Raw genomic sequence first — 227,942 nt, 5'->3', positions numbered from 1 at the left:
TTCCTCGGTGGCGGTGCTGGTGCGCGAGGCCAGTTGGCGCACTTCATCGGCAACCACGGCAAACCCACGCCCCTGTTCGCCAGCGCGGGCCGCTTCGATGGCCGCGTTCAGCGCCAGCAGGTTGGTCTGCCCGGCAATGTCGCTGATGGTCTTGATGATCGAGCCGATCACCCGCGACTGGGTATCCAGTGCCTGGATACCCTCTGCCGCCTCTTGCATCGACGCTTCCAGCCCGCGCATCACGCTGACACTCTGGGTGACCACATCGGTGGCCTTGCGGGCACTGGCATCGGTACCCAGCGAGGTGTTGTAGGCGACATCCGCCGCCTCGGCCACCGCCTGCTCCTGGTTGACCTGATCGGTGATGACGGTGGCGAACTTCACCACCTTGTACAGCACGTCATGGGCATCGAAAATCGGGTTGTATGAAGCTTCCAGCCAGACCACCCGGCCGTGGGCATCGATACGCTTGAAGCGGTCGGCAACATACTCGCCACGGCGCAGCTTGTCCCAGAACGCCTGGTAGCCGGCCGAGTTGGCCTCCTCCGGCTCGCAGAAGATGCGGTGATGCTTGCCACGGATCTGCTCCAGGCGGTAACCGACAGCGCCCAGGAACCGGTCGTTGGCAGTGAGGATGGTGCCATCGAGATCGAACTCGATCACCGCGGTGGAGCGCATCAGGGCCTTGATCAGGCTTTCGTGCTCGCGGGAGGTCTCGATGGTGCGGGTAAGGTCGCTGGAATGCAGCGTGAAATACTTGATGCGCCCCTCGCTGTTCTTGACCGGCTGCAGGATCGACCGTAGCCAGGCTTCCTGGCCATTGCCACGCAGCAGGCGAAATGCACCGTTCAGGTGTTCACCGCGGCTGATTGCGCCTTTCATGCGCTGGTGGAAATCCAGCGTCTTCACATGGGCGGGGACGATGTCCTCGATGTTGCGCCCAAGCAATTGTTCGCCACGGTAGAGCATCTCGCTCTCGAAGTTGGCATTGACCATCTCGATCCGTCCCTGAGGGTCGAGTTGAAGTACCAGCATCTCGCTGTCGAGGCTATTCTTGACCTGTTCTATGGACATCAGGTCTTCGCGAAGCTGCCGGATTTCTTGCTTGAGCTTGTTGTTGAACATCACCGCTCTCCTGGAGCGAATCGGGTAGTCGAATGCATCTTCATCGGCTGCCGATGCCCCCGCTTGAGTGCCCTGCAATGAAATATTCACGTGGACATACGCGTCAGCGAGCAGGCGTCATCTTTACGTCACATGGCAGTCACATTCGCGCAATCCAGCAGGCGGAAACTTTTTGTCATGAATACACCCGCCCTACGCATTTCCCTGGTCAGCGAAACCTTCCCACCCGAGATCAACGGCGTGGCCAATACCATTGGCCGCCTCAGCGAGGGGTTGCGCCAACGCGGTCATGAGATCGAAGTGGTGCGCCCACGCCAGGCCGGAGAAGCACCGCGGCACAGCGACCCGAACCTGATGCTGTGCCGTGGCTGGCCACTGCCTGGCTACCCGGGCTTGCAGTGGGGCGAGGTATCGATGCACAAGCTGTTGCGCCGCTGGCGTCGACAGCGCCCGGATGTGCTGTACATCGCCACCGAGGGGCCGCTTGGGCTCAGTGCACTGCGCGCGGCCCGGCGCCTCGGGGTTGCGGTGGTCAGTGGCTTCCACACCAACTTCCCGCAGTATTCCGGCCAGTACGGGCTGGGCCTGCTGACGCGCCTGCTCACCAACTACCTGCGCTGGTTCCATCGGCGCACGGCGATCACCCTGGTACCCAGCCTCAGCCAGCGCCTGGAGCTCGAACGCCGTGGCTTCGAACGCCTGGAACTACTGGCCCGGGGGGTCGATGCCTGCCTGTTCAACCCGGCCCGGCGCAGCCCCGCATTACGGGAAAGCTGGGGGCTCGGCCCGGACGACATCGCCGTACTGCATGTCGGGCGGCTGGCGGCAGAAAAGAACCTGGGTTTGCTGCGCCCAAGCCTGGAGGCACTGCAGAAAGCTTATCCACACAAACGTCTGCGCCTGATCATGGTCGGTGACGGCCCGCAGCGTGCCGCCCTCGAACAGCAGGTACCGGATGCCATGTTCTGCGGCGCCCAGCGTGGCGAGGTGCTGGCCGAACACTATGCCAGCGGTGACCTGTTCCTGTTTCCGAGCCTGACCGAAACCTTTGGCAATGTGGTGCTCGAAGCCATGGCCTCGGGGTTGGCGGTGGTCGCCTATGACGAGGCGGCCGCCGCGCAGCATATTCGCCACGGTCATAGCGGTGCGCTGGCCATGCCGGGGGACCAGGCGGCGTTCATCGATGCAGCCTGCTGGCTGCTGGAGGAAGAAGAGACGTTACGGCGGGTGCGCCTGAATGCGCGAAAGCATGCCAGCCACCAGGGATGGCCAGGGATTGTCGAGCAGTTTGAGGGGTATCTGCATGCAGCCCGGAACCAGGCTGCGACTTCGCCAGCTTCGAGGCTAGGTGCTACGCGATCTGTGTAGGAGCGGCCTTGTGCCGCGAATGGGCCGCAGCGCGGCCCACGATGGCTGCCATGATGCCGAATGCCTGGGGCCGCTTCGCGGCCCATTCGCGGCACAAGGCCGCTCCTACAGGGACCGAGTCAGGCGCTTCAGGCCAAGGCTTTCTCGATAGCCTGCACTACCGCAGGATCATCCGGCGCAGTGCGCGGCGAAAAACGCGCCAGCACCCGCCCGTCCTTGCCCACCAGGAACTTCTCGAAGTTCCAGGTAATGTCGCCCGGGAACTCCGCCCCCTCACCCGCCAGCAGGCGGTACAGCGAATGGCGCTGCGGCCCGTTGACCTCCAGCTTGGCACCCAGCGGGAAGCTCACCCCGTAGTTGAGGCTGCAGAACTCCTGGATTTCCTTTTCGCTGCCAGGCTCCTGCCCGGCAAACTGGTTGCACGGCAGGCCAAGCACGTTGAAGCCCTTGTCCTTGTAATTCTGGTAGAGGTTCTCCAGGGCCTTGTATTGCGGCGTGAGACCACACTTGGAGGCAACGTTGACCACCAGCACCACTTGGCCCTTGAACGGTGCGAGGGGCAGCTCCCCGCCGTTCAACGCGTCCAGTTTCAGGTCGTGAAAAGCACTCATGATGAATCCCCTCTCAGGTTCCCGGTTGCCGCGCAGGCGAATTACGCCCACTAAAAAGGCGCTCGTCCAAACCGTCCACCTCCCGTAGGAAGGCAAATCGGCTTGCCCGAGCGCCTGGCGACTTTCTGAGCTTAGCGCAGAAAAATCAGTGGTGATGGCCACCTTCACCGTGGATGTGGCGGTGAGCGATTTCTTCGTCGCTGGCATCACGAACGTTGACCACCTTGACCTGGAAGGTCAGACGCTGGCCGGCCAGCGGGTGGTTGCCGTCGACAGTCACGTCGTCGCCGTCGATGTCGCGGATGGTGACGATCTGCATCTGGCCATCCGGCGCCGAAGCGTGGAACTGCATGCCCACTTCCAGCTCGTCGACACCTTCGAACAGGCTGCGGTTCAGGGTGCTGACCAGCTCGGCCAGGTATTCGCCGTAGGCATCTTCCGGCTCGATGGAAACGTTCAGCTCGTCACCGGCCTGCTTGCCTTCCAGGGCTTTTTCCAGGCCCGGGATGATGTTGCCGGCACCGTGCAGGTAAACCAGCGGTGCACCGCCGGCGGAGCTGTCAATGGTCTCCCCGGCGTCGTTGGTCAGGGTATAGTCGATGGAGACAGCCTTGTTGGCGGCGATCAGCATGGGGCAAGACCTTTTGCAAAAGTATGTAGAGCGGACAAGTGTAACCAAGCCATCGCCCGATTGCGAACGCACCGCGGACGAGCAACGGCCCATCAGTCGGATCACCGGCTTCCACCAGGACGAAGAGGGCCACTGGGTGGCCGAACTGTCCTGCGGCCACACCCAGCACCTGCGCCACCAGCCGCCGTGGCAGGCGCGCCCCTGGGTGCTCGACCCGGCCCAACGCGCGCAGCGTATCGGCCAGCCTTTCGCTTGCGGCTGGTGCGCACAAGGGGCCGATAGCGCTACCCTTGACCGTTAATTTCTTGCACCGCTTATTTCGAGAAGCACGCATGCAGACATTTTTCATTGCGCCGACCGATTTCGGTGTCGGCCTGACTTCCATCAGCCTGGGTCTGGTGCGCACCCTGGAGCGGGCCGGCCTGAAGGTCGGCTTCTTCAAGCCGATCGCCCAGCCTCACCCGGGTGACACCGGCCCCGAGCGCTCCACCGAGCTGGTTGCCCGTACCCACGGCATCAAGCCCCCAGTGCCGCTGAGCCTGGCCCATGTCGAGCGCATGCTCGGCGATGGCCAGCTGGACGAGTTGCTCGAAGAAATCATCCGCCTTTACCAGCAAGCCTGCATCGGCAACGACGTGGTGGTGGTCGAGGGCATGGTGCCCACGCGCCACGCCAGCTATGCGGCGCGGGTCAACCTGCACCTGGCCAAGAGCCTGGATGCCGAGGTGATTCTGGTATCGGCGCCGGAAAACGAAGTGCTCAGCGAGTTGTCCGGCCGGGTCGAACTGCAGGCCCAGCTGTTCGGCGGCCCGCGCGACCCGAAGGTGCTCGGGGTAATCCTCAACAAGGTGCGCACCGACGAAAGCATGGCGGACTTTTCCACCCGCCTGCGCGAGCACTCGCCGCTACTGCGCGGCAACGACTTCCGCCTGCTGGGCTGCATCCCCTACCAGCCTGAACTGAACGCCCCGCGCACCCGCGATGTGGCCGACCTGCTCGGTGCCCAGGTGCTCAATGCCGGCGACTATGAACAGCGGCGCATGAGCAAGATCATCATCTGCGCGCGTACCGTTGCCAACACGGTGCCACTGCTCACCTCGGGTACCCTGGTGGTGACCCCGGGCGACCGCGACGACATCATCCTCGCCGTCAGCCTCGCGGCGATCAACGGCGTCCCGCTGGCCGGCCTGCTGCTGACCAGCGACAGCAAACCTGACGCGCGTATCCTTGGTCTGTGCCGTGGCGCCCTGCAGGCCGGCCTGCCGATCCTTTCGGTCAGTACCGGCTCGTACGACACTGCCAACCAGCTCAACTCGCTGAACCGCGAAATCCCGGTGGACGACCGCGAGCGCGCCGAATTCATCACCGACTTCGTCGCCAGCCACCTCGACGCCGCCTGGCTGCACCAGCGTTGCGGCACGCCGCGTGAATTGCGCCTGTCGCCAGCCGTGTTCCGCTACCAGTTGATCCAGCGGGCGCAGCAGGCCAACAAGCGCATCGTCCTGCCGGAAGGCGCCGAGCCGCTGCTGGTGCAGGCAGCGGCCATCTGCCAGGCCCGCGGCATTGCCCGCTGCGTGCTACTGGCCAAGCCCGAGGATGTCGACGCCGTGGCCCGCGCCCAGGGCATCACCTTGCCGCCTGGCCTGGAAATCCTGGACCCCGAGGTAATTCGCGGGCGCTATGTAGAGCCGATGGTCGAGCTGCGCAAGAGCAAGAACCTCAATGCACCAATGGCCGAGCAGCAACTGGAAGACCCGGTGGTGATCGGTACCATGATGCTGGCCCTGGACGAAGTGGACGGCCTGGTCTCGGGCCTGGTGCACTCCACCGCCAACACCATCCGCCCGGCTCTGCAACTGATAAAGACCGCACCGGGCTCGAGCCTGGTGTCATCGGTGTTCTTCATGCTGTTCCCCGAGCAGGTGCTGGTGTACGGCGACTGCGTGATGAACCCGCACCCCAGTGCTGTCGAACTGGCCGAGATCGCCCGGCAGAGTGCCGAATCGGCGCAGGCCTTCGGCATCGCGCCACGGGTGGCGATGATCAGTTATTCAAGCGATTCGGCCAGCGACGAGGAAGTCGAGAAAGTGCGCGAAGCGACCCGCCTGGCACAGGGCGCGGCGCAGGAGCTGCTGATCGACGGGCCGTTGCAGTATGACGCGGCGGCCAACCCGGCGATTGCACGGGACCTGGCGCCGGGCAGCCCGGTAGCCGGGCGGGCGACGGTATTCGTGTTCCCTGACCTGAATACCGGCAACACGACCCACAAGGCGGTGCAACGCAGCACCGACGGGGTCAGCCTGGGGCCGATGCTGCAAGGGTTGCGCAAGCCGGTGAACGACTTGCCGCGCGGGGCTCAGGTTGACGATATCGTGCATACCATTGCCCTGACGGCGATCCAGGCCAGCGTGGCGGGCTGATACCTGCGAAGCATGCACCGCGGTGCATGGCACCGGCTTCGCCGGTGTTCGCGGGCACGCCCGCTCCCACAGGAACCGCGCATTTCCTGAGCCTAGCGCTAAACCTGTGGGAGCGGGCAAGCCCGCGAAGGGCCGCAAAGCGGCCCCGGCGGTCAATCAGGGATACTGCTGAACCTGACCTTGCTGGTCATACTGCTGACCCGGAATCGGCTTCAGGTTCACTTCCACACGGCGGTTCTGCGCACGGCCATTGGCGTCGGCGTTGCTGGCGATCGGTTGGTCCGGCCCCATGCCACGTACAGTGATACGCGAGGCATCCACACCCTGCGAGGTCAGGTAGGTGCTGACCGCCTGCGCACGGCGCTGGGACAGGTCCATGTTGTGCTGGCGGCTGCCAGTGCTGTCGGTGAAGCCGACCACTTCGATGGTGTTCTGGTTGAACTGCTTGAACGAGCCAGCCAGGTTGTTCAGCGGCGAGTAGAAGCTTGGCGCGATGTTGGCCGAGTCGGTTGCGAAGGTGATGTTGCCCGGCATGATCAGCTTGATCTGGTCACCCTGGCGCTGAACTTCCACACCGGTATTGGCCATTTGCGCGCGCAATTCGGCTTCCTGCTTGTCGGCGTAGTAACCATAACCGGCTGCAGCGGCACCCACGGCAGCAGCGCCGATCAGTGCGCCCTTGCCACGGTTGTTGTGGTCGATGGCGGCACCGGCGATAGCACCGGCCAGCGCGCCCAGGCCGCCGTATTTGGCAGTTTTGCTCATCCCGGTGGAGCCCTGCGCCTGACCTTGGCTGTCATAAGGGTTCTGGCCGGCACAGCCGGTCATCAGGGCAGCGGCGGTTGCGACGATAATCAGACGACGCATGGTGAACATGGACAAGCTCCTACTGAATTCATGAATGCGACAGATCATAAAGGGATCTATGCCAGGCTTGGATTGCATCGGCGCCGAAAAATTCCGTGAAAGTACCTTCATGTGCCATCAGGCACGCACAAAGGGGTTCTCGCGCATTTCGTCGCCCAGGCGGGTATCAGGCCCGTGGCCGGTCACCACGATGGCCTCCTCGTCCAGCCGGTACAGCCGCTCCCTGATGGAACGGACGATGGCCCGCTGGTCGCCACCCCACAAATCGGTACGGCCAATGCCCCGGCGGAACAGGGTATCGCCGGCGATCAGCAGCTTGGCGTCGGCAAACCAGAAACTCATCGAGCCTGGCGTGTGGCCTGGCGTATGCAAGGCCACGCCACATCCACAGGCCAGCTCCTCGTCATCCCCCAGCCAGCGGTCTGGCGCGGGTACCGGAGTGTAGGGCACGCCGAACATCTGGCACTGCATTTCCAGGTTGTCCCACAGCGACTGGTCGTCCTTGTGCAAGTGCAGCGTGGCGCCGGTCAGCTCCTTGAGCTTGCCCGAGGCGAGGAAGTGATCGAAGTGCGCGTGGGTGTGGATGATGCTCACCAGTGTCAGCCCGTGGGCCTGCAGGCGGGCCAGGATCTTGTCCGGGTCACCGCCGGGGTCTACGACGATGGCCTTTTTGGTCAGCGGGTCGCCGATCAGGGTGCAGTTGCACTGCAGGGGGCCTACGGGGAAGGTTTCGCGGATGAGCGCTGACGATGGATTCTGCATAGGGAATACGGGAACCGGTTAATCGAAGAGGGTCTGTACGCGAGCCAGTGCATCAAGGATGACGACCTCGGGTACCGACTCTATGCGTTTGGCAAATCTGGCTTCAAGGTCGACTGTGCGCACCTGATTGCAGAGCATCACGCCCTGAGTCTGCGTACCCGCACCGCTGAGCGTGACGGCGAAACCCGCATGCCTGGCAAAATCGCCACCTTGAGTGATCGGCACTACCACAGCCAGGCCTGACGCATTGAACGCAGCGGGAGTGAGCACCAGCGCAGGTCGCCCAGCACCCTGCTGCTCCCGTCCAACAGTCGGATCGAGATTGATGCGGACGATATCGCCCCTGGCGAACTTCACCCGTTTCACACTTCACGCCCTACTGGTGGCATCGCGTTCCAGTCGGCCATGTTCTCTGGCTCCGGTGCATCCAGATCGCACTGAGCCATCAGCTCTTCAAGGGTGTATTTGGGTTTCGACCTGACGGGTTTGAGCACCATGGTCTCACCCGCGGTGTCCAGGCTCAAGGTAGAGCCGACTCCGAGACGCATCTGCTTGAGCACTGCAGCCGGCAAGCGAATCGCGGCGCTGTTACCCCACTGTTGAATCTTGATCTGCATGAGTATCTCCCAAGGTAGATACATAGTAGAAACCCTCCAAATGATTGCAAGCGAAATGTAGAGACGTCGTATCTACACTGTCATTTGCCCGGCATGGACAAAAGCCCTGCAACCTCAAGAAGGAAATGCCCTACATCACCTTGGGAAGCTACTTTCCAGCTGCAAAAATTTGAAACGCAATCCTTGTCAGTTTCAAGGCAAAAACAACCTGAACAACCCACCCCCAAGCGCCCCGCCATTAGAGATCTCGATCCGCCCGCGCACCCCGCCGCTTTCATGCAGTGCCGCGATCCGCGCCGCAAAATACAGGCCCAGGCCAGTACTGCCGCTGGTCGAATCGATACCCTGAATGAATTCCTCCTGGCGTTCGAGCATCCGCTGTGGATAACCCGGGCCGTCATCGTTGACGCAAATGGCCAACTGGTTGTCTGCCTCTTCGATACTGATCAGCAAGGCATGCGCGGCGAAGCGGGTGGCGTTGGTGATCACGTTGGCGATCACCGAGGCCACCAGTTCGCGGTCGAAGAAGCCCAGCGGGTTGTCGGTGTCGATGCGCCAGGTGGCAAGGATGTCCTTGTGCTTGAGCACTTCCTCGTGTGCCGCCAGCTGGGCTTCGATGAAATCGTCCAGTTCGTGGTAGTCCGGGCACACCGGCAACTGGTTCACGCCCAGTTTGTACAACCCCAGCAACTGCACCAGCATGCCGTTGAGGTGGCGAAACTCATGCTCCATCACCCCTTGCTCGGCACCACCGCGCAGCTCCTCGGGCAAGCGCTGCATCCACTGGTTGTGGGACTGGATCAGCGCCGACAGGGAGTTCTTCAGGTCGTGCACGGTGGAGGCGATCACCGTGGAAAAATCCAGCCCCTGGTTGTCTTGATTCATGCGCCGAACACTCGGATGTGCAGTTTGCGGTAGCGGTCGTAGCGGTTGTCGCTGGCGGGGATGCCAGCCACGCTGGTCAGGGCGTCGCGGCACTCCTGCATGATCGCGGGCTGAGGGTTGTCTCCGCCGATGCGCAGCAGCGCCTGGGCAGTGTTGAGGGCGATGCTGATGTTCTTCGGCTGCAAACCCAGCGCCTTGCGGAACAGCTGCAATGCCTCGGCGAGCTGCCCTCCCTGGTAACTGCGCACACCCTGGCGATTGAGGGTGACAGCTTCGGTAATGGCGTTGAGCACGCTGGGGTCGTCCGTCAGCTTGCCGACCCTCTCCATGACCTTGGGGTCGTCGCCATAACTTTCCACACAGCTCTTCAGCACGCCGATGGCAGCAGCTTCCTGCCCCATGGCCTGCAACTGCACGGCAACGGTCAGAGCCGAATCGACCGAGAAGAACTGGTTCATCTTGTCCAGACGCTGGATCGCCTGTTCGGTCAGCTTTGCAGCCGTTTCAGGGTCGCCGGCCTGCTGCAGGCTGGCGGCCTTCATCATGCGGGCACGCACCTGCAGGCCTTGGTCCTCGGGGTTTTCCTTGGCCACTTCGCTGAGTGTGCTGTTGATCTCGACCCGTGTGCGTGCATCCAGGCCAAAACCGGCATTCCTGCTCATCAGCGCCTGCACCAGGCCCAGGTTGTTCTCGGCGTCCTTGTAGCGCGAGCTCTGGCCCTGATTCACCGCATGGCGAAATGCCTTCGAGGCACTCTCGAAGTCTTCGTTTTCCAACGCCAGCTTGCCCAGCGTCGACTGCCGGCGCACCGACAGCGGCGACAGGCGCACGGCTTCTTCAAGCATGTTCTGCGCACGCCTGGTTTCGCCTTGGGCCACCAGCACCTCGGCCATGCCATCGTACAGGCCCGGCATGATCGGGAAGGCCTTGAGCGCCTGCTCGTACACGCCCTGGGCCTGGGCATTCTGGCCACGCTTGTGCATCAGGCTGCCCAACGCCGAGTAGGCCCATGGCTGCGGGCGGCTGGCCAGGATGGCCTTGAGGAACTTCTCCAGTTCCTCGAAGCGGTTGAGGTTGCGCAAGGCATCTGCCCGATAGCGCAGGCACAGCGGGGCCAGGCGTGGGTCGCGCTTGCACAGCTCGGCGCAGGCAGCCAGCACTTCGGCCGGGCGATTGCGGTCCAGGGCCTGCAGGATCGGCTTGAGCAGGGTCTTGCGCTGGTACAGTTTCTCGACACGTTGGGCCAGGCCAACTCGGTTGAACGGCTTGGTCAGATAGGCATCAGGCTCGTGCTCGATGGCGCTGAGGACAATGGCCTGGCTGCTCTCGGCCGTGACCATGATGAATATGCACTCATGGCTGATGTGCTTGTCGAGGATCAGGTCTTCGAGCACCTGCTGGCCGTTCTTCTTGCCGTCGCCCAGGTGGAAGTCCTGCAGGATGACGTCATAGCGCTTTTGCGCGCACATGCGCAGCGCCTGCTCGCCGCTGTCGGCGGTGTCCACATCACGCACGCCCAGTTCGCGCAGCATGGAACGGGTCGACGTACGAAAGTCGGTAAAGTCGTCGACGATCAGAAAGCTCTTTTGCCCGTACTGCAGCATCAACACGACCTGCCTTGGAATGATTGAAAAATCGCGCGAGGCGATGCCACCGATAGCTGTATCGGCAGCTGGTCGGGAAAGATGAGGGTAGAGCACTGGCGGCCACGAGCCATGAGCCACGGCCTCGAGCCATCACTTCAACGAGCAAGACCTTGCTGGGCCAATATCACACCAGCAGCCCCAGGGACTTGGCCTTCGCCACCGCCTGGGTACGCCGTTCCACCCCCAGCTTGCTGTTGATATGGCTGGCGTGGGTTTTCACCGTGTGCAGGGAAATGAACAACCGCTCGCTGATCTGCTGGTTGGAACAACCCTGGGCAATCAGCTCGAGCACGGCCAACTCGCGGCTACTCAGGGCTTCGCCGCTGCCGATGCTGGCGCTTGGTATCTGCGGCAGGCGCTTGAGCAACTCGGCCTGCACCGGGCAGGCGGCAACTGCCTGGAGCTGTTCGAGAAGCCACTGCGGGTGCTGCTCCAGCAAAGGCTGGAACGGTTGCAGCACGCCGCCATGGGCTGCCGCCAGCAACCGTGGCAACAACTGGGCGGCCTGCTCTTCCCGACCTTCTCCCAGCAACAAGCCAAGCCACTGGCACAGGGCACTGACGCTGAGCATCATGCCGCCACTGGCCTGGCCGCGCTCGACCAGACCTGCCAGCCGTTGCGCCGCATCGGCGCTACGCGACTGGATACGCTCGAGGGATGCCTGCTGCAAGGCGATGTGCAACGGCAGCAACGGGTGGAACTCCGGGGCCGCCGCCGGTTGCTCGCCGCCATAGGTCTGACCCAGGCGCAGCAACCAGGACTCGGCCAGGTCGATGCGCCCCTGGGCCAACCACAACTCGCATTTGACCAGGGTGATCATCGCCAGATAGTAGACCGGCGGTACATCCCAGATGTGCATCAGCCGCTCGGCCTCGGCCAGTTCGGCAAAGGCCTCGGCAAAGTGCCCTTCTCGGCCATCGAGCGTGGCGATCACACAGTGGCCGATGAGCACACTGATATCACGGCAGGCCCGCGCCTCGCCCAGCCCAGCACGTAAACGGGCACGACCCTGGGACGGCTGCAGACGCGACACCAGCAGGTAGCCCTCGTAAAGCGTCAGGCGGGCGCGCACGGCGTAAAGCCGCTGTGCTGACAGCCCTTGCAGGCGCTGCAACCCCTGGCGAACTTCGTCCAGCGCGCGCAACACCTCGCCACGGGCATGCAGCACCCGCGCCCGGTCGTAATGGGCCAGGGCCTCGAACAATGGGTTGCCGACACGCTGGGCCAACTCCAGCGCCTCGCGGTTCCAGCCGCGGGCCCGCCAGAAATCGCCATCGGCAATAGCCAGGTTGGACAGCGTCGACAGGCACACCAGGCGTTGGCCATAACGCTTGCCCGGCAAACTCTGCAGCGCTTCACCGCAATAAGCCAGGGTGCGCTCGCGATCACCACGGCCACGGGCGATAACACCACTCAGCGCCAGCCACTGGGCCAGCATGGACTTTTGCGCGGTTGCCGAAGGCGCGGGCAGGAAACGGCTGAGATAACCCGCCAGGTCCTCGGCCGCGTCCAACTGGCACGCCAGGCCCAACGCCCAGCTGTACAGCACGATCAGCCGCGGCGTGCTGATCAGCAGGCTGTCGGGCAGGTCCATCTTCCAGCGCAGCAACATGCCGACGTTCTGTTCGGCCAGCAGTTGCTCCTCGGACAGGCTCTGCACCAGGTCGGCAGCGACATCGAGGTAACCGGCGCGCAGGGCCTGCTCCACCGCTTCGTCCAGCAGGCCCTGGCTTTCGAACCAGCGGCAGGCTCGCAACTGCAGGTCGGCCAGCGGCTCGCTGGCCTGGCGGCTGCGCAACAGGTCGGAGAACAGGTGGTGATAGCGGAACCAGTGGCCATGCTCGTCCAGCGGCACTAGGAACACCTGGTGCGCCTGCAAGAAACGCAGGATCGCGGCACTGTCGTGGCGGCCGCGTACGGCATCGCACAGCGGGGCGCAGAAACGTTCCTGGCAGGCCGTTTCGTACAGGAAGGCCTGCACATCGGCGGGCAGCATGTCGATGACTTCTTCCAGCAGATAGTCACGGATCAGGCCCTCGCCGCCATGCAAGGCCTGGGGCAACGCCTGCTCGTCAGCGGACTCGCTGGCCGCCAGTTGCCAGAAACGCAACCCTGCCACCCAACCGTCGCTGCGCTGGATCAGGTTGTCCAGGGCCTGGCCACGCAGGCCGGTGGGTTGGCGGCCGAGCACCGCCAGTGATTCTTCGGTAGTCAGGCGCAAGTCCTGCTCGTTGAGTTCGACCAGTTGCCGCGAAAGGCGCAGGCGCGCCAGGTGCCAATCCGGGCGTTGGCGGCTGGTGACCAGCAGCACCAGGCCGGGGGGCAGGTGATTGAGGAAGAACTGCAGGCAGCGGTCGAGCACCGGCCCCTGGGCCAGGTGATAGTCGTCCAGCACCAGCAACAAGGGAGTATCTGCTTGCAGGTACAGCGCCAGCTCGTCGAGCAGGCCGTCGAGCCATTCCTCGAAGGCGAACGGCTGGTGGCGTTGGCGCATTTTCAGTAGGCCCATAGCCTGGCCGCCCAGCGCCGGGCAATACTGCTGCAGGCCTTCGAGCAGGCGTTCGAGGAATCGGCCAGGGTCGGCATCCCGTTGGCTCAGGCCCAGCCACAGGCTACGCCAGTGCTCGGGCAGCGCTTCGCAAAATTCGATGGCAAGGGAGCTTTTGCCGAACCCTGCCGGGGCATTGACCAGTAACAACCGCCCGCCGAGACCGGCTTGCAGCCGCTGGCACAGGCGCAGGCGCGGCACATGGCCGTCCGGCAAGGGCGGCCGGAAGAAACGCCCGTCCAGCAGGCCCAGGGCCTGGCTGGTGAATCCATGCGTACGGGACAGATCTGTCATGGCCGGCTCGTTCTGGTTGGAGGACTACGGCGGTATGGATGCTTGCGAGACTAGCGGGTAACGCTACGCATTTGAAGATGATGGGCGCAAATCCACTGGAAAAGACTGCGACAAAAAGCAACATAGCTGATGGACAGCGGCTGGGGCGGGGGTTTGGAGAGGTATTCACCAGCTTTATTGCTGTACCGGCCTCTTCGCGGGTGAACCCGCTCCTACAGGGATTGCGCAGGTTTCAAGCCCAGTGCAGTACCTGTAGGAGCGGGTTCACCCGCGAAGAGGCCGGTACAGGAAAATGAAACGCCCCGGACAAGCCGGGGCGCTCCGAGGTTGCGCGATACTTAGCGAATACCCGACTGGCGCAGTGCCGCTGGCTGGAAGTCAGCCTTGCTGGCACTGAAGCCGAAGTCGTAGGCGCGCTTCTCTTCGTTCTTCATGCCCAAGGCCAGGTAACGGCCAGACTGCAGGTCATAGATGGCCTCCAGGGTGTACCACGGCACCTCCACGTTGTAGTACGGCTGGGCATGTGCCTCGGACACGCGCCACAGTTGGCCACGGCCGTCGTACTGGTCAATCACCGCAGCCTGCCAGGTGTCCTCGTCGATGTAGAAGTCACGCTTGGCATAGATGTGCCGCTGGCCCGGCTTGAGGGTGGCGACCACGTGCCATACACGGCGCAGCTCGTAACGGGCCAGGTCCTGGTTGATGTGCCCGGCCTTGATGATGTCGGTGTACTTGAGCTTGGGGTCGTCGAGCTTGAAGGCGTTGGACGCGATGTACATCTCCTTCTTGCCTTCCAGCTTCCAGTCATAGCGGTCTGGCGCACCGTTGAACATGTCCAGGTTGTCGGAGGTGCGCAAACCGTCGGCGGCGGTACCCGGGCCGTCGTACGACACTTGTGGTGCCTGGCGTACGCGGCGCTGACCGGCGTTGTAGATCCACGCCTTGCGCGGTTCCTTCACCTGGTCGAGGGTTTCGTGCACCAGCAGCACGGTACCGGCCAGGCGCGCAGGCGCGGTCACTTCCTGCTTGAAGTAGAACAGGATGTTGCCCGGGTTGTTCGGGTCGTAATCCTTCATTCTTTCGCGGAAGACGAACTGGTCGGAGAAGTATACCGGGTTGAAAGAGCCGTTCTGCTGGGGCGTTGCCTGGGTCACCAGACGGCTGACGCTACCGCCCCGGTAACGAGTGATGTGGTTCCAGATCACCTCCAGGCCGCTTTTCGGGATCGGGAACGGTACAGCCGTGCGGAAGTTGTTCAGACCGTTGCCGCCTTCGACCAGGGTGGTCTTGGTAGCGTTTTCCTTGATGGCAGCGAACACATCGGCCGGCACCGTGGAACCGCGATGGGTCTTGAATACCGGGATCTTGAAGGTGTCCGGATAGCGCTTGAGCATGGCCAGCTGGCCCGGCGAGAGCTTGTCCTTGTACTGGTCGGCATTCTGCGCGGTGATGATGAACAACGGCTTGTCGCTGCCGTACGGGTCGGACAGGAAGCCCTTGCCGTCGACGCTGCCCGCGCTCTTGGACAGCGGTTCCCACGGGCCGATCGAGCCATCGGCGTTGCCGGCCTTTTCGGCGCCCATCGGGGTCAGGGTACTGCCCAGCTTGGCCGCCTCGTCGGCGGATACTGCAGCCATGACGCTGGTCGCCAGCAGGGACAGGCCCAGCACACCGGCTTGCAGCAGACTTCTGGTCTTGTTCATGTCGTGTCGTCCTGGATCTGAATGCTTAGAAGTTCACGCCGAAGCTGAGCGCGACGAAGTCGCGGTCATCCACGGTGGTGTACTTGCCATCGAAGAAGTTGGTGTACGACAGGCTCGCCGTGTAGGTGTTCTGGTACTCGGCGTCGAGGCCCAGGCTGACGGCCTTGCGGCCTTCCTCGAAGTTGGCGCCAGGGCCCGGCGAATAGCCGGAGACGTCATGCGACCAGGCCACGCTGGGTTTCAGGTTGACCCCGGCAAAGACATCGTTGTAGTCCCAGATGACTCGGGCGCGGTAACCCCAGGAAGTGCTGGTGGTAAAGCCATCGTTCTCGCAGTTGCGGCTCAGGTTGGCGGTGGAGGCACCGGCACCAGCGCCTGCGATGGTGCTGGCATTCAGGGCCTGACAGGTGTTTGCCCCACCGGTGGATGGCAGCGGGCCTGGACCAAACACCGGATCGCGACCGTAGCGGGTATCGTGGGCGCTCTCCAGGCCGCCCACATGGGTGACACCCAGCTCGCCCACCACGGTCATGCGGCTGGCGCCCATTACCTGGTCGAAGAAATGCGTGAGGGTGGTCTGGAACTGAGTGATCTCCTTGCGGCGATACCCGTGCAAGTCCTGCCCCGGCGTACCGGTCAGCAGAGAAGCGTTGCTCAAGGCACCGCCAATGGGGCGGACCCCGGCGAACAGGATATCCGTGGTATTCAGTTGCACCGGTGCGTTGGGGCGGTAGCTGAGTTCGCCGCTCCAGGCGGTCCCGGTGGGCAACGTGGTAGAGAAGCTCAAGCCATAAAGGCGGATGTCCTCGGGGTATTCGACGAAGTACTCGGAGTTACCTGCCACGATCAGCGGTGCCAATGCGCGCAGCTGTGCAGGCAATGCGCTCAGGCCGGCGAACACTGAAGGCGCGGCCCCGGTAGCACTGAAGATTGGCGCACGACTGTGGTAGTTCATGAAGTAGGCGCCAAACTCGGTGTCCAGCGGCTCGAACATGTAGCGCATTGCCACGCCAAACTGGCCGCTGTCACGCGCATCGCGGTCGGCGCCGCGGCGCACCATCACCCCTTCCTCATTGATGTCCACGCCACGGGTGGCAAGGAATTGCTGCGCCGCCCCCGGCACTGTGCGACTGCTGTTGAGCACGCGCAGGTTGTCGGTACAGCCGTCGGCAATGATGTCTGGCTGGGAGAAGAAGGTGCCGCAGTTGTCGACGACCGTCTGGTCCCATTCGATCTGGTAGAAGGCCTCCGCCGACAGGTTGTCGGTCAGGCTCTGCGAGATGTAGAACATGTTGACCGGGATCAGGCCTTCCTTGATTTCGGCCCCCGGGCGGCGGAACGCCGACACGTCGATCGGGTTGATCGAGTTGATGCCGCCACCGATGAAGGTACTTTCACCCCAGCTCACCACCTGCTTGCCCAGGCGCACCGAGCCTGGCTGATCGCCGATGGAGTAGTTGTGGTAGACGAATGCGTCGAGCAGTTCGGCACCGGACGATTTGGCGCCTTCCTTGCGGTTGGAGTCGCTGATGTCCTTGAACTCGCGGCCTTCGTCCTTCAGCTCGAAGTCGTACCAGTACTTGCCGCGGACGAACACGCCGGTGTCGCCGTACTTGAGCTCCAGGTCATGGATGCCCTTGAAGATCTTGGAGAAGGTTTCGCCCTTCTTGAAGTTCAGGTGGCCATCGTCGGATGTCTGCGACAGGCCCTTGCCGCCGTTGTTCACCCCGATCAGGTTCTTGTTGGGGTTGGCCGTCGACCAGCTGGCGCCGATGGAGAGCGACGAGTCAAACTGGCCTTCGATTTCACCAATGTTGAAACTGACAGCGAAAGCAGGACTTGCGAGCGTGGAAGCAAGGCTGACGGCCAGGGGCAACTTGGCCCGGCGCCAGAACAGGTTTGCAGATTTCATCGACGCTACTCCATGTACTTTTTTTGTTATGGCAGTGAGTCCTTTCAAGAACGGCCCGAGCGACCGGTTTGCAGGCTTGCGCCCGCGGCGACACGGCTTGCGCATGTCGCCTCCCCCATTCCTGAAAATCCCCTGGCCCCGACTATAGCCAGCAAGGCACAGGCGCTTGATCCCTCTAAAGTGTGATTTGCGCTCCGTGCGGCCAACTCGCTGCCATGTTGCCCCGGCTGCGCGCTGGCAGTGCTAAAGGATGGCGTATTTCTGCCGTTTGGCAAGGCTCCACCCCTCTAGAATGCGGGTCGCGCGCTGCACTACGCGACCCGCATGGCGGTTACAGCGTGGAGAGGAACGCGCTGTTGCTGGCCTGCCACTGGACGATGTCCTGGCGGATGCGTTTCTTGTCGAGCTTGCCGACACTGGTCTTGGGAATTTCGGTAACAACGGCGATCTGGCTTGGAATCGCCCACTTGTTGATGTGCCCTTGCTCGACGAACGGCTTGAGGTGTTCCTTCAGCGCCTTGGCGTCAATGACCTGGCCTTCGCGCACCACCAGCAGGGCAAACGGGCGTTCACCCCACTGCGGGTCGGCCACCCCTACCACCGCCACTTCGCGCACGGCCGGGTGACGGCTGATCAGGTCTTCGAGGTCGAGCGAGGAAATCCACTCGCCACCGGTCTTGATCACATCCTTGATACGGTCGCGGATGTCGATATAGCCCATGCCGTCGAGCGTGGCGACATCACCAGTGTGCAACCAGCCGCCCTGCCACAGCTCCTCGCTTTTTTCCGGTTCCTTGAAGTAGCCCATGGTCAGCCATGGCGCACGTAGCACCAGCTCGCCCTGGGTTTCACCGTCGGCGGGCAGGAAGTTGCCGTCGCCGTCGACGATGGCCGCCTCCACCAGCGGCACCGGCACGCCGGCCTTGATGCGGTAAGTGACGCGCTCATCCTCGCTGCCGGCCTGCAGTTCGTCGTTAAGGTGGGCGGCGGAAATCAGCGGGCAGGTCTCGGACATGCCATACGCGGCGGTCAGCTGGATGCCGCGTGCCAGGGCGGCCTGGTACAACGAGCGGTTGAGTGCGCTGCCGCCGATGATGATCTTCCAGCCGCCGAAGTCCTGACCTTGGGAGGTCGGGCAGTTGAGCAGCATCTGCAGGATGGTCGGCACGCAATGGGAGAAGGTGACCTTCTCTTCGCGCCACAGTTTGACCAGCATGTCCGGCTCGTAGCGCCCCGGATACACCTGCTTCATGCCCAGCATGGTGGCGGCGTAGGGAATGCCCCAGGCGTGCACGTGGAACATCGGCGTGATGGGCATGTACACGTCGTTGCTGCCCAGCAGGCGTACGCTGTCGATGCTGCCAGTCACCGAAGCTTCGGCCAGGGTGTGCAGCACAAGTTGCCGATGAGTGAAGTACACACCCTTGGGGTTGCCGGTGGTGCCAGTGGTGTAGAAGGTGGTGGCCACCGAGTTCTCGTCGAAGTCCGGGAAGTCGTAGCGCGGGCTGGCAGCGGCCAGCAGTTGCTCGTACTCGCCCACCAGGTTGGGCAGCTCGGCTGTCTTTTCCGGGCCGTCGGTCAGCAGCAGGGTCTTGTCGACCGTGGTCAGTTGCCCGGCGATGGCCTGGTACAAGCCGACGAAGTCACTGTTGACCAGCACCACGCGGTCTTCGGCGTGGTTCATGGTGTAGAGAATCTGCTCGGGCGACAGGCGCACGTTGATGGTGTGCACCACCGCACCGATCATCGGGATGGCGAACATGCATTCCAGGTAGCGGTGGCTGTCCCAGTCCATCACCGCCACGGTGTCACCGGCCTTTACCCCGGCTTCGGTCAGCACGTTGGCCAGGCGCGCTATGCGCTCGTTGAGCTGGGGGTAGGTCAGCCGCATCTGGTCTCGGTAGACGATTTCGCGGGTCTTTTCATAGCGGCTGCCAGACATCAGCAGTCGCTTGATCAGCAGGGGGTAGGCGTAGGCGCCCTCGGCGGGCTTGATGATGCGGGTCTGCAACATGGGTATCCCTTTTCTGGAAAGCGGGCCGGACAAGTCTGGGAACTACTGTAGTTCGCCAATGTGACGGCTAAATCAGCCGAAGGAATGATTTGCGTGATGAAGGTATGAGTGGCGGGCGTTGACGGGCGGCAAGGTTGAACTAGACACTGCGGCGGCAGCTTCAGGTTATGTGGTGAAGCTGATGGCCTATTCGCGGGTAAACCCGCTCCCACAGGTATTGCACCATTGCAAAGGCTGGTGCAGTACCTGTGGGAGCGGGTTTACCCGCGAATGGCCGCGACACCGAAATCCCGTCCAGCCTCGGAGAACTTCATGCCCAGCCCGCGTCGCGCCGTGTTTCTCGATCACCAGTCCCTGGACCTGGGCGATCTCGACCTCTCGCCCCTGAAGCAGCAGTTCGACGAGTTCGAACTGTTCGCCGCCACCCGTCCGGAGCAGGTCGCCGAACGCCTTCAGGGCGCGGTAGCGGTAGTCAGCAACAAGGTCATGCTCGACGCCGCGACCCTGGCCGCCAACCCGCAGCTGAAGCTGATCCTGGTGGCCGCCACCGGCACCAACAACGTCGACCTGGCGGCCGCCCGCGCTCAGGGCATCACCGTGTGCAACTGTCAGGGCTACGGCACACCGTCCGTCGCCCAGCACACCCTCGCCCTGCTACTGGCACTGGCCACCCGCCTGTGCGACTACAACCAGGCGGTAGCCGACGGCCAGTGGGCCAAGGCCAGCCAGTTCTGCCTGCTGGACTTCCCCATCGTCGAGCTGGAGGGCAAGACCCTTGGCCTGCTCGGCCACGGTGAACTGGGCGGCGCGGTGGCGCGACTGGCCGAAGCCTTTGGCATGCGCGTGCTCAGCGGGCAGATCCCCGGCCGCCCGGAACGCGCCGACCGGTTGCCGCTGGACGAGTTGCTGCCGCAAGTCGACGCCCTGACCCTGCACTGCCCGCTGAACGAGCACACCCGACACATGCTCGGGGCCCGCGAACTGGCCTTGCTCAAGCCAAACGCGCTGGTGGTCAACACCGCCCGCGGCGGCCTGATCGACGAGCAGGCGCTGGCCGACACCCTGCGCAGTGGCCACCTGGGCGGTGCCGCCACCGACGTGCTGAGCGTGGAGCCGCCGGTCAACGGCAACCCGCTGCTCGAGCCCGGCATCCCGCGCCTGATCATCACCCCGCACAGCGCCTGGGGCGCGGTGGAGTCGCGCCAGCGCATCGTCGGCCAGCTCAGCGAGAACGCCCAGGCCTTCTTCGCCGGGCAGCCACGCCGCGTGGTTAGCTGAGCCCGACGCCCGCCTCTGCTAAACTGCGCCACTTTTTTCCAGGAGGCGTCGTCCATGGACCCGCGCAGTGAAGTGTTGCTCCGCCAGGCAGAGCTGTTCCAGGGCCCGCTGCTGCTCGCCGGCGCCCCCGCCGACGGCCTGCTTGGCCAGTTGCCCCAGGCCCAAGCCTGGAGCTGGCATGCGGGCGACCAGGCCATGCTCGAAAGCCGCTTCGCCGGCCGCAGCCACTATGCGGTGGAGCCCCCTGAAGTGGCTTTCGACAGCGCCGTGCTGTTCCTGCCCAAGTCCCGCGAACTGGCCGCCTACCTGCTCAACGCCCTGGCCTCGCGCCTGGCGGGCCGCGAGCTGTACCTGGTCGGCGAGAAACGTGGTGGCATCGAGGGTGCGGCCAAGCAGCTGCAGGCCTTTGGCAAGCCGCGCAAGCTCGACAGCGCCCGCCATTGCCAGCTGTGGCAGGTGACCATCGAGCACGCGCCAGAGGCCAAGCCCCTGGAAAGCCTGGCCGAACGCTTCGAGCTCAGCCTGGAAGACGGCCCGCTGCAAGTGGTCAGCCTGCCCGGTGTGTTCAGCCATGGCCGCCTCGATCGCGGTACCGCCCTGCTGCTCAAGCACCTCGACGGCCTGCCGAGCGGGCATGTGCTGGACTTCGGCTGCGGTGCCGGGGTGCTGGGCGCCACGGTCAAGCGCCGTTATCCACAAAACCGGGTGACCCTGCTGGATGTGGATGCCTTCGCCGTGGCCGCCAGCCGCCTGACCCTGGCCGCCAATGGTCTGGAGGGCGAAGTGATCAGCGGCGACGGCATCGACGCGGCGCCGACCGAGCTGAGCCTGATCCTGAGCAACCCGCCGTTCCACACCGGGGTGCACACCAACTACCAGGCATCGGAAAACTTGCTGAAAAAATCAGCCGTTCATCTGCGAAAAGGTGGCGAAATGCGCCTGGTTGCCAACAGTTTCCTGCGCTACCAGCCACTGATCGAAGGCGCGCTGGGCAACTGCCAGGTACGCGACGAGGCGGACGGTTTCCGCATCTACCAGGCAACACACGGATAAAAACAGCGCTTGCCGAAAGCGTTTTGCCTAGGCAGAATCCGCACCGTCCTAGGGGAGTAGTCTCCCGCGAGCGCCCTGCTCGCCCGGTACGCGTCAACATACTTGGTCCACAGACCATGGCGCGTGCGACCCACCATGCCAGCCTGCATGGCGAGATCCGCATAGACGGATCCAGGGTTTGACAAGACCTATGACACGCACACCTTACCCGGGGCGGGGAGGCTGTACGTGTCATAGCCGTGTCGACCCGCCCCCGTAGGAATCCTGATGCTGGAATCTTTGCTGGTCCCCACCGCCATCGTTGCCCTCGCCGAAATCGGCGACAAGACGCAATTGCTCGCGCTCATACTCGCTGCCCGCTTCCGCAAGCCCTGGCCGATCATCGCCGGCATCATCGCCGCCACCTTGGCCAACCATGCCGCGGCTGGTGCCGTGGGCGCGTGGGTCGGCAGCTTCTTCAGCGACTCGGCACTGCACTGGATCCTGGCCGCGAGCTTCACCGCCACTGCCCTATGGACCCTGGTTCCGGACAAGATGGAGGACGACGAGAACCCGGCGCGCCGCTTCGGGCCGTTCCTGACCACGCTGATCGCGTTCTTCCTGGCTGAAATCGGTGACAAGACCCAGGTCGCCACGGTAATGCTGGCAGCACAGTATCCGTACCTGATCATGGTCATTATCGGTACTACCCTGGGCATGCTGATTGCCAACGTGCCAGTGGTACTGGCGGGTAACTTCGCGGCGGACAAACTGCCGCTGACGCTGATCCGTCGCCTGGCGGCCACGGCGTTCTTCGTGCTGGCGATCGTGGCCGTGTACTCGGCGATGAAAGCCAGTGGCTGGTTGGGGTAACTCGAAAGGCGACAGGCTGACGCCGAACCTGTAGGAGCAGCCTTGCGCTGCGAAGAGGCCGGTACAGGCACCAGGAAATGTGGTGCTCTTACCGACCCTTTCGCAGCACAAGGCTGCTTCTACAAGGGGTAAGCATCTGGAAGTCGGGGCTTACTTCTTGGCTGCCTGATACAGCGGCATCACCTTCGGAATGGCCGCCTGCAACGAAGCAATGCGGCTCTGGGACGCCGGGTGAGTGCTCATGAACTCAGGCGGCGCGCCCTCGGAAGCCTGGCTCATCTTGTTCCACAGAGTGATTGCGGCATTCGGGTCGTAACCGGCACGCGCCGAGAGCTCCAGGCCGATCAGGTCGGCTTCGTTCTCGTTGGCCCGGCTGTTGGGCAGGGTCATGGCATAGTTCACCACGGTATCGGCCATGGCCATGCTGCCCTGGCCGAGGCCAAACAGGGCACCGGCGCCCTGGCGCGCCATTTCCACGCCATACGCCTTGGACATCGCCTCGCGGCTGTGCTCACGCAAAGCGTGGGCGATCTCGTGGCCCACCACCGCAGCAATTTCCGCATCGGTGAGCTTGAGCTGATCGATCAGGCCGGTGTAGACGATGATCTTGCCGCCCGGGCCGCAGTTGGCGTTGAGCTCGTCGCTCTTGATCACGTTGACTTCCCAGTTCCATTGCGCGGCATCCGGGCGGAACTTGGGGGTCTGGGCAATCAGGCGGTTGGCAATTACCTGCACACGCTTGGCATCTGCGCTGGACTTGTCGAGCACGCCTTTGTTCGATGCCTCACCCAGGGTCTGCTGGTACGACTGGGCGTACATCTGGTTGACTTCATCGGTCGAAAGCATGCTGAACATGTACTGCTGGCGCTCGACGCCGACAGCACCGCCGCTGGTGGTATTAACCGCCTGGCAGCCGGCCAGCAGGATGCCAGCACTCAACAGGCTGACGACAAAAGACTTGCGCATGAAAACACTCCCTTTTTACATGCGCCGTATCGTAGGCCGAGTCGCTTGGGGCCGCCATAGCCGCAGGGAAGATTTTCGTCGCCTGTGCCGCCCCCTTCGCGGGTGAACCCGCTCCTACAGGGATAATGCGATCGTTGTAGGAGCGGCTTCAGCCGCGAAGAGGCCGGCACAGCCATACATCAGGCCGGAGTCAGGCACTCCGGCGCATCCAGCTTCGGATCATTGACGAAATGCGCCAGGGCCCGCTCACGCAACGTCGCCGGCGGGCTGGCCAACAATTCATGCAGGCGGGCCAGCGGCGTGTCCGGGTCAAGCCAGGCCGCCTGCCCCGCCTCGTCCAGTATCAACGGCCGACGCTGGTTCATCGCCGCCTGGGTCACCACCGCACAACTCAGCCAAACCTGGTCCTGCACCGGGTAGGCCTCCCACACGGCGGCGAAGTACAGCGATGCGCCCTCCCCCGGGGTCAGCCAGTATGGGCGCTTGCGCACGCTGCCGCGCCATTCGTAAAAGCCGTTGGCCGGCATCAGGCAGCGGCGCAGGCGAAACGCGTCGCGAAACATCGGCTGCTCGGCCAGGGTTTCGGCGCGGGCATGGGCGGGGGTGCGGGACAGGTCGGTGAGCCAGGCCGGGGTCAGCCCCCAGCGCGCCTTGGCCAGTTGCAACTGGCCGTCGAGCTGGCGCTGGATCAGCACCGAAGCCCCGGGCGAGATGTTCCATTGGGCTGGCTGGCCAACGGGAAAGCCCGGCAGACTGGCAAGAGCCTGGGGCCAGCGAAACAGGGCGTAACGTCCACACATGGGCGAATTCAGAACCTAGCAGATCAAGGTACCGGGGAAACTCTCCGGTTCGTCGCCAACCAGTGGCTGGGCATCATTGTACGCATCGATCAGCTGCCGTGCGTACTCGGCCTGTTCATCAGCCACGGCAAGCCCAAGCAAGCCCTGCATCGGCAGTTCACCGGCAGCACCGATCAGGTCACGACCAACCAGGTGCGCCTCGACCCCCTCGCTGGCGAGCATGCCCGCCAGCATTTCAGCCTCGAGCAGGTTTTCCGGTTCGTAGATACGCTGCATCAGTCATTCTCACCGAATACATCCAGCATCCACTCCTCGCCATGAACCTGCAGCACGAAGCGGATAGGCTTGCAGCATACCTGACAGTCCTCGATGTACTCCTGATCGCCACCGGACAGGTCCACCGTGGTTTCGACTTCTTCGCCACAATAAGGGCAATCGTAGATCGCAGTTTGCAGCATCGCGGCCTCCGGGGTGACTTATGCGTATAATTGCCGGTCTGTTTACAGGGCCTGTGTGTGTCCGAGCCGTTTTTCGGAGCCCGCCCTTACCTTATTACCCTAGCCGTTTCCAACAAGAGAGCATGATGGGCGAATTCGATGCCATCCGACCGTACGACGACGCTGAGGTCCCTGCCGTTCTGGCACGCCTGCTCAGCGACCCGGCATTCCTCGATATCCTCACCCACTTCCGCTTCCCGCGTGCGGCCGGTGCTCTCGGCTGGTTGCTCAAACCGCTGATCGCCCGCCGCCTGCGCAAGGAATTCGCCGGTGTCACCTGTGTCTCGACCTTGCAGGACAAAGTCGAGTACTACGTCGACCAGACCATCGACCGCGCCACCGACGGCGTCACCTATTCGGGCGTGGAGCAGCTCAAGGCCGGCACCGCCTACCTGTTTCTGGCCAACCACCGTGACATCGTCATGGACCCGGCCTTCGTCAACTACGCGGTTTACCACGCCGGCCTGCCCACGCCGCGCATCGCCATTGGCGACAACCTGCTGCAAAAGCCGTTTGTCAGCGACATGATGCGCCTGAACAAGAGCTTCATCGTGCACCGCTCGATCAGTGGGCGCCGCGAGAAGCTGGCGGCCTACCAGTTGCTCTCAGCCTACATCAACCACTCGATCCGCAACGACGCCACGTCGATCTGGATCGCCCAGGCAGAAGGCCGGGCCAAGGACGGTGACGACCGCACCGATTCGGCGATCCTCAAGATGTTCCACATGAGCCGCAAGGACGAGCCGTTCGGCGCGGTGATCCAGAGCCTGAACCTGACGCCGGTTTCGATCAGCTACGAATATGACCCGTGCGACCAGGCCAAGGCCCGCGAGTTGTACATCCGCGCCACCACCGGCACCTACAAGAAGGCGCCGGGCGAGGACGACAACAGCATCGCCAAGGGCATTACCGGCTACAAAGGCCGGGTGCACATCAACTTCGCCCCGCCGGTGACCGAGTATCACGAGGATACCAAGCAGCTGGCAGCGGAAATCGACCGGCAGATCCTCGGTGGCTACCGACTGTTCCCGGTGCACTACCTGGCCTATGCAATGTGGGATGGCAAGGATGAGGCGCTACAGGTGCCGAGCGCCGAGAAGGTGTTCCCGGCCGATGAGCTGGCTCGGGCCAAGGAGGAATGGCAACGCCGCCTGGATGCCTGTCCTGAGGAGCAGCGGCCGTACCTTGTGCTGCAGTATGCGACGCCGGTGCGCAACCAGTACCAGGTCAGGCAGCAGGCACCGGTTGCCTGATCGATCCTAGGGCTGCTTTGCAGCCCATCGCGACACAAGGCCGCTCCTACAGGGGATCGTGCATACCTGTAGGAGCGGCTTTGTGTCGCGATGGGCCGCAAAGCGGCCCTGAAATCTCAAATCCAGGTACTGAACCAGGACAGCAGCAACGCCATCGCCAGGCACGAAAAGCCGAGAATGTAGAAGTACCGCGGCACCCGCAGGTCGAACGCGTCCACCACCCCCTCGTCCACCGCCATGTATTCGCGGGTTTCGGCCTCGCGCCGCCGCGCACTGTGCAGCAGCAACCCGCCCGGGCAGGTCAGCAGCAGCGCCAGCAAATTGATCAGCTTGGTCGGGTGGGCGGCCAGGAACCCCCAGAGCACTTGCAAGGACATCACGCAACCTCGGTATGAGCGACGGCAAAGGCCGGCATTCTACCCAAGTCATGCCCAGACGCCCGGTTCAGGCGACAAAGTGTCATCGAATTTCATCTGGCATGGCATGAAGATTTGCCGGCCTCTTCGCGGGCACAGACAACAAAAAACCCGCTGCCTGGAACACAGGCAGCGGGTTTTGTTTTATAGCTGAAGGCTTACTGCCCCAGCACCTGACCGATGGTCGGGTCCTTGAACATGCGGGTCAGGGCATCGCTCAGCACATCGCCCACCAGCTGGGTGTTGGTTTCCTGGTTCGGCGCCATGCCGAAACGCTGGTCCAGCGAAGCGCCGTAACGACCACTGTAGCGGCGGCCGCCATTGGACACGTCGGCACGGAAGGTGGCGCCGATGGTAGCCTCGGTCACGTACAGGTTGTCTTTCGGCGACTGGTACTTCAGCTCGGCCAGGGTCACGGTCAACTGCGGCGCGTTGTAGGCGTTCGGCGTCGGGGTGAAGCCGAGCAGGCGTACGGCGGCTTCGGCCTGGGCCTGCAGCTTGGGCACGATGTCGTTGCCACTCACGCTGATGGTACTGGTCTCGGGATACATGCCACCGCGAGTGCCCAGGGACTGCGAGGCCCGGCCATCAACTACCCGGACCACTACCGGCTGGCCATGGCCGACCGGGGCGAGCTGGGCCTTGAGCGTGGGTTGCGGGTTGAGTTGTTGCGGGCTGTGGGCACAACCGACCAGGCTGAGGCTGGCCACGGCGATCAAACCGAACAACAGACGTTGCAACATGCGCGTTACTCCAGAAAAAGCGGCGAAGGCCCACAGTATACCTAGCCACGCATCGACCAGTCATCGGTCCGGCCCGCTTGTCACAATCGTTTCATCGCCGCGCCCTTATCCTTGCGCCAAGCCCTAACGCACAGGACTCGCTGCCATGGCCTCGCTCTGGACCCTGCTGTTCCAACGCCCGCGCCACAACACCTATGCCCGCCTCGATGCCGACGGCAAATGCTTGGCCTTCAAGCAATGCAGCCAGGCGCCCAGCGGCAGCGGCTGGGTCCAGATCGGCGAAATCCGGCTCGCCTGGCTGGGCCGCGAGCTGCCCGCCAGTGCCCGGGTTTGCGCCCGCGCAAGCCGCCGCTGGCACCAGCGCATCCTCGCGGCCTGACAAACGCTGCAATAAAAACCACGAATGGCGACATTTCTGCCCGCGACATCGCTATAATCTCCCCCCGATTATAAGGACGTCTCCTGATCGGGCCCCGCACTCGCCGATTGACCCCGGCAACTTCAATGCTTCGCCCACAGAGAGCCTTCCACTCAGGTCTTGCATCGGCTGTCGTGCCTGCTTTTCCGGCCCTTCACACTGCATGAACCTGCGGGTTGCCATCGCGCAGTCCCCTTTTGAGGTTCACGTCTCCAAAAGAGCGTGAAAAAACGGTTTTCACAACTTCACAAGAGTGTGGCGAGCAAATGAACAGTCTGGCATGTGCAAAAGCGGCAGATGTGTCCCGAACAGCCCTGAACAGGCGGCAAATGCGCTCATCCCGTATGAGTGTCTGAGCCGTTCCATAACGCACGCACGACACCTTGACCATAAGTCGAATTGCCGCACCCGTGGCAAACCGCGTTCAATACGCGAACCCGAAGACTGATTGGCGGTGTCCGCGGAAGTTGCAAGAACTGCGAAAAGTCGGACATGGCGACCCTGGCGAACCCAGGTCCTATGCTGTCAATTAGGTAGCTGTAGATTGTGGAGACGCGTTAAATGGCGCAGAACGAATCGGTTGATGTGGTACTGGTAGGCGCAGGCATCATGAGTGCCACCCTGGCCGTACTGCTCAAGGAGCTCGACCCGACCCTGAAGCTTGAGGTCGTGGAGGCGATGGACTCCGGAGCCGCGGAAAGCTCCAACCCCTGGAACAACGCAGGCACCGGCCACGCCGGCCTGTGCGAGCTTAACTACACGCCCCAGGCCGCCGATGGCAGCATCGACATCAAGAAGGCCGTGCACATCAACACCCAGTTCGAGGTTTCGCGCCAGTTCTGGGCCTACCTGAGCAAGAAGGGCAACTTCGGCTCGGCACGTGCCTTCATCAACCCTGTCCCGCACCTGAGCTACGTCGAGGGTGACAAGGGTGTTTCCTTCCTCAAGAAGCGCTATGAGCTGCTCAAGCAGCACCATGCCTTTGCGGACATGGAATACACCGAAGACAAGGCCGTGATGAAGGACTGGATGCCGCTGATGATGCCAGGCCGCCCAGCCGACCAGCACATCGCCGCCACCCGCGTGCTCAAGGGCACCGACGTCAACTTCGGCGCCCTGACCAACAAGCTGCTGAAGCTGCTGGGCGACTCGCAGGACGCCCAGGTCAAGTACAGCAAGAAGGTCGTTGGCCTGCGCCGTAACGGCAAGGGCTGGACCGTGAGCATCAAGGACGTCAACAGCGGCGGTAGCCGTGAAGTGGACGCCCGCTTCGTCTTCCTCGGCGCCGGTGGCGCGGCCCTGCCGCTGCTGCAGCTGTCGGGCATTCCGGAAAGCAAAGGCTTCGGCGGCTTCCCGGTCAGCGGCCAGTGGCTGCGTTGCGACAACCCGGAAATCGTCAAGCAGCACCAGGCCAAGGTCTACAGCCAGGCCGCGGTCGGCGCCCCGCCGATGTCGGTACCGCACCTGGATACCCGCGTGGTCGATGGCAAGAAATCGCTGCTGTTCGGCCCATATGCCGGCTTCACCACCAAGTTCCTGAAACACGGTTCGCTGATGGACCTGCCGCTGTCGGTACGCATGGGCAACATCGGCCCGATGCTGGCCGTAGCCCGTGACAACATGGACCTGACCAAGTACCTGGTCAGCGAAGTGATGCAGTCGATGGAGCAGCGCCTGGAAGCCCTGCGTCGCTTCTACCCGCAGGCCAAGGCCGAAGACTGGCGCCTGGAAGTAGCCGGTCAGCGCGTGCAGATCATCAAGAAAGACCCAAAAAAAGGCGGCGTGCTGCAGTTCGGTACCGAGCTGGTGTCGGCCTCGGACGGCAGCCTGGCCGCACTGCTCGGTGCATCGCCGGGTGCTTCGGTAACCGTGTCGATCATGCTGGAACTGATCGAACGCTGCTTCCCCGAGCAGGCGAAAGGTGCCTGGGCTGCCAAGCTCAAGGAAATCTTCCCGGCTCGCGAGAAGACCCTGGCGACCGATGCTGCGCTGTACCACAAGATCAGTGCCGACAACGACGTGGCGCTGGACCTGGTGGAAAGCAGCCCGGCGGCCAAGCATTACGCCTGATTCGGCCGGTCACGAAAAAACGCCCCTCGGGGCGTTTTTTTGTGCCTGGATCTTTGTAAGCCTGCTCCGGCCCTTTCGCGGGTAAACCCGCTCCCACAAGGACCGCACCACAGCTAAGGGCTGTGCTGTACCTGTGGGAGCGGGCTTACCCGCGAAGAGGCCCGAGCATGTTCACAAATCAGCCACGGGCCTTGGCGATAATCTCGATGTAATCCGGCGCATTGCGCTGGTCGGCAATCTGCTCGACAAAGGTCTGGCCGTGCTCGTCTTTGCCATCCAGGTCCAGCCCAGCCTCGACGAAGAAGCCGACAAAACGCTCGAAATCGTCGATGCGCAGGCCGCGGTAGGCCTTGACCAGCTTGTGCAGCGACGGCGAGGTCACGCCATCAGCCGGCTCGAACTCGAGGAACGACTTGATGTAGTCGTCGCTGATCTCGTCACCGATTACCTGTTTCTTGTCTTTACGCATTGCCGACTCCAACTGGACCATCACGAAATTTCGAAGGCCGGCAGTGTACCCCCCGCAGGCCGGGCGCCTCAACGCGTACGTACGGTACCGGTGTGCAGGTCGGCCCAGACGTGGCCGTTGCCGTAGGTGAGGAACTGCACATACAGCGTCTCGTTGCGCAGCAGGTCCATGATCACGCGGTAGTCGCTGAGCGGATAATTCAGGCTCAGGGTGCGGGTTTTCTCATCGTATACGGGTTTCTTCAGGCTCTTGGCCGCTTCACCGTCAAAGGTCAGCAGTACCTGGGCGATGGTTGCGCCCTTGCTCAGCGGCTTGCCCTTGAGGCGCACCTGCAACGACGAGGTGATCGGGATCGGCTGCTGGTCGGATTGGCGTTGGGTACCCACTACCACCGAGTAGTCGGTCACTTGCAGCAATTGCTGGCCGGTCGGCGCTTCCTGGCGCAGGGACTGGTCGTCAGGTGGCAGGAACTGGCTGTGCAGCGGTGCGGCGGCGAGTGGCAGGCTGACCGCCAGCAGGAGGGGAAGAAACGCACGCATGTGAGGCTCCTTGAATGAAGGAGCACTCTAGCATGGAGTGCCTGGGGCGTATGACCCTATCGCCCTGTAGGAGCAGCCTTGTGCTGCGAAGAGGCCAGCATTGCCACAGAACATCTTTAGTCATACCCCCTTCGCAGCACAAGGCTGCTCCTACAGGGCAACGAAGCCGGTACAGTCGACATCAATCGAACTGCGCGCGCATCCAGGCCTGGTACTCGTCCACGCCCTCTTCTCCTTCGCGCGGCGCCCAGTGCGCATGTTCGCCTTCACCCACCGGCCGATACGGTCCGGCCTTGCACTCGAACAGGATGCTGTCCGGCTCCAGCACCACAAGCCCATGGTAAATGCCGGGCGCCAGGTCCACACCCAGGCAATCGCCGCCCGCCTGCAGCACTCGCTTGTCGATCACCGCCCCCTGCTCGTTGAAGAGCAGCAGGCCCAGGCAACCCTTGAGCACGACCAGCGTTTCGGCTTTGTCATCGCTCAGGTGTCGATGCGGCGGGATATAGGTGCTCGGTTGCAGCCCGACTGCCATGCGGTGGCAAGGCTCTTCCATCTCATGGAAATTGTGATGTTGCCGCCCACGCGGGTTGGCTGCAGCCTTTGCGGCCAGCCCGGCGAACAGCGATTGGTCGATGAACGCAGGCTGGCGCATGATCACAGCCCCTTTACGGCGAAAATGCCGTTGGCGTTGCGCCAGTAGCCTTTGTAGTCCATGCCGTAACCGAAGATATAGCGGTCGACGCAGGGCAGGCCCACGTAGTTGGCCTTGAGTTCCGGGCTGGCCTTGCGGTCATGGTCCTTGTCGATCAGTACCGCGGTGTGCACCGAGCGCGCACCGGCGTGCTTGCAGAACTCGATGATGGCGCTGAGGGTGTGCCCTTCGTCGAGGATGTCATCGACGATCAGTACGTCACGGTCGATGAACGATACTTCGGGCTTGGCCTTCCAGAAAAGCTCGCCGCCGCTGGTCTGGTTGCGGTAGCGGGTAGCGTGCAGGTAGCTGGCTTCCAGTGGGAACTGCAGGTGGGTCAGCAGCTTGCCGGAGAAGATCAGGCCGCCGTTCATCACGCAGAAAACCACCGGGTTCTTGTCGTGCAGGTCCTTGCAGATCTGCTCGCCGACTTTGGCGATGGCCGCTTCGACTTCGGCTTCGGTGTACAGGCAGTCAGCTTCACGCATGACTTGACGGATATGCTCGAGATCGGCGGACATGGCGCTCTCCGGGGGTGCATTTTGGAAAAGCGGGCAAAGGTACGCATCCGCTCGTCACAGATCAAGCATTTATGGACTAACGTCCAGAATGACCAGACGACAGCACAGGCTGAATAGATTAATCTAGCGCGGTTTTTTTGCCCGCCTTTCGGAGCCCCCCTATGCCCACTCGTGAGATCCGCCATCCGCTGATCCGCCACAAGCTCGGCCTGATGCGCCGTGCCGATATCAGCACCAAGAATTTTCGCGAACTTGCCCAGGAAGTCGGCGCGCTCCTGACCTACGAAGCCACCCAGGACCTGCCGCTCGAAACCTACGAGATCGACGGCTGGTGCGGCAAGGTGCAAGTTGAAAAAATCGCCGGCAAGAAGATTACCGTGGTACCGATCCTGCGTGCCGGCATCGGCATGCTCGACGGCGTGCTCAGCCTGATCCCGGGCGCCAAGGTCAGCGCCGTCGGCGTTGCTCGCAACGAGGAAACCCTCGAAGCCCACACCTACCTGGAAAAGCTCGCGCCGGACATCAACCAGCGCCTGGCCCTGATCATCGACCCGATGCTGGCCACCGGCGGTTCGATGGTCGCCACCATCGACCTGCTGAAGAAGGCCGGCTGCAAAGAGATCCGCGCCATGGTCCTGGTCGCTGCGCCAGAAGGCATCGAAGTGGTGGAAAAAGCCCACCCGGACGTGCAGATCTACACCGCCTCGATCGACCAGCGCCTGAACGAACACGGCTACATCGTGCCGGGCCTGGGCGATGCCGGTGACAAGATCTTCGGCACCAAGCAAAAGGACGCCTGACCATGCAGGACGGCTTCAACGACCCGCTCTGGCGCCAGGTCGTTTCGGGCGCGCAAATGCTCTTCGTGGCATTCGGCGCGCTGGTGCTGATGCCACTGATCACCGGCCTCGATCCGAACGTAGCGCTGTTCACTGCCGGCATCGGCACCCTGCTGTTCCAGCTGGTCACCGGCCGCCAGGTACCCGTGTTCCTGGCCTCGAGCTTTGCTTTCATCACCCCGATCATCCTCGCCAAGGGCCAGTTCGGCCTGGCCGAGACCATGGGCGGCGTGATGGCCGCAGGTTTCGTGTACACCTTCATGGGCCTGATGGTAAAAATCAAAGGCACCGGCTTCATCGACCGCATGCTGCCGCCGGTGGTGATCGGCCCGGTGATCATCTCCATCGGCCTGGCCATGGCGCCGATCGCCGCCAACATGGCGATGGGCAAGGCCGGTGACGGCAGCGTGCTGCTGCCGTACAAGACCGCCATGATGATCTCGATGCCGGCCCTGCTGACAACGCTGATCGTTGCCGTGTTCGGCAAGGGCATCTTCCGTCTGGTGCCGATCATTGCCGGCGTGTTCGTAGGCTTTGCCCTGTCGTTCGCCTTTGGCGTGGTCGACACTGCCAAGATCGCCGCCGCGCCGTGGCTGGAGCTGCCCAACTTCACCGCGCCAGCATTCAACTGGCAGGCCATCCTGTTCATCGTCCCGGTTGCCCTGGCACCGGCGATCGAGCACATCGGCGGGGTGATCGCAGTCGGCAGCGTGACCGGCCGCGACTACCTGAAGAAGCCCGGCCTGCACCGCACCCTGCTGGGCGACGGCCTGGCCACCACCGCAGCCGGCCTGTTCGGCGGCCCGCCCAACACCACCTATGCCGAAGTCACCGGCGCGGTGATGCTGACCAAGAACTACAACCCGAAGATCATGACCTGGGCGGCGGTCTTCGCCATCACCCTGGCCTTCATCGGCAAGTTCGGCGCGCTACTGCAGAGCATCCCGGTACCGGTGATGGGCGGCATCCTGTGCCTGTTGTTCGGTTCGATCGCGGCGGTGGGTATGAACACCATGATCCGCCACAAGATCGACCTGGCTGAAGCGCGCAACCTGGTGATCGTGTCGGTGACACTGGTGTTCGGTATCGGCGGCGTACTGATCGGCAGTGGTGATGGCCCGGATGACTGGGGCCTGAAGGGCATCGCCCTGTGTGCAATCGTGGCTATCGCCCTGAACCTGATCTTGCCGGGCAATGATGGCTGGAAGCAAAAGAAGCTGGACGATCAGCTTTGACCTGATCTGGCCCCTTCGCGGGTGAACCCGCTCCCACAGGCACCCCGGTGCCCGCAGGCATTGTACAAAACCTGTGGGAGCGGGTTTACCCGCGAAGAGGCCGGCAAAGGCAACCTGACAATCAGGCTTTTTCGCACATGTCGGCCAACACCCTCACCCACTCCGGGTGATCATTCAGGCACGGCACCAGCACCAGCTCCCGCCCGCCAGCCTCGACGAACTGCTCGCTGCCACGCATGCCGATCTCTTCCAGCGTCTCGATGCAATCGGCAACGAACGCAGGGCACATCACCAGCAACCGCTTCACTCCGGCCTCGGCCAGTTCGTCCAGCCGGGTTTCGGTGTAGGGTTCGATCCACTTGTCGCGCCCGAGCCGCGACTGGAACGATACCGACCACTTGCCGTCCGGTATGCCCAGCTTCTGCGCAAAAGCCTTGGCCGTGGCCAGACACTGCCCGCGATAACACACCGCACGCACCTCGGCACTGGCTCCTTCGCAACAATCCGCCGCGCGCAGGTCATGCTTGCCGGTCGGGTAGAGCTTCTTCAGGTGCCGCTCCGGCAAACCATGAAAGCTCAGCAAAAGATGGTCGTAGTCCTGCTCCAGGTAAGGCCGGGCGCTGGCGACCAATGCCTCGATGTAGTCCGGGTGCTCGTAGAATGGCTGCAGCACGCGAAGTTGCAACGGCAACTGGCGTTCACTGACCGTCTGCCTGGCCAGTTCCACCACAGTGGTCACCGTGCTGTCAGCGAACTGTGGATACAGCGGCGCCAGGGTCACCTTGCGCACACCCTGGGCCACCAGGCGCTCCAGCACCTCGGGCAAGGCCGGCTGGCCATAGCGCATGGCAATCTCCACCGGGCCATGGGGCCAGTGCTCGACCATTGCCGCCTGCAGGCGACGGGTCAGCACTACCAGCGGCGAGCCCTCTTCCCACCAGATCGAGCCATAGGCGTGCGCCGACTGCTCCGGGCGCTTGATCAGGATCAGCGACACCAGCAGGCGCCGTACCGGCCAGGGCAGGTCGATCACATACGGGTCCATGAGGAACTGGTTGAGGTAGCGGCGCACATCGGCCACCGAGGTGGAGGCCGGGGAACCCAGGTTGACCAGCAGCAGGGCGTGATCGGTCATGCAGCGTCCTATGTCAGAGGCGGCTGGACAGGTTGTCCAGAGCCGATTGCAAATCGTTGAAGCGGAAGGTGAAGCCTGCCGCCAGCAAGCGTGCCGGGCGGGCGCGCTGGCCGCCGAGTAGCAGGGTCGACAGCTCACCCAGCCCTGCCTTGAGCAGCAGTGCCGGCACTGGCAGCAGCGCCGGCCGGTGCAAGGCGCGGCCCAGGCGCCTGGCGAACTCGCGGTTGCGCACCGGCTCCGGGGCGCAGGCATTATAAGGACCGCTGGCATCCTTGTGCTGCAAGAGAAAATCAATCAGGGCGACCTGGTCGTCTATATGGACCCAAGGCATCCACTGCCGCCCGTCGCCCAAAGGCCCGCCCAGCCCCAGTTTGAAGGGCAGGCGCAGGCGCGACAAAAAGCCGCCATCACTGGCCAGAACCAACCCGGTACGCACCAGCACCACGCGAATGCCCTGGGCTTGGGAACGCAGCGCCGTCTCTTCCCAGGCGATGCACAGCTGGCTGGCGAAATCTTCGCGCACCGGCGGTGAAGCCTCGGTCAGCTCGCGTTCGCCACCGTCTCCATACCAGCCCACCGCCGAGCCGGAAATCAACACTTCCGGGCGCTGTTCGCGGCTGCCCAACCAGGCCAGTAACTGCTCGGTGAGGGTGACGCGGCTGGCCCACAGCAGGTTGCGCCGGGTCGCCGTCCAGGGCCGGTCGGCAATCGGGGCGCCGGCCAGGTTGATCACCGCGTCCAGCTGATCGTCCGCCTCCAGTTGCTCCAAGCGGGCGATGCCACGCACGCCGGTCCCACAAATTTTCGGCACCTGTTCAGGCCGCCGACTCCACACCGTCAGGCGATGACCCTGGCCGAGCCAGTACTGGCACAGGTGCTTGCCAATCAATCCGGTGCCGCCTGTCAGCAATATATGCATGGCTGTGTCCTCGCAGAATGCGGCGGTGGTCTATTTTTAACATCAAGGCACTTTTTTGACCCGACGCTCTCGGATAAACATAGGCCAACCTGCCTGCCAACACGGAATAACCTTATACAACATTTGAGCATTGTACAGGTTTGCCTGACAGCGTAGTCTGCTTACAGCAAGGTTTGAAGAGGCCATCATGACAGTACCTATCGCCATCATCGGGGCCGGTATCGCCGGCCTGTCAGCCGCCCAGGCCTTGCAGAAGGCCGGGCAATCCGTGCATTTGTTCGACAAGGGCCACGGCAGTGGCGGGCGCATGGCCAGCAAGCGCAGCGAAGCTGGCGCGCTGGACCTCGGCGCCCAATACTTCACGGCCCGTGACCGCCGCTTCGTCGAGCAGGTACAGCAATGGGTTGCCGCCGGTTGGGCCGCGCAATGGAAGCCACAGCTGTACAACTACCGCGGTGGTGAACTCAGCCCTTCCCCCGACGAGCAGACGCGCTGGGTGGGCGTGCCGCGCATGAGTGCAATCACCCGCGGCCTGCTCAAGGACGTGACGGTCAACTTCGGCTGCCGCATCGCCGAAGTGTTCCGCGGCAAGCAGTACTGGCACCTGCAGGACACCGAAGGCTGCAGCCACGGCCCCTACAGCCGCGTGGTGATCGCCGTGCCGGCGCCACAGGCCACGCCGCTGCTGGCCGCTACCCCGAAGCTCGCCGCCGTGGCCGCCGGTGTGCAGATGGAGCCCACCTGGGCCGTCGCCCTGGCCTTCCAGACCCCGCTGGACACCCCGATGCAAGGCTGCTTCGTGCAGGACAACCCGCTCGACTGGCTGGCGCGCAACCGCAGCAAGCCCGAGCGTGACGAGCAACTCGACACCTGGGTACTGCACGCCACCTCGGACTGGAGCCGGCAACACATCGACCTGCCCAAGGAGGAAGTGATCGAACAGCTCTGGGGCGAATTCGCCGAACTGGTCGGCTGCGTGGTGCCAGCACCTACTTTTGCCTTGGCCCACCGCTGGCTTTATGCCCGCCCGAGCAGCAACCATGAATGGGGCGCACTGGCCGATGCTGACCAGGGCCTATACGCCTGCGGCGACTGGTGCCTGTCCGGCCGTGTCGAGGGCGCCTGGCTCAGTGGCCAGGAAGCGGCGCGTCGGCTGCTCGAACATCTCGAGTGATGTAGGGTTATACAAAAAAAACTGTTTGCATAACTTTCGGGCTGTGCTGGAATGAACCTGTACAACTATTTTGTCTCGTACAGGTTTTTGGAGGCAGCCCATGCACGACTCATCCGCCCACAGCAAGCCGCGTATCGCCATCAGCGCCTGCCTGACCGGGCACAGCGTGCGATATAACGGTGGCCACAAGGCCTCCGACCTGTGCCGTATGCAACTCGAGGAACATTTCGACTGGTTGCCGGTGTGCCCGGAGGTGGCCATCGGCCTGGGCGTGCCGCGCGACCCGATCCGCCTGGTCGGCGACCCCGAGCAGCCGGAAGTGGTAGGCACCCGCAACCCCGGCATGGACCTGACCGGGCCGCTGCGCAGCTATGGCGAGCAAATGGCGGCGGAACTCGATGATATCTGCGGCTACATCTTCATGCAGAAGTCGCCTTCCTGTGGCCTGGAGCGGGTCAAGGTATACCAAGACAATGGCCACCCTGCCTTCCACGGTGGGCGGGGAGTGTATGCGCAGGCGTTCTGCGCACGGCGGCCGGACCTGCCGGTGGAAGAAGAAGGCCGCCTGCACGACCCCGTGCTGCGCGAGAACTTCATCAGCCGCGTGTACGCGTACGCCGACTGGCAGCGCCTGCTGGCCGAAGGCCTGAGCCGTGGCGCTCTGGTGCGATTCCACTCACGCTACAAGTACCTGTTGATGGCCAACAACCCGCAGGCCTACCGCAGCCTCGGGCGCCTGCTCGGCAGCATGAGCAAGGACGATGACCCGCAAAGCATCGGCCCGCGCTACTTCAGCCAGCTGATGCAGGCTCTGCGCCGCTGTGCCAGCCGCGGCACTCATTGCAACGTGCTGCAGCATCTGAGCGGCTACTTCAAGGATATCCTCACACGGCAGGACAAAGCCGAGCTGCAGGCCATCATCGGCCAATACCAGCAAGGCGTGGTGCCGCTGGTAGTGCCGCTGACCCTGCTCAAGCACCATTTGCGCAAGCATCCCGATCCGTATCTGCAGCAGCAGGCCTACCTTCAGCCGCACCCCGAGAGCCTGGGCCTGCGCAATGCCGTCTGAGATCCTGTTGCCCATCGGCGAACTGGCTCGCCGCACGGGCGTCAATCCCGTCACCCTGCGAGCCTGGGAGCGCCGCTACGGCCTGCTCAAGCCCCAGCGTACCGCCAAGGGCCATCGCCTGTATCCGCTGGAGCAGGTCGAACGAGTAGAAGCGATCCTTGCCTGGCTGCAGCGCGGCGCCTCCGTCGGCCAGGTACGCGAGCTGCTCGACAAACCGGCTAGCACGCCGCCGAAAAGCGACTGGCAAGCCCGGCAGTTCCAACTGATCGAGGCCATCGCCACGCTGTCGCAGCGCGCCCTCGACCAGCAGCTCAACCAGGCGATGGCCCTGTACCCGGCCGTCACTCTGTGCGAGCAATTGCTGTTGCCGCTGCTCGACCTCCTCGACCTGCGCTGGCGCAACTATTTCAACGCACGGCTGGAACAGGTGTTTTTCCACAGCTGGTTGCGAAGCAAGCTGGGCGCCAGGGTCTACCACGACAACCAGTTGCTGCATGGGCCTGCCATCTTGCTGGCCGAAGACAGCGAACACACTTTCAGCCCCGGTTTGTGGTTGTGCGCCTGGCTGTTCACCAGCAACGGCCTGCCGGTCGAAGTGCTGGAGCACACCATTGCTGGCGCGCACCTGCAACGCGCAGCCACCATGCTCAAGCCACGCGCCGTGCTCCTGCACCTGGGGCCACGCATCGATGACAAGGCGTTGCACCGTACCCTGTCCAACCTGCCCGTGCCGACCCTGGCTGGCGGGCCGACGCTGGCGTTGCATGAAACCCGGCTGCGCGCCCTGGGGCTGCCCAATCTTGCCCTGTTCGATACCCCGCAGGCGGCATTGCGTTTGCTGCAAGCCCATGACCGCCAGCCTGGAGAGATGACCGCACCATGCACCTGACCTGGCTGCGCAGCGACCTGCGCATCGATGACAACACCGCGCTAGCCGCCGCCAGCGAACGCGGCCCGACCCTCGCACTGTGGCTGGTCAGCCCCGGGCAATGGCTGGCCCACGACGACGCCGCCTGCAAGGTCGACTTCTGGCTGCGCAGCCTGCGCGACCTGCGCCAGTCGCTGGAGCGCTTGAACATCCCCCTGCTGATCCGCAAGATCGACACCTGGGACCAGGCGCCACAGGCCGTACTCGACGTCTGCCGCCAACATCAGGTGCAAAGCGTGCACTGGAACGAGGAGTACGGCATCAACGAGCAACGTCGCGACGACGCCACCCGTGCGCTGCTGGAAAAGTCGTCCATCCAGGCCCACAGCCACCTCGACCAGCTGTTGTTCCGCCCTGGCACCATCCTTACCCGCAGCGGCGACTACTTCCAGGTATTCAGCCAGTTCAAGAAGAGCTGCCTGGAGCACCTGCACCGCAGCCTCCCTGCCCTGGCCCGCCAGATAAAACGCCAGGCACCGCTGCATGTCAGCAGCGACCCGATCCCACAGCACGTGGACGGCTTCGAAAAACCCGCGCAGGCACTGCGCGACCATTGGCCGGCCGGCGAAGCCGAAGCGCAGGCGCGGCTGACCCGTTTTCTCGATGAAACCATCGACGATTACCAACAGCTGCGTGACTTGCCTGCCAAGCCCGGTACCAGCCAGCTCTCCGCCTATCTGGCCGCCGGCGTGATCTCGCCACGCCAGTGCCTGCACGGTGCCCTGGCCAGCAACCGCGGCGAGTTCGACAGCGGCAGCAGCGGCGTGCAAACCTGGATCAACGAGCTGCTCTGGCGCGAATTCTACAAACACATCCTGACCGGTTATCCACAGGTCTCGCGTCACCGTGCCTTCCGCGCCCAGACCGAAGCCCTGCCCTGGCGCGATGCACCGGCCGACCTCGAAGCATGGGAACAGGGCCGAACCGGCTTCCCGATCATCGACGCCGCCATGCGCCAACTGTTGCACACCGGGTGGATGCACAACCGCCTGCGCATGATCGTGGCCATGTTCCTCAGCAAGAACCTGCTGATCGACTGGCGCAAGGGCGAGCGGCATTTCATGCGCCACTTGATAGACGGCGACCTGGCCGCCAACAACGGCGGCTGGCAGTGGAGCGCGTCCACTGGCACCGACGCAGTGCCCTATTTCCGCATCTTCAACCCGGTTTCACAGTCGCAGCGATTCGACCCGCAAGGGCGTTTCATTCGGCACTGGCTGCCGGAATTGCAGGGGGTGGATGAAAAAGCCATTCATTTCCCCGTGAAGTCGGCCGATCTTTTTGCTAGATATTCCTACCACAGTCCAATTGTCGATCTCGACAGCAGTCGTCAGCGCGCACTGGAGGCATTCAAGAACCTCCCGCGCCGGCAGGATCAGAGGGCAGCATCTTGAACAACGCACGCAGTATCTGGGTGACGGGAGCAGGCAATGGACTTGGCCTGGCTTTAGTGGAGGAGCTGCTCGGGCAAGGACACCGGGTAGCTGCAAGCGCGAAGCATGGCGAGGCACTGGATGCCTTGGGTGCACGCTATGGCAGCCAGCTGTTGCGTTTGCCGTGGCAGTTGCACGAAGAACATCAGGCGGCCCAGGCCAGCCAGCAGATCTGCCATGCCTGGTGCGCGCTGGATGGCTTGATCATCAACGCCGGTACCAGCGATTACCTGGCGGACGATGTGGCGGACAGCGAGTTGTTCGAGGCGATCGTCACGGACAACCAGTTGGCCGGCGAGCATTGCCTGGCCAGTGCGCTGCCGTTGTTGGCGAAGGGTGACTCGCCGCAGGTGATGGCGGTGTTCAACCGTTATTCGGCGCTGCAGTTGCATGCACCGACGCAGGTGCCTGCGGGCTGGAACAACATGCCGCAGTGGATGCGCGAGCAGCGTCAGGCGTTGGAGGCGCAGGGGGTTGAGCTGACCGTGGTGGGGCCGCAGTCGCTGAAGAACCCCGTGACACCGGCGCAGGCGCTACCGGAGGCATGGACGCCGCAGGATGCGGCAGAAGAACTGCTGCGGCGGTGGCCGCAGAGGGAGCCCGAGCTTGTGCTGGAGGTCTTGGATCTCAATGGCCTGTGGCCTTTGTCACACAAGCAATCGATGTAGTGACCGTACCGGCCTCCACCTAGACCACATCGACTTGAAGCCATGCGCAAGGCCTGTAGGAGCAGCCTTGTGCTGCGTAGAGACCATAACTGCAGAAGAACATCTGCTGCCCTGCCGCCCCCTTCGCAGCACAAGGCTGCTCCTACCGGGTAATGAGGTAGCCTGAGTAATGGGGCAAGACAGTTGCTCCCCAGGTACCTCGTAGATCTCAGGCAATGCGAGCCCCCGCGGAAGGAGAGCTCAGAGCGCCATGCGGTAATGCAGGCTATAGCTCTCCACCCCATCGTTGGGCTGCTTGATGCCCGCGTTGGAATAGTGAATCGCCCGCACGCCAATCTCATGCCCACCGGCAAAGCGCAATCCAAAGCCGATGCGGTCCTCGAACTGGAATGCCGAGCCCAGCTCGTTGTCTTCCAGCTCGGTGCTGGAGAATGCCGCCACGCCAATCCCAGCCTCTATATAAGGCTTCACCGACTCCCCGGCAAACTCGTAGACGAACACCGGCGCGAACGACAGGCTATGGTTGCTCGCGGTCTCGTCACCATCCCAATAGGTGTAGGCCCCATCCCAATACCCCGTCAGGCGCCCGACGCTGGTCTGCCACCAACTCGCTTCCCAATTCGATTGCAGCCCCAACCGGTAGACCATGGTCGAGTCACCGGTCTGCCCCACCGAAAACGAAACGTCGGCAGCCTGCGCCGACAGTGAGTGCCCCAGGGTGAAGACGGCAGCCGCCGCCAAGCCGAGCAGCTTCTTCATGAGCAACATCCTTCTTTGCTGTTATTGATATCCGCCTCATTTCAGGCAAGGCGGTAGAAAACGGCAGCGGTACGATAGTTCAGCTTCTTTCACGTTTTTTTCACAATGAAAAGCTTTCCACACCGTCCGACTTATGCCACAGCAAAGGCAGGATCTTTCTGAGAGATTGCGGATCGGCACTGGTCCAGAAGCGGGTATCCCTGGCCGGCCCATCGGCCAACAGGTCATCCGCGCCCAGCAGCCGCTGCAGTTGGCGCGCCACTGCGGCACCGGTGTCGATGATGGCAACGTCGGCTGGCACCATGCCGGCCAGCAACGGGCGCAGGAAGGGGTAATGGGTGCAACCGAGAATCAACGTGTCACAGCCAGCGGCCAGCAACGGCTGCACATAACCTTGCAGCAACTGGCGCAGCGCCGGGCTGGCCAGGTCACCGGTCTCGATCAGCTCGACCAGGCCCGGGCAAGGTTGGGTGATGACCTGTACGTCATTGGCAAAACGATCGAGCAAGGCAGCGAACTTGGCACTCTGCAGGGTACCGGTAGTGGCCAGCACACCGACCACGCCCGAGCGCGTGGCGGCGGCAGCGGGCTTCACCGCCGGCTCCATGCCCACCAGCGGCCAGTTCGGGTACAACTCGCGCAGGTCGGCCACCGCCGCCACCGTGGCGGTATTGCAGGCCAGTACCATGGCCTTGGCGCCCTGTTCATGGAAGAACGCAGCAATGCGCCGGAGACGCTCACGGATATAGTCCGGCGACTTCTCGCCGTAGGGTATGTGGCCGCAATCGCCCACGTACAGCAGCGTCTCGTTGGGCAGCAGGCGCTGGATCTCGGCGAGTACCGACAAGCCGCCAACCCCGGAGTCCATCACGCCGACCGGCGCCGATCGCTCAGCCATCGCGCTTGCCGCAGACCGCACAGGCAGGGTCGCGCTTGACCCGCAATTCGCGGATACGAGTGCCGAGAGCATCGATCAGCAGCAGGCGGCCGACCAGCGGCTCGCCGAACCCGGCCAGCAACTTCATCGCCTCCAGCGCCTGCAGGCTGCCTACCAGGCCCACCAGCGGACCGATCACGCCGGCTTCGCTGCAGGTCAGTTCGGCTTCGCTGCCATGGCCATACAGGCAGTGGTAGCAAGGGCTGTAGTCACGCCGCGGATCGAATACCGACAACTGCCCTTCCAGGCGGATCGCCGCACCGCTGACCAGCGGCTTGCCAGCCGCGACACAGGCAGCGTTGACCGCCTCACGGGTACCGAAATTGTCAGAGCAGTCCAGCACCAGGTCGACCGCTGCCACAGCGGCCGCCAGCGAGTCCTCGTCCAGAGCCTGGCGATGGGCAACCAGGTTGATTTCCGGGTTGATTGCCTGCAGGCGCTGCAGGGCCGAATCGACCTTGCTCATGCCCACGCTCGCACTGTCGTGGATCACCTGGCGTTGCAGGTTGGTCAGGTCGACGGTGTCAAAGTCCGCCAGGTGCAGCTCACCGACCCCGGCGGCGGCCAGGTACAAGGCGACGGGCGAGCCAAGGCCGCCGAGCCCGACGATCAGCGCCTTGCTCTGCTTGAGCCGCAACTGGCCGTCGATGTCGATCTGGGCCAGCAAAACCTGCCGGCTGTAACGCAGCAGTTCCTGATCACTCAGCATGGCAGGCGCCCCAGGGTAATGCGTTCATGGCCGCCCAGGTCCGTGCGGCTGGCGACCTCGATGAAGCCTTGTTCAGCCAGCAAGGCGCGCACCGCCGCTGCCTGATCGTAGCCGTGCTCCAGCAGCAACCAGCCACCCGGTACCAGGTGCGCGGGGGCCTGGGCAGCGATCACGCGCAGGTCGTCCAGGCCATCGGCACCGGCCACCAGCGCACTGCTGGGCTCGAAGCGTACATCACCGGCGACCAAATGCGGGTCTGCGGCAGCGATGTAGGGCGGGTTGCTGACAATCAGGTCGAAACGCTCGCCGGCCAGGCTGTCGAACCAATGGCTGAGCCGTACCTGGGCGTTCGCCAGGCCCAGGCGCTGGCGGTTGCGCTCGGCCAGGGCGACGGCCTCCTCCACCCGGTCCACTGCGGTTACCTGCCAGGCCGGGCGATCGCTGGCCAGGGCCAAGGCAATCGCGCCGGTGCCGGTGCCCAGGTCAAGGACCTTGGCCGGCGTGGCGGGTTGCAGTTCAAGGGCAGCTTCGACCAGCAGCTCGGTATCCGGCCGCGGGATCAGGGTATGCGGTGCCACTTCCAGGTCGATCTTCCAGAAGCCCTGCAGCCCGAGAATGTAGGCGACCGGTTCGCCGCCACGGCGGCGCTGCAGGTAGCCAGCATAGGTCTCGGCATCTTCGCTGCTGACGATTCGCTCGGGCCAGGTGTGCAGGTAGCTGCGCGATTTGCCGATGGCCGCGGCCAACAGCAACTCGGCATCCAGCCGCTCGGTAGGCGACTCTGGCAACTGCGCGTTGCGCAGCAGGCTGGCGATGATGGTCATCAGTCCCCCAGAGCGGCCAGTTGATCGGCCTGGTATTCGGCCAGCAGCGGTTCGATCACCGCCTCCACCCCGCCGGCGAGGATATCGTCCAGCGAGTACAGGGTCAGGTTGATACGGTGGTCGGTCACCCGCCCCTGTGGATAATTGTACGTACGGATGCGCTCGGAACGGTCACCCGAGCCGACCAGCAGCTTGCGCTCGGTGGCGATGGCGTTCTGCGCGGCGCTGGTCTGCATGTCGTTGAGCTTGGCCGACAGCCAGGACATGGCGCGGGCACGGTTCTTGTGCTGCGAGCGCTCTTCCTGGCACTCGACCACGATACCGGTGGGCAAGTGGGTGATACGGATCGCCGAGTCGGTCTTGTTGACGTGCTGGCCGCCGGCACCGGATGCGCGATAGGTATCAACCCGCAGGTCGGCCGGGTTGATCTCGATAGCCGCCTGCTCGTCCGGCTCGGGCAGTACTGCCACGGTGCACGCGGAGGTGTGGATACGGCCCTGGGATTCGGTCTCGGGCACGCGCTGCACCCGGTGCGCGCCAGACTCGAACTTGAGCTTGCCGTACACGCTCTCGCCTTCGACGCGGGCGATGATTTCCTTGTAGCCGCCGTGCTCGCCTTCGTTCTCGGAGAGGATTTCCAGGCGCCAGCCACGCTTTTCGGCGTAGCGTGAATACATGCGGAACAGGTCGCCGGAGAAGATCGCCGCCTCGTCGCCACCGGTGCCGGCACGGATTTCGAGGAACACGTTACGGCCATCGTTGGGGTCCTTGGGCAACAGCATGCGTTGCAGCTGCGACTCCAGCGTCAGCAGTTGTTCCTTGGCTTCACGCACTTCTTCCACGGCCATTTCGCGCAGGTCCGGGTCACTGTCCTTGAGCAGCGCCTGGGCACCTTCGAGGTCGTCCTGGACTTTGCGCCACTCTTTATAAGCAGCGTAGACCGGCTCGACTTCGGCGTACTCACGGGAATAGGCGCGAAAGCGCGTCTGGTCGGAAATGACCTCGGCATCACCAAGCAGAGCGGTGAGTTCTTCGAAGCGGTCCTGGAGGATTTCCAGTTTGTTCAGCAGCGACGCTTTCATTGCGGGGATTTGTCCGTCGAGCCCTCGTTGAGGGCAAAGAGTTCCTGGGCCATGGCCAGCGCATCGAGGCGGCCCTCGGCCGAGAGCCTTTTCAATTGCACGCTGGGCGCGTGCAGGAGTTTGTTGGTCAGCCCCCGGGCCAGTTGGGCCAGTACGTCTTCGGGGTTGCCGCCGTTGGCCAGCAGCCGCTGGGCCTTTTGCAGTTCTTCGTCGCGCAGGCGCTCGCATTGCTGGCGATAGGCCTTGAGCACATCCACCGCGGCCAGCTCGCGCAGGCGCAGCATGAAGTCTTCGGCCCCCACCGACACCAGCTCTTCGGCGGCCTGGGCCGCGCCCTGGCGACTTTTGAGGTTTTCTGCCACAACGTCGTGCAGGTCATCGACAGTGTACAGGTAGACGTCATCCAGTTCGCCGACTTCGGTTTCGATATCGCGCGGTACGGCAATGTCGACCATGAAAATCGGCTTGTGCCGGCGCTGCTTCAGCGCGCTCTCGACCGCACCCTTGCCAAGGATCGGCAACTGGCTGGCGGTGGAGCTGATGACGATGTCGCTGTTGGCCAGTTCCTGGGGGATGTCGGCCAGCAGAACGGCGTGCGCACCGAACTGCTCGGCCAGGATGCTGGCCCGCTCAAGGGTACGGTTGGCAACGACGATGCGGCGCACGCCCTGCTCATGCAGGTGGCGGGCGACCAGGGTGATGGTTTCGCCGGCGCCGATCAGCAGGGCCTGGCTGCGGCCCAGGTCGCTGAAGATCTGCTTGGCCAGGCTGACCGCGGCAAACGCCACCGACACCGGGTTTTCGCCGATGGCGGTGTCGGTGCGCACCTGCTTGGCGGCACTGAAAGTGGCCTGGAACAGGCGCCCGAGCAGCGGGCCGACGGTGCCGGCCTCACGCGCCACGGCGTAGGCGGACTTCATCTGGCCGAGGATCTGCGGTTCGCCGAGCACCAGCGAGTCCAGGCCGGAGGCCACCCGCATCATGTGCTTTACCGCCTCGTGCTCTTCGTGCACGTAGGCGCTGGCGCGCAGCTCGTCCAGGCTGAGGCGGTGGTAGTCGGCGAGCCATTGCAGCACGACATCGGCGGACAGGTGGTCCTGCTCGATATAGAGCTCGCTACGGTTGCAGGTCGACAGAATCGCCGCTTCGCGGCTGGATGTCAGTCGGCAGAGCTGCTGCAGGGCGTCTACCAGCTGCTCTGGGGTAAACGCCACGCGCTCGCGTACGTCTACCGAGGCAGTCTTATGGTTGATACCAAGTGCAAGAAAGGCCATGCAAGGTCGCTGGTTGTGACGGGAAGCCGATAATTGTCCTCTTTCGCAGGTTTTTGGACAACCACCGTTCGCTATTGCGCTGATAGTCGTGCGGCTATCGCCTTTTCGTAGCCTGCCCTAGCGGTGTTTTCAGGTCTTGCAGGCTTTTGATCTGGCTTCTGATCCTGATCTTCATCTTCGCGACTTCAGGAGGCCGAACGCAGGCCTTGCGCATGGAGGTGACGGGCATGGATGCCCGTCAAGCGCTGGCCCCCAAGATGAGGCCTGCAGCGCAGTCCTCCCGGGAGCAAGCCCTACGCTCGGCCTCCTGAAGTCGCAATCTGCAGCACCTGATCTACCACGCGCCTAGAAGCAACAGTCACAGCAAAAGCCAGAGTCATCGGCTCGACATCGCCCTAGCCAACTACGCCGACCGAGTCAAGAAGACTTCTGACATATGTCCACAAGACTTATCCACAGTCTTGTAGTCCATTTCCCAAATACATGCCCAGCTGTTGCCCTATCCTCCTTCCGCACCTAGTCTTGACGCCGCTACATCAATATTCCTCACCGAGACAGCGATACGAGTGGGATAGCATGGCTTTATCAGTCAGTCGGTTTATTTCTATCTACTAATTTTGCTGATGACTAGAAGCTATGTTGGTGAGGATTAGTAAAGATGTTGACGGACTGCAATGATGCACATTTACTTGGTGACGCACCCAAAACAAGCATTTTTTAAATTCTTGTTTAACCTATCTTAAAAACGATTTCCTATGCAGGGTATGCTTCATGCATGGCAGGAAGCCATATAATAGGCGCGAGCAATGGAAGAACTTGCAGCATCTCGTAGGCACTCAGCGCTCCTTTGGGGCGTTAACTTGTGTGCCATTTCGGCCTCTACGCTGAGTTATATTTATCTCTCCTACTATATATATGCTAATACTGCCAGCCTAATACTTTCCCAAGTGGTGCTGTTTGCGCCAATGGTTCTGCCGGTAATTCTTGTCGTTCCTATCTACCGTCTGGCTGACTATCTAGCGCCACGCACCCTACTGTGGAGTTCCAACTTGCTGTCGCTGGGCTGCGCGGCGGTCACCTACAAGATCCTGCCACATCATGTGGAAGTCGCCGTGTTAGGCGCGGTAGTCATTGGCGCCCTGGATGCGCTGCAACGGGTAGGGCGTATTGTTGCCATCAAGTGTTATTTCCCGAGTGCGCAAATCGCCAGCTCAGTGCCTCTGACACTCACCGCACAATTCATTGCCGGCGGCCTGGCAGGCATCAGTCTGGTACTGTTCAAAGCCAACATGACGCCTGGGTTAGCCCTGCTCATTACTGTCAGTCTTTTTTCGATCGCGGTTTTGGCGGCCTATCTACTACCTGCGCCAACAAAGCCTCCGATCACCGTGCAGGTCGCACCAAAATTATTGACTGCTCTTGGTTCACTTTTGCAGGAGTATCCCGCGCTACGCCTCAGCCTCTATCAGTTCATCGTCTTCGTCAGCCTTTTTCAGGGCTTCTTCAATGTGTCCAGGGTGCTGTTACCGGCACATGTGCTGGGTCTGGGAGAGGCGTATGTCGGTTTGTTGCAGGCCGTCAATAGTGTGGCAGCTTTGGTGGGCGCAGTACTGTTCTATCGTTTGGGCAAGTGTAATTTGCGACCGCTACCTATGCCGATGGCTGTAGTCAGCGGCCTGTTCATGATGCTCGCAGCGTTCGGCCATGATATTCAGTCCAGTTACATCGCGTATTTTTTCTACATATTCTTTTTCGAACTGACATTTTTCAAGTTGCAAGCCGATCTTGTTAGGAGCACACCTGCCAGTGCCATGCCGTTGATGGCATCTGTCCAGTATGCTGGGGTGTACTTAGGCATGATAGTTACCATCTTCGTCGGTTCAATTCTGGTTAAGTATGCAGGCCTGTTCAGCACGAGCGTTATCTTCGTTGCTTTCTATTTCGTCGCAATCAACGCCCTTCGAAAGACAGTTGCGATCAAGGGAAAACAACCTGTCTAAATAGTTTCTTCAAGGAGAACAATATGCCCACATTAGCGCGTGTATTTCCGTTCGTCCGCCTTTTGGATTTGGCGAACATATTAACAATGTTCAATATCGGTTTGGCCTTCGGTACTGTTTATTTTGCGTTGCAAAGACGGTTCATTCTGGCGGCAACGGTGATTTGCCTGGCCGCGATGCTCGATTTCCTTGACGGCCACATCGCCCGACGCTACCTGGCGGCGAACAACGCGCAACGGGCCTTCGGCAAGCATCTAGACAGTTTTGCCGACTTGCTCAATTTCAGCATCACGCCAGCCCTTGTCATCCTAATCCTCGACCAGTCTCTTTCGGCCACGCTGGCCGCAGCAACTCTGGTTTTCACGGCCATTTTGCGGCTATCGCTGTTTGGCATGCCCAGCACATCGGCTGGCGAGGGATATCAGGGGCTACCCACCACATATTCAGGATTTGTCTTTGCGCTGGCGCTGATGGGGCTATCGGCCGGGCATTACGGTGCCGGTGTGATCGTCGGCCTGGTCACCCTGGTCGGCATCCTCCAGGTCACCAGCTTGAGAATTCCCAAGTATGGCGCACCTTCGACGGTCGCTTGCTTCGCAATGCTGTTCGGGCTCAGCACTATTTACTTTCATCCCTGGTAATCCGAGGTTCCAATGAAACACGTGGTTTTCGTCGACAGCACCGTAAGCGGCCTGCTGGCTTTTGAGGCAGCCAAACGGCTTGGCTGCCATGTCACCTTCATTCATCAGCGCGACGCCTCGTTCCTGACGATCTCGATCAATGACGACACCTCCCGTCTCGAACCTTACCTGCGATATGTGGATACTTATTTGCGTATCGATAATCTGGAGGATGGTGAACTCAGCCAGTTGTTGGCCAACCTGCACGCAGAGCGTCCTATTGACGCCCTCATCTCTACCTCTGAAGCAGCCATAGTACCGGTGGCGCGTGAGGCCCAGCGTATCGGCACCCTATACCCGAGGTACGAAGCTTTGTGCGGGGCGGTATACAAGAGTCGATTGCGCGAAACGCTGCGGGCACACGGACTACGCTCTCCTGATTTTGAAGTACTGAGCGAGGAGCAGCTGATCAACGGGGTCGTTCCGAGCTTGTCGCTGCCATTCGTTGTCAAGCCGACCCGAGGATTCGCCAAGCAGTTTTCCGCCATTTGCCATAGCCAGGCCGACGTTGACGCCTTTCTCGCCGAGCTGCGCCAGAGTCGCAAGGGTGCTGATCCTATGATCGACCACTTGGTAAGCCGCGACTATCTGGTCGAGCAATACATCAACGGTACATTGCATTCAGCGGAAGTCATCGTCCAAGACGCCAAGGTCTCCTGCTTTGCGACCACCATCCGTTTCCGCGCCGACCATAGCGAAATATTAGAAATGACCGCGACCATGCCGTCAGGCCTTGACGCAGCACAGCGCGATGAGATCAAAGCATATGTGCAGGCAGTGTTCAGCGCTCTGGGGCTGGATGTTGGCCTTTATCATGTTGAACTGTTGCGCGATGCCAAAGGGCCCTGTCTAGTGGAGATCAACGCACGCATGATGGGTAGCGTAGCGCCGCAGATGTACCGGATGCTGACCGGCATCGACCCGTTCGAACTGCTAGTCCGTCTGCACCTAGGCGAGCCCATTCTAATTGACGACTCAGTGCTTCAGCGCGCAGGTAGCGTCGTAACTGTCGCCTCCCGCAATGGCGGTCATATCGCCAACGACTACGCCCCCGACTCCCTACAGCCATTACTGGACAAGTACAACATTCGGTTTTGCACCGCCCACGTTGCGCCTGGCCAGGCGGTAAACGTCTATAGCGGCAACATCGGCACAATTGGCCACGTCATCGTTGAGGACGACTGCCCCTACGCTGCGGCGAAAAAGGGCAATCGCTTCCTGCGCGAGCTGTCCTCACTTTACGGCCTTGAACTCGCGACTTATACCGGCGCCGAGTTGGCTTAAACCTGACACAAACTGACAGCCTCCTGCGAAGGACTGATTGGACTGATTGGACTGATTAGGGAAGACATAATGCACTCGGTAAATCCTTCTCCCGTGTTCGCTTTTTCCGGCAAGGCCGATACCCTGCAGCAACTGGCACCACTTCTGAGCACCGGGCAAGTGTTGCCCCTTCATCGATTCACCGTGGCACAGTGGCGGGAGGACTGGCAGGCAGTGATCTCGCACTGTCAGGCGTTCTTTGGCGATGAGCCGCTGATTGTAAGATCCAGCTGTCTAGCCGAAGACCGCGACGGCCATTCCGGTGCAGGGATGTACGCGTCAATTCTAGATGTGTGTGGCGGCCAGGCACTCGGCGAAGCCATCAAGACGGTGATCGCCTCCTACGGCCTAGCTCGCGAGCGCGATGAGGTGCTGGTGCAGCAGATGGCGAGAGGTGTATTGGCCAGCGGAGTGGCGATGACCCGTGATCCAGAGACGGGTTTGCCATATTACGTAGTTGACTATGTACTAGGTGCCAGCACCGACGGTGTCACTGCCGGCAACGAGACTGTGCACGCTTTCGTCTCCCTTGGCAGCGAGGCGGCAAGCGAGCCTGCGGAATTACCAGGGCTGTTTTCGTTGCTCGAAGAGGTACAAGTTCTAACCGGGCACGATGCCTTGGACATAGAGTTCGCGATCACTGTCGATGGCCCTCTGCTATTCCAAGTGCGTCCCATGACCGCGGATGGGCCCCGTAATGCCAGCGCACTTGCCGACGTCCAACTACGCAAAGTTTTGGAGCACGAGGCCTCTCAGCTCGAAGAGCTGATCTGCAAGCAACGCCATCCGCGTCCTACGTCGACCGCCTTCCTTGGCCTTATGCCGGACTGGAACCCGGCGGAAATGATCGGTACCAAGCCGCGGGCGCTAGCCTACTCGCTATATAAGGAGCTGATCACTGACCTTAATTGGGCCTCTGCCAGGTTCCGATACGGCTACCGGGATCTGCGGCGCAAACCGCTGATGTACCAGGTGGGTGGCTCTCCTTACATCTGCATTGCCCACAGCATCGAGTCATTCATCCCTGCCTCGGTACCTCAAGATGTTGCCGAGCGCGTAGTCGAACAGTGCGGCGACTACTTGGCCATGCATCCTCATCTGCATGACAAGATCGAGTTCGCGATCATTCCTACTTGCTTCACGCCAGAGCTTACTAGCCCCGGTGCCGCTGCCGCGCTGCCGGCGCTCCGGACTCTTAGTACCGAGCAGCACGAATGCTACTTGAACGAGCTACGCCAGTTGACCGAGCACATTATCTCCCCCAGCGGCCCGTTCTTCTCCGACCTGACACGCCTACCGAGTATTACTGACAAGGTGCAGAGTTTAATGGCGGGGGAACCTCGGCGCGAGTCCTTGCAACGTATGAGGAATGGCCTATCGGCGGCCAACGTGGTCGCTGAAATATTCGCTGGCGCTGCCCGTGCAGCGTTCATAGGTACCGCAATAATTAAATCGCTGGAAACAGCGGGGGTAGTATCTGCCGGTTTCATCGATCATGTGACCGGAGGGGTCAATAGTATCGGTCGCGAGATGGCCAGCGATTTCCAGACGTTGCATAAGGACGATTTCCTAAAGCTGCACGGTCATGTCCGGCCGGGTACCTACGATATACGTGTGGCACGCTACGACGAGATTCCGGAGCGTTATTTTGACTGGCAGCGCCCATTACAGCGGCCCCCAAAATCTATGAACGGGCTAACTGTATCTCGGGCCCAGGTCAACGCCATTCAGCAAGCTTTTGACCAGTGCGGTCTTAACGTTTCCGCCGAGCAGTTTCTACAATTTGCTCAGGCCGCTATTGCATCGCGCGAGAAGCTCAAATACCTCTACGCAGCGTTTGTTTCGGATGTTTTGCGCTCACTATGCGATTGGGGTGAGGTACATGGTTTTGACCGCGACCAACTCAGCTTTGCGCAAATCACCGAATTTACCAGCGTTTATGCCGACATCGATCGCAAACGTTTGCACCAAGCGATTGCCCACAACCGCAGCCGCTGGTATGAAACGCAGTTAGTCCGTACGCCAAGCATCATCTGTCAGCCGCAAGATCTATTCGGCCATCGAGTGCACTGGTGCAATCCCAACTTCATCACTCGACGTGCCACTCACGCGCGGGTGGCCCAAGTGCTTCCAGGGCAATTGGCACCGGACATAGAGGGTTGCATTGTCTTAATCGAAAACGCTGATCCGGGTTTTGATTGGATTTTTACCCACCACATTGCTGGTTTCATCACCGCCTACGGAGGCGAGAACTCGCATATGTCGATCCGAGCCCGAGAGTTCGCCATTCCCGCAGCTATCGGCGTGGGCGATACTCGATTCAAAACCCTATTGGCGGCGACAAGCCTGCTGCTCGACTGCGCCGAGCGGCGTATACAGGTGCTGGCATGATTTTGGTTGGGATGACCATGCTCAGGCAGTTCAACGCCGAACGCCAGGAATGGCGGGACGCGCTCGACCAGCGCTGGGTTGAATTCTTAGACCAATGTGGGCTGACCCCGCTGTACCTTCCAAACGATCCGAGAGTCAGCATGGCGCTAGTCCAATCATTGCGCCCTCAGGGCCTCTTGCTTACTGGTGGAGGGAGCTGCCAGGCCCTGAGTGGGACAGCCGACACACGCGACGCCACTGAGAGGGTCTTGCTTGATCTTGCGGAAAATCTACGGCTTCCGGTGCTCGGTGTATGCCGCGGCATGCAGGTAATGTTGACGCGAGCTGGCGGCACTTTGGAACGTTTGGCCGGCCATGTAGGCGAACACATGATCAACATGCAAGAACAACGGCGGCGAGTGAATTCCTATCATGAATACGGCTTTCGGGAGGCGCCCGACGGCTACCGCGTACTAGCCCTGGCCGACGACGGCGTGATCGAGGCTGTGTATGACGACCACCGTCGTCATACCGGGATCATGTGGCACCCCGAGCGAGAACTACCTGCCGATCCATTGGATATTCAACGCGTGCGACATGCCTTTGGAGCTTTTTCATGAAAGCCATTATTCTTGCTGCAGGTCGCGGGAGTCGCTTACAAGCCCTGACCGATGAACGCCCCAAGGCCTTGGTACCCTTTAATGGTGTGCCACTGCTACAGCGCGCGATTGAAACGCTCCGTCGATGCGATGTCAGCGAGGTTGGCATCGTTGCAGGCTATCGAAGCGAAATGCTTGCACCATTCGCCGACACTTTGTTTCACAACCACCGCTGGCACAGCTCCGGTATTTTCAGCTCTCTAAATTGCGCCAGCGGTTGGTTGAGCGCAGAGCCTTGCCTTGTTAGCTACGGTGACATCTTCTACGACAGCACCCTAGTATCCGAGCTAATTAACCATCCAGCCGATATTGTCCTGGGCTACGATCCCGCTGCAGTGCGTCTCTGGCAGCAACGCTTCAACGATCCGCTACCAGACCTGGAGAACTTCCGCTTAGTCGATGGATTGGTGAGCGCTATTGGACAGACCGCTACCCGTCTTGAGGTCATTCAGGGCCAGTACATAGGCTTGTTCAAAGTCACGCCAGCGGGTTGGCAGGCGTTGAAAAGGCAATTGCAAGGGCTCACGCCTCAGGCACGCGACCAGACTGACATGACATCGCTTTTAGGGGCACTAGTCAGCGAAGGTTTTCCAGTCGCCGGCGTGGCGACGCACGCTCCCTGGGGAGAAATTGACTGCCCCAGCGACGTGGCACTATACGAGCGGATCTATCCTGACCTGTGATCTCGACAAAATTGTCGGTGCAGGCAGGGGCTGGGTCATTGCGTCAGGAGCCCCTTCGAACCTCTCCCCCACCCCGCTGTCCCACTCAGCACCAGCCAGGCTGTAAACCGCGACCTTCGCAGGTGGGTTTGCCACCGCGCTTGTGTCATCATGCTCCGACCGCCGGTGAGTCCTTTTTAAAGCCTTCTATGAACAAACCATACGCATTGCTGCTTGCCTTCGCCCTGCTCCAGGGCTGCCAGAGCCTGGCCCCGCAAAAGGCCGAGCCCCCCGTCGCCGAGGCCGGCAAGAGCGAGGCGGAAAAACCCGTGGTGTATGGCTCGTTCAAGCAGGACACGCTCTACAGCCTGCTGGTGGCCGAACTGGCCGGCCAGCGCAACCGCTTCGACATCGCCCTGGCCAACTACACCGACCAGGCCGCGAAAACCCAGGACCCCGGGGTTTCCGAGCGCGCCTACCGCATTGCCGAATACCTCGGCGCCGACGAACCGGCACTGGACAACGCCCTGGTATGGGCCCGCAACGACCCGCAGAACCTCGACGCCCAGCGCGCCGCCGCCATCCAGCTGGCCCGCGCCGGCCGCTATGACGACTCCATGACTTACATGGAAAAGGTCCTGCAGGGCCAAGGCGACACCCATTTCGATTTCCTCGCCCTGTCCGCAGCCGAAACCGACCAGAGCACCCGCGACGGCTTGCTGCAAAGCTTCGAACGCCTGCTGGTGAAGTACCCGGACAACAGCCAGCTGGTGTTCGGCAAGGCCCTGCTGCTGAACCAGGACGGCAAGGCCGAAGAAGCCTTGGAGTTGCTCGAGTCACACCCGCCGCAAAACGGCGAAGTCGCCCCGGTCCTGCTGCGCGCGCGCCTGCTGCAAGCCCTGGACCGCGGCCCGGAGGCCCTGCCACTGCTGCGCGGGGCGATTCGCGACAACCCGGACGACAAGCGCCTGCGCCTGACCTACGCGCGCACCCTGGTCGAACAGGACCGCATCGCCGATGCCAAGGGCGAGTTCCTCAGCCTGGTCCAGCAATACCCCGAGGACGACGAGCTGCGCTATTCGCTGGCGCTGGTGTGCCTGGAAAACAAGGACTGGGATGAAGCCGAGGGCTACCTGCAGGAGCTGATCGAACGCGACAGCAACGTCGACGCCGCGCACCTGAACCTGGGCCGCATCCGCGAAGAGCGCCACGACCCTGCAGGCGCCCTGCGTGAATACGCCCTGGTCGGCCCGGGCCCCGACTACCTGCCGGCGCAACTGCGCCAGGCCGACATCCTGATCGCCAACGGCCGTGGTACCGAAGCCTCACGCCTGCTCGCCGATGCCCGCGAAGCCCAGCCGGACTACGCCATCCAGCTGTTCCTGATCGAATCGGAAAGCTACAGCAACAACAACAAGGACGCCCAGGCCAGCCAGGTGCTGCAGCAAGCCATCCAGCGCTACCCGGACGACCTCAACCTGCTGTACACCCGCGCCATGCTGGCCGAAAAGCGTGACGACCTGCCGCAGATGGAAAAAGACCTGCGCGCCATCATCGCCCGCGAGCCGGAAAACGCCATGGCCCTGAACGCCCTCGGCTACACCCTGGCCGACCGCACCACCCGCTACAGCGAAGCCAAGGCGCTGATCGACAAGGCCCATCAGCTGACCCCGGATGACCCGGCGGTGCTCGACAGCCTGGGTTGGGTCAATTACCGCCTGGGCAACCTCGACGAGGCTGAAACCTACCTGCGCAAGGCTTTTGCCAGCTTCCCAGACCACGAAGTGGCCGCCCACCTGGGCGAAGTGCTATGGGCCAACGGCAAGCGCCGCGAAGCCCGCCAGGTCTGGGCCAAGGGCTTCGAAGCCCAGGCCGACAGCCCCATCCTGCGCAAGACCATCCTGCGCCTGACCGGATCCGAGACTCTCTAACGCCATGTTCCTGCGCCATTGCATTACCTTCACCCTTATCGCCCTGCTGGCCGGCTGTGCCGGCTTCGGTAGCCGCGAGGCCCTGCAGGGCCACGGCGACCCGCAACAGTGGCGCGCCCATAAAGAGCAACTGAGCAGCCTCGATGGCTGGCAGATCAACGGCAAGGTCGGCATCCGTGCCCCGCGCGACTCCGGCAGCGGCACGCTGTTCTGGCTGCAACGCCAGGACTACTACGACATTCGCCTGGCCGGCCCGCTGGGCCGTGGCGCCGCTCGCCTGACCGGCCGCCCCGGCGGCGTGGTACTGGAAGTGGCCAACCAGGGCCGCTACGAGGCCCTCAGCCCCGAAGCCCTGCTGGAAGAACAACTGGGCTGGCAGTTGCCGGTCTCACACCTGGTCTGGTGGGTCCGCGGCCTGCCGGCCCCCGACAGCAAGAGCAAGCTGACCCTGGACGGCGACAGCCGCCTGGCCAGCCTCGACCAGGACGGCTGGCAGGTGCAATACCTGAGCTACACGGAACAGAACGGCTACTGGCTGCCCGAGCGTATGAAGCTGCACGGCAAGGACCTCGACGTGACACTGGTGGTCAAGGACTGGCAGCCCCGCCAGCTGGGGCACTGATACATGCAGACCCTCACCCTGCCCGCTCCGGCCAAGCTCAACCTGTGGCTGCACATCATCGGCCGCCGTGCGGACGGCTATCACGAGCTGGAAACCGTGTTCCAGTTTCTCGATCACGGCGACGAACTGAGCTTTGCCGTGCGTGACGACGGCGTGATCCGCCTGCACACCGAGATCGAAGCAGTGCCGCATGACAGCAACCTGATCGTGCGTGCTGCGCGCAAGCTGCAGGAACAATCCGGCACGACGTTGGGCGCCGATATCTGGCTGACCAAGGTGCTGCCCATGGGCGGCGGCATCGGCGGTGGCAGCTCGGATGCCGCCACTACCCTGTTGGCCCTCGCCCACCTGTGGCAACTGGACTGGGACGAAGACCGCCTGGCCGCACTAGGCCTGAGCCTGGGCGCCGACGTACCGGTATTCGTGCGCGGCCACGCGGCATTCGCCCAGGGCGTGGGTGAACAATTGACCCCGGTCGACCCGGAAGAGCCGTGGTATGTCGTGCTTGTGCCGCAAGTGTCTGTCAGCACAGTAGAAATTTTTTCACATCCACAGTTGACACGTGATTCGCTCCCCCTTAAGATGCGCCCCGTTCCCGAGGGAAACAGTCGAAATGACTGCCAACCGGTGGTAGAGCAGAGTTACCCGGAAGTTCGCAATGCGTTGAATTCACTGGGTAAATTCACTGAGGCTCGACTGACCGGTACTGGAAGTTGTGTGTTTGGGGCCTTCCCAAGCAAAGCCGAAGCTGATAAAGTTCTGGCCCTTCTTTCAGCGACCCAAACAGGGTTTGTGGCGAAAGGAAGCAACGTTTCGATGTTGCATCGCAAGCTGCAAAGTCTGGTCAAGAAGTCGAGCGCATAAGCGTTCGCAGCAACAGATACAGGGGCGTCGCCAAGCGGTAAGGCAGCAGGTTTTGATCCTGCCATGCGTTGGTTCGAATCCAGCCGCCCCTGCCATTTTCCTTATACTCATCCAGGTTACCCTCAGCCTTCAGGTACTGCGCGTGTCCAAGATGATGGTCTTTACGGGGAACGCCAACCCCGATCTGGCTCGGCGTGTCGTACGTCAGCTGCATATCCCTCTCGGTGACGTTTCTGTCGGTAAGTTCTCCGACGGCGAGATCAGCACTGAGATCAATGAGAATGTCCGCGGTAAAGACGTCTTCATTATTCAGCCGACCTGTGCCCCGACCAACGATAACCTGATGGAACTGGTAGTGATGGCCGACGCCTTCCGCCGCTCCTCAGCATCCCGAATCACCGCCGTGATTCCTTACTTCGGATACGCCCGCCAGGACCGCCGTCCGCGTTCGGCACGTGTAGCCATCAGCGCCAAAGTCGTCGCTGACATGCTCACTGTCGTAGGTATTGACCGTGTACTCACCGTCGACCTGCACGCTGACCAGATCCAGGGTTTCTTCGATATCCCGGTCGACAACATCTACGGCTCGCCCGTACTGGTCGACGATATCGAGGACCAGCGTTTCGAGAACCTGATGATCGTCTCCCCGGACATCGGTGGTGTCGTGCGCGCACGTGCCGTCGCCAAGTCCCTGGGCGTCGACCTGGGTATCATCGACAAACGCCGCGAGAAGGCTAACCACTCCGAGGTCATGCACATCATCGGCGACGTCGAAGGGCGCACCTGCATCCTGGTAGACGACATGGTCGACACCGCCGGCACCCTGTGCCACGCGGCCAAAGCCCTGAAAGAACACGGCGCTGCCAAGGTTTACGCCTACTGCACGCACCCTGTCCTGTCGGGCCGCGCGATCGAGAACATCGAGAAGTCGGTACTGGACGAGCTGGTGGTGACCAACACCGTTCCGCTGTCCGCCGCTGCTCAAGCCTGTGACCGTATCCGCCAGCTGGATATCGCACCGGTTGTCGCTGAAGCGGTCCGCCGCATCAGCAACGAAGAATCGATCAGCGCGATGTTCCGCTAAGCGGAACACACGCTGACGAAAAGCGCCCCGCCCCAACACTGGTTGTTGGGGCGGGGCTTTTTTGCCATCCCCGTTGGCGCTGGTCGCAAACGCCCTCGGGGGGCTACTTTGGAGAAACAAAATGACCGAATTCACTCTGAACGCCCAAGCGCGTACTGACCTGGGGAAAGGTGCGAGCCGCCGCCTGCGTCACTCCGCGAACATCCCAGCCGTTGTCTACGGTGGTAACCAGGACGCTCAGTCCCTGACCATCCTGGCCAAGGAAATCACCAAGCTGTTCGAAAACGAGGCTGCCTTCAGCCACGTTCTGGAACTGAACGTCGACGGCGCCAAGCAAAACGTCGTGGTCAAGGCTCTGCAGCGCCACCCGGCCAAAGGCTTCATCATGCACGCCGACTTCGTTCGCGTCGTTGCTGGCCAGAAACTGACCGCCAAGGTACCGGTTCACTTCATCAATGAAGAAGCCCCGGTCAAGAAAGGCGGCGAGATCTCCCACGTAGAAGCCGAGATCGAAGTTTCCTGCGAAGCCAAAGACCTGCCTGAGTTCATCGAAGTCGACCTGGCCAACGCTGAAATCGGCACCATCATCCACCTGTCGGACCTGAAAGCTCCGAAAGGCGTAGAGTTCGTAGCTCTGGCCCACGGTGATGACAAAGCTGTTGCCAACGTTCACGCTCCACGCGTTGCTCCAGAAGCAGAAGGCGCTGCCGAGTAATCCACTCGCGCGCCGGCGTTGATCGGGTTACAGTGCCGCGCGCCCTGTAACCCACCAACTCCAAGGAAGAGCCCCTGACGTGACCGCCATCCAGTTGATCGTCGGCCTGGGTAACCCCGGCCCCGAATACGAACAGACCCGGCATAACGCAGGGGCTCTTTTCGTTGAACGCATTGCCAGCGCCCAGCGCGTCTCGTTGACCGCTGACCGCAAATATTTCGGCCTGACGGCTAAGTTCAGCCATCAGGGCAACGACGTTCGTCTGCTCATCCCCACCACCTACATGAACCGTAGCGGCCAGTCCGTGGCGGCCTTGGCCAATTTCTTCCGCATCAAGCCGGAAGCGATCCTGGTGGCGCATGACGAACTCGACCTGCCCCCAGGCGTCGCCAAGCTCAAGCGCGGCGGTGGCCATGGTGGGCACAACGGCCTGCGCGACATCATCGCGCAGCTCGGCAACCAGAACGACTTCCACCGCCTGCGGCTTGGCATCGGCCACCCGGGCGACGCCAAACTGGTCTCCAACTTCGTCCTGGGCCGCGCGCCGCGCGCCGAGCAGGAGAAGCTCGACGCCAGCATCGATTTTGCCCTCGGCGTGCTGCCGGACGTGCTTGCCGGCGACTTCGCCAAGGCGATGCGCGAGCTGCACAGCCAGAAGGCCTGATTTCCTTAGAGAGGGGAATACCCATGGGTTTCAATTGCGGCATCGTCGGCCTGCCCAACGTCGGCAAGTCCACCCTGTTCAACGCCCTGACCAAGTCTGGCATCGCGGCGGAGAACTTCCCCTTCTGCACCATCGAGCCTAACAGCGGCATCGTGCCGATGCCCGATGCGCGCTTGAATGCACTGGCTGAAATCGTCAAGCCAAACCGCATCCTGCCGACCACCATGGAGTTCGTCGACATCGCCGGCCTGGTGGCTGGTGCCTCGAAGGGCGAAGGCCTGGGCAACAAGTTCCTCGCCAACATCCGCGAGACCGACGCCATTGCCCACGTGGTGCGCTGCTTCGAAGACGAGAACGTGATCCACGTTTCCAACAGCGTCGACCCCAAGCGTGACATCGAGATCATCGACCTCGAGCTGATCTTCGCCGACCTCGACAGCTGCGAGAAGCAACTGCAGAAGGTTGCCCGCAACGCCAAGGGCGGCGACAAGGAAGCCCTGGCGCAGAAGGCCATCCTCGAACAGCTGATCCCGCACTTCACCGAAGGCAAGCCAGCGCGCAGCCTGATGAAGAACATGAGCGCCGAAGACAAGGCGGTCATCCGCGGCTTCCACCTGCTGACCAGCAAGCCGGTCATGTACATCGCCAACGTGGCCGAAGACGGCTTCGACAACAACCCGCACCTGGACGTGGTCAAGGCCATCGCCGAGGAAGAAGGCGCGGTAGTGGTGCCGGTATGCAACAAGATCGAAGCGGAAATCGCCGAACTGGAAGACGGTGAAGAGAAGGATATGTTCCTCGAGGCCCTGGGCCTGGAAGAGCCTGGCCTGAACCGCGTTATCCGCGCCGGTTATGAGCTGCTGAACCTGCAGACCTACTTCACTGCCGGCGTGCAGGAAGTACGCGCCTGGACCGTACGCGTCGGTGCCACCGCACCACAAGCCGCTGGCGTGATCCACACCGACTTCGAAAAAGGTTTCATCCGCGCTGAAGTGGTGGCCTATGACGACTTCATCCAGTTCAAGGGTGAGAGCGGTGCCAAGGAAGCCGGTAAATGGCGTTTGGAAGGCAAGGACTACATCGTCAAGGACGGTGACGTGATGCACTTCCGCTTCAACGTCTAAGCGGCAGACTGCAGTACCTACGAACCCCTTGAGGCCAACGCCTCAAGGGGTTTTGTTTTTTCTGATCATGCACACGCCCTTCAGGAGCAGCCCCAACAATATTTGCAACGCCGCTGAAATCAGGGGCTGCTTTGCAGCCCTTTCGCGGCACAAGGCCGCTCCTACAACGGAACGCGTCGCCTGAACCAATGCATTCCCCTGTGGGAGATTACCCAGCCCTTTTGGGCTGCGCTGTCGCGCAGAGAACAAATATCGCTCGTCTGACGCGGCCTTTGTAGGAGCAGCCTTGTGCTGCGAAGAGGCCGGTACAAGCAACAGACAGGCTTTGTCAGTACCGGCCTCTTCGCAGCACAAGGCTGCTCCTACAGAACCTCACCAAACCAATGAGTCATGTGTTGTTCTATTAGAGCGGCCTTGTGTCGCGAAAGGGCCGCAGAGCGGCCCCGGAATTCAGCATCTAAGCTGTGATTCAGCACCCTCCCCTGGACGCACGCCCCATGCCCGAAAAAACCCGCCTCGACTGGCAACGCTGGTTACCCGGCCTGGTCACCCTGCTCCACTACCAACCCGCCTGGCTGCCCAAAGACATCGCCGCCGGCCTGGTGCTCACCACCATGCTGGTGCCGGTGGGTATCGCTTATGCCGAAGCTTCCGGCGTACCTGGCATCTACGGCCTGTACGCCACCATCATCCCGCTGCTGGCCTACGCCCTTTTCGGCCCCAGCCGCATCCTGGTGCTGGGCCCGGACTCGGCGCTGGCCGCGCCGATCCTGGCAGTGGTGGTGCAGTACGCCGCCAGCGACCCGCAACGGGCAATCGCCATCGCCAGCATGATGGCCCTGGTCGCCGGGGCGTTCTGTGTGATCGCCGGTTTGCTGCGCCTGGGCTTCATCACCGAACTGCTGTCCAAGCCGATCCGCTATGGCTACATGAACGGCATCGCCCTCACGGTGCTGATCAGCCAGTTGCCCAAACTGTTCGGTCTGTCGGTCGACAGCCAGGGCCCGCTGCGGGATACCTGGAACCTGATCCAGGCATTGCTCGCCGGCCAGGGCCATTGGCCAAGCTTCGTGGTCGGTGGCGGTAGCCTGGCGCTGATCCTGCTGCTCAAGCCATTCAAGCGTTTGCCGGGCATTCTCATTGCTGTGGTGCTGGCCACGCTGGCGGTGAGCCTGCTGGGGCTCGACCAGCAAGGCGTGAAAGTGCTCGGCGAACTGCCCCAGGGGCTACCCAGCTTCGTGTTCCCCTGGGTCAACGATATCGACCTGGTGGAGGTGCTGCTCGGCGGCATCGCAGTAGCGTTGGTGTCGTTCGCCGATACCAGTGTGCTGTCACGTTCATACGCCGCGCGCATGAAGGCCCCGGTCAACCCCAACCAGGAAATGTTCGGCCTGGGTGTGGCCAACCTGGCCTCGGGGCTGTTCCAGGGCATCCCCATCAGCAGTAGCTCATCGCGCACCCCCGTGGCCGAAGCGGCCGGCTCGCAGACTCAGCTCACCGGTATTATCGGCGCGCTGGCGGTGACCCTGTTGCTGCTGGTGGCGCCCAACCTGATGCAACACCTGCCCAACAGCGCCCTGGCGGCAGTGGTGATTGCCGCAGCATTGGGCCTGTTCGAGTTCGCCGACCTCAAGCGCATCTTCCGCATGCAGCAATGGGAATTCTGGCTGTCGTTCACTTGCTTCGTCGGCGTAGCGGTATTCGGGGCCATTCCCGGTATCTGCATTGCCGTGGCTATATCGGTGATCGAATTCCTGTGGGACGGCTGGCGGCCCCATCATGCGGTGCTGGGACGGGTGGATGGCACCCGCGGTTACCATGATGTGCAGCGTTATCCACAGGCCCGACGCATTCCGGGGCTGGTGCTGCTGCGTTGGGATGCCCCGCTGTTCTTTGCCAATGCCGAACAGTTCCAGAGCACGGTGATGGCGGCGGTGGATGCATCGCCTACCCCGGTACAACGGCTGGTGATCGCGGCAGAGCCGGTGACCAGCATCGATATCACCTCGGCGGACATGCTGGCCGAGCTGGACCGGGCGCTGGAGGCGCGGGGGGTGGAGTTGCAGTTTGCCGAGATGAAGGACCCGGTAAAGGACAAGATGCGGCAGTTCGAGTTGTTCGAGCATATGGGGGAGTCGGCATTTCATCCCACTGTTGGGGCAGCGGTGGATGCCTATTTGGAAGAGAGTGGGGTTGACTGGAAGCCCTAGGTTTTCCTGTACTGGCCCCTTCGCGGGTAAAACCGCTCCCACAAGAATTGCGTGATCCCATGGGCAACGCGATACCTGTGGGAGCGAGTTCACCCGCGAAGAAGCCCACGCCGCATCCGAAGCCGGTCGATCCAGATCAGCATGGCACTGGCATACACCGACACCGCCAGAAACAGCGCCATGCGTACGGCAAAGGCGCGGTACACATCCTGCCCGCCCGCGCTGTCCTGCACCGACTGCCCCAGCAGGATCAGCATGGTCGTCAGGCAACTCACCCAGTACGCTGGGCTTTGCCTGGTATCCACCGCACGGTAAAGCCTGCGCCCCTGCCAGAGAACGAACAGCAGCACCCACAGGAAAAACATCCACAGGTGCACGAACAGGCTCAACGCGCCCCACATCAATACCGCCAGCAACCCGGCCAGCAAGGTCGAGCCGATCAGCTCGCGACTGGCATGCCGTGCGCGGGTCTCACCGGCCTGCTGCCCCAGGCTCACTGCCTTCATGATCAGCGGCATGTACTGGTCCGGGGCGATCAGCGCCAGCAGGAAGGCCGGCATGACGATCAACGTAGCACGCAAGGCAACCCAGCTCACCTGGTCACCGTCGAGCAGAGGCGGTGCCGGTTGCGCCGGCGCATCGGCCGGCTCGGGAAACAACACATGCGCCGCTGCCGTGCCCAGCACCGCCAGCAGCATGCCTTTGGCCAGCGCTTCGACCACCGACAGCGCCAGGCTGAAGTCGCTGGTGCCGGCGGCAGCGATCATGGTCAGGCCGATAACCAGCAAATTGGCCAACAGGCCATTGCCGCCTTTCAGTGCATAACGCAAGGTAAGGAAAACCCCCACGCTCACCAGCAACACCCCACTTACCGGGGCATGGTGCAGCAGCGGAATCAGCAGCAGCCCGCTGCCGCAGGCAAGCAGCACCAGCACCGCCAAGGCCGGTGCCGCACGCAGGGGCAAGGGCTGGCTGCGCATGGCCAGCAACAACACCGCGAACACCGGCGCCAGGATCGGTACCGGCAAGCCGATGCCGAAACTCACCGCCAGGCAAAGCGCCACGCCCCAGGCCAGGCGCAGGGCACGCAGGCGGCGTAGTTCAATAGGCATACGACAGCCAGCTCATCAGCCACATGAACAGCCGGCCCAGCAGGTTCAATGGGTTGCCCTCGCTTGGCAGGGCCATGACTTCGGCCTGGCCACCGACCCGCAATACGGTCTTGTCCTGCAACTGGTCACGCTCCAGTTCGACGATAACCGGGAAGCGCTGTGCGGAGCGCAGCCACTCGCGGCTGTTCTGTACGGTCGGCAACGTACCTGGCGGGGCACTCTGGCCTACGCTCACACCGTAGCCGATGCTGCGAATGCGCCCCTTCAACACCGTGCCGGGCAGCGCATCGAGCACTACCAGCACCGGGGTTTCAGGGCGCAGCCGACCTAGGTTGTTCTCGGTCATGTCGGCACTTATCCACACGTCATGGATAGCGATCAGGGTCATCATCGGGCTGCCGGCGCCAACATAGTGGCCAACGTCGGTGCGCAGGTCGGTGATCAACCCGTCTGCATCGGCGCGTACCATGGTGCGCGCCAGGTCCAGCCGGGCTTTTTCCACATTAGCCGCCGCGCTGCGCAGTTGGGCGTTGTCGTCCTGCGCCCCGCCCTGCTGCTCACGGGCCCGCTCGACTTCGGCACGGGCTGCCGCCACCTGGCTGATGGCCTGGTCGCGGGTGGCCTGGGCGCCCTCCAGGCGGCGCACCGACACCGTGCCCGGGTCTTCATCGATCAAGCGCTTGAGCCGCTCGGCGTCCTGCCGGGCCTTGCGCTCGTTGGCCTGGGCCGCCACCAGCGCCGCCTGGGCCGAGTCGATGCCAGCGGTGTGGGCGCCGATCTGCCGGCGTACCGTGTCCAGGTCGGCTTCGGCTCGGGCCAGGGCGATGCGATATTGCTCCTGGTCCAGTTCGAACAACACATCGCCCTTGCGCACTTCCTGGTTGTTGCCCACCGCCACACGCTTCACCTGCCCAGCCACCTCGGCACTCACCGGCACCACGTAGGCCTGCAGGCGGGCTTGCTGGGTATAGGGCGTGAAGCGATCGGCCAGCAGGTACCAAAGCAGGCTCACGACAATCAGCAGCAGCACCCAGCGCATGCCGCGATCGGGGGCTGGCGGGGATGGCGTCGGCGTGGTGTCGCTCATTTCGTTTCACCTTGTGCATGTGCGCTGGGGCCTGGCTCGTCAAGCAGTTCACCCCAGTCGGTGCGTTGCTGCATCTGCTGGCGGGTGGCCGGGTCGATCGGTGCGCGGCTGGCGTCCCAGCCGCCGCCCAGGGCCTTGTACAACGTCACCAGGCTGCTGACCGCATTGCCGCGACTGACCAGATAGCCGTCCTGTTGCTGCAGCAGCAATTGCTGGGCGTCGAGCACGCGCTGGAAGTCGGCAAAGCCTTCGCGGTACTGCGAGCTGGCCAGGTTCAGGGAGCGCTGCGCGGCCTGCGAGGCCTGGTCGCGGATACTTGCGCTCTGCAGCGAGCGCACCAGCCCGCTGGCGGCATCGTCGGCCTCACGGGCGGCTTCGCGCACATCCTGGTGATACAGCTCGATCAGTTGCTGCAATCGGGCATCTTCCACGCGCACAGCGTTCTTGCGTCGGCCGTAGTCGAACGGGTTCCAGATCAGGCTGGGCCCGGCGGCGATGTCGAAGGTATCGGGCAAATGATTGGCCGTGACGAAACTCCAGCCGATGCTGCCCAACAGGCTCAGTTGTGGATAAAGGTCGGCCTCGGCTACCCCGACCAGCGCCGACTGCGCCGCTACCGCCTGCTCGGCGGCACGGATGTCCGGGCGGCGCTGCAGCAGGCGGGCGGGCACATCCTGCAGCACGGCACGGTCCGGCAACGGCAACTGGCCGTGACCGGCATCCAGCTGTGGCAGCGGCCCGGGCGCGCGGCCCAGCAGCGAGCACAGCACGTTGCGCAGGGCATTGAGCTGGTTCTGGAACTCGGGGATGGTGGCCTGGGTAGCCAGATACTGGGTGCGCGCCTGTTGCCAGTCGAGTTCGTCGTTTTCGCCATGACGGAACAGCCGCTCGGTTATCTCCAGGCTGCGCGCCTGGCGGCGGGCGTTTTCTTCGGCGATGTCCAGCCGCGCCTCGGCGGTGCGCAGGGCAAAGTAGGTGTCGGCCACCTGCGCACGCAACAGCAGCATGGCATCGGCGTAATTGGCCTGGGAGGCGAAGTAGACGGCGTCGGCGCTTTCGATTGCGCGGCTGAAGCGCCCCCAGAAGTCGATTTCCCAGCCAATGTCGAAGCCCGCGCTGGATTGCCAGAACACCGAGTCGCGAGCGGTGGCGGTGCCGGACTGATCCTGCTTCAGGTAAAGGCTCTGCGCGCGCAGTTGCTGCAGCTGTGGATAACGCCCGGTCTGCACGATGGCCAACTGGGCGCGGGCTTCGGCAACGCGCAAACCAGCCACGCGCAGGTTGCTGTTATTGGCATCGGCCTCGGCGATCAAGGCATCCAGGGCAGGGTCGGCGAACACGGCCCACCACTGGCGCAGGTCGGGCGCCGCGGCCTGCTGCCCGGCCTGCTCCAGCAGCGGGGTATTCCAGGTGCCCAGCCACGGGTCTTGCGGCGGCTGGAAATCCGGGCCGACCTGGGTACAGCCCACCAACGCGGCAGCCAGGCTCAGTGCACAACCACAGAAGCGTCCGGGCATGGCAGGCCTTGGCTTACGCCGACGGTTCGACGGGATTTTCCGGCACCTGCAGCGCCACCCACTGCCAGAACAGTACATAAGTGACGCCCAGGATCACCGGCCCGATGAACAGGCCGATGATGCCTTTGACCACCATGCCGCCCAATGCCCCGATCAGCACCACCGGCATCGGCACGTCCACCCCGCGCCCCAGCAGCAGCGGCTTGAGCACGTTGTCGGCAAGCCCGGCGACGAAGGTGTAGATGGCGAAAATGATGGTCGCCACGGTAAAGCCTTCGACGTTGAAGATGTAGATGATCACCGGCACCGTTATCAACGTGGCCGGTGCCTGGGCAATCCCCAGCATGAGGATGACGATTGCCAGCATCCCCGCCCCCGGTACCCCTTTGATGACGAAGCCGACACCGATCAGCAGCATCTGGATGAAGGCAATGCCGATCACGCCCTGGGCCACCGCGCGAATGGTGGCGGTGCACAGCTTGGCCAATGGCTTGCCGCGCTCCTCCCCCGACACCCGCATGGCAATGCGCTGCGCCGCGATTTCGCCGCGGTCACCGAACGCCATGATGATGCCCGAGACGATGATCGCCGCGATGAACAGCAGGAACGCGCCGCCTGCGCTGGCTGCTGCCCCCAGCACCGTGCGCCCGGCACCCTTGAGCTGGGGCATCCACTGGTTCAGCACACCGGCCATGTTTTCCGAGGCGGCCAGCCACAAGGCATGCACCTTCGGCCCGATCAGCGGCCAGGCCGCCACCGAGTCGGGAGGGGCCGGCACGGTCCAGGCCCCGCTTTTCAGCAGCGTCACCAGGCTGTCCACCGATTCGCCGATGGACATCACCACCAGGTAGATCGGCACCAGCAGCACGACCAGTACCAGCAGAACGACCAGCGTCGCCGAAAGCCCGTCCTTGAGCCCTGTGCGGCGCTGGATGCGGCAATACAACGGGTACAAGGTCACCGCCAGGATCACCGACCACAGCATCAGCTCCAGGAACGGCTGGAACGTCTGGAAGGCGAATATCACCAGCGCAGCCACCAGGCCGGCCTTGATGAGCACATCGAGCAAGCCCCGCGACAGGCGGCTGTCCATCTTGATACCCGGTTGCATGCTTCACCTCCGAACTCCAGGTGCGCCATGTGGCGCGATTCAGTGGCCCGCTTCAGGGGCTGCCGGTGTGGGGCTGTCGTCACGCAACTGCCGCGCCAGGGCCATCATTACCAACGGCACTACCGCCATCGACAAGGTGATGGCCAGCACCAGCAGGTCATGCACCTGCTGCTCCAACACCTGATGATCCAACGCCAGCTTGAACACCACGAAGGCAAACTCGCCGCCAGACGCCAGCACCACGCCCAGGCATAGCGCCTGGGCCTGGGTGAGCCCACCTGCGGTGCGGCCCAGGCCATAAAGCAGCGGCAATTTGATCATCACCAGCAGCAGGGTCAGCCCCAGCACCATTAACGGCATGCCGAACAGCAGGCGCAGGTCGGCGCTCATCCCCACGCCAACGAAGAACAGCCCCAGCAGCAACCCCTTGATGGGCTCGATCTGGGTTTCCAGTTCGTGGCGGAAAGGCGACTCGGCCATCAGGACGCCCGCCAGAAACGCCCCCAACGCCATGGACACGCCTACGTGCTCCATCACCCAGGCGGTGCCCAGCACCACCAACAGGGCGGTAGCGGTAGACAGCTCGGGCAGGCCAGAACCGACTGTCCATTTGAAGACAGGGGTCAACAGGTAGCGGCCAAAGATGATCAGCACACCTATGCCAACCACCACCGCCAACACCGGCCAGGCGCCTTCGTCAGCGGTACTGACATCACCACCGAGCAGCGGCACCACGGCAATCAGCGGGATCGCGGCAATGTCCTGGAACAGCAGGATCGCCACGGCCAGGCGGCCGTGCGGCTTGCCCAGGTCCTTGCGCTCGGCCAGTACCTGCAGGCCAAACGCGGTGGACGACAGCGCAAGGCCCAGGCCCAGCACGATGGCAGCTGGCTTCGACTGGCCGAACAGCCAGTACGCCAGCAGGCCAAGCACTAAAGCACTCAGGCCCACTTGTAGCGAGCCGACGCCAAACAGCGCCCGGCGCATGCCCCACAAACGCCGCGGCGAAAGCTCCAGGCCGATGACGAACAGCAACATCACCACACCCATCTCCGACAGGCGTGCCACGTTATCCGGGTTGTTCAGCAGGCCAAATACCGATGGCCCTATCAGGATGCCCGCCAGCAGATAACCGGGCACCGCCCCCATTTTCAAACGCTGCGCCAGCGGTACCAGAAGCACCACGGCCAGCAGGAACACCACCGTCGCCTGCAACAGGCTGCCATCATGTGGCATAGGCTCGCACCCTCGCTGCTCCCCGCGGGGAGAGATCAGAAACGCTCTTCGACGACTTTGAACGGGTAGTTGACGGCCTTGTATTTGCCGATCTTGCCGCGCTTGGGCAACTTCACCAGCCCGTCGCGGGTGATGTCCTTGTAGGGAATGCGCGTCAACAGATGGCTGATGATGTTCAGCCGGGCACGGCGCTTGTCGTTGGAATGGGCCATGAACCACGGTGCCCATGACGAGTCGGAGGCGGCGAACATTTCGTCGCGGGCCCGGGTGTAATCATCCCAGCGTGTGTAGGACTTGAGGTCCATCGGCGACAGCTTCCACAGCTTGCGGCCATCGTTGATGCGGTCCTGCAGGCGGCGGGTCTGCTCTTCGGCGCTGACCTCCAGCCAGTACTTGATGAGGATGATCCCCGACTCGACCATCATCTTTTCGAACAGCGGCACCACGGTGAGAAACTTGCTGCTCTGCTCTTCACTGCAGAAGCCCATCACTCGCTCGACACCGGCGCGGTTGTACCAGCTGCGGTCGAAGATCACTACCTCGCCCGCGGCAGGCAGGTGGCCCAGGTAGCGTTGCACATACATCTGGCTCTTTTCCCGCTCGGTTGGCGCCGGCAGCGCCACCACGCGGAATACTCGCGGGCTGACGCGCTCGGTAATGGCCTTGATGGTACCGCCCTTGCCGGCGCCATCGCGGCCCTCGAAGACAATGCACACCTTCAGGCCCTTGGCCACTACCCATTCCTGCAGCTTCACCAGCTCCACGTGCAGCTGCTTGAGCTCCTTCTCGTACGCCTTGCCGCCCAGTTTCTCCGGCTGGTCCTTGGGGTCTCTCTTCCTGGACGACTTCGACATGGCACTCTCCTGAGGGCGAATGAAGAGTCAGTATGGTCGATCCATGGCAGTTTGCCGCTTCGCTTGTGGATTTCGCAGGCTTGCCTCTATCTCATTGATTCTGCGAGTGCTGGTGAGTGTTCCGGGGTGGGTGTAGGAGCGGGTTTACCCGCGAATGCGTCATTGAAGCTACCGACGCATTCGCGGGTGAACCCGCTCCCACAGGGTACGGGGTGCCTTCGAGGCCGGATTACTTGGCCAGTTTGTTGTAGCTGGTCATCAGGTTGCGGTAATCCGGAATATGGTTGGAGAACAGGGTCCCCAGCCCTTCGATGTCGTTGCGCCAGTCACGGTGCAGTTCGCAGGCCACGCCGAACCAGGTCATCAGTTGCGCCCCGGCGGCCTCCATGCGCCGCCAGGCCGAGTCACGGGTCAGTTCGTTGAAAGTGCCGGAGGCATCGGTGACGACGAATACCTCGAAGCCCTCCTCCAGCGCCGACAGTGCCGGGAAGGCCACGCACACTTCGGTCACCACGCCGGCGATCAGCAGCTGCTTCTTGCCGGTAGCCTTGACGGCCTTGACGAAGTCCTCGTTGTCCCAGGCGTTGATGTTGCCAGGCCGGGCGATGTACGGGGCGTCGGGGAACTGCTCTTTCAGTTCGGGCACCAGCGGGCCGTTGGGGCCGGTCTCGAAACTGGTGGTGAGAATGGTCGGCAGCTTGAAGTACTTGGCCAGGTCCGACAGGGCCAGGACGTTGTTCTTGAAGCGGTCGGGGTCGATGTCCCTTACCAGCGAGAGCAGGCCGGTCTGGTGGTCGACCAGCAGCACGGCGGCGTTGTTCTTGTCCAGACGCTTGTATTGGAAGGCCATGACGGGTTTCCTTGCGTTAGCGGGTTGGGAATATCAGCGTAGGCAAGGATGAAAGGTGGATGGAACCGTCAGTCGGTTCGCCTGCCAAGGCCGGCGATGGGGCCGCATGGCGGCCCCTGCAATGCTCAGCCGAGCACCTTGCCAGCTACCTCATCGACCGCCACCTTGGTGATGGCGACGATCTTTTCGGCATCCTCCTGGTTCAGCACCAACGGCGGTGCGAAACCGAGAATGTCACCATGCGGCATGGCCCGGGCGATCATCCCGCGCTCAAGGCACTCTGCCGACACCTGTGGCCCGACTTTCAACGCCGGATCGAACGCCTTACGCGCCTCGCGATCGGCCATGAACTCGATTGCGCAAAGCATGCCGTCACCCCGTACTTCACCTACCAGCGGGTGGCCTTCGAAGGTTTCGCGCATGCGCCGGTTCAGGTATGCCCCCACCACTTCGGCATTCTCGGTCAGGTTCTCGCGCTCGAGAATATCCAGGTTGGCCAGCGCCGCCGCCGCGCAGATCGGGTGCCCGGAGTAGGTCCAGCCGTGGCCCATCGGGCCGGCCTTCTGCGAGCCTTCTTCGATCACGTTCCACACCTTCTCACCAACGATCACTGCCGACAGAGGCGCATAGGCGCTGGTCAGGCCCTTGGCCGTGGTGATCAGGTCCGGGCGGATGTCGTAGCGCTGGCTGCCCATCTTCGAGCCCAGGCGGCCGAAGGCGCACACCACTTCGTCGGCGATCAGCAGCACGTCGTAGCGATCGAGCACGGCCTGGATCGCCTTCCAGTAGCCCTTGGGCGGCACGATGATGCCACCGGTGCCCATCAGCGGCTCGCCAATGAACGCGGCGACGGTATCGGGGCCTTCGGCCAGGATCAGCTGCTCCAGCTCGTCGGCGCAATAGCGCACGAAGGCCTGCTCGTCCATGTCGGCCGGTGCCTTGCGGTACCAGTGCGGGCAGACCGTATGCTTGACGCCCTCCACCGGCAGGTCGAAATGCTGGTGGAAGCTGGGCAGGCCGGTAAGGCTGCCAGTCATGATGCCCGAGCCGTGATAGCCGCGGTCGCGAGAGATGATCTTTTTCTTGAGTGGACGACCGAGGATGTTGTTGTAGTAGCGCACCAGCTTGACCTGGGTCTCGTTGGCATCGGAACCCGACAGGCCGTAATAGACCTTTTTCATCCCGGCCGGCGCCCAGTCGATGATGCGGCTGGAAAGCTCGATGATCGCTTCGGTCGAGTGGCCGACGTAGGTGTGGTAATACGCCAGCTCCTTGGCCTGGCGATGGATGGCGTCAGCGACCTCGGTACGCCCGTAACCGATGTTCACGCAGTACAGGCCGGCGAAGGCGTCTATCAGTTCGCGGCCTTCATGGTCACGCAGGCGGATGCCCTCGGCACCGGTGATGATCCGGCCCTTGAGCGCGCCGCTGGCGTGGTCATGGGCGTGGGTCGAAGGGTGCATGAAGTGGGCGCGGTCCTGTTCGAACAGCTGGCTGAAATCTTGGCTCATGGCAAACACTCCTTAGAACTGACCGTGGTGGTGCAAGCAAACGTATTTGGTTTCGACGAAGGGTTCGAAGCCCTCGCTGCCGCCTTCGCGGCCCAGGCCCGAGGCCTTCATGCCGCCGAACGGGATGGGGTGGCCGGTGAACTTGACGCCGTTGATCGCCACCATCGCGTGGTCGAGCCGGCGCACCAGCGGGTGCACGACATCGAGGCGGTTGCCGACGATGTAGGCAGCCAGGCCGTACTCGGTGTCATTGGCCATGGTGATGGACTGCTCCAGCGTGTCGAACGGCATGACCCCGGCAATAGGCGCGAAGTTTTCTTCCTGGTAGATGCGCATCGCCGGCGTGACATCGGCGAGCACCGTCGGCTGGAAGAACCAGCCACCCAGCGCATGGCCCTCGCCTCCGACCAGGCGCCGGGCGCCACGCTGCAGGGCGTCCTCGACCCGGGCCTGGGTGGCATCGAAGGCGGCCTGGTGCATCAACGGGCCGACCTCTGCCGCCGTCTCCTCGCCATCGACCATCGCCGGGCCAACCTTCAACGCCCGCACCGCTTCGGCGAAACGCATCAGGAATGCTTCGTACAACGGCCGCTGCACCATGATCCGGTTGGCCGCGCAGCAGTCCTGGCCAGACGTCTGGAACTTGGCGGCCACGGCCACCCGCACGGCCAGCTCCAGGTCGGCATCGGCGCAGACGATGAACGGCGCGTTGCCGCCCAGCTCCAGCGCCACTTTCTTCACATCCTGAGCCGCGGTTTGCAGCACCAGCTTGCCGACACGGGTCGAGCCGGTGAAGCTGACCGCCCGCACGCGGCTGTCGCGCACCAGGGTTTCCATGGCCATCTGCGGCTCGCCGATTACCACGTTGAACACCCCCGGCGGGAAGCCGGCGTCCTCTGCCAGCTGGGCCAGGGCCAGCGCCGAAAACGGTGTTTCGTGGGCCGGCTTGACCACCACCGTGCAGCCGGCCGCCAACGCCGCAGCCGCCTTGCGGGTGATCATGGCACTGGGGAAGTTCCACGGGGTGAGCAGCGCGCAGACCCCGACGGGCTCCTTCAGCGTACTCAGCTGGGCACCCGGAATATGGCTGGGGATAGTCTGCCCGTTGAGGCGCCGGGCCTCCTCGGCAAACCAGGGGATGAAGCTTGCCGCATAGGCTATTTCACCGCGTGCTTCGGCCAGCGGCTTACCCTGTTCCTCGCTGAGAATGCGCGCCAGAGCCTCCTGGTGCTCGAGCATCAATTCAGCCCAGCGCCGCAACAGCGCGGCGCGGCTGTCCAGACTCTGCTGGCGCCAGGCCGGGAAAGCCCGCTGGGCGGCATCCACCGCGGCGACGATCTGCTCGTGGTCGAGCAGCGGCACATGGCCGATGACCTGGCGGTTGGCCGGGTCATGCACGGCGATGCTGTTGCCGCTGTGGCTGTGCAGCCATTGGCCATCGACGTGGCACAGGCTGTTGAATGGGTAGTGGTGTGACATGACTGTTCTCCATACCTCGTTGTCGTGGCGCCAGGTTCAGGCCAGTACGTCGGCGATCACCGCCAGGGTGTCGCCGCACTGCACCAGGCCGGGAAAGTGCCGGGCTGCGAGCAAGCCATCGCGTCGGGCGCGGTACTCGACCGGGGCGCTGCCGGTGCGGCGGATGTCATGGATACGGGCGATCACTTCGCCCTGGCTGACCGTTTCGCCCAGGTCGCGGCACATCTCCAGCAATCCGTCGTGCTCGCTGGCGATGAAGCAATCGCCATCGGGCATGTCCAGCAGGGTTGTCTCGCCCTGCTCCACTTCGCCGGCAAGGATGCCGGCGTGAATCAGCACGTTGCGCACACCGCGCTCCGCCAGGGCGACGCTTTTCGCCGTGGAGGTACCACCACCGCCCAGTTCGGTGGTGATGAACACCTTGCCCTGCTCTTCTGCCGCGGTGTCGTACATCGCCTGCGCATCCAGCTCGAGCATGCGCATGCTGTAGGGCGCGGCGAAAGCCTGCATGCCGGCTTCACAACGGGCCTGCTGGGCCTTGTCGGGCAGCACATGGCATGCAGCGAACGGCAGGAAATCGAGGGTGCGACCACCGGAGTGGATGTCCAGGACGATATCGGCCAACGGCAGCAAGGTGCGCCGGAAATAATCGGCGATCTTTTCCGTCACGCTGCCATCAGGCCGGCCAGGGAAGCTGCGGTTGAGGTTGCCCCGGTCGATCGGCGAAGTACGGGTGCCCGCCTGGAACGCCGGTGTGTTCATGAACGGCACGATGATCACCCGCCCGTTTACCTGCTCGGGCTGCAGCTGCTGAGCCAACTTGCTCAGCGCCACCGGGCCTTCGTATTCATCACCGTGATTGCCACCAGTGAGCAAGGCAGTAGGGCCATTGCCATTCCTGACCACCGTCAGCGGAATCATCACCGCCCCCCAGGCCGAGTCGTCACGCGAGTACGGCAGCTTGAGGAAGCCGTGCTGCACACCGTCCTGCTCGAAATCCAAGGTACAGGTGATCGGGTTGGCCACCGTGGCGGCGGCCTGTGCGATTGCATTCATGGGTCAGTCCTTCACGAACAGCTGGCGCGGCACGTTGCACAGGGTCTCGACCCCGGTCTCGGTGATGAGGATGCTTTCGGTGATCTCAAGGCCCCAGTCGTCCATCCACAGCCCCGGCATGAAGTGGAAGGTCATGCCCGGTTGCAGCACGCTGGTGTCGCTCGGGCGCAGGCTCATGGTGCGCTCGCCCCAATCTGGCGGGTAACTGATACCGATCGGGTAACCACAGCGGCTGTCCTTGTGTATGCCGAACTTCTCCAGCACACGGAAGAACGCCCTGGCGATGTCACCGGTGGTGTTGCCTGGCCGCGCGGCATCGAGGCCGGCCGCGATACCTTCGACCACCGCCTTTTCGCCATCGAGAAAGTGTTGCGGCGGCTTGCCCAGGTACACGGTACGCGACAGCGGGCAGTGGTAGCGCTTGTAGCAGCCGGCAATCTCGAAGAACGTGCCGGCGCCGCGGGTGAACGGGGAATCGTCCCAGGTAAGGTGCGGCGCGCTGGCATCTGCGCCAGTCGGCAGCAACGGCACGATGGCCGGGTAGTCGCCGCCATGGCCATCGACACCGAGAATGCCGCTGCGGTAGATCTCGGCCACCAGCTCGTTCTTGCGCATGCCGGGCTCGATGCGTTCGAGGATGCACCCGTGCATCTGTTCGACGATGCGCGCGGCGATACGCATGTATTCGATTTCCTGCGGCGACTTGACCGCCCGCTGCCAGTTGACCAGCCCGGCGGCATCGCTGAAGCGCGCCTGCGGCAAGTGCTTGCACAGCGCCTGGTAGGCCGCCGCGCTGAAGTAGTAGTTGTCCATCTCCACGCCGATGCTCAGGCCGCCCCAGCCCTTGGCCAGAATCACCTCCTGGCACAGGTAGTCCATCGGGTGGCGCTCGCGTGACTGCACATAGATGTCCGGGTAGCCGACGATGTTGTCGTGCTGCATGAACACCGTGCGCCTTGCGCCATTGGCGTCCTGGCCGCGGCCAAACCAGATCGGCTCGCCATCGAGCGCCAGCAGCACGCACTGGTGCACGTAGAACGACCAGCCGTCATAGCCGGTGAGCCAGGCCATGTTCGATGGATCGGTAACCAGCAAAAGCTCCAGGCCCTGTTGCTGCATGGCAGCGCGGGTCTTGGCCAGGCGCTGGGCGTACTCCTGCCGGCTGAACGGCAGGTTGACCACTGTCTGTGACATACGGATGCCCTTCTTGTGAGTGGGTTGCGAAAACTGTCAGCTGTGAAACGCCAGGCCTTTGTGGGCGGCGATTGCGCGTTCGAAGGCAAGGTTGGCGATGGCGGTGTCCTGGGCCCCGGTGCCTGTCAGGTCGCACAGGGTGACCTCTTCGGCCTGCGCACGGCCCGGGTGCAGGCCGGCGATGATCTGGCCCAGCTCGGAATGAACGGCCTGTTCGCTGACCGCGCCAGTGCGCAAGGCGTGGTGCAGTTCGCCCAGCACGCGGGTCTGGCTCAGGCGGTCGGCCACATAACGGTCGAGCCGGGCCAGGGCCGTGGGCGCGATCTCGTTCTTGTGCTCGGCATCCGAGCCCATGGCAGTGATGTGCAGCCCCGGTTGCAGGTGATGCGGCTGGATAAGCGGCTCGCGGCTGGGGGTGCAGGTGATGGCGATATCGACCGCCTGCATGGCCTGGTCGACACTGTCGCAGGCCTGTACCTGCAGTTGCCCATCACGTCCCAGGTCATCACATAACGCTGCGGTTCTCTGCGCATCGCGCCCCCACACCTTGACCTGCTCGATCGGCCGCACCAGGCGCAGTGCCTGCAGCTGCAGGCGTGCCTGTTCGCCACTGCCGATCAAGGCCACGCTGCGGCTGTCCTGCCGCGACAGCCAGCGGGCAGCCACCGCACCGGCTGCAGCGGTGCGCACGGCGGTGAGGTAGCCATTGTCGAGGAGCAAGGCATCGAGCAGGCCAGTGCGGGCCGACAGCAGCATCATCATGCCGTTGAGGCTGGGCAGGCCAAGCTTGGGGTTGTCGAAAAAGCCTGGGCTGACCTTGATCGCGAAACGCTCCAGACCAGGCAGGTAGGCGGTTTTCACGTCCACCTCGCCGTTGTGCTCGGGCACATCCAGGCGCAGGATCGGCGGCATCGCCACATTGGCCGTGGCAAGCAGGGCAAAGGCCTGCTCGATGGCATCGATCGCGTCGCGGTCGAGGGTAATGCAGCTACGCAGGTCGGCTTCGCTGAGCAAGGTGATGGCCGGCATTCGAATACCTCCAGTGAAGGAACGTAAATTTCAGGCGTCGCCGCCATTGATGACGCGCTGATGCTGTGCGCTGTCGACGTTGCGCCCGCTGACCACCACCACCACCGGGCCGCGGGCCGTCACCAAGCCGTCGAGCAGCGCGGCGATGCCGACTGCACCGGCACCTTCGAGTACCAACCGTTCGTGCTGGTAGGCGTGGCGCATGCCATTGGCGATCGACGCTTCCGGCAGCAGGTGGAGTTGGTCGAGCAGACGCTGGGTCATGTTCAGGGTGTGCTGGTTGCCCAGGCCGATGCCGCCGCCGAGCGAGTCAGCGAGTGTCGGCAGCTCCTCAACCTCGACCGGCCTGCCGGCCTGCAGGCTGGCGTACATCGCCGCGCCGCGCTGCATGCTGATGCCATGGGTGGTGATCGCCGGCTTGATGCTTTTCATGGCCAACGCCACACCTGCGAACAGGCCACCACCGGAGAGCGGAATCAGCACCTGCTCCACCTCGGGCAACTGCTCGATGATTTCCAGGCCCAACGTGCCCTGGCCGGCGATGACCTGAGGGTGATCGAAAGGTGGGATCAGGGTTGCGCCCTGTTGATCGGCATGTTGTTGCGCGGCCTGCTGGGCATCATCCTGGGAGTGGCCGACGATGCACACTTCGGCGCCCAGATCGCGGATGGCCTGGACTTTGTTGGCTGGCACCAGTTGCGAAAGAAACACGGTTGCCTTCACACCCAGTTGTGCAGCAGCGTGGGCCACGGCCCGGCCGTGATTACCGGTGGAGGCGGTAACCACGCCGCATGTGCGTTGTTCAGCGCCAAGTGCGGCGATGGCATTGCTGGCCCCGCGCAGCTTGAAGCTGCCGGTAGTCTGCAGGGCCTCGAGCTTCAGGTAGACCGGCGCGCCCAGGCGCCGTGACAGGCTGGGGGAAAGTTCCAGCGGCGTGCTGCGCACCAGGCCGTGGATACGCTGGCGGGCGAGGTAGAGATCGTGAAGCGAGAGCGCTGACATGACCGGGACCCAACAAGTGAGCTGATGTTGGGCGGAGTGTATGAGGCGGAAATTGTCGTGATGAATGTACTAGGGCAATTTGCCGGGGAATTTGTTTTTGCCTGCACTGGCCTCTTCGCGGGCGCGCCCGCTCCCACAGGAATCGCGTATTTCCTTAACCCCGCACGGAACCTGTAGGAGCGGGTTTACCCGCGAAGAGGCCGGTACAGTCCGCTCAAAGCTCGTGGATCTGCGGATACTGCCCGAACAACTCCCGCATATCGCCAAAGGCCTGGCGCAACTTTGCCTCGGAACACTCGGCGCCCACGCACAAGCGCACGGCCCGTGGCCGCGGTGTACCGCGCACCAGGAACGGCTCCGGCGGCGTCACCGCAATCTGCCGACGGCGCAAGGCACGCACCAGGCTGTCCACTTCCCAGCGCTCGGGAATGTTCAGCCACGCCCCAAGGGCATGGGCGTGCTGACCACGCACATACTCCCCCAAGTACTCACGCAACAACGCCTGACGCTCGCCCAGCAAGGTGCGCTGCAGCGCCACCAGCTGCGCCGCGCGCCCGTCGTTGATCCAGCGCGATGCAATCTCCGCCACCAGGGGCGTGGCCATCCAGCTGTTGACCCGCAAGATGCTCTCGGTGCGCAGCGCCAGCCGCTTGGGCATGGCCAGATAGCCCACGCGCAGGCCGGTAAGCACCGATTTGGTCATGCTGGTGCAGTAGAACGACAGCTCCGGCGCATAGGAACTGAGCGGCCTGGCATGGCTGCCACCCAGTAGCGGCCCGTAAACGTCATCTTCGATGATATGCACGCCAAAGCGCCGGGCAATTTCGGCAATCTCCTGGCGCCGGCTGTCGGGCATCAGGCTGACGGTCGGGTTGTTGAGGTTGGGTGTGCACACCAGCGCGGTCACCCGCTCGTTGCTGCAGATGTCCTCGAAATGTTCCGGGTTGATGCCCTCGCGGTCCATCTCCAGGCCCTTGAGGGTGAAACCGAGCACCTGTGAATTGCCGATCACGCCATGGTCGGTCAACCCCTCGCACAGCACCACATCATCCGGCCCGGCCAGCGAGGCCAGGGCCAGGAAGATGGCGTGGGCGGCGCCGTTGGTTACCAGCACATCGTCACGCTCGACCTGCATGCCCAGGCCGGCAAGCCAGCGCACCGCGGCCTCGCGGTGGCTCTCGAACCCGGCGATGGGCCGGTAGGCATGGATCCACGGCTGGTCCTCTTCCACGGCCAGCTCGGCACAGGTGTCGCGCCAGATGCGCTCATGCACCTGGGTGTGCAGGATGCGGGTGATGGAGAAGTCGACCAGGGTACGCTCGGGCAGGTCGATGATGTCATCCGACACACGGTCGCTCATGCGCCGGCTGACGAAACTGCCACGGCCGATCTCGCAACGCACCAGGCCTTGTCGCTCCAGTTCCTTGTAGGCATTGGTTACGGTCTGCACGCTGATGCCCAGGGCATCGGCTACCTGGCGCTGCGGTGGCAGGCGCTGGTCATGTACCAATACGCCGCGCTCGATCTCGCCGGTGACGGCCTGGACCAGGATCTTGTATTTGGACTCGCCGATGCGGGCGGCGTCCAGGGCTGCCTTCCAACTGTTCATCATGATGTTCGCTTCGCTTGCCGGGGCCAGGGTCACAGCATCCCCCGTACAAGTGCTTCGGGCAATTGTCCTAGTGCAATGCCATCGCCGTTTCAGCTTTTGTATGCTCGCCCCAAGGTCGAACTCCCGCTGCCTGGCAGCCTCGAACAAAAGACCGACCTGCTATCGCTGTTTTGCTCCACTGCCTCCTAACACAGAGCCGTCGACGACGGTTTTTATAACAAACAGGAGCTTCATTGATGAGCCAGCCTTTCAACGTTCCACGCCCCTTCCAGCGCCTGCTGATGGCCTGTGCCGCCGTCGGTGTGCTCTCCAGCGCCCAGGCCGCCAGCCTGGACGAGATCAAGGAAACCAGCCGCATCCGCATCGGCTACGCCAACGAAACCCCGTTCGCCTTCACCGAAACCGATGGCCGTGTAACCGGTGAGTCACCGGAAATCGCCAAGATCATCTTCGAGAAAATGGGCATCAAGCAGGTCGATGGCGTGCTCACCGAGTGGGGTTCGTTGATCCCGGGCTTGCGCGCCGGGCGCTTCGATGTGATTGCAGCAGGCATGTACATCACCCCCGCACGCTGCAAGCAGGTGATCTTCACCGACCCGCAGTACGCCCTGCCCGACACCCTGCTGGTGGCACAGGGCAATCCGAAAAACCTGCACAGCTACGCCGACATCGCCAGGAACCCGGACGTGAAGCTGGCGATCATGGCGGGCACGGTCAACCTCGCCTATGCCCGCGACTCCGGCATCACCGATGCGCAGATCCTTCAGGTGCCGGACACCACCGCCCAGTTGCAGGCCGTGCGTGCCGGCCGCGCCGATGCTGCCGTGGGCACCCAGCTGACCATGAAGGGCCTGGCGAAAAAGGGTGGCGACAAGGTCGAGGCGATCAGCGACTTCACGGATGACCCGGCCCACACCGGCTACGGTGCCCTGGCCTTCCGCCCCGAGGACAAAGCCCTGCGCGACGCGGTCAACGCCGAGATGAAGAAGTGGCTGGGCAGCGAGGAGCATCTGAAGACCGTCGCGCCGTTCGGCTTCGACCGCAGCAACGTGACTGACAAGACCGCCGCCGAGCTCTGTGCCCAGCAGTGAATCGAGGTGGCATGGCGCTTGCCGTGCCATTCCCTGTGTAATCCGATTATTCAGGTCGAACCATGGGTGAATTGATACCGTTGTTACTGCAAGGCGCCTGGATCACCATCCAGGTCACCTTCTTCGGCTCGCTGCTGGCCATTGTCGCCGCGATACTGGCCGCTCTCGGCAGGCGTTCGTCATGGCGGCCATTGAGCTGGCTGTGCGTGGCCTACATCGAGCTGTTCCGCGGCACCTCGCTGCTGGTGCAGTTGTTCTGGCTGTTCTTCGTATTGCCGCTGCCACCGTTCAACGTCGAACTCAGCGCCTACACCGTGGCCATCGTCGGCCTCGGGCTGCACATCGGTGCCTACGGTGCCGAAGTGATGCGCGGGGCGATCAGCTCGGTGGCCAAGGGGCAGTACGAAGCCTGCACCGCGCTGAACATGCCCGCCACCACCCGCTTCCGGCGGATCATCCTGCCGCAGGCATTGCTGGCGGCCATCGCACCTGGCACCAACCTGCTGATCGAACTGCTGAAGAACACCTCGCTGGTGTCGCTGATCACCCTGTCGGACCTTAGCTTCCGCGCCCGTCAGCTGGACCAGGCGACCTTCCAGACCCTGGAAATCTTCAGCCTCACCCTGCTGCTCTACTTTGTCCTGGCGCAGGTCATCAACTTCCTCATGCGTCGGGTCGAACGGCGCCTGAGCCGCGGTCGCCTGCGGGGGAGCCTGTCATGAATTTCTGGGACTGGAACTACGTCGCGCAAATCCTGCCCGACTTGCTGCAGGCGTCGCTGAAAACCCTGGGCATCACCTTGGTTGGCTTCCTGATCGCAGTGGTGCTGGGCCTGTTCCTGGCCATCGCCCGACGCAGCCGCCAGGCCTGGCTGTCGTGGCCGGTGGCATTGCTGATCGAGTTCATCCGCAGTACGCCGCTGCTGATCCAGGTGTATTTCCTTTACTACGTGCTGCCCAACTACGGGGTGAACATGACGGCCATGCAGGCCGGCATCATCGGTATCGGCGTGCACTACGCCTGTTACCTGGCCGAGGTTTACCGCGGCGGCCTCGACTCGGTGGCGCGCAGCCAGTGGGAAGCGGTGGTCGCCCTCAACTTCGCGCCGTGGACCGCCTACCGGGCAGTCATCCTGCCCCAGGCGATTCGCCCGATCCTGCCGCCGTTGGGCAACTACCTGATCGCCATGCTCAAGGACACCCCGGTGCTGTCGGCCATCACCGTGGTGGAAATCATGCAGCAGGCCAAGAACGTCGGCTCCGAAAGCTTCCGCTACCTCGAGCCGATCACCCTGGTCGGTCTGTTCTTCCTGGCCTTGAGCGTCGCTCTGGCCTACCTCGTTCGGCGCCTTGAAGTGCGCCTGGAGCTCCGCTGATGATCGCCCCTGTGACTCACTTCGCCACTGCCACCGTCACCCAGCCGCTGGACACCCACATGCCCACACCGGCCATTGCCCAACCGATCGTCAGCTTCAAGGACGTGACCAAACGCTACGGCAGTTTCACCGTGCTCGACGGCCTCAACCTCGATGTCGCCCCCGGCGAAAAGGTGGCGATCATCGGCCCCAGCGGTTCGGGCAAATCGACGTTGCTGCGGGTACTGATGACGCTTGAGGGCATCGACCAGGGCATGATCGAAGTCGATGGCGAATCGCTCACCCACATGCCCGGGCGCAACGGCGAGCAGCTCATCGCCAACGAGCGCCATGTACGCAAAGTGCGGGCGAAGATCGGCATGGTGTTCCAGAGTTTCAACCTGTTCCCGCACATGAGTGCCTTGCAGAACGTGATCGAAGCCCCGGTCCAGGTACTGGGCGTGAAGCCCTCCGAGGCGCGCGAACGGGCTGCGGAGCTGCTGGAGATGGTTGGCCTGGGCAACAAGTTCGAGCATTACCCGTCGCAGTTGTCCGGTGGCCAGCAACAGCGCGTGGCGATTGCCCGGGCGCTGGCGATGCGGCCCAAGGTGATGCTGTTCGACGAAGTGACCTCGGCGCTGGACCCGGAACTGTGTGGCGAGGTGCTGAACGTGATCCGCCGGTTGGGCAGCGAGCACAACCTGACCATGCTGATGGTGACGCATCAGATGGGCTTTGCGCGGGAGTTCGCGGATCGGGTGTGCTTCTTCTACAAGGGGCAGATCCACGAACAGGGGACGCCGGCGCAGATCTTCGAAAACCCGCAACAGGAGCGGACCCGGGCGTTCCTGAGTGCAGTGCGAGAGGCGAACTGACCGGCGATCGTCGCGTCAGTACTCGCGCCGCTTGCGAAACGCCCAGCGCCCCACCAGCACGGTGAAGGTCGCCACCAGGGCCACCAGCACCCAGAAACCATGGGGGTTTTCCGCCAGCGGCACACCCCCGACATTCATGCCGAAGAAGCCGGCGATGATGTTCATGGGCAGCGCCAGCACGGTCACCACGGTCAGGGTGAACAGGGTGCGGTTGGTCTGTTCGTTGAGCTTGGCGGCGATTTCTTCCTGCAACAGCTTGATCCGCTCACCGAGGGCGGTGAGGTCGCTGATCACCAGGGTGAACTCTTCTGTGGCCGCGCGCAGCTGGCGTATGTCCTGTTCCTGCAGCCAGTCGGGCGGCCGGTTGAGCAGGCGCAGCAGCGCCCCCGGCTCCAGCGCCAGCAGGCGCTGCAAGCGCACCAGCACCCGGCGCATGCTGCCCAGTTCGGCGCGGTTGTCGCTCAGGCGCTGAGACAGCAACTGGTCTTCGATGCGGTCGACACTGGTGGTGGTTTCACGCACGATCTGGGTCAGCACATCACCCTGGTCGCGCAACAGATGGACCAGCAACTCGATGGACGAATGAAAGCGCTCGCCATGCTTGACCGACGAGCGCAGCTTGTCGACCGAATGCAGCGGCTGCAACCGCGCGCTTACCAGCAACTGGCTGCTGGCGCAGGCCCACAGCGTGGAGATGTCCGAGGACACCAGGCCGAAGTTGAACACCACGTCGTTGACCACCGCCAGCAGTGCCGAGTCGGCGTGTTCGATACGGGTCGAGCGCGAACCTTCGCGCAAGGTTTCGAAGAAGGCTTCGGGCAACTGCAGGTGGGTGCGCAACCAGCGTTCGCAGGCAGCGTGGGCCAGGTTCAGGTGCACCCACAGAAACTCGCCAGGTTCCAGCGGCTGGCCGAGCGTGCGCAACAACTGCGCCGAATCGATTTCGCGCCCCGGCTGGCCAGGGCGGAAGGCGAAGGCGTAGAGCAGGCCGAACAGGTCGTGGTCCTGTGGCAGATGCAGCGCGGGATGGCCCATTCGAACTCGCAATGAGGCACGGGGAGATGGCAGAAAGGTTGCTGAATATTCGTTGCAGTCAGATGACAGCTGGATAGCTGAAAGCCCTTTGGGCTGCGCTGTCGCGTAGAGAGCCGAATTCGCAAGCGATCCGCATACCCTGTGGGAGCGGCTTTAGCCGCGAAGAATCCAACGCGGTGCATGGCACCGGCTGCGCCGGTGTTCGCGGCTAAAGCCGCTCCCACAGGGTCCCTGCTAATTCAATGAGTTATGTGCAGCCTTATGAGAGCGGGCACGCCCGCTCCCACAGGATGCGCAGTGCGAAACCTGAGAAAGCGCAGCCATCACTTCACAAATTCCTGAACTGATTATTTGCCCGCAGCGATTTTTCCCCTCGCCAACCGCCACCAGAATCGCTTCACCACAATCACAAGAACCGTGAGGCCACTCCCGTGGACCAGACACTCCAGGTACGGCAAGCCGCCGCCGACCTCGTTGCGGCGTTCGCCAGCAACGACACCGCTCGCTATTTCGCCTGCTTCAGCGAAGACGCCACCTTCCTTTTCCACACCCTGCCGCAACCGCTGCTGTCGCGCCATGCCTATGAGCAACTCTGGGCCCAGTGGCAGGCCGACGGGTTTGCCGTGCTCGCCTGCGAATCGGGCAATGCCCAGGTGAGCCTGCAAGGTGACGTGGCGATCTTCATGCACGATGTGGCCACGCACATCCGCATCGCCGGCGAAGAACACCAGTTGAGCGAGCGCGAGACCATCGTCTTCCGCCGCCACGGCGAACGGTGGCTGGCCTGCCACGAGCACCTGTCGGTCGTATCGCCGGCCTGATCCCCTTTACGCGGCCCTGCCGCCCTGCCATCGCACCCACAAGAAGGCCCGCGCACTGCGCCGGCCCACAACAACCGCGCTGGAGCATCACCATGAGCCACTCGACCGGTATCGAGACCAACGGCGTCGAACAGATCCCCGACGATCAACGCGACGCCTCCCCGCTGGACCTGTTCCGCCTGATCTTCGGCGGCGCCAATACCTTCGCCACGGCCGTGCTGGGCAGCTTCCCGGTGCTGTTCGGGCTGTCGTTCCAGGCCGGCGTGTGGGCGATCCTGCTCGGCGTCAGCGTGGGCGCGCTGATCCTCGCGCCCATGGGCCTGTTCGGCGCGCTCAACGGCACCAACAACGCGGTGTCGTCGGGTGCGCACTTTGGCGTGCACGGGCGCATCGTCGGTTCGTTCCTGTCGCTGCTCACCGCGGTGGCATTCTTTTCGCTGTCGGTGTGGAGCTCGGGCGACGCCCTGGTCGGCGGTGCCAAGCGCCTGGCCGGCCTGCCGGAAACCGACCTGACCCTGGGCCTGGCCTATGGCCTGTTCGCGGTGCTGGTGCTGGTGGTGTGTATCTTTGGCTTCCGCTTCATGCTGTGGGTCAACAAGATCGCCGTGTGGGCCTCGAGCCTGCTGTTCCTGCTGGGCATCGTTGCCTTTGCCGGGCCGTTCGACGCCGGTTATGCGGGTAGCGTAAACCTCGGCCAGGCGGGCTTCTGGGCGGCATTCGTCGGTGCGGCGATCCTGGCCATGAGCAACCCGGTGTCGTTCGGTGCGTTCCTCGGCGACTGGTCGCGCTACATCCCGCGTGAAACGCCCAAGGCGCGCATCATGCTGGCGGTGATCGCGGCCCAGGGCGCGACACTGATCCCGTTCCTGTTCGGCCTGTGCACCGCCACCCTGGTGGCCACCCAGGCGCCGGACTACATCGCTGCCAACAACTACGTCGGTGGCCTGCTGGCGGTGGCGCCAAGCTGGTTCTTCCTGCCGGTGTGCCTGATTGCGGTGATCGGCGGCATGTCGACCGGCACCACCGCGCTGTACGGTACTGGCCTGGACATGTCCAGCGTGTTCCCACGCCTGCTCAGCCGTGCCGGCGCCACCCTGCTGATTGGCGTGCTGGCGATCGGTTTCATCTTCATCGGCCGCTTCACCTTCAACCTGGTGCAGAGCGTCTCGACCTTCGCTGTGCTGATCATCACCTGCACCAGCCCGTGGATGGTGATCATGATCCTCGGCCTGATCACCCGCCGCGGGTTCTACCATGCCGACGACCTGCAGGTGTTCACCCGCGGCCAACGTGGCGGCCACTACTGGTTCCTGCATGGCTGGAACTGGCGCGGCATGGGGGCGTGGATCCCCAGCGCGGCGGTGGGCCTGTGCTTCGTCAACCTGCCAGGGCAGTTCGTCGGCCCACTGGGCGACCTGGCCGGCGGCATCGACCTGAGCCTGCCGGTCACCCTGGGGCTGGCCGGTGTGCTGTACCTGCTGCTGCTCAACCTGTTCCCCGAACCTGCCGGCGTGTATGGCCCCCAGGGCCCGCGTTGGGTGCGTTGCAAAAGCACCGCGCACTCGCCGGTAACCACCGCCGAAACGGCCTGACTGGAAACCGACCATGACCACTTCCCACTACATTGCCGGCCGCTGGGTCGAAGGCCAGGGCAGCGACTGCATCAGCGTCAATGACCCGGCCCTTGGGCAACCCTTTGCCGAACTGATGGCCGCCAGCGTCGCCCAGGTAGACCAGGCAGTGACCGCTGCCCGTGACGCCCTGCCCGCCTGGAAAAGCACCAGCGCCAGCGAACGCGCCGCCTACCTGCGCGGCTTTGCCGAACAGCTCGGGCAGCGCCGTGAAGCGTTGATCACCTTGCAGATGCGCAACAACGGCAAGCCACGTCACGAGGCGGAAATCGACCTGGACGACGCCATCGCCACCTTCGGCTACTACGCCGAACTGGCCGAGCAACTGCCATCGAAGAACCGCGATGTGCCGTTGGCTGCGCCGGGCTTCAGCGCTCGCACCCGCCTGGAACCGGTGGGCGTGGTCGGCCTGATCGTGCCGTGGAATTTCCCGCTGGTGACCAGCGCCTGGAAGCTCGCCCCGGCCCTGGCCGCTGGTTGCACCGTGGTGCTCAAGCCATCGGAAGTCACCCCGCTGATCGAACAGGCCTACGGCCAGATCGCCGATGCCCTGGGGCTGCCGGCCGGGGTGTTGAACATCGTCAACGGCAAGGCCGAGACCGGCGCTGCACTGAGCAACCACAATGGCCTGGACAAGCTGTCGTTCACCGGCAGCAATAGTGTCGGCAGCCAGGTAATGCGCAGCGCTTCGGCGCAGTGCCGGCCGGTGACGCTGGAGCTGGGCGGCAAGTCGGCGATCGTGGTGTTCGATGATTGCGACGTGGGCCAGGCGGTGGAATGGATCGTCGCCGGCATTACCTGGAACGCCGGGCAGATGTGCTCGGCCACTTCGCGGCTGCTGGTGCAGGACGGCATTGCCGATACATTGCTGCCGCGTTTGCAGGCCGCACTGGAGCAGCTACGGGTCGGTAATCCATTGACCGAAGAGGTCGACATGGGGCCGCTGACCAGCCAGGCGCAGTGGCTGAAAGTGGCCGGCTATTTTGCCACGGCGCGGGAAGAAGGCCTGCAGTGCCTGGCCGGTGGCAAGGCGCTGGACCGGGATGGCTGGTTCGTCAGCCCGACGCTGTATGCCGATGTGCCGAAAGACAGCCGCCTGTGGACGGAAGAAATCTTTGGCCCTGTGCTGTGCGCGCGTCGCTTTGCGACCGAGGAACAGGCGATTGCCGAGGCCAACGATAGCCGCTTCGGGCTGGTGGCTACGGTGTGCTCCGCCGATCTGGAACGCGCCGAGCGGGTGGCCGATGCGCTGGAGGTTGGCCATGTGTGGATCAACTCGGTGCAGGCGGTGTTTGTCGAGACCTCGTGGGGTGGCACCAAGGGCAGCGGGATCGGGCGTGAGCTGGGGCCTTGGGGGCTGTCGGCCTACCAGTCGGTCAAGCATGTGACGCGCTGTCTGGGTTGAGATTTCCGGGGCCGCTTTGCGGCCCTTTCGCGACACAAGGCCGCTCCTACAAGAACCGCGTATGACCGTGCATAACGTGCAAATGCCCCGGGCGCTCAACCAGTTGCTGTTGAACCGCGAGTAAGGCCTGGAATTGATGCCGGGCTCACCGGCCCCTTCGCGGGCAAGCCCGCGAAGAGGCCGGCACAGGCGACACAAAACTCTGCGCCCGCGTGACTTTGCCCGCCGACCGCAAAGTCCCACTTCCTGGTACCCCCCACAATCACAACACCAGGCCGGACCACCCATGCACCCTCAACGCACCGCCTTGCACAACGAACTGCACGCCCGCCCGTCGCTGTATTTCGACGGCCCGGCGCATGTCTTCCACCTGGCCTTGCTCGGCGGCGATGCTGCCTGTGCGGCACTGCTGCAACGATGCTGCCCGGATGCCCTGGACACCGCAGCCGCCCAAGGCATCACCCGCCTGGATGGCCATCCGTTCAAATGGGAACGGCACACCGAGTTCTTCACCCTGACCCTGGTGGTGCCCTGCACTGCCGCCGACACCGAGTGGCAAACGCTGCCGCCGGTGCTGGCCGAGGCTATCGCCCCGCAAGCGGCGCAGGTGATCAACGCGGTGCAGGTGCTGGTCCGTGACGAACAGGAACTGGACCTGCCCCACTACGGTTTCAAGGACCCGTGCGGCTCCTGCGTCGGCGGTGGCGATGCAGTGGTGTGGAGCGATTTTCGCCTGACCGAGGACGGCACCAACCGCTTCCTGTTCATCAACCGTCGCCTCAATGCCTACCGACAGGGCCGCATGATCCGCCGTCTGCTGGAGATCGAGACCTACCGCATGATGGCCTCGCTGACCCTGACCACGGCCAAGGACCTGAGCCAGGAACTGGATGCCTTCGACAACACCCTGGTCAGCCTCTCGGAGCGCAGTGCCGGGGTCGATGGCCATGATTCCAAAGGGTTGCTGGAAGCCATTGCCCACCTGTCACGCCAGGTGGTCAGCCGTACGGTGAAAACCCGCCACCGCTTCGGCGCCACGCAAGCCTATGCGCAACTGGTGTTCGAACGCCTGGGCGAGCTGCGGGAAAGCCATGTGGGCGACTGCCAGCGCCTGGGGGTTTTCATCGAACGCCGGTTCAAGCCAACCGTGCGCTACTGCGCGGCCACCGAGCAGCGCCTGGAGCAGCTGGCAAAGAACGTGGCCAACCTGGGCAACCTGTTGCAGGCGCGGGTACAGGTGGAAATGGAAGAGCAGAACGCCGGGATCCTGCGCAGCCTCAATGCCCGGGCTGATGCCCAGGTGAAGATTCAACGGGCGGTGGAGGGGCTGTCGATCATTGCCATCACCTACTACCTGCTGAACTTGTTCAAGCTGCTGTATGGCGGGCTGAATGTGCTGGGGTTGGGGCTGACGGCGCGGGATGGGCTTTTGGCCATGGCGCCGCCTGTGCTGTTGGTGTTGTTGGTGATTTTGCTGAGGATCAGGCAGGCCAAGCAGCATTGAGGGTTGGGGGCGCCTTGCGCCCCTATCGCGACACAAGGCCGCTCCTACAGGCACTGCACATTTCCTGTAGGAGCGGCCTTGTGTCGCGATGGGCTGCAACGCAGCCCCCGATGCTCACATCGGCTCGTCAGCCGGCCGTGCATTCTCTTGCACCAACACCATGCTCTGCGGCGACGACAGGGCAATACCTTCATCACGCAGGCGCCCAAGGATGGTGAACAACAGGTCACTGCGCGTACCGGACACCTGCCGCGGCCCCGCCACGTAACCACTCACACCTATCACCATGCCGCTGCTGGTCAGGTCCTTGAAGGTGACCGAGGTAGCCGGCGCATCCAGAATCGCCTCGTGCTCCTGGTAAGCCGCCAGCAGCAGTTCACGCACGCGGTTGGCATCGGTCTCCAGCGGCATGGTCAGGGTAATGCCGACCACGCCCAGGGCGTTGCCCATGGTCACGTTACGCACGTTCTGCGAGATGAACTGCGAGTTGGGCACGATAACCGTCGAGCGGTCGGACATCTGGATCTCGGTGGCGCGCACGTTGATACGGCGAATGTCGCCCTCGACACCCGCCAGGCTGACCCAGTCGCCCACCTTGACCGGGCGCTCGGTCAGCAGGATCAGGCCGGAAATGAAGTTCTGCACGATCTGCTGCAAGCCGAAACCGATACCCACCGACAGGGCACTGACCACCCAGGTCAGGCTGGTGAGGTTGATGCGCAGGGTCGACATCACCAGCATGGCCAGGAAGATAAAGCCCAGGTAACCCACCAGAGTCACCAGCGAGGCACGCATGCCGGCGTCCATGTCGGTTTCCGGCAGCAGGCGATCGCTCAGCCAGCGCTTGACCACGCGGATGGCGAACAGGCCGCCGAGGAACATCACCACTGCCAGCAAAATATCCTGGGGGACAATGTTCATGTTGCCCAGCAGCTTGCCGCCGGTCTCGTCCCAATCACCCAGGCTCAACAGCAGTTCGCTGGGGCTGGTGCCCGACGGCATCAGTGCCAGCAACAACGCCAGGAACAGCACCACGGTGCGGCCGATACCGGCCAGGATGGTGCTGGCCTGGGCCTGGTGACGTGGCGCCAGGCCCAGGGTCGAGGCCAGCGCCAGGCCGCCGGGCTGGCGGGGCGACAGCAGGGTTTCGCAGAGGTCGCCAAAGAACGTGGTCAGCAGGTAGGCACAGGTAATCACCAGGCTGACCCACAGCAGCTTGGCGGTGAGGAAGTAGGCGAGTGTCAGGTAACCGGCGAGCAAGGCCAGCAGGATCAACGTAAGCCAGATCACCATCACGAACGGGATCAGCCCGGCCAGGCCTGTGGGGCGCTCCAGGTCATGCTTGCGCAGGGTGCGGCGGTAACGCAGCAGCGCACCGGCGAAGGTGAACGCCACTACCAGCGCGGTCAGGCCGTTGACCGCCACGGTCAGCGCCAGGCTGGCACCGATCACGCTGTTGATGCGTTCCATGGTCATCATGACCATCAGCGCCAACGCCAGCACCTTGGGGAACCAGCCCAGGGCGCTGGCCACTTCATCGTGAATAGGCGGCAGGCGCCAGGACGGACGCTGCAGCATCAGCATGGCGCGGCCCAGGCCGGTGATGAAGGCACTGAACACCACCAGGGCAAGTACATGATTGGCCAGGCTGGCGATATCGGCGCCCAACTCGGCGCTGCTCTCCAGCCCCCAACGCAGCAGCGAGACCGAGCCGGCGATGGTGCCCAAGGTTGCCAGGCTGACACCCAGCGCCAGCGCACTGCGGCGCAGGCGGCCTTCGGGCAGCCAGCTGACCATGGCGCCGGCGAGAAGGCGCTCGAGCACGCGGCGCACCAAGGTCCAGACCAGGATTGCCGCTACCAGGCTGGTAATGAACAGCCAGCGATTTTCAGCGCTGAAGGCACTGCCGATGGCATCAGCCGTCTCACCACGCAGGTCACGCAGGCGTGCAACATCGTCCTGGGTGGGGCGAATGATGCTCTGCCAGAATGCCGGGGTCAGCGGTGAGGCCGCGCGGCTGGTGATCTGCGAGTTGAACTGGCTGCGGCGCAGGTTGACGATTTGCGTGGACAAGTCGCGCGCCGACTGGGTCAGCTTGGAGGCCTGGTCCCGCTGCGCCACCAAGGCCTTCTTCTCGGCCTCCAGCGCTTTACGCTGCTGGGTCAGGGTAGCCGCCTCGTCCGGCTGGACCGGGCCGATGACCTTGAGCTTGTCGTCGACTTTTTCAACATCAGTGGTGCGCAGGGCAGTCAACGCGTCGGCCTGACGCTGCACCTGCATTGCGCCCAGGCGCAACTGCGAAAGCAGATCGTCATTGGCGTCGCTGGTAACGCCCTGGCGTATCTGGTCCAGCCGCTCGCTCAACTGCTCGATGCTGGCGTTTTCATCCAGCACGTCCGCTTCGGCAACCGCCAGATTGGACAATGGCGTGGCCGGGGCCGACCAGGCCGGGCTGGCAATGGCAAGCATCAGGGCCATGAAAACCATCAGGCCTGGACAATAACGGGCAAGGCTGACACGCCTCATCGAATATTCCTCTTTACAATTCGATTTGGCGGGGGATTCTACGCGGCTTCACGCGATCAGGAGAGTGCCGTTTCTCGTTTGAGCAACTGCTGTTTGCGCTCGATGCCCCAGCGGTAACCACTGATGTCGCCGTCGCGGCGGACCACCCGATGACAGGGGATGGCCACGGCGATGTGGTTGGCCGCGCAGGCCATGGCCACCGCACGCACCGCCTTGGGCGCGCCGATGCGCTCGGCGATGTCGGTGTAGCTGACCCGGCTGCCGGCCGGCACCTCGCGCAGGGCTTGCCACACCCGCTCCTGGAACGCAGTGCCTTGCACATCCAGTGGCAGGGCCAGGCCCAGCGCGGGTGCTTCGACGAATCCCACCACCTCGGCGACCAACCGTTCGTAAGCACTGTCGCCGCCGACCAGGTGGGCCTTGGGGAACTGGTCCTGCAGATCGTGCAGCAGGGCCTCGGGATCGTCGCCCAGCAGGATCGCGCAAATGCCTTTCTCGCTCTGGGCCACCAGGATGGCACCCAAGGAGCATTGGCCAAGGGCGAAGTGGATGGTTGCCCCGGCGCCGCCGGCGCGGTATTGCCGCGGACGCATGCCCAGGCGCTGGTCGGCGCTTTCGTAGAAGCGGCTGTTGGAGTTGTAGCCGGCGTCATAGATGGCATCGGTGACAGAGCGCTGGCCATCTTCCAGGTGGGCGCGCAGGCGCCGGGCACGGAAAGCGGTGGCATAGGCCTTGGGGGTCAGGCCGGTTTCAGCCTTGAACAGGCGATGCAGGTGAAAAGGGCTGACGGCCAGTTGGGCGCTGAGTTGGTCGAGGCTGGGTGCCGGGTCGGTGGCTTCGATCAGGCGGCAGGCGCGGGTGACCAGCTGGCTATGGCGGGTGGCGCTGGTGGTGGCGGTGCAACGTTTGCAGGCGCGGTAGCCGGCGGTTTCGGCGGCAGCTGGGGTGTCGTAGAACTCGACATTGGTTCGCTTGGCAAGACGCGATTTGCAGCCGGGGTGGCAGTAGATGCCGGTGGTGCGCACGGCGTAGACGAAGTGGCCGGTGGCGGCGGTTTCGCGGGATTCTACGGCTTGCCAGCGTTGGTCGGGGGTGGTGTAGGGGTTCATTGGTAAATGTCCAGATAGGTTGTTGCCTGTGCCGGCCCTTTCGCGGGTAAACCCGCTCCCACAGGTACTGCATAGCCTTTCAAGGCTGTGGAATCCTTGTGGGAGCGGGCTTGCCCGCGAAAGGGCCGGCACAGGCAGTGCAAAACCTCAGGCCCGCCACAGGTACCAGGCCGCCACGGTGCGGTATGGCCGCCAGCCGCCACCCAGCGAACGCATTTGCGCCGGCGTCGGCGCCTTGTCCAGCCCCTTCAGCCGCCGATACCCCTCGCGCACGCCAAAATCGTCGACCGGCAGAACGTCTGAACGCGCCAGGCTGTAGATGAGCAACATCTCCACCGTCCACCGCCCTACCCCGCGCAATGCCACCAGCCGCTCGATCAACGCCTCGTCAGCCATGGCCAGCGCCTCTTCCCGGCTCGGCACCAGGCCATCCAGCCGGCCTTGGGCAATACCCTGGATCGTCGCCATCTTGCTCGCGGAAAAACCACAGGCGCGCATGTTTTCCGGTGTAACCGCCAACAACTGCTCCGGCCCTGGGAACGCAGCCTCCGGGAACAACGCCAGCAAACGCCCAAGAATTGCCTCGGCAGCACGGGCATGCAGTTGCTGGTAGGCAATCGCTCGCACCAGCACTTCGTAAGGTTCACGCCCCGGCGTGGCCTGGTGCAGGCAAGGCCCGGTCGCCGCGATATGCCGCGACCAGTCCGGGTCGAGCGCCGCCAGGTATTCGGTGGCCTCGCGGTACGCGTCAGGCGAAAGGTCGGCCAAGATCATGGCACCTCCATCAAGTCGATTGCAGGTCCAGCTTAGCGCAGCCGTTCATCGGGCAAACGCCGGTTCTTGCGCGACTAATTCCTGGCATGCCATTGCTCCGCGCCAGCATCCCCGCATAGAATTGAGAACCATTCACAATCGCATGTATCCACAGGACCGGGCCTTCGCCAAGATGCAGATCAACGACACGCTCAAGCCGACCGAGGTCGCTCTGCTCTACCAGGCCCACCACAGCTGGCTTAGCGGCTGGCTGCGCAGCCGGGTCGGTTGCAGCGAGCACGCCGCCGACCTGGCCCAGGATACCTTCGTGCGGCTTTTGCGGGCGCGCCAGCTGTCGCCGCTGAAGGAGCCACGCGCCTACCTCAGCAGCATCGCCCGTGGCCTGATGATCGACCAGTTCCGTCGCCGTGCGCTGGAACGGGCCTACCAGGAAAGCCTGGCTCACCTACCCGAAGCCGAAGTGCCCAGCGAAGAAGATCGACTGGTCATCCTTGATACCCTGGCGCGCCTCGACCAAGCCCTGCACCAGCTGAAACCGCGTGCCCGCCAGGCATTCCTGCTGGCTCAGCTCGACGGTTTGAGCATCGTGCAGATCGCCCTGCGCCTGGGTGTGTCGCGGGCCACCGTCGAGCGGGACTTGGCCAAGGCCCTGGGCGTCTGCTACCGGTTGCGCTATGCCGACGCCTGACAGCGCGCCCGCGCAGGCGCAGGTCGACCAGGCCATCGACTGGTTGGTGAAGTTGCGCTTCGACAGCCCCTGCCCGCGCACCGAGCAGCAGTTCCAGCACTGGCTGGCCAGCCATCCGCACAACCCCTTGGCCTGGCAGCGGGTCAGCCACCTCAGTGACGAACTGGCCGGGCTGCCCAAGGGCCTGAGCCGCCGCACTCTGGATGGCAGCCAGCGCCAGCGCATCAGCCGCCGCGACCACCTCAAACTGCTGGCCGTGCTGGCCGTGGGCGGCAGCCTGGGCTGGGCCGCTCGCGAACCGCTGGGCATACCTCAGCTGCTGGCCGACAGCAGCACCGCCACCGGCGAGCGCCGCCAACTGCAAGGCAGCGATGGCAGCCGCATCCAGCTCAATACCGCCAGCGCCATCGACCTGCGTTACAGCGCCGAGCAGCGCCGGCTGCAACTGGTGCGTGGCGAGGTGAGCCTGGACAGCAACCCCAACGATAACCGCCCGTTTCGCATCGACACCCGCGTTGGCCAACTTGCCACCCTCGACGGCCAACTGCTGCTGCGCGAGAACGACCAGGGGCTGCTGCTGGCCGTACGCCGGGGCGACGTCACGCTGTTCCCCACCTCGGCCTCGCCACGTCGGGTGCTGCCAGGCGAAACCTTGCAGGTGTGGGCGAGCGGCAGTTTCCAGGCGGTGACGCTGCACAGCGACCCCTGGGGCTGGACCGACGGCGTGCTCAGCGTCCAGCAGATGCCGCTGGGCGAGTTCATCGCCGAGCTGGCGCGCTACCGCCCGGGCCTGCTGCGCTGTGCCCCCGAAGTGGCAAACCTGAAGGTGTCCGGTACCTACCAGCTGGCCGACACCGGGCAGATCCTGCAGCTGCTCACCCGCAGCCTGCCGGTGCGGGTCGACTACCGCACGCGTTATTGGGTGAGCATCGGTGCGGCCTGAAAAAATTCCGAAAATAAATGAGGTGGAATCTCATTCTCGTCCGGCCTGAAGGAACAAAACCCGAAAAGTGGTCTTCACAACCTTCAGGAGCGCTTCATGATTGCCCCGTGTTCCCCTCGCAACGACAGGCTGCGCCGTGCCGTGCGCGCGGCCGTGTTCGGCCTTGGCCTGGCAGCTGGCGGTGCCTTCCCGGCCATGGCCCAGGCTGCAACGGCCAGCCAGAGCCAGCAGACCGACTGGAACATCCCGGCCGGCCCGCTGGCCCCCGCGCTGGACCAGTTGGCCCGCCAGGGCGGCCTGAGCCTGTCGTTCGACGCGAACAGCCTGCAGGGCAAGACCACCCGAGGGGTGCAGGGCCGACATGACAGTGCGGGGGCGCTGTCGATCCTGTTGCAGGGCAGCAACGTGCAGGTCCAGCAGGAAAGTGCAACCAGCTTCCTGCTGATCCCGGCACTGGATGTGGGAAACGCCCTTGAGCTGGGCGCGACCAGCATCTCCAGCGATCGCCTGGGCGAAACCACCGAGCACACCGGCTCCTACACTACCGGCGAAGTGACCATCGGCAAGATGCCGCAAACCCTTCGCCATACTCCGCAATCGGTCAGCGTGATAACCCGCCAGCGCATCGATGACCAGAACATCACCAACCTGACCAACCTGCTGGAGCAGACACCCGGCGTGGTGGTCAACTACACCGACAGCGAGCGGGTGCAGTACTACTCGCGTGGCTTTGCCATCGATGCCATCCAGTACGACGGCGCCACCGTGGTGCAGAGCAGCGGTGGCGGTTCGTTCATCCAGACCGACTCAGCGTTCATCGACCGCGCCGAAGTGCTGCGCGGCGCCACCGGCATGCTGCGTGGCGCCGGCAACCCGTCGGGCACGGTGAACCTGGTGCGCAAGCGCCCGACCCATGACTTCCAGGCTACGGCCAGCGTGACCCTGGGCTCGTGGAATGCCCAGCGCTACGTGGCCGATATCTCTGGCCCGCTGACCGAAACCGGCAACGTGCGCGGGCGGATGATCGCCGTGCATGACGACCGCGACCTGTTCCAGGACTCGCGCATGGAGCGCAAGGAAGCGTTCGGCGGCTCGCTGGCCTTCGACCTGGACGACAGCACCACGCTGACCACCGGTCTCGAGTGGACCAAACTCGACGCCACTGGCGCCTGGGGCAACCTGCCCGCCGACGCCACCGGCGCCCCCCTGCCCTTCGGCCGCAGCACCTACCTGGGCGCCGACTGGAACCGCTGGGACCGCAGCAACCTGAACACCTTTGCCGAACTGGAACACCGCTTCGACAACGACTGGACCCTGAAGCTGATGGCCCTGCGTACCCACTTCGAGCTGGACGACCATGGCTTCAAGCAAACCTATATGGAGCGCGCACCGGCCAACCTGAATCCCACCGGCAACCCGTACCTGATGCGATACCAGGTTACCGAAGGCGACGGCGGCGAGAGCCTGCAGAACAATCTGAGCGCCACCCTCAACGGCCCGTTCGACCTGTTTGGCCGCACCCACGAGTTGATGGTCGGGGTCGAGCGGATCCGCAACGACTCCTACGCCTCGGCCACCAACCGGGTGATTTCCGGGCTGTACGACATCCGCTACTGGGACCCGAAAACCAGCCTGCCCGAGCCGGACATCGACATAACCGCCCACCCGGTGCGCACCCGTACCACCCAGCAAGCCGCACACGCCACCTGGCGCATTTCGCTGGCCGAACCGCTGACCGCGATCATCGGCGCACGGGCCAACTGGTATGACTACGAGCAGGAAAACAACACCGGTGCCAACGGCAAGTTCAGCGTCGACGAGAAGATCGTGCCGTACGCGGCGCTGATCTACGACCTGAATGACAACTTCAGCGTGTACGCCAGCTACACCGAGATATTCAGCCCGCAGACAGTGGTGGACAAGAACAACTCGGTACTCGACCCGATCATCGGCGAAGCCTACGAAACGGGCATCAAGGGCGAGTTCTACGATGGCCGGTTGAACACCAGCCTGGCGTTTTTCCGTATCAACCAGGTGGGTACGCCGGTGGATGACATGTCCACGGAGATCGGCTGCAACGGCACCACCGGCCGCTGCAAGATCGCCTCAGGCAAGAGCCGCAGCGAGGGCATCGACCTGGAGATTACCGGCGAAGTGCTGCCGGGCTGGCAGGTCACCGGCGGCTACACCTACAACACCACCGAGTACCTGAAGAACTCGGCAGCCACCAATGGCAACGCGATCCGCACCACCGACCCGGAGCACATGCTGCGGCTGTTCACCAGCTACCGCCTGCCGGGCACGCTGGACGCCTGGACCATTGGTGGCGGCGTGCAGGCGCAGAGCGACATCTATTCCGAAAGCGGCACGGCCAAGGCGACCCAGGCGGGGTATGCGGTGTACAACGGCATGCTCGGTTATCGCATCAACGACAACTACTCAGTGCAACTCAACGCCAACAACATCTTCGACAAAAAGTACTACCGGCAGATCGGTACCACGGCGACGGGGTACTACTGGGGCGAGCCACGCAATGTGTCGGTGACCTTGCGCGGGAGTTTCTGACAGGCATTTGCCTGACCGGCTGTGCGGCCCCTGTAGGACCGCGCAGCCCTGAAGGACATCAGTCCGCCACCGCCCGCAACCGCCCCGCACGCCGGTACGACTGCCGGGCAAAGCACACGAACAACCCAGCCATCAGCGCCAGCGCGATGGGCAGACCATGCGGCGCCACATCCATTGCCGCACCGCTCACCAAGGGCCCGACCAGGCTACCCACACCCCACAGCAAACCCACGCTGGCATTGGCGGTAACCAGGTCCTGCCCCTTGAAGCGCTGCCCGATCAGTACCAGCGCCAGGGTATAGATGCCGCCTGCCACGGCGCCCAGCAGCACCAGCAGCGGCCATAGCAACCAGGTCAGGTTCAGCAACCAGGGCAGGCCGATACCGATCGCCATCGCCAGCAGCCCGCATACCAGGTGCAGCCCGGTGCGCTCCACCCGGTCGGCCAACCAGCCAAGCGGCAACTGGAACAACATGTCACCGGCAAACACGACGGTCACCATCAGCGCCGCCACGCCCACGGCAAAGCCATGGCTGGTGGCATACACCGGCAGCAGCGACAGCACCACGGCATCGAAGAACGAGAAGAACAGTACCGCCACGCATAACGCCGGCGCCACACGGAAGAAACCGGCCAGGCCGAAGCTCTTTTCACCTTCTTCATGTTCGACATGGTCGTTGGGTACGGTCAGCACGATGCACAGCAGCGCCAGGCCATAGCAGGCGGTGACCACACCGGTGATCCACGGGCTGTCGGCGCCCAGCACCGCCAGCATTGCCGGGCCGAGCACCTGGAAGCCGGTGAAGCTGGTGGCGTAGAGGGCCATGATCTTGCCGCGGTTGTGCTCCGGGCACAGTTCGTTGACCCACGACTCGCCGAGGATGATGGCGATACCCATGCCCAGCCCCAGGCCCAGGCGCAACAGCGCCAGCTGCCACAGCGAGCCGAACGCCGACTCGAGCAAGGCAATGCTGAGCGTGCACAGGCTGAAGCACAGCAGGTAGATGGTGCGCCGGGTCAGGTGGCGACAGCAGGCGTCGACCAGGAACGCCGAGAGCATCATGCCCGCAGCGGGGATGGCCGAGATGATGCCGATTTCCAGGGTGCTCGCACCGGCTTCATGCAGGCGCAACGACACCAGCGGCAGGCTGGCCCCCAAACTGAAACCCACGACCGAAACGGCGAACAACAGGCCCGCCAGCAAACGCATGTTCATGTACCACTCCTTGCAAACCGAAAAGACGTGCAGACACAGGCGCGCACGCCAGGGCGGCGAGCGACGCGAAAGCGCAGATCAGTTCAGGCGAGGTGTGGCGAGAAGGTGAAGGCAAACAGCACGCTGCGGCGACGCTTGAGCACCGTGTCGCTCGGCCACGCACGACGCAGGGCCTGGAAGGCAGGCTGGCGGGCGTTTGGCAGGGACTGGGTACGGCACATTGCTTTGACTACTACGCAGGTGGTTGAAGAAAGGGCGGACTCTAGGCCACCGCAGGTTGGCTCGTCAATTGCCCAGGGGGCCTCTACGAGGCCGTTTCGCGACACAAGGCCGCTCCTACAACAGTACGCAGTCCCCTGTAGGAGCGGCCTTGTGTCGCGATGGGCTGCAAAGCAGCCCCGGCAATATCAGCGCTTGCCGGTACTTGGCAAGAACACCGCCAGCAACCCGAACAAAGGCAGGAACGAACACACCTCGTACACGTACTCGATGCCACGCAGGTCCGCCACATACCCCAGCAAGGCCGCACCGATGCCACCAAAGCCGAACATCAGCCCGAAGAAGATCCCGGCAATCATGCCCACGCTGCCCGGTACCAGCTCCTGCGCATACACCACGATCGCGGAAAACGCCGAAGCCAGGATAAAGCCGATCACCACGCTCAACACGGTGGTCCAGAACAGATCGGCATACGGCAGCACCAGGGTGAACGGCGCCACGCCAAGGATCGAAAACCAGATCACGGCCTTGCGCCCGATGCGGTCACCGATCGGCCCGCCAAAGAAGGTACCCGCCGCCACCGCACCAAGGAACAGGAACAGGTGCAGCTGCGAGCTGGCCACCGACACATCGAACTTCTCGATCAGGTAGAAGGTGAAATAGCTGGTAAAGCTGGCCATGTAGAAGTACTTGGAGAACACCAGCAGGCCCAGCACGATCAGCGCCGCCACCACCCGCCCGCGGGAAATGCCGTGGGTCGCCTGCACAGCCTTGCGCGCCTTGGCCTGGTTGAGGTGCTCCTTGTACCAGCCACGCAGCATCAGGGTGACGCCGAGAAAGAACAGCGCAGCCAAACCGAACCAGGCCACGTGGCTCTGGCCGAACGGAATGACAATGGCTGCCGCCAGCAGCGGCCCCAAAGCCGACCCGGTGTTGCCACCGACCTGGAAGGTCGACTGGGCCAGGCCGAAGCGCCCGCCCGATGCCAGGCGCGCAATACGCGAGGTTTCCGGGTGGAAGGTCGACGAGCCGATACCCACCAGGGCCGAGGCCAGCAGAATCATCGGGAAGCTGCCGACGAAGGCCAGCATCACGATACCCACCAGGGTACACAGGGTGCCCAGTGGCAGCAGGTTCGGTGCCGGTCGGCGATCGGTAAAAAAGCCGACCCAAGGTTGCAGCAGCGAGGCGGTGATCTGGAACGTCAGGGTGATCATGCCGATCTGGGCGAAACTCAGGTCGTAGTTGGCCTTGAGCATCGGGTAGATCGCCGGCAGCACAGACTGGATCAGGTCATTGATCAGGTGCGCCAGGGCGCAGAAACCGATTATGCGCATCACCAGCGGCGTGGCTTGGCTCGCTGCCGCACTGGTGGGCGCCGTGGAGGCGCTACTGATAGCCATGTGCCTGAATCTCCGTCCGTAGTTTGGGATCCGATTATCGGAAAACAAATAGATACATAGCTACCTTTTATTTCCTTTGTCTGCGACACACTTGAAAATGGTTCTCAATATAATTAGCATCCTTGGCCAAAATACCCGTCATCGTTGGGCGAAACGGCCCTAATCGCGAGCACACCAACCCCATGAGCCCAATGCCCGTTCGCGTCCGTCCACGGCAGATCAACGCGCACCGCAGCCATCTGGGCAAATGGCTGGCGCTATTGTTCCTCCTGGGGCTGGCCGCTACCGCCTACCTGTACTGGCCGCTGATACAGCGCCTGGGCAGCGAATTGCATACCGATACAGGTGAGCGCCGCAGCATCCGCCTGGCCGATGGCACCACCCTGCACCTGGGCAGCGCCAGTGCGATGAACGCCGACCTGCGTGGCCGCACGCGCCAACTGCACCTGGTGCAGGGCCGGGTATACCTGGAAGTGATGCTCGACGGCAGGGCCATGGAGATAGCAGTGGGCGACGCGCGCATCCAGGTGTTCGGTACCCGCCTGCAGGTCGCCCGCCATGTAGGCCATGACGAACTGGTGGTGCTCAGTGGCAAGGCCATGGTTATCCAAGGCAGCGAACAGCGTATGGTATCGATGGGTGAGCGGGTAACCTTCGATGGCGCGCATATCGGCCCGGTACGGAAAGCCGACCTCAAGGCCGCCGATGGCTGGCGCAGCGGGCAGTTGAAAGCCGGCGACATGCCGTTGGGCAAGGCAGAACCCGGGCCTGGCCGCTAAGTTTTTGAAAGCGTGCAAATTTTTTTTGAAATGAGTGTTGACAGGGGGGCCGTTCAAGAGAATAATGCGCGCCATCGGCTACATAGCTCAGTTGGTTAGAGCATAGCATTCATAATGCTGGGGTCCGGGGTTCAAGTCCCTGTGTAGCCACCAAACAAGACGAAGGGCTTACCGCAAGGTAAGCCCTTTTTCTTTGCCTGCGGAAAATTACCACAGGCCTGCACCCTTCCCGTACAGGGCATGCAATTGCCACCTCAACGCATTCCGGTCACCGCCACGGCCAGGCCCAACCCGATCAGCGCCAGGCCGATTACCCGGTCCACCAGCCTTTGCCGCTCGATCATCGCCTTGCGCAATGCCGTACTGGAGAAAAATACCGCCACCAGGCTGAACCACACCCAGTGAGCAATCGACATGAAAGCGCCGTAGGCAAAATCCAGCGCCAACGAGCTACCCGGTTGCACTACCTGGGTGAAGGCACTGATCACGAACAGCATGGTCTTGGGGTTGAGGGCGTTGGTCAGAAAGCCCGTGCGCAGGGCCTGCGTTACGCTGGTGGCTGATGCGGCAACCCCGTCGAGGCTGATACGCCGGGTGTTGGTCAGCGACTGGAAACCCAGGTAGACCAGGTAACCCGCGCCCAGCACTTTCATGCCCAGGAACAGGGTCGGGCTCTGGCTGATGATCACCGCGATGCCCAGCACCGTGTACAGGACGTGCACCTGCACCCCCAGGGCAATGCCCACGGCAGCAGCCAGCCCGGCCTTGCGGCCCTGTGCATAACTGCTGCGGGTGACCATGGCGAAGTCGGCACCGGGGCTGATGACGGCAAGCAGGGTGAACAGGGCGACGGCGATGAGTTCGGTCATGCTGGTGGCTCTCGATAGGCGATGGAAATGCACAGACCGGGTAATTATCGAGAGCTTATAGACCAGGAAAAATCGATTTATAGTGAAGCAAATCTGATAGCTTTCCTCACAGATATCTAGAGCCTGTGTCGGCCTCTTCGCGGGTAAACCCGCTCCTACAGGGGCGGCGCATCACCTGTGGGAGCGGGTTTACCCGCGAGAGGCCGGCACAGACAAACAGGAATGCCATGAAACTGCCGCCACTCAACGCCTTCCGCTACTTCGACATAGCCGCCCAGACCGAGAGCTTCGTGCGCGCCGCCGAGCACCTGCATGTCACCCATGGCGCAGTCAGCCGCCAGGTGCGTCTGCTTGAAGAAAGCCTGGGTGTGGAGTTGTTCGAGCGCCGCAACCGGGCCATTTTCCTCACCCCTGCCGGCCGTGCCTTGCAGGGCACTACCCAGGCGATCTTCGAGCAGCTCGAAGGCGCCGTGCAGCGCTTGCAACAACAGGCCCGCGACAACGTACTGGTGCTGTCGTGCGAGCCGACCATCGCCATGCGCTGGCTGATCCCGCGCCTGCCCCGCTTCCACGCCGCCCATCCCGACCTGCAGTTGCACCTGGTGGCCGCTGGCGGGCCATTGGACTTCGCACGCAGTGGTGTCGACCTGGCAATTCGCCGCGATGACTTCCACTGGGACAAACAGCTGTACAACCAGAAGATCTGCGACGAATGGATCGGCCCGGTCTGCCACCCCACCGTCCCCCTCCAACTCGAAGGCCAGCGCCTGCTGCACAGCGCCACCCGCCCCGGCGCCTGGCCCAACTGGCTGCGCCTGAGCGGCCAACAGGTCCGGCACACCGAGCGCAGCGACTACCAGCACTTCTACCTGTCGATTCAGGCCGCCAGCGCCGGCCTGGGCCTGGCCATGGCCTCAGCCCTCATGGTGCGCGACGAACTCGACAATGGGCAGTTGCAGGCACCGTTCGGCTTCGTGCGTGACGGCTCGGCCTACCACCTGCTCAGCCCCTTGCCGCTGGAAGACGACGGCAAGCGCCAGCGCTTCGCCACGTGGGTGATGGGCGAATGCAGGAGCTGCCTGGCTCATCTGGGCTTGATACAGAACGACGAACCCGCACGGCCGTCACCACCCCAGGTACGGTAACCCGCGGTATCCACATGAATACGCCCGGAGGGGTAGCGCCCCAGGCCCATGTTCCAGGCCTGGCCGTATTGCTGCCAGAACCGGCACAGCGGGTTGGGGTCCGCCCACTCGGGCAGCAAGATATCGACAGCGAACACCCGGGTATGGGCGCTGTTGGCCGCCCCGCCGGCGCAGGCATTCAGGCGCGGGGCTCGATAGGCTGAAAACACCTCGAACTGACGCAGGATGCCCTGGTCATGAAGCGTCTTTATCAGCGAGAGCGTCGAGCGCACTGCCGGCCAGTTGCTGGCGGGCGGCACGGCGAAGGGGGACGCTTGGCACTGCTTCCAGTCCGAAGCCGAACGCAGCAGCTGATGGATCGGCACCACGCCATAAAGACGGGCATCCACAAGCATCTCGCGAAATGGCCGTGTCTGATGGTCCCCGGCCCATTGCGCGAACAACCAGATATCACGCTCATCGGCCTGCGCTCCTGCACCCAACATGCCCAGCACCAGCGGCAGCCATCCAGCCCTTTTCATCCCTGCTCCCCTTGCCACAGTATGTGCCACGCTGCCGAATACGGCTGCGCCCAACAAGGAGTTAAGCATGCACAAGATGGCATTACCGAGCCTTGCCGCCCTGGCCTTCAGCGGCCTTGCAGCCGCCGATGCGCGAATCGACCTGGGCGACGCCCAGCGCGTCACCCGCCTTTTCGCCTTCCCCAACAACTGTCACGTGATCTGTTATCGCGACTGGACCCTGGAGCAAACCGTAGAACACTATCTGACACAGAGCGTACGCCGCGACGGCCATGCCGCGGCCCAGGTGCATGTAAGCCGCGACAACGATCGCCTGCACGCAACCATCAGTGGCGTACCCGCCAACTATGCAAAACCCCTGCGCAAGCTGCTCGACAGCGGTGAACTGGCCTATCAGGCGGCCACCCGGCTGAACGAGGACGGCAAATGGTCCTACGACTGGTATCTGTTCCTGCCGCTGGGCATGGCCCTGCAGAACCGCCGCAGCATCGAACTGCTGCACTTCCCGCCGGACTACTCGCTGACCCAGGCCCAGGACTACCTGCGCTCCAACACCACCGACCGCTGGGCTGAGCTGTTGACATTCAACGGCGTCGACGCCAGCCAGACCCCGGCCTACCAGACCATCATCGATATCGCTCCCATCGCCGCCCCCGCCAGCGCGGGTGAAACGCTGAAGGAAACCTACAGCTACTTCAAGGACTACCAGGTGCGCATGGTCAGCGAGATGACCCTGCAAAACCCCGCCAGGCCTCTGCCGATGGTGGCATTCGGCGCGCCAGTACGCAGCTGGATCCAGCAGCAGTACGGGCCGCAGGTGAATGTGCTGGGCCTGGTCAGCATCAGCCCGCAGGCAGGTGCCAAGGTACCGGTACTGGGTGCCAACCACCCTAGTGCCATCTGGTATGCGGCAAACAAGGACAGCCACGGCGGCGACCAGGATGCAGCTGATGCTGCCGGCTTGAAAATGATGGGGCAGGACCTGACGGCGGCCTGCTGGCAGGCAGGGATGGGGCGCAATCAACGGGCCGATGCCAAGCTGACGCTGGATGCCTGCTCGACCAAGTGGCAGGTTACACAGAAGAAACAGACCTGCGAGCTGTTCTTCCGCACCATTCGCAAGTACACGCCGGAGCAGGCGGCGGCAAAATGCAATACCGGCAGCGTGAGCAGAAGCCTGCGCGACCTGGCCAAGCCGATGGAGGCTCAGCCACAGGACCTGTGATTGAAGCCCGCCCTGCTCAATCTTCGAGCAGGGTGCAGGCCATCACCAAGGCGTCTTCACGGCCGCCGGCAACCGGGTAATAGTCGCGGCGGCGGCCGATTTCGTTGAAACCAAAGCGTTCGTACAAACGATAGGCCGACTGGTTGCTGGCACGCACTTCCAGGAAGCACTCGCGGCCATTGAGCTGGTAGGCCCGGGCCATCAGATGCTCGAGCAGCCGCAGGCCCAGGCCGCGGCCCTGGTTTTCCGGCTTGACGGTGATGTTGAGCAGGTGGACCTCATCGATGATCACGTTGATCACGCCATGGCCCACCTGCTGCTGGCCGTCGAACATCAGCCAGACCTCATACGATTTGAGCGCATCCTGAAAGATCCCTCGAGTCCAGGGATGACTGAACGCGGCATATTCGATCTTAAGTACGGCATCCAGATCCGCCTCGGTCATCCGGCGGAAGCTGATCGAGTCACTCATTCAACGCTCTTCCAGCGCGCCATCAGCTGGCGCATGGCTTTCCAGACGTCCGCCTTGCGCTGCGGCTCGTCCATCAACAGTTCAAGGCCCGGCAAGGCCCAGGCTTCGCCCAGGCCCTCGAGCTTCAGGGTTTGGTAATAGGCTTCGCCGTCGACATTGGCGGCAAAGCGCAGCGCCGGCAGGCCGACCAGCCACAGGCAGGTGCACGGGGCGTCCTCCAGGCGCGCCTGGACAAAGCCCTGGACAAAATCGCGCGCCGCCTCCGGGCCCTGGTCCATGTTGCCGCGCACCAGCAGCGGCCAGCGCACCGGCTCGCCGATGATCTGCGGTGCGTCGGGCAGGCCGGCGGCGCGCAGCATGTCCTTGAGCAGCAGGTACGACGGGTCGCGGCTCTGGAACGGCTGGCCGGTGGCCAACTCCACCAGCAGCAGGCAGCTGCCGGCTCGCAGCAGCTGCAGCGAGAAGCGCGGGGGTGGCACCATGGCCGGGCGCGGTGGCGTGGCCTGCTCATCGGCCTCGACAGGCTTGTTGGCCGGCTTGGGCGCACTGCCCGGGCGCGGAATCTCGATTTTCGGCCGCTCGCCGGAGCGGGCCTGTGGGGTGATTGGCGCCTCGTTGGCAGCCGGTGCCGGCCTGACGTCGAAGTCGAGGTCCTCGACCGGCGCCACCGGCAGCAGCAGCTCGGGCCGCGACGGTGCGGCGAACGGCAGTTCGGCGCGCGGCAGCCAGTGCACCACTTGCATGGCGGAAAGGTAGGCGCGGCGACGGGGTTCGGTGAGCAAGGGGCCGGGTTCCGAGGGGTGGAGACAATTGGCCATTCTAACGTGTACGCCTTGGTTTTTGCAGCGCCTATCAGACCGAGCGCCGCTCGCGCGGCGCTTCGCAGCACAAGGCTGCTCCTACATTTGTTTCTGGCCAGTCACGCCTGTCCCCGCGCACGCGGCCGCCTTGTTTGCCCTGCACGTTATCGAGGTGAACACCAAAGGGCCGCGCGCCGCTCCTTCAGAAATAATTGGCCCGAAACAGATGTAGGAGCAGCCTTGTGCTGCGAAGCGCCGCGCGGGCGGCGCTCGATCTAAATGCCACTACAAAAACCGAACCATACCCATACACACAAGGTTATTTCTCATTACAGACCAAGGGGTGAAAACCTCCCCCCCGGATGCAGTACAATCGCCCCCTTTTTCTTGGCAACGAGTCGAAGCCAATGATCGAACCCAAGCGCGTCCTGCGCGCCCTAGCCGAACACTGGGCCCTGATCGAGCCGCTGTGCGAGCGTTTCGACCAGGGCACCCTGAGCCTGGTCGAATTGCGTCAGCATGTGGCCCGCCAGCAGGTCGAGAGCACCCCGCAGGACATCACCCAGCTGCTCGACGTATGGATCCGCCTGGATATCCTGGTCCCGGTGGCCAAGAGCCCGAACCGTTTCGAGCTCAACGCGCAGATCCACGACTTCCTCGCCTACCTGCGCCGCGAACACCGGCTGGGCCTGTGCCTGGAGATCGAAGCCTACCTGCGCCACCTGGAGCGCCTGGCCGGGCATATCCAGGACGCCTTCGACAACCGCGACAGCGACGACCTGGCGCGCCAGCTGCGCCTGCTCGACATGCGCGTGCGCGATGTACTGAAGAAGCTCGACAACGACGAGCAGGCACTGGTGGCCGTGGCCGAGCGGGCCAAGACCAGCAACCGCCAGATCCCGCTGCGCCAGCGCTATGCCGAAGTACTGGCGACCTGGGACGAGTATGTCGAGCCGATGATCCAGCTGGTCAACGCCGACGGCGCCTTCGAACAGGGCGTGCGCAAGGTCGAGACCGTGCTGCTGAAGCTGCTGGGCGAACAGGCGCGCCTGGGCCACCTGGTCGACGACGACATGCTGCTGCGCACCCATGCGCGCATCCTGGAAATGCAGACCAGCGCCCAGCTGACCCTGCGCCACGCCCGCGAACTGCTGCTGCCGCTGCGTGAAGAAGCCCGCCGGCACAACGCCGTGACCCGTGGCGCCGCACTGGCCCTGTCGGTGATCCGGCGCAAGGGCATCGACGCCGTACCGCAAGCGGCCATGCCGATGTTCACCCGCCCGCAAAGCACCTTCCTCGGCAGCGCCAGCCAGGTCGAGGCCTATGTCTACGCACTGGCCCGCTTCGAGCCCAAGCCGGCGCGCTTCCCCAAGGCCCACAAGACCCAGTCCGGCGCCCTGCCCCGTGCACCGCGCACGGTCAAGGAAATGGCCGAACGCTGCGAACAGGCCCTGCCGCTGCCCGACCTGATGGTCTGGCTGCTGGAGCAGGAACCCGAAGGCGCCACCGACGAGCTGCTGTACTGGTTCTCGCGCCTGTCGCGGGAAAAGCGCTTCAAGCGCGAACGCCTCGACCGCCGCGAGTACATCACCCAGGAACACCTGGTCAGCCTGCGCTCGTTCGCCCTGACCTCCAGCCGCGAAGACGCCGCCAGCGCGCCTACCGAATCCAACGCGAGCCCAGCCCATGCATCTTGATCTTTCCGAACTGTCCCAGCTCGCGCCGATCTTCCGCGAGCTGTTCAAAGGCTTCCACGTCAGCCGCCGCGACCCCGAGCTGTACGCCCAGCTGTCGAATTTCCAGGACCAGTACCGCACCCTGTTCAAGGCCCTGGGCTTCGAACTGGTGTGCGACACCCGTGGCTTCTACTACTTCGTGCCGGACATGACCGCCGCGCAGGTCAACAAGACCGCGCAGCGCCTGTCGCTGTTCACCTTCATCCTGGTCGAACACCTGGCCGACCAGGGCCGCGACCCGATGGCCGTGCTCGATGGCGGCAGCATCGGCCGTGACGAACTGCCCTCGCTGCTGGACAAGTACCGCGACCTGTTCCTGCAGGCCGAAGTGCAGACCGTGGACGAGCTGGAAGAAAAAATCCTGCGCCGCATGACCCAGCTCGGCTTCGCTTTCGAGGAAGGCGGCATCTACCGCTTCCTGCCGCCGATGCATCGCTTCCTCGACGTGTGCCTGGCCGTGCAGCAGGACCGCGACCTGGCGGCCACCCTGCACAGCGACCTGCCGCTGCCGACCCCGGTACTGGTCGAGGAAGAAAGCCCCGAAGAACTCAACCGCACCGACGACCCGCTCGACCTCAGCCCCTTCGAGGGCGAGGAAAGCGAAGAGGAAGCCCTGGCCCGGGCCATCCGCGAAGAGCAACAGGAGATTGACGCATGAGCCAGGAACGCTACGGCATCCGCCGCTTCGCACTGCTCAACACCGCCGGCTACAGCCTTGGCCTGTTCCCGCTGGAGCACCCACTGTCGGTATACGGTGCCAACAACCTGGGTAAATCGGCGTCGATCAACGCCCTGCAGTTCCCGATCCTGGCGCGCATGTCGGACATGAGCTTCGGCAAGTACAGCCTCGAGCAGTCGCGCCGCTTCTACTTCGCCAGCGACACCTCGTACATTCTCTGCGAACTGAGCCTGCCCCACGGCCCGCACGTCATCGGCGTTGTCGGCCGCGGCCCGGGCGGCGGTTTCGGTCACCAGTTCTTTGCCTACAAGGGCGAACTGGACCTGGCCCACTACCAGAAGAACGACACCTGCCTGCGCCAGAAAGAGCTGTTCACCAACCTCGAGCGCCTGGGGATCAAGGCCTACGAGCTGAAGCCGGACGAACTGCGTCGTCTGCTGGTCGGTGGCCACACCTCGGTGCCGCTGGACCTGACCATGATCCCGCTGCGCTCGACCAGCGAGCAAAGCCTGAAAACCTTCCGCGCGCTGTTCATCAACCTGCTGCACATGCGCGAAATCACCGCCGCCAAGCTCAAGCAGCTGTTCCTCGACGCTTTCGAGCACAGCCTGCGCTCCGGTAGCGTCGACTACATCGCCGCATGCGAGGAAGCCTTCCGCGACGTGCGCCGCATGGAACAGGACTACAACGCCCTGGTCGCCGCCGGCCCGCTGGTCGAGGCCCTGGCCGGTGGAGTGGCCCAGCGCGACATCCTGCGCGGCAAGCTGCACCGCATTTCACCAGTGCTCGACACCCTGCTGGGCACCTGGCAGGAATACGCCATGGCGCGCAAGGAAGAGCTGGTGATCCAGGCCGAGCACTACCGTGGCGAGCAGGACCGCCTGCAGAACGACCAGCGCGGCGGTACTCAGGAACTGATGCGCCTGGAGCGTGAAATCACCGGTATCCAGCGCTGGCTGGGCGAGCTGTCGGTGCTCAAACATCGCTTCGCCCTGGTCGATGACGTCAAGGTGCTGGAGCAGCAACTGCTGGCGGCCAAGGACGCCCACGACGAACTGGCCGGCGCCCTGGCCCAGTCGCGGCAGTTCAGCGCCGAAGACCTGGACGAACGCGTCCGCGACCTGGAAAAGCGCCTGAAGCAGGTCAAGCAACAGCTCGACCACGCCGACAACAACAGCTACGCCCGCCTGCGCGAAGAGTTCTCGCAGCAGGACGTCGACCGCCTGATGCGCCTGTTCAATGGCGCGCTGTTCAGCCTGCCGCTGGGTGACCGCGGTATCGAACTGGACGACAGCGACCTGTGGGTAAAATCGCTGGAAGCGGTGCTCGACGGCTTCAAGGGCGAACGCTTCGAAGCCCCGGGCCTGTCCATCGACCTGTCGCACATCGACCCACCGGCACTGCAGGCCCTGGCCGACCGTGCCGCCCTGCGTGACCAGAAAGAGCGCCTGGAAAAAGAGCTGAAGCAGCTCAAGACCCAGCAAGCCGTGGCCGCCGACCGCTCCGCCTCCAAGGCGCAGACCGAGGCCCTGTACCAGGAAGTACTGGACGCGCAGAAAGCGCTGGAAGACTTCCGCCGCAGCGAAACCCTGGCCGCCGAAGAGCCCGAGAAGCTGGAACAGCTGTCGCAGCTCGAAGCCGCCCAGGACGAACTCAAACGCTCCAGCGACGCCTTCACTGAACGTGTCCAGCAGCTGTCGGCCAAGCTGCAGCTGGTCGGCCGGCAGATCGGCGACCTCGAGGCCAAGCAGCGCACCCTGGAAGACGCCCTGCGCCGTCGCCAGCTGCTGCCGGCCGACCTGCCCTACGGCACGCCATACATGGAAGCCATCGACGACTCGATGGACAACCTGCTGCCACTGCTCAACGACTACCAGGACAGCTGGCAGAGCCTGCAGCGGGTGGACAACCAGATCGAGGCGCTGTACGCCCAGGTGCGCCTGAAAGGCGTGGCCAAGTTCGACAGCGAAGACGACATGGAACGCCGCCTGCAGCTGCTGGTGAATGCCTACGCGCACCGCACCGACGAAGCCCTGACCTTGGCCAAGGCACGCCGCGCCGCGGTCACCGACATCGCCCGGACCCTGCGCAACATCCGCAGCGACTACGACAGCCTCGAGCACCAGCTGGCGCTGTTCAACCGCGAGATCAACAAGCGCCAGGTATCCAACCTGGAGAGCTTCCGCGTGGTGCTGGCGCCGAACAAGGAAGCGCTCAAGCACATCGACCAGATCATCCACAGCGCCGGTCAGTACGAAGAAGGCGAAACCCTGTCGGTATTCGACCTGACCCAGAGCGCCGAGCAGGACAACAAGAACGAAGAGGCCAAGGAATACCTGGCACGGCTGGTGGCGGCCAACCACAACCAGCTGGGCCTGAAGGACCTGTTCGAGCTGGCGTTCGAGATCACCAAGGTCAACGGCCAGCCGGTGATCCATGCCGACATCGACGGCGCGGCATCCAACGGCACCACCATGACCATCAAGGCGCTGACCAACATGTACCTGTTGCTGCACCTGATGGACCGCGACCTGGCCGGGCGTATCCGCCTGCCGTACTACCTGGACGAAGCGGCGGACATCGACGAACGCAACCAGGCTGCACTACTGGAGACCAGCCTGCAGCTCGGCTTCGTGCCGATCCTGGCGAGCGTGAAGCCGCAGGTGTCTGCGCGCGTGGCGATCGACCTGGAAGGTGGCAGTGGGCCGAATGGCATCTACATCGACGAGGCGGACTGGAAGTTCATCAGCCGTCGGGATGAGGTGAAGGCAGTTGTGCGTGAGGATCATCAGGCCGAAGAGTTGGCCTGATATCGGAGTAGTGGGGCCGCTTTGGGGCCCTTTCGCAGCACAAGGCTGCTCCTACAAAGGTATGCATACGCCGATCAATGTAGGAGCAGCCTTGTGCTGCGAATGGAGGCCAAAGGCCTCCCAAAAATCTACCAAGCTATCAATGAGCCCAAGGCAGAATCGGAATCGCGGTCACCGCATTCTGCGGGCTGCCTTCGATCATGCGGTCGCTGTACACCAGGTACACCAGCGTATTGCGCTTCTTGTCGAGGAAGCGCACCACCTGCATGGTCTTGAACACCAGCGAGGTGCGTTCCTTGAACACTTCCTCGCCATCCTTCAGCTCACCCTTGAAGTTGATCGGCCCGACCTGACGACAGGCAATCGATGCCTCCGCCCGGTCCTCCGCCAGCCCCAGCCCACCCTTCACGCCGCCGGTCTTGGCCCGCGACAGGTAGCAGGTCACGCCCTCGACCTTGGGGTCGTCGAACGCCTCGACCACAATGCGGTCATTCGGCCCGAGGAACTTGAACACGGTGGACACCTGGCCGATTTCCTCGGCCCCGGCCAGCATTGGCAGTATCAATGCCGCCACGCCGATTACCCGCTTCAGCACGCTCATACCAACACCAGGTTGTCGCGGTGCACCAACTCCGGTTCTGCGCTGTAGCCCAGCAGGCTTTCGATGGCATCGGATGGCTGGCCGATGATCTTCTGCGCCTCAAGGGCGCTGTAGTTGGCCAGCCCACGGGCTACTTCCAGGCCGTCCGGGCCGACGCACACCACCATCTCGCCACGACGGAAGCTGCCCTGCACGGTCTTCACGCCAACCGGCAGCAGGCTCTTGTTGGCCTGGCGCAGTGCCTGCACGGCACCGGCATCCAGCACCAGGGTGCCACGGGTCTGCAGGTGGCCGGCCAGCCACTGCTTGCGCGCGGCAAGCATGCCGCGCTCGGGCGACAGCAAGGTACCCAGGCGTTCGCCAGCCTTGAGGCGATCCAGCACGCGCTCGATGCGGCCACCGATGATGATGGTGTGGGCACCGGAACGGGCAGCCAGGCGCGCGGCGCGCAGCTTGGTCTGCATGCCGCCACGACCCAGCGCGCCACCGGTACCGCCGGCCACGGCATCCAGTGCCGGGTCGTCGGCGCGAGCCTCGTAGATCAGCTGGGCTTCGGGGTTGTTGCGCGGGTCGGCGTCGAACATGCCATCGCGGTCGGTGAGGATCACCAGCAGGTCAGCCTCGACCAGGTTGGCCACCAGCGCCGCCAGGGTGTCGTTGTCGCCGAAGCGGATCTCATCGGTGACCACGGTATCGTTTTCGTTGATCACCGGCACCACGCCCAGGTCGACCAGCGTGCGCAGGGTGCTGCGGGCGTTCAGGTAGCGCTTGCGGTCGGACAGGTCGTCATGGGTCAGCAGGATTTGCGCGGTGTGCTTGCCGTGCTCGCCGAAGCTCGACTCCCAGGCCTGCACCAGGCGCATCTGGCCGATCGAGGCAGCCGCCTGCAGCTCGTTCATCGCACTCGGTCGCGACGTCCAGCCCAGCTGGCTCATGCCGGCAGCCACGGCCCCGGAGGAGACCAGTACCAACTCCACGCCTGCCTCACGCAGCGCGACCATCTGCTCGACCCAAACGGCCATGGCACCGCGATCGAGGCCTTTGCCATCGGCGGTCAGCAGAGCACTGCCAATCTTCACGACCCAGCGCTTGGCGCCCGTCACCTTGCTTCGCATCTTCTTCCAACCTATGTCGAATCTGTAGATACCGTGGATACAAAAACGCCGCTCCAAAGAGCGGCGTTTAGTGTACTGCAACCGGTCAGTCGCGCACGTAAATGATTTCCGGGCCGTCTTCGTCGTCCTCGAAATCATCGTCCCAACCGTCATCGTCGCCGATGTCGTGCACGCTCTTGACACCAGTACGGCGCAGGGTACGGGCGTCGTCCAGGGCCTGCAGCTGGGCACGGGCTTCGTCTTCGATGCGCTGGTCGAGATCGGCCAGCTCTTCGGCGTAGGCCGGGTCGTTGGCCAGGCGGTCGGCGCGGTCTTCGAGGTAGCGCATCAGGTCGTGGCTGAGCTTTTCGGTGCCCTGCTTGGAGATGGCCGAAATCACGTAGACCGGGCCCTCCCACTGCAGGCGCTCGACCACTTCCTTGACCCGCTCGTCGCGCTCGTCATCCATGACCATGTCTGCCTTGTTCAGCACCAGCCAGCGCTCACGCTCGGCCAGCGACGGGCTGAAGCGGGTCAGCTCGTTGACGATGACTTCGGCGGCATCGGCCGGGCTGCTTCCGTCCAGCGGCGCCATGTCCACCAGGTGCAGCAGTACGCGGGTACGCGCCAGGTGCTTGAGGAAGCGGATACCCAGGCCGGCGCCCTCGGAAGCACCTTCGATCAGGCCAGGAATGTCGGCGATGACGAAGCTCTTCCAGCGGTCGACGCTGACCACACCCAGGTTCGGCACCAGGGTGGTGAACGGGTAGTCGGCCACTTTCGGCTTGGCGGCCGAAACCGAGCGAATGAAGGTGCTCTTGCCGGCATTCGGCAGGCCCAGCAGGCCGACGTCAGCCAGCACTTTCATTTCCATCTTCAGGTCACGCTGGTCACCTGGCTTGCCCGGGGTGGTCTGGCGCGGTGCACGGTTGGTGCTGGACTTGAAGCGGGTGTTGCCCAGGCCGTGCCAGCCGCCTTGGGCGACCATCAGTTTCTGGCCCGGGGTGACCAGGTCACCGATCACTTCCTGGGTGGAGGCGTCGATCACGGTAGTGCCGACCGGCACACGCAGGTACAGGTCGTCGCCTTTCTTGCCGGTGCAGTCGGTGCTGCCGCCGTTGGCGCCACGCTGGGCCTCGTGGTGACGGGTGTAGCGATAGTCGACCAGGGTGTTGAGGTTTTCGTCGGCGATCATGTACACCGAACCACCGTCGCCACCGTCACCACCGTTGGGGCCACCGTTCTCGATGAATTTCTCGCGACGGAAGCTCATGCAACCGTTGCCACCGTCACCGGCTTTGACCCGAATGGATACTTCGTCAACAAACTTCATTCAAAACCGCCTCTCGCCTGCTGGCGAGTTGAATACCTGAAAAACCTGAGGCTCTTGCAAAAATGAGCGCGGCGGCCCCGTACGACCGTAGAAACCCACGCCGGCAGCCCATACAAACAGCTTTGCAAGAGGCTCACCACAAACGAAAAAGCCCCGTCGCATGACGGGGCTTCTGGAGCGACGTCGCGATTAAGCGGCGACGATGCTCACGTAACGGCGCATGAACTCGCCTTTTTTCTCGAACTTGATCACGCCTTCGATCTTGGCGAACAAGGTGTGATCCTTGCCCATGCCAACACCGTAGCCAGCGTGGAATTCGGTGCCGCGCTGACGGACGATGATGTTGCCTGGCTTGATAACCTGGCCGCCATACATCTTCACGCCAAGGCGTTTCGATTCTGAGTCGCGACCGTTACGAGTACTACCACCAGCCTTCTTGTGAGCCATGGTTCAATTCTCCAAATAAATTCAGGGGATCTAGGGGATTAAGCCTGGATACCGGTGATTTTGATCTCGGTGAACCACTGGCGGTGGCCCATACGCTTCATGTGGTGCTTACGACGACGGAACTTGATGATGCGAACCTTGTCGTGGCGGCCTTGCGAAACGACTTCGGCCACTACTTTAGCGCCAGCAACAACTGGAGCACCGATGGTGACTTCTTCACCGTTGGCGACCAGCAGGACGCGATCGAAGGTCACGGATTCGCCAGTGGCGACTTCCAGTTTTTCGATCTTGAGGAATTCACCTTCAGCGACTTTGTACTGCTTGCCGCCGGTAACGATTACTGCGTAAGACATGGTATTTCTCCGATAATCCTGCTCACCCAGCGCTTTATATGATGAGTATTGGCTGGCATGGCTGCACAGGGCTGGAACGGCCCGGCGCAATTGCGTAAGGCAGGTGCTGCCCAGGAAGTTAGGGTGCGCGATTGTACGCAACCGCGGTTTTGCTTGCAAGTGCCGCCCCCAGGGCGCTGGCACCGCGCCTTGACACACCGGGACCCGCGACCTAGCATGCCGCGCAACCTCACTGGAGCAGCCGATGCAACCCCAATCCTTCTACCGCGCGGTGGCTGATGATTTCAGCGCCGTCGACGAGATCATCAAGAAGCAGCTGACCTCGCGCGTGCCGCTGGTATCGAAGATCGGCGACTATATCACGTCCGCCGGTGGCAAGCGCCTGCGCCCCCTGCTGGTGCTGCTGTGTGGCAAGGCCCTGGGCCGCGAAGGCGACGACCTGCGCCTGCTGGCTGCCACCATCGAATTCCTGCACACCGCTACCCTGCTGCACGACGACGTGGTCGACATGTCCGGCATGCGCCGTGGCCGCTCCACCGCCAATGCCCTGTGGGGCAACGCGCCGAGTGTGCTGGTGGGCGACTTCCTCTATTCGCGCTCGTTCGAGATGATGGTCGAACTGGGCTCGATGCCGGTCATGCAGATCCTGTCCAAGGCCACCCGCGTGATTGCCGAAGGTGAAGTGCTGCAGCTGTCGCGGGTACGCGACGCCAGCACCACCGAGGAAGTCTACATGGAGGTCATCCGCGGCAAGACCGCGATGCTGTTCGAGGCTTCGACCCACAGCGCCGCCGCGCTGGCCGAAGCAACCGACGAACAGCGCGAGGCCCTGCGTACCTTCGGTGACCACCTGGGCGTGGCGTTCCAGCTGGTCGACGACCTGCTGGACTACAAGGGCGACTCGCAGACCCTGGGCAAGAACGTCGGTGACGACCTGGCCGAAGGCAAGCCTACCCTGCCGCTGATCTACACCATGCGCGAAGGCACCGCCGAACAGGCTGCGCTGGTGCGCCAGGCGATCCAGAAGGGTGGCCTGGAAGACCTGGAGCAGATTCGCGTGGCAGTCGAGGAGTCGGGTGCTCTGAAGTACACGGCGGAGCTTGCGCGTGACTATGTGAAGCGTGCCATCCAGTGCCTGGAAGTACTGCCGGCCAGCGAATATCGTGATGCGCTGGTCGAGTTGAGCGAGTTTGCTGTCGCGCGTACTCACTGATAGACCGAGTCGCCTTCATTCGCGGGCAAGTCCGCTCCTACAGGATTGCGTCGCCTGTATGAGCTGGCTTGCCCGCGATGCTTTTGTCCGGACATAATCACTTCTGAAAAAATACCTTATACAATTCGGGTTTTTAACCGCCCGTCTGTTTGTTTGAGGAACCGAAGTGAGCACTCTGCCACCCTGCCCGAAATGCAACTCCGAATACACCTATGAGGATGGCACTCAGCTGATCTGCCCTGAATGCGCCCACGAGTGGTCGGCCAGCGGCGACGCCGAAGCGGCCAGCGACGAGGTGGTGAAGAAGGACTCGGTCGGCAACATCCTGCAGGATGGCGACACCGTCACCGTGATCAAGGACCTCAAGGTCAAGGGCTCGTCCCTGGTGGTCAAGGTCGGCACCAAGGTCAAGAATATCCGCCTGTGCGACGGCGACCACGACATCGACTGCAAGATCGACGGCATCGGCGCCATGAAGCTGAAGTCCGAGTTCGTACGCAAAGTCTGATTTTCCAAAAAACCGCCAATTGGCGCTTGCTATTCAGGTAATAAGAATTATTCTCATTGGGACTGCTATCCAAGGAGAATAGCCATGACTTATCTGATCGACGCCTGGCTGGACCGCCCTCACCCCTACCTGCGCATTCTTCATCGGGAAACCGGCGAAGTGTGCGCAGTGCTTGAAGAAGAAGCGCTCGACGAGCTGCGTGACCAGGGCGACCTGGACATGAGCGGGCTGAATTCGAGTGAACCGGGGGTACTCAAGGAGCTGGTGCGGAATCTGTTTCTGTTCTGCTATGCGCGGGCGTTGCGCCCCGGGGGGACAGACTGGAATTGAGGCCAGCAGGACCGGCCTCATCGCCGACAAGCCAGCTCCCACAAGCACAACACAGGGTTCGAATGCTGTGGGGATCTTGTGGGAGCGGGCTTGCCCGCGAATGGGCCGCAAAGCGGCCCCGAGGGCATTACAGAACGTCGAGCAGCTCGACGTCGAACACCAGCACGCTGTGCGGCGGAATGCTGCCAACGCCTTGGGCGCCGTAGGCCAGCTCGCTCGGCACGTACAGGCGCCATTTGCTGCCAGCGTTCATCAGCTGCAGGGCTTCGGTCCAGCCAGCGATCACACCACCTACCGGGAATTCAGCAGGCTGACCACGGTCGTAGGAGCTGTCGAACACAGTGCCGTCGATCAGGGTGCCGTGGTAGTGGGTGCGCACATTGTCTTCGCGGGTCGGCTTGGCGCCTTCGCCTGCGGTCAGTACTTCGAACTGCAGGCCCGAAGCCAGGGTGGTGATGCCGTCACGCTTGGCGTTCTCGACCAGGAATGCCTTGCCAGCGGCAGCAGCGGCTTCAGCCTTGGCAGCTGCTTCGGCTTGCATCACTTCGCGGATGACCTTGAAGCTGGCCGACAGGTCGGCTTCGCTGACGCGGCTGTCGGCGCCGTTGAAGGCATCGGTCAGGCCAGCCAGGATGGCTTCCAGGCTGACGCCCGGTGGCGGGTTGTCGCGCAGCTGGCCGCCCAGCTGACGGCCGATGCCGTAGCTGACGCGCGTTTCGTCGGTGGACAGGTTGAGTTCGGACATTGTCGTGCTCCACTGCAGGGCGCAGTGAAGCCGCGCCCTTGATGAAAAGGGCGAGCAGCCTAGCACACTGGGGCGCTGCGAGCAGCTACCAGGCCGAGCGCTGGGAAATCGGCACCTTCAAGTCTTCTTCCGGGTGCGTGCCCATGCCGCACATTTCGTCCTGCACCGACCAGTGCACCAGGTTCATCGAGACCATGGGGATGGTTTGCAGCAACTTGCGTGCATCCTCCACCGAATGCACGCGCAAGCGTTCACCACGTGTGTCGGAGAGAGGATGGGGGTGGCCTTTGATCCGCGCTTCGAGAAGGTAGTCACCGCCTTCGATGGCGATCAGGTTCAGTTCGTCGACATGGCCAGCCCTGGCCTCGGTGTTGAGCTGATGCAGGTTCATGAGAGCACCTCGCGATGGGAACCACGCATGAGAGCTCATTTTTTGTACAGAAAGGGCGAATGCACAAGGCATGACTGACGCCGCTCGTCAGTTGGACCGTGCCGGCCTCTTCGCGGGCTTGCCCGCTCACACAGGAATTGCGAAGAGGCCTGAAAGGTTCAGTGCTTGGTCAGCTTGTCCAGGTAACCCATGCAGAATGCCGAGACCACGAAGGTCATGTGGATGATCACGTACCACATCAGGTAATCGGTGGAGATGTTCTGTGCGTCCATGAACACCCGCAGCAGGTGGATGGACGAAATGGCCACGATCGACGCGGCAACCTTCATCTTCAGCGACGAAGAGTCCATCTTGCCCAGCCAGTTGAGCTTTTCCTTGCTCTCGTCGATGTCCAGTTGCGAGACGAAGTTCTCGTAGCCGGAGATCATCACCATCACCAGCAGGCCGCCCACCAGCGACATGTCGATCAGCGACAGGATCACCAGGATCAGGTCGGCTTCGCTGAGGGCGAAGACGTTGGGCAGGACGTGGACCACTTCCTGGAAGAATTTCAGCGCCAGGGCCAGCAGGCCGAGGGACAGGCCGAAGTAGATGGGGGCGAGCAGCCAGCGCGAGGCATACATCGCATTTTCGAGGATACGTTCCATGGAGTGTCGGGACTCATCAGGTGACTAAAAAAGCGACGGCGAGTATAGCCAGCCACCTGTTACAGCAAAAGCCCGGTGAACGGGGCTGCTTTGCAGCCCATCGCGACACAAGGCCGCTCCTACAAGAGATTGCGGTCCCTTGTAGGAGCGGCCTTGTGTCGCGATGGGCCGCAAAGCGGCCCCCTGCATCAATCAGGTCTCAGGATGAAACTGGTAATCCCCCAGATTCCGACACCGCTCACCGTTGATCCGCCGCAACTGCGCCTGCAAATGCAAACACCAGATCTGCGGATCCTCGGCCACCTGGTACCCATGCAAGGTCAGGCTGTCGACAATGGCATTGAGCACAGATTCGGCCACCAGCGGCCCATGGAACGGCCCTTGGGCCTTGATCGCGGACGGTTGTTCACCGGCCATGCCGGCGGCGAACAGCAGCGTCCACATGCCGTTATCCCCGGCCAGCGGACGGATGCTGCATTCGATGCGGGTCACCAGGCCCAGGCACTGGCGTGTGAGGCTGAGATTGCGCATGGCCGCGCCCCCTCCAATAAGCCTTGTTCAGCCTGAACCTCAGGCTGTTTCCATCCTGAACGCTGTTACCGTCCTTAAGTTCCAGCATAGAAGAACGGTACAGAAAGATGGAAAACCGGCGCTGAACGGTAGCACATCGCCGCCAGCGCCGGTTTCTTGACTCAGGCCGGCTTGGCCTGGGCAATCACCTCTTCCAGGCGCTCTTTCTCCGCCTTCTCGATTTCTTCCTCGCTGATCATCTCGGCAATCTCACGCAGGCGCTCCACCACCCGCGCGTTGACGCTGCCTTCGGTGAACTGGCCCTTGTCATCCAGCACACCGGCCTCCTCGCCCACCAGCAGGCTCAACGCCTCGTCGGCCTGGCTGACCGCGTACACGTGGAACATGCCGTTCTCCACTGCCTGCAGCACACGCTCGTCGAGCATCAGCGTGGCAACGTTGGCACGCGGGATGATCACCCCCTGCTCGCCGGTCAGGCCACGCGCCTCGCACAAGCGGAAGAAGCCTTCGATCTTCTCGTTGACCCCACCCACCGCCTGCACTTCACCAAACTGGTTGATCGAGCCGGTAATGGCGAAGCACTGCTTGAGCGGCGTGCGCGACAAGGCCGAGATCAGCGTGCAGGCTTCGCCCAGCGAGGCGCTGTCACCGTCCACATAGCCGTAGGACTGTTCCAGAGCGATGCTCGCCGAGATCGCCAGCGGGAACTCCTGGGCATAGCGGCTGCCCAGGTAGCCGGTGAGGATCATCACACCCTTGGAGTGGATCGGCTGCCCGAGGTTTACCTCACGCTCGATGTCGACGATACCGCTGCCGCCCGGGTACACCGTGGCGGAGATACGCGCCGGCATACCGAACGCCGAATCACCCACTTCCAGCACGGTCAGGCCGTTGCACTTGCCGATGGCCGCGCCCTCGGTGTCGATCAGGATGATGCCGGCGAGCATGTCGTCCAGCACCCGCTGCGAAACACGCCCGGTGCGGGTGGCCTTGGCCTTGAGCGCACGCTCGATGTGCCCGGCGTCGGTCATTTCGTCACTGGCCAGCTGGCGGATGAAATCAGCTTCGCTGACCAGCTGGAACAGGTCGCCGATACGTGCCGACAGGCGCGACTGGTTTTCTGCCAGGCGGGCGCTGTAGGTGGCCAGGCGCGCCACCGCGTCACTGGTCAGTGGCGCCATGCCCTCTTCGTTGGTGCGGGTGCGCAACAGCTGGGCGAACTGCTCCAGGTTCTCATCGACCATGGGCATGTCTTCGTCGAAGTCCACCAGCACCCGGAACATTTCCTGGAAGTCCGGGTCGTGGTCCTGCAGCGCGTAGTAAAGCTGGCGCGAACCGATAATGACCAGCTTGATGTTCAGCGGGATCATCTGCGGCGTCAGGCTGACGGTAGCCACCCGCCCCAGCTCGCCCAGTGGCGACTCCATCTTCAACTTGCGCGACTGCAGCGCACGCTTGAGCGCGTCCCAGACGAACGGCTCGCCCAACATCTTCTCGGCTTCCAGAATCAGGAAGCCGCCGTTGGCGCGGTGTAGCGCGCCTGGGCGCAGCTGACGGTAAGAGGTGTACAGCGCACCCTGGTCGGTGCTGTATTCGATACGGCCAAACAGGTTGTCGTAGGTCGGGTGCGGCTCGAACACCACCGGCGCACCGCCGTCGGCGTGGTGGCCGACCACCAGGCTTGGCGCGTACTGCTCTTCCAGCAGCTTGCGCGCAGCCGCGTCGGTCTTGCTGTCATCGACCAGTTGCTCGACCACGGTACGCAGCAGGTTCAGCTGCACCGACTGCAGGTAGGCGCAGACCGCAGCGTTCTCGGCGTACTTCTCCGACAGCGGCGCCAGCAACGGCTGCAGGGCCAGGGTGATGGTTTCCTCGTTGAGCTGGCGCAGCTGGTTGTTCGACTCGCGTTTCCATTGCGGCAGGCTGGCCAGCTCTTCGTTCAGGCGTTCCTCGAGCAGGGCGATATCCTCGTGGAACTGCTCGCGCACCTCTTCCGGCAACTGGGCGAATTCGGCTTCATCCAGCGCCTTGCCGTCGGCCATCGGGGTGAAGGCGACGTTGCTGGCGTCGCGGTACAGGGCCACGTCCTTTTCCAGCGAGGCGCGCTCGATCACATCCAGGGCGCGGTCGTAACGCTGGTTGAAGGCGCGGTCGATGGCGCCTTTCTTCTGCTGGTACGACGGGTGCTCGAATACTGCAGGGAAGGTCGACAACAGGTTGTCGATCAGCCCGTTCATGTCGGCGATGAACGCCCCCGCGGTGCCGGACGGCAATTCCAGTGCGCGGGGTTCGCGTGTGTCATCGAAGTGGTTGACGTAGACCCAGTCGGCCGGGGTTTGCTGACGCTTGCCCTCGGCCTTGAGGTAGCGCTTGACGAACGAGAAGCGGCCGGTGCCGGGCTCGCCCATCACGTACACGTTGTAACCAGGGCGCGGCATGGCCACGCCAAACTGCAGGGCCTCGACAGCACGCTCCTGGCCCAGGACTCCGCGAAACGGCTCCAGATCGTCGGTATTGGTAAAGGCAAACTGCTCGGGGGAGAAACGCCGGGTCAGGGCTTCAGGCGCGAGACGCAGGCGCGCAGCGACAGGATCGGGCATTGGGTTTCCTTACTTCGGCGGGGCAGATACGCAGCATTCTGGCGCTGCCCGCGCGCGCCTTGCAAGGCTCCGCAGGACTTTATGTCGCAGCCGGTGCAGGTCATGCAACAGCAAATTTTTCGCAATCAACAACGCAACTCTTAGATCGTGCCTAAACTCCAAGCTGCGCGGGTGGGTGAAAAGCTTTCCCGACCTGGCAACCGAGTTGCCAGAAACCCTGACCCTTGGTTAAGTCAAATAGAGAACAAATGCTATGAAACGGATTCTTCTGGGTACTCTGTTCACCGTGGTCTCGATCAATGCCATGGCCGAAGCGCCAGGCGGCCCGAACTGCGGCTGGGGCAACATGCTGTTCGAAGGCCAGCGCGGCACTCCGGCACACTTCCTGGCTTCCACCACCAACGGCACCTCCGGTAACGCCACCTTCGGCATGACCTCCGGCACCAACGGCTGCTCGACCAAAGCGTCGCTGACCTACGGCGGCAAGTCCTGGTTCGCCATGAACGGCATGATGAATGAGCTTTCCGAAGACATGGCCATGGGCCAGGGCGAAGCACTGACCACCTATGCCGTGGTTCTCGGCGTGGCCCCTGAAGACCGTGGCTACTTCGCATCGGTCACCCATCAGCACTTCAACCAGATCTTCAGCAGCGCCGACGTCACTGCCGAAACCGTCCACAGCAACACCCTGGCTGTTCTGAAGAACGACCCACGCCTGGCCAAATACGCAACCGAGGCCTGAGTGCAGCTCCTCCCGCCCCGGCCCCGGGGCGGGTTTCGCCTTTTTTCGGCATCGTTAAGAAGTAGTTGCCCGACATGCTCAAACGCTTCGTATCCCTGGCGCTGTGTGCCTGCGCCCCTGCTCATGCCGCGCCCGTGCTGGACCAAGGCCGTGTCCAGCAACTGGCCAACACCCCTTACTGGATTGCCCTGGGCCATTACGAAACCGCCAAGCTGGGTGGCTGGCGCAGCTATGTGGACGATGATGCGTTCTTCCTCGCCGAGGATGGCGCGCACCACCCCGACCAGGAACTGAAAGCCACGGTCGAAGCGCTGTACGCCCCGGCCAGCCTCGGTGACAAACATGCCCAGTGCGTATTCCCGGCGCGCACCCGCTGGCTGCGCGAACAGCTCGACCTGCAAGACTTGCCGCAACCTGACTGCCAGGAGTTCACCACCTGGTACCAGTCGATCGACCCACACAGTGCAGCGCTGATCTTCCCGGCAGCCTACCTGAACAGCCCGTCATCGATGTTCGGCCACACCTTGCTGCGCATCGACCAGTCCAACACCCGCAGCGACGACACCACGCTGCTGAGCTACGCAATCAACTTCGGCGCCTACATCGAAGGCAGCGACAACAGTATCCTGTATGCCTGGAAGGGCCTGATGGGTGGCTACCCGGGCCTGTTCGCGCTGATGCCCTACCAGGAGAAACTGTCCGAATACCGCAGCCTGGAAAACCGCGACCTGTGGGAGTACCAACTGGACCTGACCCCGGAAGAAACCGGGCGCATGGTCGAACATGTGTGGGAGCTGAAGCAGATCCAGTTCGACTATTTCTTCTTCGATGAGAACTGCTCGTACCGCCTGCTGGAGCTGCTGCAGGTGGCCCGGCCGGGCCTTGACCTGACCTCGCAGTTCCCGCTGACCGCCATCCCGACCGACACGGTGAAAGCCGTGAAGCAGTCCGGCATGGTCGCCAGCGAGACGTACCGCCCCTCTCGCGAACGTGAACTGCTGGCCCGGGCCGAGCCGCTCGATCACGACGAAAAGCGCCAGGTGCTGGCTGTAAGTGCCGACACCGGGCAACTGCAGAGCCCCGAATTCAAGGCCCTCCCCCGCCAGCGCCAGGCGCTGGTGCAGGACGCCGCGTACCGCCTGGAGCGTTACCGTGCCAATGGCCAGGAGCGCGACCCTGGGCAGGCGAAACGCAGCTTCGAACTGCTGCGGGCAATCAACAGCAACCCGCCCCCGCCCCTGCAGATCGAGCGCCCAGGCCTGCCCGAGGACGGCCATGACTCGCGCACCTGGCAGCTGGGCGTAGGCACCCGCGAAGACCGCGCCTACGCCGAGTACGGCCTGCGCATGGCCTACCACGACCTGAATGACAACGCCTATGGCTTCCCGCTGGGGGCGCAGATCGAGATCCTGCAGCTGAAGCTGCGCCAGTACGAAGGCAATGACTGGCAGGTGCAGCGCCTGGACCTGGCCACCATCCGCTCGCTGACACCGCGCAACGAGCTGCTCAAGCCCTGGTCGTGGCAGGTGGCCGGCGGGCTGGAGCGCGTGCCGGGCAAGCATGATGACGAAGTGCTGGTAAGCCATGTGAACGGCGGGGCCGGCGGCACCTGGCAACTGGCCGACGGGTTGCTGGGCTTTGCCCTGGGCACGGTGCGGGTCGAGCACCACAATGATTTTGCCCAGTTCATCGCCCCGGCGGCGGGCTTCAATGGCGGGCTGCTGTGGCGCAACGGGCTGGGCAACATGACGCTGGAGGCCAAGGGCGATTATTTCACCAATGGCGAAGTACGGCGCAGTGTGAGCCTGAACCAGCAATGGGAGATCAGCCAGAACCTGGGCCTGCGGTTGAGTGCTTCGCGAGAGTTCAGCCACCTGGCTACGGCGCAGAACGAGGTGATGCTGGAGTTGAAGTGGTATCACTACTGAGGCCGCTTTGCGGCCTTTCGCGGGCATGCCCGCTCCCACAGGTACTGCACTGGCCTCGAATCCTGGGGTGATCCTGTGGGAGCGGGCGTGCCCGCGAATGGGCCAGTGAGGTCAGCAGAGCAGTGTGAACCAACCGACTCTTTGACACTGTTTTAACGGCTCCCCGACAAATCGCCACCTAGACTTTCCAGTATCAACCGGAGGGTTTTTTGGTTATGTCGCGGTACTGGTTCGGCGTGTGCATGGCGTTGTTGCTGTCTGGTTGCGAAACCACCCACGAGCAGATGGTCCACCAGGGTTATCCCCCCGCCTATGCCGATGGCTTCCAGGACGGCTGCAGCAGCGGCCGACAGGCGGCGGGGCTGATGGTCGGCGCTTTTCGCAAGGACGTGCCGCGCTACCTGCACGAGCGCCAGTACGAAAGCGGCTGGGACGACGGCTTTCGCCAGTGCCACGCCATGCAGAACAGCGAAGAACAGCGCCAGTACCACGAGCGCTTCTGGGACCAGCGCGAGCGCGACTGGGAGCAGGAAAAGGACCGCGACGCCGCACGCGCCTATCGCCACAACTGAGTCGCAAACGGACATCCCTTGAAACCGGCGGCCTGCGATGATGGTCTCCTGCAAAAGGAGGCCCCGCATGAGCCGAGCATTCGTCAACGAAGACCAGGCCGCCGCCCAGGCTGATCAGCCGGTCGAGCGACGGGTCAGCGAACAACCCAACTACGTGACCGCCAGTGGCCTGCGCCAGCTGCAGGAGCGCGTGACCGAGCTGAATGCCCTGCGCAGCGAACTGCAGGCACAAGGTGAACGTGGCGACAAGCAGCGGCTGGCGGATACCGAACGGGACCTGCGCTACTTCAGCGCGCGAGTGCAAAGCGCCCAGGTTGTGCCGGCGGCGACGTCGCGCAGCAAGGTGCAGATTGGCAGCCGGGTGCGGTTTGTCGATGCGCAGGACCAGGAACATGTGGTGCGGCTGGTGGGCGAGGATGAGGCGGATGCCGGGCGGGGGTTGATAAACTGGGGTTCGCCGTTGGGGCGGGCTTTGCTCGGGGCAGGGCCAGGGGATGAGGTGGTCTGGCGGCGGCCGGTGGGGGAGCAGGTGATCGAAGTGGTTGAGGTTTTTGGTGAAGATTGAGGACCTGGGGGCTGCTTTGCAGCCCATCGCGACACAAGGCCGCTCCCACAGGAGTACGCAATTCCCTGTGGCAGCGGCCTTGTGTCGCGAAAGGGCCGCAAAGCGGCCCCAACGGCCTCAGATCAAACCACGCCCTGCGCCAGCATCGCATCAGCCACTTTCACGAAGCCCGCGATGTTCGCACCTTTGACGTAGTTGATGCTGCCATCCGCCTCTTCACCGTAATGCACGCAAGCATGGTGAATCGACTGCATGATGTTGTGCAGCTTGCTGTCCACCTCACCGGCAGTCCACAGCAGGCGCATGGCGTTCTGCGACATCTCCAGGCCCGACACGGCCACGCCGCCGGCGTTGGAGGCCTTGCCCGGGGCGTACAGGATGCCGGCCTCCAGGAAGATATCCACAGCCTCCAGGGTAGTCGGCATGTTGGCGCCTTCGGCCACGCAGATGCAGCCATTGCGCAGCAAGGTGCGGGCGTCTTCGGCGTCCAGTTCGTTCTGCGTGGCACACGGCAGGGCGATGTCGCACGGCAGGCTCCACGGGGTCTGGCCCTTGCGGAACTCCAGGCCGAACTGCGCGGCCAGTTCGCTGATGCGGCCACGCTTGACGTTCTTCAGCTCCATCACCGCATCCCACTGGGCATCGGTCAGGCCAGCTTCGGCGTACAGGGTGCCTTCGGAGTCGGACAGCGAAATCACCTTGCCGCCCAGGTCCATGACCTTGCGCGCGGCATACTGGGCCACGTTACCCGAACCGGAAATCGCCACGCGGCAGCCATCGATACGCTTGTCCTGACGCTTGAGCATTTCCTCGGCGAAGTACACGCAGCCGTAGCCGGTGGCTTCCGGGCGGATCAGGCTGCCGCCGTAGGTCATGCCCTTGCCGGTCAGCACCGAAGTGAACTGGTTGGCCAGGCGCTTGTACTGGCCGAACATGAAGCCGATTTCGCGGGCACCCACGCCGATGTCACCGGCCGGGACGTCCAGGTCAGCGCCAATGTGGCGGTACAGCTCGCTCATGAACGCCTGGCAGAAACGCATGACTTCGCCGTCGCTCTTGCCTTTGGGGTCGAAGTCCGAGCCGCCTTTGCCGCCGCCCATGGGCAGCGAGGTGAGAGAGTTCTTGAACACCTGCTCGAAGGCCAGGAACTTCAGCACGCCCAGGTTGACCGACGGGTGGAAGCGCAGGCCGCCCTTGTACGGGCCGATGGCGCTGCTCATCTGGATGCGGTAGCCGCGGTTGACCTGCACCTTGCCCTGGTCATCGACCCAGGATACGCGGAACAGTACGGCGCGCTCGGGCTCGACCATGCGCTCCAGAATGCCGGCCTGCAGGTAATGCGGGTTGGCCTCGAGGAATGGCCACAGGCTGCGCAGCACTTCTTCCACAGCCTGGTGGAATTCAGGTTGGGCCGGGTCGCGTTGCTTCAGGCGCGCGAGGAAATTGTCGACAGATTCGATCATGGTAGACATCTCACCAAGAGGATTGGACTTATTGGTTTTTTTCAGGAATGTACCAAGAAGCAATCGCACCGGAATAGGGCGAAATGTCGTTTTTTTGAAATTATTTGGTGCGTTTTCTATAAGTGTATACAAATTCGCTATCAGCGTTGGCCTCTTCGCGGGTAAACCCGCTCCCACAGAGGAGCTGCGCAAGCCCGAGAGCTATGGGCATCCCTGTGGGAGCGGGTTTACCCGCGAAGAAGCCAACACCACTTTCCAGCCGAGCACAAAAATGGGGCCTCGAAGGGCCCCATTCTTGTGCATCAGAACACCGGCTTACTGGGCCAGCTTCTTGTGCCGTACACGGTGCGGCTGGGCAGCAGCATCGCCCAGGCGCTTCTTGCGGTCGGCTTCGTACTCGGTGTAGTTACCCTCGAAGAACACCACGTTCGAGTCGTCTTCGTACGCCAGGATGTGGGTAGCCACACGGTCCAGGAACCAACGGTCGTGGGAGATCACGATCGCCGCGCCCGGGAAGTCCAGCAGGGCTTCTTCCAGCGAACGCAGGGTTTCGACGTCGAGGTCGTTGGACGGTTCGTCGAGCAGCAGGACGTTACCGCCCTCCTTCAAGGTCAGGGCCAGGTGCAGGCGGCCACGCTCACCACCGGACAGGTCCTTGACGAACTTCTGCTGGTCGCCACCCTTGAAGTTGAAGCGGCCCACATAGGTACGCGACGGGATCTCGTAGTTGCCGATGCGGATCATGTCAGAGCCGTCGGAAACCTGCTGGAACACGGTCTTGCCGCCGTCCAGGTCTTCGCGGCTCTGGTCGACGCAGGCCAGCTGCACGGTTTCACCGATCTCGATGCTGCCCGAGTCCGGCTGTTCCTTGCCCATCAGCATGCGGAACAGGGTCGACTTACCGGCACCGTTACCACCGATCACACCGACGATGGCGCCTTTAGGCATGGAGAACGACAGGTTGTCGATCAGCACGCGGTCGCCGTAGCCCTTGGTGACGTTCTTGAACTCGATGACCTTGTCGCCCAGGCGCGGACCGGCCGGGATGTAGATCTCGTTGGTTTCGCTGCGCTTCTGGAATTCCTGCGACTGCATTTCTTCAAAGCGCTGCAGACGGGCCTTGGACTTGGACTGGCGGGCCTTGGCGCCTTTGCGCACCCACTCCAGTTCCTCTTTCATGGCCTTTTCGTGGGCGCTCTGCTGCTTGGATTCCTGCGCCAGACGCTCGGACTTGGCTTCCAGCCAGCCCGAGTAGTTGCCTTCGTACGGGATACCGGCGCCGCGGTCCAGTTCCAGGATCCAGCCAGCGACGTTGTCGAGGAAGTAACGGTCGTGGGTAATGGCTACCACGGTGCCCGGGAAGTCGTGCAGGAAGCGCTCCAGCCAGGCCACCGAGTCGGCGTCCAGGTGGTTGGTCGGTTCGTCCAGCAGCAGCATGTCGGGGGCCGACAGCAGCAGGCGGCACAGGGCCACGCGGCGCTTCTCACCACCGGACAGGTGCTCGATGCGTGCATCCCAGGCCGGCAGACGCAGGGCGTCGGCGGCAACGTCCAGCTGGCGCTCCAGGTTGTGGCCGTCAGCGGCCTGCAGGATGGCTTCCAGCTTGGCCTGCTCGGCGGCCAGCTTGTCGAAGTCGGCATCCGGTTCGGCGTAGGCAGCATAGACCTCGTCCAGGCGCGCCTGGGCGTCCTTGATCACGCTGACCGCTTCCTCGACCACTTCGCGCACCGACTTGTTCGGGTCCAGTTGCGGTTCCTGTGGCAGGTAGCCAACGTTGATGTCGGGCATCGGACGGGCTTCGCCGTCGAATTCCTTGTCGACGCCCGCCATGATCCGCAGCAGGGTCGATTTACCCGCGCCGTTCAGGCCGAGCACGCCGATCTTGGCGCCCGGGAAGAACGACAGGGAAATGTTCTTGAGAATTTCCCGCTTCGGCGGCACGACCTTGCTCAGCCGATGCATGGTGTAGACGTATTGAGCCAAAACCAAGCCCTCTAATCAGATAGGTAAAGACATCGACGATCGCCCCGGCGCGCTGGCCAGGGGGATGTATTTACGGGGTGTCATTGAACAAAGTCGACCATTCTACGCCAACGCGCGGCGTTGCATAGGAGGGGCGGATGGTGGGGGGGTAGGACCGGGGAGAATCTATTGCCTGTGCTGGCCTCTTCGCGGCTAAAGCCGCTCCCACAGGTACTGCACAGTTCTCGAAGGCAGTGATAATCCCTGTGGGAGCGGCTTTAGCCGCGAAAGGGCCGGTACAGCTGCAGATGACTCAGACGTGACGCTGCTTGGCCTTGCCCCGCGGCAAGCGGCAACGGTCGCCCTGCTCGGCCAGGCGCGCGGCCCAGGCGGACTTCACGCTGAAGCCACCGCTACGAGCCGGCTGCTGCTCGGCAGCTTTGGCCGGTTTGGCGGCCGCAGGCACGCTGACAACCTTGGCCGCCGGCTTGACCTCGGCCACGGTAACAGCCGGCTCAACTGCCGCCTTGGCGGTCTTGCGCAGTTCGGCCAGCGATGGGCTCTTGCTCTTGGCGACAGCTGCCGCCTCGGGTTTGCTCAGCGAACGCTGGCAAGACTTGCAGGATACGTCCTCGGTCACGGCAGTGCTGACAAGGGTCTGACTGCTGCGCCCGCAGGCGGAATCGAGGCCATTGGAGGAAAAGTGAGTAACCAAAACCGAACATCTCCGATGCGTTGTCATTTGAAGCGGGCGCTATTCTCGCACAGGTTGCAGGGGCTTGCCGAACCACCGGGCAGGCACCACCGGTCACATCGGCTGGCACTTTGCCATAATCCTAGGCATGCTAGCCCGTTTCGGGTGTCCGGCCTTATAGTGCGCCACCGCGGTCTGGCAACCAGACACCGGCACACACCGTGCATGATCCATCCCTGCCATCGCCAGCCCAATCGCAGGATCAACGCTTGACCAATCTTACTCATCCGTCGACATTGCGTTCCGCGCCACAGGCGCCCGTGGCCTCGCTGCGCGGGTCGATCAAGGGTGCGCTGGCGCTGCTGGCCCTGATCCTGCTGGGCCTGCTGCTGTGGCAGCTGTTCGCCCAGTTCAAGCATACCCAGGCCGACCTGCGCAAACAGAGCCTGGACGCCACCGCCGAACTGGCCGACCACCTGAGCCTGAACATGGCCCTCAAGGCGCAACAGGCCGTGAATGTGGTGCAGCCCTACGTCAAGGCGCCGACGCCCTCGGCCCTGCCCAGCCTGCTGGGCACCCTTCGCGAGCGCCTGCCGGCCCTGCAGAGCATGGCCTGGCTGGACGCTACCGGGCAGGTGCAGGCCGACAGCCTGGCCGGCAGCCCTGACCGCCATTTGCTTGACGAGCTGCTCAGGCTGAACCAGGGCAGCCCGTACTTCTTCACCAATTCGGGCGACAACCGCACCGTCTACCTGCTGCTTCGCCAGGCCACCGAACAGGGCCGCGGCTACTGGCTGCTGCGCCTGTCGCCGGACTACTACCGCACCCTCACCCTCCACCTGGATGGTGCCGGCCACCCGCTGTGGCTGCTGGAAAACAGCCGCAACGGCGAGGTACTGCAAAGCCATGCGCCGGCCGTTACCAGCAACGAACCGCTGCAAAGCGTGATGCTGGCTTTCATCGACAACAGTACCTGGCAGTTGCGCGGCCTGTTCGACGCCAAGCTGGCCCAACAGAAGCTGCTGCCGGCGCTGCTCGGCAAATGCCTGCTGGTGCTGTTCTGCGCCCTGCTGCCGATGCTGGCCCTGGTCAACATGCGCCGCCGCCAACGGGCGCTGCAGGACGACCGCCGGCGCTATCAGGAAATTTTCGAAGGCACCGGCGTGGCCTTGTGTGTGCTCGACCTGTCCAGCCTGCCCGGCCAACTCGACCGTTACCACCTGCGCAACCGTGCCGCGCTCAAACACAGCCTGGCCCTGGACCCCAACCTGCGCCGCTCGCTGCTGCTGGAGCTGAAGATCACCGAGATCAACCAGGTGGCCCGCCAACTGTTGAACATCGACAGCCACGAAGGTGCCTGGCAGCGCCTGATCGATGGCACTGGCGATGGCCGCGACAGCATCGGCATGCAGCTGATCGACGCGCTGATCGAGCAGCGCCCGCTGCTGGAGCTGGAGGTGCGCCTGCCGGCGCCGCTGGGTGGCGAGCTGCACCTGTGGCTGATGGCCCGCCTGCCGCAGCAGCGCCGCGACTGCCAGGCGGTCATCCTCAGCATCAGCGACATCACCAGCCGCAAGCAGGTGGAGCTGTCGCTGCTGGAGCGCGAGAGCTTCTGGTCGGATGTGGTGCGCACCGTGCCCGACCAGTTGTATGTGCAGGACGTGCTCAGCCAGCGCATGATCTTCAGCAACCGCCACCTCGGCCAGACCCTGGGCTACGACCGTACCGAGCTGGCGCAGATGGGCGAGCGCTTCTGGGAACTGCTGCTGCACCCCGAGGATGCCACGCACTACCAGGCGCTGCGCCAGCAACAGCGGGACAGCGGCCATGACCAGCCGCTGCACTGCCAGCTGCGTTTCCGCCACCGCGATGGCGGCTGGCGCTGCTACGACATCCGCGAACAAGTGCTGACCCGTGACGCCGACGGCCTGGTGACACGCATCATCGGCGTGGGTAAGGACGTGACGGTGCAGATCGAGGCCAGCCAGTCGCTGCGCGACAGCGAGCAGCGCTACCGCATGCTCGCCGAAAGCATCAGCGACGTGATCTTCTCCACCGACAACCTGCTCCAGCTCAACTACGTAAGCCCCTCGGTGCAAAGCGTGCTGGGCTACCAGGCCGACTGGATCTTCGCCAACGGCTGGCAGTCGATCATCGCCAACCCGTCCCAGCTCACCGGCATCTATAGCCTGATGGAGCGCGTCAGCAAGGCCATGGGCGACCCGGCCCAGCTGGCCCAGCTACGCAACCAACTGCCCACCCAGCTGTTCCTTTTCGACTGCCTGCGCGCCGATGGCCGCAAGATCCCCATCGAACTGCGCCTGGTGCTGGTGTGGGACGATGAAGAGCGCTTCGAAGGCGTGCTCGGGGTTGGCCGCGACATCAGCCAGCAACGCCGTGCCGAGAAGGACCTGCGCATGGCCGCGACGGTATTCGAGCACTCCACCTCGGCCATCCTCATCACCGACCCGGCGGGCTATATCGTCCAGGCCAACGAAGCGTTCAGCCGCGTCAGTGGCTACGCCGTCAGCGAGGTGCTCGACCAGTTGCCGGGCATGCTTACCGTCGACGAGCAGCAGGAAGGCCACCTGCGCTACGTGGTGAAGCAGCTTTACCAGCGCGGCAGCTGGGAGGGCGAAATGTGGCTCAAGCGCCGCGACGGCGACCACTACCCGGCGTGGGTCGGCATTACCGCAGTGCTGGACGACGAAGGCGACCTGGCCAGCTACGTGTGTTTCTTCACCGACATCAGCGAGCGCAAGGCCAGCGAACAGCGCATCCACCGCCTGGCCTACTACGACGCCCTCACCCACCTGCCCAACCGCACGTTGTTCCAGGACCGTCTGTACAACGCCCTGCAGCAGGCCGAGCGGCAAAAGGCCTGGGTGGTGCTGATGTTCCTCGACCTGGACCGCTTCAAACCGATCAACGACTCCCTTGGCCACGCTGCCGGCGACCGCATGCTCAAGGACATGGCCCAGCGCCTGCTGGCCTGTGTGGACAACGACGACACCGTGGCGCGCATGGGCGGCGACGAGTTCACCCTGCTGCTGCAACCGCGCGCGACCCGCGAGATGGCACTCAACCGCGCCATCCACGTGGCCGAGAACATCCTCGGCAGCCTGGTGCGGCCGTTCGTGCTGGAAAACCGCGAGTTCTTCGTTACCGCAAGTATCGGCATCGCCCTCAGCCCGCAGGACGGCAGCGAGCTGAGCCAGCTGATGAAAAACGCCGACACCGCCATGTACCACGCCAAGGAGCGCGGCAAGAACAACTTCCAGTTCTACCAGGCGGAGATGAACGCCAGCGCCCTGGAACGCCTGGAGCTGGAGAGCGACCTGCGCCATGCCATGGAGCAGAACGAGTTCATCCTCTACTACCAGCCGCAGTTCAGTGGCGACGGCAAGCGCCTGACCGGCGCCGAAGCCCTGCTGCGCTGGCGCCACCCGACCCGCGGCCTGGTCCCGCCGGGCGACTTCATCCCGGTGATCGAAGAACTGGGCCTGGTGGTGGACGTGGGCGACTGGGTGCTGCGCGAGGCCAGCCGCCAGCTCAAGGCCTGGCACAAGGCCAAGGTGCGCGTGCCCAAGGTGTCGGTGAACATCTCGGCGCGGCAGTTCTCCGACGGCCAGCTGGGCACGCGCATCGCCACCATTCTGGAAGAAACCGGCCTGCCACCGGCGTGCCTGGAGCTGGAGCTGACCGAAAGCATCCTGATGCGCGAAGTGAACGAAGCCATGCAGATTCTCGCCAGCCTGAAAAACCTCGGCCTGAGCATCGCGGTGGACGACTTCGGCACCGGTTATTCGTCGCTGAACTACCTCAAGCAGTTCCCGATCGACGTGTTGAAGATCGACCGCACCTTCGTCGACGGCCTGCCCGAAGGCGAACAGGATGCGCAGATTGCCCGGGCGATCATCGCCATGGCCCACAGCCTCAACCTGGCGGTGATCGCCGAAGGGGTGGAGACCCACGAGCAGCTGGAGTTCCTGCGCGAGCATGGTTGCGACGAGGTGCAGGGCTACCTGTTCGGACGGCCGATGCCGGCGCATCAGTTCGAGGCGCAGTTCGCCAACGAGAAGCTCTTCATGTTCCATTGACCCCGACGCCTCCTGGCGTGCGCGTACTCTGTAGGAGCGGCCTTGTGTCGCGAAAGGACCGCAACGCGGTCCCGACAATTTCGGCGGCAACGCTGCAATCGCGGGGCCGCTGCGCGCCCCTTTCGCGACACAAGGCCGCTCCTACAGGGACCGCGCCCGGCCTGAGAAGCGCACCTGTAAAAACGGACCTTCGAGTCAACTCCAGTTCCCGCCCAGCCCAGAAACGGCGCGGGATGCAACGTGAAGCCCATTGGTCCGCGACTTGATGCCACTTCATATGCCAGCCGCGGATCAATCGGTTAGAATGCCCCCCCAATTCACCCCGATCCTTGAGGACCGCCATGTTCAGCCGTGATTTGACCATTGCCAAGTACGACGCCGAGCTCTTCGAAGCCATGCAGCAAGAAGCTCTGCGCCAGGAAGAGCATATCGAGCTGATCGCTTCGGAAAACTACACCAGCCCGGCAGTCATGGAGGCCCAGGGCTCGGTCCTGACCAACAAGTACGCCGAAGGCTACCCAGGCAAGCGCTACTACGGTGGTTGCGAGTACGTCGACGTCGTCGAGCAGCTGGCCATCGACCGTGCCAAGGAACTGTTCGGCGCCGACTACGCCAACGTCCAGCCGCACGCCGGCTCCCAGGCCAACGCCGCCGTCTACCTGGCCCTGCTGTCGGCCGGTGACACCATCCTGGGCATGAGCCTGGCCCACGGTGGCCACCTGACCCACGGTGCTTCGGTAAGCTCCTCGGGCAAGCTGTACAACGCCATCCAGTACGGCATCGACAGCAACGGCCTGATCGACTACGACGAAGTCGAGCGCCTGGCTGTCGAGCACAAGCCGAAGATGATCGTTGCCGGTTTCTCGGCCTACTCGCAGGTTCTGGACTTCGCCCGCTTCCGCGCCATCGCCGACAAGGTCGGTGCCTACCTGTTCGTCGACATGGCCCACGTTGCCGGCCTGGTTGCCGCTGGCGTGTACCCGAACCCTGTTCCGTTCGCCGACGTGGTCACCACCACCACCCACAAGACCCTGCGCGGCCCGCGCGGCGGCCTGATCCTCGCTCGCAAGAACGAAGAGATCGAGAAGAAGCTGAACTCCGCCGTCTTCCCTGGCGCCCAGGGTGGCCCGCTGGAGCACGTCATTGCTGCCAAGGCCATCTGCTTCAAGGAAGCCCTGCAGCCTGAGTTCAAGGCTTACCAGCAGCAGGTCGTGAAGAACGCCCAGGCCATGGCCAGCGTGTTCATCGAGCGTGGTTTCGACGTGGTTTCCGGTGGCACCCAGAACCACCTGTTCCTGCTGTCGCTGATCAAGCAGGAAATCTCCGGCAAGGACGCTGACGCCGCCCTGGGCAAAGCCTTCATCACCGTCAACAAGAACTCGGTACCGAACGACCCACGTTCCCCGTTCGTCACCTCGGGCCTGCGTTTCGGCACCCCAGCCGTTACCACCCGTGGTTTCAAGGAAGCCGAGTGCCGCGAGCTGGCTGGCTGGATCTGCGACATCCTGGCTGACCTGAACAACGAAGCGGTGATCGACGCCGTGCGTGAGAAGGTCAAGGCCATCTGCAAGAAGCTGCCGGTTTACGGCAACTGATTGGCGATTGCCTGACAGGAAAAAGCCCGGCCTAGTGCCGGGCTTTTTCGTTTTCAGGTGGCGAATCCTGTGGAAGCGGGCGTGCCCGCGAAGAAGACGACTCGGTGGATGGCACCGGCTGCGCCGGTATTCGCGGGCACGCCCGCTCCCACAGGTTATGATTGCGTTCCTCCCTTCAAGCACAGGCCCTACCTTGACCAGAGAGCAACTTGAAACCCAACAGGTCCCGATCTATTTCGTCGCCGTGCTCGCCGCCGTCACGTTCGGCCTGCTGACCAGCGACACTGCACAGCTCCTGGAGGCGCTGGTCACCCCCGCCATCGCCGTGCTGATGTACGCGATGTTCCTGCAGATCCCCTTCCTCGACTTGCGCCAGGGCCTGGGCAACCGCCGCTTCACTTCCGCCCTGCTGCTGGCCAACTTCGTCCTCGTGCCGCTACTGGTATGGGCCATCACCCGCGGGCTGGTCGAGCACCCGGCGATCCTCATCGGCGCGCTGCTGGTGTTGCTGACACCGTGCATCGATTACGTGGTGGTTTTCACCCACATCGGCAAAGGCGACTCCCGCCTGACCCTGGCTGCCACCCCTGTGCTGCTGTTGGTACAACTGGCAATGCTGCCGCTCTACCTGGCCCTGATGCTGGGTGACAACAGCAGCGTGGCCATCTCCATCACCCCGTTCGTGGAAGCCTTCGTGCTACTGATCGTGCTGCCGATGGCCCTCGCCGTACTCACCAGCGCCGGCGCCCGTCGCTCACGCACGGTCTCGACCTGGAACGACGCCTGGGCGTGGATGCCGGTACCGGCCATGGCTCTGGTGCTGGTGGTGGTCATCGCCTCGCAGATTGCCGTAGTACTGCGTGATTTCGACCGTTTGCTGCCGGTGATTCCGGTGTACATCGGCTTCATGCTGCTGGCGCCAGTGCTCGGGTTCGTTGCGGCGCGCTTGCTGCGCTTGCCGGTGACCGAGGCACGCTCGGTAACCTTCAGCGCCGCCACGCGCAATTCGCTGGTAGTGCTGCCGCTGGCGCTGGCGTTGCCGGAAGACATGCGCGGTTTGGCGGCGGCAGCTGTGATTACGCAGACATTGGTGGAACTGCTAGGCGAACTGGTCTACGTAAAGGCGATACCCCGGTTTGTGCGCTGACCCGGGGCGTCAGCCGCTTTGGGTCAGGAGCGCTCAGGGCACACGGCAAACACCTGTACCTCGACCAGGTAACCCTCTCCCAAGTCTGCGCCTACGCAAGCCCGTACTGGTTTCGGACAACCCTGCAACCAGGCGTCGTACACCTCATTGACCAGGTCGAAGTGGCTGTAGTCGGCAATCCATAACTGAACCCGGGTCAAATGTTCCTTGCCGACGTTGGCCTCAGCCATCAGCCCATCGATCGTACTCAACGCCTGGCGCAACTGCCCCTGCACATCCTGCTGCAGGTCGTCCGCGACCACGCCAGCCGTTTCGAACAGGCCCCTGTAGCTCACCGCCAGCGACATCCGTTCGCCTTGTCCATACCGTTCGATCATCAAGATTCCTCCTATTAGCCCATCTGGTTGAGGCAGACGACTTTGGGCTGGGTCATGTCCTCGTAGGCGAACCGCACCCCCTCGCGCCCAAGGCTCCCATATTTGGAGCCACCGAATGGCATGGCATCGAAGCGGTAGTCGGACGAGTCGTTGATCATCACGCCACCCGCCTCGATACGCCGCGCCAGGCTCAATGCCAAGGACAGATCGCGGGTAAACACACCGGCGTGCAAGCTGTACTCCGGGGCGTTGGCCAATGCAATCGCCTGCTCGATATCCTCGAAAGGCGCCAGCATCACCACCGGTGCGAATACCTCTTCACGCCACAGCCGGCTGCCATGGTCAACGCCTTCCAGCACCGTCGGCACATAGGTAGCCCCTTGCCGCTTGTGGCCGCAGAGCAGGCGAGCGCCGCCCTGAAGAGCCTGGCTCACGCGCTCTTCAATCTGCCGTGCCGAGCCTTCGGTGATCATCGGCCCCATGTCGGTTTCGCGCAGGCCAGGATCACCCACCACCATCGCCTGGGTCAAGGCAACGAAGCGCTGGCGGAACGCCTCATAGATCGAAGCGTCCACCAGGATGCGCTGGGTGCCGATGCAGTTCTGCCCGGCTGCCCAGAACGCGCCAGATACACAAGACTCGACAGTGGCCTCGAGGTCGCAGTCCTTCAGTACCAGCACCGGGGCGTTGCCACCCAGGTCCATGGCCAGTTTCTTCAGGCCCGCCCCGCGGGCAATCTGTTCACCCGTGGCGAAACCGCCGGTGAAGGAAATCATCCGCACTTCACGCACGGCCACCAGGGCCTTGCCCAGTTCGGCACCGCCAGTGGCCACGGTGACGACGGCCTCTGGCAGCCCCGCGTCGACCAGGTACTGCACCAGCTTCAAGGCAGAAAGCGGGGCCAGCTCCGAGGGTTTGAGAATGACCGCATTGCCCCCGGCAATCGCTGGCCCCAACTTGTGCGCCACCAGGTTGAGCGGGTCGTTGTACGGCGTGATGGCCAGGATCAGCCCCAGCGGCTCGCGTGTGAACCAGCCCTGACGCGATTCGGAGCCTTCGTAGGCATCGAACGGCACCACCTCGCCGGCATTGCGCCGCGCTTCCTCGGCAGACAGCTTGAGCGTGTTGATGCAGCGTTTCACCTCCTTCTCGGCCTGACGCAGGGTCTTGCCCGCTTCGTCGACAATCAGGCCGGCAAAATCGGCTGCATCGCGCTCAATCAGCCGGGCCGCCTGCTCCAGAATGCTGGCGCGACGGTGCCGAGGCAGCGCAGCACTTTCGTGCACGCCCTGCCGAGCACGCACGAGCAGACCTGGCACGGCATCGGCAGCAAGGTTGGCGACGCTGCCGACCAGGCTACCGTCGAACGGGCTGTAGACATCGATCAAGGCGGGTTGCTGGACGGCTACCCGGGACACGGAAGTCAGGCTCATGAAGGTTGCTCCTCAGGCCGAGCGGCCAGCAGTGTGGATGGCGACGATATCCGACAACAGGGCGAATGCCGTTTCGACACGCCCCGCACCCGGGCCGGACACGGTTACAGCGCCCAGCAATTCGGTGTTGAACGCAACCGCATTGGTGGCACCGGAAATACCCGCCAGAGGGTGGTTGCCGGGCAACAGGCGCGCTTCGACGCTGGCACGCACCGAACCATCGGTTTCACGGCTGGCACTGCCGATCAGTTTCCAGCGCTGGCCCGCCGCCTGCGCTTGCTGGATAGCAGCGCTATCGAGGCTGCTGATCCCGCTGCAGGTCACATCACTCACCTGCAAGCAAGCGCCGAGCAGCTCGTTGGCGAGGATCACCACTTTCAGGCGTACGTCATACCCCTCCACATCGGCGCTCGGGTCCGCCTCGGCATAGCCAAGTGCTTGCGCCTGGGCCACTGCATCGGCAAAACCGAGTCCCTCTTCCATACGCGTCAGCACATAGTTGGAGGTGCCGTTGAGGATGCCCTCAAACCCCACCAGGCCTGCGCCGGCCAACGTCTGGCGCGCCATGCGCAGCACCGGCGTACCGCTCATGACCGCGCCTTCGTACTCGAACGACACACCATTGGCCTTGGCCAGGGCCTTCAGCGCCGCAGCATGCAAGGCGATCGGCCCCTTGTTGGTAGTGACCACGTGCTTGCCAGCTTCCAGCGCCCAACGGCAGAAGGTTGCCGCCGGTTCACCGTCCTTGGGATTGGTGAATGTGGCCTCGGCGATGATGTCGGCACCGGACTGCTTGATCACCGATTCGTTGAACGCTTCAGCCGAACCTTGCGGGATCTGCGCCAGCGCCCCCTTCTGAGCAGGCAGGGCAGCCAGCGTGGCCGCATCCAGGCCGTTGCGGTCGATTGCCGAACCCAGGAACAGGTCGGTGACGCCAACGATCTTCAGGCCAAAGCCCAGCTCTTGCTGCCAGCGCGCATTGCGTTCGGCGATCAGTTGGGCCAGGGCACGGTTCACACCGCCAAAGCCAACAAGTGCAATTTTGTATTCGGTCATGGTTCGCTGTCCTTTCCAGGCGGTTGGTCGATGGGGACAAGCGTAAGAGCCGTGCAATGCCAGTTGAATATGGCAATCCGCTGTATTTACTGGCCAATCTGACCAGTAGCCGATGCACGCCTGAGCGCCGCCGGAATGCAAAACGCCGCCAGGGCGCAAACCCGGGCGGCGTTGTTGTAGCGAGGGTTACCAAACGGCAAGCGCGCGTCTCAGATCACCGTGGCCAGGACGAACGATGTAACGGTGTTCTCGACCCCTGGCATGGCGGCAATCTCCTTCCATACATGGTGCACCCGTTCCGGGCTGGAAGCCTCGACGCGCAGCAGCAGGTCGAATTCGCCGCTGAGCACTTCACACTGGATCACCTCGGGGATCTGACGCAACGCATCGAGCACAGCCTCTCCGCGCATACGGTCGTAGCGGTAGACGAAGATGACCGCGTTGATCAGCGAGGTCGGTCGTCGCCCTTCACCGATACGCAGGGTATAGCCCTGGATGGCCCCGTCACGCTCCAGGCGCTCGATGCGCTGGCGTACCGCATTACGCGACAGGTTCACCTTGAGCCCCAGCTCGGCATGGGCAATGCGTGCATTGGCGGTGAGTTCGGCGAGAATTCGCTCGTCCAGGGGGTCGAGGATGCGCTTCATCGTCCTGCCTGCAACCGGGCCAATATCTCATGAACCCCCGCCAGGTCCTCTGGCGCCAGCAGCGGCCCAACGTCTGCGCTGCCAACACCACAGGCCGGTACCTCGCCATGCCAGGCCCCAAGCTCCGCCAGCAACCCGGCAGACTTTTCCGGGGCAAACTGGCCCAGCGTGACGATCGGCGCACCAATGTTGCGCCGGTGCAGGCGCCCGGCGAATGCCCCGGTGGCAGCGTGTGGGTCTACTGCGCAGCCGGTTTCCTGGAACAGCGTGACGATTTCTTCGCGAATGAGCGCGTCATCCACGGCGTAGGAGTCGAACAGCATGCGCGCGTGCAGCCACTGGCGGTTGCCGATGCTCAACTCGCCACATTCCTCGAAATGCTCCATCAGTGCCCGGGTCGCCCCACCATCGCGGTCATACAGCTCCCAGACGAAACGTTCCAGGTTGGAGAACAGCGAAAAGTCCATGACCGGCGACAAGGTCTGGCTGGTGGAACCACGGCTGTAGCGATTGCAGTGGATAAACCGGTGCAAGGCATCGTTGCGGTTGGTGGAAACAATGATCTGGTTGATTGGCAGGCCCATTTTCTGGGCAATGAACCCCGCGTAGATCTCGGCAAAACTGGCCGTGGGGATGCTGAAACCCACCGGCCGAATCCCCCCACCCAGCTGAAGCGCCGCGTGAAAATAGAACACGATCTGCGCCAGCACGCCGACCCAGTTGGTCGAGTTGAAACTCACGGGAATCAGCCCGGGGCACGGCCATGCACGCAGCAGCGTCGACACCAGTGACTGGCAGTCATCGAAGCTGCCGTCCACGGCCACGCAGCTCACGCTTTCGGAAGCGGCACTGCGCATCACCGCCGCCCGGTCGGCCGGTGTCCCGGCACTGGGGTAAAGCGCCAGCAAGCGTGCCGTAGGGCAATGCCGCAAGGCTTCGATAGCGGCCACCGCCGTATCGCCGTTGCTGGCACCGACCAGCATGACCCGCTCGCAATCGGGGCCCAGGAAATGGCGGATGAGCCGCGCCTGCAATTGCGCGGCGAAATCCTTGGAGGAACGGGTAGGCCCGTGAAACAGCTGCAGGATCCATTCGTTATGGCCAATCTGCTGCAACGGTGCGATGCCACGGTGCTTGAAGCCGCGGTAGCTGTCGCTTACCAGCGCCCTCAGGGTCGGCTCATCGAGCGTGTCGCCGACAAACGGCGCCATTACCCGCCAGGCCAGTTCGTCGAACGGCAACCACGACCAGCTGGCAATATCCTGCTGGCTGAACGTCGGCACCGCAGTCGGCACGTACAGCCCGCCATCGTCGGCCAGCCCGGAAAGCAGCGCCGTGCGGAAATCAACCCGTGTCTCGTTGCCGCGCGTGGATGTGTACTGCATCGGTGCTCCAGGTAAATATTTGATTAACGGTGGGCCATCGCCACCAACCAGTGGCTGAAGGCTTGGGCATCCGTGGACAACGCCTCACCCAGGCCACGTACCAGGTAAAACGACTCGCTCGCCTCGATGCGCTGCGCAAAAGGCGCCACCAGGCGCCCCTCCTGCAGCAAGTCCTCGACCAGCGACGAGCGCGCCAGTGCCACCCCAAGCCCCAGTTCCGCCATGCGCAAGGTCGCCACCAGGGTGTCGAACTGCAGGCCGCTGGAAGAATCGACCTGATCGGCGCCTACCCGCTCCAGCCAATAACCCCACCCCTCCTCGTAACCCAGCACATGCAGCAACGGGACGCGGGCCAGGTCGCGCGGCTCGCGTAGCGGGGAGCCGGCAATCAGCGCAGGCGAGCAGACTGGCACCAGCAGGTCGCGGGTCAGGCGCTGCGCCTCCACGCCAGCCCACTGGCCGCTGCCCCAGCGGATTTCCAGGTCATCCTCTGCATCCAGTTCCTTGACCCACAGGTTGCTGATGTAGCGGATGTCCACCTGTGGGTGCGAACGGCGAAAATCGGCCAGGCGGGGCGCCAGCCAGAAATGCAGGAACGACAGGCTGCCGCGCACTTTCAGGGGCCGACGCTGGCGTTGCCCGAAAATTTCATTGGTGCCTACCGCCAGGCGGCTTATCGCATCCTGCACCACCGGCAGGTAGGACTGGCCTTCTTCGGTCAACCCCAGCCCCCGGGGCAGGCGCTTGAACAGCGCCACCCCCAACTGGCTCTCCAGGTGGCGGATCTGCTGGCTCACGGCCCCTTGGGTGAGGTGCAGTTCCTCAGCTGCATGGGTGAAGTTCAGGTAACGCGCCGACACTTCGAAGGCTCTGAGCCAGTTCAAGGGGGGCAGGGTTTTCTGGGTCATCGGCGGTTTCTCGTGGCAACGTTCCGGTGCCCTAGTATCACCCTGCTCTGGCGGCCTCGGAACCTGTTGCCAAGGCTTCCGGTTGCAGCGGGCGACGGTCGCGGTACTTGCGGGTCAGCCAGTAGGCCAGGTAACACCAGGCGATAAATGGAAGACCAAAGTACAGGGCCACGCGCTGTGCCGGGTCGAAGGCAATGCCGACGCACGCCAGCACGCAGCAGAAGATGGCCGCCAGCGGCACGAACGGGTAGCCGCGCACGCGGAACTTGAGGTCCTCGAGCTTGCCGCCATTGGCGATGTAATGGCGACGGAACGCCATCTGGCTGGCCGCGATGCTGATCCACACCACCACCACCGCCAACCCGGAAATGGACACCAGCGCCAGGTAGATAGTGTCAGGGGCAAACACACTGCTCAGCAGCGAAGCCATGCCACCCGCCATGCTCAGGACGATGGCATTGAACGGCGTGCCACGACGCGACAGCGCCGCATACCGGCGGGGCATGTTGCCTTGGTCGCTGAGGGTCCACAGCATGCGCGCCGCAGCATAGAGCCCGGAATTGGCTGCCGACAGCAACGCAGTGATGATGACGAAGTTCATGATGTCTGCGGCATAGGGGATACCGATCATGGCAAACACCATCACGAACGGGCTTTCAACCAACCCTGCCTGTTCACGTGGCAACAAGGTTGCCAGCACGAAGATGGTACCGACGAAGAACAGTGCCAGGCGCAGGACCGTGGTACGGATGGCCTTGGGTACGTTCTTTTCCGGGTCGCGGGTTTCGCCGGCGGCGATGCCGATCAACTCGGTACCCGAGAACGCGAAGGCCACCGCCAGCAGGGTCATGGCGATCGACCAGAAGCCCGTAGGGAACAGCCCCTCGCGGGTGAAGTTGCCCAGCCCGACACTGTGCGCCTGGGTAATTTCGAAAACGCCCAGGATCGCGCCGCCGCCCACCACCAGGAAGGCAATCACCGCCAGCACCTTGATCAGTGACAACCAGAATTCGGTTTCGGCAAACGACCGCACCGAAATGATATTGCTGATGAACACCGCAAACCCGAACAGCGCACTCCATATCCACACCGGCGTATCGGGGAACCAGCGCACCATCAGGATACCGGCGGCGGTGAATTCCGAGCCGATGGCCACGGTCCAGGTCAGCCAGTACATCCAGGCCACCATGTAGCCTGTTCCCGGCCCGAGGTAGCGCGTGGCGTAACTGCTGAACGAGCCGACTTCCGGCATGTGTACCGCCAGTTCGCCCAGGCACATCATCACCAGGTAGACCATGATCGCGCCGAGGATATAGGCGATGACCGCCCCCAGCGGGCCCGCCTGGTTGACGGTGTAGCCCGACGTCAGGAACAGGCCGGTACCGATGACACCGCCCAGCGCCAGCATGACGATATGGCGGGTTTGCATATCCTGCTTGAAGCTATGCGCCGAAGCATTTCTCGTTGTCGTTGTCTGCAGGGACATTGTGGTTTACTCATGAAAGTTGGCGGGCAAGGACGTTGCAACGACCTCGTCTTGGCAGAGCGAAGCGAATTGCCTTGCATATTGTTTTTGTTCGACTTCATGAAGTGGCACCCACCGCAAGGAGCGGGTGCTACACGCTTGCCTCAGGCCTGTACTTCGGCCAGGCAGGTGTCTTCGTCACCGTGCAATTCCTTTGCTGCGGCCAACTCCTGGCGCACCGATGCACAGGCCTGTGCCAGGTCTGCCAGCAGGTCCTCGGTGTCCTCGATGCCCACCGAAATGCGCACCAGCCCTTCGGAAATGCCCAAGGCCAGCCGTTCTTCGAGGGTGTTTTCCACATGGCTGGTGGTACGCGCCGGGCCGTAGATGGTTTCTACCGCGCCCAGGTTGCCCGCCCGATGGGCGTACTTCAGGCGCGGCAGCAGCCGCGCTACGGTGGGCATGCCACCTTTGAGCACGAAGCTGACAATGGCGCCGAAGCCACGCATCTGCGCTTTGGCAATCTCATGGCCCGGGTGCTGGGGCAACCCTGGGTAGTTGACCGCTTCGACCAGCGGTTCGGTAGTCAGGTAATGCGCCAGGGCCTGGGCACTGGCCTGTTGCTGACGCAGGCGCAGGGCCAGGGTCTTGATACCGCGGATGATCAGGTAAGCGGAAAACGGGTCCAGCGCCGCACCGTTGATCTCGCGGTAGTGGCGCACCTGGGCCATCAACGACTCGGCACCGCACACCACCCCGCCCAGCACATCACCGTGCCCGGACAGGAATTTGGTGGCACTGTGCACCACCACATCCACACCCAGGGCCAGCGGGTTCTGGTTCAGCGGGGTGGCGAAGGTGTTGTCGGCCACCACCACGGCGCCAGCCTTCCGGGCGGCAGCGCTCAGGCGCTGGATGTCCAGTACCTTGAGGGTGGGGTTGGTAGGGGTTTCCAGATACAGCAGGTCGCAACCCGCGGCGATCTCGCGCTCCAGCGCTTCGGTGTCGAGGGTGTCGCACAGGCAGACCTGCACGCCCATGCGCGGCAGGAACTCTTCGAAGATCTTGTTGGTACCGCCGTAACTGTCGCGGGTCGATACCACACGCTTGCCGCTTGAGAGGAAGGTATGCAGCACGGCACTGATGGCAGCCATGCCGCTGCTGAATGCCACCGCCGACTCGGACTGCTCCAGCTCGCAGAGCTTCGCTTCCAGCGTTGCGACTGTCGGGTTGCTCATGCGGCTGTAGATGTAGCCGGGCAACTTGCCCTGCGCCACGTCGTACCAGGCATCGATGTCGTTGTAGCCGTAGGCGGCACTGACCACGATCGGGGTCTGGGTAGCGTTGTACGGGTGCTGAACCTGCTCCCCGCTCCACACCACACGCGTACCGATACCGGCCGCTGCATTGCCCTCGAATTTCTCGTTCTTGTTCATATCCGGTTCCCGCACCGCTGAGTTGTGTACACCGATTCGGCATCGGCTTTCAGCGGACTATAGGGGCATGGCGGGGGGACTGAAAAACGATGGAATCCGGGTCTGAGTAACGTTTTTTTTAATGGCTGGGGCCGAGCGGGTGCGGAAGCCGCCCTGCCCCTTCAAGGCTTTACGCCAGGTTGCGTTTCAGCTCGGCGATATGCTCCGGGCCAATGCCACAGCAGCCACCGATCATGCTGGCACCCCGTTCACGCCAGTCGCTGGCCCATGCCAGGTAACCCGGCGAGTCAAGGTCTTCGCGCAGCTCATCCAGGCCGTCGTTGGCGGTGGCTTCCTTCGGCTGTGGCGGGAAGGCGTTGGCATAGGCGCCGATGGCGATGTCGGCGTTGTGTCGCTCGATTACCGAGCGCGCTACATCCAGTGCAGCGCCAATGACCTCGGGCTGGCTGCAGTTGAACAGCACGGCCGCCGCGCCCAGGCCGACCACGGCTTCGATGGCATCGGCCACCGGCTCACCGGAACGCAGGCGTGGCACCTCGTCGACTTCTTCGTCCTGCAGGGTGAACGACACCCAGAACGGCCTGCCGTCTGCCGGCAATTGGCTGTGAATAGCTCGCACCTCGGCAACCGAGCTCTGGGTTTCGGCCAGCCACAAGTCAACATGCGGGGCCAGGCCCTGCAGCAACGGGACCAGCACCTCCTCGACGCGCTCGGGCTGGAACAGGTCCGGGCGATAGGAGCCGAACAGCGGCGGCAGCGAGCCCGCCACCTTGACCGGGTGTGCTGCGGCATCGGCGGCATGCCGCGCCAGCTGGCCTGCGATATTGGCCAGTTGTCGGCCGTCCTTTGCAAAACGCTCTTCGCCGATGTGGAACGGCACCACCGCATAGCTGTTGCTGGTAATGACCTGGGCACCGGCAGCGATGAACGCTGCGTGCACACCAACCACCGCTTCCGGCGCCTCGCTCAGCGCCAGCGCCGACCACTCGGGCTGACGAAACGGCGCCCCACTGCGCTGCAGCTCACGGCCCATGCCACCGTCGAGAATTACCATCGCTCGCTGTTTCATATAACTACTCTAAAGGTGCTTATGAATAAAATTCATTATGTAGGTGACATTTATAACTATTAAATACCGCTTCCTATAATTGGCCAACATTTCAGGTATGTCCATGCGATTTTCTACTGTGCTCGGTGCGGGCCTTGTGCTGCTCGCAACTGCTTCCCAGGCCTTTGCCGGTGCCACGCTGGAGCGGGTTGAATCGCGCAAGGAACTGGTCAACGTCCTGATGGAAAGCTACCCACCGTTTTCCTTCCTCAATGACCAGAACCAGCTGGACGGTTTCGACGTGGATGTGGCCAAGGCCGTGGCGGACAAGCTCGGCGTCAAGCTGCGCCTGGAAACCCCTTCGTGGGACGTGATCGCCGCAGGCCGCTGGAGCGGCCGCTACGACATCTGCATCTGTTCGATGACCCCGAGCAAGGCCCGCGCCGAAGTGTTCGACTTCCCGGTGGAGTACTACGCATCGCCTGCGGTGATCGTGGTCAACGCCAAGGATGAGCGCATCCATGGCGCCAAGGACCTGGAAGGCCGCAAGGTAGGCCTGACCAGTGCATCGAGCTACGAGAGCTACCTGAACAAGAACCTGGTGATCGAAGGCGACGAAGACAAGAAGCTCGAATACCCCTTCGATTTCGTGCAGATCGCGCCCTACGACACCGACAACGTCGCCTTCCAGGACCTTGGCCTGGGTGCCGGCGTACGCCTGGACGCCATCCTCACCAACCTGGTGACCGCGCAGCCGCGCCTGGACCAGGACAAGCGCTTCAAGCTGGCAGGTGCCCCGCTGTATGAAGAGCCGAACTCGGTGGCCATCGAGAAAGGCGACCCCGAGTGGGATGCCAAGGTGCGCCAGGTGTTTGCCGAGTTGAAGGCTGACGGCACCCTGGCCAAGCTGTCGCAGAAATGGATTGGCGCCGATATCAGCAAATGAGCACCTTCCCCTCCTCCCCCAAGCCCGTGGCCAAGCCCACGGGTGCCGGCCTGTTCGGTTTTCGCACCCGGCTGCTGCTGACCTGGCTGGCGCTGTTTGGCCTGTTCGTTGCGTTTTTCCTCAGTTTCGATCTGAAGTTCTCGATCATCCTGGAGAAGTTTCCGAACCTCGCCGGGTTCAAGCTGGGGCCCAACGGCTTTCTGCAAGGCGCGGCACTGACCCTGTTCCTGTGCCTGTGCTCGATGCTGGTGTCGGTGCTGTTCGGCTTCGCCGCCGCGCTGGCGCGGTTGTCGAACAGCGCGGTGCTGGTGGGTGTCGCCAGCTTCTACACCTCGTTCTTCCGCGGCACACCCCTGCTGATCCAGATTCTGCTGATCTACCTGGGGCTGCCACAGCTGGGCCTGGTACCGGGCGCCATCAGCGCCGGCATCATCGCCTTGTCGCTGAACTACGGTGCCTACCTGAGCGAAATCTTCCGCGCCGGCATCCTCGGCGTCGCGCGCGGGCAACGTGAAGCGGCACTGGCGCTGGGCATGCGCACGCCGCAGATCTTCTGGCATATCGTCCTGCCCCAGGCCATGCGGGTGATCATTCCGCCTACGGCCAACCAGTTCATCTCGATGCTGAAGGATTCATCGCTGATATCGGTGATGGGGGTATGGGAGGTGATGTTCCTGGCGCAGTCGTACGGGCGGTCGAGCTATCGATACCTGGAGATGCTGACCACGGCGGCGGTGATCTACTGGGTGCTGTCGATCCTGCTCGAGCTGGTGCAGGCGCGGCTGGAGCGGCATTTTGGCAAGGCTTACCAGCGCTAGGGGCCAGGCTGGGTTGGCAGCCCCCCCTTATTGAACTGCACGTAAACTCATTGAATTAGCAGGGACATTGTGGGAGCGGCTTTAGCCGCGAACACCGGCGCAGCCGGTGCCATGCACCGCGTTGGATTCTTCGCGGCTAAAGCCACTCCCACAGCGTTACAGCGCCTTCATTTCAGCAATATCCCGCGCCACCTGATCAGCCGATTGGTCAAACATCGCCTGCTCCTGCGCATCCAGCGGCAACTCGATCACCCGCGCCAGCCCCTCCTCTGCCAGTACACAGGGCACACCCATGGCAATATCCGTGCGCCCGTACTCGCCTTCCAGGATCGCCACAGCCGGCAAGATGCGGTTTCGCCCGTTGGCGATCGCATCGACCATCTGCGCAATCGCCACGCCCGGCGCATCGCAGGCGCTGCCCAGCTTCTTCAGCCCCAGGATCTCGCCACCACCCTTGCGGGTGCGCTCGACGATCTGCTCGATCTGCTCACTGGACAGGAAGTGCGACAACGGCACCGAACCGATCTGGCAGTAGCGCATCAGCGGCACCATGCTGTCGCCATGCCCGCCCAGCACCAGCGCCGTGATATCCCGGGCAGAGAACCCGGTCTGCTCGGCGATGAAACACTTCATGCGTGCGGTATCCAGCACCCCCGCCTGGCCGAACACCTTGGTGCGCCCCTGCCCGCTCAGGCTCCAGGCGCGATAGGTGAGCACATCGACCGGGTTCGACACCACCAGCACGGTCGCAGTTGGTGCATGCAGCTTGATGTCGGCCATGATGCCGTCGAGGATTGGCAGGTTGATACTCAGTACATCCTGACGCGACTGCCCCGGCTTGCGCGGCACGCCTGCGGTGATGACCACCAGTTCAGAGCCGTCCAGCATTTCAGCGTTTGCCCCGCCGTGAACCCGGGTATCGGAACCCGACTCGACTGCCGCCTGCCACACATCCAGCGCCTTGCCTTGCGCCATCTCGCCCTGCACATCCATCAACACCAGCTCACGGCACAACTCTTCCCGAGCGATGATCTGCGCCGCCGCCTCGCCGACCATGCCGGCACCCACGATTGTCAGTTTGTTCACACGACACCTCCCAGCGGCGCGCGCCACCAGGAACACGCCTGCAATACAGAGAAGTATCGCCTGCTGAGGCGAAAAGACCACACAAAGGCAAATGGAAGCGGTACGCGTACCCCGTGGGAGCGGCTTTAACCGCGAAGAATCCAACGCGTTGCCTGGCACCGGCTGCGCCGGTGTTCGCGGCTAAAGCCGCTCCCACAAGGACCGCGCCACCTTCGAGTGCAGTGCAGTACCTGTGGGAGCGGCTTTAACCGCGAAGAATCCAACGCGTTGCCTGGCACCGGCTGCGCCGGTATTCGCGGCTAAAGCCGCTCCCACAAGGACCGCGCCACCTTCGAGTGCAGTGCAGTACCTGTGGGAGCGGCTTTAACCGCGAAGAATCCAACGCGTTGCCTGGCACCGGCTGCGCCGGTATTCGCGGCTAAAGCCGCTCCCACAAGGACCGCGCCACCTTCGAGTGCAGTGCAGTACCTGTGGGAGCGGCTTTAGCCGCGAAAAGGCCGGTGCAGGCTGGCCTAGAACTCGAAGGTACTGGACAAGCTCACCTGCCGCGCATCGCCAATGGCCACAAAGTACTGGTTCACCGCCAAGCGCCCACAGAGTCACTGCTAATTCAACCGACCCCGTCCTTGCACGGCGATTTTCCATCTGGCAAGGTTGCCAGCAGAACGCCCACCGACTGACCAGCGGTGCCCCACATCAAAGGAAACCTGACCTGTCACTGCAACCCTCCGTTCGCCGTGATCTGCTGATTCTGTGGCTTTCCATTGCCGCAGTTGCGCTTGTGCTGGGATGGCTGCTGCTGATAATCAGCCGCCAAGGCGCCGGCCCTCAGATTGCGCAGGCGCGCCAACTCACCTCGACCAGTTGCCAGGCGCTCCAGGCGGGTGCGGCACGGGTTCGCCAGCAGCTCCCGCCTGCACAAGACCACCCTGATCTCATGCCCCCCGCTGCCGCACAGGCAGTGCTGGATTTGGCACTGCGCGATCAGCCGGGCATGGAGGGCGGCTTCTGGCGAGCGGATGCGGGTGTGGTGGCCTACGCCTTCCCAACCTACGACGGCACGGGAATCAAACGCGACCCGCCGAGCGCCGAGTTGCAGCGCATTGCCTCCACGGCCCAGCGTGCGCAGGATTCTGCAGGCCTGGTGGCGGATGTGCGACCGGGCTTACGCGAAGCCGTGGCTTTCGCCGCCTGCCCCGTTCAGGCCTATGACCGGCAGCTGATCGCCTGGACCCTGATGCGCGTTCCGCTTTTGGCCACAGAAACAGTCAATACCTTGATACTCGCTGTAAGCCTGCTGCTGGCGCTGGTCGTTGTCTCCGGGGCATGGCTGGGCTGGATGATTTCGCGTTGGCAGCGCCAGTCGGCGCATTTGCGAAAGCAACTGGCCCAGTCCGAACGCCTGGCCACGCTGGGGCGCGTTTCCGCCGGGCTTGCACACGAGATCCGCAACCCGTTGGGCACGATGCGCATGAAGGTGGAAAACGCGATGGCTGCACCGGCTGACCGGCGCGAAGCACGCGTGGTTGGCGCCCTGGAGGCCGTACTGTCGCAAACGGCACGGCTGGAGACGCTGGTGTCGAGCCTGTTGGCATTGACCCAACCTTTCCGCGCCGAGCGCCAGGCAGTTGACCTGCAGGAATGGCTGGAGGAGCGGCGTAATGCCCACGCCGAAGCAGCGCAAAAGAAAGGCGTACGAATAACACTGGCCGTTGAACCGGAGCTGACCGCTAGCGCGAAGCAAGTTGCGCTGTTCGACCCGACACAAATGGCGCGGGTCTTTGACAACCTGCTGCTCAATGCGCTGGCGCACACGGAAGAACGCGGTGAAATCGAGCTCGGTGCACATCGCACGCACCGCGGCACATTGCTGTTGTGGGTGGCGGACGATGGTTCCGGCATTCCGAATGACCTGCGCGATACACTGTTCGAACCGTTCTCCACCAACCGCGCTGGAGGTACCGGCCTGGGGCTGGCGCTGGTGCGCGAGATCGTGCAGGGTCACGGCGGGCGGGTCGGTCTCGCCGAGTCGGCCAAAGGAACGCGCATAGAGATGGAGCTACCGTGGCCCGAATCCTGATCGTCGACGATGACGCCGCATTCCGCGACAGCCTTGCAGAAATGCTGCAAGACCTGGGGTATGCGGTGCTGCAGGCTGAAACCACCGATGCAGGCCTGCACAGGCTGCGCACCGAGGACGTGGATGCGGCCATCGTTGATCTGCGGCTGCCGGGCGAGGATGGCCTGGTGTTTCTGCGCCGCGCGGCGCGCATCTCGCAGGTGCCTTGCATCATGCTCACCGCCTATGCGAGTGGCGGCAACACCATCGAGGCGATGAGCCTGGGCGCGTTCGACCACCTGACCAAGCCCGTGACCAGGGCCGCCCTGATCGAGACGCTCGAACGGGCCCTGCGACGGGCAGCCAACACCCCAGACAACCCCCAGGCGGCCGGGGCATCAACTGCCGCAAAAGAGCCCGTGGATGGCACCGAACTGGTCAGCAGCAGCGAGGCCATGCGCCAGGTCTTCAAGCGTATCGGGCTGGCCGCGAACTCCGATGCCACTGCGTTGATCCTGGGCGAAACGGGCACAGGCAAGGAACTGGTCGCGCGCGCCTTGCATCGCAACAGCGGGCGAGCCACCGGCCCCTTCGTCGCCGTCAACTGCGCGGCGATCCCGGCCGAACTGATGGAAAGCGAGCTGTTCGGTCATGTCAAAGGCGCGTTCACCGGTGCCATCACTGAACGCACCGGGCGCTTTCGCGAGGCCGATGGCGGCACCCTGTTCCTCGACGAAATAGGCGATATGCCGCTGGCCACGCAGGCGAAGATCCTGCGGGTGCTGCAGGAACGCGAAATCACCCCCGTGGGCGCCAATCGTGCCCAGCCGGTGAACGTGCGCATCATCGTGGCCACCCACCGAGACCTGCCCAGCGCAGTCAAGGAGGGGCGCTTCCGGGAAGACCTGTGGTACCGCCTGCAGGTAGTGCCCCTGTGGCTGCCGCCGCTGCGTGAGCGCCTGGGCGACGTGCTGCTGCTGGCCGAACACTTTCTACGCCTGCTGGGCAGCGACTCGCCCAAGCGGTTGAGCGCGGCGGCAGCCCGGATGCTGCTGGCCCATTCCTGGCCGGGCAACGTGCGCGAACTGCGCAATGCCATGGAGCGCGCTGCCATCCTCAGCCACGGCCCGGTCATCGAGGCCGAACACATCGGGTTGCAGACGGCGGCGGCGCCCACCCCGGGCCTGGACATTGACTGGGAAGGCCCAATGGCACAGGCCGTTGCCCAGCTGGAGCGCGAAATGATCGTGCGCGCCCTGGCTGCGACGGCGGGCAACCGCGCAGAGGCGGCGCGGCGCCTCGGTCTGTCTCGCCAGCAGCTCTACCGCAAGCTGGCCGAGTTCGATCTGGACTAACCCCTTCGCACGCAAAGGAGGTGTCCGATTCCGTGACACCTTAGCGTCACGGAATCGGACGGCACATCACTCCTATCAATCATAACCGTTTGATTTAATTAATAATTTTATCTGGCATGGTGTTTGCGCTACAGGTTGGGTGTTCCCAACCCAAAAGAGCTTCTCCAATGTCCAGGTATTTCATCGCCACATCTCTTGCACTGGCAATTGGTCTGGGTAGCCTCAGCGCGCATGCCATGCCGCCCGCCGCCGCCCATCTGCCTCCAACACCGCATCAAGGTGTGGAAACACCTGGCCTGGTGAGCCAGTACGTGGTGGAAGGCCAGGTGCAACGGCTGCTCATCAATCCCTATGGTGAGGTCGACGGGCTGCGCCTGAGCGACGGGACCATTGCAAAGTTTCCACCGCACATGGCCGATGCGCTCACAGCCACGGTCAAAGTGGGGGACGCCGTCCGCATCATCGGGCGGGCGGAAACGCGAGGCACGGTCAAAGCCGACGCCATCATCCACGCCGACAGCGGGCGCACCGTGTACGACCAGCCGCCATCGGTCGGCGAAGGCCGAGCCCTGCCGCCACACCTGCGCGCCCAGCGCCTGCAGCCCCAACAGGTGGAAGGCCAGGTGGAGACCGTGCTCACTGGCCCACGGGGCGAGGCCAACGGCGTCATCCTGAGCGATGGCAGCATCGTACGTTTCCCGTCAGAAAGCCTGCGTATTTCCGTGCAGACGGGCGCACCGTTCGCAGCATCCGGGCTGGGCACGCGCAATGCATTTGGCACCGCTTTGGAAGCGGTCAGCATGGGCACCACGTTATCCACCCTGCAGCCGCTCTATGACCGCGCGCCATAAGGGAATGCCGCTATGCACCCGGCAACGCCTTTCATAACCCCGGCGCATGCCAGCTCACGGCGCTGGCTGTCCGGCCTCAACTTCTTCCTGGCCGATGTCCGTGACGGCCTGGGCCCCTTCCTCGGTGTGTTTCTGGCCAGCCACGGCTGGCGAGCCGATGACATCGGCTACGTGATGGCCGCGGGCGGCATCGCAGGCATGTTGGCGACCACGCCGATGGGCGCGTGGATCGACGCCTCGCGCCACAAGCGACTGCTTCTGGCAAGCGGCGCCATTGCACTCATTCTCGCCACGGCAGCGCTATGGACGGCGCCAACGTTCGGCGTCGCCGTCGCCTCTCAAGTGGTGACGGGTGTTGTGGGTGCGTTGATGGGCGCCGGCATCATGGGCATCACCTTGGGCATCGTTGATCAGAAAGACTTGTCTCGGCAGCTCGGCATCAACGAAGCCTGGAACCATGCCGGCAACGTGGTAGCGGCTGCCTTGGCCGGGCTGGCAGGCTACCGCTGGGGGCTGTCAGCCGTATTCGTCCTGATGGCCCTGATGGCGTGCGCGGCTCTTGCCTGCTTGCGCAAGATCGATCCACATGACATCGATCATGAGCGTGCCCGCGGTGGTGACCTCACTGGCAACCAGCCTGCGCAAGGTAGCAGCCCCTCGCCTTCCATGGTGCGGGTTTTGACGCACTCGCGCGAACTGGGCCTGCTCGCGATCACCATGCTGCTGTTCCACCTTGGCAATGCCGCGATGCTGCCCTTGCTGGCACAGTCGGTTGTCACGCGTGGGCTGGCCGACCCCAGCGTGTTCACGGCATCCACTGTCATCGTGGCGCAGCTGGTCATGATTCCCGTCGCGCTTTGGGCCGGGCGGCATGCCTCTCGGCACGGGTATCGGGCACTGATCCTTGCCGCCCTCCTGGCCTTGCCCTTGCGCGGGCTGATCGCCGGTTGCTGGGAGTCCCCGTGGGCCCTGATTCCGGTACAGGCCCTTGATGGAATCGGGGCAGGCCTGCTGGGTGTCGCCTTGCCTGGGCTTGTCGCTTCCATCCTGCGCGGCACTGGGCACATCAATGCAGGGCTTGGTGCAGTGATGACGATACAGGGAATAGGCGCGGCCATGAGCCACGCACTCGCCGGCTGGATCGCGCAACATTTCGGCTATGGCACAGCCTTCGTCGTTCTGGGTATCGTGGCTGCAATCGGGCTACTCACCTATCAGACAGGCCTTAGGAAGGGACACCCAAGCCGGCAATTGCCAGCTCAGCCAAATAACGTTGACACGATATAGCGTGCTGCACGCCATCCACCAAAGGCTGGCACCCGGCCAAGCCGCGCCAACTCATTCATTCACCTGAGTAAACTGCATGCCTGTATTTGATCCATCCTCGCTCATCTGGGCCGTCGCCGCCGTTGCGACCGGTGGGGTAATCCTGCGCCCCTGGCGGGTGCCGGAATATGTCTGGGCAGTCGGCGCCGCTGTATTGCTGACCGCGTTTGGCCTGGTGCCACTACCCACGGCCCTCGGCGCTGTCGCCGAGGGTGGCGATGTTTACCTGTTTCTGATCGGTATGATGGTGCTGGCCGAACTGGCACGCCAGGAAGGGTTGTTCGACTGGCTGGCCATGTACGCGGTGCAGCATGCCCGGGGCTCCGGTCAGCGCCTGTTCCACCTGGTATTCCTGGTGGGGGTACTGGTAACGGTGTTCCTCTCCAACGATGCCACGGCGGTGGTGCTTACCCCAGCGGTGTATGCCGCATGCAGGGCGGCCAAGGCCGAGCCGCTGCCCTATCTGTTCATCTGTGCCTTCATCGCCAATGCCGCCAGCTTTGTGCTGCCCATTTCCAACCCGGCCAACCTGGTAGTGTTCGGCAGCCAGATGCCGCCGTTGCTGGATTGGCTGCGGCAGTTCACCTTGCCGTCGCTTGCGGCCATCGGCCTGACCTACCTGGTGCTGCGGCTGGCCCAACGCAAACAGATACGCCAACCCCTGGCAACGACTATCGAAATGCAACCGCTGTCCAGCGGTGCACGCTTGTGCGCGCTGGGTATCGTGCTGACAGGCGCCCTGTTGCTGCTGACCTCCGCCCTGGACCGGCAACTCGGCTTGCCCACCTTCTGCGCCGGCATCGCCACGGCCGGGCTGATCCACCTGCGCCAACGGCGCAACCCGATGCCGGTGCTCAAAGGTGTGGCATGGGGCGTACTGCCGTTGGTCGCGGGCCTGTTCGTGCTGGTGGAAGCGGTGGCACAGACGGGTGTGATCGAGCACCTGGCCCATGGTTTGGCCGCGCTGGCGCGCAGCTCCGAGACCCAGGCGAGCTGGGGCGCCGGCGTGGTCGCGGCTATCGCCGGCAACCTGATGAACAACCTGCCGACCGGCCTGATCGCAGGTTCCGTTGGCCATATTGTCGATTTACCCGCGAAAACCACTGCGGCGCTGCTGATTGGCGTCGACCTCGGGCCGAACCTGTCGATTACCGGCTCCCTGGCCACTTTGCTCTGGCTGGTTGCCGTTCGCCGTGAAGGCGAACACGTCGGTGCCTTGGACTTCCTGCGCCTGGGGGCGCTGGTAATGCCGCCTGCCTTGATCGGGGCGTTGGGGTTGCTTCATTTGTGAAGCGCTCGCAAGCGGTACGCGTACCGTGTGGGAGCGGGCGTGCCCGCGAAGAATCCAACGCGATGCCTGGCACCGGCTGCGCCGGTGTTCGCGGCGGTTCGACGCCTCGACACACCCGCTCCCACAAGGTCACTGCCAACTCAATGAGTTATGTGTTGTGGAGATCGTTGGAGGCGCCGGGCAACTTACGCCTTGAACAAACGCTCGGCGATGAAGTCGACGAACACTCGGATCTTCGGCGACAGGTGGCGGCTCGATTGCCACAGCGCCCAGAACTGGCCCTGGTCGGAGGTATGCGCATCAAGCAGGCTTTCCAGGGCGCCAGCCCTGACCGATTCACGTACCAGAAAGTCCGGCATGTAGGCGATACCATGGCCGTCCACCGCAGCCATCAGCATTGCCTCCATGTTGTTCAGCGTCAGCACCGTGGGTAAGCGCAACTGGGTAATCTCGGGATCGGCACCGAGGCTCCAGTCCATGATCTTGCCGGTCGTGACAAAGCGATAGCGCAGGCAGTCGTGTCGCTCCAGGTCGGCTAGCGTCTGGGGCCGCCCCTTGCGTGCCAGGTAGGTAGGCGCTGCGCACAGGACAAAGCGGAACGGCCCGAGCTTGCGCGACATCAATTTTGAATCGGCTAGCCCACCACTGCGGATCACCACATCGAAGCCATCGTCGATCAGGTCGACCAGGTGGTCGTTGAAGTCCATTTCCAGTTCGATTTCAGGGTATGCCTTGCGAAAAGCCGGCATCAACGGCAGCAGAAAACGGTAGCCGATGGTCGGGAGGCTGACCCGCAAGCGACCACGCGGGGCCTGTATCGCATGGGACAGCATGGCCTCCGCATCCTGGAGGTCGTCGAGAATGCGCCGGCAGCGCTCATAGAACAGCTGGCCTTCCGCCGTCAGGCTGACCTTGCGCGTGCTGCGCTGGAACAGCCGCACCTTCAACGAACTCTCCAGGCGGGCAACGTTCTTGCCGACCGCCGATGCGGAAATACCCATCGCCCGTGCCGCGCTGACAAAGCTCAACGACTCGGCGGTTTTCACGAAGGCGAGGATGCCGTTCAGGCTTTCCATGGCATTACTTCCTTTTTGTCCATTATGAGTGGAGTTCCAGCCTGTTTATCCATAATTGCGGCCAATATAGATTTAACGCGCACGGTGCTACAACAGGAGGGATAGCGCAATGGATCAGGCTACTGACCACACCCCGCACGCGGGCCGTTACCATGTTCTGGCAGCCATCTGCCTGGCCGCCCTGGTGCTGCCGCTGAGTTTCACCGGTGGCGCCGTGGCCACGCCGGCCATCGGCAAGGCCTTCGATGCCGAGCCGTCCTCGCTTACCTGGATCACCAACGCCTTCATGCTCAGTTTCGGCAGCCTGCTGATGGCAGCCGGAACCCTGTCGGACATTTACGGGCGAAAGCGCCTGTTCACGCTGGGCCTGGCCCTGTTCGTCATCGTCAGCATCCTGCTGGCGAGCGTCTACAGCATCGTCTGGCTTGATGCCCTGCGGGCGGTGCAAGGCGTTGCCGCCGCCGCTGCCCTGGCCAGTGGCTCCGCTGCCTTGGCCCAAGAGTTCGAGGACCAGGCCCGCACGCGCGCTTTCAGCCTGCTTGGCACCACGTTCGGGCTGGGCCTGGCGTTCGGGCCGATGGTCAGCGGCCTGCTGATCGAACAGTTCGGCTGGCGCTCGATCTTCGTCAGCACTGCGGTCCTTGCTGCGATCTCGCTGCTGGCGGCGTTGTCACGGATGCGCGAAAGTTTTAACCCCGAAGCGCCCAAGCTGGACTTGCCCGGTGTGCTTGCCTTCTCGAGCATGCTCGCACTGTTTACCACTGCGATCATCCTGGGGCCGCAGGCCGGCTGGCGCTCCCCGCTGATCCTGGGCCTGTTCGGCGGCGCGGCACTGAGCTTGCTGGCGTTCGTGACCATCGAGCTGCGCGCCAGGCAGCCGATGCTCGAGCTGAGCCTGCTGAAATACCCGCGCTTTGTCGGGGTGCAGATTCTGCCGATCGGCACCTGTTATTGCTACATCGTGCTGATCGTACTGCTTCCGTTTCGCTTGATCGGCGTAGAAGGCATCGCCCCGATGCACAGCGGCCTGATCATGCTGGCACTGTCGGCGCCGATGCTGGTGGTCCCGCTGCTGGCCGCCTGGTTGACCCGCTGGGTAAGTGCTGGCGTGCTGTCGGCTGCAGGCTTCCTGGTGGCGGCCGCGGGGTTGTACCTGTTGGCCCATGCCGCTATTGGCGATTACCAGCAACTGGTGCTGGCAATGCTGGTGATTGGTATCGGCACCGGTTTCCCTTGGGGCCTGATGGACGGGCTGGCGGTTAGCGTGATCCCCAAAGAACAAGCAGGCATGGCCACCGGCATCTTCAACACCACCCGGGTAGCGGGCGAAGGTGTCGCCCTGGCGATCACCATCGCCCTGCTCACCGCGTTGGTAGGTAACAGTCTTGGGCGCGTACTGCCTGCCGGCGATTACAGCGAACTGGCGCAGCGCCTGGTGATGGGCGACCTGGGCCAGGTTCAGGGCGTCGATCCGTTGCTGCTGCAGGCCGCGTATCTGGACGGCTTCGGCACCTTGGTGCTGGTGCTGATCGGGTTCACCGTGTTGTCGGCTGGAGCGGCGTTCTTCTTGCTTGGTCAAGACGAGCAGGCAAGGCGTGCCAAAGCGCCTCACAGCAGCCTGCCAGCCTCCGATTCTGTGCGGGGCTGACGACGGCATGGCGATTACACGCAACAACGGGATCTTGCCTAACGCTCAGGGGCCTGGCCGCTTCGCTCCATGACCTTCCCACACCGCTCACTGGCCAGACGGCTGATGATCCGGATCGCCTCATGGATACCGGCAGTGTTACGAAAACTCAGGCGCGGGTTGTGTTCGCACTCCAGCATTTCGCCGTGCTGGAGGGACTAGCGCGGTCCCTGTAGGAGCTGGCTTGCCTGCGAAGGGCTGCGCAGCAGCCCCATAACCCTACCCGACAGGAATAAACCACCAGGAGGCCATTAGCAGAAGGCCAGCCGCAAGCGTGATATCCGGCCCGCCGCTCATCAATGATCCTGCCTAACTAACAGGGCCCTGCCCGTTTCGCTCCATCACCTTCCCACACTGCTCACTGGCCAAACGGCTGATGATCCGGATCGCCTGATGGATACCGGCCGTGTTGCGAAAGCTCAGGTGGGGGTTGTGTTCGCATTCCAGCATTTCGTCGTGCTGGAGGGACTAGCGCGGTCCCTGTAGGAGCTAGCTTGCCTGCGAAGGGCTGCGCAGCAGCCCCATAACCCTACCCGACAGGAATACACCACCAGAAAGCCTTTAGCAGAGGACCAGCCGCAAGGGTGTTATCCGGCCCGCCGCTCATCAATGATCCTGCCTAACTAACAGGGTCCTGGCCGTTTCGCTCCATCACCTTCCCACACTGCTCACTGGCCAAACGGCTGATGATCCGGATCGCCTGATGGATACCGGCCGTGTTACGAAAACTCAGGTGTGGGTTGTGTTCGCACTCCAGCATTTCGTCGTGCTGGACCAGGGCTTCGCCTAACAGTTCGAGGGTCCAGGCGTAGCTTTGGATGGTGGATAGGCGTTCTTGGTCAGTCATGGCGTGCCTCCGATTGGGCGGAGACGGAGCGGGATTGGCTGGAGGTGAAGTAACTGAGCGTCGTCCAGGAATAAAGGTGGAGAACGGATGCGAGGATCTTGAGTGGACTTGAGGTAGACATGCATGCGGTCCTTTTCGGTTGAAGCACCACGCTGACCGTCGCCAAACGGTTAGGGTGGCAGCTGTACGCAGGTTGGCGAACCGAGGAAAAGGAACTCGGCAGACCCGAAGGTCTCCCACGCACAGCCGCCATTACACGAAACTGCGGACGCAAAAAAAGCGCCTGCAATCGTGGTCGGGGCGCCGTTGCGCCTTTTCGTTCGGGTCGCCAAACCCGGTCGCGGAATTGGCCGCGACTGGAGCAAGGTATCGCTGAGGGGGCGCTAATGCAAGGTTCTCCATTGTATGAATATTCGCGGAAAATTGTAGGCAAAAGTCAGCTAGGGGAGCGAGCCGTAGCTAGAGGACCTGAAACACGACAACTCATTCTGGTGCGGAGACAGACGGACGGTTGTTGGACGTGAGGGCCCGCTTTCGCGGGTCTGGAATTTGGTGGATTTTTTGATGTACCTCATAGGGTGTCTATAAACAAACCAGCTGGTTATGGCTTTCTGTGGAATCGAATCAGGAATTGCGGAGGCTCCTCCCACCCACTTTAAATGGTACGTAAGGAACGGCAGAAACCGACCCATAGCGGCCCTTCAGGACGGACTGCTAAGGGCCACAAGACGCGGTTCGTAGTTGTATAGAAAAGCTAAGATTGTTCAAGTATATGGTATCTTGTTTGCGCTCGATCAAGGCGGGGTTTGGCCATCGCTAAAATTAAGCTCGCTTAAAGCATAACTCATTAAAGCGTTGCCGAGACCGCTAGAGAATTAATATCCTCATTGCGAGGAGATAGGAATAGATATTTGAAAAATAGCTCCCTCGGTGCACATACTTTAATTTCTAACTTTTTATCCTGCAATAGTCTCTTGCACTCACTGATGATTTCTTTTGTTGTATTGTGAAGCTCCCTTAAATCGATGAGGGAAGTAAAGTCAGACATGCTATCATGATAGATCCCGTCCCATTGTTTCTTTGGTGGTGTATAGATTTTTTTGCTGTTCTTGATCATGCGAAAAAAAACTTTTGTTTCGGTTCGACTATTGATGCAGGTTAGACTTCCGTTATGCAGAAGGCCGTGACGCAATGTCACTATGGCCTCTAGGTCGTCAGGCGACTTAAAGTTTGAGTAGCTATCAAACGCTTTTTTTATTCCGTTATTGTAATGGCTTTTTATCGGTGCGCTGGTATAGGCTACCAATTTGGTCCAGCATGGCAAAGCAGGCTAGCAGTGGGACATACTGTTCTGTACGGGCGTTATTAAACGCTGCGTTTACTGCTTCGTTCAAGTCGTAAATGTTGCTTGAGATATTCCCGTCAGTCAGGCAGTGCCATTTGCGATTTATATCCAGATGAATATTTGCCAGCTCTTCCGTGCTGAGTTGAGAGGTTGACTTTGCTCTATAGCAATCACTTATTTCACCCGAGTTTGACATCTTGAAATCAGCAAATCCATTAATCACTTAAAAGTCCTATATTTTATGGAGTGTTACGTGAACTACTTTTGATTTGCTAGCAGCCATTATGCTTAAAATTTTAGCTGCTAGCTGAGTGTTCCGAAGGGCAGCCGCCCCATAGCCGTCGGTCATTGAGAGCAATTCACGATGTCTGGGGTTAGCTTTCTAGCTCTTTTCACTACATTCTTAAGACCGGTATTGCAGGCCAAGCATTCTGCACATGTCGTCCTGGTATTTCTCAAAGCTTCTCCATTCTATGAGGGCTGTTACATTGCCCGCATAGCTTGTGAGACTTGGATTGTTCAAGTCGAAAGCTGGATCAAGTGCGGAGCAACTATATCCATGTTCTGAGGCCAGATTCGCGAAAACGCTTGCGCTAGCTTTTCGAAGCTGGGGGTCATTGAAGTGAGTATGCTGATTTCGAGCTGCGTACACTATGAGTCCTAAAGGAGTGCTTCGCACTACACGTCCGACACAGAACTTCGCTAAAGACGGAGGGATTTTTGCTGTCCAAGCTTCCAGCACCTGCGTGTTCTCTGAATAAATTTCTAAACCCTTTTCTGCGATTTGCAGTATCGCTCCGCATATAGTGTCGAGAGCAAAAGTCTCAGCTCGAAAAGCTCGCTGGGCAGCTTTCGCTTCCTCTAACGCATCCGCATTCTCTATGCGCCAGGCAGCATACTGGGCATCTTGCTCTGGCCCGTAGGGTAGTCCCGAGACGAAAATGGGCTTTATACCCGCTCTTAAATTTTCGAGGTAACCATCCACAGCCTTGAATAAAAGTCGTACGGCGCTTTCTGTTCTTTCGAGATACTCTTCTGCATGTTTCATTCAGCAACCACTGTCTTGGCCAAAATTTAGTTGAATTTTCTGCGGTCCAAGTGTACTGGAAGCCGATAGCTGTTTGGATGAGTTCTAGAATTTTGGTCGAGACGCAGCGAGTTTCCTGCGTAACTCAATGTCGTAGCTGGTACATTTGGGTCCGCTTGGCGTCGCGCTGACATCCCTGGGCGCAGAGGTTGGGGCCCGCAGTGCCGTTTTTTGCCTCTTACGGAAGGTCGCTTAGGGTCGAAAGCAGCCGGTCACGACTGACCGTAATCGACCCAAACCTGTCCGTCCTGGCGAATCGTGGGTGCAGTGAAATCGGCATCTACCAAGGTGTAAGCTGCATCGCGGCCTGGATGTCGAAGACCCGCAGGGCGAGACCGCTCACGTATACTTAGGTCGCCGGACGCATTCGATGAAAGTACTACGATCATGAACCAGTGCCCTACGCTATCCTTGCAGCTCACTTTAAAATAGCAGGCCGTATTGATGGAAATGCATCCGAAGACGCGAAGAGCTGCTGATAGCGATATTGCTACGTTGTTCCGAACGAAGGAACTGATGCCAGCGCCCAAAGCACTCAAGGAATTTGAGGTAATGGAAAGGCTGTACCGAGAGATCGTAACTCCCAGCGGTGGCCAGGTATATCTCTCCAACAAAGCGAATACAAGTTTTCTGCGCTTGGTGGAAATCGTAGAAATACATCTACCAAGTCGTGACTTGGTTTTGCCTGATGATATTTATCAAACATGCAAACTGGTGTTAGGGCGTATGTATGAACAGGAAACGCCCCTAAAGGATATCGATACCTTTCTGTGCGCAGTGGATGCTGCTATTCAAAGCGATATTGCTACCCGTGTATTTTACACGACTCTCGATGGTTTGAGGCTTGTCGGTGTCAACCAGGTGAGAGTCGGTAAATTGACTGTGCAAACTCCAGATCTAGCAATTCTTCAGAATTGTGTTGCCTACGAATCCATGATTGACGGTGCGTGGGGACGAATGAAAAGCGGGCTCTGGGTTTCTGCTGAGATCACGGGAAGTAGAAAATACGCAGAAAAGCAATTTTTCAAAGACGTCAAAGCTGCGTGCGGTTTACTAGCCGTCACTTTGACAACCGTTCTGGAAAAAGGTGGCTACGCTGTCCGCTTGACGCCCAGCATGGATGGTAGAATTAGGCCGAGCGCGGCGACGTGGTTTTCGATTGAGACCTCATCTCATGAACTATGCACAAGCTCATCTATGCGAGGGTTCCAATCAATCGACCTAGATGATGCTCTCGTCAAGCAATTACACGAGTCCGAATGGTTCGTTGAATTAGCTGAAATCATCCAGCGGAATAGTGGGACTGACGCGGAACACGCAGTGCGTCGCGCCATCTATTGGTTCTTCGATGCACAGACAGACACATCAGAAGAGATGCAACTGGTAAAGTTTTGGAGTTGTATTGAGTGCTTTTTTTCCTTCGAAAACTCGGGCGAGACCACAAATAAAATCAAGCGTGGATTGACCGCGCTGCTGACATTTGGAAGCTACGGCTTTGCAAGCTTAGATAAATGGAAAGAACTTGAAAAGGAGATCGACACACTTTATGAGTTGCGTTCCAGAGCAGTGCATGACGCAAGTCATAGCCATGTATCGGAGCGCGATATAATTACAATAAGCAAATGGGCAGCTTGGGTCATATTGGAAATTACTGGACTCATCTCGATTGGTTATGAAACCAGGGCTCAAATCAAAGTGCAAACAGATCGCTTAGCTGCAATGCTTCAAAAAGCTGAGTGCCGGCGTGATGCCCTTGACTGAAAGTCTCTCACCGCTGCTTGTCGTTAGCGGTCTTCAGCCAGAGCCTGCTATCGGCCAGGAGCAGACATCGAATGATCTAGAATACCTAGAGCTATCCGTGCTGGAGGAAAACCTATGCCCTTACTTCATAGATACGACTCACTGCTGCTCAAGAAAAGCGTTACGTTGTCGCAACCCTATTCACACCGACTGAGTCAAAGTTTAGCACTAAAGCTTCAACTGCTGTCATCTCTTAGACGGATAAATAAATTCTCGGTGCTAGATGAAATTGCACTACTAGAGAGAACACCAACTAGCCGCTCTACAGGAACCAAAGCAGCTGAAAAATTTAGAGGGCCTATTCTAGGTAGGTTCTGGCATAAGCATTATTGCGATTCAAGACATTTGGCGCAGAACTTTCAAAATAAGTGGTTTGGTGATTACGCACTTAAACACGGCCTATTCAAGGAAAAGCTCCGAGAAATCTTTATGGCTGAAGAGGACGATGCTGACATTGAAAGATATCGCGTTGTTATGGCCAATCGAATATCACATTCAGTTGTTTATGAGGGGATCGAGTCAAGACGAAAGAGGGGAGCACTTACGGGTGAGTGGCTTGTTTATTACATTCATGACGGGCTTAACTATTACCTGGATTTAGCTGACCATTCAGAAATTAAAAACCCTGAAAAATTGTTCGACCGCTTGAAGGACGGATCTGAATGGGAATTTCCATTCGCATTCGAATGAATCGCCTCTGGTTCGATAAATACTTGAGCGACAGTTCTTGGCCGAAAGCTGCCGGTCACGAGGGAACGCTAACGTCTCTCAAATGCCACTGATGAAGAGCAGCTATAGGTCAAGAAGTATCAGTCGCCGACATCGGGTACAGCATCTGGTTGAAACGCTCGCAGAGACGTCGATTCGCACTGCAAAAGCTGGGTCGAAATGCCTCAGGGGCCACAGTTCTGCGGGGCTCCGAGGTGGTGGAGCCCTCTATTATCAGGAATTAATGTCAACGCCCCACCATCAATACCGGAAGTATTATTTAACGGTGAGATATATAGTCTGAATATATACCTCCAAGCTCATGAAGCTGGTCAACTTTCTCACGAGTAAGCTTGGATTGCTTTTCATCTAAAATCGACGCAGCCTGAAGGCCTAAGAAAAAGCCATTCAAGTTTGGCAAAGAAGCATCACGCCCCATTCGGCTCTTAAATGATACAAGCAGATTATAGAAGAGTTTAACTGCCGCGGAATCGTGATTTTCACCCAGGTAGCCTTTGACCTCATCTAGGATCTCATTGGCCAGATCATTGAACGCAGTTTCATAGCGCAACGTTTCAGCGCGCCGCTTTTCAATACTACTCGGACGCTCAGAATGCATTTCGTAAAGAGGAATTAATTCCTCACTAGGCAGGATCGCAGTTAGCCCTCGAATAATTATGGATTTCTTCCACTCTTTTGGTAAGTCCGGAAGATGAGAGTAAAAATCAATAACTCCTTCTGGATAGAATCGCCGTGACCCATTATTCTTGCCAACAACCCCTACAGTTTTTCCGTGCAAATTAACCCATCCATCTATGATCCTGTAACCCTGAAGAGTCGGATGATCAAATAGATAAATTTTGTCCTTCTGCATTTCCATAAAATCTTCTTCCATAACTGAAGGATGGCTTCCACCGCACTTGCAGTGACACGACGTGCCAGAACGCAGGAGTCCGTTGCGGCCTCACTCACTAATTATCAGAACGAAAAACTTTTATCAACCCCGTACTCAACGACCTCACTCCTTGCGGGCGCACTTGCTCCATGCTCAAGAAGCGCACGCTTGATAAGGATTACTCAAGATATCTATAGGGCACATCAGCGGCTTGATCGGTGATTTCCCCCAAGACTTCTAGATACATCCAAGTGACATTTTCCAGCTGAACGCGGCCCGTGTCTAAGGTCCGCCATGGGTCGGTGGCGGCCACTCGCGTCAAATCCGTGCATAAAAAACCCGGTAATTGGCTGGGCTCACGACGGTGAACGCTATGAGGTGAACCTATGCCAGAGCTACTTCTTCGCGACTACTGCCTACCTCAAGCGAGAGCGGCGTACGGTCAATCTTTTAGAGGAGAATCAACGGGCAAAACTTTAAATCTCATTGCATACCTACGTTGGAACTTATGTTTCCGCATATAAATCAAGCTTTAAATTCCTGCACCCGCACCAGCGATGGATTTGGCGTCAATAATTAACTAGTACTACTAGGCGATTTGCTGAATGACAGGTTAAGCATCGGAGGGCAGGTCCTTCCAGCGTTGAAGCCATGATGTGAAATCAAAATCATCCCTGTAGCCAACGATTGCAGTCGCAGTGTCAACTATAAGTCGATCAAGATCCTCAATAACATCTCTGCCCGTTAGAACACCAACAATGGTGCCCCCTGTTCCTGGGCCGCTTGGCTCGTGCTTCGCCCAATGGAACTTATATCGCTCACGAACGTACTGACGAAAATAGGCACTAGCCCCACCTGAACCAAAGTGCTTGTGTGAATAGAACTCTGCCAATCTAAGCCAAAAGAATTCATAGAAGTCCACAAGATCATAGGAAGCCTTCCTCATTTCGATGGTTACGCCTGTGCCCCAACCTGATTGTGCGTTTGCATAGGCCAGCATCTTAATGTTTGGCAAACCATCAAAGAGGCGTAGATCGCTAGGGTCATCGAACGATCTTCTTATATAATCATCTGGAAGCGAGTCCTTCACCTCGGCTGGAACTTGACTTTCTGCGAGCTGATCCTTTCGCCGGTGTAGAAGCACTGCGACAATAGCAAGTACAGTTGCCGTAGCAGCTGACCCAAGCGCAAAGGGGTAGTCTTTAACTGATATAAAATACCAAAGCGCCCCAGTTGCAAAAATCCCGGAGCCCCACCAAGTTATCTGAATAAGCCATTCAGGTACGGTGCGATTCATTATTCCTCACAGTGACTATCAAAAAACAAAGACTTCAGTTAACCAGCCTATCAAAGGCCTGTCTGTATAGCATTGACTTAACTATTGAAATGACTCTCCCAGAGCACTCGCAATATCTGACGCTTGAACGTGCAGACCATACATCGAGCTCGACTTATTTTTGATCTTTCGGATTCTTCGCCCCACCACCACCGGATTTGTCACCCGTAGTTCATGGCGATCTTTCAGAAGCCCCGCATTGATTGACCGAAAGATCCAATTTGGCCGCAACTGACCAGCAACGCAAGTGTCAATTTCTTCAAGGCACACCCTGACGAGCTTGACCAACGTAATCGTCTCACTCGGAGAAAAGGTTGTTGGCGATTTTTCTCCGAAATTCAGACCTGGGATGGCTGAGCGCGCCTCCCAGAATTGCTGAAGACGTGATGCGTCGTGCTTCAGGAGCTTCGAATACTCGGTCGAAAGCTCAGTGGCTCCGTGGATTACGTGGTTTCGCCTTAATCTCAGATATTTGACCGTCCTCAGTAATGAGGGCTCTATTGGCACATTATGCGTCAGCAAATACTGATTCAAGGTCTCATCAATGGGATCAGCCAGCTTAATGGGAGTTTCAGCTATATCTCCCCAGTGCTGTAAAGCAGCCTCAATGAAGAGGAGCAGTTGTTCGACTGCAAATGCGAAGCTCACTCCCAGTGAAGTATTGAGCTGAGCATCACGAAATGACAACAGGCGTGTCATAGGAATGTGTATTCGATCAGCGAACTCGTTGCTTGGGAACACTTCGCTCGTGAATTCAGTCGGACGCAACGCAGCTAGCTCCTGCCAACGAGCAGCGACATCTTCGTGCATAAACAGGGTGAGGCACAATTGGTCGTTGACGCTCGCTAACGCTCGCATGTGAACGTTGCGAAGGGGCGTTTTGGTCGGTAGCGACATTCAGAGTTCTCTTAAATCTTGGATGGTGGCTGGCTTTAGGCTGTCACGAATCGGCAGAGAACTCCCAAGGCTAGAGTCGTAGATTTCAATCGCCCCTGGTTTCGTGGCGCCTCGAACGGCCGCAAAGGGACGATTACGTTCAGTCGTGCCTATCAAGAGCAGTATCCCTCAGAGATTGAACACCCATGCTTTTTGCAAACGACGGGCGAGTAGCCGCACAGTCAGCAGATAGTAATACCGCGTCGCCTCGCTGTGTGCATTTAGGCGATGCTCAAGAAACCAATCCACATGCTTTTTCTGCCAAGCCCAAGGCGTCTGTCGCTGCCAGCGCTCTGAGATTTCTGCTTGGATGAATCTAGCCTGCCGCAAATGGCGTTGTTGTGTGGAGTGCGATCCGGTCAGCACGCCAGCCAAGAACAACTCCATATCGAATGGCTTGTTCATGTCCGCCCTCCAATGTACGCCGCGACCACGTCGATCCGACCGTGCCCAAGCTCGTAACTGATTCGCCTCCGAGCCTTGTGATCAAGCTTCCTATCTACCTGGCAACATTGGCCACCATTGATTGGCGCGGGGTGTTGGGTGATCTGCTCATAGCGCTCACATGCGAACGCTGCACGGAGCTCATGGAAGCCTCTGAGGTTGTATGCATGCAGGATGGCACGCGCAGGGCGAACGACTTCTTGCAGAACATTCAGATAGCTTTCGTGTGGCGCAATCAGGTTGCGGCTACCCGCAGGCGAAACCTGCCGTGCCGACTCGAGCGCACCTTGAACATGGTCGTTCACTGCGATCCAACGGGGCGCCGTCGCGCCGGTGCGACCGCCTTTGGTGCCATCCTGGATGTTGATCCTGCCTAGGTCGTTAGCCTCACGGCTCAGCCGTGGCAAGTCGGCTAGGATGGCCTCACGCAAGCGCATGCCGGTGGCTCGCGCCAACAGAACGATTGCAGCGGCCCGTTGCTGATGATCGCGGCAAAGTACATCGACAATCTGCTTAACCTGTTTGCGGTCTTGGCCCTGTGGCACCGAGTGTCGAATTCCGCTGCGCTGCGTACCCAACGCCTTGCTCGGACTTGGCAGTTTCACATGCTGATCACCGCGAAGCGCTGCCATGGTCCTGTTAACGCTGGATAATCGGTTTTGCGCGGTGCTGACGGCGAGATCACCGCTCTTAACAATGCCGCGCAGATACGCCGCGTAGTCGGCCAATACCTTTCGATCAATCTGCCGCGCATCATTGATACCGGGCCCCTGTTCGGAGCGGCTCCACTTTACGAATGCCCGCCACCGATCACAGTGCGCCTTGACCGTGCCGTAGTGGCCGCCACCAAACATGTCTTTCAGGGCCTGCGGCCCTGCGTAGCTCAATTGCCTGCCGTAGCCAAAATTACGACCGTCGCGCCTACCTACCAATGCCATGTCGATCACCCCATCTTCCGATCTCCAATTCTCGCCCCACGTCATCCCGCCAAGAATGCTGAGTGTTATCAGGGATAAAGGCCCCTGCGACCTGTGGGGATGTCCTTTAACGCGGGACTGGCGGCTCCTTACGACCGGGAGCACGGGCATCTCATGATCTGGCCTCCTGAACACCTTTACCGGTGGGCGGGTGGAGGCAGCACTGGCTGACGAGACCAGCGCCTGAAGATCCTGAGCCATGTGCAAGCAGCAATGCGATGACCGGGGCATGCCTGACTGTCAGTCAGGTGCAGTCCATTCCTGGCCCTGCGGCACCATCATCTACATGGCTGTTGCTGGTGACATCGGCATTTGTCACGCCGATTGTCACGAGGGGGAATGCCGCAAAGCTAGGTGCGATCAGGGCTGCAGCAGTGGTAGGAGCGCCCGTCTCTTCTCCAGAAGAAAGAAACGGGCGCAGGTTGGCGCAATAGTTGGCCAAGCGGATAAGTTACTGCAGGGCAACGAGGTAAGAAAATCGTATCTCGGACGAGGCCCATGAGTGGAATTGGACCTCAATCACAGGAGTAGTGGCTGCGCATACTGCCAGATGTTCAACGCACTTGAGATGAACCACCACCCATAATGACGTGGCGTTGAGGACTGATGCCACAGTGGTACCAACGAACCGTTTCAAGGGTTTTCATACACAGCCTAAGTGGAACCAATCAACTGTTTTTACGAGACGCGGCATCCAGCCGCTGCCTTCGTAGTGTCAAATAGCATCAGACCAACAAAGATTGTTGACCTAATTATCAGCTCCTTGCCGCCCTTCTCAACCGCACCAGCCCAAGAATGGCCTCGCTCAAGCTGATCGCGCCCTTGTTGCTTTGGGTCAGTACCACATCCACCGTGGTTCCGTCACCCTTGGCCATCGTGAGCTTTTTATTCAACAGTCCGCTGATAGTAACGTCTGCGATATCAGCAAGCGCCACGTGGTGTGACTCCTTGAATTGCAGGTGTACATACACGTACTCAAGATCAACCAATACGCCCTTGTCGCCAGCACCGAACACCGTGTCGTCAAAGAAGAACACAACCTCGTCCTTGGCAATGTTCAGCGCGTTTTTGGATTCGAAGGCTAGGATCTTCTTCGCCGGCAAGTCCGGTGCCACGTAGAACTTGTGGTCGGCATTGGACTTGAAACCTTGGGCGGCAGTCGCCACCGTCAACCCGCTACCGCTGTGTTTCGCTGCGCCCTGTAGTGCCGGCGTAGCAGCAGATGGCGCGCTTGCCTGAGCCTCGCGCGCCACTATTTTCTCAACGACTCGCTCACAGTGTTCATCGAAACGTTCATAACAGATGAACTGCGCATAACGCTCGATGTCCGGGCGACTGGCGTTGAAACTTTCCACCGTACTGAGGTCGCACTGACGCAATTTCTCCTGGATCAGCGCTTGCTTTTCCTTGAGCAGGTCGCCCATGCCGAAGTATTCCACAACACCATCGAGCCGCCCTTGATCACCACCGAACTTGCGAAGCAGGATCGGGTAGATCCGCTCGTTGTAGGGATAAACACTGATCGCCTTGATCGCCGACGGAAGCACGGAATCGTCGGGAATCAGGCCTTTTTCAATATTCTCGGTTATCGCTTGGGACTTTCTAATCTCGTCCTTCGAGTAGCTATGCAACTTCCCGGGCGAATCGGCATTGATGGCGTCGAGCGTCGCCAGGTAGGCTGCATTGACGATATTGCTGGCACCGTCTGCGAAAGACTTGACCGTTGCCGGGCTCTTGAAAATCTCGTTTTTCTTGAACGAGTCGCCGAGTGCGCTGACCCCTTTGGCCATCAGGTTGAATACACCATGACCAATATTGGAAATCAGGTTTTTCGCGTCGGCATCGTATACCGCCTTCTCTGAACCGTAGCCCACCCATTGGCGGCGACCACGGCGGCGATTGGTACGATGCGCATCCAGCTCAGCAGAGCGTTCGACGATGGCCTCGTATTGCTCGGCCAATACGCCGAAGTCATCATCCCATGAGTCGTAGCGCTGCATGAACGCGTCATAGAAACCTTCTTCGTCAAGATCGTAGATCCCGTGGGCCACAGTGAGTTTGATGCTCTGACCTATTGCCTGAGTGCGGATCTCGTCTGCCAGATCGTCGCCGCCTTCATAGAGGCTATCCAGGTTGGAAAACAGATCGTAAAAGCCGGCATTGATTTTCCGCGACCACGTCGAGGCAATCGTCGAGAATGCTTGCCTGACCAGGTTTGTATCAAGCTTGCTCTGCGGTGTTTCGAGAACGTGGCCGTAGAGTTCGATCTTCTGAATGCTGGCATCCATTGCGTTTCACCGTTCCAGGGTCGCGGGTAGAAGTAGGGTAGTAGGTAGTTTTATCAAAGGTGAGCACAGCCTTCGATGAGTATGGCACAAGGCCATCTAATACTACCTCTATTACTTTCCGTTTTCGACAGCAACTAATAGTCGCTAACCGGCGCTATGACCTATACCCCTGTGGAATTGGGTTTATCCGAGAAGAAAGCAACTCAGTGGATGGCACCGCGTTGGATTCTTCGCGGCTAAAGCCGCTCCCACAGAGTACGCGGATTGCCTGCAATTTCAGTTATCTACGCGACAGCGCAGCCCAAAGGGGGCCATCTCCCGAAGGGTATGCAGTGGATCTACGGGTTGTGTGATGACTAGGCGGGGTCAGCAGCTGAAGATCATGATGAAAAGCTTGCCCATCTGAAAATATCTCTAACCGGTGAAAGCACTATCTTAAAAAATTTCGCCGAACACCCCGAAAACACTGAGCGAAAGCCAAATGCCAGTCACCCATTATCTTGAAACCCGTGCAACCGGAAGTGAAAAGCAGCTAACCATTCACTCAGTCGAGATGCTGAGCCGAAGGTAGCCTGATCGGCCACAGGCAGAATGTGGCAGAAACAAAAATGCCCGCACAAGGCGGGCATTTTTGGAGGGGCCGAAACCAGGAAAACCTGCATCGTGCCAACAAGATCTGGTGCCGGAGACAGGAATCGAACCTGCGACCTTCGCGTTACGAGTGCGCTGCTCTACCGACTGAGCTACACCGGCGTGTAGCGCAACGTACCACTGCTCGCACCCGTTACGCAAACCCCTGTTTCCGCTAGTTTATTGCCCCACCCTCAAGGCGCCTTGCACCCCGTCGGCGCCAGGTCTTCCTCGATGTCGGTCGTACACGCCCACCCGCTAGCCGAACGCGTCAGGGTCAATGCCTTGCCCAGCGCATTGGCCGGCGCATCCACCAGCGTACAAACGATGCTCCCAGTGCCATCCGCCGCCTTGCCGCTAGCCGTGATCGCACAGTGCGCCGTCGCCGGCTGGCCACCCAGCGCGGCCACATCCGGCACATCCTTCCCGTCATTCAACCGCAGGTCCATCGCCGTCTTCAGCGCGCTGATCTCCAGCAACCCGGCCGCGGCCTTGGAGCGTGACTGGTGGTTGGTGTACATCGGTAAGGCGATGGTCGCCAGAATGCCGATGATCGCGACGACGATCATCAGTTCGATCAGGGTGATACCGCGTTGCCCTTTCATGAACGTTTTCCTTTTTGATACGCGTACTCGTTGAGGTCAGGCTCGACCCCGGCTGGCAGCGGCGCAGTAGGCCTGAACAGACACCTTTTGTCACCCCTGCCCGCTCGGGCGTCGTCTTCGCTGAACTACTCTAGTGAGCATCTCGGACGCACGCCCTTGCATGGGCGCGGCAAGCTGTTTCCAGGCTTGTCGCACGGGCAGAAAAAGGACCTTCGCATGACCCAATCCACACTCCTCTACACCTGGCACGGCACCGACGCCAAAGGCGCGCCGGTCAGCGGGCAAACGTCCGGGCGCAGCCCGGCTTATGTGCGTGCCGGGCTTATCCGGCAGGGCATCAAGGTGGCCAGTTTGCGGCCTGCCGGTGGGCTGACGTTCAGTTTGCCGAAACGGCGGGCAAAGGCCGACCCGGCGGGGTTCAGCCGGCAGCTGGCGACCTTGCTCAAGGCCGGGGTGCCGCTGCTGCAGGCGTTCGAGGTGATGGGGCGCAGTGGCTGTGATGCGGCGCAGGCGGCATTGCTGGATAGATTGAAACAGGATGTGGCCTCGGGCTTGGGGCTGGCGGATGCATTGCAGCGCCACCCGGGCTGGTTCGATGCGCTGTACTGCAACTTGGTACGGGTGGGTGAGCAGTCCGGCACGCTCGACCGGCAGCTGGAACAGTTGGCGGGCATGTTGGAGCAGCGTCGGGCGCTGCACAAGAAGGTGCGCAAGGCGATGATCTACCCGTTGCTGCTGTTGCTGACGGGGTTGGGGGTGTCGGCGATCCTGTTGCTGGAGGTGATTCCGAAATTCGAGGGCATGTTCTCTGGCATGGGCGTGGCGTTGCCGGCATTTACCCAATGGGTGATCGACTTGTCCACAGGGCTGAGCCGCTTTGCGCCGCTGTTGCTGGTGATGGGCGTGGTGCTGGGTTTTGCCATGCGCCAGCTCTACCGGCAGCACGCGCCAGCACGCCTGTGGATATCTCGCCGGGTGCTGGGTTTGCCGGTGTTCGGCACGCTGCTGGGGCAGGCGGCGCTGGCGCGCTTTGCGCGCAGCTTGGCAACGTCCTACTCCGCCGGGGTGCCGTTACTGGATGCGCTGGGCACGGTGGCCAGGGTCAGTGGCGGCGACCTGCATGAACAGGCGGTGTTGCGGCTGCGCCAGGGCATGGCCAATGGGCAGGGGCTGCACCAGGCGATGGCCGCTGAGCCGCTGTTTCCGCCGCTGCTGGTGCAACTGACGGCCATCGGGGAATCCAGCGGCACGCTGGACCAGATGCTGGAAAAAGCCGCCAGCCATTACGAGGAACAGGTCAGCCAGGCGCTGGACCAGTTGACCAGCCTGCTGGAGCCGGCCATCGTGCTGGTCCTGGGCCTGCTGGTGGGCGGCCTGGTGGTGGCGATGTACCTGCCGATCTTCCAGTTGGGTAGCTTGATCTGAACATGACTTTATGGACTTTGCTGGCTGAGCAGCCGGCGTACTTTCTCACCCTGGCCACGGTGCTCGGCCTGCTGGTGGGCAGTTTTCTCAATGTGCTGGTGTACCGCCTGCCGATCATGCTGGAGCGGCAATGGCAGCGTGAGGCGCAGGAAATGCTGGAGTTGCCGATCACGCCGCACGAGCGTTTCGACCTGTGGCTACCCGCCTCGCGCTGCCCGCATTGTGCGCATCGGATTCGCGCATGGGAGAACATTCCGGTCATCAGCTACCTGGCCTTGCGCGGGCGTTGTTCAGCCTGCAAGACCCGCATCAGCCCGCGCTACCCGTTGGTGGAGGTGGCCAGCGCGCTGCTGTCGCTAGTGGTGGCCTGGCGCTTTGGTGTTTCGCCCGAGGCCTTGCTGGCGCTGCCGCTGACCTGGTGCCTGCTGGCCCTGAGCCTGATCGATGCCGAGCACCAGTTGCTACCGGATGCGCTGGTGCTGCCGATGCTGTGGCTGGGGCTGATCGTCAACGCCTTCGGCCTCTACGTCCCGCTGACCAGCGCACTGTGGGGCGCGGTGGCCGGGTACCTCAGCCTGTGGACGGTGTACTGGGTGTTCAAGCTGGTTACCGGCAAGGAAGGCATGGGCTATGGCGACTTCAAGCTTATGGCGCTGATCGGGGCCTGGGGTGGCTGGCAGGTGTTGCCGTTGACCCTGCTGTTGTCGTCGGTGGTCGGGGCGCTGGCTGGGCTGTGCCTGTTGCGCTTGCGCCGGCATGCGATGGGCACGGCGATCCCGTTTGGCCCCTATCTGGCGATTGCGGGGTGGATTGCCGTGCTCTGGGGTGATGAAATATACGCCTCATACACAAACCTGCTTGGATTCTGATGACCACTGCGGCCTTTACCCCCTGGATTCTCGGCCTGACCGGCGGCATTGGTAGCGGCAAGAGCGCCGCTGCCGAGCGTTTCGTCGAGCTTGGCGTGCATCTGGTCGATGCCGACCAGGCGGCGCGCTGGGTGGTCGAGCCTGGCCGCCCGGCCCTGGCCAGCATCGTCGAGCGCTTTGGCGCCGGCGTACTGCAGGCGGACGGCCAACTCGATCGTTCGGCACTGCGCCAGCTGATATTCGCCGACCCGGCACAGCGCAAATGGCTGGAGCAATTGCTGCACCCGCTGATCGGGCAGGAGATTTTCAGCTACCTGGCCAAGGCGGAGTCGCCGTATGCCGTGTATGTGTCGCCGCTACTGATCGAGTCGGGCCAGTACCAGAAAACCCAACGGGTGCTGGTGATCGATGCGCCGCAGGAGCTGCAGGTGGCGCGTACCCTGGCGCGTGACAACACCAGTGCCGAGCAGGTGCAGGCCATTCTCAAGGCCCAGCTGGCCCGCGAGGAGCGCCTGCGCCATGCCGATGATGTGGTGGTCAATGACGGCGACCTGGCCGCGCTGCATCAGCAGATTGACCGCCTGCACCACTTTTACCTGACTTTACGAGGAGGCCAGCCATGAGCCAGCCATTGACCGTCGATTGCCCGACCTGTGGCGCACCTGTGGAATGGAACGAGAAAAGCCCGTTCCGGCCATTCTGTTCGGACCGTTGCAAGCTGATCGACCTGGGGGCCTGGGCGGCGGAGGAGCACAAGATTCCGGGGGCGGAAGAGTCCGAGGATGAGCTGTACTCGGGGGATTTGGAGCCGCGGCATTGATCCGATAGCAAGGCGTCCTTCAGGGCCCTTTCGCGGGTGAACCCGCTCCTACAGAGACCTCACGGCTTTCAAGGCTGGTGCAATACCTGTGGGAGCGGGTTTACCCGCGAAAGGGCCAGTACAGCCGCCACAAAATCACCGCTCATCCTCCTTCCAGGGCGCCTGCAGATACCGCGTGCGGTTGAAGGTTTCCAGCCACTCCGGGCAAAACACCACCAACGCACTGATCACCGTGCCGTTGATGAACGCTTCGGGGAACATCATCAGCCACAGGTAGCCGACAAAATCGCTGAGCCACTCCGGCATGGCGAAGCGCCCGTCCAGCCACAACAGCCCCAGCGCGGTCGACAGGCAGGCCAGCACGGTCAGTGCCGCCGGGAAGAACCCTGAACAGAAGATATACACAAACAGGTTCCGCGGCTGGGCGCGCTCGACCCCTATCGCGCACGCCTCGGCGATCAGCACCGGCAGGCCAACCAGCAACAAGCCATTCACCCCCAGCGCCGCCAGGTCCTGACGCCCCAGCACCAGCAAACCGAGCTGGGCCATGAACCCGCCCAGCACTGCCAGTGGCCAGTCCAGCAACAGGGTTACCGCCGTCATGCCTATGAAGTGGTACGACACACCGGTATCGAAATCGCGCCGCACCAACCACAAGGCAAACAGGCAGAACACCGTGCCAAACAGCAGATGCTGGCGGCGCCGGTCGGTGAACAGCTCAACCCAGCGTACCTGGCTGACCGCCCAGATCAGCAACGGCACATATCCCAGCCAGCCAAGCGTAAGGGTGGTGCCCGACAACACCTGCGCGCTGATCACCTGACCAATTCCCCTTGCAGCCATGTGGATAAATCCGAGTCTACACCCATTCTCCGTTTCATTCGGTTGCGCTAGGCTGGCAGCCTCACTCGATGCAGGAAGCATTGCTCATGCCGGAAGGAATCAACCTCGCCCTGCTGCTGGCAGCAGCGCTCAACGCCATCATCGGCGTACTTCACCTGGTCATCATCGCCGTCGGGCCGCGCTGGTACCGTTTGTTCGGGGCCGGCGAGCGCATGGCCGTGGCCGCCGAGAACGGCCGCTGGTACCCAGGGCTGATCACCGCAGCCATCGCCTGCGTGCTGCTGGCCTGGTCGGGGTATGCGCTGTCAGCTGCCGGGGCCATCGGGCGGTTGCCCTTGCTGCTGCCGGCCATCTGCCTGATCACCTTGGTGTACCTGGCGCGCGGCCTGCTGGGGCCGATATTGCTGGCGGGTACCGGGCGCTCGCGGCGTTTCATCGTGGTCAGTTCGCTGATCTGCCTGGGGTTTGGCCTGGTGCACCTGCTTGGGGTGGTGCAGCAATGGCCAATACTGGGCTGATTTCTGCGCACAAACAGCATCTTATCGTCATCGATTAGCAGCTAAGCTTGTCTGCATGGATGACTCAGACTACCTGCGCCTGCTTACCATCCAGGCGGAACAAGCCAATGCCTTTCTCTCCAACGCCCGCAAGTGGGAGCGGGAGCGTTGGGTGTGCCAACGCCTGTTGCAGGGGCTGAACATCCCCTACCGCAGCGAGGACTTCACCCCGGCCGGGCAAGAACCGCCAGACGTGCTGTTCCGCGACGCGGCGTTCGAGGTGTTTTTCGTGCTCGACGAGGGCCGCAGGCTCAACGATGAATGGCGCGAAGAACTGCAGCGCCGGCGCAGTGCGTTTTCCCTGGCGCAACTGGTGCGCCGCGAAGCGCGCCCGCGGCGCATCAGTGCCACCGAGCTGCTGGGGCGGCTGGCGCCGACCTTGCGCAAGAAGGCGCACAACTACCGGGAACGCGGGCTGGAACTGAACGAGCTGGATATCATTGCCTTCGCCAGCCTCAAGCGCGAAGTGCTCGACCTCAATACCCATTTCCCGCCGCCCACCGAATATCTGCGCCAGGGCTGGCGCTCGCTGTCACTGGTCGGGCCGACATTTGCCCGGGTGCTGTTCGCCCACCCCGATGCGCCGGACTTCCTGCGCGGCAACCTGGGCCGCAGCATTGTGTTCGACGTGGGCATCAGTCTTTGATCCACTGCAGCGAGTGTTTGCGATGGCGTACACTCGGCGCCGGAGATAGAAAGCCTTATCATTTGTTTCAAGCGCTTGCGTGAACGCTGTAGCGTTTACGCAGTCCCAAACGTCTACCTGACGAGGCCCTACCATGACCAGCCGCCTGAATCCGGAAGATCAGCGTCGTGTCGATGAGTATCTGCGAGCCCCCCAGCACCAAGTCGAGCGCAGGCCCTTCCGGCCGTGGCTGCTCCTTGTGCTGGTGGTGGCCGTGACCATCGGGTTGGGTCTCATCAGCCGCCTGCTAAGTGGACTGGTGCTATGAGCTGCTTCGCGCTCGCCCTCCCCTCGTGCAGTTTGCGGCCGGCCCCCGGGGCCACGAATTCCGTAAACCTTATGAGATATCCCCATGACTCATCGCATCGTGATTGTCGGCGGCGGCGCCGGCGGCCTGGAACTGGCGACCCGCCTGGGTAAAAGCCTTGGCAAGCGCAAGCAGGCCGAGATCACCCTGGTCGACGCCAACCTCACGCACATCTGGAAGCCTCTGCTGCACGAAGTGGCCGCCGGCTCGCTGAACTCCTCGGAAGACGAACTGAACTACGTGGCCCAGGCCAAGTGGAACCACTTCAACTTCCAGTTGGGGCGCATGAGCGGCCTGGACCGTGAGGGCAAACAGATTCAACTGGCCGCCACCCTCGACGAAGAGGGCCGCGAGCTGCTGCCTGCGCGCACCTTGGGCTACGACACCCTGGTCATTGCCGTAGGTTCCAACACCAACGACTTCGGCACCTTGGGCGCGGCGCAGCACTGCCTGTTCCTCGACACCCGCAAGCAGGCCGAGCGTTTCCACCAGCAGTTGCTCAACCACTACCTGCGTGCCCATGCCGGTGATGTGGCGAGCGAGAAGATCAGCGTGGCCATCGTCGGCGCCGGTGCCACCGGTGTGGAACTGGCAGCCGAGCTGCATCACGCGGCCCACGAACTGGCGGCCTATGGCCTGGACCGCATCCAGCCCAAGGACATGCACATCACCATTATCGAGGCCGGCCCGCGCGTACTACCGGCGCTGCCAGAGCGCATCAGCGTGCCGGTGCACAAGACCCTGGAAAAGCTCGGGGTGAAGGTGATGACCAATGCCGCCGTCAGTGAAGTGACCGAGGATGGCCTGAAAACCAAAGACGGTGAAGTGATCCAGGCCAGTTTGAAAGTGTGGGCGGCTGGTATCCGTGCGCCGGCGTTCCTCAAGGACATCGATGGCCTGGAAACCAACCGCATCAACCAGCTGGTGGTGCGCCCTACCCTGCAGACCACGCGCGATGACAACATCTTTGCCTTCGGTGACTGCGCGGCCTGCCCGCAACCGGGTAGCGACCGCAACGTGCCGCCACGTGCCCAGGCGGCGCACCAGCAGGCTTCGATGCTGGCGCAGAGTTTGAAGGCGCGGCTGGAGAACAAGGCGCTGCCGACCTATGAGTACAAGGACTACGGTTCGCTGGTGTCGCTGTCGCGCTTCTCGGCGGTGGGCAACCTGATGGGTAACCTGATGGGCAGCGTGAAGCTGGAGGGCTGGCTGGCGCGGATGTTCTACGTGTCGCTGTACCGGATGCACCAGATGGCGTTGTACGGGTTCTTCCGTACGGCGTTGATGATGCTGGGTAGCAAGATTGGCCGGGGTACCGAGCCGCGCCTGAAATTGCACTGACAGGCACTTGCTCCTACAGGCACGGCACTGCCCTGTAGGAGCAGCCTTGTGCTGCGAAGAGGCCGGTACGACAGAAGATTTTCTTTGGCAACAATGGCCTCTTCGCAGCACAAGGCTGCTCCTACAAGGGGTTGTGTTGCTGTGCGGAGCAGGCCAAAAAAAAGGGCATCTCATGCGAGATGCCCTTTTTTTCATGGTGGGTCGTGTAGGATTCGAACCTACGACCAATTGGTTAAAAGCCAACTGCTCTACCAACTGAGCTAACGACCCGGAAATGGTCGGGGTGAGGGGATTCGAACTCCTGACATCCTGCTCCCAAAGCAGGCGCGCTACCGGACTGCGCTACACCCCGTGATACTTAAAGAAAAAGGGCATCTCGCTTGAGATGCCCTTTTTACATGGTGGGTCGTGTAGGATTCGAACCTACGACCAATTGGTTAAAAGCCAACTGCTCTACCAACTGAGCTAACGACCCGGAAAATGGTCGGGGTGAGGGGATTCGAACTCCTGACATCCTGCTCCCAAAGCAGGCGCGCTACCGGACTGCGCTACACCCCGAGATTGGCTCCGCGACCTGGACTCGAACCAGGGACCCAATGATTAACAGTCATTTGCTCTACCGACTGAGCTATCGCGGAACTGAACTTCGGTACATCTTTACAGCTTCGAAGCTTGTGTTAGCTTCGGTCTCTTTGGCTATCCGCTTTCGCGTTGCAGCTGCTGAGGCCGGCTATTCTACATTCTTCGTTTTCCTTGTCAACCACTTTTTTTCATTCAACTTACTGATTTGTAAGTTGTTTTGCGGTCACCGATGTTGCTGGTGATTCGCTTAGTGCCTGACAACGCGGCGTATATTAGGGGCACCCGATTTTAGATGCAAGCAAAAATTTCAAAAATTTCAGCTAGTTATCCAGGAGGCCGGAAAGGCCCGGATTTGCTGGGGCTGTGAGGGCCCCTTCGCGGGCATGCCCGCTCCCACAGGTACCGCACTGGTCCTCGGAATGTGTGTGAGGCCTGGGAGATACAGGCAAAAAAAAAGCCCCGCAGATGCGGGGCTCATGGTGAAACAGATCAGCCGAAGACGATTTCGTCGCCTTCCACCTTGGCGGTAATCGCCGTGCCCCGCATGAACTTGCCTGCCAGGATCAACTGCGCCAGCGGGTTCTCGATCCAGCGCTGGATCGCACGCTTCAGTGGCCGTGCGCCGTATACCGGGTCGTAACCCACGGCAATCAGCTTGTCCAATGCCTCCGGGCTCAGGCTCAGCGACAGTTCGCGCTCCAGCAGACGGCTGCGCAGGCGGCCCAGCTGGATTTCGGTAATGCCGGCAATCTGCTCGCGGCCCAGTGGCTCGAACACCACCACTTCGTCGATACGGTTGATGAATTCCGGACGGAAATGCGAACCCACCGCATCCATCACCGCCGCACGCTGTGCCTCGCGGTCACCCACCAGTTCCTGGATCTGCGCCGAGCCCAGGTTGGAGGTCATCACAATCACGGTGTTGCGGAAGTCCACGGTGCGCCCGTGGCTGTCGGTCAGGCGGCCATCTTCCAGCACCTGCAGCAGCACGTTGAACACATCCGGGTGGGCCTTCTCCACCTCGTCCAGCAGCACCACCGAATATGGCTTGCGCCGTACCGCCTCGGTCAGGTAACCGCCCTCTTCATACCCCACATAGCCTGGTGGGGCACCGATCAGGCGAGCCACGGAATGCTTCTCCATGAACTCGGACATGTCGATGCGCACCATTGCCTCTTCGGTGTCGAACAGGAACTCGGCCAGCGCCTTGCACAGCTCGGTCTTGCCCACCCCGGTCGGGCCGAGGAACAGGAACGAACCACTCGGCCGGTTCGGGTCGGACAGCCCGGCACGCGAACGGCGCACCGCGTTGGCCACGGCGGTTACCGCCTCGTTCTGGCCAATCACACGCTGGTGCAGCAGCTCTTCCATCTTCAGCAGCTTTTCACGCTCGCCTTCGAGCATCTTGGCCACCGGGATACCGGTCCACTTCGAGACCACTTCGGCAATTTCTTCCTCGGTCACCTTATTACGCAGCAACTGGTTTTCGGTCTTGCCGTGCTGGTCGACCATCTGCAGGCTGCGCTCCAGGTCCGGGATCACCCCGTACTGCAGCTCGGCCATGCGGCTCAGGTCGCCTTTGCGACGGGCGGTCTCCAGCTCCTGGCGGGCCTGCTCGATCTTTTGCTGGATCTGCGCCGAGCCCTGTACTTCGGCCTTCTCGGAAGCCCAGATTTCTTCCAGGTCGGCGTACTCCCGCTCCAACCGGTCAATTTCCTCGGTCAGCTTCTCCAGGCGTTTTTTCGCCGCTTCGTCTTCTTCCTTCTTCAGCGCCTGCGACTCCACCTTCAGCTGGATCAGGCGACGGTCGAGGCGGTCGAGCACTTCCGGCTTGGAGTCGATCTCCATACGGATGCGGCTGGCCGCTTCGTCGATCAGGTCAATGGCCTTGTCCGGCAGCTGACGGTCGGTGATGTAGCGGTGGCTGAGCTTGGCCGCAGCAATGATGGCACCGTCGGTGATGGCCACCTTGTGGTGCACTTCATAGCGCTCTTTCAGGCCACGCAGGATGGCGATGGTATCTTCCTCGCTCGGCTCTTCGACCAGCACCTTCTGGAAGCGGCGCTCCAGGGCAGCATCCTTTTCGATGAACTGGCGGTACTCGTTCAGCGTGGTGGCGCCAACGCAGTGCAGCTCGCCACGGGCCAGGGCCGGCTTTAGCATGTTGCCGGCGTCCATGGCGCCCTCGCCCTTGCCGGCGCCGACCATGGTGTGCAGTTCGTCGATGAACAGGATGATCTGGCCTTCCTGCTTGGACAGCTCGTTCAGCAGGCCTTTGAGGCGTTCTTCGAACTCGCCGCGGTACTTGGCACCGGCAATCAGCGCGCCCATGTCCAGCGCCAGCAGGCGCTTGCCCTTGAGGCCGTCCGGCACTTCACCATTGATGATGCGCTGGGCCAGGCCTTCGGCGATGGCGGTTTTACCTACGCCAGGCTCACCGATCAGCACCGGGTTGTTCTTGGTACGGCGTTGCAGCACCTGTACGGTACGGCGAATTTCGTCGTCACGGCCAATCACCGGGTCCAGCTTGCCTTCTTCGGCACGCTTGGTCAGGTCGACGGTGTACTTGTCCAGCGCCTGGCGCGATTCCTCGGCGTTGGCGTCATTGACCGCCGCACCGCCGCGCAGGTTGTTGATGGCGTTTTCCAGGGCCTTCTTGCTCACGCCCTGGCTCAACAACAGCTTGCCGAGCTTGCTGTTCTCGTCCATGGCAGCCAGCAGCACAAGTTCGCTGGAAATGAACTGGTCGCCCTTCTGCTGGGCCAGGCGGTCGGCCTGGTTGAGCAGGCGCGCCAGGTCCTGCGACATGTTCACGTCGCCGGTGGGGTTCTGGATTTTCGGCAGCTGGTCGAGTTCTTTCACCAGTGCCTGGCGCAGGCTGTTGATGTCGAAGCCTACCTGCATCAGCAGCGGCTTGATCGAACCGCCCTGCTGCTCGAGCAGTGCCTGCAACAGGTGCACCGGCTCGATGGCAGGGTGATCCATGCCAACCGCCAGGGATTGGGCATCGGATATCGCAAGCTGCAGCTTGCTGGTCAAACGGTCTATTCGCATGGGGGTACCTTCCTTTTAAAGGGCAGGTCGGAGCGATGGACAGCGCCTGTTTGTGAAGAAACCTGCCTGAGATGACCTTATAGATAAGGCTGATTCTGGAAGATTCAAGCGTAGCGGGGTTGACCAGGATCAACCTGTTGGATTAGTGCTGGGCCATTCGCAGGCATGCCCGCCCCCACAAGTACTGCTCCGCTCTCAGGGCCTGTGATTATCCTGTGGGAGCGGGTTCACCCGCGAAAAGGCCGATGCAGGCTAGCGCGGTTCCAGCCACACAAGGGAAGCAAAACGCCCCCCCTGCGGAGTACGGCGATAGGAGAAGAACCGCTCATCGCTGACCGTGCACAAGCCACCGCCATGAACAGCGGTCACCCCACGCGCCGCCAAACGAATACGCGCCAGCTCATAGATGTCGGCCATCAACTTGCCCGGCCGGGCACCATCGACAAAGGCCCGGGCCGCTTCCGGGTGCACCGCCGTAAAGGCATCACGCACTTCCAGCCCCACTTCGAACGCCTGTGGGCCAATCGCCGGCCCCAGCCACACCAGCACCTCTTCGGGTGGCAGTGCCAGGCGATCCAAGGTGGCCTCCAGCACACCACCGGCCAGCCCACGCCAGCCAGCATGCGCGGCCGCCACGCGGGTACCGGCCCGGTCGCAGAACAGCGCTGGCAGGCAATCGGCAGTCATCACGGTGCAGGCAATGCCAGGCTGATCGGTCCAGCTGGCGTCGGCCTCGGCCACCACGGCCGGGTCGGCATTTGCCACCACCAGCCCATGCACCTGCTTGAGCCAGGCCGGCTGGATGGCGAATTCGTCGCTCAGGCGACGACGGTTCTCGGCCACCGCGACAGGGTCGTCCCCAACATGGTCGCCAAGGTTGAAGGTTTCATAGGGCGGCAGGCTGATGCCGCCCTGGCGAGTGGTGACACAGGCGCGCACCGAGGCCGGGGCCGGCCAGTCGGGGAACAGCAGCGACTGAGTCAGGCCACTCATCCGATAAAGCTCTCGCGGTCCTGGTTCAGCAGCGACAGCAACCAGACGAAGTCATCCGGCAGCGGCGATTCCCATTCCATGCGCTCACCGGTGGTCGGGTGTACCAGCGCCAGGAAGCGTGCGTGCAGGGCCTGACGCGGGAAGGTCTTCACCGCCTCGACCATGGTCGGGCTGGCTGCCGGCGGGATGCGGAAGCGGCCGCCGTAGGTCTGGTCGCCGACCAGCGGGTAGCCGACATGAGCCATGTGCACGCGGATCTGGTGGGTACGGCCGGTTTCCAGCTTCACCCGCACATGGGTGTGCGAGCGGAAGCGCTTGAGCACACGGTAGTGGCTGATCGCAGGCTTGCCGCCGTCGGTGACTGCCATGCGCTGGCGCATGCCGCCGTGGCGGCCGATGGGCGCGTCGATCTTGCCACCGGCAGTCACCACACCAACCACGATGCATTCATAAATGCGGCTGACCGAGCGCTTTTGCAGCTGGTCGACCAGGTTGGTCTGCGCCTGCAGGGTCTTGGCCACCACCATCAGGCCGGTGGTGTCCTTGTCCAGGCGGTGCACGATGCCGGCGCGCGGCACGTTGATGATGTCGGGCACATGGTGCAGCAGCGCGTTCAGCAAGGTGCCGCTGGCATGCCCGGCAGCCGGGTGCACAACCAGGCCGGCAGGCTTGTTGATCACCAGGATCTGGTCGTCTTCATAGACGATGTCCAGCGCGATGTCCTCGGCCTCCCACTCGCCCTGGGCCTCTTGCTCGGCCTCCAGGGCCAGCACGGCGCCACCATGGACGGTGTCACGCGGGCGCAGGACCGCGCCATCGACCGTCAGGCGGCCTTCTTTGATCCAGGTAGTCAGCCGCGAGCGCGAATACTCGTCGAACAATTGGGCGGCGACCTGGTCGAGGCGTTGACCGCCCAGTTCGGACGGGACCTCTGCGCTAAGTTGAATGATCTCGGACATGCTCGATTCGGCGGGCGCACAGCCTTTGGTTTCGGCTGCGAGCTTGTGGTTAAATACGGCTTCTTTTGTCCCGGGGTTGGCCGGGGCGCTCATCATAACAGGACGGCACCGCCCAAGACAGCGGCCGTCAAAGGGACGCAAGCCGCCATGCAAGTGAAACACCTGCTGCTGATCGCCATCCTCGGGCTCACCGCGGCCTGTTCCTCCAATAAGGAAGTGATCGACGAGAACCTCAGCGAGGCCGAGCTGTATCAGCAGGCGCAAGCTGACCTGGACAACTCCAGCTACACCAGCGCCGTGAACAAGCTCAAGGCCCTGGAGTCGCGCTACCCGTTCGGCCGCTATGCCGACCAGGCGCAGCTCGAGCTGATCTACGCCAACTACAAGAACTCCGAGCCCGAGGCTGCCAAGTCGGCTGCCGAGCGCTTCATCCGCCTGCACCCGCAGCACCCGAACGTCGACTACGCCTACTACCTCAAGGGCCTGACCTCGTTCGACCAGGACCGTGGCCTGGTGGCGCGCTTCCTGCCGCTGGACATGACCAAGCGTGACCCGGGTGCTGCCCGCGACTCGTACAACGAGTTCGCCCAGCTGACCAGCCGCTTCCCCAACAGCCGCTACGCCCCCGATGCCAAGCAGCGCATGATCTACCTGCGCAACCTGCTGGCGTCGTACGAAATCCATGTGGCCGACTACTACCTGAGCCGCCAGGCCTATGTAGCCGCTGCCAATCGTGGCCGCTACGTGGTGGAGAACTTCCAGGAAACCCCATCGGTCGGCGACGGCCTGGCGGTGATGGTCGAGGCGTACCAGAAGATGCACCTGGACGAACTGGCCGCCACCAGCCTGGAAACCCTCAAACTCAACTACCCGGACCACCCGAGCCTGGTAGATGGCGAGTTCCAGCCAAAGCAGACCGAGTCTGACGGCCGCGGCTGGCTGTCCAAGGCGACCCTGGGCCTGATCGAAACCGACACCCCGCTGCCACCGGGTGAAACCCGCGCCAACCAGGACGTGGTCAAGCAGTTCCAGGATGCACGTGACGAGATGCCGCGTGAGCTGCTGCCAACTGACGAGAACGGTGACCCGATCGTGCCGGAAGGGCCGAAGGAAGCCGAGAAGGACCGTTCCTGGTTCAGCTACATGACCTTTGGTCTGTTCGACTGATACGTAGCGGTACATGAAAGGGAGGCCCTGGGCCTCCCTTTTTTATTGGCCGCGTCCTAGACTGTCGGCTTCTTCAACCGACAAGCTGGACACCATGGTTCGCCTACTTTTCTGGATCGCCCTGATCGCCGCCGCGTTCTGGCTGTGGCGCAAGTTCAAAGCCAGCCAACAGTCGCACCCCGAGGCCAAGCTGGATGCGCCGCTGAAGATGGTGCGCTGCGCCCATTGCGGCGTGCACCTGCCCAATGACCGGGCGCTGCAGCAGGGCAACGAGTGGTATTGCAGCCAGGCGCACCTGCAGCAGGGGCCAGGCCGCCAAGACTGAATTCAAATCTCCACTGGCTTCTTCGCGGGTAAACCCGCTCTCATCAAACAAAATGCAACCCGCTGTTTTTTAAGCACCTTAGGCTGCCACCAATTGATATCCCAGCTTTCGGGCTTTGCGAAGCAAAGCCCGAAGCTGTCGGTCTTGGCTTTTGGCTTCGAATGCTTCGAGCCCCTGTTCAACATAAGTCTGTTTTTTTGTCAGCAGTGTGTAGACCAGTCGAGCCAGTTGGTGTGCAGTGGCTTTGATGGCGCAACTGGTGTCCATGCGAGTCAATCTGGCTCGATGCGATGCCCCGATGAAACCCTTGTCGTTGCGTGCATTTGAAGCGGCCTGCTTGAGCGCCTGTGCCGCTCGGTTAATGACCTTAGGACCGCCCCCTGATAGCTGGCGGCCGCCTGAGATACGAGTCGGCGGGGCCAACCCTAGCCAGGAGCAAAAGTGCTGGGATGATGGAAATCGTGAGAGATCAGAGCCGATCTCTCCCGCCAGCACCAGGGCGGTGTCCACGCCAATTGTTGGAATAGCGGTCAAATCGACCCCTAGCACCTGCCAGAGGGCTTGGTGTAGCGCTGCCTGTTGAGCGCTCGTCCGGTGTGGGCTTCGCAGCGCTTTCCTGGGTGGTTGTGGTTCATGCTCCAGTACGGGTAGTTGTTCCAATGCCTTTCCGATGACGGCATCGCATTCAGCGATCTGTTGCTCAAGAAAGTCATAGGCTGCGAGCTCCTGCGCCAATGCATGCAGGTGCTCTCGTCGCCAATTGCCATGCAGGCTACGCGCAATGGTGTCTTTACCTGCCTTGATGCGGCCATCGGTCAGCTCAGCCAATCGAGCAGGATCTCGCTCACCCGCGATGATTGCTCGCAAAATTCTCATGCCCGTCACGCCTGAAATATCACTGATGACATTGGCCAACTGGATGTTCATTTGGCTCAGTGCCTTCTGTATCCGGTTCAAGGTTTGAGCCTGGTCTTTCACTTTGAAAGCCCGTTGCCTGACCAGTGAGCGAACGCAGCATGTTGGGTCGCTTGGGCGAAAAGCGCCTCGCAAGAGACCATGAGTCATCAGTTGCCAGATCCATTGGCAATCCAGCACGTCAGACTTGCGTCCAGTTATTTGCCGGGTAGCTCGGGCATTAACAAGATAGACCTCGAATCCCCGTTCGCTGAGGATTTCGTAAATCGGAATCCAGTAAACGCCTGTGGACTCCATGGCTACGACCTTGATGGCCAAGCTATCGAGCCAATCGGCCAGCTTGTACAAGTCGTCGGTAAAGGACGTGAATGACTGAACGGCGTTCTCGTACTGGGGATCAACCGCGACAAAGTGTTCTCGACTACCTACATCAATCGCAGCGCAGTCGGGATGAACGATGGTGAAGCGTTGCTTGGAAGGCTTGCGCGCCATGGTGAATACTCGCAGGATAAAGGGCGCGCGGGGCACACGGTGGCGAAAGGGTTCACTCTCTCATACGTGGTCACAGCTGATTCAGCTGATGCCTACAGGGACTTCACGCCGATACCGTGCGGATCACTCTCCCACGCGGGTGTGCTGACACACACCAGTGCTGGCTACGATCTCTGTCCCGCGCGCTCAAACCCTAACAAAGCGAAAGGCGGCTGGCCCTAATAGGCCAGCCGCCTTTTCTTTTTCAAAATGTCAGCGCTGCCACAGATCTGAAGTCATGCGCCTCATGTTTGCTGCGCGACAGCGCAGCCCGGAAGGGCTGGGTGATCTCCCACAGGGATCGCACAGTTTTCGAAACCTGTGCTCTACCCGCGAAGAGGCCCTCAGCCCAGCCGCCCGGCTGGCGCATACGGCGCCGGGTCAATGATCGGCTCTACCCCGGTCAACAGGTCGGCAAACAGCTGGCACGAAGCCGGCGCCAGCACCAGCCCGTTGCGGTAATGCCCGCAGTTCAACCACAACCCCGCATGCCCCGGCACCGGCCCGATATACGGAATACCTTCCGGCGACCCCGGCCGCAGCCCGGCCCAGTGCGCCACCACCGTGGCCCCCTCGAGCTCAGGCAGCAACTCCACCGCCGAGGCCTTCAGGCTCTCCAACGCCTCCTCGGTCGGGGTCTTGTCGTACCCGGCATGCTCCAGCGTGCTACCCACCAGAATATGCCCGTCACGCCGCGGGATCGCATAGCGCCCCTTGGCCAGCACCATGCTCGGCAGGAAGTCTTCGGCACATTTGAACAAAATCATCTGGCCCTTCACCGGCTCCACCGGCAGCTCCAGGCCGAGCGTACGCAGCAGGTCGCCACTCCACGCGCCAGCACTGAGCACCACCTCATCCGCCGCCAGCACGCCGTCTGCCGTCTGCACCCCGGTCACGCGACCGCCCTGCTGGACAAAACCGGTAACCTGGCAGTGCTCACGCAAGGTCACGTTGGGCAACGCCAGCAACGCCGCCTTGAGCGACTTCACCAGGCGCGGGTTGCGCACGTTGGCCACGCCGGCCATGTAGATGGCACGCTTGAAGCCCGGGCCCAGCACCGGCACCGCGTCATAGGCCGCCGAAATATCCACGGCACTCAGCGGCCGCTGCTCACGCTCGGCCCAGGCCAGCGCTTCGGCCTCGTCGTCCAGGTCGAGCCAGTACAGGCCCGTGGTGTGCACTTCGGGGTCGACGCCGGTGCTGGCGAACAAACGCTCGCCCAGCTGCGGATAAAAGTCTTGCGACCAGTGTGCCAGGGCGGTCACCGCCGGGCTGTAACGCCACGGGTACAGCGGCGAGACGATGCCACCGCCAGCCCAGGACGACTCGCGGCCGACTTCCCCCTGATCGCACACCACCACCTGCCCGACCTTCGCCGCCAGGTTGAATGCCGTCAGCAGGCCGATCACCCCGCCGCCGACCACCACTACTTGCTTGCTCATCTGTCGATCCAACACCTGAAGTAAATCCGCGATGCACCGGGCATCATTCAACCTTCAGCTTCCCCAGCAGTGCACGCTGTCTTCGACGGCACCCGGATTGCGCTGCACGCCGGCCTGGTCGAGCTGGAAATCGCCACAGCGGTCCTGCGCCATCAGCCCGCTCGGCAGCCGCCGGGCGCGCAGCGTGAAGGTGTCGCTGTCGCGCTGGGCCTGCAGGCTGTAATAGCGGGTACCGTCGGGCAACGCCGGGTCGCCCTCGGCGTATTGGCCAGTGCGTACGCGGTGGCGCTCCAGGCGCAGGGCGGCATCATGCAGCAGGCCAACCACTTCGCTGCGCGCGGCTCGCCGTAGCTGGTCGCTGTAACTGGGGTAGGCAATGGCTGCCAGAATGCCGGTCACGGCCAGCACAATCAACAACTCGATCAGGCTCAAGCCTTGCTGCATGTCAGTCTCCTCGCAATCTCTGCCGCCAGGCAATGCGCCGGGTTGTGTCGCCGGCCATGGCGTAGACCGCTTCCAGCACATGCCGTGACTGGGTTTGCAGGCTGACGGCGGTGACGCGGTACAGGGTGACCTGCTGCCCTTCCGGCATATGCGCCGCGTGTTCGCTGGTACCCAGATTCTGCAAATGGAAATAGCCGGTTCGCGTACGCTGCCACTGCCCGCTCAGGTCATGCGGTCGAGCGGGTGGCGGGCACGCCTCGCAAGGGTCGGGGGGAGCCCGCTCGAGCTCGCCTGCCCCTGCCAGCAGCGTGGCCTCGGCCTGCTCCAGCGCCAGCAGGCCTTCGCTCAGATAGCCGGTCATTCGCGTTTGCGCCAGCGCATCACGCAGGGCGGACGCCGCAAGCAGCCCAAGCAGCAGGCTCAGGACCAAGGCCAACAACAGGACTATGCCACGCTGACGATTCATGAGGCCGGCACCGGGTTGCGGATTGCGACGCTCAGTTCATGGTGCTGTTCAAGTTCGAGCCTGGGTTCGTAAAGCGTCAGGGCAATATCCACCCCCTCACCCTGTGCCATTTGCACACGCTGGAAACGTATTGAGCGCACATTTTCAACCAGCGGCTGGAAGTTGCTTTTGTTGCGTTTGAATCTCAGCGTATTGCCCTGGAGTTGGTAGACATATCTGCTGATGGGGTAAACCTGTGGGTAGCCCTCCTTCAACTCATCGTCCACAGACACTTTGCTAGTACAGTCCGTGTGCAGGAACCACTGCGGGCCCCCGGCTTGCCCAGGTAACTCCGCAACGACCAGGCTAAGGGTGGATGCTTCGACTTCCATCGGCCGGGCGAATGCGTGCTCTGCGCTCGAACTGCCGAAGTGCTTTGGCCGCAGTCGCAGGCAGCCGAACATCCCGGTCATGCGGATATCCTGGGCCATTCGCAGCAATGCCAGGCGTGCCTCATCCTGCATGCGTACTGCCGTGCTTTGCAGCCGCCAGGTATGGTGGGCCGAGGCGAATAGCTGGCTGGCCGCCGCCAACAGCAGCAACCCGATGGTCAGCGCCAGCATCACCTCAAGCAAGCCGAAACCACGCTGGCCGCGACTCATGGCCGCCCCCTTTCCTGCTCACTGTGCGCCGCCATTGCCGCCTGTCCATCGCGGCGCGCGTCCTCCGCAGCCTGCAATGCCTGCAGTTGCAGGCCTGCCGCTGCGAATATACCCACAGCCACCACTACCACCGCCAACAACACTTCCAGAAGCGTCATGCCCCGCTGTCTTGCGTGCATCCCTGCACCTCCTGCGACTTTTCCTGCAATTGCATTGAACCCGGGCGACTGGACCGCCGGTCCAACGACCGTGAAGCTACAGCCAAGCACTTCCAGGGAGGAATGCACGGTGAAGCAACGAGGTGTAACACTGATACAAATGTTGTCGGCCCTGGCGGTGGCCGTATTGCTGACACAGCTCGGCATGCCGGCCTACGCCAGATTGAGCGACGACCTACACAGGGCGGCAGCTGCGCGTGACTTGGCGCAGGCGCTGCGCAGTGCGCGCAGCCATGCCATGTTGCAAAGCCAGCCGGTGTTGGTGCAGGCGTTGGACGGTAACTGGGGGAATGGTTGGCAGGTGATGCTGGAGCATAACGGGCAGGTGCTGCGCGAGCAGCGTCTTTCACGGCCGCTGAAGATCACGAGCAATCGCGGTGAGCAGCTGAAATTCAGTGCGCAGGGTGTTCCGCTTGGGGCCAACGGTAATTGGTTAGGTTCAACGATGGAGATTTGCGAGCGCTTGACCGCAACTAGCCAGTATCAAGTTGTGATGGCATCGACTGGCAGGGTCAACGTACAGATGGGAGAGCCAAAAAAATCCCGATGCAAAGACACCTCCAGCTAGCATACGTGGTCGTTGTGGGAGCGGCCCTTTCGCGACACAAGGCCGCTCCCACATAAAACAGCACCAGGTGGGTGCCGTTTCAGATCAGCGACCGAACCCGCAGTTCCTTGGGCATGGAGAAGGTGATGTTCTCTTCCCGCCCATCCAGCTCTTCAGCACCGGTGGCGCCCCAGGCCTTGAGCTGCTCGATCACGCCACGCACCAGCACTTCGGGAGCCGAAGCGCCAGCGGTGATGCCGACCCGCGCCGTCTGGTCGAACCAGCCACGCTGCAGGTCCTCGGCACCGTCGATCAGGTAGGCCGGGGTGCCCATGCGCTCGGCCAGCTCGCGCAGGCGGTTGGAGTTGGAGCTGTTCGGGCTGCCGACCACCAGTACCACGTCGCACTCGTCCGCCAGTTGCTTGACCGCGTCCTGGCGGTTCTGGGTGGCGTAGCAGATGTCGTCCTTGCGCGGGCCGCCAATGTTCGGGAAGCGCGCACGCAGGGCGTCGATCACACGACTGGTGTCGTCCATCGACAGCGTGGTCTGGGTGACGAACGCCAGGTGGTCCGGGTCCTTCACCTGCAGGTTGGCAACATCCTCCTCGTCTTCGACGAGGTAGATGGCGCCACCGTTGCTGGCGTCGTACTGGCCCATGGTGCCTTCGACCTCCGGATGCCCTTCGTGGCCGATGAGAATGCACTCACGGCCGTCGCGGCTGTACTTGGCCACTTCGATGTGCACCTTGGTCACCAGCGGGCAGGTGGCATCGAACACTTTCAGGCCACGGCCAGCAGCTTCCTGGCGCACGGCCTGGGAAACCCCGTGGGCACTGAAGATGACGATGACGTCGTCCGGTACCTGGTCCAGCTCTTCGACAAAGATGGCGCCACGGTTGCGCAGGTCTTCCACCACGAACTTGTTGTGCACCACTTCGTGACGCACATAGATCGGCGGGCCGAAGACTTCCAGCGCGCGGTTGACGATCTCGATCGCCCGGTCGACCCCCGCGCAGAAGCCGCGAGGGTTGGCGAGTTTGATTTGCATGCTCGGCTCCAGGCTTACAGGGCCTTCACCTCGAGGATCTCCACCTCGAAGGTCAGGGTCTTGCCAGCCAATGGGTGATTGAAGTCGATGGTCACCTGGTCGTCATCGAACGCTTTGACCACACCCGGCAGCTCGGTGTTGGCGGCGTCGTTGAAGATGATCAACAGCCCTTCGGACAGCTCCATGCCCTCGAACTGAGACCGTGGCATGACTTGCACGTTCTGCGGGTTTGGCTGGCCGAATGCGTTCTCCGGTGCCACCACGACGGTACGCTTGTCGCCGCCCTTGAAGCCGAACAGGGCGTTCTCGAACCCTGGCAGCAGGTTGCCATCGCCAACCTTGAAGGTGGCCGGGGCCTTGTCGAACGTGCTGTCGACGGTGTCGCCGTTTTCCAGGTGCAGCGCGAAGTGCAGGGTGACTTCGGTGTTCTGGCCGATACGGGTGTCAGTCATGGACCGGATCCTCGGACTTCTTGCTCTTGAACATATCCAGCGCCAGCATCACCGCACCAACGGTGATGGCGCTGTCGGCCAGGTTGAAGGCCGGGAAGTAATGGCGGTTCTGCCAGTGCACCAGGATGAAGTCGACCACATGGCCGAGCACGACGCGGTCGTACAGGTTGCCGATCGCGCCACCCAGCACCAGCGCCAGCGCCACGGCCAGCCAGGTCTCGTTGCGCCCCAGGCGCTTGAGCCACACTACCAGCACGGCACTGACAACCACGGCGATCAGGGCGAACAGCCAGCGCTGCCAGCCCGAGCTTTCCGCCAGGAAGCTGAACGCCGCGCCGGTGTTGTAGGCCAGGGTCCAGCTGAAGTAGTCAGGGATGACGACAACCTGCTGGTACATGGTCAGGGCATTGTTGAAATACAGCTTGGTGGCCTGGTCGAGGACCAGTACCACCAGGCTCAGCCAAAGCCATGCAAGGCGCCCGAAGCGCCCCGCTACAGGGTTAGGCATAGTGGCGCACCTCGCCGGAACCGCTCAGGTTGTCGACGCAACGGCCGCAGATTTCCGGATGCTCCGGGTGGCTGCCGACGTCGGCGCGGAAGTGCCAGCAACGGCCGCACTTGGTGTGGCCGGACTTGACCACTTGCAGCTTGAGGCCTTCGACTTCGGTGGCCACCGCTTCGGCCGGCGCTTGCGCGAATGGCACCACGCTGGCAGCCGAGGTGATCAGCACGAAGCGCAATTCGTCGCCCAGCTTGCCCAGGTCGGCGCTCAGGCCTTCGTCGGCGTACAGGGTGACTTCGGCCTGCAGGTTGCCGCCGATGACCTTGGCGGTACGCTGGTTTTCCAGCTCCTTGTTGACCGATGCCTTGACGGCCATCACGCGGTCCCAGTAGGCGCGGTCCAGTTCGGTACCTTCCGGCAGCTCGCTCAGGCCTTCGTACCAGCCGTTGAGCATTACCGACTCGTTGCGCTCGCCTGGCAGGTACTGCCAGATTTCGTCGGCCGTAAACGCCAGGATCGGCGCGATCCAGCGCACCAGCGCCTCGCTGATGTGGTAGAGCGCGGTCTGGCAGGAACGGCGAGCGACACTGTTGGCGCCGGTGGTGTACTGGCGGTCCTTGATGATGTCGAGGTAGAAGCCGCCCAGTTCCTGCACGCAGAAGTTGTGCACCTTGGAGTAGACGTTCCAGAAACGGTACTCGCTGTAGTGCTCTTCCAGCTCGCGTTGCAGCAGCAGGGTACGGTCAACCGCCCAGCGGTCCAGCGCCAGCATGTCTTCCGGGGCCAGCAAGTCGCGGGCCGGGTCGAAGCCGGACAGGTTGGAGAGCAGGAAGCGTGCAGTGTTGCGGATACGGCGGTAGGCGTCGGCGCTGCGCTGCAGGATCTGCTCGGAAACGGCCATTTCACCGGAATAGTCGGTAGCGGCAACCCACAGGCGCAGGATATCGGCACCCAGGGTGTTGTTGACCTTCTCCGGCTCGATGGTGTTGCCCAGCGACTTGGACATCTTGCGGCCGTTCTCGTCCACGGTGAAGCCGTGGGTCAGCAGCTCGCGGTACGGCGCGTGGCCGTCGATGGCGCAACCGGTCAGCAAGGACGAGTGGAACCAGCCGCGGTGCTGGTCGGAACCTTCCAGGTACAGGTCGGCACGCGGGCCGGTGGCGTGGCCGATGTCATGCGAGCCACGCAGCACGTGCCAGTGGGTGGTACCCGAGTCGAACCACACGTCGAGGGTGTCGGTGATCTTGTCGTACTGCTCGGCTTCAGCGCCCAGCAGTTCGGCGGCGTCCAGCTTGAACCAGGCCTCGATGCCTTCCTGTTCGACGCGCTTGGCCACTGCTTCCATCAGCTCGACGGTGCGTGGGTGCAGCTCGCCGGTCTGCTTGTGCAGGAAAAACGGGATCGGTACACCCCAGTTGCGCTGACGGGAGATGCACCAGTCCGGGCGGTTGGCGATCATCGAATGCAGGCGCGCCTGGCCCCAGGCCGGGACGAACTTGGTGTCTTCGATGGCTTTAAGTGCGCGCTCACGCAGCGGCTCGCCGGTGGTCGGCTGCTTGTCCATACCCACGAACCACTGCGCGGTGGCGCGGTAGATCAGCGGGGTCTTGTGGCGCCAGCAGTGCATGTAGCTGTGGCTGATGGTTTCGGTGTGCATCAGCGCGCCGACTTCGCTCAGCTTCTCGACGATGGCCGGGTTGGCCTTCCAGATGAACTGGCCGCCGAAGAATGGCAGCGAGTCCACATACACGCCGTTGCTCTGCACCGGGGTGAGGATGTCGTCGTTGACCATGCCGTAGCGCTTGCAGGTGACGAAGTCGTCTTCACCGTAGGCTGGCGAGGAGTGCACCACGCCGGTACCGGCGCCCAGCTCGACGTAGTCAGCCAGGTAGATTGGCGACAGGCGGTCATAGAACGGGTGGCGGAAGTTGATCAGTTCCAGTGCCGAACCCTGGGCGGTGGCAATGACCGAGCCTTCCAGGCTGTAGCGCTTGAGGCACGACTCGACCAGCTCTTCGGCCAGAACCAGCAGACGCTCGCCGGTGTCGACCAGGGCGTACTTGAACTCCGGGTGGATGTTCAGCGCCTGGTTGGCCGGGATAGTCCACGGGGTGGTGGTCCAGATCACGATGGCAGCCGGCTTGGCCAGCGAAGCCAAACCGAAGGCAGCAGCCAGCTTGGCGTCATCGGCTACCGGGAAGGCAACGTCGATGGTCTGCGATTTCTTGTCGGCGTACTCGACTTCGGCCTCGGCCAGGGCCGAACCGCAATCGAAGCACCAGTTCACAGGCTTCAGGCCCTTGAACACGAAGCCTTGCTTGACCATCTCGGCCAGGGCGCGGATTTCGCCGGCCTCGTTGGCAAAGTTCATGGTCTTGTACGGGTTGTCCCAGTCACCCAGCACGCCCAGGCGGATGAACTCGGTCTTCTGCCCTTCGATCTGCTCGGCGGCGTACTCGCGGCACAGCTCGCGAGTGCGGTCGGCGGACAGATGCTTGCCGTGGGTGACCTCGACCTTGTGCTCGATCGGCAGGCCATGGCAGTCCCAGCCCGGCACATACGGCGCATCGAAGCCGGCCAGGGTCTTGGAACGGACGATCATGTCCTTGAGGATCTTGTTCAGCGCATGACCGATATGAATCTTGCCGTTGGCATAGGGCGGGCCGTCGTGCAGGACGAACTTGGGACGATCCTTGCCAATTTCGCGCAGCTTCTGGTACAGGCCAATGCTGTCCCAGCGCTGCAGGATCTGCGGTTCGCGCTGAGGCAGGCCGGCCTTCATGGGGAAGGCGGTGTCCGGAAGGTTAAGCGTGGCTTTGTAGTCGGTCATTTCAGGCTCTTCGTTAGCGGTTGAGCGTGCCAATGTGCACGTGCGGCGGCGATATCCGCATCGATCGCCGACTTCAGCGCCTCCAGGGAGGCGAATCGCTGCTCTTCACGCAGCTTGTGGTGGAACTCCACCGTCAGGCGCCGGCCGTAAAGGTCGCCGGCATAGTCCAGCAGATGAATCTCCAGGTGCGGGCGCCCATCACCGGCAACGGTGGGGCGCACGCCGATATTGCCGACACCCGGCCAGGCCTTGCCGTCGATTTCGATGCTGGCCAGGTAGACCCCGGACAGCGGCACGCGGCGGCGCTTGAGCTGGATGTTGGCGGTAGGTGTGCCGAGCTGGCGGGCCAGCTTCTGGCCATGCAGCACGCGGCCGCTGATGCGGTACGGGCGGCCCAGCAGGTGCTCGGCCAGCTCGAAGTTGCCTTCGGACAGGGCCTTGCGCACTTCGGTGCTGCTGACCCGCAGGCCGTCCTGGATCACCGTGTTGGCAGCCTCGACGGTGAAGCCGTACTGCTTGCCGGCCTCGACCAGGAATGCGAAGTCGCCGGCGCGGTCGCAGCCAAAGCGGAAGTCATCGCCCACTTCGAGGTGGCGTACACCCAGGCCGTCGACAAGGATGGCCTTGACGAAGGCATCGGCGCCGAGCTTGCTCAGGCGCTGGTTGAATGCCAGGCACAGCACCCGGTCGATACCCTCGGCCGCCAGCAGCTCGATCTTGTCGCGCAGCCGGGCCAGGCGGGCCGGCGCGGTGTCGGGGGCGAAGTACTCGCGTGGTTGCGGCTCGAAGATGACCACGCAGGTCGGCAGGCCCAAGGCCTGGCCGCGCTCGCGCAGGCGCGCCAGGATAGCCTGGTGGCCGCGGTGAACCCCGTCGAAGTTGCCAATGGTGGCGACACAGCCCCGGTGCTCGGGGCGCAGGTTGTGAAGACCTCGAACCAGCTGCATAACGCGCTTCTTGCTCATAAAGTGGCCGATTATAACCACACCCGGGCGCCGGTGACAGGCAGCAGCGCCCAAGGGCGGCGTGGAATGCGAAAAACCGACGCCTGACCCGCCCGATGCCTCAGTGCAAGGCCTTGCGGGCGAAATGCCGAGGCCGGAAGCCGCACAGGTACAGGCAGCCGAAATAGGTCACGACGCCCGCCAGTACCAGAGCCCCCAGGCGCACCAGGCGCTCGAGCATGTTGCCCTGTTCCCAGGCCGGCAGATAATGCATGCCGGCCAGCAACACCGCCGACATCAGCCCCACCGCCAGCACCAGCTTGAGCAGGAATATCGCCCAGCCTGGCTGCGGCTGGAACAGCTGCTGACTGCGCAGTTTCCAGAACAGCAGGCCGGCGTTCAGGCAGGCCCCCAGGCTGATCGCCAGGGCCAGGCCGGCATGCGCGAGCGGCCCGATCAGGGCCAGGTTGAACAGTTGGGTGCAGACCAGGGTGAATACCGCGATCTTCACCGGTGTACGGATATTCTGCTGCGCATAGAAGCCCGGGGCCAGCACCTTGACCAGAATGATCGCCAGCAAGCCCACCGAATAGGCGATCAGCGCCTTCTGGGTCATGGCTGCGTCGACGGCAGTGAACTTGCCGTACTGGAACAGTGCCACGGTCAAAGGCTCGGCGAGGATGGCCAGGGCCAGGGTGCAGGGCAGCACCAGCAGGAAACACAGGCGCAGGCCCCAGTCGAGGATCCGTGAGTACTCCTCGCGGTCCTTGTTGGCGTAGGTCTTGGCCAGGGTCGGCAGCAGTATGGTGCCCAGGGCCACGCCCAGTACGCCGGAAGGCAGCTCCATGAGGCGGTCGGCGTAGTACATCCACGACACCGAGCCGGCTACCAGGAAGGAGGCGAAGATGGTGTTGATGATCAGCGAGATCTGGCTCACCGACACCCCGAGGATCGCTGGCAGCATCTGCTTGAGCACCCGCCACACGCCGGCATCACGCAGGTTCAGGCGTGGCAGCACGAGCATGCCGATCTTCTTCAGCGCTGGCAGCTGGTACAGCAACTGTGCCAGGCCACCGGCCAGCACGCCCCATGCCAGGGCCATGATGGGCGGGTCGAAATACGGCGTGAGCAGCACGGCGAAGGCAATCATCGCCACATTCAGCAAGGTCGGGGTAAAGGCCGGCACCGAGAAACGGTTCCAGGTATTGAGGATTGCCCCGGCCAGGGAGGACAGCGAGATCAGCAATATATAAGGAAAAGTCACCCGCAACAGGGCGGTGGTCAGTTCGTACTTTTCGGCACTGTCGACAAAGCCTGGTGCGGTCGCCCACACCACCCATGGCGCCGCCAGGATACCGATGGCGGTCACCAGCGCCAGAACCAAGGTCAGCAGGCCACTGACATAGGCGACGAAGGTGCGGGTCGCCTCCTCGCCTTGCTGAGTCTTGTATTCGGCCAGGATCGGCACGAAGGCCTGGGAAAATGCGCCCTCGGCGAAGATGCGCCGCAGCAGATTGGGCAGCTTGAAGGCGATGAAGAAAGCATCGGTGGCGATGCCGGCGCCGAAAACACGCGCCAGGATGGTGTCGCGGACAAAGCCTAGCACCCGGGAAATCATGGTGATCGAGCTTACCGCAGCCAGGGATTTGAGCAGGTTCATCGAAAAGATTCACGCCAAGGGCAGAGGACGCTGCCAGACAGCGTCCGAATGTGCGATACTCCCGCGCCTTCGCAGGGGAGCCAAAAATTCCCGAGTTTACAGGTCGCGCAGCAGAAAGGAATATTTCCCTCTTGTTGGCGCACCGCTCGGCGGAACCTTGCAGGTGGCCTTGACATCCGTTCGACTGATCGGCATGATTCGCGGCCTATTTTGTTTGCTATTTACCTAAAGTCTTTCGAGGAGCTCGACGGTGGCCAACACACCTTCCGCCAAGAAACGTGCAAAACAGGCTGAGAAGCGTCGCAGCCACAACGCCAGCCTGCGTTCCATGGTCCGCACCTACATCAAGAATGTAGTCAAAGCCATCGACGCAAAAGACGCCGAAAAAGCGCAAGCCGCTTACGTTCTGGCTGTGCCTGTAATCGACCGTATGGCCGACAAGGGCATCATCCACAAGAACAAGGCTGCTCGTCACAAAGGCCGTCTGAATGGCCACATCAAGGCGCTGAAAGAAGCTGCAGCTGCCTAAGCGACGCGCTAGTCGAAAAACCGACCCTAGGGTCGGTTTTTTGTTGCCTGCGATTTGTGCACATCGTCGCCCCGCTGCTGCGACCTATGCAACATCGCTGATCCGCTTTTGTAGGAGCGGCCTTGTGTCGCGATCGGGCTGCGCAGCAGCCCCAGCAATATCAGCATCGACGCTGAAACCGAGGGGCTGCTGAGCAGCCCGATCGCGACACAAGGCCGCTCCTACAAAAAGCAGGGCCGTGTTTGCCCAGTGCTACTTCGCTATCTGAATCTTCGGCGCCCACTGCAGCCATTCATCCTCGGCCTTGTCGAACAAGGCGAACGTCTGCTGCGGCCGTGCCGGGTTGCCCATCTGCTCGCCATCCGGCGTAGCAAAGGCGATACCGCCGTCGATCATGGTCTCCACCGACTCGGTACGCACCGTAACCCCCTTGACCAGTCCCCAGTCGAAACCGAAGCCGCTGCTGTTCCAGAAACGGCTGCCGCTGCGCACCAGGGCCGCGTAGCGCGGCTCGATCAGGATATGGATCAATACGCGGTCAGCACTCTGGCCCAACTCGAAGCCCGTCACCTTGCCCACCGCAACCTCACGATAGGTCACCGGCACGCCCGGCTTGATCGAGCCACGGCGCGGGGCGCTCAGCGTCAACGGCAGCCCGACTTCAGGCCCTGCCACCTGCGGGGCGTCGGCCAAGGCGATGAAATCGCGCTGCGGGCCACGGTCCTTGGCAGCCGGCTGCACTTCCAGGTACTGCCCGCCCACCAGGGTGTCGAGGTTCTGCGTGCGCACCAGGCCAAAGGCTGGCTTGACCACCCAGAACTGCGTACCGACGCGGGCGATACGGTCCGCCGCTTCGGTAATGCGCGCCCGCAGCAGCACCGCCTGCAGGTCATCGGTCAGGTCGACGCTCTCGATGCTGCCCACATCCAGGCCACGGAAGCGGATCGCCGTGCCTGGCTTGAGGCCGTCGGCACGGTCCACGCGAATGGTGATCAACGTTCCTGCGCGGTTGACCGCCTCCTGGCTGTCATGCAGGCGGAAGCGTGGGATGTGGCGTTTGAGCGGCACATCGGGCCGTGGCGTGTCGAACGCGATACCACCGGCCATCAGGGTCTGCAGTGATTCACTCTTGATCTTGATGCCCGACAGGCCGCCCGTCAGGGTGATGCCACTGACATTCCAGAAGCGCGACGAACCGTTGACCAGCTTTTCGTATTCCTTCTCGATATGCACACCGATCAGGATGCGATTGCTGTTGCGGGCGAACTGGTAGCTCTGCACGCTACCCACCTTCACCTGGCGGTACATGACCGGGCTACCGACTTCCAGCGAACCCAGGGTGTCGGCGAACAGCACCATGTGCAGGCCTGGTGCCTTGAGGTCGAGCGGAGGCGCCTTGGCGCGGGCTTCGAACTCACGCTCGGGGCGCGCACCCTTTTCACCAGGGCGAATGGCAATGTAGTTACCCTTGACCAGCGCCTCCAGGCCAGTGATACCCGCCAGGGAAATCGACGGTTTGACCACCCAGAACTGCGTGCCCTCGACCAGATAATCCTCTGCCAACGGGTCCAGCGTAAGCTCGGCCGAGGCACTGGCCAGGTTGTCTGCCATTGTCAGGGCTTTCAGCGAGCCTACCTGGATGCCCTTGTACATGACCGGTGTACGGCCCGCCTGCAGGCCCTCGTAATCGCTCAATTTCACCTTCACCCGGATACCGGCCTGGGCCGCATCAAAGTCCTCATACAGACGGAACGGCAGGTTCGAGTCGGTGGGTGGACTGTCCTTGCGGTGTTCCGGCGTGGCAAAGGCGATACCACCGGCGACAATGCTCGACAGCGATTCACTACGCACTTTCACGCCCGACAGCGAGGCATCGATGCTGACGCCGCTGGCATTCCAGAAACGCGTGTGCTTGCGCACCAGGCTGGCATAGGCCGGCTCGATGAAGACCTTTATCTCGACGGTGCTCTGGTCCTCGGACAGGCGGTAGCTTTTAACCCGGCCAACCTGGATCTGCTTGTAGAACACCGGGCTGTCACGGTTGAGCGACCCAAGCCGCTCAGCCTTGAGGGTAAGGTGCAGGCCCGGCTCGGTGTCCGACAGCGGCGGCGCAACCTTCAAGGCAGTAAAACGCTTGGTGCGCTCCCCCTCCCCTGGGCTGACGGCGATGTAGTTGCCTGACACCAGAGTTTCCAGGCCGGAAATACCCGCCAGGCTGACGCTCGGCTTCACCAGCCAGAAACGCGTGCCTTTGGTCAGATGCGGCTCGGCAGCCTTGTTCATCTCGATGGTGGCGATCACTCCCTGGTTCTCACCCTTGGCGTCGAGCACCAGGCTCTTGACCTTGCCAACCGGCATGCCCTTGTAGATCACCTCGGTCTTGTTGGCGACGATACCCTCACCCGACTCGAAGCGGACTTCAATTTCCACACCGGCATCACGGTAAGCCTGCCACGCAAGCCAGCCACCGATCATCAAGGCGATCAAAGGCAGGATCCATATGGCCGACCAGTTCGAGGCTGGGCGGGTTTTAGCCGTTGGCAGGTCACTCATGGTCGTCATCCGACTCCGTGTTGTCCCAAATCAGTCGGGGATCGAAAGTTAAAGCGGCAAGCATTGTCAGGATCACCACAGTTGCAAAGGCGACAGCGCCCAGGTTGGCTTCGACACTGGCTATTCGGCCGAAATTCACCACCGCCACCAGGATGGCGATGACAAAGATATCGAGCATGGACCAGCGCCCAATGAATTCGATGAAGCGGTACATCAATATCCGTTGCCGTGCCGAAAGCGGCTGACGGCGCTGAACTGAGTACAACAGCAAGCCGATGCCCACCAGTTTGAACGTGGGCACCAGGATACTGGCAATGAACACCACGGCAGCAATGGGCACCATGCCATGCTTGAGCAAGGTGATGACGCCGGACATGATCGTGTCGGGGCTGCCTTGGCCCAGGGTGCTCACGGTCATGATCGGCAGCATGTTGGCCGGGATGTACAGGATCGACGCGGCAATCAGCAGCGCCCAGGTACGCGCGATGCTGTTCGGCCGACGGGCATGCACGATGGCACCGCAGCGTGTACAGGTTTGTGAAGTGCTGTCTGGCTGTTGCCGGTTCAGCTCGTGACATTCATTGCAGACAAGAATGCCTGCATCAATCGCCCGCATGCAGGTCCTCCCCTGATAGCGCACTCCAGATCTGATGCGGTGACATCACCACCTCGAGCCACACCTGGATCAATAACAGGCTGATGAAGCAGAACAGCCCCAGGCCTACCGTCAGCTCGGCCAGGTCCACCAGCTTGACGATGGCTACCAGCACGCCCATGAAATAGACCTCGAGCATGCCCCAGTCACGCAAGTGGTGATAGATGCGGTAGAACAGCAGGCCGAAACTACGCCCCACGTTCAGACGGATACTCAAGAGCACGACCAGCTGACAGAGCAGTTTTGCCAAAGGGATGGCCATGCTGCACAGGAAAACCACGACGGCCACACCGCGCATTTCCGAGTTGTACAGGCCCAGCACGCCGCTCCAGACGGTATCGTCCGATGTTTGGCCAAGCAGGTGCAGCTGCATGATCGGCAGGAAATTGGCAGGCACAAACAGCAGCAAGGCGGTGAGCACCAGGGCCAGGCTGCGGTTGACCACATTGTGCCGATGGGCGTACAGCTCATAGCCGCAGCGCGGGCATTGGGCTTTCTCATCATGCTGGAGCACGGGCTTGCGCAGCAGCAGGTCACATTCATGACAGGCGACAAGCTCGTCCAACGGCAACTGGGCCAGGGTTTCAGGTTCGACAGGATTGGGCATATAGCGTTTCTGAATAGGTGCGTGGGCCTATTCTAGTGTTCTGGCTCGAATTGTGGGAGGCGACGATTGAACGGAGACCAGTGTGGGCGAGTCGAGGCGTCGAACCGCCGCGAAGCGGGCGACGTGGTGGATGGCACCGGCTATGCCGGTGTTCGCGGGTGAACCCGCTCCCACAGGGACTGCGTATGCCCAGGAATTTTTGCGCCATAAAGACAAAACCCCTACCTGCATACGCAGATAGGGGTTTTGCGAAATGAATCTTGACGATGACCTACTCTCACATGGGGAAACCCCACACTACCATCGGCGATGCATCGTTTCACTACTGAGTTCGGGATGGGATCAGGTGGTTCCAATGCTCTATGGTCGTCAAGAAATTCTGTTGCCAGAATGTCCAGATGGACAGCCCAGCGAATTCGGATATGCGATATTTGTGATGTTGCGAACTTTCGGTTGTTTCGTCTTCACCACCGCAATCTGCGCTAGCAAATTGCTTGGGTGTTATATGGTCAAGCCTCACGGGCAATTAGTATTGGTTAGCTCAACGCCTCACAGCGCTTACACACCCAACCTATCAACGTCGTAGTCTTCGACGGCCCTTTAGGGGATTCAAGATCCCAGTGAGATCTCATCTTGAGGCAAGTTTCCCGCTTAGATGCTTTCAGCGGTTATCTCTTCCGAACATAGCTACCCGGCAATGCCACTGGCGTGACAACCGGAACACCAGAGGTTCGTCCACTCCGGTCCTCTCGTACTAGGAGCAGCCCCTCTCAAATCTCAAACGTCCACGGCAGATAGGGACCGAACTGTCTCACGACGTTCTAAACCCAGCTCGCGTACCACTTTAAATGGCGAACAGCCATACCCTTGGGACCGGCTTCAGCCCCAGGATGTGATGAGCCGACATCGAGGTGCCAAACACCGCCGTCGATATGAACTCTTGGGCGGTATCAGCCTGTTATCCCCGGAGTACCTTTTATCCGTTGAGCGATGGCCCTTCCATACAGAACCACCGGATCACTAAGACCTACTTTCGTACCTGCTCGACGTGTTTGTCTCGCAGTCAAGCGCGCTTTTGCCTTTATACTCTACGACCGATTTCCGACCGGTCTGAGCGCACCTTCGTACTCCTCCGTTACTCTTTGGGAGGAGACCGCCCCAGTCAAACTACCCACCATACACTGTCCTCGATCCGGATAACGGACCTGAGTTAGAACCTCAAAGTTGCCAGGGTGGTATTTCAAGGATGGCTCCATGAGAACTGGCGTCCCCACTTCAAAGCCTCCCACCTATCCTACACAAGCAAATTCAAAGTCCAGTGCAAAGCTATAGTAAAGGTTCACGGGGTCTTTCCGTCTAGCCGCGGATACACTGCATCTTCACAGCGATTTCAATTTCACTGAGTCTCGGGTGGAGACAGCGCCGCCATCGTTACGCCATTCGTGCAGGTCGGAACTTACCCGACAAGGAATTTCGCTACCTTAGGACCGTTATAGTTACGGCCGCCGTTTACCGGGGCTTCGATCAAGAGCTTCGCTTGCGCTAACCCCATCAATTAACCTTCCGGCACCGGGCAGGCGTCACACCCTATACGTCCACTTTCGTGTTTGCAGAGTGCTGTGTTTTTAATAAACAGTCGCAGCGGCCTGGTATCTTCGACCGGCATGGGCTTACGGAGCAAGTCCTTCACCCTCGCCGGCGCACCTTCTCCCGAAGTTACGGTGCCATTTTGCCTAGTTCCTTCACCCGAGTTCTCTCAAGCGCCTTGGTATTCTCTACCTAACCACCTGTGTCGGTTTGGGGTACGGTTCCCAGTTATCTGAAGCTTAGGAGCTTTTCTTGGAAGCATGGTATCAACCACTTCGTCGCCTGAAGGCAACTCGTCATCAGCTCTCGGCCTTGAAATCCCGGATTTGCCTAAGATTTCAGCCTACCACCTTAAACCTGGACAACCAACGCCAGGCTGGCCTAACCTTCTCCGTCCCTCCATCGCAATAACTGGAAGTACAGGAATATTAACCTGTTTTCCATCGACTACGCTTTTCAGCCTCGCCTTAGGGACCGACTAACCCTGCGTCGATTAACGTTGCGCAGGAAACCTTGGTCTTTCGGCGTGCGAGTTTTTCACTCGCATTGTCGTTACTCATGTCAGCATTCGCACTTCTGATACCTCCAGCAAGCTTCTCAACTCACCTTCACAGGCTTACAGAACGCTCCTCTACCGCGTCATCAAAGATGACACCCGTAGCTTCGGTGCATGGTTTGAGCCCCGTTACATCTTCCGCGCAGGCCGACTCGACTAGTGAGCTATTACGCTTTCTTTAAAGGGTGGCTGCTTCTAAGCCAACCTCCTAGCTGTCTAAGCCTTCCCACATCGTTTCCCACTTAACCATGACTTTGGGACCTTAGCTGACGGTCTGGGTTGTTTCCCTTTTCACGACGGACGTTAGCACCCGCCGTGTGTCTCCCATGCTCGGCACTTCCAGGTATTCGGAGTTTGCATCGGTTTGGTAAGTCGGGATGACCCCCTAGCCGAAACAGTGCTCTACCCCCTGGAGTGATACATGAGGCGCTACCTAAATAGCTTTCGAGGAGAACCAGCTATCTCCGAGCTTGATTAGCCTTTCACTCCGATCCACAGGTCATCCGCTAACTTTTCAACGGTAGTCGGTTCGGTCCTCCAGTCAGTGTTACCTAACCTTCAACCTGCCCATGGATAGATCGCCCGGTTTCGGGTCTATACCCAGCGACTAAACGCCCTATTAAGACTCGCTTTCGCTACGCCTCCCCTATTCGGTTAAGCTCGCCACTGAATATAAGTCGCTGACCCATTATACAAAAGGTACGCAGTCACCTAACAAAGTAGGCTCCCACTGCTTGTACGCATACGGTTTCAGGTTCTATTTCACTCCCCTCTCCGGGGTTCTTTTCGCCTTTCCCTCACGGTACTGGTTCACTATCGGTCAGTCAGTAGTATTTAGCCTTGGAGGATGGTCCCCCCATATTCAGACAAAGTTTCTCGTGCTCCGTCCTACTCGATTTCATTGACAAGAGATTTTCGTGTACGGGGCTATCACCCACTATGGCCGCACTTTCCAGAGCGTTCCACTAATCTCAAATCAACTTAAGGGCTGGTCCCCGTTCGCTCGCCACTACTAAGGGAATCTCGGTTGATTTCTTTTCCTCAGGGTACTTAGATGTTTCAGTTCCCCTGGTTCGCCTCTTGCACCTATGTATTCAGTACAAGATACTCAGCTTATGCTGAGTGGGTTCCCCCATTCAGAGATCTCTGGATCACAGTCTGTTTGCCGACTCCCCAAAGCTTATCGCAGGCTACCACGTCTTTCATCGCCTCTGACTGCCAAGGCATCCACCGTATGCGCTTCTTCACTTGACCATATAACCCCAAGCAATCTGGTTATACTGTGAAGACGACATTCGCCGAAAATTCGCATGTTGCTCTTTCGAGCAGAACTCACAAATTTTACCTTAGCCTGATTAACCAGCAGTGAAACTGGTCATCAGTCTATATCTATCACATATCCGAATTTTTAAAGAACGATCTGACAAAAGTCAGAAATCAACATTCGATGCGAATGCTCATTTCCAAGTTCTGACCAGAAACAACACAAGACCCATACAGGATCTTGATCGTCTTCAACCATGAATCAAGCAATTCGTGTGGGAGCTCATCAGCAGGCTGATGTCGTCGATTAAGGAGGTGATCCAGCCGCAGGTTCCCCTACGGCTACCTTGTTACGACTTCACCCCAGTCATGAATCACACCGTGGTAACCGTCCTCCCGAAGGTTAGACTAGCTACTTCTGGTGCAACCCACTCCCATGGTGTGACGGGCGGTGTGTACAAGGCCCGGGAACGTATTCACCGCGACATTCTGATTCGCGATTACTAGCGATTCCGACTTCACGCAGTCGAGTTGCAGACTGCGATCCGGACTACGATCGGTTTTGTGAGATTAGCTCCACCTCGCGGCTTGGCAACCCTCTGTACCGACCATTGTAGCACGTGTGTAGCCCAGGCCGTAAGGGCCATGATGACTTGACGTCATCCCCACCTTCCTCCGGTTTGTCACCGGCAGTCTCCTTAGAGTGCCCACCATAACGTGCTGGTAACTAAGGACAAGGGTTGCGCTCGTTACGGGACTTAACCCAACATCTCACGACACGAGCTGACGACAGCCATGCAGCACCTGTGTCAGAGTTCCCGAAGGCACCAATCCATCTCTGGAAAGTTCTCTGCATGTCAAGGCCTGGTAAGGTTCTTCGCGTTGCTTCGAATTAAACCACATGCTCCACCGCTTGTGCGGGCCCCCGTCAATTCATTTGAGTTTTAACCTTGCGGCCGTACTCCCCAGGCGGTCAACTTAATGCGTTAGCTGCGCCACTAAAATCTCAAGGATTCCAACGGCTAGTTGACATCGTTTACGGCGTGGACTACCAGGGTATCTAATCCTGTTTGCTCCCCACGCTTTCGCACCTCAGTGTCAGTATCAGTCCAGGTGGTCGCCTTCGCCACTGGTGTTCCTTCCTATATCTACGCATTTCACCGCTACACAGGAAATTCCACCACCCTCTACCGTACTCTAGCTCGCCAGTTTTGGATGCAGTTCCCAGGTTGAGCCCGGGGCTTTCACATCCAACTTAACGAACCACCTACGCGCGCTTTACGCCCAGTAATTCCGATTAACGCTTGCACCCTCTGTATTACCGCGGCTGCTGGCACAGAGTTAGCCGGTGCTTATTCTGTCGGTAACGTCAAAACAGCAAGGTATTAACTTACTGCCCTTCCTCCCAACTTAAAGTGCTTTACAATCCGAAGACCTTCTTCACACACGCGGCATGGCTGGATCAGGCTTTCGCCCATTGTCCAATATTCCCCACTGCTGCCTCCCGTAGGAGTCTGGACCGTGTCTCAGTTCCAGTGTGACTGATCATCCTCTCAGACCAGTTACGGATCGTCGCCTTGGTGAGCCATTACCTCACCAACTAGCTAATCCGACCTAGGCTCATCTGATAGCGCAAGGCCCGAAGGTCCCCTGCTTTCTCCCGTAGGACGTATGCGGTATTAGCGTTCCTTTCGAAACGTTGTCCCCCACTACCAGGCAGATTCCTAGGCATTACTCACCCGTCCGCCGCTGAATCAAGGAGCAAGCTCCCGTCATCCGCTCGACTTGCATGTGTTAGGCCTGCCGCCAGCGTTCAATCTGAGCCATGATCAAACTCTTCAGTTCAATACTGCTTGGGTTTTTAAGAAACCCTAAACTTGGCTCAGCAATCTCAAATGACTATGTGATTTCTCGCATGGCCACTTGTGATGCTGATAATCTTTGTGACTATCAGTCCGTACTCACAAGCACCCACACGAATTGCTTGATTCGATTTGTTAAAGAGCGTTTGGTTAAGAGCGTTTCGTCTCAACCGAGGCGCGCATTCTACGCTTTCCTCATTTGCTGTCAAGCGTTTATTTTGAAGTTTTTGCGAGAAACTCGTTTAGCTTCAAACACTTGACTCGCTGCGATCTCTCGTAGCGGGAGGCGAATCATACAGCGTTTAGAAGCGCTGTCAACCATCATCTCAACCGCCGGCGATCATTTGATCGTAGCCCTTTCAACTTCGCCTCAACTATCTAACTCTTTGAAAATCAAGGAGTTTGTCGTTCCGGCGTCGCTGGAAGTGGGGCGCATTATAAGGGGATTCGAGAGGGCGTCAACCTTTAATTTCATTTATTTGAAATGTTCCAGGCGAAGACCTTATCAAGGCTACTAGGTGCTCGCCACAACACCTTCTGCGCCTATTAGATCGAGCGCCGCCCGCGCGGCGCTTCGCAGCACAAGGCTGCTCCTACATCTGTTTCGGGCCAGTTATTCCTGCGCCATTGGCGCGCGCACCCTGGGTGCATGGCTGGAGATTGATGAAGAGCAGCAGGCGCAACCTTCGATATTGAATGGAACAGACAAGGCGGTCGCGCGCGCCAGGCACAGGAGAGACTGGCCAGAAACAGATGTAGGAGCAGCCTTGTGCTGCGAAGCGCCGCGCGGGCGGCGCTCGATCTTGTAAGCGCCAGAGAACCTAAGGCAGGCATATTTCAAAGCCAATACCATCTCAAGACAGGCCCATAGCCGCCCTGACGCACATGACAACCAAAAGCCAAAACACCAAACCCCAAAAACAAAGCGGGGAGGCCTGTCGGCCTCCCCGCTTCTGCGTCATCCCTTACAAACTAGGGAACGCAAACTGCGAAGCCTCATGGCTGGCCCGCTGCGGCCAGCGCTGGGTAATCGCCTTGCGACGGGTATAGAAGCGCACACCGTCCGGACCATAGGCATGCAGGTCACCGAACAGCGAGCGCTTCCAGCCACCAAAGCTGTGGTAGGCCACCGGCACCGGCAGCGGTACGTTCACACCGACCATGCCCACTTCGATCTCGTCACAGAACAGGCGCGCCGCTTCACCGTCACGGGTGAAGATGCAGGTGCCGTTGCCGTACTCGTGATCGTTGATCAGTTGCATGGCCTGCTCCAGGCTGTTCACACGCACTACGCACAGCACCGGGCCGAAGATCTCTTCCTTATAGATGCGCATCTCTGGGGTCACCTTGTCGAACAGGGTGCCACCGACGAAATAGCCATCCTCATTACCGGCCACGCGGAAACCACGACCATCCACCACCAGCTTGGCGCCAGCAGCAACACCTTCGTCGATATAGCCCACTACCTTGTCACGGGCTGCAGCCGTCACCAGCGGGCCCATGTCCAGGCCGCAGGAGGTGCCGGCACCAATCTTCAGGGCCTTGATCTGCGGTTCCAGCTTGGCAATCAGGGCGTCTGCCACCTGGTCACCCACGCACACCGCCACCGAAATGGCCATGCAACGCTCGCCGCACGAACCATAGGCAGCCCCCATCAGTGCACTCACGGCATTGTCCAGGTCGGCATCCGGCATCAGCACCGCGTGGTTCTTCGCACCACCCAGGGCCTGCACACGCTTGCCGCGCTTGGTGCCTTCAGCGTAGATGTACTCGGCGATCGGAGTCGAACCGACGAAGCTCAGGGCCTTCACTTCCGGCGCTTCGATCAGCGCATCCACCGCTTCCTTGTCGCCATGCACCACGTTGAGGATACCCTTCGGAAGGCCGGCTTCCAGCAGCAGCTGGGCGATGAACAGAGTCGAGCTCGGGTCGCGCTCGGAAGGCTTGAGGATGAAGGCGTTACCGCAGGCGATGGCCAGTGGGTACATCCACAGCGGCACCATGGCCGGGAAGTTGAACGGGGTGATACCGGCAACCACGCCCAGCGGCTGGAAGTCGGACCAGGCATCGATGTTCGGGCCGACGTTGCGGCTGTACTCGCCTTTGAGCACTTCCGGCGCGGCGCAGGCGAATTCGACGTTCTCGATGCCACGCTTCAGTTCGCCGGCAGCATCTTCCAGAGTCTTGCCGTGCTCTTCGCTGATCATCTGCGAGATTCGTGCTTCGTTCTGCTCCAGCAGTTGCTTGAAGCGGAACATCACCTGGGCGCGCTTGGCCGGTGGGGTGTTGCGCCAGGCCGGGAAGGCAGCCTTGGCCGAGTCGATCGCTTCCTGCACGGTCGCGCGGCTGGCCAACTCGACCTTGCGCACGGCCTGGCCGGTGGACGGGTTGAAGACATCGGCGGTGCGCTCACCCTTGGTAACCAGTTCGCCATGGATCAGGTGCTGAACAATGCTCATGCAAAACTCCAGATAAAGAAGGTTGAGGCAGGCGCGCGATGCGTTCACGCGCCAGGCATCAGAATCGGAAAGATCAGTCGATCAGGTTCAGGGTTTCGCCCACTGCGTCGAACAGGCGGTCCAGCTCCTGCGGCGTGGTGTTGAAGGTTGGGCCGAACTGCAGGGTGTCGCCACCGAAGCGTACATAGAAGCCTTTCTTCCACAGTTTCATCGCCGCCTCGTACGGACGCACGATGGCATCACCGTCGCGGGCAGCGATCTGGATCGCGCCGGCCAGGCCGTAGTTGCGGATATCGACGATGTTCTTGGTGCCCTTCACGCCATGCAGCAGCTTCTCGAAGTGCGGCGCCAGCTCGGCGGCGGCCTGCACCAGGTTTTCCTTCTGCAGCAAGTCCAGCGCGGCGATACCGGCGGCGCAGGCTACCGGGTGGGCCGAGTAGGTGTAGCCGTGCGGGAATTCCACGGCGTACTCGGGGGTCGGCTGGTTCATGAAGGTCTGGTAGATCTCGCTGCTGGCGATAACCGCGCCCATCGGGATGGCGCCGTTGGTCACCTGCTTGGCGATGCACATAAGGTCCGGGGTCACGCCGAAGGCTTCGGAGCCAGTCATCGCGCCCATGCGGCCGAAGCCGGTAATCACTTCGTCGAAGATCAGCAAGATGTTGTGCTGGGTGCAGATTTCACGCAGGCGCTTCAGGTAACCCTTCGGCGGCGGCAGAACACCAGCCGAACCCGCCAGCGGCTCGACGATCACGGCAGCGATGTTGGAGGCGTCGTGCAGCTCGATCAGCTTGAGCATCTCGTCAGCGAGGGCGATACCACCCTCTTCCGGCATGCCTTTGGAAAAGGCGTTGACCGGCAGCACGGTGTGAGGCAGGTGGTCGACGTCCAGCAGCTGACCGAACAGCTTGCGGTTACCGTTGACGCCACCGAGGCTGGTGCCGGCGATGTTCACGCCGTGGTAGCCGCGAGCACGGCCGATTATCTTGGTCTTGGTCGCCTGGCCTTTCAGGCGCCAGTAGGCACGCACCATCTTCAGCGCGGTGTCGGCACACTCGGAACCGGAGTTGGTATAGAACACATGGTTCAGGTCGCCCGGGGTAAGTTCGGTGATCTTCTCGGCCAGCTGGAACGACAGCGGGTGGCCGAACTGGAAGGCCGGGGAGTAGTCCAGTGTGCCGATCTGGCGAGCCACCGCTTCGGTGATTTCCTTGCGGGTGTGCCCGGCGCCGCAGGTCCACAAACCGGACAGGGCATCGAAGATCTTGCGCCCCTGGTCGTCGAACAGGTAGCTGCCTTCGGCCGCCACGATCAGGCGTGGGTCGCGCTGGAAGTTGCGGTTGGCGGTGTAGGGCATCCAGTGCGCATCCAGCTTGAGCTGGCTGGCGATACCGGCGGGGGCGGTTTCGGGCATGTTCATCGGCGGTTCCTCGGAAGACGATTAGGCAACGATGGATGTTGTTGCAGCTAAATTGGCACGGCGATAAAGTCTGGAAAAGCCAACATTTCTAATCTTCAGACAGGCCCTGACTAAACTAATGAGCCGACGCCCCGATCCACTCGCCCAAGTCAGCGATTTTGACATCCGCCTGCTGAAGATCTACCGCAGTGTCGTCGAGTGCGGCGGCTTCTCGGCCGCCGAAAACGTGCTGGGCATTGGCCGTTCGGCCATCAGCCAGCAAATGAACGACCTTGAGCAACGCCTTGGCCTTCGCCTGTGCCAGCGCGGACGCGCCGGGTTCTCGCTGACCGAGGAAGGCCGCGAGGTCTACCACTCGGCGCTGCAACTGCTCAGCGCTCTGGAAAGCTTTCGCACCGAGGTCAACGGCCTGCACCAGCATTTGCGTGGCGAGCTGAACATTGGCCTGACCGACAACCTGGTGACCCTGCCACACATGCGCATTACCCATGCCCTGGCCGAGCTCAAGGACCGCGGCCCCGATGTGCGCATCCAGATCCGCATGATCGCACCCAGCCAGGTCGAGCACGGCGTGCTTGATGGTAGCCTGCATGTCGGCGTGGTGCCGCAGACCAGCCCGCTGTCGGGCCTCGAGTACCAGCCGCTGTACAGTGAGCGCTCGCTGCTGTACTGCGCAGTCGGCCACCCGCTGTTCTATGCCGATGACCAGCAGATCGACGACGACCGCCTCAACAGCCAGGAAGCCATCACCCCCACCTTCCGCCTGCCGGCCGAAATCCAGGCGCATTACCAGGCACTGAATTGCACGGCCAGTGCTTCGGACCGCGAAGGCATGGCGTTTCTCATCCTTACCGGGCGCTACATCGGCTACCTGCCAGACCACTACGCCACGTTCTGGGTGCAGCAAGGCCGCTTGCGTGCCCTCAAGCCCCGGGAACGCTTCTATGACCTGAGTCTCAGCTGGGTAACGCGCAAGGGCCGGCGGCCGAACCTGGTACTGGAAAGCTTCCTCGAAAGCCTGGCTGCGACACGCTGATGCCAGTCTGTGCCGCAAACGCTTGTCACTTCGGCACAGGCAGGTAATCTTGTCCGACAGCCGCAGCCACTGACCCGTACGGAATCGTCCATGACCCTAGAAGTCCCTGCGCATCGCCTCTCCGCCTCGGGCAAGCCCGCGGGCCGCATCCGCCAGAAGAACGAACAGGCCATTATCCAGGCCGCCGAAGACGAGTTTGCCCGCCATGGTTTCAAGGGCACCAGCATGAACACCATCGCCCTCAAGGCGGGGTTGCCCAAGGCCAATCTGCATTACTACTTCACCAACAAGCTGGGCCTGTACATTGCCGTACTCAGCAACATCATCGAGTTGTGGGACAGCACCTTCAACGCCTTGAGCGTCGACGACGACCCGGGCGAAGCCCTGAGCCAGTACATCCGCACCAAGATGGAGTTCTCCCGGCGCAACCCGCAAGCCTCGCGGATTTTCGCCATGGAAGTGATCAGCGGCGGCACCTGCCTGAGCGAATACTTCAGTGCCGACTACCGCGAATGGTTCCGCGGACGGGCCGCGGTGTTCCAGGCCTGGATCGAAGCCGGAAAGATGGACCCGGTCGACCCGGTGCACCTGATCTTCTTGCTGTGGGGCAGCACCCAGCACTACGCCGACTTCGCCACCCAGATCTGCCAGGTGACCGGCCGCAGCCGCCTGACCAAGCAGGACATGGAAGACGCGAGCAACAATCTTATCCACATCATTTTGAAGGGCTGCGGCATAAAGCCGGCTGCCTGATCGTCATTTATGCCTTCTACCTTGCTCGACCTCTGCGAGTATCGCGAGGAAATCCGCAAAAGCCGCTTCATCACCCTGGCCGGGCCGATCAGCAGTGCCGCCGACGCGATGAGTTTCATCGAACGCCACAGCGACCTGGCCGCCACCCACAACTGCTGGGCCTGGAAGCTTGGCGCCCAGTACCGCAGCAGCGATGACGGCGAACCTGGCGGTACCGCGGGGCGGCCAATCCTCGCGGCCATCGAAGCGCAGGACTGCGACCAGGTGGTAGTGCTGGTGATCCGCTGGTACGGCGGTATCCAGCTGGGCACCGGCGGCCTGGCCAGGGCCTATGGCGGCGGTGCCAACAAGTGCCTGCAACAGGCACCCAAGCGGCTGCTGGTGCAGCGCAGCGAATTCACCTGCAGTTGCAGTTTCAGCGAACTGGCGCTGGTGAAGCTGCGCCTGGCGGAGGTTGACGGCCTGGTCCTGGATGAGCAGTTCACCGCCAATGGCGTGGACCTGTTGATTGCACTCGGTGACGCCCACCTGGCGCCACTGCAGCAGCAGTTGGCCGACTTGAGCCGCGGGCGCATTCTGCTCGAAGCACGCTGAACATTGCCCACAACAACTGTGGGCCGGCCTGTGGATAAGCTTGGGGCATTCGCTTGCAGGCAGCATTAATCAAGGGCTACAGAGGCTTGATCATATTTTGATCACCATTTGATGACAGCCGCAAACCGTTGATGCTCCTGACGTTATCCCCAGGTCCACAGCCTGCGTAGCCCTGCACAGCCATCTGCGCTTGCACACAATAACTGTGGACCAGCTTGTGGATAACCCGTGCGCCAACAAGCCGAAGGCCACGCCCCACAAGGGCCTGACGCAACTGGTGATTTTTCGTACAGCCCACAACGAGGCGCTCGGCACCACAGTGCATTATCCTCAATATCCTTCTTCGAACCGATCACGGAGCGCATCCAAATGGCTAACGCAAAAACCGCACTCATCATCGGCGCCTCGCGCGGGCTGGGCCTGGGCCTGGTGCAACGCCTGCAGGAAGACGGCTGGACCATCACCGCCACCGTGCGCAACCCGCAGCAGCCCGGCGCCCTGGCGGACGTGCCCGGCGTGCGCATCGAACAGCTGGAAATGAACGACACGGCCCAGCTCGATGGCCTCAAGCAACGCCTGCAAGACCAAGTCTTCGACCTGGTGTTCATCAACGCCGGGGTCATGGGGCCTCTGCCGCAAGACCTGGAGACGGTGCAGAACAAGGACATCGGCGACCTGTTCATGACCAACGCCGTGGCGCCAATCCGCGTGGCCCGCCGCCTGGTCGGCCAGGTACGCGAAGGCAGCGGCGTGCTCGCCTTCATGAGCTCGATCCTGGGCAGCGTGACCATCCCCGACGGCGGCGAAATCTGCCTGTACAAGGCCAGCAAGGCGGCCCTGAACTCGATGATCAACAGCTTCGTCGTCGAGCAACAACGCCCCGACCTTTGCGTACTGGCCATGCACCCGGGCTGGGTGAAAACCGACATGGGCGGTGAAAACGCCGAGATCGACGTGCTGACCAGCACCCGCGGCATGCTTGAACAGATCAAGGCGCAAAGCGGCAACGGCGGCCTGCGCTTCATCAACTACAAGGGCGAACCCTTGGTCTGGTGATTCACCAGGTCGCAGCCTGGCCGTGCGCAATGCCCGGCCAGGCTCTGTAGAATGGCGGCAACCGTACCTGATCGAGATGACCCACCATGTATGACTGGTTGAACGCCCTGCCCAAGGCCGAACTGCACCTGCACCTGGAAGGCTCGCTGGAGCCCGAGCTGCTGTTCGCCCTGGCCGAGCGCAACAAGATCGCCCTGCCCTGGGCCGATGTGGAGACCTTGCGCGGTGCCTATGCCTTCAACAACCTGCAGGAGTTCCTGGACCTGTATTACCAGGGCGCCGACGTGCTGCGCACCGAGCAGGACTTCTACGACCTGACCTGGGCCTACCTGCAACGCTGCAAGGCGCAGAACGTGATCCACACCGAACCGTTCTTCGACCCACAGACCCATACCGATCGCGGCCTCCCCTTCGAGGTGGTGCTCAACGGCATCAACCAGGCGTTGAAGGACGGTCGCGAACAACTGGGCATCAGCAGTGGCCTGATCCTCAGCTTCCTGCGCCACCTCAGCGAAGATGAAGCACAGAAAACCCTCGACCAGGCCCTGCCATTCCGCGATGCGTTCATCGCCGTTGGCCTGGACAGCTCGGAAATGGGGCACCCACCGAGCAAGTTCCAGCGAGTGTTCGACCGCGCCCGCAGCGAAGGCCTGGTCGCCGTTGCCCATGCCGGCGAGGAAGGCCCGCCCGAGTACATCTGGGAAGCCCTGGACCTGCTGAAGGTCAAGCGTATCGACCACGGTGTGCGCGCCATCGAGGACGAGCGCCTGATGCAGCGCATCATCGACGAGCAGATCCCGCTCACGGTGTGCCCGCTGTCGAACACCAAACTGTGCGTGTTCGACCACATGAGCCAACACAACATCCTCGAGATGCTCGAGCGCGGCGTGAAGGTCACGGTCAACTCTGACGACCCGGCCTACTTCGGCGGCTATGTCACCGAAAACTTCCACGCCCTGTACACCCATCTGGGCATGACCGAAGACCAGGCCCGTCGACTGGCCCAGAACAGCCTGGATGCCCGGCTGGCCTGAATGACCTGACGGCGACATATCTGTGGCGCCGTCAACCTACCTGCAACGTCGGCACGCGGGCAATGCGATTGATCTGCTGGATACCCAACGCAGAAATATGCAATGCCCGCGAGTCCTCGGCCTCGCGCATCCAGCCAGATTGCAGGAACAGCCGGAACAAGGCCTGCCCCAGCACGCCGCCCAGGTGCGGCCCCTGGTCGTTCCACTCGGTGCAGCGGCAGATCACGCAGCCACGTTGCTGGTGCGGCGCCAAGGCATCGATGTAGACCCCGACCAAAGCCAACTGCGTCCGCCCCTCTTCGCTTACCATCAACTGCCGACCACTACCCTCCAGCCAGCCGGCCACCACCAGACGGTGATACAGCTCACCGGCCAGTTCCCCCCCCAAGTGATCGCCACAGCGACGCGCCCTGCGTATCGACATGGGTAGCGGTGATACCGGTGCCTTGGCCCGCTCCCCCCTGGCACTCTCCAACTGGACACTGGCCAGGGCCTCCACCGCTGCCCCGACTTGCGGGGTGGCCAGCCGGAAGTAGCGCTTGCGCCCCCGCGCTTCGTGTCGGAGCAAACCGGCCGACGACAACAACGAAAGATGAGCGCAGGCCGATGACGAGGTCAGGCCTGTCATTACCGCGAGCTCGTTGGCCAGCCGCGGCGTGCCATCGATCAATGCCCACAACATGGCACTGCGCTTGGGGTCGGCCATCAGGCTGGCAATCTGGCTGATACTGCTGGCTGCGTTCATGTCCCTGTAACTCCCTGCAAGTTCACTGTGTGGATGCGATGGCCACCCCTGGCAGGGAAGCGCCTCTCGCTGGCACTGGCCTGGTTCGCCAGTATAAGCCGCAAAAAACGCCATTAAGGCAGCGCCGCGCAGTGGTGCCACAGGCAAAATACCACTGGGTATGCCTACCCATGGCAGGCAGCGGAACAGTGCGTGAAAGCTGCCCGGACCGCGTGGACAAGCAGCCCGGCGCACATGGCAGGAGCCCGGGAACGACAGGCGGAAAAAACACCGGATGCAACTTCGGACGCGGCCGACAACCAGTTTCCACAAGTAGCGCAACCCAAAGCGAAGGTTCCACGTGCTTGCGGGCATTGCACCCCAAGCTGGAAAAAACATGTAGAAAACGTTCTTGCCGACCGTCAGTCAGGACACTGATGCAGGTCATGGCGGGCAGAAGGTGCAGCGCTACACTTCATCCGCTCTCCCCCTTTGGAGGTATGCCGCGATGAAAATTGTCGTCAGTGCATCGAGCCGAAACCCCGCTTGCCCCTGGCAGGTCCAGCTCGACCAACACGTGGTCAGTTTCCGCAGCGAGGCCGAGGCGCGTGCCTTCGTCGCCACGCTGGAAACCCGTCTGCAGGCACCTCACCCGCTTATGCGGGAGCCTTGGCCGGCAAGCGTCGGGTCAGCAGCGCGACACTGACCACCAGCGCCCCGCACAGGCTGATCACCAGCGCCATCGGCACCGCACTGCCATCATGCAGCAGCCCGACCAGCGCCGCTGCACCGGCGGCGACGCTGAACTGCAGGCAGCCCATCAGCGCCGAGGCACTGCCGGCCCGCGCTCCCTGCCCGCTCATGGCACAGGCAGAGGCGTTGGGGATGATGCAGCCGAGGCTGGAGATGCAGACGAACAGCGGTACCAGCAGTGGCCACAGCTGTGTTGGCCGCGTTGCCGCCACGGCCAGCAACACCAGGCCCGCAGCCAGGTACAGCCACACCGCACGCGCCAACAGAAATGCCGGCCCACGCTTGGCCAGCAAGCGTGCATTCACCTGCGCCACCAGGATGAAGCCGGCGGCATTGGTGCCGAACAACCAGCCGTAATGCTCGGCCGGCACGCCATAGAGCTTGATGAACACGAAAGGCGAACCGGCGATGTAGGCAAACATGCCGGCGATGGCGATACCACCGGTCAGGGCATGGCCGACGAACACCCGGTCAGCGAACAGGCGCAAGTACTGGCGCATGGCGCCAGACAGCGGTTGCCGCGGTATGTGCTCGGGCAGGCTTTCCGGCAGACCCAGGCTGACCGCCAACAGGCAGCCGGCACTGAACAGGCTCAGGGCGAGGAAGATCGATTGCCAGCCGGCCACGTTCACCAGCACCCCGCCCAGCATCGGTGCCAGGATTGGCGCCAGACCCATGACCAGCATCAGTTGCGAGAACACCTTGGCCGAGGCCACCGGGTCGCACTTGTCACTGACGATGGCCCGCGAAAGCACCATCCCGGCGCAACCGCCCAACGCCTGGACAAACCGCGCGAGCACCAGGGTATCGAGGTTGGGGGCATAGGCACAGGCCAGTGACGCCAGGGTGAACAGGGTCACCCCGAACATCAGCGGCTTGCGTCGGCCAAAGCGGTCAGCCACCGGCCCGTAGGCCAGTTGCCCGATGGACAGGCCAAGGAAGTAGGCGGCCAAAGTGGCCTGGACGTGTTTTTCATCGGTGGCGAACGCCTGCGCCATGGCCGGGAAGGCGGGCAGGTAGAAGTCGATCGCCAAGGGCCCGAACGCACTGAGTGCGCCCAGGATGAGCACCATTCGCAGGTTCATCAGGAATCCATAGCAGGCTAAGCAAGTGCTCGATTCTACCTGCTGTGGGCCCTATCGACATGAAAACATTTGCAACAATACCGAGCCTGGAGCGCCCCCTGTGGGAGCGGGCGTGCCCGCGAATCAGGCGGCGCGGTGGATGGCACCGGCTACGCCGGTGTTCGCGGGCACGCCCGCTCCCACAGGTCAGTATTCAGGCCGCCTCGACCTGATAACCTTCATCGCGAATGGCCGTGAGGATCCGCTCCTGAGCCAACTCGCTCTGCACCCGTACCTGCCTGGCCGCCAGATCGACCTCCACCTTGGCCGCGGCATCCTGCTCCTGCACTGCCCGGGTCACGGCTTTCACGCAATGGCCACAGGTCATGCCTTGTACATTGAACACTTGCATGGGGGTTACCTCCTTCAGGTTTTCCACAAGTCTCAAGCTTGCCATCGGGGCAAGGTCAAGACTTGCCGACACCAGCCGGGGTGGAAATCCGCGCGCGCGTCGGCCAAGCTGCGCCTTTGATGATCAGGCAAGCAGGAGATTCTTCATGTTCAGGGCAGCATTGGGCGTCGTCGGGCTATTGAGCACGCTGGCTGCAGTGCCACCGGCCAGCGCCGAGGGCAACTCGGACTACAGCGTGCTGATCATTTCCCGGGAGCGTCTGGAAGTGGCCACCAGTTGCGAGATCGGCATCTACCTCAACGACCAGCTCTCCGGGCGCGTGTTCCAGGAGCAGTCCACCTCGTTCAACCTGCCGCCCGGCCCGGTGGACGTGCGCCTGCGCCTGCTGCCCGGGCAAATGCCCGGCTGCGCCCCGGGTGTCGAGGACCAACGCAGCACGCGATTGAACCTGCAGGCGGGCCAGATCAACAAATACCGCATCGCCATGGGGCAATATGGGCTGGAGTTGAAGCGAGCCGGCCTGGGCTATTGACCTTACCTGCGTGGCAAGGTTGATGCTGGAGGCCTGTCCAAGGAGGAGAGCCATGCCCGCATCCACCACATACGACCTGCCGATCTCCGGCATGACCTGCGCCAGTTGTGCCGGCCGGGTCGAACGCGCCCTGCGCAAGGTCACCGGCACTGAACAGGTCAGCGTCAACCTCGCCACCGAACAGGCCCGGGTCCAGGCCCCGGCCAACAGTCTGCCCGCGCTGGTCGAGGCCATACGCGAAGCCGGCTACGGCGTGCCCACCCGCACCGTCGAACTGCAGATTGGCGGCATGACCTGCGCCAGTTGCGTCGGCCGCGTAGAGCGCGCTCTCGGCAAGCTGCCGGGTGTTGAACGGGTCAGCGTCAACCTGGCCAGCGAACGCGCGCACCTCGAAGTGCTCGCGGCCCTCGACGACAACCTGCTGATCGACGCCGTGCAAAAGGCCGGCTATAGCGCCAGCCTGCCGCAAGTCGCCAGGGACGACCAGCATGCCGCCCAACGCCGCCTGCGTAACGAACGCCTGGCGGTCGGCGCAGCATTGCTGCTCGCCCTGCCGCTGGTGGTACCAATGGTGGTGCAGCCGTTTGGCGTGCACTGGATGTTGCCAGCGTGGGTGCAGTTCCTGCTGGCCACACCGGTGCAGTTCATTCTCGGCGCGCGGTTCTACGTGGCCGCCTGGAAGGCCGTGCGCGCAGGTACCGGCAACATGGACCTGCTGGTGGCTTTGGGTACCAGCGCCGGCTACGGCTTGAGCCTGTACCAGTGGGCGCAAGCCCCCGCCGGCATGGCCCCTCACCTGTACTTCGAAGCTTCGGCCGTGGTGATTGCCCTGGTGCTGCTGGGCAAGTACCTGGAAAGCCGTGCCAAGCGCCAGACCGCCAGCGCCATCCGTGCCCTCGAGGCCCTGCGCCCGGAACGGGCCGTGCGCCTGGTCGATGGCCGGGAAGAAGACGTGGCCATTGCCCAACTGCGCCTCGGCGACCTGGTACTGGTCAAACCCGGCGAGCGCTTCCCGGTCGATGGCGTGGTGGAAGACGGCAGCAGCCATGCCGATGAAGCCTTGATCAGCGGCGAGAGCCTGCCGGTGCCCAAGCAGCCCGGCGACAGCGTCACCGGTGGCGCCATCAACGGCGAAGGCCGGCTGCTGGTACGCACCCAGGCACTGGGCACAGAAACCGTGCTGGCACGCATCATCCGCCTGGTGGAAGACGCCCAGGCGGCCAAGGCACCGATCCAGAAGCTGGTCGACCGGGTCAGCCAGGTATTCGTCCCGGCCGTGCTGGTACTGGCGCTGATCACCCTGGTCGGTTGGTGGCTGGCCGGCGCGCCGCTGGAAACCGCGCTGATCAATGCCGTCGCGGTACTGGTCATCGCCTGCCCCTGCGCCCTCGGCCTGGCCACACCCGCCGCGATCATGGCCGGCACCGGGGTCGCCGCCCGCCATGGCATCCTGATCAAGGACGCCGAAGCCCTGGAGCGCGCCCATGCGGTCAACCGCGTGGTGTTCGACAAGACCGGCACCCTCACCTCCGGCAGCCCACGCGTTGTCCACAGCCAGGCGCAGGTGGGCAGCAGCGCCGACCTGCACCGCCTGGCCGGTGCCCTGCAGCGCGGCAGCGAACACCCGCTGGCCAAGGCGGTACTGGATGCCTGTGCCGAACAGGGCCTGGACGTGCCTGGCGTTACCGACAGCCAGTCGCTGACCGGGCGTGGTATTGCCGGGCGCGTGGAAGGCCGCGAGTTGGCTTTGGGCAACCGCCGTTTGCTCGATGAAAGCGCCCTGCTACCCGGCGACCTGGCCGCCAAGGCCCTGGCCTGGGAAGCCGAAGGGCGCACCCTGTCATGGCTTGTCGAACGCGGCGCGCAGCCGCGTGTGCTGGGCCTGTTCGCCTTTGGTGACAGCCTCAAGCCCGGCGCCGCGCAGGCAATCGATACCCTGCATGCGCAACACATCAGCAGCCACCTGCTGACCGGCGACAACCGCGGCAGCGCCAAAGTGGTGGCCGATGCCCTGGGCATCGACGACGTGCATGCCGAAGTGCTGCCGGCCGACAAGGCCGCGACCGTGGCCGCGCTCAAGCAGGATGGCGTGGTCGCCATGGTCGGTGATGGCATCAATGATGCGCCGGCGCTGGCCGCCGCCGATATCGGCATTGCCATGGGGGGCGGTACCGACGTGGCCATGCAGGCCGCCGGCATCACCCTGATGCGCGGCGACCCACGCCTGGTACCGGCCGCCCTGGAGATCAGCCGCAAGACCTATGCGAAGATCCGCCAGAACCTGTTCTGGGCGTTCATCTATAACCTGATCGGCATCCCGCTGGCCGCGCTGGGTTACCTCAACCCGGTACTGGCCGGCGCCGCCATGGCCCTGTCCAGCGTCAGCGTGGTGAGCAACGCGCTGTGGCTCAAGGCGTGGAAACCCACCAGCAACACCCAGGAGGCCCCATGAACATAGGCCAGGCCGCCCGCCGCAGCGGGCTCAGCACCAAGATGATCCGTTACTACGAGTCCATCGGCCTGCTCAAACCCGCCACGCGCAGTGACAGCGGCTACCGCCTTTACCAGGCGGAAGACTTGCACAGCCTGGCCTTCATCAAGCGCTCCCGCGACCTGGGCTTTTCCCTCGAGGAGGTCGGCAAGCTGTTGACCTTGTGGCAGGACCGCCAGCGTGCCAGCGCCGATGTGAAAGCGCTGGCCATGCAGCACATCGATGAGCTGAACCGGCGCATCGAAGAGCTGGTGAGCCTGCGCGACACCCTTGGCGAACTGGTATCGCACTGCCAGGGAGACGAGCGCCCGGACTGCCCGATCCTCAAGGATCTGGCCAATGGGACTGCTGGTGGCTGCTGTCACTGAGCCACCCGCAACGCTTTTGGTATGCCATATACGTCCAAACACGACCGAATAGTCACCAACTGCGACTTTATCCAATAAATACGGGCGTTTCCCTACATTAAACCCGGATGCTGCCGATGCAATTGTTACCTGCCTCGTGTGTCGAAAATAACAAATCCGGGAGCGTCGATGAGCATCAAACAGAAACTGACCTGGGCATTCGCGGTCATCGCCGGCTTGCCCATCGTCCTAGTGGCCACCCTTGTGGTCCTCAACCTGCGTGGCGAAGCCCGCGACGGATTCCTCGATGGCAGCAGCCGGGAAATCCGCCAGGTCAGCAACGCGATGAACATCTTCTTCCAGGGCATCAACCAGAACGTCGAGTACCTGGCTGCGCAGCCGATGGTCGCCGCCACGGGTAGCGAACTGAACAAGTACATGAGCGCAGCCCCGTCCTATGAACTGGGCGAGCAGGCCAGCAAGCTGCTGGAGTTCATGACCCGCCTGGCCACCACGCATCCCAGCTATGCGTACCTGTCCTATGGGGTGAATGACGGTGGCTATGTCGGCTGGCCGGCCGGGCAGAAGTTCGTCAATTACGACCCGCGCACCCGCCCCTGGTACCAATTGGCCATGGCCAACCCTGGCAAAACCTTGCGTACCGGCGCCTACTACTGGGCTGCCGACGACGCCGTGCTGGTCAGCACCGTGCGCACCGTCGCCAACCAATTGGGCAACCCTGGCGGCGTGGTCAACGTCGACGTCTCGCTCAAAGGCCTTACCGAGATCGTCCAGCAGATCAAGCTGGGCGAAAGCGGCTACGTGCTACTGGTGGAAAACAACGGCAACGTATTGGTCGACCCTCGTGACGCCAAGCATAACTTCAAGCAACTGGCGAGCTTTGGCGACGGGTACGCCGAGCTGGCCAAGCACGGCAAGGGGCTGGCCGAAGTGGAGCTGAATGGTGTGCGCTACATGGCCAACATCTACCCGGACGAACAGCTTGGCTGGACCCTGATCGGCCTGATCGAACAAAGCGAAGTGATGCAGACCACCACCCGCCTGACCTGGCTGATCGGCGTGGTGGCCCTGGTACTGGCCGCGCTGTTCGCCGTGGTCGGTGCCACCTTCGCCAAGCTGATCGTACGCCCGATCAACAGCGTCACCAGCGGCCTGGAAGATATCGCCCAGGGCGAGGGCGACCTGACCCGCAACCTGGAGATCCGTGGCCGCGACGAAACCGCACAACTGGCCAGCTGGTTCAACCAGTTCCTCGGTGCCATTCGCAGCCTGATCCAGCACATCGGTGCTGCCGCCAGCAAGATCCTCAGCACCTCCAGCAGCTCGACCCGCGTTTCCAGCGACATGGCCGAAGCAGCAGGCCGCCAGCGCGAAGCGGTGGACATGGTCTCTACAGCCTTCCACGAAATGGTCGCCACCGCCAACGAAGTGGCACGTTCATGCAGCCAGGCGGCACAGTCGGCCGACAGCGGCCAGCAACAGGCCCGCGAAGGCCAGCAGCAGATCGATGCCGCGGTACATAGCGTTGACCGCCTGAGCCAGGAAATCGAGCAGTCGGCGCAGTCGATCCAGCAACTGGAGCGTGACAGCAACGCCATCCAGTCGATTCTCGGCACCATTCGCTCGATTGCCGAGCAGACCAACCTGCTGGCGCTCAACGCCGCCATCGAAGCGGCCCGTGCCGGCGAGCAGGGCCGCGGCTTTGCCGTGGTTGCCGACGAAGTGCGGGCGCTGGCCAAGCGCACTGCCGACTCCACCGCCGAGATCGACGGCCTGCTGGGCAACCTGGCCAGCCGCACTGCCGAAGTGGCCGCACAGATGCACGCCAGCCTGGAGGTTTCGCAGCAGTCGGTGAGCCGCATCGGCCTGGCCCGTGACAGCTTCGGGCAGATCCGCGAGTCGGTGGATGTGATCCGCGACATGAACACCCAGATTGCCACGGCGGCCGAAGAGCAGCACCAGGTGGCCGAAGACATCAACCGGCACATCAGCGAGATTCACGGCGATGCGCAGCTGGTGGCCGAACTGGCCCAGGCGGCGCGGATGGATTCGGAGAGCCTGGCCGGGTTGTCCAATGAGCTGGATGCACTGGTGCGCAGGTTCCGTACCTGATGTGTTGCCTGCGCTGGCCTCTTCGCGGGTGAACCCGCTCCCACAGGGATCACCGCAGCTTTGCAAGCTGTGCAGTACCTGTGGGAGCGGGCGTGCCCGCGAAGTGGCCGGCACAGGCGACCAATCACTAAAGCCTCAATTCTCCCGGCGTCGCGCCGAACAATTGCTTGAATGCCGCAATGTAAGCCGAGGTGGAGTCATACCCACACCCCAACGCCGCCTCGGTCACACTCTCCCCGGCCTCCAGCAGCGCCAGCGACGACAACAGCCGCATACGCTGCCGCCAGTTGCGAAAACTCAAGCCCGTCTCCCGCTGGAACAGCCGCATCAGCGTCTTCTCCGAGCAACCCAACTCTCGCGCCCACTGCTGCAAGGTCTGCGACTGGTCCGGTGCAGCGATCAGACCATTGCACAGCGCCAGCAACCCCGGGTGCCGTGGCAGTGGCAACGAAAAGCCGACTTCGGGCAGCATGCGCAACTGGTCGAGCAGCACCGCCACCAGCCGCGCCTCGGCGCTATCAACCTCCGGGTATTCT

Annotated in this window: 202 protein-coding genes, 8 tRNA genes, 3 rRNA genes, 4 pseudogenes and 1 riboswitch (2 of these 218 cut by a window edge); of the genes and pseudogenes, 92 read left to right on the top strand and 125 right to left on the bottom strand. The window is 62.2% G+C overall.

Annotation, left to right across the window (positions count from 1 at the left end; genetic code table 11):
- Together M1D87_RS04240 and M1D87_RS04235 are read right to left on the bottom strand one after the other, a co-directional pair.
- A pseudogene (locus tag M1D87_RS04240) lies at nt 1-168 on the bottom strand (methyl-accepting chemotaxis protein) (its annotated part extends 192 nt beyond the left edge of the window); the annotation flags it as partial.
- A gap of 228 nt (nt 169-396) precedes the next feature.
- A pseudogene (locus tag M1D87_RS04235) lies at nt 397-996 on the bottom strand (PAS domain-containing protein); the annotation flags it as partial.
- A 306-nt stretch (nt 997-1,302) separates the two neighbouring features.
- Between M1D87_RS04235 and M1D87_RS04230 the strand changes: the two are divergent.
- The gene (locus M1D87_RS04230) at nt 1,303-2,493 is read left to right on the top strand and encodes a glycosyltransferase family 4 protein (RefSeq protein ID WP_123085334.1); all 1,191 of its coding nucleotides are present in this window, start codon (nt 1,303-1,305) and stop codon (nt 2,491-2,493) included.
- Between the two features lie 128 nt (nt 2,494-2,621).
- On the opposite strand, the gene M1D87_RS04225 is transcribed toward M1D87_RS04230, so the two are convergent.
- Together M1D87_RS04225 and M1D87_RS04220 are read right to left on the bottom strand one after the other, a co-directional pair.
- Nucleotides 2,622-3,104: a glutathione peroxidase gene (locus M1D87_RS04225; RefSeq protein ID WP_015268966.1), complete on the bottom strand. Its 483-nt coding sequence runs from the start codon at nt 3,102-3,104 to the stop codon at nt 2,622-2,624.
- Nucleotides 3,105-3,249: 145 nt separating this feature from the next.
- Nucleotides 3,250-3,735 (bottom strand): FKBP-type peptidyl-prolyl cis-trans isomerase, encoded by a 486-nt coding sequence (locus tag M1D87_RS04220; RefSeq protein WP_003259610.1) that lies wholly within the window; start codon nt 3,733-3,735, stop codon nt 3,250-3,252.
- On the opposite strand from M1D87_RS04220, the gene M1D87_RS04215 reads away from it, so the two are divergent.
- Nucleotides 3,734-4,036: a DUF3565 domain-containing protein gene (locus M1D87_RS04215; protein WP_123085333.1), complete on the top strand. Its 303-nt coding sequence runs from the start codon at nt 3,734-3,736 to the stop codon at nt 4,034-4,036. The genes M1D87_RS04220 and M1D87_RS04215 overlap by 2 nt on opposite strands.
- A 31-nt stretch (nt 4,037-4,067) precedes the next feature.
- A complete protein-coding gene (gene pta / locus M1D87_RS04210; protein ID WP_024086271.1) occupies nt 4,068-6,155 on the top strand; it encodes a phosphate acetyltransferase in 2,088 nt (695 codons plus the stop codon).
- 156 nt (nt 6,156-6,311) lie between these two features.
- Here pta and M1D87_RS04205 read toward each other — a convergent pair whose 3' ends face one another.
- The 10 genes from M1D87_RS04205 to M1D87_RS04160 form a co-directional block, all read right to left on the bottom strand.
- Entirely contained in the window at nt 6,312-7,031 is a 720-nt protein-coding gene (locus M1D87_RS04205) for an OmpA family protein (protein ID WP_013970946.1), read from the bottom strand.
- A gap of 108 nt (nt 7,032-7,139) precedes the next feature.
- Nucleotides 7,140-7,784: an MBL fold metallo-hydrolase gene (locus M1D87_RS04200; RefSeq protein ID WP_013970945.1), complete on the bottom strand. Its 645-nt coding sequence runs from the start codon at nt 7,782-7,784 to the stop codon at nt 7,140-7,142.
- Between the two features lie 18 nt (nt 7,785-7,802).
- Nucleotides 7,803-8,150 (bottom strand): type II toxin-antitoxin system ChpB family toxin, encoded by a 348-nt coding sequence (locus M1D87_RS04195; protein WP_015268962.1) that lies wholly within the window; start codon nt 8,148-8,150, stop codon nt 7,803-7,805.
- Complete coding sequence (locus M1D87_RS04190; RefSeq protein ID WP_123085332.1) at nt 8,147-8,425, bottom strand: AbrB/MazE/SpoVT family DNA-binding domain-containing protein; 279 nt, start codon at nt 8,423-8,425, stop codon at nt 8,147-8,149. Before M1D87_RS04190 ends, M1D87_RS04195 begins: the two co-directional genes overlap by 4 nt.
- A 168-nt stretch (nt 8,426-8,593) precedes the next feature.
- Nucleotides 8,594-9,286, bottom strand: a complete 693-nt coding sequence (locus tag M1D87_RS04185) for a sensor histidine kinase (RefSeq protein ID WP_123085331.1) — start codon at nt 9,284-9,286, stop codon at nt 8,594-8,596.
- Complete coding sequence (locus M1D87_RS04180) at nt 9,283-10,890, bottom strand: tetratricopeptide repeat-containing response regulator (RefSeq protein ID WP_123085330.1); 1,608 nt, start codon at nt 10,888-10,890, stop codon at nt 9,283-9,285. Before M1D87_RS04180 ends, M1D87_RS04185 begins: the two co-directional genes overlap by 4 nt.
- Before the next feature lie 166 nt (nt 10,891-11,056).
- Complete coding sequence (locus tag M1D87_RS04175) at nt 11,057-13,774, bottom strand: LuxR C-terminal-related transcriptional regulator (protein WP_409280355.1); 2,718 nt, start codon at nt 13,772-13,774, stop codon at nt 11,057-11,059.
- Between the two features lie 338 nt (nt 13,775-14,112).
- Nucleotides 14,113-15,477 carry a DUF1329 domain-containing protein gene (locus M1D87_RS04170; protein ID WP_421091776.1) on the bottom strand — a complete coding sequence of 455 codons (1,365 nt, stop codon included), beginning with the start codon at nt 15,475-15,477 and terminating at the stop codon, nt 14,113-14,115.
- A gap of 25 nt (nt 15,478-15,502) precedes the next feature.
- Entirely contained in the window at nt 15,503-17,389 is a 1,887-nt protein-coding gene (locus M1D87_RS04165; protein ID WP_039613806.1) for a DUF1302 domain-containing protein, read from the bottom strand.
- Between the two features lie 331 nt (nt 17,390-17,720).
- Nucleotides 17,721-19,403, bottom strand: a complete 1,683-nt coding sequence (locus M1D87_RS04160; RefSeq protein WP_123085326.1) for a fatty acid--CoA ligase — start codon at nt 19,401-19,403, stop codon at nt 17,721-17,723.
- Between the two features lie 312 nt (nt 19,404-19,715).
- Between M1D87_RS04160 and M1D87_RS04155 the strand changes: the two genes are divergently transcribed.
- The 3 genes from M1D87_RS04155 (at nt 19,716) to M1D87_RS04145 (ending at nt 22,586) form a co-directional block, all read left to right on the top strand.
- Nucleotides 19,716-20,681, top strand: a complete 966-nt coding sequence (locus M1D87_RS04155) for a 2-hydroxyacid dehydrogenase (RefSeq protein ID WP_123085325.1) — start codon at nt 19,716-19,718, stop codon at nt 20,679-20,681.
- 54 nt (nt 20,682-20,735) lie between these two features.
- Nucleotides 20,736-21,734, top strand: a complete 999-nt coding sequence (locus M1D87_RS04150; RefSeq protein ID WP_123085324.1) for a class I SAM-dependent methyltransferase — start codon at nt 20,736-20,738, stop codon at nt 21,732-21,734.
- Nucleotides 21,735-21,773: 39 nt separating this feature from the next.
- Nucleotides 21,774-21,914, top strand: a riboswitch (yybP-ykoY riboswitch).
- Between the two features lie 87 nt (nt 21,915-22,001).
- A complete protein-coding gene (locus M1D87_RS04145) occupies nt 22,002-22,586 on the top strand; it encodes a TMEM165/GDT1 family protein (protein ID WP_123085323.1) in 585 nt (194 codons plus the stop codon).
- 150 nt (nt 22,587-22,736) lie between these two features.
- Here M1D87_RS04145 and M1D87_RS04140 read toward each other — a convergent pair whose 3' ends face one another.
- The 4 genes from M1D87_RS04140 to M1D87_RS04125 all read right to left on the bottom strand — a co-directional run bounded on the left by M1D87_RS04140 (nt 22,737) and on the right by M1D87_RS04125 (nt 24,810).
- Nucleotides 22,737-23,552 carry a M48 family metallopeptidase gene (locus tag M1D87_RS04140; protein WP_013970933.1) on the bottom strand — a complete coding sequence of 272 codons (816 nt, stop codon included), beginning with the start codon at nt 23,550-23,552 and terminating at the stop codon, nt 22,737-22,739.
- A 179-nt stretch (nt 23,553-23,731) separates the two neighbouring features.
- Nucleotides 23,732-24,352 carry an SOS response-associated peptidase gene (locus M1D87_RS04135; protein ID WP_003260669.1) on the bottom strand — a complete coding sequence of 207 codons (621 nt, stop codon included), beginning with the start codon at nt 24,350-24,352 and terminating at the stop codon, nt 23,732-23,734.
- Nucleotides 24,353-24,367: 15 nt separating this feature from the next.
- Nucleotides 24,368-24,628, bottom strand: coding sequence for a putative signal transducing protein (locus tag M1D87_RS04130; RefSeq protein ID WP_013970931.1), 261 nt, complete (start codon nt 24,626-24,628; stop codon nt 24,368-24,370).
- A complete protein-coding gene (locus M1D87_RS04125) occupies nt 24,628-24,810 on the bottom strand; it encodes a CPXCG motif-containing cysteine-rich protein (protein WP_003260667.1) in 183 nt (60 codons plus the stop codon). The genes M1D87_RS04130 and M1D87_RS04125 overlap by 1 nt, the downstream gene beginning before the upstream one ends.
- A 125-nt stretch (nt 24,811-24,935) precedes the next feature.
- On the opposite strand from M1D87_RS04125, the gene M1D87_RS04120 reads away from it, so the two are divergent.
- Nucleotides 24,936-26,102 carry a 1-acyl-sn-glycerol-3-phosphate acyltransferase gene (locus M1D87_RS04120; RefSeq protein ID WP_024086266.1) on the top strand — a complete coding sequence of 389 codons (1,167 nt, stop codon included), beginning with the start codon at nt 24,936-24,938 and terminating at the stop codon, nt 26,100-26,102.
- Between the two features lie 116 nt (nt 26,103-26,218).
- On the opposite strand, the gene M1D87_RS04115 is transcribed toward M1D87_RS04120, so the two are convergent.
- Nucleotides 26,219-26,479, bottom strand: a complete 261-nt coding sequence (locus tag M1D87_RS04115; RefSeq protein ID WP_013970930.1) for a hypothetical protein — start codon at nt 26,477-26,479, stop codon at nt 26,219-26,221.
- A 197-nt stretch (nt 26,480-26,676) separates the two neighbouring features.
- The gene (locus M1D87_RS04110; RefSeq protein ID WP_013970929.1) at nt 26,677-27,261 is read right to left on the bottom strand and encodes a YajG family lipoprotein; all 585 of its coding nucleotides are present in this window, start codon (nt 27,259-27,261) and stop codon (nt 26,677-26,679) included.
- A gap of 145 nt (nt 27,262-27,406) precedes the next feature.
- Between M1D87_RS04110 and M1D87_RS04105 the strand changes: the two genes are divergently transcribed.
- Together M1D87_RS04105 and mqo are read left to right on the top strand one after the other, a co-directional pair.
- Nucleotides 27,407-27,640, top strand: a complete 234-nt coding sequence (locus tag M1D87_RS04105; protein ID WP_013970928.1) for a hypothetical protein — start codon at nt 27,407-27,409, stop codon at nt 27,638-27,640.
- 600 nt (nt 27,641-28,240) lie between these two features.
- A complete protein-coding gene (gene mqo, locus M1D87_RS04100) occupies nt 28,241-29,749 on the top strand; it encodes a malate dehydrogenase (quinone) (RefSeq protein ID WP_123085322.1) in 1,509 nt (502 codons plus the stop codon).
- A 178-nt stretch (nt 29,750-29,927) separates the two neighbouring features.
- On the opposite strand, the gene M1D87_RS04095 is transcribed toward mqo, so the two are convergent.
- From M1D87_RS04095 to M1D87_RS04080, 4 genes are all read right to left on the bottom strand, one after another.
- Nucleotides 29,928-30,218, bottom strand: coding sequence for a PA4642 family protein (locus tag M1D87_RS04095; RefSeq protein ID WP_123085321.1), 291 nt, complete (start codon nt 30,216-30,218; stop codon nt 29,928-29,930).
- Nucleotides 30,219-30,286: 68 nt separating this feature from the next.
- On the bottom strand, nt 30,287-30,757 hold the full coding sequence (locus M1D87_RS04090; RefSeq protein ID WP_013970925.1) for a hypothetical protein: 471 nt from the start codon (nt 30,755-30,757) through the stop codon (nt 30,287-30,289).
- 181 nt (nt 30,758-30,938) lie between these two features.
- Complete coding sequence (locus tag M1D87_RS04085; RefSeq protein WP_039613799.1) at nt 30,939-31,412, bottom strand: WbuC family cupin fold metalloprotein; 474 nt, start codon at nt 31,410-31,412, stop codon at nt 30,939-30,941.
- 2 nt (nt 31,413-31,414) lie between these two features.
- Complete coding sequence (locus M1D87_RS04080) at nt 31,415-31,972, bottom strand: hypoxanthine-guanine phosphoribosyltransferase (RefSeq protein ID WP_003256346.1); 558 nt, start codon at nt 31,970-31,972, stop codon at nt 31,415-31,417.
- 161 nt (nt 31,973-32,133) lie between these two features.
- On the opposite strand from M1D87_RS04080, the gene upp reads away from it, so the two are divergent.
- Together upp and M1D87_RS04070 are read left to right on the top strand one after the other, a co-directional pair.
- Nucleotides 32,134-32,772, top strand: coding sequence for a uracil phosphoribosyltransferase (gene upp, locus M1D87_RS04075; RefSeq protein ID WP_011532223.1), 639 nt, complete (start codon nt 32,134-32,136; stop codon nt 32,770-32,772).
- A 2-nt stretch (nt 32,773-32,774) separates the two neighbouring features.
- Complete coding sequence (locus tag M1D87_RS04070) at nt 32,775-34,046, top strand: uracil-xanthine permease family protein (protein ID WP_123085660.1); 1,272 nt, start codon at nt 32,775-32,777, stop codon at nt 34,044-34,046.
- A 121-nt stretch (nt 34,047-34,167) separates the two neighbouring features.
- Here the strand turns inward: M1D87_RS04070 and hemH are convergent, their stop codons facing one another.
- Together hemH and M1D87_RS04060 are read right to left on the bottom strand one after the other, a co-directional pair.
- Nucleotides 34,168-35,181 carry a ferrochelatase gene (hemH, locus tag M1D87_RS04065; RefSeq protein ID WP_123085659.1) on the bottom strand — a complete coding sequence of 338 codons (1,014 nt, stop codon included), beginning with the start codon at nt 35,179-35,181 and terminating at the stop codon, nt 34,168-34,170.
- Between the two features lie 13 nt (nt 35,182-35,194).
- Nucleotides 35,195-36,100, bottom strand: a complete 906-nt coding sequence (locus M1D87_RS04060; RefSeq protein ID WP_123085658.1) for a TIGR01777 family oxidoreductase — start codon at nt 36,098-36,100, stop codon at nt 35,195-35,197.
- Between the two features lie 187 nt (nt 36,101-36,287).
- Between M1D87_RS04060 and M1D87_RS04055 the strand changes: the two genes are divergently transcribed.
- The 5 genes from M1D87_RS04055 (at nt 36,288) to M1D87_RS04035 (ending at nt 41,372) form a co-directional block, all read left to right on the top strand.
- On the top strand, nt 36,288-37,274 hold the full coding sequence (locus M1D87_RS04055) for an NAD(P)/FAD-dependent oxidoreductase (protein WP_123085657.1): 987 nt from the start codon (nt 36,288-36,290) through the stop codon (nt 37,272-37,274).
- A 100-nt stretch (nt 37,275-37,374) separates the two neighbouring features.
- Nucleotides 37,375-38,343 carry a YbgA family protein gene (locus tag M1D87_RS04050; protein WP_038408696.1) on the top strand — a complete coding sequence of 323 codons (969 nt, stop codon included), beginning with the start codon at nt 37,375-37,377 and terminating at the stop codon, nt 38,341-38,343.
- Nucleotides 38,333-39,232 (top strand): MerR family transcriptional regulator, encoded by a 900-nt coding sequence (locus M1D87_RS04045; protein ID WP_123085656.1) that lies wholly within the window; start codon nt 38,333-38,335, stop codon nt 39,230-39,232. The genes M1D87_RS04050 and M1D87_RS04045 overlap by 11 nt, the downstream gene beginning before the upstream one ends.
- Nucleotides 39,223-40,665 carry a deoxyribodipyrimidine photo-lyase gene (gene phrB, locus M1D87_RS04040; protein WP_061551996.1) on the top strand — a complete coding sequence of 481 codons (1,443 nt, stop codon included), beginning with the start codon at nt 39,223-39,225 and terminating at the stop codon, nt 40,663-40,665. Before M1D87_RS04045 ends, phrB begins: the two co-directional genes overlap by 10 nt.
- Nucleotides 40,662-41,372, top strand: coding sequence for an SDR family NAD(P)-dependent oxidoreductase (locus tag M1D87_RS04035; protein ID WP_123085655.1), 711 nt, complete (start codon nt 40,662-40,664; stop codon nt 41,370-41,372). The genes phrB and M1D87_RS04035 overlap by 4 nt, the downstream gene beginning before the upstream one ends.
- A 240-nt stretch (nt 41,373-41,612) precedes the next feature.
- Here the strand turns inward: M1D87_RS04035 and M1D87_RS04030 are convergent, their stop codons facing one another.
- From M1D87_RS04030 to hemA, 6 genes are all read right to left on the bottom strand, one after another.
- Complete coding sequence (locus tag M1D87_RS04030; RefSeq protein ID WP_039613794.1) at nt 41,613-42,131, bottom strand: acyloxyacyl hydrolase; 519 nt, start codon at nt 42,129-42,131, stop codon at nt 41,613-41,615.
- A gap of 100 nt (nt 42,132-42,231) precedes the next feature.
- Nucleotides 42,232-43,029 carry a glutamate racemase gene (gene murI / locus M1D87_RS04025; protein ID WP_123085654.1) on the bottom strand — a complete coding sequence of 266 codons (798 nt, stop codon included), beginning with the start codon at nt 43,027-43,029 and terminating at the stop codon, nt 42,232-42,234.
- Nucleotides 43,022-43,777, bottom strand: coding sequence for a molybdopterin-synthase adenylyltransferase MoeB (locus M1D87_RS04020; protein ID WP_123085653.1), 756 nt, complete (start codon nt 43,775-43,777; stop codon nt 43,022-43,024). The genes murI and M1D87_RS04020 overlap by 8 nt, the downstream gene beginning before the upstream one ends.
- A complete protein-coding gene (gene prmC / locus M1D87_RS04015; protein WP_182329795.1) occupies nt 43,771-44,601 on the bottom strand; it encodes a peptide chain release factor N(5)-glutamine methyltransferase in 831 nt (276 codons plus the stop codon). Before prmC ends, M1D87_RS04020 begins: the two co-directional genes overlap by 7 nt.
- Nucleotides 44,601-45,683, bottom strand: coding sequence for a peptide chain release factor 1 (gene prfA, locus M1D87_RS04010; protein ID WP_013970909.1), 1,083 nt, complete (start codon nt 45,681-45,683; stop codon nt 44,601-44,603). The genes prmC and prfA overlap by 1 nt, the downstream gene beginning before the upstream one ends.
- Nucleotides 45,680-46,957: a glutamyl-tRNA reductase gene (gene hemA, locus M1D87_RS04005; RefSeq protein WP_015268942.1), complete on the bottom strand. Its 1,278-nt coding sequence runs from the start codon at nt 46,955-46,957 to the stop codon at nt 45,680-45,682. The genes prfA and hemA overlap by 4 nt, the downstream gene beginning before the upstream one ends.
- Nucleotides 46,958-47,763: 806 nt before the next feature.
- Between hemA and M1D87_RS04000 the strand changes: the two genes are divergently transcribed.
- The 15 genes from M1D87_RS04000 to M1D87_RS03930 all read left to right on the top strand — a co-directional run bounded on the left by M1D87_RS04000 (nt 47,764) and on the right by M1D87_RS03930 (nt 63,865).
- Complete coding sequence (locus M1D87_RS04000; protein ID WP_259677130.1) at nt 47,764-48,957, top strand: MFS transporter; 1,194 nt, start codon at nt 47,764-47,766, stop codon at nt 48,955-48,957.
- Between the two features lie 23 nt (nt 48,958-48,980).
- Nucleotides 48,981-49,598, top strand: a complete 618-nt coding sequence (locus M1D87_RS03995) for a CDP-alcohol phosphatidyltransferase family protein (protein ID WP_123085651.1) — start codon at nt 48,981-48,983, stop codon at nt 49,596-49,598.
- Between the two features lie 12 nt (nt 49,599-49,610).
- Nucleotides 49,611-50,921 (top strand): ATP-grasp domain-containing protein, encoded by a 1,311-nt coding sequence (locus M1D87_RS03990; RefSeq protein WP_123085650.1) that lies wholly within the window; start codon nt 49,611-49,613, stop codon nt 50,919-50,921.
- A 69-nt stretch (nt 50,922-50,990) separates the two neighbouring features.
- Nucleotides 50,991-53,351 (top strand): PEP/pyruvate-binding domain-containing protein, encoded by a 2,361-nt coding sequence (locus tag M1D87_RS03985; protein WP_123085649.1) that lies wholly within the window; start codon nt 50,991-50,993, stop codon nt 53,349-53,351.
- On the top strand, nt 53,348-53,950 hold the full coding sequence (locus tag M1D87_RS03980) for a type 1 glutamine amidotransferase (RefSeq protein ID WP_024086258.1): 603 nt from the start codon (nt 53,348-53,350) through the stop codon (nt 53,948-53,950). Before M1D87_RS03985 ends, M1D87_RS03980 begins: the two co-directional genes overlap by 4 nt.
- A complete protein-coding gene (locus M1D87_RS03975; RefSeq protein WP_061303366.1) occupies nt 53,947-54,672 on the top strand; it encodes a phosphocholine cytidylyltransferase family protein in 726 nt (241 codons plus the stop codon). The genes M1D87_RS03980 and M1D87_RS03975 overlap by 4 nt, the downstream gene beginning before the upstream one ends.
- 188 nt (nt 54,673-54,860) lie before the next feature.
- On the top strand, nt 54,861-56,582 hold the full coding sequence (locus M1D87_RS03970; RefSeq protein ID WP_039615456.1) for a tetratricopeptide repeat protein: 1,722 nt from the start codon (nt 54,861-54,863) through the stop codon (nt 56,580-56,582).
- Between the two features lie 4 nt (nt 56,583-56,586).
- Nucleotides 56,587-57,204, top strand: a complete 618-nt coding sequence (lolB, locus tag M1D87_RS03965) for a lipoprotein insertase outer membrane protein LolB (protein ID WP_013970898.1) — start codon at nt 56,587-56,589, stop codon at nt 57,202-57,204.
- A gap of 3 nt (nt 57,205-57,207) precedes the next feature.
- Nucleotides 57,208-58,068, top strand: coding sequence for a 4-(cytidine 5'-diphospho)-2-C-methyl-D-erythritol kinase (gene ispE / locus M1D87_RS03960; RefSeq protein WP_013970897.1), 861 nt, complete (start codon nt 57,208-57,210; stop codon nt 58,066-58,068).
- A gap of 20 nt (nt 58,069-58,088) precedes the next feature.
- A tRNA-Gln gene (locus M1D87_RS03955) sits at nt 58,089-58,163 on the top strand.
- 47 nt (nt 58,164-58,210) lie between these two features.
- Nucleotides 58,211-59,152 (top strand): ribose-phosphate pyrophosphokinase, encoded by a 942-nt coding sequence (locus tag M1D87_RS03950; protein ID WP_003247410.1) that lies wholly within the window; start codon nt 58,211-58,213, stop codon nt 59,150-59,152.
- Nucleotides 59,153-59,273: 121 nt separating this feature from the next.
- A complete protein-coding gene (locus tag M1D87_RS03945; RefSeq protein WP_013970896.1) occupies nt 59,274-59,867 on the top strand; it encodes a 50S ribosomal protein L25/general stress protein Ctc in 594 nt (197 codons plus the stop codon).
- A gap of 79 nt (nt 59,868-59,946) precedes the next feature.
- Nucleotides 59,947-60,531, top strand: a complete 585-nt coding sequence (gene pth / locus M1D87_RS03940) for an aminoacyl-tRNA hydrolase (protein WP_008099045.1) — start codon at nt 59,947-59,949, stop codon at nt 60,529-60,531.
- Between the two features lie 23 nt (nt 60,532-60,554).
- Complete coding sequence (gene ychF, locus M1D87_RS03935; RefSeq protein ID WP_013970895.1) at nt 60,555-61,655, top strand: redox-regulated ATPase YchF; 1,101 nt, start codon at nt 60,555-60,557, stop codon at nt 61,653-61,655.
- A gap of 497 nt (nt 61,656-62,152) precedes the next feature.
- Entirely contained in the window at nt 62,153-63,865 is a 1,713-nt protein-coding gene (locus tag M1D87_RS03930; RefSeq protein ID WP_123085648.1) for a SulP family inorganic anion transporter, read from the top strand.
- 89 nt (nt 63,866-63,954) lie between these two features.
- Here M1D87_RS03930 and M1D87_RS03925 read toward each other — a convergent pair whose 3' ends face one another.
- From M1D87_RS03925 to ehuR, 14 genes are all read right to left on the bottom strand, one after another.
- The gene (locus M1D87_RS03925; RefSeq protein ID WP_123085647.1) at nt 63,955-64,977 is read right to left on the bottom strand and encodes a DUF2955 domain-containing protein; all 1,023 of its coding nucleotides are present in this window, start codon (nt 64,975-64,977) and stop codon (nt 63,955-63,957) included.
- Nucleotides 64,967-66,064 carry an HlyD family secretion protein gene (locus tag M1D87_RS03920; RefSeq protein ID WP_024086253.1) on the bottom strand — a complete coding sequence of 366 codons (1,098 nt, stop codon included), beginning with the start codon at nt 66,062-66,064 and terminating at the stop codon, nt 64,967-64,969. The genes M1D87_RS03925 and M1D87_RS03920 overlap by 11 nt, the downstream gene beginning before the upstream one ends.
- Nucleotides 66,061-67,581, bottom strand: a complete 1,521-nt coding sequence (locus tag M1D87_RS03915) for an efflux transporter outer membrane subunit (protein WP_123085646.1) — start codon at nt 67,579-67,581, stop codon at nt 66,061-66,063. Before M1D87_RS03915 ends, M1D87_RS03920 begins: the two co-directional genes overlap by 4 nt.
- Nucleotides 67,582-67,594: 13 nt before the next feature.
- Nucleotides 67,595-68,692 carry an AI-2E family transporter gene (locus tag M1D87_RS03910; protein WP_013970855.1) on the bottom strand — a complete coding sequence of 366 codons (1,098 nt, stop codon included), beginning with the start codon at nt 68,690-68,692 and terminating at the stop codon, nt 67,595-67,597.
- 39 nt (nt 68,693-68,731) lie between these two features.
- Entirely contained in the window at nt 68,732-69,928 is a 1,197-nt protein-coding gene (locus tag M1D87_RS03905) for a monovalent cation:proton antiporter-2 (CPA2) family protein (protein WP_123085645.1), read from the bottom strand.
- A gap of 35 nt (nt 69,929-69,963) precedes the next feature.
- Nucleotides 69,964-70,782 carry a polyphosphate kinase 2 gene (gene ppk2, locus M1D87_RS03900; protein ID WP_123085644.1) on the bottom strand — a complete coding sequence of 273 codons (819 nt, stop codon included), beginning with the start codon at nt 70,780-70,782 and terminating at the stop codon, nt 69,964-69,966.
- Nucleotides 70,783-71,011: 229 nt separating this feature from the next.
- Entirely contained in the window at nt 71,012-71,632 is a 621-nt protein-coding gene (gene ycaC / locus M1D87_RS03895) for an isochorismate family cysteine hydrolase YcaC (RefSeq protein ID WP_010951959.1), read from the bottom strand.
- A 125-nt stretch (nt 71,633-71,757) separates the two neighbouring features.
- Nucleotides 71,758-73,143: an aspartate aminotransferase family protein gene (locus M1D87_RS03890; protein ID WP_123085643.1), complete on the bottom strand. Its 1,386-nt coding sequence runs from the start codon at nt 73,141-73,143 to the stop codon at nt 71,758-71,760.
- A 12-nt stretch (nt 73,144-73,155) separates the two neighbouring features.
- On the bottom strand, nt 73,156-74,622 hold the full coding sequence (locus M1D87_RS03885) for an NAD-dependent succinate-semialdehyde dehydrogenase (protein WP_123085642.1): 1,467 nt from the start codon (nt 74,620-74,622) through the stop codon (nt 73,156-73,158).
- A gap of 36 nt (nt 74,623-74,658) precedes the next feature.
- Nucleotides 74,659-75,678: a N(2)-acetyl-L-2,4-diaminobutanoate deacetylase DoeB gene (gene doeB, locus M1D87_RS03880; protein ID WP_052261083.1), complete on the bottom strand. Its 1,020-nt coding sequence runs from the start codon at nt 75,676-75,678 to the stop codon at nt 74,659-74,661.
- 3 nt (nt 75,679-75,681) lie between these two features.
- Complete coding sequence (gene doeA, locus M1D87_RS03875; RefSeq protein ID WP_123085640.1) at nt 75,682-76,872, bottom strand: ectoine hydrolase DoeA; 1,191 nt, start codon at nt 76,870-76,872, stop codon at nt 75,682-75,684.
- Between the two features lie 36 nt (nt 76,873-76,908).
- The gene (locus M1D87_RS03870) at nt 76,909-77,901 is read right to left on the bottom strand and encodes a cyclodeaminase (RefSeq protein ID WP_061551985.1); all 993 of its coding nucleotides are present in this window, start codon (nt 77,899-77,901) and stop codon (nt 76,909-76,911) included.
- 30 nt (nt 77,902-77,931) lie between these two features.
- Nucleotides 77,932-78,903 carry a hydroxyectoine utilization dehydratase EutB gene (gene eutB / locus M1D87_RS03865; RefSeq protein WP_123085639.1) on the bottom strand — a complete coding sequence of 324 codons (972 nt, stop codon included), beginning with the start codon at nt 78,901-78,903 and terminating at the stop codon, nt 77,932-77,934.
- A gap of 214 nt (nt 78,904-79,117) precedes the next feature.
- On the bottom strand, nt 79,118-80,512 hold the full coding sequence (gene ehuR / locus M1D87_RS03860) for a MocR-like ectoine utilization transcription factor EhuR (RefSeq protein ID WP_123085661.1): 1,395 nt from the start codon (nt 80,510-80,512) through the stop codon (nt 79,118-79,120).
- 239 nt (nt 80,513-80,751) lie between these two features.
- On the opposite strand from ehuR, the gene ehuB reads away from it, so the two are divergent.
- The 4 genes from ehuB (at nt 80,752) to ehuA (ending at nt 83,835) form a co-directional block, all read left to right on the top strand.
- On the top strand, nt 80,752-81,606 hold the full coding sequence (gene ehuB, locus M1D87_RS03855) for an ectoine/hydroxyectoine ABC transporter substrate-binding protein EhuB (RefSeq protein ID WP_123085638.1): 855 nt from the start codon (nt 80,752-80,754) through the stop codon (nt 81,604-81,606).
- 62 nt (nt 81,607-81,668) lie between these two features.
- Nucleotides 81,669-82,328 carry an ectoine/hydroxyectoine ABC transporter permease subunit EhuC gene (gene ehuC, locus M1D87_RS03850; RefSeq protein WP_013970844.1) on the top strand — a complete coding sequence of 220 codons (660 nt, stop codon included), beginning with the start codon at nt 81,669-81,671 and terminating at the stop codon, nt 82,326-82,328.
- The gene (ehuD, locus tag M1D87_RS03845; protein WP_003256382.1) at nt 82,325-82,981 is read left to right on the top strand and encodes an ectoine/hydroxyectoine ABC transporter permease subunit EhuD; all 657 of its coding nucleotides are present in this window, start codon (nt 82,325-82,327) and stop codon (nt 82,979-82,981) included. Before ehuC ends, ehuD begins: the two co-directional genes overlap by 4 nt.
- 59 nt (nt 82,982-83,040) lie before the next feature.
- The gene (gene ehuA, locus M1D87_RS03840; protein WP_220467664.1) at nt 83,041-83,835 is read left to right on the top strand and encodes an ectoine/hydroxyectoine ABC transporter ATP-binding protein EhuA; all 795 of its coding nucleotides are present in this window, start codon (nt 83,041-83,043) and stop codon (nt 83,833-83,835) included.
- A 15-nt stretch (nt 83,836-83,850) separates the two neighbouring features.
- On the opposite strand, the gene M1D87_RS03835 is transcribed toward ehuA, so the two are convergent.
- Complete coding sequence (locus M1D87_RS03835) at nt 83,851-84,870, bottom strand: transporter (RefSeq protein ID WP_061303378.1); 1,020 nt, start codon at nt 84,868-84,870, stop codon at nt 83,851-83,853.
- Nucleotides 84,871-85,301: 431 nt separating this feature from the next.
- Between M1D87_RS03835 and M1D87_RS03830 the strand changes: the two genes are divergently transcribed.
- The 4 genes from M1D87_RS03830 (at nt 85,302) to M1D87_RS03815 (ending at nt 90,231) form a co-directional block, all read left to right on the top strand.
- Entirely contained in the window at nt 85,302-85,691 is a 390-nt protein-coding gene (locus M1D87_RS03830) for a YybH family protein (RefSeq protein ID WP_015268917.1), read from the top strand.
- Nucleotides 85,692-85,783: 92 nt separating this feature from the next.
- Complete coding sequence (locus M1D87_RS03825) at nt 85,784-87,283, top strand: purine-cytosine permease family protein (RefSeq protein WP_039614404.1); 1,500 nt, start codon at nt 85,784-85,786, stop codon at nt 87,281-87,283.
- A 13-nt stretch (nt 87,284-87,296) separates the two neighbouring features.
- Nucleotides 87,297-88,727, top strand: coding sequence for an aldehyde dehydrogenase family protein (locus tag M1D87_RS03820; RefSeq protein ID WP_123085636.1), 1,431 nt, complete (start codon nt 87,297-87,299; stop codon nt 88,725-88,727).
- 286 nt (nt 88,728-89,013) lie between these two features.
- Entirely contained in the window at nt 89,014-90,231 is a 1,218-nt protein-coding gene (locus M1D87_RS03815; RefSeq protein WP_421091784.1) for a DUF3422 domain-containing protein, read from the top strand.
- Nucleotides 90,232-90,345: 114 nt separating this feature from the next.
- On the opposite strand, the gene M1D87_RS03810 is transcribed toward M1D87_RS03815, so the two are convergent.
- From M1D87_RS03810 to M1D87_RS03800, 3 genes are all read right to left on the bottom strand, one after another.
- Nucleotides 90,346-92,757: a DUF3772 domain-containing protein gene (locus M1D87_RS03810; RefSeq protein WP_123085634.1), complete on the bottom strand. Its 2,412-nt coding sequence runs from the start codon at nt 92,755-92,757 to the stop codon at nt 90,346-90,348.
- A gap of 56 nt (nt 92,758-92,813) precedes the next feature.
- Nucleotides 92,814-93,866, bottom strand: a complete 1,053-nt coding sequence (gene ada / locus M1D87_RS03805) for a bifunctional DNA-binding transcriptional regulator/O6-methylguanine-DNA methyltransferase Ada (RefSeq protein WP_061551978.1) — start codon at nt 93,864-93,866, stop codon at nt 92,814-92,816.
- Between the two features lie 147 nt (nt 93,867-94,013).
- Nucleotides 94,014-94,640, bottom strand: coding sequence for a DNA-3-methyladenine glycosylase family protein (locus M1D87_RS03800; protein ID WP_123085633.1), 627 nt, complete (start codon nt 94,638-94,640; stop codon nt 94,014-94,016).
- A gap of 172 nt (nt 94,641-94,812) precedes the next feature.
- On the opposite strand from M1D87_RS03800, the gene M1D87_RS03795 reads away from it, so the two are divergent.
- The 3 genes from M1D87_RS03795 to M1D87_RS03785 all read left to right on the top strand — a co-directional run bounded on the left by M1D87_RS03795 (nt 94,813) and on the right by M1D87_RS03785 (nt 98,836).
- Nucleotides 94,813-95,328 carry a sigma-70 family RNA polymerase sigma factor gene (locus M1D87_RS03795; RefSeq protein ID WP_061303388.1) on the top strand — a complete coding sequence of 172 codons (516 nt, stop codon included), beginning with the start codon at nt 94,813-94,815 and terminating at the stop codon, nt 95,326-95,328.
- Entirely contained in the window at nt 95,315-96,271 is a 957-nt protein-coding gene (locus M1D87_RS03790) for a FecR domain-containing protein (RefSeq protein ID WP_123085632.1), read from the top strand. The genes M1D87_RS03795 and M1D87_RS03790 overlap by 14 nt, the downstream gene beginning before the upstream one ends.
- Before the next feature lie 96 nt (nt 96,272-96,367).
- Nucleotides 96,368-98,836 (top strand): TonB-dependent siderophore receptor, encoded by a 2,469-nt coding sequence (locus M1D87_RS03785; RefSeq protein WP_123085631.1) that lies wholly within the window; start codon nt 96,368-96,370, stop codon nt 98,834-98,836.
- Nucleotides 98,837-98,894: 58 nt separating this feature from the next.
- On the opposite strand, the gene M1D87_RS03780 is transcribed toward M1D87_RS03785, so the two are convergent.
- The 3 genes from M1D87_RS03780 to M1D87_RS03770 form a co-directional block, all read right to left on the bottom strand.
- The gene (locus M1D87_RS03780) at nt 98,895-100,052 is read right to left on the bottom strand and encodes an MFS transporter (RefSeq protein ID WP_039614395.1); all 1,158 of its coding nucleotides are present in this window, start codon (nt 100,050-100,052) and stop codon (nt 98,895-98,897) included.
- An 83-nt stretch (nt 100,053-100,135) separates the two neighbouring features.
- The gene (locus tag M1D87_RS03775; protein ID WP_166674214.1) at nt 100,136-100,273 is read right to left on the bottom strand and encodes a hypothetical protein; all 138 of its coding nucleotides are present in this window, start codon (nt 100,271-100,273) and stop codon (nt 100,136-100,138) included.
- Nucleotides 100,274-100,459: 186 nt separating this feature from the next.
- The gene (locus tag M1D87_RS03770; protein WP_023661338.1) at nt 100,460-101,674 is read right to left on the bottom strand and encodes an MFS transporter; all 1,215 of its coding nucleotides are present in this window, start codon (nt 101,672-101,674) and stop codon (nt 100,460-100,462) included.
- A gap of 182 nt (nt 101,675-101,856) precedes the next feature.
- Here M1D87_RS03770 and M1D87_RS03765 point away from each other — a divergent pair.
- Nucleotides 101,857-102,429: pseudogene (locus M1D87_RS03765) on the top strand (FecR family protein); the annotation flags it as partial.
- 100 nt (nt 102,430-102,529) lie between these two features.
- Nucleotides 102,530-102,606 (top strand) — tRNA-Met (locus M1D87_RS03760).
- A gap of 101 nt (nt 102,607-102,707) precedes the next feature.
- On the opposite strand, the gene M1D87_RS03755 is transcribed toward M1D87_RS03760, so the two are convergent.
- Complete coding sequence (locus M1D87_RS03755) at nt 102,708-103,322, bottom strand: LysE family translocator (RefSeq protein WP_024086240.1); 615 nt, start codon at nt 103,320-103,322, stop codon at nt 102,708-102,710.
- Between the two features lie 227 nt (nt 103,323-103,549).
- On the opposite strand from M1D87_RS03755, the gene M1D87_RS03750 reads away from it, so the two are divergent.
- Nucleotides 103,550-104,467 (top strand): LysR substrate-binding domain-containing protein, encoded by a 918-nt coding sequence (locus tag M1D87_RS03750; RefSeq protein WP_123085696.1) that lies wholly within the window; start codon nt 103,550-103,552, stop codon nt 104,465-104,467.
- Here the strand turns inward: M1D87_RS03750 and M1D87_RS03745 are convergent.
- Nucleotides 104,407-104,988 carry a D-Ala-D-Ala carboxypeptidase family metallohydrolase gene (locus M1D87_RS03745; RefSeq protein ID WP_421091785.1) on the bottom strand — a complete coding sequence of 194 codons (582 nt, stop codon included), beginning with the start codon at nt 104,986-104,988 and terminating at the stop codon, nt 104,407-104,409. The genes M1D87_RS03750 and M1D87_RS03745 overlap by 61 nt on opposite strands.
- A 67-nt stretch (nt 104,989-105,055) precedes the next feature.
- On the opposite strand from M1D87_RS03745, the gene M1D87_RS03740 reads away from it, so the two are divergent.
- Entirely contained in the window at nt 105,056-106,213 is a 1,158-nt protein-coding gene (locus M1D87_RS03740; RefSeq protein ID WP_123085695.1) for a hypothetical protein, read from the top strand.
- A gap of 16 nt (nt 106,214-106,229) precedes the next feature.
- Here the strand turns inward: M1D87_RS03740 and rimI are convergent, their stop codons facing one another.
- Both rimI and M1D87_RS03730 read right to left on the bottom strand, forming a co-directional pair.
- On the bottom strand, nt 106,230-106,685 hold the full coding sequence (rimI, locus tag M1D87_RS03735; RefSeq protein WP_123085694.1) for a ribosomal protein S18-alanine N-acetyltransferase: 456 nt from the start codon (nt 106,683-106,685) through the stop codon (nt 106,230-106,232).
- A complete protein-coding gene (locus M1D87_RS03730; protein WP_123085693.1) occupies nt 106,682-107,467 on the bottom strand; it encodes an energy transducer TonB in 786 nt (261 codons plus the stop codon). The genes rimI and M1D87_RS03730 overlap by 4 nt, the downstream gene beginning before the upstream one ends.
- Nucleotides 107,468-107,892: 425 nt before the next feature.
- Between M1D87_RS03730 and mksB the strand changes: the two genes are divergently transcribed.
- The 3 genes from mksB to mksF are packed head-to-tail and all read left to right on the top strand — an operon-like array spanning nt 107,893 to nt 112,710.
- Entirely contained in the window at nt 107,893-109,182 is a 1,290-nt protein-coding gene (gene mksB / locus M1D87_RS03725) for an Mks condensin complex protein MksB (protein ID WP_024086237.1), read from the top strand.
- The gene (gene mksE / locus M1D87_RS03720) at nt 109,172-109,879 is read left to right on the top strand and encodes an Mks condensin complex protein MksE (protein ID WP_013970824.1); all 708 of its coding nucleotides are present in this window, start codon (nt 109,172-109,174) and stop codon (nt 109,877-109,879) included. Before mksB ends, mksE begins: the two co-directional genes overlap by 11 nt.
- Nucleotides 109,876-112,710: an Mks condensin complex protein MksF gene (gene mksF / locus M1D87_RS03715; protein ID WP_015268901.1), complete on the top strand. Its 2,835-nt coding sequence runs from the start codon at nt 109,876-109,878 to the stop codon at nt 112,708-112,710. The genes mksE and mksF overlap by 4 nt, the downstream gene beginning before the upstream one ends.
- Before the next feature lie 139 nt (nt 112,711-112,849).
- Here mksF and M1D87_RS03710 read toward each other — a convergent pair whose 3' ends face one another.
- From M1D87_RS03710 to rplU, 5 genes are all read right to left on the bottom strand, one after another.
- Nucleotides 112,850-113,311: a CreA family protein gene (locus M1D87_RS03710; RefSeq protein WP_123085692.1), complete on the bottom strand. Its 462-nt coding sequence runs from the start codon at nt 113,309-113,311 to the stop codon at nt 112,850-112,852.
- Nucleotides 113,308-114,426 (bottom strand): glutamate 5-kinase, encoded by a 1,119-nt coding sequence (proB, locus tag M1D87_RS03705; protein WP_015268899.1) that lies wholly within the window; start codon nt 114,424-114,426, stop codon nt 113,308-113,310. The genes M1D87_RS03710 and proB overlap by 4 nt, the downstream gene beginning before the upstream one ends.
- A gap of 85 nt (nt 114,427-114,511) precedes the next feature.
- Nucleotides 114,512-115,738, bottom strand: coding sequence for an Obg family GTPase CgtA (cgtA, locus tag M1D87_RS03700; RefSeq protein WP_013970821.1), 1,227 nt, complete (start codon nt 115,736-115,738; stop codon nt 114,512-114,514).
- 189 nt (nt 115,739-115,927) lie between these two features.
- Nucleotides 115,928-116,185 carry a 50S ribosomal protein L27 gene (gene rpmA, locus M1D87_RS03695; protein ID WP_003247464.1) on the bottom strand — a complete coding sequence of 86 codons (258 nt, stop codon included), beginning with the start codon at nt 116,183-116,185 and terminating at the stop codon, nt 115,928-115,930.
- A 38-nt stretch (nt 116,186-116,223) separates the two neighbouring features.
- Nucleotides 116,224-116,538: a 50S ribosomal protein L21 gene (gene rplU / locus M1D87_RS03690; RefSeq protein ID WP_003247466.1), complete on the bottom strand. Its 315-nt coding sequence runs from the start codon at nt 116,536-116,538 to the stop codon at nt 116,224-116,226.
- Nucleotides 116,539-116,782: 244 nt separating this feature from the next.
- On the opposite strand from rplU, the gene M1D87_RS03685 reads away from it, so the two are divergent.
- The 3 genes from M1D87_RS03685 to M1D87_RS03675 all read left to right on the top strand — a co-directional run bounded on the left by M1D87_RS03685 (nt 116,783) and on the right by M1D87_RS03675 (nt 118,589).
- On the top strand, nt 116,783-117,751 hold the full coding sequence (locus tag M1D87_RS03685) for a polyprenyl synthetase family protein (RefSeq protein ID WP_003256318.1): 969 nt from the start codon (nt 116,783-116,785) through the stop codon (nt 117,749-117,751).
- 166 nt (nt 117,752-117,917) lie between these two features.
- Entirely contained in the window at nt 117,918-118,259 is a 342-nt protein-coding gene (locus M1D87_RS03680) for a zinc ribbon domain-containing protein YjdM (RefSeq protein ID WP_009686103.1), read from the top strand.
- Nucleotides 118,260-118,343: 84 nt separating this feature from the next.
- On the top strand, nt 118,344-118,589 hold the full coding sequence (locus M1D87_RS03675) for a PA4570 family protein (protein WP_003256316.1): 246 nt from the start codon (nt 118,344-118,346) through the stop codon (nt 118,587-118,589).
- Nucleotides 118,590-118,716: 127 nt separating this feature from the next.
- Here the strand turns inward: M1D87_RS03675 and M1D87_RS03670 are convergent, their stop codons facing one another.
- The 5 genes from M1D87_RS03670 to M1D87_RS03650 form a co-directional block, all read right to left on the bottom strand.
- Entirely contained in the window at nt 118,717-119,334 is a 618-nt protein-coding gene (locus tag M1D87_RS03670) for an FKBP-type peptidyl-prolyl cis-trans isomerase (RefSeq protein WP_003256315.1), read from the bottom strand.
- Nucleotides 119,335-119,419: 85 nt separating this feature from the next.
- Nucleotides 119,420-119,725, bottom strand: coding sequence for a DUF6482 family protein (locus M1D87_RS03665; RefSeq protein WP_013970818.1), 306 nt, complete (start codon nt 119,723-119,725; stop codon nt 119,420-119,422).
- Nucleotides 119,726-119,883: 158 nt separating this feature from the next.
- Nucleotides 119,884-120,372, bottom strand: a complete 489-nt coding sequence (locus tag M1D87_RS03660) for a TIGR00645 family protein (protein ID WP_003247486.1) — start codon at nt 120,370-120,372, stop codon at nt 119,884-119,886.
- A 192-nt stretch (nt 120,373-120,564) separates the two neighbouring features.
- Nucleotides 120,565-120,903, bottom strand: coding sequence for a PA4575 family protein (locus tag M1D87_RS03655; protein ID WP_003247487.1), 339 nt, complete (start codon nt 120,901-120,903; stop codon nt 120,565-120,567).
- Nucleotides 120,904-121,064: 161 nt separating this feature from the next.
- Complete coding sequence (locus M1D87_RS03650) at nt 121,065-123,503, bottom strand: Lon protease family protein (RefSeq protein ID WP_013970817.1); 2,439 nt, start codon at nt 123,501-123,503, stop codon at nt 121,065-121,067.
- 253 nt (nt 123,504-123,756) lie between these two features.
- Between M1D87_RS03650 and M1D87_RS03645 the strand changes: the two genes are divergently transcribed.
- The 4 genes from M1D87_RS03645 to M1D87_RS03630 all read left to right on the top strand — a co-directional run bounded on the left by M1D87_RS03645 (nt 123,757) and on the right by M1D87_RS03630 (nt 127,310).
- Nucleotides 123,757-124,245, top strand: a complete 489-nt coding sequence (locus M1D87_RS03645) for a DUF3015 domain-containing protein (protein ID WP_003256313.1) — start codon at nt 123,757-123,759, stop codon at nt 124,243-124,245.
- A 74-nt stretch (nt 124,246-124,319) separates the two neighbouring features.
- Nucleotides 124,320-126,173, top strand: a complete 1,854-nt coding sequence (locus tag M1D87_RS03640) for an Lnb N-terminal periplasmic domain-containing protein (RefSeq protein ID WP_102083594.1) — start codon at nt 124,320-124,322, stop codon at nt 126,171-126,173.
- Between the two features lie 215 nt (nt 126,174-126,388).
- The gene (locus M1D87_RS03635; RefSeq protein WP_013970815.1) at nt 126,389-126,745 is read left to right on the top strand and encodes a hypothetical protein; all 357 of its coding nucleotides are present in this window, start codon (nt 126,389-126,391) and stop codon (nt 126,743-126,745) included.
- Nucleotides 126,746-126,812: 67 nt separating this feature from the next.
- Nucleotides 126,813-127,310, top strand: coding sequence for a GreA/GreB family elongation factor (locus M1D87_RS03630; protein WP_123085689.1), 498 nt, complete (start codon nt 126,813-126,815; stop codon nt 127,308-127,310).
- Between the two features lie 122 nt (nt 127,311-127,432).
- Here the strand turns inward: M1D87_RS03630 and gdhA are convergent, their stop codons facing one another.
- The 3 genes from gdhA to M1D87_RS03615 all read right to left on the bottom strand — a co-directional run bounded on the left by gdhA (nt 127,433) and on the right by M1D87_RS03615 (nt 131,450).
- The gene (gdhA, locus tag M1D87_RS03625; RefSeq protein ID WP_123085699.1) at nt 127,433-128,773 is read right to left on the bottom strand and encodes an NADP-specific glutamate dehydrogenase; all 1,341 of its coding nucleotides are present in this window, start codon (nt 128,771-128,773) and stop codon (nt 127,433-127,435) included.
- A gap of 315 nt (nt 128,774-129,088) precedes the next feature.
- Nucleotides 129,089-130,756 carry an energy-dependent translational throttle protein EttA gene (gene ettA, locus M1D87_RS03620; RefSeq protein WP_015268893.1) on the bottom strand — a complete coding sequence of 556 codons (1,668 nt, stop codon included), beginning with the start codon at nt 130,754-130,756 and terminating at the stop codon, nt 129,089-129,091.
- A gap of 292 nt (nt 130,757-131,048) precedes the next feature.
- Nucleotides 131,049-131,450: a hypothetical protein gene (locus M1D87_RS03615; protein WP_024086234.1), complete on the bottom strand. Its 402-nt coding sequence runs from the start codon at nt 131,448-131,450 to the stop codon at nt 131,049-131,051.
- A 248-nt stretch (nt 131,451-131,698) separates the two neighbouring features.
- Here M1D87_RS03615 and M1D87_RS03610 point away from each other — a divergent pair, with 248 nt between their 5' ends.
- From M1D87_RS03610 to M1D87_RS03600, 3 genes are all read left to right on the top strand, one after another.
- Nucleotides 131,699-135,529, top strand: a complete 3,831-nt coding sequence (locus M1D87_RS03610) for a sensor domain-containing protein (protein ID WP_123085688.1) — start codon at nt 131,699-131,701, stop codon at nt 135,527-135,529.
- Nucleotides 135,530-135,870: 341 nt separating this feature from the next.
- Nucleotides 135,871-137,124 carry a serine hydroxymethyltransferase gene (gene glyA, locus M1D87_RS03605; protein WP_003256308.1) on the top strand — a complete coding sequence of 418 codons (1,254 nt, stop codon included), beginning with the start codon at nt 135,871-135,873 and terminating at the stop codon, nt 137,122-137,124.
- 193 nt (nt 137,125-137,317) lie between these two features.
- On the top strand, nt 137,318-138,271 hold the full coding sequence (locus M1D87_RS03600; protein WP_123085686.1) for an arsenic resistance protein: 954 nt from the start codon (nt 137,318-137,320) through the stop codon (nt 138,269-138,271).
- Between the two features lie 23 nt (nt 138,272-138,294).
- Here M1D87_RS03600 and M1D87_RS03595 read toward each other — a convergent pair whose 3' ends face one another.
- The 9 genes from M1D87_RS03595 to M1D87_RS03555 all read right to left on the bottom strand — a co-directional run bounded on the left by M1D87_RS03595 (nt 138,295) and on the right by M1D87_RS03555 (nt 148,032).
- Nucleotides 138,295-138,618: a RidA family protein gene (locus tag M1D87_RS03595; protein ID WP_049866930.1), complete on the bottom strand. Its 324-nt coding sequence runs from the start codon at nt 138,616-138,618 to the stop codon at nt 138,295-138,297.
- 44 nt (nt 138,619-138,662) lie between these two features.
- Nucleotides 138,663-140,081: an aldehyde dehydrogenase family protein gene (locus tag M1D87_RS03590; RefSeq protein ID WP_123085685.1), complete on the bottom strand. Its 1,419-nt coding sequence runs from the start codon at nt 140,079-140,081 to the stop codon at nt 138,663-138,665.
- A 12-nt stretch (nt 140,082-140,093) separates the two neighbouring features.
- Nucleotides 140,094-141,137, bottom strand: coding sequence for a homoserine dehydrogenase (locus M1D87_RS03585; RefSeq protein WP_013970806.1), 1,044 nt, complete (start codon nt 141,135-141,137; stop codon nt 140,094-140,096).
- A 209-nt stretch (nt 141,138-141,346) separates the two neighbouring features.
- Nucleotides 141,347-141,784: an Lrp/AsnC family transcriptional regulator gene (locus tag M1D87_RS03580; RefSeq protein ID WP_015268886.1), complete on the bottom strand. Its 438-nt coding sequence runs from the start codon at nt 141,782-141,784 to the stop codon at nt 141,347-141,349.
- Nucleotides 141,781-143,169 carry a threonine synthase gene (locus tag M1D87_RS03575; protein WP_123085684.1) on the bottom strand — a complete coding sequence of 463 codons (1,389 nt, stop codon included), beginning with the start codon at nt 143,167-143,169 and terminating at the stop codon, nt 141,781-141,783. Before M1D87_RS03575 ends, M1D87_RS03580 begins: the two co-directional genes overlap by 4 nt.
- 23 nt (nt 143,170-143,192) lie before the next feature.
- The gene (locus M1D87_RS03570; RefSeq protein WP_013970803.1) at nt 143,193-144,077 is read right to left on the bottom strand and encodes a LysR substrate-binding domain-containing protein; all 885 of its coding nucleotides are present in this window, start codon (nt 144,075-144,077) and stop codon (nt 143,193-143,195) included.
- 37 nt (nt 144,078-144,114) lie between these two features.
- Entirely contained in the window at nt 144,115-145,563 is a 1,449-nt protein-coding gene (locus M1D87_RS03565) for an amino acid permease (RefSeq protein ID WP_013970802.1), read from the bottom strand.
- A gap of 143 nt (nt 145,564-145,706) precedes the next feature.
- Nucleotides 145,707-146,978, bottom strand: a complete 1,272-nt coding sequence (locus M1D87_RS03560; RefSeq protein ID WP_123085683.1) for a cystathionine gamma-synthase family protein — start codon at nt 146,976-146,978, stop codon at nt 145,707-145,709.
- 169 nt (nt 146,979-147,147) lie between these two features.
- Nucleotides 147,148-148,032 (bottom strand): homocysteine S-methyltransferase family protein, encoded by an 885-nt coding sequence (locus tag M1D87_RS03555; protein ID WP_183596774.1) that lies wholly within the window; start codon nt 148,030-148,032, stop codon nt 147,148-147,150.
- A gap of 118 nt (nt 148,033-148,150) precedes the next feature.
- Here M1D87_RS03555 and M1D87_RS03550 point away from each other — a divergent pair, with 118 nt between their 5' ends.
- Nucleotides 148,151-148,972, top strand: coding sequence for an ABC transporter substrate-binding protein (locus tag M1D87_RS03550; protein WP_023663597.1), 822 nt, complete (start codon nt 148,151-148,153; stop codon nt 148,970-148,972).
- On the top strand, nt 148,969-149,790 hold the full coding sequence (locus M1D87_RS03545; RefSeq protein WP_015268879.1) for an amino acid ABC transporter permease: 822 nt from the start codon (nt 148,969-148,971) through the stop codon (nt 149,788-149,790). The genes M1D87_RS03550 and M1D87_RS03545 overlap by 4 nt, the downstream gene beginning before the upstream one ends.
- 156 nt (nt 149,791-149,946) lie before the next feature.
- On the opposite strand, the gene M1D87_RS03540 is transcribed toward M1D87_RS03545, so the two are convergent.
- Nucleotides 149,947-150,876, bottom strand: a complete 930-nt coding sequence (locus M1D87_RS03540; protein ID WP_421091786.1) for a malate dehydrogenase — start codon at nt 150,874-150,876, stop codon at nt 149,947-149,949.
- A gap of 937 nt (nt 150,877-151,813) precedes the next feature.
- Between M1D87_RS03540 and M1D87_RS03535 the strand changes: the two genes are divergently transcribed.
- The 5 genes from M1D87_RS03535 to M1D87_RS03515 all read left to right on the top strand — a co-directional run bounded on the left by M1D87_RS03535 (nt 151,814) and on the right by M1D87_RS03515 (nt 157,758).
- Nucleotides 151,814-152,956 (top strand): sensor histidine kinase, encoded by a 1,143-nt coding sequence (locus M1D87_RS03535; RefSeq protein ID WP_241745128.1) that lies wholly within the window; start codon nt 151,814-151,816, stop codon nt 152,954-152,956.
- A complete protein-coding gene (locus M1D87_RS03530) occupies nt 152,941-154,290 on the top strand; it encodes a sigma-54-dependent transcriptional regulator (RefSeq protein ID WP_123085792.1) in 1,350 nt (449 codons plus the stop codon). Before M1D87_RS03535 ends, M1D87_RS03530 begins: the two co-directional genes overlap by 16 nt.
- Before the next feature lie 167 nt (nt 154,291-154,457).
- Nucleotides 154,458-155,141, top strand: coding sequence for a hypothetical protein (locus tag M1D87_RS03525; RefSeq protein ID WP_039614381.1), 684 nt, complete (start codon nt 154,458-154,460; stop codon nt 155,139-155,141).
- Between the two features lie 12 nt (nt 155,142-155,153).
- Entirely contained in the window at nt 155,154-156,428 is a 1,275-nt protein-coding gene (locus M1D87_RS03520; protein WP_123085794.1) for an MFS transporter, read from the top strand.
- Between the two features lie 76 nt (nt 156,429-156,504).
- Nucleotides 156,505-157,758: an arsenic transporter gene (locus M1D87_RS03515; RefSeq protein ID WP_123085795.1), complete on the top strand. Its 1,254-nt coding sequence runs from the start codon at nt 156,505-156,507 to the stop codon at nt 157,756-157,758.
- A gap of 185 nt (nt 157,759-157,943) precedes the next feature.
- Here M1D87_RS03515 and M1D87_RS03510 read toward each other — a convergent pair whose 3' ends face one another.
- Nucleotides 157,944-158,834 (bottom strand): LysR family transcriptional regulator, encoded by an 891-nt coding sequence (locus tag M1D87_RS03510; RefSeq protein WP_123085796.1) that lies wholly within the window; start codon nt 158,832-158,834, stop codon nt 157,944-157,946.
- Between the two features lie 109 nt (nt 158,835-158,943).
- Here M1D87_RS03510 and M1D87_RS03505 point away from each other — a divergent pair, with 109 nt between their 5' ends.
- The gene (locus M1D87_RS03505; protein WP_123085797.1) at nt 158,944-160,482 is read left to right on the top strand and encodes an MFS transporter; all 1,539 of its coding nucleotides are present in this window, start codon (nt 158,944-158,946) and stop codon (nt 160,480-160,482) included.
- A gap of 658 nt (nt 160,483-161,140) precedes the next feature.
- Here M1D87_RS03505 and M1D87_RS03500 read toward each other — a convergent pair.
- The 3 genes from M1D87_RS03500 to M1D87_RS03490 all read right to left on the bottom strand — a co-directional run bounded on the left by M1D87_RS03500 (nt 161,141) and on the right by M1D87_RS03490 (nt 163,761).
- On the bottom strand, nt 161,141-161,368 hold the full coding sequence (locus M1D87_RS03500; RefSeq protein WP_015268870.1) for a hypothetical protein: 228 nt from the start codon (nt 161,366-161,368) through the stop codon (nt 161,141-161,143).
- Between the two features lie 1,262 nt (nt 161,369-162,630).
- Complete coding sequence (locus M1D87_RS03495; RefSeq protein ID WP_461241463.1) at nt 162,631-162,936, bottom strand: hypothetical protein; 306 nt, start codon at nt 162,934-162,936, stop codon at nt 162,631-162,633.
- Nucleotides 162,937-163,116: 180 nt separating this feature from the next.
- Complete coding sequence (locus M1D87_RS03490) at nt 163,117-163,761, bottom strand: PIN domain-containing protein (RefSeq protein ID WP_183673597.1); 645 nt, start codon at nt 163,759-163,761, stop codon at nt 163,117-163,119.
- A gap of 483 nt (nt 163,762-164,244) precedes the next feature.
- Between M1D87_RS03490 and M1D87_RS03485 the strand changes: the two genes are divergently transcribed.
- Entirely contained in the window at nt 164,245-165,561 is a 1,317-nt protein-coding gene (locus M1D87_RS03485) for a hypothetical protein (RefSeq protein WP_421091787.1), read from the top strand.
- Nucleotides 165,562-165,675: 114 nt separating this feature from the next.
- Nucleotides 165,676-166,290: a hypothetical protein gene (locus M1D87_RS03480; protein WP_183673601.1), complete on the top strand. Its 615-nt coding sequence runs from the start codon at nt 165,676-165,678 to the stop codon at nt 166,288-166,290.
- 298 nt (nt 166,291-166,588) lie between these two features.
- On the opposite strand, the gene M1D87_RS03475 is transcribed toward M1D87_RS03480, so the two are convergent.
- The 8 genes from M1D87_RS03475 to M1D87_RS03440 form a co-directional block, all read right to left on the bottom strand.
- Nucleotides 166,589-167,188 (bottom strand): hypothetical protein, encoded by a 600-nt coding sequence (locus tag M1D87_RS03475; protein ID WP_183673603.1) that lies wholly within the window; start codon nt 167,186-167,188, stop codon nt 166,589-166,591.
- 628 nt (nt 167,189-167,816) lie between these two features.
- Nucleotides 167,817-168,500 carry a hypothetical protein gene (locus M1D87_RS03470; protein ID WP_183673605.1) on the bottom strand — a complete coding sequence of 228 codons (684 nt, stop codon included), beginning with the start codon at nt 168,498-168,500 and terminating at the stop codon, nt 167,817-167,819.
- 81 nt (nt 168,501-168,581) lie between these two features.
- Complete coding sequence (locus M1D87_RS03465) at nt 168,582-169,436, bottom strand: hypothetical protein (RefSeq protein WP_421091789.1); 855 nt, start codon at nt 169,434-169,436, stop codon at nt 168,582-168,584.
- Between the two features lie 168 nt (nt 169,437-169,604).
- Entirely contained in the window at nt 169,605-169,880 is a 276-nt protein-coding gene (locus tag M1D87_RS03460; RefSeq protein ID WP_183673610.1) for a hypothetical protein, read from the bottom strand.
- The gene (locus M1D87_RS03455) at nt 169,877-170,857 is read right to left on the bottom strand and encodes an integrase domain-containing protein (protein WP_247847722.1); all 981 of its coding nucleotides are present in this window, start codon (nt 170,855-170,857) and stop codon (nt 169,877-169,879) included. Before M1D87_RS03455 ends, M1D87_RS03460 begins: the two co-directional genes overlap by 4 nt.
- Before the next feature lie 794 nt (nt 170,858-171,651).
- Nucleotides 171,652-173,184: a hypothetical protein gene (locus tag M1D87_RS03450; protein WP_247846877.1), complete on the bottom strand. Its 1,533-nt coding sequence runs from the start codon at nt 173,182-173,184 to the stop codon at nt 171,652-171,654.
- Between the two features lie 677 nt (nt 173,185-173,861).
- Nucleotides 173,862-173,937 (bottom strand) — tRNA-Thr (locus M1D87_RS03445).
- A gap of 71 nt (nt 173,938-174,008) precedes the next feature.
- Nucleotides 174,009-174,419, bottom strand: a complete 411-nt coding sequence (locus M1D87_RS03440) for a pilin (protein WP_123085805.1) — start codon at nt 174,417-174,419, stop codon at nt 174,009-174,011.
- Nucleotides 174,420-174,635: 216 nt separating this feature from the next.
- On the opposite strand from M1D87_RS03440, the gene M1D87_RS03435 reads away from it, so the two are divergent.
- Genes M1D87_RS03435 through yacG form a run of 4 tightly spaced genes read left to right on the top strand, consistent with a single transcriptional unit; the run spans nt 174,636 to nt 177,533 of the window.
- Entirely contained in the window at nt 174,636-175,844 is a 1,209-nt protein-coding gene (locus M1D87_RS03435) for a type II secretion system F family protein (RefSeq protein ID WP_123085806.1), read from the top strand.
- Nucleotides 175,845-175,846: 2 nt separating this feature from the next.
- Nucleotides 175,847-176,713 (top strand): prepilin peptidase, encoded by an 867-nt coding sequence (locus tag M1D87_RS03430; protein WP_123085807.1) that lies wholly within the window; start codon nt 175,847-175,849, stop codon nt 176,711-176,713.
- Nucleotides 176,713-177,336 (top strand): dephospho-CoA kinase, encoded by a 624-nt coding sequence (coaE, locus tag M1D87_RS03425; RefSeq protein ID WP_100413056.1) that lies wholly within the window; start codon nt 176,713-176,715, stop codon nt 177,334-177,336. Before M1D87_RS03430 ends, coaE begins: the two co-directional genes overlap by 1 nt.
- Nucleotides 177,333-177,533 carry a DNA gyrase inhibitor YacG gene (gene yacG, locus M1D87_RS03420; protein ID WP_003260624.1) on the top strand — a complete coding sequence of 67 codons (201 nt, stop codon included), beginning with the start codon at nt 177,333-177,335 and terminating at the stop codon, nt 177,531-177,533. Before coaE ends, yacG begins: the two co-directional genes overlap by 4 nt.
- A gap of 135 nt (nt 177,534-177,668) precedes the next feature.
- On the opposite strand, the gene M1D87_RS03415 is transcribed toward yacG, so the two are convergent.
- Nucleotides 177,669-178,376, bottom strand: coding sequence for an energy-coupling factor ABC transporter permease (locus M1D87_RS03415; RefSeq protein WP_123085808.1), 708 nt, complete (start codon nt 178,374-178,376; stop codon nt 177,669-177,671).
- 86 nt (nt 178,377-178,462) lie between these two features.
- On the opposite strand from M1D87_RS03415, the gene M1D87_RS03410 reads away from it, so the two are divergent.
- From M1D87_RS03410 to M1D87_RS03395, 4 genes are all read left to right on the top strand, one after another.
- Nucleotides 178,463-178,894, top strand: coding sequence for a hypothetical protein (locus M1D87_RS03410; RefSeq protein WP_015268860.1), 432 nt, complete (start codon nt 178,463-178,465; stop codon nt 178,892-178,894).
- A gap of 55 nt (nt 178,895-178,949) precedes the next feature.
- The gene (locus tag M1D87_RS03405) at nt 178,950-179,579 is read left to right on the top strand and encodes a DUF1780 domain-containing protein (RefSeq protein ID WP_013970766.1); all 630 of its coding nucleotides are present in this window, start codon (nt 178,950-178,952) and stop codon (nt 179,577-179,579) included.
- Nucleotides 179,580-179,712: 133 nt separating this feature from the next.
- Nucleotides 179,713-179,886 (top strand): DUF3094 family protein, encoded by a 174-nt coding sequence (locus M1D87_RS03400; RefSeq protein ID WP_013970765.1) that lies wholly within the window; start codon nt 179,713-179,715, stop codon nt 179,884-179,886.
- Nucleotides 179,887-179,970: 84 nt separating this feature from the next.
- Complete coding sequence (locus M1D87_RS03395; RefSeq protein WP_003260618.1) at nt 179,971-181,266, top strand: NAD(P)/FAD-dependent oxidoreductase; 1,296 nt, start codon at nt 179,971-179,973, stop codon at nt 181,264-181,266.
- A 194-nt stretch (nt 181,267-181,460) separates the two neighbouring features.
- Here M1D87_RS03395 and M1D87_RS03390 read toward each other — a convergent pair.
- The 8 genes from M1D87_RS03390 to rluD form a co-directional block, all read right to left on the bottom strand.
- A tRNA-Lys gene (locus M1D87_RS03390) sits at nt 181,461-181,536 on the bottom strand.
- Nucleotides 181,537-181,541: 5 nt separating this feature from the next.
- Nucleotides 181,542-181,618, bottom strand: a tRNA-Pro gene (locus M1D87_RS03385).
- 47 nt (nt 181,619-181,665) lie between these two features.
- Nucleotides 181,666-181,741: transfer RNA gene (locus tag M1D87_RS03380), tRNA-Lys, on the bottom strand.
- Nucleotides 181,742-181,747: 6 nt separating this feature from the next.
- Nucleotides 181,748-181,824, bottom strand: a tRNA-Pro gene (locus tag M1D87_RS03375).
- Nucleotides 181,825-181,828: 4 nt separating this feature from the next.
- A tRNA-Asn gene (locus tag M1D87_RS03370) sits at nt 181,829-181,904 on the bottom strand.
- A 433-nt stretch (nt 181,905-182,337) separates the two neighbouring features.
- Nucleotides 182,338-184,902, bottom strand: coding sequence for an ATP-dependent chaperone ClpB (gene clpB, locus M1D87_RS03365; protein WP_421091790.1), 2,565 nt, complete (start codon nt 184,900-184,902; stop codon nt 182,338-182,340).
- A 252-nt stretch (nt 184,903-185,154) separates the two neighbouring features.
- On the bottom strand, nt 185,155-185,895 hold the full coding sequence (gene pgeF / locus M1D87_RS03360; RefSeq protein WP_013970763.1) for a peptidoglycan editing factor PgeF: 741 nt from the start codon (nt 185,893-185,895) through the stop codon (nt 185,155-185,157).
- On the bottom strand, nt 185,892-186,854 hold the full coding sequence (gene rluD, locus M1D87_RS03355) for a 23S rRNA pseudouridine(1911/1915/1917) synthase RluD (protein WP_015268856.1): 963 nt from the start codon (nt 186,852-186,854) through the stop codon (nt 185,892-185,894). The genes pgeF and rluD overlap by 4 nt, the downstream gene beginning before the upstream one ends.
- Before the next feature lie 147 nt (nt 186,855-187,001).
- On the opposite strand from rluD, the gene M1D87_RS03350 reads away from it, so the two are divergent.
- Nucleotides 187,002-188,021 carry an outer membrane protein assembly factor BamD gene (locus M1D87_RS03350; RefSeq protein ID WP_015268855.1) on the top strand — a complete coding sequence of 340 codons (1,020 nt, stop codon included), beginning with the start codon at nt 187,002-187,004 and terminating at the stop codon, nt 188,019-188,021.
- Nucleotides 188,022-188,115: 94 nt separating this feature from the next.
- Nucleotides 188,116-188,346, top strand: coding sequence for a PP0621 family protein (locus M1D87_RS03345; protein WP_013970760.1), 231 nt, complete (start codon nt 188,116-188,118; stop codon nt 188,344-188,346).
- 78 nt (nt 188,347-188,424) lie between these two features.
- Here the strand turns inward: M1D87_RS03345 and M1D87_RS03340 are convergent, their stop codons facing one another.
- The 6 genes from M1D87_RS03340 to M1D87_RS03315 all read right to left on the bottom strand — a co-directional run bounded on the left by M1D87_RS03340 (nt 188,425) and on the right by M1D87_RS03315 (nt 192,964).
- Nucleotides 188,425-189,753: an IS110 family RNA-guided transposase gene (locus M1D87_RS03340; RefSeq protein WP_061305574.1), complete on the bottom strand. Its 1,329-nt coding sequence runs from the start codon at nt 189,751-189,753 to the stop codon at nt 188,425-188,427.
- A gap of 383 nt (nt 189,754-190,136) precedes the next feature.
- Nucleotides 190,137-191,234 carry a glycine oxidase ThiO gene (gene thiO, locus M1D87_RS03335; protein ID WP_024086214.1) on the bottom strand — a complete coding sequence of 366 codons (1,098 nt, stop codon included), beginning with the start codon at nt 191,232-191,234 and terminating at the stop codon, nt 190,137-190,139.
- A 54-nt stretch (nt 191,235-191,288) separates the two neighbouring features.
- Nucleotides 191,289-191,678 (bottom strand): type IV pilin protein, encoded by a 390-nt coding sequence (locus tag M1D87_RS03330; RefSeq protein ID WP_013970758.1) that lies wholly within the window; start codon nt 191,676-191,678, stop codon nt 191,289-191,291.
- Nucleotide 191,679: 1 nt separating this feature from the next.
- A complete protein-coding gene (locus tag M1D87_RS03325; RefSeq protein ID WP_039614945.1) occupies nt 191,680-192,144 on the bottom strand; it encodes a hypothetical protein in 465 nt (154 codons plus the stop codon).
- Entirely contained in the window at nt 192,141-192,785 is a 645-nt protein-coding gene (locus M1D87_RS03320) for a PilW family protein (protein WP_123084944.1), read from the bottom strand. Before M1D87_RS03320 ends, M1D87_RS03325 begins: the two co-directional genes overlap by 4 nt.
- Complete coding sequence (locus M1D87_RS03315) at nt 192,782-192,964, bottom strand: prepilin-type N-terminal cleavage/methylation domain-containing protein (protein ID WP_123084945.1); 183 nt, start codon at nt 192,962-192,964, stop codon at nt 192,782-192,784. The genes M1D87_RS03320 and M1D87_RS03315 overlap by 4 nt, the downstream gene beginning before the upstream one ends.
- A 109-nt stretch (nt 192,965-193,073) precedes the next feature.
- On the opposite strand from M1D87_RS03315, the gene M1D87_RS03310 reads away from it, so the two are divergent.
- A complete protein-coding gene (locus M1D87_RS03310) occupies nt 193,074-193,571 on the top strand; it encodes a GspH/FimT family pseudopilin (protein ID WP_024086212.1) in 498 nt (165 codons plus the stop codon).
- Nucleotides 193,572-193,650: 79 nt separating this feature from the next.
- Here M1D87_RS03310 and ispH read toward each other — a convergent pair whose 3' ends face one another.
- The 6 genes from ispH to murJ form a co-directional block, all read right to left on the bottom strand.
- Nucleotides 193,651-194,598, bottom strand: coding sequence for a 4-hydroxy-3-methylbut-2-enyl diphosphate reductase (gene ispH, locus M1D87_RS03305; RefSeq protein ID WP_013970753.1), 948 nt, complete (start codon nt 194,596-194,598; stop codon nt 193,651-193,653).
- Between the two features lie 14 nt (nt 194,599-194,612).
- Nucleotides 194,613-195,050 carry an FKBP-type peptidyl-prolyl cis-trans isomerase gene (fkpB, locus tag M1D87_RS03300; RefSeq protein ID WP_003258215.1) on the bottom strand — a complete coding sequence of 146 codons (438 nt, stop codon included), beginning with the start codon at nt 195,048-195,050 and terminating at the stop codon, nt 194,613-194,615.
- Entirely contained in the window at nt 195,043-195,558 is a 516-nt protein-coding gene (gene lspA, locus M1D87_RS03295) for a signal peptidase II (protein ID WP_003258216.1), read from the bottom strand. Before lspA ends, fkpB begins: the two co-directional genes overlap by 8 nt.
- Nucleotides 195,551-198,382, bottom strand: a complete 2,832-nt coding sequence (ileS, locus tag M1D87_RS03290) for an isoleucine--tRNA ligase (protein WP_061552036.1) — start codon at nt 198,380-198,382, stop codon at nt 195,551-195,553. The genes lspA and ileS overlap by 8 nt, the downstream gene beginning before the upstream one ends.
- Nucleotides 198,379-199,329: a bifunctional riboflavin kinase/FAD synthetase gene (gene ribF, locus M1D87_RS03285; RefSeq protein ID WP_023660619.1), complete on the bottom strand. Its 951-nt coding sequence runs from the start codon at nt 199,327-199,329 to the stop codon at nt 198,379-198,381. The genes ileS and ribF overlap by 4 nt, the downstream gene beginning before the upstream one ends.
- Nucleotides 199,330-199,447: 118 nt before the next feature.
- Nucleotides 199,448-200,986, bottom strand: a complete 1,539-nt coding sequence (gene murJ, locus M1D87_RS03280; RefSeq protein ID WP_123084946.1) for a murein biosynthesis integral membrane protein MurJ — start codon at nt 200,984-200,986, stop codon at nt 199,448-199,450.
- A gap of 250 nt (nt 200,987-201,236) precedes the next feature.
- Between murJ and rpsT the strand changes: the two genes are divergently transcribed.
- The gene (rpsT, locus tag M1D87_RS03275) at nt 201,237-201,515 is read left to right on the top strand and encodes a 30S ribosomal protein S20 (protein ID WP_003247625.1); all 279 of its coding nucleotides are present in this window, start codon (nt 201,237-201,239) and stop codon (nt 201,513-201,515) included.
- A 252-nt stretch (nt 201,516-201,767) separates the two neighbouring features.
- Here the strand turns inward: rpsT and M1D87_RS03270 are convergent, their stop codons facing one another.
- The 8 genes from M1D87_RS03270 to aptA form a co-directional block, all read right to left on the bottom strand.
- Nucleotides 201,768-204,068, bottom strand: coding sequence for a PqiB family protein (locus M1D87_RS03270; RefSeq protein ID WP_015268843.1), 2,301 nt, complete (start codon nt 204,066-204,068; stop codon nt 201,768-201,770).
- Nucleotides 204,061-204,684: a paraquat-inducible protein A gene (locus M1D87_RS03265; protein WP_015268842.1), complete on the bottom strand. Its 624-nt coding sequence runs from the start codon at nt 204,682-204,684 to the stop codon at nt 204,061-204,063. Before M1D87_RS03265 ends, M1D87_RS03270 begins: the two co-directional genes overlap by 8 nt.
- Nucleotides 204,671-205,330, bottom strand: coding sequence for a paraquat-inducible protein A (locus M1D87_RS03260; RefSeq protein WP_013970746.1), 660 nt, complete (start codon nt 205,328-205,330; stop codon nt 204,671-204,673). The genes M1D87_RS03265 and M1D87_RS03260 overlap by 14 nt, the downstream gene beginning before the upstream one ends.
- Before the next feature lie 258 nt (nt 205,331-205,588).
- Nucleotides 205,589-205,704 (bottom strand): 5S ribosomal RNA (rrf, locus tag M1D87_RS03255).
- Between the two features lie 131 nt (nt 205,705-205,835).
- A 23S ribosomal RNA gene (locus M1D87_RS03250) occupies nt 205,836-208,727 on the bottom strand.
- Nucleotides 208,728-209,044: 317 nt separating this feature from the next.
- Nucleotides 209,045-210,581: ribosomal RNA gene (locus tag M1D87_RS03245) — 16S ribosomal RNA — on the bottom strand.
- Together the 16S, 23S and 5S rRNA genes form the textbook arrangement of a ribosomal RNA operon.
- Before the next feature lie 982 nt (nt 210,582-211,563).
- A complete protein-coding gene (locus M1D87_RS03240) occupies nt 211,564-213,057 on the bottom strand; it encodes a CoA-acylating methylmalonate-semialdehyde dehydrogenase (RefSeq protein WP_039614667.1) in 1,494 nt (497 codons plus the stop codon).
- A gap of 73 nt (nt 213,058-213,130) precedes the next feature.
- The gene (aptA, locus tag M1D87_RS03235) at nt 213,131-214,477 is read right to left on the bottom strand and encodes an omega-aminotransferase AptA (protein WP_013970744.1); all 1,347 of its coding nucleotides are present in this window, start codon (nt 214,475-214,477) and stop codon (nt 213,131-213,133) included.
- 118 nt (nt 214,478-214,595) lie between these two features.
- Here aptA and M1D87_RS03230 point away from each other — a divergent pair, with 118 nt between their 5' ends.
- The 5 genes from M1D87_RS03230 to M1D87_RS03210 all read left to right on the top strand — a co-directional run bounded on the left by M1D87_RS03230 (nt 214,596) and on the right by M1D87_RS03210 (nt 218,950).
- Nucleotides 214,596-215,513, top strand: a complete 918-nt coding sequence (locus tag M1D87_RS03230) for a LysR family transcriptional regulator (RefSeq protein ID WP_013970743.1) — start codon at nt 214,596-214,598, stop codon at nt 215,511-215,513.
- Between the two features lie 90 nt (nt 215,514-215,603).
- Nucleotides 215,604-216,266: a TetR/AcrR family transcriptional regulator gene (locus M1D87_RS03225; protein ID WP_003257076.1), complete on the top strand. Its 663-nt coding sequence runs from the start codon at nt 215,604-215,606 to the stop codon at nt 216,264-216,266.
- A gap of 9 nt (nt 216,267-216,275) precedes the next feature.
- Nucleotides 216,276-216,860, top strand: coding sequence for an IMPACT family protein (locus M1D87_RS03220; protein WP_016484768.1), 585 nt, complete (start codon nt 216,276-216,278; stop codon nt 216,858-216,860).
- A 369-nt stretch (nt 216,861-217,229) separates the two neighbouring features.
- Nucleotides 217,230-217,916, top strand: a complete 687-nt coding sequence (locus M1D87_RS03215) for an SDR family oxidoreductase (RefSeq protein WP_013970741.1) — start codon at nt 217,230-217,232, stop codon at nt 217,914-217,916.
- Nucleotides 217,917-218,002: 86 nt separating this feature from the next.
- A complete protein-coding gene (locus M1D87_RS03210) occupies nt 218,003-218,950 on the top strand; it encodes an adenosine deaminase (RefSeq protein WP_123085629.1) in 948 nt (315 codons plus the stop codon).
- Between the two features lie 31 nt (nt 218,951-218,981).
- Here M1D87_RS03210 and M1D87_RS03205 read toward each other — a convergent pair whose 3' ends face one another.
- Nucleotides 218,982-219,695, bottom strand: coding sequence for an ArsR/SmtB family transcription factor (locus M1D87_RS03205; protein WP_013970739.1), 714 nt, complete (start codon nt 219,693-219,695; stop codon nt 218,982-218,984).
- Nucleotides 219,696-220,182: 487 nt separating this feature from the next.
- On the opposite strand from M1D87_RS03205, the gene M1D87_RS03200 reads away from it, so the two are divergent.
- Nucleotides 220,183-220,380: a hypothetical protein gene (locus M1D87_RS03200; RefSeq protein ID WP_075044510.1), complete on the top strand. Its 198-nt coding sequence runs from the start codon at nt 220,183-220,185 to the stop codon at nt 220,378-220,380.
- Here M1D87_RS03200 and M1D87_RS03195 read toward each other — a convergent pair.
- Both M1D87_RS03195 and M1D87_RS03190 read right to left on the bottom strand, forming a co-directional pair.
- A complete protein-coding gene (locus tag M1D87_RS03195) occupies nt 220,331-221,512 on the bottom strand; it encodes a multidrug effflux MFS transporter (protein ID WP_123085630.1) in 1,182 nt (393 codons plus the stop codon). The genes M1D87_RS03200 and M1D87_RS03195 overlap by 50 nt on opposite strands.
- Before the next feature lie 193 nt (nt 221,513-221,705).
- The gene (locus tag M1D87_RS03190) at nt 221,706-221,903 is read right to left on the bottom strand and encodes a heavy-metal-associated domain-containing protein (protein WP_003257072.1); all 198 of its coding nucleotides are present in this window, start codon (nt 221,901-221,903) and stop codon (nt 221,706-221,708) included.
- A gap of 145 nt (nt 221,904-222,048) precedes the next feature.
- Here M1D87_RS03190 and M1D87_RS03185 point away from each other — a divergent pair, with 145 nt between their 5' ends.
- The 5 genes and pseudogenes from M1D87_RS03185 to M1D87_RS03165 all read left to right on the top strand — a co-directional run bounded on the left by M1D87_RS03185 (nt 222,049) and on the right by M1D87_RS03165 (nt 227,406).
- Nucleotides 222,049-222,435 (top strand): hypothetical protein, encoded by a 387-nt coding sequence (locus M1D87_RS03185; protein ID WP_061303955.1) that lies wholly within the window; start codon nt 222,049-222,051, stop codon nt 222,433-222,435.
- Between the two features lie 52 nt (nt 222,436-222,487).
- The gene (locus M1D87_RS03180; protein WP_061552084.1) at nt 222,488-224,887 is read left to right on the top strand and encodes a heavy metal translocating P-type ATPase; all 2,400 of its coding nucleotides are present in this window, start codon (nt 222,488-222,490) and stop codon (nt 224,885-224,887) included.
- Nucleotides 224,884-225,294 (top strand): Cu(I)-responsive transcriptional regulator, encoded by a 411-nt coding sequence (gene cueR, locus M1D87_RS03175; protein WP_023663456.1) that lies wholly within the window; start codon nt 224,884-224,886, stop codon nt 225,292-225,294. The genes M1D87_RS03180 and cueR overlap by 4 nt, the downstream gene beginning before the upstream one ends.
- 168 nt (nt 225,295-225,462) lie before the next feature.
- Nucleotides 225,463-226,500: pseudogene (locus M1D87_RS03170) on the top strand (cache domain-containing protein); the annotation flags it as partial.
- A 138-nt stretch (nt 226,501-226,638) separates the two neighbouring features.
- Nucleotides 226,639-227,406 carry a methyl-accepting chemotaxis protein gene (locus M1D87_RS03165; RefSeq protein ID WP_416150990.1) on the top strand — a complete coding sequence of 256 codons (768 nt, stop codon included), beginning with the start codon at nt 226,639-226,641 and terminating at the stop codon, nt 227,404-227,406.
- A 127-nt stretch (nt 227,407-227,533) separates the two neighbouring features.
- On the opposite strand, the gene M1D87_RS03160 is transcribed toward M1D87_RS03165, so the two are convergent.
- Nucleotides 227,534-227,942, bottom strand: the 3' portion of a protein-coding gene (locus M1D87_RS03160; RefSeq protein WP_013970732.1) for an AraC family transcriptional regulator. 371 nt of this gene lie beyond the right edge of the window; the window shows 409 of its 780 coding nt (coding positions 372-780); its start codon lies off the right edge, out of view; it ends in the stop codon at nt 227,534-227,536.

The organism is Pseudomonas sp. SA233 (genome assembly GCF_054792385.1).
This window is presented reverse-complemented; position numbering and strand designations above follow the sequence as displayed.

Bases quoted from the DNA above. Each gene is read 5' to 3' on its own strand.
- M1D87_RS04230 (WP_123085334.1), top strand. From the start codon at position 1,303: ATGAATACACCCGCCCTACGCATTTCCCTGGTCAGCGAAACCTTCCCA.
- M1D87_RS04225 (WP_015268966.1), bottom strand. From the start codon at position 3,104: ATGAGTGCTTTTCACGACCTGAAACTGGACGCGTTGAACGGCGGGGAG.
- M1D87_RS04215 (WP_123085333.1), top strand. From the start codon at position 3,734: ATGGGGCAAGACCTTTTGCAAAAGTATGTAGAGCGGACAAGTGTAACC.
- M1D87_RS04220 (WP_003259610.1), bottom strand. From the start codon at position 3,735: ATGCTGATCGCCGCCAACAAGGCTGTCTCCATCGACTATACCCTGACC.
- pta (WP_024086271.1), top strand. From the start codon at position 4,068: ATGCAGACATTTTTCATTGCGCCGACCGATTTCGGTGTCGGCCTGACT.
- M1D87_RS04205 (WP_013970946.1), bottom strand. From the start codon at position 7,031: ATGTTCACCATGCGTCGTCTGATTATCGTCGCAACCGCCGCTGCCCTG.
- M1D87_RS04200 (WP_013970945.1), bottom strand. From the start codon at position 7,784: ATGCAGAATCCATCGTCAGCGCTCATCCGCGAAACCTTCCCCGTAGGC.
- M1D87_RS04190 (WP_123085332.1), bottom strand. From the start codon at position 8,425: ATGTATCTACCTTGGGAGATACTCATGCAGATCAAGATTCAACAGTGG.
- M1D87_RS04185 (WP_123085331.1), bottom strand. From the start codon at position 9,286: ATGAATCAAGACAACCAGGGGCTGGATTTTTCCACGGTGATCGCCTCC.
- M1D87_RS04180 (WP_123085330.1), bottom strand. From the start codon at position 10,890: ATGCTGCAGTACGGGCAAAAGAGCTTTCTGATCGTCGACGACTTTACC.
- M1D87_RS04175 (WP_409280355.1), bottom strand. From the start codon at position 13,774: ATGACAGATCTGTCCCGTACGCATGGATTCACCAGCCAGGCCCTGGGC.
- M1D87_RS04170 (WP_421091776.1), bottom strand. From the start codon at position 15,477: ATGAACAAGACCAGAAGTCTGCTGCAAGCCGGTGTGCTGGGCCTGTCC.
- M1D87_RS04165 (WP_039613806.1), bottom strand. From the start codon at position 17,389: ATGAAATCTGCAAACCTGTTCTGGCGCCGGGCCAAGTTGCCCCTGGCC.
- M1D87_RS04160 (WP_123085326.1), bottom strand. From the start codon at position 19,403: ATGTTGCAGACCCGCATCATCAAGCCCGCCGAGGGCGCCTACGCCTAC.
- M1D87_RS04155 (WP_123085325.1), top strand. From the start codon at position 19,716: ATGCCCAGCCCGCGTCGCGCCGTGTTTCTCGATCACCAGTCCCTGGAC.
- M1D87_RS04150 (WP_123085324.1), top strand. From the start codon at position 20,736: ATGGACCCGCGCAGTGAAGTGTTGCTCCGCCAGGCAGAGCTGTTCCAG.
- M1D87_RS04145 (WP_123085323.1), top strand. From the start codon at position 22,002: ATGCTGGAATCTTTGCTGGTCCCCACCGCCATCGTTGCCCTCGCCGAA.
- M1D87_RS04140 (WP_013970933.1), bottom strand. From the start codon at position 23,552: ATGCGCAAGTCTTTTGTCGTCAGCCTGTTGAGTGCTGGCATCCTGCTG.
- M1D87_RS04135 (WP_003260669.1), bottom strand. From the start codon at position 24,352: ATGTGTGGACGTTACGCCCTGTTTCGCTGGCCCCAGGCTCTTGCCAGT.
- M1D87_RS04130 (WP_013970931.1), bottom strand. From the start codon at position 24,628: ATGCAGCGTATCTACGAACCGGAAAACCTGCTCGAGGCTGAAATGCTG.
- M1D87_RS04125 (WP_003260667.1), bottom strand. From the start codon at position 24,810: ATGCTGCAAACTGCGATCTACGATTGCCCTTATTGTGGCGAAGAAGTC.
- M1D87_RS04120 (WP_024086266.1), top strand. From the start codon at position 24,936: ATGGGCGAATTCGATGCCATCCGACCGTACGACGACGCTGAGGTCCCT.
- M1D87_RS04115 (WP_013970930.1), bottom strand. From the start codon at position 26,479: ATGTCCTTGCAAGTGCTCTGGGGGTTCCTGGCCGCCCACCCGACCAAG.
- M1D87_RS04110 (WP_013970929.1), bottom strand. From the start codon at position 27,261: ATGTTGCAACGTCTGTTGTTCGGTTTGATCGCCGTGGCCAGCCTCAGC.
- M1D87_RS04105 (WP_013970928.1), top strand. From the start codon at position 27,407: ATGGCCTCGCTCTGGACCCTGCTGTTCCAACGCCCGCGCCACAACACC.
- mqo (WP_123085322.1), top strand. From the start codon at position 28,241: ATGGCGCAGAACGAATCGGTTGATGTGGTACTGGTAGGCGCAGGCATC.
- M1D87_RS04095 (WP_123085321.1), bottom strand. From the start codon at position 30,218: ATGCGTAAAGACAAGAAACAGGTAATCGGTGACGAGATCAGCGACGAC.
- M1D87_RS04090 (WP_013970925.1), bottom strand. From the start codon at position 30,757: ATGCGTGCGTTTCTTCCCCTCCTGCTGGCGGTCAGCCTGCCACTCGCC.
- M1D87_RS04085 (WP_039613799.1), bottom strand. From the start codon at position 31,412: ATGCGCCAGCCTGCGTTCATCGACCAATCGCTGTTCGCCGGGCTGGCC.
- M1D87_RS04080 (WP_003256346.1), bottom strand. From the start codon at position 31,972: ATGTCCGCCGATCTCGAGCATATCCGTCAAGTCATGCGTGAAGCTGAC.
- upp (WP_011532223.1), top strand. From the start codon at position 32,134: ATGCCCACTCGTGAGATCCGCCATCCGCTGATCCGCCACAAGCTCGGC.
- M1D87_RS04070 (WP_123085660.1), top strand. From the start codon at position 32,775: ATGCAGGACGGCTTCAACGACCCGCTCTGGCGCCAGGTCGTTTCGGGC.
- hemH (WP_123085659.1), bottom strand. From the start codon at position 35,181: ATGACCGATCACGCCCTGCTGCTGGTCAACCTGGGTTCCCCGGCCTCC.
- M1D87_RS04060 (WP_123085658.1), bottom strand. From the start codon at position 36,100: ATGCATATATTGCTGACAGGCGGCACCGGATTGATTGGCAAGCACCTG.
- M1D87_RS04055 (WP_123085657.1), top strand. From the start codon at position 36,288: ATGACAGTACCTATCGCCATCATCGGGGCCGGTATCGCCGGCCTGTCA.
- M1D87_RS04050 (WP_038408696.1), top strand. From the start codon at position 37,375: ATGCACGACTCATCCGCCCACAGCAAGCCGCGTATCGCCATCAGCGCC.
- M1D87_RS04045 (WP_123085656.1), top strand. From the start codon at position 38,333: ATGCCGTCTGAGATCCTGTTGCCCATCGGCGAACTGGCTCGCCGCACG.
- phrB (WP_061551996.1), top strand. From the start codon at position 39,223: ATGCACCTGACCTGGCTGCGCAGCGACCTGCGCATCGATGACAACACC.
- M1D87_RS04030 (WP_039613794.1), bottom strand. From the start codon at position 42,131: ATGAAGAAGCTGCTCGGCTTGGCGGCGGCTGCCGTCTTCACCCTGGGG.
- murI (WP_123085654.1), bottom strand. From the start codon at position 43,029: ATGGCTGAGCGATCGGCGCCGGTCGGCGTGATGGACTCCGGGGTTGGC.
- M1D87_RS04020 (WP_123085653.1), bottom strand. From the start codon at position 43,777: ATGCTGAGTGATCAGGAACTGCTGCGTTACAGCCGGCAGGTTTTGCTG.
- prmC (WP_182329795.1), bottom strand. From the start codon at position 44,601: ATGACCATCATCGCCAGCCTGCTGCGCAACGCGCAGTTGCCAGAGTCG.
- prfA (WP_013970909.1), bottom strand. From the start codon at position 45,683: ATGAAAGCGTCGCTGCTGAACAAACTGGAAATCCTCCAGGACCGCTTC.
- hemA (WP_015268942.1), bottom strand. From the start codon at position 46,957: ATGGCCTTTCTTGCACTTGGTATCAACCATAAGACTGCCTCGGTAGAC.
- M1D87_RS04000 (WP_259677130.1), top strand. From the start codon at position 47,764: ATGGAAGAACTTGCAGCATCTCGTAGGCACTCAGCGCTCCTTTGGGGC.
- M1D87_RS03995 (WP_123085651.1), top strand. From the start codon at position 48,981: ATGCCCACATTAGCGCGTGTATTTCCGTTCGTCCGCCTTTTGGATTTG.
- M1D87_RS03990 (WP_123085650.1), top strand. From the start codon at position 49,611: ATGAAACACGTGGTTTTCGTCGACAGCACCGTAAGCGGCCTGCTGGCT.
- M1D87_RS03985 (WP_123085649.1), top strand. From the start codon at position 50,991: ATGCACTCGGTAAATCCTTCTCCCGTGTTCGCTTTTTCCGGCAAGGCC.
- M1D87_RS03980 (WP_024086258.1), top strand. From the start codon at position 53,348: ATGATTTTGGTTGGGATGACCATGCTCAGGCAGTTCAACGCCGAACGC.
- M1D87_RS03975 (WP_061303366.1), top strand. From the start codon at position 53,947: ATGAAAGCCATTATTCTTGCTGCAGGTCGCGGGAGTCGCTTACAAGCC.
- M1D87_RS03970 (WP_039615456.1), top strand. From the start codon at position 54,861: ATGAACAAACCATACGCATTGCTGCTTGCCTTCGCCCTGCTCCAGGGC.
- lolB (WP_013970898.1), top strand. From the start codon at position 56,587: ATGTTCCTGCGCCATTGCATTACCTTCACCCTTATCGCCCTGCTGGCC.
- ispE (WP_013970897.1), top strand. From the start codon at position 57,208: ATGCAGACCCTCACCCTGCCCGCTCCGGCCAAGCTCAACCTGTGGCTG.
- M1D87_RS03945 (WP_013970896.1), top strand. From the start codon at position 59,274: ATGACCGAATTCACTCTGAACGCCCAAGCGCGTACTGACCTGGGGAAA.
- ychF (WP_013970895.1), top strand. From the start codon at position 60,555: ATGGGTTTCAATTGCGGCATCGTCGGCCTGCCCAACGTCGGCAAGTCC.
- M1D87_RS03930 (WP_123085648.1), top strand. From the start codon at position 62,153: ATGCCCGAAAAAACCCGCCTCGACTGGCAACGCTGGTTACCCGGCCTG.
- M1D87_RS03925 (WP_123085647.1), bottom strand. From the start codon at position 64,977: ATGCCTATTGAACTACGCCGCCTGCGTGCCCTGCGCCTGGCCTGGGGC.
- M1D87_RS03920 (WP_024086253.1), bottom strand. From the start codon at position 66,064: ATGAGCGACACCACGCCGACGCCATCCCCGCCAGCCCCCGATCGCGGC.
- M1D87_RS03915 (WP_123085646.1), bottom strand. From the start codon at position 67,581: ATGCCCGGACGCTTCTGTGGTTGTGCACTGAGCCTGGCTGCCGCGTTG.
- M1D87_RS03910 (WP_013970855.1), bottom strand. From the start codon at position 68,692: ATGCAACCGGGTATCAAGATGGACAGCCGCCTGTCGCGGGGCTTGCTC.
- M1D87_RS03905 (WP_123085645.1), bottom strand. From the start codon at position 69,928: ATGCCACATGATGGCAGCCTGTTGCAGGCGACGGTGGTGTTCCTGCTG.
- ppk2 (WP_123085644.1), bottom strand. From the start codon at position 70,782: ATGTCGAAGTCGTCCAGGAAGAGAGACCCCAAGGACCAGCCGGAGAAA.
- ycaC (WP_010951959.1), bottom strand. From the start codon at position 71,632: ATGGCCTTCCAATACAAGCGTCTGGACAAGAACAACGCCGCCGTGCTG.
- M1D87_RS03890 (WP_123085643.1), bottom strand. From the start codon at position 73,143: ATGAGCCAAGATTTCAGCCAGCTGTTCGAACAGGACCGCGCCCACTTC.
- M1D87_RS03885 (WP_123085642.1), bottom strand. From the start codon at position 74,622: ATGTCACACCACTACCCATTCAACAGCCTGTGCCACGTCGATGGCCAA.
- doeB (WP_052261083.1), bottom strand. From the start codon at position 75,678: ATGAATGCAATCGCACAGGCCGCCGCCACGGTGGCCAACCCGATCACC.
- doeA (WP_123085640.1), bottom strand. From the start codon at position 76,872: ATGTCACAGACAGTGGTCAACCTGCCGTTCAGCCGGCAGGAGTACGCC.
- M1D87_RS03870 (WP_061551985.1), bottom strand. From the start codon at position 77,901: ATGCCGGCCATCACCTTGCTCAGCGAAGCCGACCTGCGTAGCTGCATT.
- eutB (WP_123085639.1), bottom strand. From the start codon at position 78,903: ATGTCAGCGCTCTCGCTTCACGATCTCTACCTCGCCCGCCAGCGTATC.
- ehuR (WP_123085661.1), bottom strand. From the start codon at position 80,512: ATGAACAGTTGGAAGGCAGCCCTGGACGCCGCCCGCATCGGCGAGTCC.
- ehuB (WP_123085638.1), top strand. From the start codon at position 80,752: ATGAGCCAGCCTTTCAACGTTCCACGCCCCTTCCAGCGCCTGCTGATG.
- ehuC (WP_013970844.1), top strand. From the start codon at position 81,669: ATGGGTGAATTGATACCGTTGTTACTGCAAGGCGCCTGGATCACCATC.
- ehuD (WP_003256382.1), top strand. From the start codon at position 82,325: ATGAATTTCTGGGACTGGAACTACGTCGCGCAAATCCTGCCCGACTTG.
- ehuA (WP_220467664.1), top strand. From the start codon at position 83,041: ATGCCCACACCGGCCATTGCCCAACCGATCGTCAGCTTCAAGGACGTG.
- M1D87_RS03835 (WP_061303378.1), bottom strand. From the start codon at position 84,870: ATGGGCCATCCCGCGCTGCATCTGCCACAGGACCACGACCTGTTCGGC.
- M1D87_RS03825 (WP_039614404.1), top strand. From the start codon at position 85,784: ATGAGCCACTCGACCGGTATCGAGACCAACGGCGTCGAACAGATCCCC.
- M1D87_RS03820 (WP_123085636.1), top strand. From the start codon at position 87,297: ATGACCACTTCCCACTACATTGCCGGCCGCTGGGTCGAAGGCCAGGGC.
- M1D87_RS03815 (WP_421091784.1), top strand. From the start codon at position 89,014: ATGCACCCTCAACGCACCGCCTTGCACAACGAACTGCACGCCCGCCCG.
- M1D87_RS03810 (WP_123085634.1), bottom strand. From the start codon at position 92,757: ATGAGGCGTGTCAGCCTTGCCCGTTATTGTCCAGGCCTGATGGTTTTC.
- ada (WP_061551978.1), bottom strand. From the start codon at position 93,866: ATGAACCCCTACACCACCCCCGACCAACGCTGGCAAGCCGTAGAATCC.
- M1D87_RS03800 (WP_123085633.1), bottom strand. From the start codon at position 94,640: ATGATCTTGGCCGACCTTTCGCCTGACGCGTACCGCGAGGCCACCGAA.
- M1D87_RS03795 (WP_061303388.1), top strand. From the start codon at position 94,813: ATGCAGATCAACGACACGCTCAAGCCGACCGAGGTCGCTCTGCTCTAC.
- M1D87_RS03790 (WP_123085632.1), top strand. From the start codon at position 95,315: ATGCCGACGCCTGACAGCGCGCCCGCGCAGGCGCAGGTCGACCAGGCC.
- M1D87_RS03785 (WP_123085631.1), top strand. From the start codon at position 96,368: ATGATTGCCCCGTGTTCCCCTCGCAACGACAGGCTGCGCCGTGCCGTG.
- M1D87_RS03780 (WP_039614395.1), bottom strand. From the start codon at position 100,052: ATGAACATGCGTTTGCTGGCGGGCCTGTTGTTCGCCGTTTCGGTCGTG.
- M1D87_RS03775 (WP_166674214.1), bottom strand. From the start codon at position 100,273: ATGTGCCGTACCCAGTCCCTGCCAAACGCCCGCCAGCCTGCCTTCCAG.
- M1D87_RS03770 (WP_023661338.1), bottom strand. From the start codon at position 101,674: ATGGCTATCAGTAGCGCCTCCACGGCGCCCACCAGTGCGGCAGCGAGC.
- M1D87_RS03755 (WP_024086240.1), bottom strand. From the start codon at position 103,322: ATGACCGAACTCATCGCCGTCGCCCTGTTCACCCTGCTTGCCGTCATC.
- M1D87_RS03750 (WP_123085696.1), top strand. From the start codon at position 103,550: ATGAAACTGCCGCCACTCAACGCCTTCCGCTACTTCGACATAGCCGCC.
- M1D87_RS03745 (WP_421091785.1), bottom strand. From the start codon at position 104,988: ATGAAAAGGGCTGGATGGCTGCCGCTGGTGCTGGGCATGTTGGGTGCA.
- M1D87_RS03740 (WP_123085695.1), top strand. From the start codon at position 105,056: ATGCACAAGATGGCATTACCGAGCCTTGCCGCCCTGGCCTTCAGCGGC.
- rimI (WP_123085694.1), bottom strand. From the start codon at position 106,685: ATGAGTGACTCGATCAGCTTCCGCCGGATGACCGAGGCGGATCTGGAT.
- mksB (WP_024086237.1), top strand. From the start codon at position 107,893: ATGATCGAACCCAAGCGCGTCCTGCGCGCCCTAGCCGAACACTGGGCC.
- mksE (WP_013970824.1), top strand. From the start codon at position 109,172: ATGCATCTTGATCTTTCCGAACTGTCCCAGCTCGCGCCGATCTTCCGC.
- mksF (WP_015268901.1), top strand. From the start codon at position 109,876: ATGAGCCAGGAACGCTACGGCATCCGCCGCTTCGCACTGCTCAACACC.
- M1D87_RS03710 (WP_123085692.1), bottom strand. From the start codon at position 113,311: ATGAGCGTGCTGAAGCGGGTAATCGGCGTGGCGGCATTGATACTGCCA.
- proB (WP_015268899.1), bottom strand. From the start codon at position 114,426: ATGCGAAGCAAGGTGACGGGCGCCAAGCGCTGGGTCGTGAAGATTGGC.
- cgtA (WP_013970821.1), bottom strand. From the start codon at position 115,738: ATGAAGTTTGTTGACGAAGTATCCATTCGGGTCAAAGCCGGTGACGGT.
- rpmA (WP_003247464.1), bottom strand. From the start codon at position 116,185: ATGGCTCACAAGAAGGCTGGTGGTAGTACTCGTAACGGTCGCGACTCA.
- rplU (WP_003247466.1), bottom strand. From the start codon at position 116,538: ATGTCTTACGCAGTAATCGTTACCGGCGGCAAGCAGTACAAAGTCGCT.
- M1D87_RS03685 (WP_003256318.1), top strand. From the start codon at position 116,783: ATGCAACCCCAATCCTTCTACCGCGCGGTGGCTGATGATTTCAGCGCC.
- M1D87_RS03675 (WP_003256316.1), top strand. From the start codon at position 118,344: ATGACTTATCTGATCGACGCCTGGCTGGACCGCCCTCACCCCTACCTG.
- M1D87_RS03670 (WP_003256315.1), bottom strand. From the start codon at position 119,334: ATGTCCGAACTCAACCTGTCCACCGACGAAACGCGCGTCAGCTACGGC.
- M1D87_RS03665 (WP_013970818.1), bottom strand. From the start codon at position 119,725: ATGAACCTGCATCAGCTCAACACCGAGGCCAGGGCTGGCCATGTCGAC.
- M1D87_RS03660 (WP_003247486.1), bottom strand. From the start codon at position 120,372: ATGGAACGTATCCTCGAAAATGCGATGTATGCCTCGCGCTGGCTGCTC.
- M1D87_RS03655 (WP_003247487.1), bottom strand. From the start codon at position 120,903: ATGCGCAATCTCAGCCTCACACGCCAGTGCCTGGGCCTGGTGACCCGC.
- M1D87_RS03650 (WP_013970817.1), bottom strand. From the start codon at position 123,503: ATGCCCGATCCTGTCGCTGCGCGCCTGCGTCTCGCGCCTGAAGCCCTG.
- M1D87_RS03645 (WP_003256313.1), top strand. From the start codon at position 123,757: ATGAAACGGATTCTTCTGGGTACTCTGTTCACCGTGGTCTCGATCAAT.
- M1D87_RS03640 (WP_102083594.1), top strand. From the start codon at position 124,320: ATGCTCAAACGCTTCGTATCCCTGGCGCTGTGTGCCTGCGCCCCTGCT.
- M1D87_RS03635 (WP_013970815.1), top strand. From the start codon at position 126,389: ATGTCGCGGTACTGGTTCGGCGTGTGCATGGCGTTGTTGCTGTCTGGT.
- M1D87_RS03630 (WP_123085689.1), top strand. From the start codon at position 126,813: ATGAGCCGAGCATTCGTCAACGAAGACCAGGCCGCCGCCCAGGCTGAT.
- gdhA (WP_123085699.1), bottom strand. From the start codon at position 128,773: ATGATCGAATCTGTCGACAATTTCCTCGCGCGCCTGAAGCAACGCGAC.
- glyA (WP_003256308.1), top strand. From the start codon at position 135,871: ATGTTCAGCCGTGATTTGACCATTGCCAAGTACGACGCCGAGCTCTTC.
- M1D87_RS03595 (WP_049866930.1), bottom strand. From the start codon at position 138,618: ATGTCGCTGGCGGTGAGCTACAGGGGCCTGTTCGAAACGGCTGGCGTG.
- M1D87_RS03590 (WP_123085685.1), bottom strand. From the start codon at position 140,081: ATGAGCCTGACTTCCGTGTCCCGGGTAGCCGTCCAGCAACCCGCCTTG.
- M1D87_RS03585 (WP_013970806.1), bottom strand. From the start codon at position 141,137: ATGACCGAATACAAAATTGCACTTGTTGGCTTTGGCGGTGTGAACCGT.
- M1D87_RS03580 (WP_015268886.1), bottom strand. From the start codon at position 141,784: ATGAAGCGCATCCTCGACCCCCTGGACGAGCGAATTCTCGCCGAACTC.
- M1D87_RS03575 (WP_123085684.1), bottom strand. From the start codon at position 143,169: ATGCAGTACACATCCACGCGCGGCAACGAGACACGGGTTGATTTCCGC.
- M1D87_RS03570 (WP_013970803.1), bottom strand. From the start codon at position 144,077: ATGACCCAGAAAACCCTGCCCCCCTTGAACTGGCTCAGAGCCTTCGAA.
- M1D87_RS03565 (WP_013970802.1), bottom strand. From the start codon at position 145,563: ATGTCCCTGCAGACAACGACAACGAGAAATGCTTCGGCGCATAGCTTC.
- M1D87_RS03560 (WP_123085683.1), bottom strand. From the start codon at position 146,978: ATGAACAAGAACGAGAAATTCGAGGGCAATGCAGCGGCCGGTATCGGT.
- M1D87_RS03555 (WP_183596774.1), bottom strand. From the start codon at position 148,032: ATGGTAATTCTCGACGGTGGCATGGGCCGTGAGCTGCAGCGCAGTGGG.
- M1D87_RS03550 (WP_023663597.1), top strand. From the start codon at position 148,151: ATGCGATTTTCTACTGTGCTCGGTGCGGGCCTTGTGCTGCTCGCAACT.
- M1D87_RS03545 (WP_015268879.1), top strand. From the start codon at position 148,969: ATGAGCACCTTCCCCTCCTCCCCCAAGCCCGTGGCCAAGCCCACGGGT.
- M1D87_RS03535 (WP_241745128.1), top strand. From the start codon at position 151,814: ATGCCCCCCGCTGCCGCACAGGCAGTGCTGGATTTGGCACTGCGCGAT.
- M1D87_RS03525 (WP_039614381.1), top strand. From the start codon at position 154,458: ATGTCCAGGTATTTCATCGCCACATCTCTTGCACTGGCAATTGGTCTG.
- M1D87_RS03520 (WP_123085794.1), top strand. From the start codon at position 155,154: ATGCACCCGGCAACGCCTTTCATAACCCCGGCGCATGCCAGCTCACGG.
- M1D87_RS03515 (WP_123085795.1), top strand. From the start codon at position 156,505: ATGCCTGTATTTGATCCATCCTCGCTCATCTGGGCCGTCGCCGCCGTT.
- M1D87_RS03510 (WP_123085796.1), bottom strand. From the start codon at position 158,834: ATGGAAAGCCTGAACGGCATCCTCGCCTTCGTGAAAACCGCCGAGTCG.
- M1D87_RS03505 (WP_123085797.1), top strand. From the start codon at position 158,944: ATGGATCAGGCTACTGACCACACCCCGCACGCGGGCCGTTACCATGTT.
- M1D87_RS03500 (WP_015268870.1), bottom strand. From the start codon at position 161,368: ATGACTGACCAAGAACGCCTATCCACCATCCAAAGCTACGCCTGGACC.
- M1D87_RS03490 (WP_183673597.1), bottom strand. From the start codon at position 163,761: ATGAAACATGCAGAAGAGTATCTCGAAAGAACAGAAAGCGCCGTACGA.
- M1D87_RS03485 (WP_421091787.1), top strand. From the start codon at position 164,245: ATGGAAATGCATCCGAAGACGCGAAGAGCTGCTGATAGCGATATTGCT.
- M1D87_RS03480 (WP_183673601.1), top strand. From the start codon at position 165,676: ATGCCCTTACTTCATAGATACGACTCACTGCTGCTCAAGAAAAGCGTT.
- M1D87_RS03475 (WP_183673603.1), bottom strand. From the start codon at position 167,188: ATGGAAATGCAGAAGGACAAAATTTATCTATTTGATCATCCGACTCTT.
- M1D87_RS03470 (WP_183673605.1), bottom strand. From the start codon at position 168,500: ATGAATCGCACCGTACCTGAATGGCTTATTCAGATAACTTGGTGGGGC.
- M1D87_RS03465 (WP_421091789.1), bottom strand. From the start codon at position 169,436: ATGTCGCTACCGACCAAAACGCCCCTTCGCAACGTTCACATGCGAGCG.
- M1D87_RS03460 (WP_183673610.1), bottom strand. From the start codon at position 169,880: ATGAACAAGCCATTCGATATGGAGTTGTTCTTGGCTGGCGTGCTGACC.
- M1D87_RS03455 (WP_247847722.1), bottom strand. From the start codon at position 170,857: ATGGCATTGGTAGGTAGGCGCGACGGTCGTAATTTTGGCTACGGCAGG.
- M1D87_RS03450 (WP_247846877.1), bottom strand. From the start codon at position 173,184: ATGGATGCCAGCATTCAGAAGATCGAACTCTACGGCCACGTTCTCGAA.
- M1D87_RS03440 (WP_123085805.1), bottom strand. From the start codon at position 174,419: ATGAAAGGGCAACGCGGTATCACCCTGATCGAACTGATGATCGTCGTC.
- M1D87_RS03435 (WP_123085806.1), top strand. From the start codon at position 174,636: ATGACCCAATCCACACTCCTCTACACCTGGCACGGCACCGACGCCAAA.
- M1D87_RS03430 (WP_123085807.1), top strand. From the start codon at position 175,847: ATGACTTTATGGACTTTGCTGGCTGAGCAGCCGGCGTACTTTCTCACC.
- coaE (WP_100413056.1), top strand. From the start codon at position 176,713: ATGACCACTGCGGCCTTTACCCCCTGGATTCTCGGCCTGACCGGCGGC.
- yacG (WP_003260624.1), top strand. From the start codon at position 177,333: ATGAGCCAGCCATTGACCGTCGATTGCCCGACCTGTGGCGCACCTGTG.
- M1D87_RS03415 (WP_123085808.1), bottom strand. From the start codon at position 178,376: ATGGCTGCAAGGGGAATTGGTCAGGTGATCAGCGCGCAGGTGTTGTCG.
- M1D87_RS03410 (WP_015268860.1), top strand. From the start codon at position 178,463: ATGCCGGAAGGAATCAACCTCGCCCTGCTGCTGGCAGCAGCGCTCAAC.
- M1D87_RS03405 (WP_013970766.1), top strand. From the start codon at position 178,950: ATGGATGACTCAGACTACCTGCGCCTGCTTACCATCCAGGCGGAACAA.
- M1D87_RS03400 (WP_013970765.1), top strand. From the start codon at position 179,713: ATGACCAGCCGCCTGAATCCGGAAGATCAGCGTCGTGTCGATGAGTAT.
- M1D87_RS03395 (WP_003260618.1), top strand. From the start codon at position 179,971: ATGACTCATCGCATCGTGATTGTCGGCGGCGGCGCCGGCGGCCTGGAA.
- clpB (WP_421091790.1), bottom strand. From the start codon at position 184,902: ATGCGAATAGACCGTTTGACCAGCAAGCTGCAGCTTGCGATATCCGAT.
- pgeF (WP_013970763.1), bottom strand. From the start codon at position 185,895: ATGAGTGGCCTGACTCAGTCGCTGCTGTTCCCCGACTGGCCGGCCCCG.
- rluD (WP_015268856.1), bottom strand. From the start codon at position 186,854: ATGTCCGAGATCATTCAACTTAGCGCAGAGGTCCCGTCCGAACTGGGC.
- M1D87_RS03350 (WP_015268855.1), top strand. From the start codon at position 187,002: ATGCAAGTGAAACACCTGCTGCTGATCGCCATCCTCGGGCTCACCGCG.
- M1D87_RS03345 (WP_013970760.1), top strand. From the start codon at position 188,116: ATGGTTCGCCTACTTTTCTGGATCGCCCTGATCGCCGCCGCGTTCTGG.
- M1D87_RS03340 (WP_061305574.1), bottom strand. From the start codon at position 189,753: ATGGCGCGCAAGCCTTCCAAGCAACGCTTCACCATCGTTCATCCCGAC.
- thiO (WP_024086214.1), bottom strand. From the start codon at position 191,234: ATGAGCAAGCAAGTAGTGGTGGTCGGCGGCGGGGTGATCGGCCTGCTG.
- M1D87_RS03330 (WP_013970758.1), bottom strand. From the start codon at position 191,678: ATGCAGCAAGGCTTGAGCCTGATCGAGTTGTTGATTGTGCTGGCCGTG.
- M1D87_RS03325 (WP_039614945.1), bottom strand. From the start codon at position 192,144: ATGAATCGTCAGCGTGGCATAGTCCTGTTGTTGGCCTTGGTCCTGAGC.
- M1D87_RS03320 (WP_123084944.1), bottom strand. From the start codon at position 192,785: ATGAGTCGCGGCCAGCGTGGTTTCGGCTTGCTTGAGGTGATGCTGGCG.
- M1D87_RS03315 (WP_123084945.1), bottom strand. From the start codon at position 192,964: ATGCACGCAAGACAGCGGGGCATGACGCTTCTGGAAGTGTTGTTGGCG.
- ispH (WP_013970753.1), bottom strand. From the start codon at position 194,598: ATGCAAATCAAACTCGCCAACCCTCGCGGCTTCTGCGCGGGGGTCGAC.
- fkpB (WP_003258215.1), bottom strand. From the start codon at position 195,050: ATGACTGACACCCGTATCGGCCAGAACACCGAAGTCACCCTGCACTTC.
- lspA (WP_003258216.1), bottom strand. From the start codon at position 195,558: ATGCCTAACCCTGTAGCGGGGCGCTTCGGGCGCCTTGCATGGCTTTGG.
- ileS (WP_061552036.1), bottom strand. From the start codon at position 198,382: ATGACCGACTACAAAGCCACGCTTAACCTTCCGGACACCGCCTTCCCC.
- ribF (WP_023660619.1), bottom strand. From the start codon at position 199,329: ATGCAGCTGGTTCGAGGTCTTCACAACCTGCGCCCCGAGCACCGGGGC.
- murJ (WP_123084946.1), bottom strand. From the start codon at position 200,986: ATGAACCTGCTCAAATCCCTGGCTGCGGTAAGCTCGATCACCATGATT.
- M1D87_RS03270 (WP_015268843.1), bottom strand. From the start codon at position 204,068: ATGAGTGACCTGCCAACGGCTAAAACCCGCCCAGCCTCGAACTGGTCG.
- M1D87_RS03265 (WP_015268842.1), bottom strand. From the start codon at position 204,684: ATGCGGGCGATTGATGCAGGCATTCTTGTCTGCAATGAATGTCACGAG.
- M1D87_RS03260 (WP_013970746.1), bottom strand. From the start codon at position 205,330: ATGCCCAATCCTGTCGAACCTGAAACCCTGGCCCAGTTGCCGTTGGAC.
- M1D87_RS03240 (WP_039614667.1), bottom strand. From the start codon at position 213,057: ATGAGCATTGTTCAGCACCTGATCCATGGCGAACTGGTTACCAAGGGT.
- aptA (WP_013970744.1), bottom strand. From the start codon at position 214,477: ATGAACATGCCCGAAACCGCCCCCGCCGGTATCGCCAGCCAGCTCAAG.
- M1D87_RS03230 (WP_013970743.1), top strand. From the start codon at position 214,596: ATGAGCCGACGCCCCGATCCACTCGCCCAAGTCAGCGATTTTGACATC.
- M1D87_RS03225 (WP_003257076.1), top strand. From the start codon at position 215,604: ATGACCCTAGAAGTCCCTGCGCATCGCCTCTCCGCCTCGGGCAAGCCC.
- M1D87_RS03220 (WP_016484768.1), top strand. From the start codon at position 216,276: ATGCCTTCTACCTTGCTCGACCTCTGCGAGTATCGCGAGGAAATCCGC.
- M1D87_RS03215 (WP_013970741.1), top strand. From the start codon at position 217,230: ATGGCTAACGCAAAAACCGCACTCATCATCGGCGCCTCGCGCGGGCTG.
- M1D87_RS03210 (WP_123085629.1), top strand. From the start codon at position 218,003: ATGTATGACTGGTTGAACGCCCTGCCCAAGGCCGAACTGCACCTGCAC.
- M1D87_RS03205 (WP_013970739.1), bottom strand. From the start codon at position 219,695: ATGAACGCAGCCAGCAGTATCAGCCAGATTGCCAGCCTGATGGCCGAC.
- M1D87_RS03200 (WP_075044510.1), top strand. From the start codon at position 220,183: ATGAAAATTGTCGTCAGTGCATCGAGCCGAAACCCCGCTTGCCCCTGG.
- M1D87_RS03195 (WP_123085630.1), bottom strand. From the start codon at position 221,512: ATGAACCTGCGAATGGTGCTCATCCTGGGCGCACTCAGTGCGTTCGGG.
- M1D87_RS03190 (WP_003257072.1), bottom strand. From the start codon at position 221,903: ATGCAAGTGTTCAATGTACAAGGCATGACCTGTGGCCATTGCGTGAAA.
- M1D87_RS03185 (WP_061303955.1), top strand. From the start codon at position 222,049: ATGTTCAGGGCAGCATTGGGCGTCGTCGGGCTATTGAGCACGCTGGCT.
- M1D87_RS03180 (WP_061552084.1), top strand. From the start codon at position 222,488: ATGCCCGCATCCACCACATACGACCTGCCGATCTCCGGCATGACCTGC.
- cueR (WP_023663456.1), top strand. From the start codon at position 224,884: ATGAACATAGGCCAGGCCGCCCGCCGCAGCGGGCTCAGCACCAAGATG.
- M1D87_RS03165 (WP_416150990.1), top strand. From the start codon at position 226,639: ATGGCCGAAGCAGCAGGCCGCCAGCGCGAAGCGGTGGACATGGTCTCT.